Origin of the sequence: Xanthomonas sp. NCPPB 1067, from assembly GCF_020783795.1 — a bacterium.
In the GTDB taxonomy this organism is placed as follows: domain Bacteria; phylum Pseudomonadota; class Gammaproteobacteria; order Xanthomonadales; family Xanthomonadaceae; genus Xanthomonas; species Xanthomonas melonis.
Window position 1 is genome coordinate 1 of sequence record NZ_JAJGQG010000002.1, and the last position, 225,752, is coordinate 225,752.

Sequence of the window (225,752 nt, forward strand, 5' to 3'; positions counted from 1 at the left end):
GTTCCTCAACGTCCTCAAGCACCGTGTGGCCCGCAAACATGGTAGTTGGTGCTTGAGAGGGGTTTTTCAGGGGCGACTCAAAAAACCCCGCAAATGCGGGGTCTTCCTTGTCTGCTGCGGGTGGCGACTCAGTCGCCCAGCGTCAGCAACGAGGCATTGCCGCCAGCGGCCGTGGTGTTGACCGTGACGACCTTTTCGGTGGCAAAGCGCAGCAGGTAGTGGGGGCCGCCGGCCTTGGGGCCGGTGCCGGACAGGCCCTGGCCCCCGAACGGTTGAACGCCGACGACGGCACCGATCTGATTGCGATTGACGTAGACGTTGCCCACTGCCACGCGGGACGTAATGCGTTCGATGGTCTCGTCGATGCGCGAGTGTACGCCCAGGGTCAGGCCGTAGCCGGTGGCGTTGATCTGCTCGATCACCGCATCGAGCTGGTCGGCCTTCCAGCGGATGACATGCAGCACTGGACCGAACACTTCGCGCTGCAGTTGCGCGAGGGAGCTCAGTTCGTAGGCGCGCGGGGCGAAAAAGCTTCCGTGGGCAGTACCCTCACCCAGCTGGGTGGTAGCGATCAGACGCGCCTCGCGGTCCATGCGTGCTGCGTGATCGTCGAGGATCTTGAGCGCATCTGCGTCGATGACCGGGCCAACGTCGGTAGACAACAGGCCGGGATCGCCGATCTTCAACTCGCCCATGGCACCGGCGAGCATGGTCATGACCTTGTCGGCGATGTCGTCCTGGACGAACAGCACGCGCGCCGCAGAGCAGCGCTGCCCGGCGGAGATGAAGGCGCTGGAGATCGCGTCCTTGACCACTGCTTCGGGCAGCGAGGAGGAATCGGCGATGAAGGCGTTCTGCCCGCCAGTCTCGGCGATCAGGACACCGATGGCGGCATCGCGCGCAGCCAGGGTGCGGTTGATGCTGCGCGCGGTCTCCGTGGAGCCGGTAAAGGCGACACCGGCCACGCGCGGATCGTTGGTCAGCGCGGCGCCAACGCTGGCGCCGTCGCCCGGCAGGAACTGCACGGCCGCTTCCGGAACGCCGGCTTCATGCAGCAGCTTGACTGCCGCAAAGCCGATCAGATTGGTCTGCTCGGCTGGCTTGGCAATGACGGTGTTGCCGGCTGCCAGCGCTGCGGCCACCTGGCCCAGGAAGATGGCCAGCGGAAAGTTCCAGGGACTGATGCAGACGAACACGCCGCGCCCGTGCAGCTGCAGCTCGTTGGATTCGCCGGTCGGCCCTGGCAAACGTTCGGGCGCGCCGAACTGCGCGCGTGCCTGGCCGGCGTAATAGCGCAGGAAGTCGACCGCTTCCCGGACCTCGGCCACGGCGTCGGGCAGCGTCTTGCCGGCTTCCTTGACGCAGATGGCCATGAACTCGGGCATGCGCGCTTCCAGCAGGTCGGCCGCATGCTCCAGGATGGTGGCGCGACTTGCCGCCGGCGTGCGATTCCAGCCAGGTTGCGCGGCGGTGGCGGACGCCAGCGCTTTCTGCACCGTGGCCGGATCGGCGGGTTGCCAATGGCCGACCGTTTCGTTGCGGTTTGCGGGATTGAGCACCGCCTCGCGCGGCGTGCCGATCACTGCGCCAGGCACCAGGGGCGCCGCGGACCATGGCTTGACCGCGGCATTGAGTTGCTCGGCCAGCTGCCGCAGATCGTTGTCGTTGGCGAGATTGGCGCCCATGGAGTTCTTCCTGTTCTGGTTCTGGCTGCGCAGCAGGTCGGTCGGCAGCGGGATCTTGGGATGCGGGATGGAGGAGAACGCGCACACCGCTTCGACCGGATCGCGGATCAGGTCCTCGATGGCGACGTCTTCATCGGTGATGCGGTTGACGAAACTGGAGTTGGCGCCGTTCTCGAGCAGGCGGCGTACCAGATACGGCAGCAGGTCCTCATGCGAGCCGACCGGCGCATAGACGCGGCAGGGAACACCCAGGCGGTCTGCCGGAATCACCTCTGCATACAGGTCATCGCCCATGCCGTGCAGTTTCTGGTGCTCGTAGACTTTGCCGCCGGAGATCGCACGCACGGCGGCGATGGTCTGCGCGTTATGGGTGGCGAACATCGGATACAGCGCATCGCTGTGCGCGAACATGCGCCGTGCGCAGGCCAGGTAGGACACGTCGGTGTTCTGCTTGCGGGTGAACACCGGATAGCCGGGATGGCCTTCGATCTGGGCGCGCTTGATCTCCGCATCCCAGTACGCGCCCTTGACCAAGCGCACCGGAATACGGCGGCAGACGCGACGTGCCAGATCGGCCAGGAAGTCGATGGTGTAGGGGGTGCGCTTCTGGTACGCCTGGACCGCCAGGCCATAGCCCTCCCAGCCGTCCAGCGAGGGATCGGAGAAGGTGGCCTCGATGATATCCAGCGACAGCTCCAGCCGATCGGCTTCTTCGGCATCGACCGTGTAGCCGATGCCGTACGACTTGGCCAACTGCGCCAGCTCCAGCACGCCCGGCGCCAGCTCGGCCATCACCCGCGCACGCTTGGCGTGTTCGTAGCGGGGATACAGCGCCGACAGCTTGATCGAGATGCTGGGAGCGGCGAACACATCGGTGCCGACGAAGCTGCCGCTGCGGCCGATGGCGTGGATGGCGTCGCGATACGCCTGCAGATAGCGCTGGGCGTCCTTCATGGTCAACGCGCCTTCGCCGAGCATGTCGAACGAATAGCGGTAGTCGGCGTTGTCGCCCTTGCGCGAACGCGACAGCGCTTCGCCGATGGTGCGGCCCATCACGAATTGATGGCCCATGATCTTCATGGCCTGGCGCACGGCCAGGCGGATGACCGGTTCGCCCACGCGACCGATCAGGCGTTTGAACGCGCCGGGCACATCGGCGCGGGTGAGGTCGTTGAGCTGCACCAGCCTGCCGGTCAGCATCAGGCCCCAGGTCGATGCATTGACCAGCACCGAGTCGCTGCCGCCCATGTGTTTCTTCCAGTCTGCGTCGCCAAGCTTGTCGCGGATCAGCTTGTCTGCAGTGTCCTGGTCGGGAATGCGCAGCAGTGCTTCGGCCACGCACATCAGCAGCACACCTTCTTCGCTGCCCAGGTCGTATTGGCGCATGAAGGCTTCGATCGCGCCCTGATCCTGCGCCCGTGCGCGTACGCGGGTGACCAGATCGGCGGCAAGCGCCTGCACCTTGGCCTGCTCGGCGGCAGGCAGGCGCGCCTGATCGAGCAGTTCGCGCACGTGGTCAGCTTCGTCCTTGAGCCAGGCGGCGGTGATGGCGGCGCGCAATGCGCCCGGAGCGGCAGAGAGTTCGGGCGCCAGCAGCGCTCGCGCGCTAGCGGAAGAGGCGGGTCGATCGAGCTGAGCGTTCATGCGGAAAGTGCCTGGGAATCGGCGCTCATTCTAGAGAGCCAGCACGTCTGTGCACTTGTGTGGAAGCGGCAGCTTTCCTGCCGTTTTGTGTGGGTCGCCCATCGCCGTATCGGCACTCGTGCGCGCAGCTGGCTGCGGGTATCCATCCTCGGGAAGTGATTGATTCGGACGCACTTTTAGCTGCACTGCAGCAAATTGGCGATCGCCGGAAACGCTTGCCGCCTGCGTCGGCGCGGGTCTACCATCGGGCTGTTCCCGCAGTCCGCTGCGTGTCGCCATGATCGAAGTGCTGCCGTTGATGTCCGAAGGGGTCGGGACGCAATTGCGCTTGCGGCCGCCACGGGCACTGTCGTCCCGGCAGTTCGTACTGTTGTTCGCGGTCCTGGCTGGAACGATGTGGTTGTTTGCGGGCCTGGGGTGGTGGACCGGCAATGCATTCGCGCCGGTGTTCGCCCTGTTGCACAGTGGTGTGGTGGCGCTGGCGCTGCGGCAGTTGTGGCGAAGCGGCGAGCGCGAAGAAGCGATCCGGGTAGGCGACACCGCTGTGGAGGTGTTTCCGTCCGGACAGGCGCCACCGGCGTTTCGGGCACATCCGCACTGGGTGCGGTTGCGCATGGAACGTGATGACAGGGTACTGTTGGTGAGCAGCGGCAGGCAGATCGAGATCGGAAGCTTTCTCGGGCCGGCCGAACGTGTGGAACTGGCAGATACGCTGAAACGCTTGCTCGCGGCCGCCAATGGCCGTCACCGATGACGTAAGGGTCTAGGCAATGACGCAACGCAGCAGCTGGAAGTCGATGGTTACCGGATTGAGCCTGGCGGCGATGGCCTTGACGGCCGCACCGGCAGCGTGGGCGCAGTCGGCCGACCCCAAGGCGTGGCAGCTCAACATGGGCCGCGGGGTGACCCAGACTGCACGCATGGCCTACGAGGCGCACATGGTGGCGCTCTGGGTCTGCGTCGTGATCGGCGCGCTGGTGTTCGCGGCGATGGGCTATGCGATGTTCAAGTTCCGCAAGTCCAAGGGTGCGGTGGCCGCGCAGTTCAGCCACAACACGCAGGCCGAGGTCTTGTGGACGGTGATTCCGGTGCTGGTGCTAATCGCCATGGCCTGGCCGGCGACGGCCAAGCTGATCGCGATGTACGACACGCGCGAATCCGAGATGACGGTGAAGGTGACCGGCTATCAGTGGATGTGGAAGTACGAATACCTGGGCAAGGGCGTGGAATTCACCAGCCGGCTCGCGCGCGAGTCCGACCGCATCCGGCAGAGCGGTGAGCGCCCGACCATGGCGTCGCAGCCGCACTATCTGCTCGACGTCGACAACCGCTTGGTACTGCCGGTCGATACCAAGATCCGTTTCGTGATCACCGCCGACGACGTGATCCACGCGTGGTGGGTGCCGGCGCTGGGCTGGAAGCAGGACGCCATCCCGGGCATCGTCAACGAAGCCTGGACCAATATCGAACAGCCGGGCGTGTATCGCGGGCAGTGCGCCGAGCTGTGCGGCAAGGACCATGGCTTCATGCCGATCGTGGTCGAAGCCTTGCCCAAGGCCGAGTTCCAGCGCTGGCTTGCCGCGCGTCGCAATGCTGCCGAAGCGGCGCCGGCAGCGACGCCGCCCGCAGGGGCCGCTCCGCCACCGGCTGCTCCGGCGCCTGCAGCGGCTCCGGCCCCCGTTACGCCGGCCGCGGCACCGACCGCCGCTCTCTAACCGCACGCAACCGCATCGCAGAGGCCGTTCCGTCATGGCGCATACCGCAGTCGATCACCACGGACACCACCAGCCCGGTTTCGTCGAGCGCTGGTTCTTTTCGACCAACCACAAGGACATCGGCACGCTGTACCTGCTGTTCTCCTTCGTGATGTTCATCATCGGCGCGGCGATGAGCGTGGTGATCCGCGCCGAGTTGATGGAGCCCGGTTTGCAGTTCGTCAAACCGGAATTCTTCAACCAGATGACCACCGTGCATGCGCTGGTGATGATCTTCGGCGGCGTGATGCCGGCCTTCGTAGGTCTGGCGAACTGGATGATTCCGCTGCAGATCGGTGCGCCGGACATGGCGTTGCCGCGCATGAACAACTGGTCGTTCTGGTTGCTGCCGGTGGCCTTCACTCTGTTGCTGCTGACGCTGTTCCTGCCCGGTGGCGCGCCCGCCGGTGGCTGGACGCTGTATCCGCCGCTGTCGCTGCAAGGCGGCTACAACGTGGCCTTCAGCGTGTTCGCCATCCACGTGGCCGGCGTCAGCTCGATCATGGGTGCGATCAACATCATCGCCACCGTGCTCAACATGCGCGCGCCCGGCATCGACCTGCTGAAGATGCCGATCTTCTGCTGGGCGTGGCTGATCACCGCCTTCCTGCTGATCGCGGTGATGCCGGTGCTGGCTGGCGCGGTGACCATGCTGCTGACCGACAAGTTCTTCGGCACCAGTTTCTTCAATGCGGCCGGCGGCGGCGACCCGGTGATGTACCAGCACATCTTCTGGTTCTTCGGGCACCCGGAGGTGTACATCATGATCCTGCCGGCATTCGGCGTGGTCAGCGAAATCATTCCGACCTTCAGCCGCAAGCCGCTGTTCGGCTATCAGGCGATGGTGTACGCGATCGCAGCGATCGCGTTCCTGAGCTTCATCGTGTGGGCCCACCACATGTTCACCGTGGGCATGCCGCTGGGTGGCGAGATCTATTTCATGTTCGCCACCATGTTGATTTCCATCCCCACCGGGGTGAAGGTGTTCAACTGGGTCAGCACGATGTGGAAAGGCTCGTTGACCTTCGAATCGCCGATGCTGTGGGCGGTGGCGTTCGTGATCCTCTTCAGCATCGGTGGGTTCTCCGGCCTGATGCTGGCGATCGTCCCGGCCGACTTCCAGTATCACGATACCTATTTCGTGGTGGCGCACTTCCACTACGTGCTGGTGACCGGCGCCGTCTTTGCGCTGATCGCGGCGGTGTACTACTGGTGGCCAAAGTGGACCGGGCATATGTACAACGAGGCCTGGGCCAAGTTCCATTTCTGGTGGACGATGGTGTTCGTCAACCTGCTGTTCTTTCCGCAGCACTTCCTTGGCCTGGCAGGCATGCCGCGCCGCATTCCCGATTACAACGTCGTGTTCGCCGACTGGAACCTGATCAGCTCGATCGGCGCATTCGGCATGTTCGCCACGCCGTTCCTGATGGCCGGCATTCTGTTCGCATCCCTGCGTCGCGGCGCCAAGGCCGATGCGCGTGCGTGGGAAGGTGCCAAGGGTCTGGAGTGGACGGTCCCGTCACCGGCACCGGCGCACACCTTCACCGTGCCGCCGGTCATCAAGCCTGGAGATCTTGCGCATGAAGACATCGGCCACTGAGTCCACTTCCGAGCCGACGGTAATGCGCTTGCTGTCTGCCGCCGAGCGCCAGGCGCAGCAACGCCGTGCCGTACGGCGTACGGCGATCACCGTGGGCGTCGTCGCACTGCTGATCTACATCGGCTTCATTGCGTCGGGGGTCATCGGCCGATGAACGCACGCGCGCCCGCACCCGCGCCGACGGCTGGCTTGTTCAAGCTGCTTGCCGTGGTGCTGGGTGTGTTCGTGCTGACGTTTTCGTTGGTGCCGCTGTATCGCATCGCCTGCGAAAAGGTTTTCGGCATCCGCATGGAGCGGGCGCCGGGAAGCGCGCGCGCAGGCGCCGGCGCGCCGGCCGTATCCGGCAAACGCACGGTGCGGGTGGAATTCGATGCGGGAGTCAATTCCAAGTTGCCCTGGACCTTCCATCCGGAGCAGATGACGATGGATGTGGTGCCCGGAGAACTCAACGAAGCCCTGTATTTCGCGCGCAACGACAGCGCGCGTGCAGTGGTCGGTAGCGCCGTTCCATCGGTCGCACCGGCGCGTGCCTCCGGTTACTTCAACAAAACCGAATGCTTCTGCTTCACTGCGCAGACCTTGCAAGCCGGCGAGACACGCGACATGCCGCTGCGTTTCATCGTCGATCCGGCCCTGCCCCCGGAAGTGACCACGATCACCCTGTCCTACACGTTTTATCGCAACGACGCGCTCACTTCGCAATTGCCTGGCGCAGGCGCCTCTGGTGCGCCACGCGCCGCTCCATAACTCCATCCACACCCAACACGACACGGAAGCAACGCCATGGCCGATCACAGTCCCAACGCCGATGCGTATTTCGTCCCGAGCCAGAGCAAATGGCCGTTCGTCGGCTCGATTGCGATGTTCGTGATGATGATCGGTGTGGCCAGCTGGCTCAACGATGCGGCCTGGGGCCGATGGACGTTCTTCGCCGGCATGGCGATGCTGCTGGCCACCTTGTTCATGTGGTTCGGCGATGTCATTCGCGAGTCCAATGCCGGCAACTACAACCGTCAGGTGGACGGTTCGTTCCGCATGGGGATGGTGTGGTTCATCTTCTCCGAGGTGATGTTCTTCGGCGCCTTCTTCGGTGCGCTGTTCTACACCCGCGTGCTGACGTTGCCCTGGCTGGGCGGCGAAGGCGATGGCGTGATGACCAACGAACTGCTGTGGAATGGCTACTCGGCCGCCTGGCCGACCAACGGCCCGGGCACGATCGGCGGGCAATTCCAGACCATCCCGGCCTGGGGGCTGCCGCTGATCAATACCTTGATCCTGCTCAGCTCGGGCGTGACCCTGACCATCGCGCACCACGCATTGAAAGGTGGGCGTCGTGGTGCGCTGCTGCTGTGGCTGGGGCTGACGGTGCTATTGGGCTGCGTGTTCCTGTTCCTGCAGGCGGAGGAATACATCCACGCCTATACCGAACTCAATCTCACCCTGGGTTCGGGGATCTATGGCTCTACCTTCTTCATGCTGACCGGCTTCCACGGCATGCACGTGCTGCTGGGCACGATCATGCTGGCGGTGATGTGGCTGCGCGCCGCCAAGGGGCACTTCACCCGCGACAACCACTTCGCCTTCGAAGCGGCCGCATGGTATTGGCACTTCGTCGACGTGGTGTGGCTGGCGCTGTTCCTGTTCGTGTATGTGCTTTGAGGGCGGGGATTCGGGAGTGGAGATTCGAGATTCGTAAAAGCGATCCGCTTTTGCCCTTACGAATCCCCAATGCCGAATCCCCAATCCCATCGGCCGCGTCAGCGACCGACGCCATGCGGTTTGATCCAGCCTGTGTAGATGCCGATGATCACGATGGCGATCAGGGCGACCGATAAGCCGATGCGCCAGGTGAGTGCGTTGACGGTGCGTTTGGTCTGGCCGCGGTCGGTGAGCAGGTAGTAGAGGCCGGCACCCAGGTTCCACAGAATCACGATCAGGAAGGCGACAATCAGCAGCGTCTTGAGCGAATCGTTCACAGCAGCCCCGGTGGTCGTCGGCGTGATCGTCGCATTGCACGCCTTTTCGCGTCGTTTGTCATGATGCGCAAGCACACGATGGTGTTCGGGTGGGCGCTGGCGCTGCTGGTGAGCGCGGGGTTTGCGGCGCTGGGGCAGTGGCAGCTGCAGCGCATGCACAGCAAGGAAGCGCTGCTGGAACGCGCGGCGCATGTGCGGGAGAGGCCGTTGACCCTGGTGCAGGCCCTGGCCAGCCCGCAAGCGTTGAGCTGGGTCAACGGCCGGGTGCGCTTTCTGCCACAACAGGTCCTGCTGGACAACCAGCTGCACGATGGGCGTGCCGGTGTGCGTGTCTATCAACTCGCCGCGGTCGAGGGGCTACCGCAGACGCTATTGGTCGATCTTGGCTGGCTGCCATTGCCGGCCAATCGGCAATTGCCCACCCTGGCGGCGCTGGGTGGTACGCGCGCGGTGCAGGGTTTGCTGAGCGCGCCGCCATCGGCGGGGCTGGCGATCGGTCCTGCGCTGGCGCCCACTGCCGCTGCGACTACCTGGCTGGCCACCCGGCTGGATCCCGCGGCGGTGCGCGAGACGCTGGGCAGGCGCGACATTTCGTCGCAGGTGCTGCGGCTGGATCCGGCGGTGCCGGTGGGCTATGCACGCGATCTGCAGATGCTGCCGAACACGCTGCCACCCGCGCGGCACTTAGGTTATGCGGTGCAGTGGTTCGGGCTGGCGATCGCGGTATTGACCACCGCGGGACTGCTGACCTGGCGTGCGCGGCGTCGCCGTCGACGCGGGCACTGATGCCTGCGGCATGAGAAAATCGCCGGCATGACTTCCTCTTCACCGGCCACGCCGCACGCGGTCAAACGCGGCCGCAGAATGCTGATTGCCCTGGCGGCGCTGTTCTTCGGCTCGATGCTGTTGGCCGGGGTGCTGCGCTTCTCTGGATGGCAGCCGGCGTCGATGCGCAACAACGGCGAGCTGCTGAAGCCGCCTGCCGATTTGCGTGCGCTGGTGCCGGTGCGTGCAAACGGGCAGCCGTATGCGTGGTCGCCGAGCGATCGCGTCTGGCGCATCGCGGTGGCGCCGCCGACCGACTGTACGCGACAGTGCGTGGCACTGGCCGCAGAACTGGACAAGGTGTGGCAACTGCTCGGGCATCGTGCCGACAAGGTAGAGGTGCTGTGGGTCGGTGCGCCGCCATCCGGGCTGCCGCCAATGCCGGAATTGCGCGTGCTGCGCGACGATGCCCGCCTGCGCCAGGCATTGCCGCGTGCCACCGATACGGCTGGTGTGCCCGTGTATGTGATCGATCCCAATGGCTTCGTGATCCTGCGCTATGCCCCGGGCTTCGACCCGGCCGGCTTGCGCTCGGATCTGGTCAAGCTGTTGAAGCTGATGTGAGCCCGTTTCGATGAATCTGTTTGCGCCACCGGCATTGTTCCGCCACTTCCACCGCATGGCCTGGCTGGCGGCCTTGTTCACCGCGAGCACGATCCTGTTCGGCTCGTTCGTGCGCCTGTCCGATGCCGGCATGAGCTGCCCGGACTGGCCGACCTGCTACGGCCGGGTGACCTGGCCGCAGAGCAACGACGAGGCCAACACGCATGTGGCCAGCAAGATCCGTCCGCTGGAGTCGCACAAGGCCTGGCGGGAACAGGTGCACCGCTTCCTGGCCGGGGCGCTGGGTGTCGAGGTACTGGTGTTGTCGTTGCTGGCGGTGCGTCGCCGCCGCATGGGCATTGCGCAGGTGATCTCGGCCGCAGCGCTGGTGGCGTTGTCGATTCCTCTGTACATGTCCGGCTGGCACACCGTGGCCTTCGGAGTGGCGATCGCCGGTGAGGCCATCCTGCTGCTGGCGGCATTGCGCTGGAGCAATATCGACCTGGCACGCGCGGCGGTGTTGACGCTGGCGGTCGTGATCTTCCAGGCCTTGTTGGGCATGTGGACAGTGACGCTGCTGCTCAAGCCCATCGTGGTGATGGGGCACCTGCTGGGCGGCATGTTGATGTTCTCGCTGCTGGTGTGGATGGCCTGGCGCGCGACGCATCTGCCGATCACCCTGGCCGATGCATCGCGGCTGAAATGGCTGTTGCGCCTGGGCGTGGCGGTGCTGGGCCTGCAGATCGCGCTGGGCGGCTGGGTCAGCGCCAACTATGCCGCGCTGGCCTGTGGTGGCGGCAGCTGGTCGGCCGACAACTTCCCGCGCTGTGTCAGCCAGTGGTGGCCGCCACACGACTTCCGCGAGGGCTTCACGCTGTGGCGCGGTATCGGCGTGGATTACGAAGGTGGGGTGCTCGATGGCGCGGCGCGTATCGCCATCCAGATGGCGCACCGCTTGTGGGCGATCGCGACCGCGTTGTACCTGTGGTGGCTGGCGTGGCGGCTTTCGCGCTCGCCGGGCATGCGGGTGTGGGCAGGCGCGCTGGCGGTGCTGGTGGCCGTGCAGGTGACGCTGGGCATGCTCAACGTGAAGCTGGCGCTGCCGCTGGAGGTCTCGGTCATGCACAACGGCGGCGCAGTGGCGTTGCTGTTCGTGCTGGTCTCGTTGCTGGCGCGGCTGCGCGCGCCGGAGTGAGCATGGCCGTCAGCGCACGCGATTACTGGGATCTGACCAAACCCAAGGTGGTGGCACTGATCGTGTTCACCGCGTTGGTGGGCATGTTCCTGGCCATTCCCGGCATGCCGACCTGGGTGCAGGTACGCACCGGTGCACTCGGGTTCCTGGGAATCTGGCTGGCCGCCTCGGCGGCTGCGGCGATCAATCAATTGCTCGACGCCAAGATCGACGCACAGATGGCGCGCACCTCGTGGCGACCGTTGGTGGTGGGCAAGGTGCGGCCATGGCAGGTGCTGGTGTTTGCCAGCGCGCTGATCGTGATCTCCATGACCATCCTGGTGGTCTGGGTCAATGTCATCACCGCAGTGCTCACGTTCGCCTCGTTGATCGGTTATGCGGTGATCTACACCGTCTACCTGAAGCGTGCGACCTCGCAGAACATCGTGATCGGCGGCCTGGCCGGCGCCACGCCGCCGATGCTGGGCTGGGCCGCGGTGACCGGGTTGCCGACCAGCGCCGACTGGGTCAATGCCTCGCTGCTGGTGCTGATCATCTTCATCTGGACGCCGCCGCATTTCTGGGCGCTGGCGATCTTCCGTCGCGCCGACTACGCCAAGGCGGCGATCCCGATGTTGCCGGTGACCCACGGCGTGCCGCATACGCGCAAGCAGATCCTGGCGTACACGATCGCGCTGGCGATCGTGACCCTGCTGCCGGTGGCGGTGGGCATGAGCGGGGTGTTCTACCTGGGCGGCGCGCTGGTCCTGAACGCGGTGTTTCTCTGGTATGCATGGCGCATGCTCGATCCGCCGGACGAGCTGTTCTCGATGAAGATGTTCGGTTATTCCATCGTCTATCTGATGGCGCTGTTCGCATTCCTGATGGTGGATCACCTGTTGCTGCCCTGGGTGCGCTAGCGGCGCCGACCGCCGTGTGCCGGCGCCGCATGCAACCAGATTGCGCAGGCTCAACTCAACCAGCTTGCGCAGTCGCTGGGCTGCATGTCCTTGCAGCCGGACCTTGCTTTCTGCTGCAGTCGGGTCAGCACCGCGCCGCCTTCCGGACGATGCTGCTCGCTCCATGCCTTGAGCTTCTTGCCGAACTCGGTGAAGTCCGCGCGATAGCGTTTGCGATAACTGTCTGGCTGCGCGTTCACGACATCGATGACCTGGCCGGCAGCGGCTTCGATGTCGGCTGCATCGCCGGGGCGGAGCCGGATCAACGCCTCGATGTACGGTACGGCCGCCTGCAGGCGGGCGATCTCGCCTTGCGCGCTTTCGTATTTTTTCCTGTACCAGGACAGCGTGGTCTTGGGGTCGCCACGTCGTTCGGCCAGTTCGGCCAGATCAAACATGTAGTGAGACGGCGTCTTGCTGCGAGGCAGTTCTGCCAGCAACAATTGCTCGGCACCGCTGTGGTCTTGGATCTCGCCCAGGATCGATGTCGCATTATCGATGACGACAAGGCGCTCTTCATCGCTCACAGGCTGATCGGTGGCCCATTGCACGCGTCGATGGACCAGCTCGACCACCTCCTTGGGGAGCGGCGGACTGTCCGGTTTGCCCTCGGCGGGCTGGCCCTGGGCCAGACGAGCAAGTGCGATATGTGAGTAGACGGTGTCCAGCCGGTCGAGAAGTGGCAGGGTGGGATCGGCGTAGGCCTTGTCCAGCGCTTGCAACAGGGCCTTGGAGGATCTGCTCCGTTCGGCCGTGTCGCTGCTGACGGCCATGACCAGACGGTCGGCGATCTCGTTGACCGTTCCTAGATTGCGGTGCAGTTCTGTCGGATCGGTGAGCAGCGCGTCCAGCAGTCCGCGATACACCGGTTCGCCCGGGGTGGGGTTCTTCGCAAAGTGGAGCGTCAGCAGCGCAAACCGGTGCTGCAGAGCAGGGCTCGGCGCGGCCTCGCTCAGTTGGGTAAGGACCTTGGCTTTGTCCTTGTCCTTGACCATCTGTGCGTCGACGAACCAATCGTAGTTGCTGAGCACCTCCCAGTCCTCGGCAGTGAGCTCCCGCGGCGTGTGCAGTGCCTTATCCAGCAGTTGCTTGGCCGAGCCGGTGCTCTTTGCTGCGGCGCTCAGCGCAGCGACCAGATGTGCGCTGCTGTCGATGCCGGACAGGCGGGTGATCTCGCTGCGGTCCGGGCGCAGCAGAATGATTGTGGGATAGCCCCTGATACCGAAGCGATCGCCCCAGATGTGCGCCTCTTCCAGGTCGCCATCCAGATGCACGGCGATGAACTGCTGCGTGCTTGCGATGAAGGCCGGATCCTTGAACACGGTGGCCTTGAGCACATTGCAGGGGTGGCACCAGACCGCTCCCCAATACAGCAGCAGCGGCTTGCCGCTCTGTTTGGCTTGGTCGAAGGCGGCGTCGATATCGCCTTCGCGCCAGGCGATACCGGGCGCGGCAGCAAGTGCGGTCGCCTTCGGCTGCGCCGGCACGGCGGGTGTAGCCGGTTTATCGCAGCCGCTCAGCGTCGCGAGTGTCGCCAGCAGCGCGAACACGCATGGAACAGAACGTCGGGTGGACAACGTCATGACAATCACCATGGAGGGCAGCAGGGGAGTGAGCGCTCCATCACATCGCCTTGCACCGGCGTATGGCTCGTCAGTACCGTTGTATCCCTGCTCGCGCTCGGCGGACGCAGGCAATGCGAATCGGTGTCACCCCCAGCGCAGCAGCCCGCAGGTTGTGCTGCGTGCGGTGCACGGGCATGGAGTCAATGCTGCCCGCCATCCGGCTGCGGGTCGGCTGCTGTGGTGCGTGCGTAGCGTGCCGCCACGAAGGCGCAGACGATCAGCTGCAGTTGGTGGTACAGCATGATCGGCAACACGATCGCGCCAAGGCCACCGCCTGCGAACATCACCTTGGCCATCGGAATGCCGGTGGCCAGGCTCTTCTTCGAACCGCAGAAGACGATGGCGATCTCGTCGGCACGGCTGAAGCGCAGGCGCCGTGCCAGAAACACGATCGATGTCATCGCCACTGCGAGCAATGCAGCCGCGATCCCCAGCACTGCGAGCAGCGCCGGCAGCGGGGTCTGTTGCCACAGGCCTTCGTTCACCGAGGCGCTGAAGGCGGTATAGACCACCAGCAGGATGGTGCCCTGATCGGTATAGCGCAGCACCGCGCGATGCCGCTCGACCCAGCCGCCGATCCATGGACGCAGGAAATGGCCGGCCAGGAACGGAACCAGCAATTGCAGCAGGATCTTGCCGATCGCATCGGCCGGATGCGCCATCGCGCCCTGGCTGCCGACCATTGCGCCCATCAGCAGTGGGGTGAAGAACACACCCAGCAGACTGGAAAGCGATGCGGCGCAGACCGCTGCCGGGACGTTGCCGCGCGCCATCGAGGTGAAGGCGATCGAAGACTGCACCGTGGACGGCAGCGCGCACAGGAACAGCACTCCGACATACAGCTGCGGCGTCAGTGCGAGATGGGCCAGTGGCCGGAACAGCAGCCCGAGCAACGGAAACAGCACGAACGTACAGGCCAGGATCACCAGGTGCAGCCGCCAATGCAGTGCGCCGGCCTTGACCGCTTCGCGCGAGAGCCGCGCGCCATGCAGGAAGAACAGCGCCGCGATCGCCACGTCGGTGACATCGTCCATGATCCTGGCGGCCGAGCCCCGGACCGGCAGCAGCGAGGCGAGCGTGACCGTGCACAGCAGCGCGCGGGTGAAAGGATCTATGCGCAACCGCGCCAGCAGCTTCTTCATCGAGGTATCGACGGTGTCGCGCGATCGTGCGCCTGGAGCGGATCATTCTACGACGCGTACGGGCAGGTCCTGCGGCCGGCAGATCGCCGCCGCCTGCGCCACTGCCTCAGCGTTGCGGGGCAGCGTCCAGTTGCCTGCGTACGGCCGGTTCCAACGACGGCTGCATGCCGGCATTGCGCCCAAGCTGCAGGGCCTGATCCGTGCTGGCGCCGTCGCGCGCTGCGAGCAGGGCCACTAGCGCGCCAACGCGATTGCCGCTGGCGCAATGCAGTAACACCTGGCCACGCGATTGTTGATTCAGGCTGCGCCGTAGCGCGCGTACTGCCTCGGGGGTGAGTGCGTCTGCATTGCGGATCGGCAGGCGCACGTAGCGCAGGCCGAGCGACTCGGCAACGCGTGCTTCGTCGTAACCGCGTGGTTCGTCGGGTGCACGTAGATCGATGACGGTGGTGACACCGTCCGCTGCGGCAGCGCGCAGTTGCGCGGGGGTCGGTTGGCCGGAGGTGAGCACATCGTGGCGGATCCAGGCCGGTGCCGTCTGCGCCGCGGCAACGTCGCCGAGCAGCGCGATCATCCAGAGCGCGTGGCGCATCCGGCGGCGCATCACAAGGCCGCTCGCGCCTTGAGCAGCTCGCGCAGCTCGTACTTGTCGGTGTCGTCCAGGCCTTGCGCGCGCTGCTTGGCCTGCAATTCCTCCAGGCGTTGCTGCAGCAGTTGCTTTTCCAGTTGGGCAATGGCGTCGTGCAATTCCATGGCCCAGCTCTGCTCGTCGCCAGGCATCGCCTGCGCGGCGAGCTTCTGCAAGGCGGCCTGCTCGTCGCGTTCGGCGAAGTGTTCCAGCAACGCGCCGGTGCTGATTTCCGGGCGCTGCTGCACGAGGTCCAGCAACTCGATCAACAGCTCCACGCCGGGCAGGCGCAGCCCGGCCAGATCGTGATGGCGGTCCAGGCCCATGGCCAGCGAGGGTTGCTGCAGCAGGATTGCGATCGAGGCGCGCACCAGGCTGCGCCGCTGCACCGGCGCGCCCACGCGCGCGGGCACACGCGCCTGGGGCGAGGCGCCCTGACCAGGCGAACTGGGCGAGGCGCCGACGCCGGTCATGCGTGCCAGTTCCTGCCGCATCAGATCGCCGAACGCACCGTCGGGAATCTGCGCCAGCATCGGGCGTGCGCGCTCGGCCAGGCGTGCCTTGCCATCGAGCGTGTGCAGGTTGATCTGCCGCGACATCTCGTCGAAGAAGAACTGCGACAGAGGAGTGGCCTGTTTCAGGCGCGCATCGAAGGCCTGCGCGCCTTCCTTGCGCACGATGGTGTCCGGGTCCTCACCATCGGGCAGGAACAGGAAGAAGGCCTGGCGACCATCTTTCATGCGCGGCAGCACCGACTCGAGTGCGCGCCAGCCGGCCTTGCGCCCGGCGTTGTCGCCGTCGAAACAGAAATACACGTCCGGTGCGTTACGGAACAGCAGCTCGGCATGTTCCGGCGTGGTTGCCGTGCCCAGTGTGGCCACCGCCTGGGTCACGCCGAACTGGAACAGCGAGACCACGTCCATGTAACCCTCCACCACGATCAGTCGCTCGATCTTCTGGTTGGCCTGGCGCACCTGCCACAGGCCGTAGAGTTCGCGCCCCTTGTGGAACAGCGCGGTTTCCGGCGAGTTGAGGTATTTCGGGCCCGGATCGCGGCCATCGGCCGGGGCGCCCAGGATGCGCCCGCCGAAGGCGATCACGCGGCCGCGGCGGTCGAAGATCGGGAACATCACCCGGTCGCGGAACTTGTCGTAGACATGGCCGCGGTCGTTCTTGGAGAACAGCCCGGCGCGTTCGAGCACGTTCAGGCGGCGCGCGTCGGTGCCCAGGGTGTCCTTCAATGCGCTGTAGCCATCGGGCGCATAACCGATCTGGAAGCGCGCGCGGTTGTCGGCGTCCACACCGCGCCCGTCCAGGTAGTCGGCAGCGCGCGGGTTGCCCTCGAGCTGGCGCTGGAAGAACTTGGTCGCCGCCTCCAGTGCCGAGTACAGCTCGCGACTGTCGTCCTGCTGCTGCGGGCTGCGCTGCTGGGTGTCGCGCGGGATCTCCATGCCGGCGCGCTTGGCCAGCTCGTCGACCGCGTCGAGGAACTCCAGGCGGTCGTAGTTCATCAGGAAGCTGATCGCGGTGCCATGCGCGCCGCAGCCGAAGCAGTGATAGAACTGCTTGGTCGGCGAGACCGTGAACGAGGCCGAGCGCTCGTCGTGGAACGGGCAACGCGCCGAATACTCCTTGCCCTGGCGTTTGAGCGGCACCCGACCACCCACGACCTCGACGATGTCGGTACGTGCAAGCAGTTCGTCGATGAATGCGTCGGGGATGCGGGCCATCCCACTAGGATATCCCAGCGGCCGGCGCCGGCCTGATTCAGGCGGCGCCGACGTCTGCGTTTCTCAAGTGCAGTGCACCTGGTCTGCGCGCGTCAGCTGCGCGTCGCCGGGTCGGGTCTGGGTGCTGCATCGGGTTCGGGCATGACGACGGTGGCGGGCGGGTGGTCCGGATCCACCCCGGCCTCGCGCAGCTTGCGGTGCGAACGCACGCGTTCGTCGATCACCGCGGTCAGCAGCGCGCCGGTGAAGAACACCACCGAGGCGTAGTACATCCACACCAGCAGGATCACCAGGGTGCCCATCGAGCCATAGGCGCTGCCCGGCGCGGCCGTGGCGATGTACACGCCGATGGCGTAGCGCCCCAGCGCGAACAGCAGGGCGGTAATGACCCCGCCGACGAAGGCCTGCCGCCAGTTCACGGTGCGATCGGGCAGATAGCGGTACAGGAATGCGAAGGCCAGCGAGTACAGCGCCAGCGTGGTCACATAGCCCACCGCCGGGAGGACGGAGGGCAGCCGCGCGAACACCACCTGCAAGGCGGTAGTGGCGATCATCGAGACGATCAGCAGAAAACCCAGCGCCAGGATCACGCCGAAGGAGAACACGCGCTTCTTCAGCCACGCCATGATGCCATCCAGGCGTTGCTTGTCGGTGCGGAAGATCAGGTTCAGCGCGTTCTGCAATTGCGCGAACACGGCAGTGGCGCCGATGAACAGCAGCAAGGTACTCCACAGGCCGGCCAGCGAGCCGATGCCGGGTTGGTCGGTGGCATTGCGAATCACCGTGTCGGCCACCTCGGCAGCGCTGCCGCCGGCCAATTGCGCGATCTGCTGCACCAGTGCTTCCTGCGCAGGCGGATACAGCGAGGCGGTCAGCCACAGCAGCAGCACCAGCAGCGGTGCCAGCGAAAGCAGCGCGTAGAACGACAGCGACGCGGCCTGCGTCATCACGTCGATCTCGAGAAAGCGGTTGAACAGCGCCATCGGCAGGCTACGCTGCAGGCGGGTCAGATGTTTCTGCAGGTGTTCGGTGGAAAGTGTCGTCACCGGCAAGATCCCTGGCGCATACCGTCGCGCACGCAGGTGGCATGGAGCCAGACCGGTATGCGGAGTGCCTGGCCCGCGCCTGCGCTGGCGTCTTCGTTCTAGCAGGGCTCGATCGAAGATACGGTGAAAGCCGCGCGCCTGCGGCATGCTGCTGCGCGTGCGCCGGCCGGCGGCACGCGCAGCAGAATTGGGCATCAACAGCACGTTCGGTGACGCGGTAGCCGCGCTTCGCCAGCGCCACGCGCGCCTGCCCTGGCAGATGCACAGGGCAGGTGGATCGACTGCGTCAGCCTGCCAGCTGCTGCTTCACCAGCGTGGAGACCAGACCCATGTCGGCCTGACCGGCGAGTCTGGGCTTGAGCGCGGCCATCAGCTTGCCGATGTCGGCCGGGCTGCTGGCACCGGTCTCCGCGATCGCGGCCTGGATGGCGGCCACGATCTCGGCTTCGCCCATCTTGGCCGGCAGGTAGCGCTCGATCACCACGATTTCCTCGCGCTCGATCTGCGCCAGGTCCGCGCGGGAGGCGCCTTCGTATTGGGTCACCGAGTCCTTGCGCTGCTTGACCATCTTGTCGAGCACGGCGATGACGGCGGCATCGTCCATCTCGATGCGCTCGTCCACTTCCTTCTGCTTGATCGCGGCGTTGATCAGCCGGATCACGCCCAGGCTGTGCTTGTCGCCGGACTTCATCGCGGCCTTCATGTCGTCGGTAAGCTGCTGCTTGAGGGGCATGCTGTAACTCCTGAGATTGCAGATGATGAAGGCCGATGCACCTGGACAGGCGCACCGGCAGGGATCGGGGCGATGGCCGCTCGCGGGCTGGCGCCGCGTGACAGAGTGCGCGCGGATGCCGAAGGGCCAATGCAAAAAGCCGGCGACGCTTGCGCGTGCCGGCTCCTGGGTCCGATCCCGCCGGGTCGCGCCTGCAGCGCTCACCCGACGGCAAGGAACCGCGTTCGATCAGTACAAGCGCTGGCGCTTGGTGACGTCGCGCGAGGAACGACGCAGCTGACGCTTCACGGCAGCGGCAGCCTTGCGCTTACGCTCCTGGGTCGGCTTTTCGTAGAACTCGCGCTTGCGGGTTTCGGCCAGCACGCCGGCCTTTTCGCAGGTGCGCTTGAAACGACGGAGCGCAAATTCGAAGGGCTCGTTCTCGCGGACTTTAACGCTGGGCATGTGTTCTCCAGATAGGGATTTTTCCGTCCGGGAGCCCCGGGCGGGTGCGAGCGGACTCGCGTGACGGAATTTCCGGGTTGCCCCGGCGAGCCGCGCATTATAACGACTTGCCAACGACCTGCAAGCCCCAAGCGAAAATCGCCCGGGGCCGCCATGCGGAGGCTGCGTCCACGCGCGGTTCCGGGCTGCTCCCATGGCGGCGCCGAATCTGCGCAAGGCCAATCTGCGCAGCGAAAAAGCTGCGAAAATGCCCGCACGCCTTCTTCTGCCGAGTTGCCGTGAAAGTCCTTGGGATCGAATCATCATGCGATGAGACCGGTGTGGCGGTCTACGACACCGCCCTGAACGGGGTGGCGGCATTGCGCGCCCATGCGGTGTACAGCCAGATCGCGCTGCATGCCGAGTACGGCGGGGTGGTGCCGGAGTTGGCCAGCCGCGACCATGTGCGCAAGTTGCTGCCGCTGATCCGCCAGACCCTGGCCGAGGCCGGGCTGGGGATCGACGAGCTCGATGGCGTGGCCTACACCGCCGGTCCCGGCCTGGTGGGAGCCCTGTTGGTTGGCGCCGGGGTGGCGCGCTCATTGGCATGGGCACTGGAGGTGCCTGCCATCGGCGTACACCATATGGAAGGGCACCTGCTGGCGCCGCTGATGGAAGACGACCCGCCGCAGCCACCGTTCGTGGCCCTGCTGGTGTCGGGCGGCCACACCCAGCTGGTATCGGTGAAGGCGCTGGGCAGCTATGAGGTGCTGGGCGAGACCCTGGACGATGCGGCCGGCGAGGCCTTCGACAAGACCGCCAAGATGATGGGCCTGCCGTACCCAGGCGGCCCGCAGCTGGCGGCGCTGGCCGAAACCGGCACGCCCGGACGCTACAGGTTCGCGCGGCCGATGACCGACCGGCCGGGGCTGGATTTCAGCTTCAGCGGGCTCAAGACCCAGGTGTTGCTGGCCTGGCGGTCCAGCGACCAGTCCGATACCACCCGCGCCGACATCGCCCGCGGTTTCGAGGACGCGGTGGTGGAGACACTGGCGATCAAATGCCTGCGCGCGCTGGACGCAGCCGGCTGCAATACGCTGGTGGTGGCCGGTGGCGTGGGTGCCAACAAGCGCCTGCGCGCGCAACTGCAGGAGGCCGCGCAACGCCGTGGCGGCCGGGTCTGCTTTCCGCGCCCGGCCCTGTGCACCGACAATGGCGCGATGATCGCCTTTGCCGGCGCGCTGCGGCTGCAGGCCGGCGAACACGCCGACGCGGCGGTGCATGTGACGCCGCGCTGGGATATGGCTGCGCTGCCGCCACTGGTGGTGGCGCGGGATTCGGGAGTTGGGATTCGGGATTCGTAGCAGCCCGTTCTCGCCTGATGTGTTCTGCTCTTGCCAATCCCGAATCCCGAGTCCCGAATCCCGAATCCCCATGGACAAAGTGTTTATCGAAGGTCTGGAAATCGATGCGCTGATCGGCATCTACGACTGGGAGCGGCGGATCCGCCAGACGCTGCGGTTCGATCTGGAGATGGGCTTCGACAACCGGGTGCCGGCGGCCAGCGACGCGATCGCCGATACGCTGAACTACAAGGCGGTGAGCAAGCGCCTGATCGCATTTGTCGAAGCCTCCGAGTTCGGACTGGTGGAGACCCTGGCCGAACGCTGCGCGGCGATCGTGCTGGAGGAGTTCGGGGTGCGCTGGCTGCGGCTCAAGCTCAGCAAGCCCGGCGCGGTGCGCGGCGCGCAGGCGGTGGGGGTGATCATCGAACGGGGGCAGGCGCTCTGACCGCTGCTCGCGCCGGGCGCGAGCGCGTGCGGTGGTCGCGCTGCGCAGTGTCCGGTCCGTGCCATCCGGGGAAGGGGCGGCGCAACCGAGGCACGGTTTGGCCACGATCCTGGGTCAGCGTGGCCAAACCGTGCTCGACAACACCCCAGACCCGGCTTTCGCCTCCCGCCACTTGCATCTGCGCGGCCACGGCAGGCTAGAATTGCCGGCCATGTAAACGTTTTCTCAAGGATCTCATGGCTGCTGATCGCATCGAAACCCTGATTGCCCGGATGACCGTCGAAGAGAAGGTCGGACAGTTGGGTGTGTTCGCCGACATGGTGCGGCCGTTCGCGCCGGACGTGAATCCCGAAGCCAACGTGCGCAACGCCGACGAAGTGTTGCAGCAGGTTCGCCAGGGGCGGGTCGGCTCGCTGTTCAATGGCGTGGGTGCCGCACTGGGCGCAAAGATTCAGAAAGTGGCGGTGGAAGAGAGCCGGTTGGGCATCCCGGTGATCCTGGCCGCCGACGTGATCCACGGCATGCGCACGGTGTTCCCGATCCCGCTGGGCGAGGCGGCCAGTTTCGAGCCCGCGCTGGCCGAGCGCACCGCGCGTGCCACTGCGGTCGAGGCCACGGCTGCCGGCCTGCACTGGACCTACGCGCCGGCGGTGGACATCGCCCGCGACCAGCGCTGGGGCCGCGGTGCCGAGGGCGCCGGCGAGGACGTCGTGCTGGGCATGGCTTTCGCCGCCGCGCGCGTACGCGGCTTCCAGGGCGGCGACCTGACCGCCGCCGACTCACTGCTGGCCACGCCCAAGCACTTTGCAGCCTATGGCGCGGTCGCCGCGGGCATGGAATACAACACAGTGGACATCGCACCGCAGACGCTGCGCGATGTGCATCTGCCGCCGTTCAAGGCCGCACTGGATGCCGGCGCATTGGCGGTGATGTCCTCTTTCAACGACATCAATGGCATACCGGCCAGCGCCAACCATGAGTTGCTCACCGAGATCCTGCGCGGCGAGTGGCAGTTCCCGGGCGTGGTGATTTCCGACTACACCGCCGACATGGAGCTGATCGCGCACGGCTATGCCGCCGACGAGCGCGATGCGACCAGCAAGGCGTTTCTGGCCGGGCTGGACCTGAGCATGCAGAGCGGTTTCTATGCCGCGCACCTGCCTTCGCTGGTGGAAAGTGGCGAAGTACCGATGGCCGCGCTGGATGCCAGCGTGCGGCGCATCCTGCAGCTGAAAGAGGCCATCGGCCTGTTCGACAATCCGTATCGCTCGCTGGATCCGGCGCGCGAAGCCGACACCGCCCACCTGGCCGCGCACGATGCGCTGTCGCGCGATGCGGCGCGGCGTTCGATCGTGCTGCTGAAGAACGACGATGCCGTGCTGCCGTTGAAGAAGAGCGGGCAGCGGATCGCGTTGATCGGGCCGTTCGTGCAGGACCGCGAAAACATCGAAGGCTGCTGGACGCTGTTCGGCGACAAGGCACGTTACGTGACCCTGGAGCAGGGCGTGCGTGCGGTGGTCGCCGACGAGTATCTGAGCGTGGTGGCCGGCTGCGGCCTGGAAGACGCACTGCCGGGCGGCATCTCCGCAGCCATCGACGCCGCGCAGGCCGCCGATGTGGTGGTGCTGGCACTGGGCGAGCCGCAGCGTTACAGCGGCGAAGCGCAGTCGCGCACCGAGATCACCTTGCCGCCGGCGCAGCAGGCGTTGGCCGAAGCCGTCGCCGCCACCGGGACGCCGGTGGTGGTGCTGCTGCGCAACGGCCGGGCGCTGGCGCTGACTGGCGCGGTGCGCGATGCGCAGGCGATTGCGGTGACCTGGTATCTGGGTACCCAGACCGGCACCGGCGTGGCCGATGTGCTGTTCGGCGATTACAACCCGTCCGCGCGCCTGCCGATCAGCTTCCCGCAAGCGACCGGGCAGCAACCGTATTTCTACAACCATCTGCGCACCGGCCGCCCGGAGCTGCCGACCTTGTCCGAGTACAAGGCGCGCTGGCGCGAAATGCCGAACGAGCCGCTGTACCCGTTCGGTCACGGACTGAGCTACACCACCTTCGCCTATGCACAACCGCAGTTGAGCACCGCACGCCTGGGCTGGGACGACACGCTCACCATTACCACCCGTGTGACCAACACCGGCGATGTGGCCGGCGAGGAAGTGGTGCAACTGTACGTGCACGACCGCGTGGGCAGCCGGGTACGCCCGGTGCGCGAACTCAAGGGATTCCGCAAGGTGTTGCTGCAGCCTGGCGAAAGCGCGGATGTCGTGTTCACCCTTGCACGCGATGCACTGGCCTTCACCAATCCCAAGGGGCTGTTCGCCGCCGAGCCGGGAGCATTCGATGTCTGGGTCTGCGCATCGGCCAAGAATGGCGAGGCAGTGAGCTTCGAGTTGCTCGGCGGCTGAGCGCGCCGTGGGGCAATGCGATGACGGCGCAGCGTCGACCGCTTGCGCGGTGATGCCGGGAATGCGGGCCTCAGCAAGGTCACGGCGATGCGCAGCCGGAGCGGCAAAACGAAACAGGGCGCGCAGCCGTCAGGGAAACGCGGACGGCGCGCCAAGGACCAAAGTATCGGTGTGATGAATACCCTTGCGACTGCCGGCCGCGTGCGACCGGTGGCTGCGCAGGCGCTGATCGGTTGCTTCGGGCACAGGCGCCTGTGCGAGCGTCCGATACTGCACCGCCTGCGCAATCCTTCGACGCGCAGGCGGTGCCCCCCTTTGACCGACTCAGCTGCTTACGCGTCGTTGTCGACTGCCGCCCTGCTCTTGGGCGTCAGCTTGAGCAGGCGCCCGGTGCTGCCACTGGCCTCGTCTTCGAGTAACCACAGTGCGCCATCGGGGCCCTGCTCCACTTCACGGATGCGCGCTTCCATGTCGTAGCGCGCAAGTTCGGTTGGCTGATCGCCCAGCGACACCCGCACCAGGGCCCTGGACGAGAGTCCGCCGATGAATCCGTTACCGCGCCAGGCCGGGAATTGCTTGCCGTTGTAGATGACGAAGCCGGCCGGCGAAATCACCGGCGTCCAGCTGATCTTGGGGGCCGCAAACTCGGGTCGTGTGTTGTGGTCGGGAATCGGCCTGCCATCGTAATGGTCGCCATTGGACACGATCGGGTAGCCATAGTTGGCGCCGCGCTGAATCAGGTTGAGCTCATCGCCGCCTGCCGGCCCCATTTCGTGTTCCCACAACTGGCCCTTGGCGTCGAAGGCAATGCCGAGCAGGTTGCGATGACCCAACGACCAGACCTGTGCGGCCACACCGCCCTGTGCGGCGAACGGGTTGTCGGCCGGGACGCTGCCATCGTCGTTGAGGCGGATCAGCTTGCCGAGGTTGGACTTCATGTCCTGTGCGGGATCGAACCGCTGGCGTTCGCTGGAGGTGATCCACAGTTTGCCGTCTTTGCCGAATGCGATCCGGTGACCGAAGTGACCGTTGCCACTCACGTAGGGAACCTGTCGCCAGATCACTTGCAAGCCGCTCAGCGTGCCACCGCCGTTGGCGTCCAGGGTGAGCTTGGCGCGGGCGACGGCGCCGCCGCGTGTATTGTTCTGGCCGAGCTCGGCGTAGCTCAGGTAGACCAAGCCGTTCTTGCTGAAATTCGGGTGCGGGACCACATCGCCGAAGCCACCCTGCCCGCCGTAGGCGACGGTGGGCACGCCGGTGATGGCGCGTTTGCGCTTTGTCCTGGTATCCAGGCGCATCAGCGCGCCGCGCTTCTCGCTGACCAGCAGCGTGCCATCGGGCAGAAAGCTCATCGCCCAGGGCTCGTCGAAATCGGCGACGACAGTCGCCTGGAACGGCCATTGCGCCTTGGGGATGGATGCCGCGGGGGCGGCTGCCGGTTCGGCCAGAGCAGCGCCGGTGGCGAACAGGGTGGCCGAGCAGGCCAGGGCAAGCAGACGTCGGACAGACATGGGGTCCTCCAGGGGATGGGCACGACCACGCTGCAGCCCTCCCGCAACGTGTGCCGCGTTGGGTTTTCAAGTACCTTACACGACGCTGCCGAGGCCGCCCTTGTCGCAGATCACTCTCCGCAGGGCGGACGCGTCTCACATCGCTGTTTCACCATGAAATATCACCATGAAAAGGAGTTTCCATGGCCACGCAAAAAACCTCGCCCGCTTTCGTTGCCGCATCCTGGGCCGCCTTGCTGCTGGGCAGCGCGGCATATCTGATCGGCCTGTGGAATGCGCAGATGCTGCTCAACGAAAAGGGTTACTACTTCACCTTGCTGTTGTTCGGCCTGTTCGCATCGGTATCGTTGCAGAAAAGCGTGCGTGATCGCGCCGATGGCATCCCGGTCACTGGCTTGTACTACGCCATCTGCTGGTTCTCGCTGATCATCGCGCTGGTGCTGCTGACGATCGGCTTGTTCAACGCCAGCTTGCTCCTGAGCGAAAAAGGTTTCTACGCGATGGCCTACGCATTGAGCCTGTTCGGTGCGGTTGCGGTGCAGAAAAATACCCGCGATGCGATGGATGTCTCGGCTGCCTCGCGCGTATCGCATGCGGTGCCGCCAGCGCTGGACTGAGACGCCGCGCTGGCTGCACCAACGACAACGCCACCATGACGGTGGCGTTGTCGTATCAGTTGCATCAGCGCTTGGGCGACGAGTCGCCGCTGACGAAGTCTGCAGCGTTTTCCCAGGCCCGCTTCACCGCATGACGCGCCTTGCTCCAGCTCAGCGACGATGTGCCGCGCTTGGCCTCCCAATCGCGATGCAGCTCGGCCTCCACCTGGTCGTAGGCGCGCGCGTTATCGCGGATACGTGCCTCGTGGCCCGCCAGGTAGGCGCCCTCATAATCTTCGAAGCGATCGCCTTCGGTGTAGTAGGGTTCTTCGGTGAACCGCTCGCGCCAATACGTCGAGATGTTCTGACTACGGTCTTCGTCCGGTGCGCGGCCCGGAATCTGGTACGGCACATTCATGCGCGTCTCCATCGTTTCGAAAGTGAGGCTCAACTTAGTGGGCGACATGTTAACGACGCGGCATGCCGGGTGAGGAGCTGATCAAGACGGATGTGCGCGCGCGCACGGTGTTGGAACAGCGCCCCTTGCTGCATCAGCTGGCGGCCGATGCAGCTTCGTAAGGCAGGGGCTTGGCTCCTGCAGCGAGCACAGCCGTGTCGGCCGCCTGGAGGGCAGACTCGTCCGCATCGATGACCACCAGCACCCTGCCCGCTTCGATCTCGTCCTCGAACTGGCGGCGGATCGGATCGGGCACCGTGGCACCGACCAGGGCCGCCGACCAGCTGCCCACCAGTGCGCCTGCCAATGCCATGACGCCTGCGCCGGCAAGGGTCAGGCCGATTGGCGGTACCGCCACCGCGACCAGCCCCGCAACCAGGCCCGCGGCGCCGCCGGTTGCCGCACCACGTGCTGCGGCGGGAACGAAGTCGGTCTTGGCTTCCTTGCGATCGTCAGGGACGTCGTGCAGTTCGATGTCCGAGCGTGCAATCAACGACAGCGCTTCGTTGTCGATGCCTGCGCGACGTGCAGCGTGCAGCGCACGTTGCGCGCCTTCCAGATCGGGTGTGCTGTAGACACGGCGCAGCTTCATCGCAGGCTCCCATCGGGTGATGGCCGCAGCGTTGGGTGTGCGCGGTTAGGTCTGCGTGAGCGCTGCGCGAGTGCGCTGCGAAAGCCTCATGCCGGCTTGCGCGGGAACAGATAGAACGCACAGCCCACCAGCAGCGCGACTGCGGCGGCGGCCAGATTCTGCCAGCTGGCGCTGGCCAGCAGGCCCAGCGACAACAGGATCGCGGCAACGGGAATGAGTGGGCCCCCCGGCAGGCGCAAGGTCTCGGTGCGCTGCCGGTAACGCCGCGCCAGCACGATCACGGCCGCCGCGGTGCCGATGTAGGCGAACAGCCGGGTGACCATCGACAGCAGCGCCAGCTGGGTGAACGAGCCGGACACCGCCAGTGCCAGCGACAGCACACCCTGTGTGAGTACCGCTGCCGCCGGCGTGTGGAACCGCGGATGCACGCGGGCCAGGAATGCCGGGCCGTAGCCGTCCTTGGCCAGCGCGAACAGAAAGCGCGGCCCCAGCATCACCGTGTTGCTGGTGGTGCCCAGGATGGAAATGGTGGCGCCCACGGTCAGGATCAGCGCCAGCGCCTCACCGCCAAAACCGCTGGCTGCGTCGGCCAGCGGCGTGGGCGATGCGGCCAGGTCGGGCAGCGTGCCCTGCGCGACCACCTGCACCGCGGCATAGATCAAGGTCACCGTGACGATCATGGTGATCAGCGCGAACGGCACGTCGCGGCGCGGATTGCGGTACTCGCCGGCAGCGGCGGGAATGTTCTCGAAACCGGCATAGGCGAACAACAGCAGCAAGGCCGCTTCGCCGAGATTGCCCAGATCCCGCAGATCCGGGGACTTGCCCGCGAACGCCCACGACCAATCGACGTAGAACAGGCCGATCGCCACGAACAACAGCAACGGGACCAACTTGCCGATCACCAGGGCGATGCCGGTGCGCGCGGCGGACTTCACGCCGACCACGTTGATCGCGGTGAGTACACCCAGCGAGCCGACCACCACCAACAGACGCGCCCAGGCCTCGGTGGAGGCTGTGGGCCAGAAGCGCGCCACCGCATCGGCCAGGCCGTTGCTCAGCGCTGCGGCCGAACTGATGCGGGTGAGCCAGATCATCCAGCCGATCTGGAATCCCACGAACGGGCCGAAGGCCTCGCGCGTATAGAGATAGCTGCCGCCGGGGGTGTCGAAATAGCTGGCAGCCTGCGCATAACACAGCACCAGCAGAGCCACCGCCAGGCCAGCCAGCAGCACCGCCCACAGGCTCATCGGGCCGAGCAGGGCGGCGGTGGCGGCGGGCAGCAGATAGATGCCGCTGCCGATCACATCGTTGATCGACAGTCCGACGATCTGCCAGCGGCTGACCGCGCGCACCAGGCCGGTCGCATCGAGTCCGGGTGCCGGCGCGCTCATGGTGCGGCCTCGTCCAGCGCCGGCAGTTGCCACGTTGTCTGCAGTCGCGCGTACTCGGCACGCGGCAACAGCACGAACAGCGGATGGTCGGCCGGCTTCAACCACGCGAGCAGGCGCTGCATGTCGGCAGGATCCATCGCGGTGCAGCCGGCGGTGACCTGGCCCGGACTGCGCCACAGATGCGCGAAGATGCAGCTGCCGCGCCCGGCGATTGCAGCCGGGTTGTGCGCAATGACGAAGCCTTCGCGATAACGCCCGTCGCCGGGCGTGCGCAGGTCCAGCCGCATCGGTTCGGTGGAGCCGGCCACCGCCGCCTGGCCGACCTGTGCCGCGTCGACGATGCGGTTGTACAACGGCGAGGCCGGCACATCCATGCAGTAGTGGGTGGCGGTCATCGCCTGATAGGGCAGGGCGGTGTTGAGGTGTGTCGCATAGCCGAAGGCCGGGCCGATGGCGAACACACCGGCCGGGCTGCGGCCGTCGCCTTCGCGCTTCTGCGGGCCATTCGGCTGCGCCGGGTGCAGGCCTTCGCCCCAGGCGCTGCCGTGGCGACCGAGTGCGACTGCGAAGCCGGCCCCGGCCGGCCGCCACTGCCCATCGGTACGCGTGAAGGTCTGCAGCCGCGCCTGAGTACTGTCCCAGTCGTGCGTGGTCACCACGATCAGCGCACGCGCCTGTTGCACGGCCTGGATCGGTTGGGCCGCAGCGACGGTGCCACTGCACAGTGCCAGCGCCATTGCCATCGGCATCGGCATCGGCAGGATGGATCGCAACAGGTGGGCAAGACGCATGCAGGCTCCGGAGGCAGTGGTTGGATCGAGCGGACGACCGGAGCCGCAGCAGTTTGCAGCGCGGCGTCGGCGGCGCTCTGGATATCGCACCGATGGCTACTGTACCCAGCAATGCGCACCGATGGCGCGGGTCTGTCGTCATCGGTCGCGGTATGACTGCGCCGCTACGGTGGCAACAGCTCCAGCCCGCGGATGCGGCCGATTCCCAGACCCGGCACGGCGTCGATATGGATCTGTGCCTCGTCGAAATGCACGGCGCCCTCGGCCGGATCGAATTGCGCGAGTGCGGGCGCGTCCAGATCGGCCAGGGTGATGCTGTCGGCCTTGGCGACCGCCAGATGCACCGCGGCAGCAACGCTGACACTGGATTCGATCATGCACCCGATCATGCAGGGCACTCCGTACAGGGCGGCGATGTCGGCGGTACGGATGGCATTGGACAGCCCGCCGGTCTTCATCAACTTGATGTTGACGATATCGGCGGCGCGGCGCTGGATCAGGTCGATCACCTGCGACGGCGAGAACACGCTTTCGTCGGCCATCACCGGGGTGTCGATACGCGCGGTGACGAAGGCCAGTCCTTCGATGTCGGCGGCCCTGACCGGCTGTTCGAGCAACTCCAGCACGATGCCGGCCGCTTCCAGCACGCGCATGTTGCGCACCGCTTGCTTGGGCGTCCAGCCCTGGTTGGCATCCAGCCGCAGCGTGGCCCGCCCATCGACCGCAGCGTGGATCGCCTTGATGCGGTCGACATCCGAGTCGCTGTCCTTGCCGACCTTGATCTTCAGGGCGCGATAGCCGCGTGCCAGCGCCGATTGCGCCTGCGCGACCATGGTGTCGATGGCATCGGCGCTGATGGTGATGTCGGTGGTGATGCGCGGCGTGCCACCACCCAGCAGCTGGTAGAGCGGCGCGCCGTAGGCCTGTGCCCAGAGATCGTACAGCGCGATCTCTACCGCGGCCTTGGCGCTGGTGTTGCGTTCCAATGCCTGCTGTACCAGCCCGCACAGGCGATTGAGGTCGGCGATCTCCTGGCCGATCAGGCGCGGTGCGATGCAGTGCGTGATCGCGGCGACGATGCTGCCATGGGTATCGCCGGTGATCGGTGCAGTGGCCGGTGCCGCGCCGTAGCCGATGTGGCCGTCGTCGCTCTGCAGCAGCACCACCACGTCCTCGATGGCGGTCACGGTGCGCAGCGCTGTCCTGAACGGGGTTTTCAGCGGCACGCGCAGCATGCCGAGGCGCAAACCTGTGATCTTCATGGGGAACCGATCGGTGCGATGCGTTGGATACGGACGATGTGCGCGACCAGCGGCGTGCCATCGGTGGCCAGCAGGGGCAGCAAGGGCGTTACCGAGACGCCGTTCAGAGGCGCGCGCTGCACGCTGCCGTTGGCGCTGCGATAACTGATGCCGGCCACATCGTGAATCACCCATGGGGTGCCGCGCTCATGACCGATGACCAGCATCACGTGGCCGGGGATGTAGATCAGGTCGCCGACGCGCAGCTGCGCCAGTTGGCGCGTGCGTTGCGATGGCGGTGCATGCGCGTCGAACGCGACGCGGTGCGGTACCGGGCTGCGTGCCTGATCGCCGGTGTTGCGCGGCAGGGCGATGCCGAGACTGCGGTAGACATCCAGCACGAAGCCGCTGCAGTCGCGCGCAGCGTAATCGTTGCCCCAGCCATAGCGCTCGCCCAGAAACTTGAAGGCCTGGCGCAGGAGCGCATCGTCGCTGGCCGGCAGTGCGCCAACCCGGACATCGGCGCCACGCGGCACCAGCGCCGGCACCCGCTGCAGACGCCCATCGGTTCCGCGTACCGGCAATTGCACCACATGGGCGGCAATGGGCGACTGTCCGTTGACCGCTTGCTGCGGCGGCCAGTCGGTCAGCAGTGGCAGGCTGCTGCCCATATCCAGCCGCAATGCCGACACCGCGGGCAGTTCCGGCGTGTAGACAGTCTGCACGTGGGCAGCGGTGACGATCAGGCGCGCACCGTGCTGCGCGTAGTCGAGCACGTCGGTGCGGCTGCCTTCGGCGATATGGTCGGCGGCGATCCATGCGGCGTAGTTGGCCGCGATCACGAACCGCCACGCACCATCGGCGCTGGCGTGCAGCACGGCGACGGGCGTGCCGGGGTAGAGCGCCGACTCCTGGAAACGATCGATGTCGCGGTCGTCGGGACTGGCGAACACGCGTTCGCTGGTGGGAAAGGTGCGCAGCGCAGCGCGCTGGACCACCAGCGCATATCGCGGCGCGACCTGCGGGGGAAGCGCGTCCAATGCCAGCGTGCGCTGCCACTGGGCCAGGCGCGCTGCGGCGATGCGATGCCCATGGGCGTCGTACAGCGCACGCGTCGGCGGTGCCGACAGCGCCTGGATCCGCGCACGCACCGCCGCGCCCGGCAGGGTGGCGGGGAGCCGCGACAGGTCGTGCATCGATGCATCGTCACGCAGCAGCCGCGCGTTGAAGTCGGCGATCTGCGCACCGCTCAGGCGCGGCACCTGTGCGCCGGGAGTGCGCTGGCTCCAGTAATCGGGTGTCAGCTGCGCATCGTCGACCGCGAACGGAGCAGCGTGCGGCGTCGGCACACTGGCCGAACGGGACACCGCGGCGCAGGGCAGCGCGAAGACGATCGACAGCAAGGTCAGCAGGCAGCGCGACAGTGGCATGAAACGCTCAAGGAGATGGGAGCCGTTGGCCGTGGCCCGATCGCGGGAAGCGAAAGACCTGACCCGCCGCACTGCCTCGGCAGATTCGCCAGGACAGCCAGCTTGCGAGCATGATCGCAGTGTACGCGCGCTGCCGTGCTTTGCGCAGGACCTGCGCGGTGGTGCATCTGCGGTCGCCAGTGCGCGGTGCAGGCGAGGCTTGCATCGCTGGTGCGCGAACGTCCCGTGGCCGAGTGCGCAGTCGTCAGCACCGGTACCTGCCAACGACAACGCCGGGCGGGGTAGGGTGTGCGGCGTGGCCCACCCTGCCGATGACAACCGAGCGGATAATGGAGCGCCACGGCAGCGCGTTGCGACGCTGGACGCCGTGCGGGGCCATGTGCATTCGTCCAGGAGAACACCGGTGTCGTCAACGTCCCTTCCGTCGTCATCGGCCTGGCTGCGTGGCGCCGCATGCGTACTCGTGCTGTCGCTGGCCGCCTGCGCGCACGCGCCGCAACGCAATCCCCTGGCCCGGTGGGTGCCCTCGCCCAACTACGATGCGCGGCGGCCCATCCTGATCGTGCTGCATTTCACCGACCAGCATTCGGTGCAGCAGAGTCTGAACACGCTCCGTAGCCGCAACAGCGGCGGGCGGGTCAGCGCGCATTACCTGATCGGCGAGGATGGGCAGCGCTACCAGCTGGTCGCAGACGATCAGCGCGCCTGGCACGGCGGTGCAGGGCGCTGGGGCAGCATCACCGACATCAATTCGGCCTCGATCGGCATCGAGCTGGACAACGACGGCAGCGAACCGTTCGCCCCGGCCCAGATCGACAGCCTGCTGGTGCTGCTGGAGGATCTGTGCAGCCGCCTGCGGATTCCGCGCACGCAGATCGTCGGTCACGAGGATGTCGCCCCGACGCGCAAGAACGACCCCGGCCCGTTGTTTCCCTGGAAGCGTCTGGGCGATGCCGGTTTCGGCCGCTGGCCGGCGGCCGATGCGCCGGCGGCGCCGCCGGGCTTCGATCCCTGGCAGGCACTCGCGGTGCTGGGCTACAGCCTGGACGATCCTGCCGCCACCTTGCAGGCGTTCCACCACCACTATCGCGGCAGCAGCGCCACCACCCTGGACGCAGAGGATCTGCGCATCCTGCACGCCCTGACCCTGCCGTTGTCCAGTCCGACGCGGGGTGGGCGACCGCCTCCGGCGGCCGATGCGGGTGTGGACGTTCCGTAGCCCCTGCCGGTATCGGTGAGGTCCCGCCGCGCGGTGCCGTGCAGGCCGGCATGGCGCCACTATCCGCCGGATCATGCCGGGCCCACCACCGCCCGATGCGATCATCGCCGATCGCTGGCCTATGCTGTGCGCATGACAGATATCCATGCATCCCACCGTGTGTCGCGCTGCCCTCGCCAACGACTGCGCCTTCGACGTTGGCGGTTGGCCGCTGCAGCGGCCGCCTGTGTGTGCGGCAGCGCCATCCCCGGCCCCGTCGTTTCGCCGGCCACCACCGCTGCGCAGGCGGGCCTGATCGATGTTGCGACGCTGGCGCCGGACATCGCGGTGGACATGCGCTACGCGCGCAGCGACAACTTCACCGGGCAGGTAGTGCCCGGCTATGACGCCGCGCGCTGCTACCTGCTGCGCCCGGCAGCCGACGCGCTGGCGCGGGTCGCGCTGACACTGAAAACGCAGGGATACCGGCTGCAGGTGTTCGATTGCTACCGGCCGGTGCGGGCAGTGCGCGCCTTCGTGGCGTGGGCTGCGGATCTGCAGGACCAATCGACCAAGGCGCGCTACTACCCGCGCGTGGACAAGCGCGCGCTGCTCGGCGACTACATCGCCGACACCTCCGGGCATAGCCGCGGCGCGACGCTGGATGTCGGCCTGCTCGACTGCCGGCAGACGCCATGCCGGGCCGTGGACATGGGCACCGGGTTCGATTTCTTCGATCCGCGCGCGCGCACTGATGCGCCCGACCTCGACGCCGGTCAGCGCGCGAACCGCCAACGCCTGGTGCGCGCCATGGCGGCGCAGGGCTTTGCCAACTATCCCATGGAGTGGTGGCATTTCACCCTGACGCCGGAGCCGACGCCGCACACCGCCTACGATGTGCCGGTGAAATGACCGCACTGCCAGCGCGCAGCGCAGCCGCGTTCGCCTGTCGCCTGGACACCATGCCGGCGCCTCCATCGCCCGCGTCGCGCGCAGCGCGGCCGTTTCCACCAACGCAGGAATCGCCATGACCGACCCGGAACGCTTCATCGATATCGCCTGCCCGTATTGCGGGGAATGGATCACCCTGAGCCTGGATATCAGCGGCGGCGACCAGTGCTACATCGAGGACTGCCAGGTGTGCTGCAAGCCGATCACGGTCGCCGTGCAATGGGATGAGCAGGGCGAGGTGCAGGTGACCGCGCGTGGTCAGGACGATGCCTGAGGGCGGTACCGTCTCTGCAGCGCTGCCGGGGTGGTCGCGTCGTGGCTAACAGGGCGAGCTAACCGTCGGTTGGGAGCCGATGCCGATGGCGCCAGCCGCTACACTGGCCCGCCTGCCGCCTGGATCGTCACGATGAATCTGCCCCTGCATTTCGGCTTGCTCGGTTCGCTCGAGGCCGGCCTGATCGCGCTGGTGCTGGGTATCGCGATCTTCGCCGCGGTCGAATATGGCGGCCGGCGATTGCAGTTCACGCAGGGCCACACGCTGGGAGCGGCCTGCCTGCTCGCGGTGGCGGCCGGTGCGGGATACGACATCTGGAATCTCGTCTACACCAGCATCGTGCGGCTGGAATCGCCGTTGTACGCGCGTCTGGCGCTGGCACGCATCCACGATCCCAACGAATTGGGGTCGCGCGTGGTGCTGGAAGTGGCCGGCGCGATCGCCGGTGTCGTGCTGGGTTGGAAACTGTTCAGTTCCGAGCGCTGGGACAGCGACGCGTCTGGCCCCTGAAATCGCTGGCCAAAACGCGGCACGGTTCGCACAAATCGCTGCGATGAATGGACCACTTCTATTTGACTCACCCACGCCTAACAGGCGGCTAGGCGCAAACGTTGGCGCGGTGGTTAAGAGGACGTTCTACGGCAAATTGCGGCAGGTCGGGCGTTCATCCGTGCCGGGTAGGGTGGTGCCATGTGCGGCGACACCGTGCATTTCCAAGAACAGGAGACCACCCAATGAAGAACCGCAATCGCACCTCGCTGTTGGCCGCCACTGCCGCGCTCGCCGCTGCCCTGGCATTGCCGGCGATGGCGCAAAGCAATCCGCAGGATGCCGCCGCCCAGACCGGCAATGCGGCGCAATCGGGTAGCTCGGCGACGTCCGCGCAGGGCAGCGGCGCAAGCTCCGGCGGCGGCCAGACCTGGGCCAGCGTGGACACCGACAGCGACGGTGCCATCAGCAAGCAGGAGGCGCAGGTCAATGCAGGTCTGGCGCAGATCTTCGACCAGGCCGACAGCGATACCAATGGCAAGCTGACGCCCGACGAGTACAAGGCCTTCGTCGCCAAGCAGCAGGGCGGGGCGGCGGCGAGCGGCTCGCAGGGCAATTGATCGCCGGTGCCGTGACCGAGTGACTGGCGGTGCGGAAATCGCTTTGCGCTGTCGAACGTCATAGGTCAAGTAGCCAGCGAGCGCTTGTCTGACGGTCACGCGGCCAGCAATTAAGTCACGCGGCCAGCAGTAACAGGATGGAAGATCGGGAGCGACCTGCCAGGGTCGCTCCCTTTTCGTATGCTCCCCGCATGGCGCCACTTTTTTTACATGTTGCGCGCTATGGTGGGAGCATCTTTCATCGGCCCATCCCATGTTGCCACGCGTTATCGTGCTGGCTGCGCTGTCGAGTCCCTGGCAGGTTCTCGCCGCGCCTCCGGAGCTGCCTCCCGTCGATCCACAGCAGGCGCCAGTGGTGCTGCCGACGACCAGTTCGCCGGCGATGTCGCCATTGCCAGTCGAGCCCCCTGCGCCGGCGGCTACGCCTTTGCTGCCCGTCGGCCCGGCTGGCCCGTCCCCTGCCAAGGGGGGCGCCGAACCGTCTGCAGCACCGACGGCCGGAACATTGGCGCCGCGCAGCTTTCGTAGCCTGGACGGCGATGCCGACGGTTCGCTGACCCTGGCCGAAGCCGGCGCGGACCCGATCCTGCGCGAGAGCTTTGCCGGCTTCGACAGCAACGGCGATGGGCGGCTGTCGCGCGACGAATTCGCCAGTTATCAGCCGGGGCCGGGCGATGCGGCCGGAGACTGATACGGCGGCGCCGGGGCGCGCTGCTAGACTTGTGCGATGACACCTATTGCACAGCGCGACGGCCAGGCGATCCAACTGGTCGGCTTCGACGGCGACGATACCCTGTGGAAGAGCGAGGACTACTACCGCAGTGCCGAGGCGGATTTCGAAGCCATCCTGGCGCGCTATCTCGACCTGGGCGACAGCCGCATGCAGCAGCATCTGCTGGCGGTGGAGCGGCGCAATCTGCAGATCTTCGGATATGGCGCCAAGGGCATGACCCTGTCGATGATCGAGACCGCGATCGAGCTGACCGACGCCCGCATCGAGGCGCGCGATATCCAGCGCATCGTCGAGATCGGCCGGACCACGCTGCAGCATCCGGTAGAAGTGATTGCCGGCGTACGCGAGGCGGTGAGTGCCATCGCTGCCGAGTATGCGGTGGTGCTGATCACCAAGGGCGACCTGTTCCACCAGGAGCAGAAGATCGAGCAATCCGGTCTGAGCGACCTGTTTCCGCGTGTGGAAGTGGTCTCGGAGAAGGATCCCAGGACCTATGCACGCGTGCTGAGCGAATTCGACCTGCCGGCGCAACGCTTCGTGATGATCGGCAATTCGCTGCGCTCGGACGTGGAGCCGGTGCTGGCGATCGGCGGGTGGGGCATCTACACCCCGTATGCGGTGACCTGGGCACACGAACAGGAGCATGGCGTGGCTGCCGACGAGCCGCGCATGCGCGAGGTGCCCGATGCCGCCGGCTGGCCGGCAGCGGTGCAGGCGCTGGATGCATTGGCCCGGCAGCACGCGATAAGCTAGATCCTGCGGCCCGTTGCTGATGTATTCCGGCTGGCGGACGCGACCGGTGTTGGCAACCAGCGGCGGTTCAAGCGCATCACGTGGCAGTCAGTGTCTGCGCTGGTGCGCAATCACGGCGTTGCATCGCAAGCTGGTTGCGGGCATGGCGGAATGCCGGTGTGTAGATGAACTGAGTTAACACGTGGGCGCCTGGGGGTGCCCATCAACAGGACGTTCCGGCCGAACGCGCGTGCGCGGCCGATCTTGGAGAAGTGCCATGAGCATGTTGTCCGTCATTCGTCGCGCGGGATTGCCCGTCGTACTGGGGTTGGCGATCTGCGCGGTGCCGCTGGCCGCGGCCGAACTGGAAGAGGAAGTCGTCAACCCGAGCGAGGTGATCTTTCGTAACGGGCAGCCCTATTACGACGATGCCGGCGACCAAGTTCGCCTGCGAACGCGGCAAGTGGGTGGAGAAACGGTGTATTTCCGCATGGTGCGCTTCGACCGGGAGCATGGCTATGTAGATGCTCATGGCCAGAGCATCGCGGTCCTGCCGTCGCGGCCCGCTGTAGGCGATCGCGGCAATGCAGTCGGCTTCGATCGCTCTTTCGACGATCACTACGGCGGCTATGCCGGTGGCCACACCGGCTATGGCTATGGTCCGCGACTGTCACTGGGCGCATCGCGCAACCGGCCCTATGGGCAGATCTACTACGGCAACGGCCTGTATGGCCCCGACCCGTACGGCAGCCCGCACAACCGCGATGCGCGCCAACGCTATGTCGGCCCCGGCTACGTGGGTGCCTGCGACCTGAGCGGCTGCCGCGAAGTGCATACCTTTGGTGTCTACGATCTGCGCTGAGACGCGCATCGCCTGACACCGGCGCATGCATGCGGCATCATCGGCTGCATGCCTGTTCCATACTTTTCCCGATGGCGACTGCTGCCCGTGCTGGCGGCCCTGCTGGTTCCGGCACTGGCGGCAGCCCAGAACGTGCCAGTATCCGCCGCCGCGGCCGGCACGCAGGACAGCGCACCGGTGGCGATTCCCGGCACCGGCGATGCCTGGGTGGACCAGCACCTGGCCGACATGGGCAGCTACGCGCAGCGCTACCCGGACAGCTTCATCGACGAGGTGGCGCGCTACGCCGGCACGCCGCGTGGCTACGTGCAGGCGCTGCTGCAGGTGCACGGCTGGCATGCTGGGGATATCTATTTCGCCTGCTTCTGGGCGCAGACGGTGCAGCTGTCGTGCCGCGACAGTGTGCGTGCCTACAGCCGCGATCACCGCGACGGCTGGGAAGGCGTGATCACCCGCTTGTCGGTGGCGCCGGACAACGCCCACATGCGCGCATTGCGGCATGCCATCGTCGCCAGCTACGACCGCTGGGAGCGGCCGATCGCGCTGGATGCGCTATTGCGTCGTCAACTCGGCGACCCTGCGCAACGGCTGGAGGCCGCGCGCGAGGCCGCCGAGGCGGCCGAAGCGGCGGCGCAGGCGGGGCTGTAGGCCGCGTTGCGCGTCACACAGGCAGTCGCCTGCGTCGTCCGTGCGAGCGGATGCTGCCGTGCAGCTGGCCCGGGCAGGGCAGGGTCGGCGAGAATGCGGGCAACGCCGGCCCCGGCCGGCCCCTGCCAAGACCCGATCCATGCGCGATACCGTGTTTGTCTCTCCCGATCAGATCCGCAGCCTGTTCGCGCAGGCGATGTCGGACATGTACCGCGCCGAGGTCCCACTCTACGGTGAGCTGATGACGCTGGTGGCGCGAGTCAATGCGCAGACGCTGGAAGCCGATCCGGCACTGGCGCTGCGGTTGCAGCGCAACGACGAACGCGCGCGCCTGGATCTGGAGCGGCATGGCGCCATCCGGGTCGGCACCGCGGAAGAACTGGCCACCCTGCGCCGGCTGTTCGCGGTGATGGGCATGCATCCGGTGGGCTACTACGATCTGTCGGTGGCGGGCGTGCCGGTGCACTCCACCGCGTTCCGGCCGATCGACGAGGCCGCGCTGTCGGCCAATCCGTTCCGCGTGTTCACCTCGCTGCTGCGGCTGGAGTTGATCGACGATGCCGCCCTGCGCGAGCAGGCCGCGCAGATCCTGCAGCAGCGGCAGATCTTCACTGCCGGTGCGCTGCAGTTGATCGAGCAGTGCGAACAGCAAGGCGGTCTGGATGCGACCCAGGCGCAGCAGTTCGTGGCCGAAGCGCTGGAGACCTTCCGCTGGCATGGTGACGCCACGGTGTCGCTGCCGACCTATCGCGCGCTGAGCGATGCGCACAAGCTGATCGCCGACGTGGTGAGCTTCCACGGCCCGCACATCAACCACCTGACCCCGCGCACGTTGGATATCGATGCCGCGCAGGCGCAGATGCGCGGTGCCGGTATCGATGCGAAGGCAGTGATCGAAGGGCCGCCGCGGCGGCGCGTGCCGATCCTGCTGCGCCAGACCAGCTTCAAGGCGCTGGAGGAGCCGGTGCGCTTCGTCGGCGACGGCGGGCAGGCCGAGCATGGCACCCATACCGCGCGCTTCGGCGAGATCGAACAGCGCGGGCTTGCGCTGACGCCCAAGGGCCGGGCGCTGTACGACGCGCTGCTGGCGCAGGCGCGCGATGCCGATGGCGCCGGCAGTACGGGGGCCGATTACGCCACCCGCCTGCAGACCGCCTTCGTGGCCTTTCCGGATGACGAAGCGTTGCTGCGCCAGGAAGGATTGGGCTATTTCCGCTATGCGCTCACCGAGGCCGGACGCGCCGATCCGGCACAGGTGGCGGCCATGCCGGCGGAAACCGCGATTGCGCTCGGCCTGGTCAGTGCCGACCCGATCGTCTACGAGGACTTCCTGCCGGTCAGTGCGGCCGGCATCTTCCAGTCCAACCTGGGCGGCGCCGAGCAGCGCGCCTACGCCGCGCAGTCGAGCAAGCGCAGCTTCGAGCAGGCCCTGGGTGCGCAGGTGCACGACGAGTTCGCGCTGTACGCGCAACTGGAGCGCGACTCGCTGCAGGGGTTGTTGGCGTAACGCGTCCCCGTCGCAGCGCAGTCGCCACGGCCATTGCCGTGGCTCAGTGCGCTTGCGCCGCCGGACGACGCGCCGCGGCGCGTTCGGCCCGCTGCGCACGCTTGCGCGCGCGGCGGGCCTTCCAGCGTTCGCTCAGGCACGAGAAGATCACGTACAGCGCCGGGGTGCTGAGCAGGGTCAGGCTCTGCGAGAACACCAGCCCGCCGATCATCGCAATGCCCAACGGCCGGCGCAGTTCCGAGCCTTCGCCCAGGCCCACCGCCAGCGGCACGGCCGCCAGGATCGCCACCATCGTGGTCATCATGATCGGCCGGAAGCGCACGATCGATGCCTCGCGTGCTGCCGCCCGCGCATCCATGCCATGCACGCGCTGCGCCACCAGCGCGAAGTCGATCATCATGATGGCGTTTTTCTTGACGATGCCGATCAACAACACCAGCGCGATCATCGAGATCACCGACAGCTCGGTATTGGTGAGGAACAGCGCCAGTAGCGCGCCGACGCCAGCGGCCGGCAGCGTGGACAGGATGGTCACCGGGTGGATCAGGCTCTCGTAGAGCATGCCCAGCACGATGTAGACGGTGAGCACCGCGGCCAGCAGCAGGATGCCCATCGAGTTTGGGCTCAACTGCACGTTGAATCCGCCGCCGTCGCTGATGCGAATGCCGTCGGGCAGGCGCAAACCTTCCACCGTGGTCTTGATGATCAGATCCGCCTCGCCGGTGCTCACGCCCGGTGCGAGGTTGTAGCTCAGATCCATCGTGGTGTACTGGTTGTCGTGGGTGATCTGCGGCGGCGCCAGTCCGGGCACCTGGGTGGCGACGGCGGTGATCGGCACCATCTGCCCGGCGCGATTGGGCACGAAGATCTGGTCCAGCGCCTTGGGGGTTGCCGTCTGCGAGGGCAGTGCGTTGACCACCACGCTGTACTGGTTGAGATCGGAGTAGATGGTGGAGATGGAGCGCTGGCCGAATGCGCCGTAGAGCGCGCCGTCGATCGCGCCGACCGAGATGCCCAGGCGCGCGGCCTTGGCGCGGTCGATCACGATGTTCTGGCGCAGGCCGGAGGTATCCACGTCGGTACCCACATCGCGCAGGCGCGGATTTTTCTTCAAGGCGGCCTGGACCTTGGGCAACCACTCCTGCAGCTGGGCCAGATCGTTGCCTTGCAGCGAGACCTTGTACTGCGCGCCCTGGCTGGTACCGCCGCCGCCGTCGCTGGGCAGGTCCTGGATCGGGCGCAGGCGCAGGTCCAGGTCCGGGTAGCGGTCGGCCTTGGCGCTGAGCCGCGACACCACCTGCGCGGTGGTGTCGCGGCGGCCTTCGCTGCGTTTCTTCAGCTCGATGTTGAACGAGGCGCTGGCTCCCTGGCGGCCCGAACCCAGCCGCGCACCGACGGTCTTCACCGCCGGGTCGGCCATCAGCATATCGGTGATGCGGCGCTGGCGGCCGACCATGTCGGCGAAGGACACCGTGGCGCTGGAGTTGGCGCGCCCCCAGATCAAGCCGGTGTCCTGCGCCGGGAACGAGCCCTTCTTGACCGCGCCACCGAGGAAGACGGTGGCGACGATCAACAGCAATGGCGTCAGCGCCAGCAGCAGCGCGTGGCGCAGCGAGAAATCCAGCGCTACGGTGTATACGCGCAGCATCCGCTCGTGCATGCGGTCCAGCCAGGCGCCGAAGCGGCTGGGGCGCTGCACGTGCTCGTGCGCGGACAGGAAGCGGCTGCACAATGCCGGCGTCAGCGTCAGCGACACCAGCATGGAGACCACGATCGCCGCCACCAGGGTCACGGTGAATTCGCGGAAGAACGCGCCGACCATGCCGCTGGCGAACAGCATCGGAATGAACACCGCCACCAGCGAGGCGGTGATCGAGACGATGGTGAAGCCGATCTCGCGCGCGCCGGCCAATGCGGCGTCCAGGCGCGGCATGCCTTCGTCCAGGTGCCGCATGATGTTCTCGATCACCACGATCGCATCGTCGACCACGAATCCAATCGCGATCACCAGCGCCAGCAGGCTGAGGTTGTTGAGCGTGAAGCCCAGCACGTACATCACCAGGGCCGAACCGGCCAGCGACAGCGGTACGGTGACTGCGGCGATCAGCGTGGGCGCCAGCCGGCGCAGGAACAGCGCCATGGTCAGCACCACCATCGCCAGGGAAATCATCAGCGTGGCCTGCACCTCGTGCAGCGAGGCGCGAATGGTGGGGGTACGGTCGAAGTAGGGCGTGAGGGTGGTGCCGGGTTGCAGGTAGGCGCGCAGCTCGGGAATCTGCGCCTTGACCTGATCGACGGTCTCCACGATGTTGGCGCCGGCACGGGTGAAGGCATACATCACCACCGCGGGCTTGCCGTCGAACCAGGCCGCCTGGTAGGCGTCCTGCTGGCCGTCGTAGACGGTGGCCACATCGCCCAGCCGCACGATGCGTCCATTGGGTTGCGTGGAGATCGCCAGCTGCGCGAAATCGGCGGCCTTGGCCACCGCATCGTTGGCGATGATGGCCATGGTGGTGTTGCCGTCGGACAGAAAGCCGGTTGGCGAGGTCACATTGGCCGCGCGCACCGCGTTGCGCAGATCGTCCGGTGTCAGTCCCAGTGCATTGAGCGCGCGCAGGTCCACGTCCACGCGTACCGCCGGGGTGGAGGCGCCGGCGATGTCCACCGAGCTGATGCCGGTGATCTGCCGCAACCGCTGCGCCAGAAGCGAATCGGCCACGTTGTACAGCTCATCGGCCGATTGCGTGTCCGAGGTCAGCGCGATGGCGATGACCGGGTCGTCGTTCGGATTGGCCTTCTGGTACATCGGCGTGCCCAGGCCCGAGGGCAGGTCCGATTGCGCGGCGTTGATCGCGGTCTGCACGTCCTGCGCGGCCGAATCGATGTTGCGGTTGCTCTGGAACACCATGAACACCATGCTGCTGCTCTCCGAGCTGGAAGAGCGCATGCGATCGATGCCGGGCAACTGGCCCAGGTGCCGCTCCAGTGGCGCGGTGACGGTGGAGGCCATGGTGCTGGCATCGGCGCCGGACTGGGTGGCGTGCACGAAGATCACCGGAATCTGGATGTTCGGCAGCGCCGCCACGCCCAGGCGCAGATAGCACATCAGTCCGATCACGAACAAACCGATCGCCAGCAACGAGGTACCGATCGGGCGCTTGATGAAGGGCGCGGAGATGTTCATCGGGAAAATTCCGGGACTCGGGACCCGGGACCCGGGACCCGGACAAGCAGTAGGGCCGGGACTCGGGACCCGGGACCCGGGACTCGGACAAGCAGTAGGGCCGGGACTCGGGACCCGGGACCCGGGACTCGGACAAGCAGGAGCAAATGCAAAGGCGCCTGCGCCTGCAACCGCATGTCCACGCTGCCCGCTCCATCCCAGACCCGACGTGCTCGGCTTGCGTGCTTGGCTTCACCACGGGACCCGGGTCCCGGGTCCCGGGTCCCGACAGCGGCGCACAGATTCATACCCGCCCCTCCACATGCCGATGCGCCGCCGCACGCCCCGCACGCCGCGTGCGCCATGCTTGCAGCCGCTCGCTGGCGCGTTCCATGTACAGGTAGATCACCGGGGTGGTGTAGAGCGTGACCAGCTGCGACAGCAGCAGGCCGCCGACGATGGCGATGCCCAGCGGCCGGCGCAGTTCCGAGCCGATGCCGGTGCCCAGCGCCAGTGGCAATGCGCCCAGCATCGCGGCGGCCGTGGTCATCATGATCGGGCGGAAACGCAGCAGGCAGGCGCGCCGGATCGCATCGTGCGCGTTGGCGCCTTCGCGACGTGCCTCGATCGCGAAGTCGATCATCATGATCGCGTTCTTCTTGACGATGCCGATCAGCAGCACGATGCCGACGATGCCGTCCACCGACAGGCTGAGTCCGCACATCATCAGCGCCAGCAATGCACCCACCCCGGCCGGCGGCAAGGTGGAGATGATGGTCAACGGGTGGATGTAGCTCTCGTACAGCACGCCCAGCACGATGTAGATCACCACGATCGAGGCCAGCAGCAGCCATACGATATCGGTCTGGCTGCCGGTGAACTCGGCGGCCTTGCCGACGAATTGCGCGTGGACCTGGCTCGGGATCCTGAGCTCCTCGCGCGCCTGCTCGATCGCCTCCACCGCCTGCGACAGCGAATGCCCCGGCGCCAGGTTGAACGAGATGGTGACTGCCGGCAGCTGCTGCTGGTGGCTGACCACCAATGGCGTGTTGGTGACCTTGGCCTGCGCCAGCGACGCCAGCGGAATGATGCTGCCGGCGCCGACCACGATGCCGGTGTTCTGCGCGCCCACGCCAGTGGCGGTGGACGAGTTCGACGAGGTCACCTGGCCGAAATTGGTGGCGTTGGTGCCGGTCAGCGCGCCGCTGCCGTTGCTGGCCACCGCCAGCTGGTTCATCAGCGCGGTGCTGCTGCGGAATTCCGGCGCCACTTCCAGCACCACCCGGTACTGATTGAGTTCGGTGAAGATGGTGGAGATCTGGCGCTGGCCGAAAGCGTCGTACAGTGTGTCGTCGATGGTCTGCATCGGCACGCCGAGCATGCTGGCCTTGTCGCGGTCGATGCTCAGTTCCAGCGCACGGCCCTGGTTGGCCAGGTTGTTGTCCACGTCGGCCAGTTCGGGCAGCTTGCGCATCGCCTCGGTCATGCGCCCGGCCCAGGTGGCCAGTTCGTCGCTGTCCACGTCCGACAGCGAGTACTGGTATTCGGTGGCGGCCACGCGGGTGTCCAGGGTGACGTCCTGTACCGGCTTGAGGAACAGCGCCACCCCCGGAATGCCGGCCACCGCGTTCTGCAGGCGTGGCAGCACCTCGTCCAGGCCATCGCGGTCGCCACGTGTCTTCAGCACGATCGACAACTGGCCCTGGTTGAGGGTGGGGTTCATGGTACCGGCGCCGATGAAGGCGGCCACGCCGGTCACCGCCGGATCCTTGCGCAGCGCTGCGGCCACCGCCTGGGTGCGCTGTTCCATCTGCGGAAACGCCACGTTCTGGTCGGCCTGCACCACGCCGGTGATCAAGCCGGTGTCCTGCTCGGGCAGCAGGCCCTTGGGGATGGCCACGTACAACAGCACGGTCAGCGCCACCGCGCCGATCGCCACGCCCAGGGTCAGCGGCTGGTGGGCAAGCACCCAATCCAGGCTGCGCTCGTACACGCCCACCGTGCGCGTCCACAGGTTGGTCCTACCGGCGGCGGCCGCGCGTTCGTGTGCGTCTTCGCCCTCGGGCAGTGCATCGGGCTTGAGCAGGTAGGCGCACATCATCGGCGTCAGCGTCAGCGACACCAGCATCGAGATCACCACCGCAATCGACAGCACCCAGGCGAACTCGTGGAACAGCCGCCCGGTGACGCCGGGCATCAGCAGCAGTGGCAGGAACACCGCCACCAGCGACACGGTCAGCGACAGCACGGTGAAGCCGATCTGCCGAGCACCGATCTCGGCCGCTTCCGGTCCGCTCTTGCCTTGTTCGATGTAGCGCACGATGTTCTCGATCATCACGATCGCATCGTCGACCACGAAGCCGGTGGCCACCACCAGCGCCATCAGCGACAGGTTGTCCAGCGACATGCCGGCGAAGGCCATCACCCCGAAGGTGCCGGCCAGCGACAACGGCACCGCCACCGAGGGAATGATGGTGGCCCACAGCCGGCGCAGGAACACGAAGATCACCGCCACCACCAGGCCGATGGTCAGCACCAGGGTGAACTTCACTTCGTGTACGGACGCGCGAATGGTTTCGGTGCGGTCGGAGAACACCTCCAGGCGCACGTCCGCCGGCAGCACTCCCTGAAGCTGCGGCAGGATGCTGCGGATCTGTTCCACCGTCTGCACGATGTTGGCGCCGGGCTGGCGGCGGATCTCCAGCAGCACTGCCGGCTTGCCGTCGGCCCAGGCGGCGAGCTGGTCGTTCTCCACGCCATCGACCACCTTGGCCACATCGGCCAGCCGCACCGGCCGGCCGTTGTTGAAGCTGATGATGGTCTCGCGGTACTGCGCCGCATCGGTGAGCTGGTCGTTGGTGCCGATGCTGTAGGACTGGGTTTTGCCGTTGAGCGAGCCCTTGGGCGCGCTGACGTTGGTCTGGGTCAGCGCGCTGCGCAGCGACTCCATGGTCAGGCCCATGTTCGACAGCTGCGCCGGATTGACCTGGATGCGCACTGCCGGACGCACGTTGCCGGCGATCGACACCAGGCCCACACCCGGCACCTGCGACAGGCGCTGAGCCAGTATCGCATCGGCATAGCGGTTGACCTCACGCAGCGGCAAGGTATCGGAGGTGAGCTTGAGGGTGAGGATCGCCGCATCGGCCGGATTCACCCGGTTGTAGACCGGCTGGTATGGCAGCGACGAGGGCAGGGTGGCCTGGCGGATCGCGGCCTGCACGTCCTGCGAGGCGATGTCGATATCGCGATCCATCGAGAACTGCAGAATGATGGTGGACAGGCCCGCCGACGAATCGGAGGTCATCATCTGCAGTCCGGAAATCTGTCCGAACTGGCGTTCCAGCGGCGTGGTCACCAGCGAGGCCATGGTGGTCGCGTTGGCGCCGGGGTATTGGGTGGTCACGACCAGGCTGGGCGCATCGATTTCCGGCAGCGCCGACACCGGCAGTTGCCGGTAGCCCAGGATGCCCAGCAGCAGAACGCCCGCCATCAACAGCGAGGTGGCGATGGGGCGGCGGATGAAGATGGTCGAAAAGCCCACGGAGGAGTCCTTGCTGAAGACGTCGATCGATGCCGGCGCACGGCGCGCCGACGCGCACCGCCGACGGGAGGTCCCGCCGGCGGTGGTCAGGCGTTAGCGCGGACCGCCACCACGACGGCTGCCGCCGCCACGGCTCTGCTTGTCCTGTGCGGCCTTGAGCTCGGCCTCGGTCGGCTCCGGTGGCGTTTCGCCCGGCTTGAGCGCGCTGACCTTGCTGCCCGGCTTGAGCCGGAACTGGCCTTCGGTGACCACGCGCTCGCCGGGCTTGAGGCCCTTGGTGACCTGTACATGGCTGTCGTCCACTTCCACGCCCTGCACCACGGTACGCATCTGTGCGGTGTTGTCGTTTCCGACCACGTAGACATAATCGCCATCGGGGCCGCGCTGCACGGCCTGGGTCGGCACCACGGTGCCGCCGGTGATGGTGCGCAACTGCAGCCGCACATTGACGAACTGGCCCGGCCACAAGGCGTTGTCGGTGTTGTCGAAGATCGCACGCGCACCGAAGGTGCCGCTGTCGGCGGCGATGCGGTTGTCGATCACCTCCAGCCTGCCGTCGCCGCTGATCATGCGCGCATCGCCGCGATCCAGCGCCGCCACGCCCAGCGGCGCCGCCGCCTGTCCGCTGCGCACTGCCTGCAGGTCGCGTTCGGGCAGGTTGAAGGACACATAGATCGGGCGGATCTGGGTCAGCGTCACGATGGTCGAGGTGGTGCTGACGATATTGCCCACGTCCACGCCGCGGATGCCGGCAATGCCGTCGATCGGCGCGGTCACCCGGGTGAACTGCAGTTGCACCTGTGCCGAGCGCATCTGCGCATCGTTGGCGGCTACCGCTGCCTCGTACTGCGCCACCTGGTTGCGCTGGGTGTCCAGATCGGTCCGTGAGACGTACTGCTTGTAAGCCGGATCGTTGGAGCGCTGATAGTTCACCCGGGCGGTCGCCAGCAGCGCCTGATTCTGTCGTTTGGCCGCCAACGCCTGGTCGTAGCTGGCCTGCAGCGTGCGCGCGTCGATCTGCGCGAGCAGATCGCCCTTTTTCACTTCCTGGCCTTCCTTGAAGTTCAGGCTGATCAGCTGGCCGCCCACCTGCGGATTCACCGTGACCGTATTGAGCGCGGTCACCGTGCCCAGCGCACTGGCGTACACCGGCACATCCTGGGTGGTGGCGGCCACGACCGTGACCGGCACCGGGCCGCTGTTCTCGGTGCCGTTGCCATCCGGCGCGCCTGCCGGCTTGCCACGGCTGCCCCCACCCATCATCCGCATTGCGACGAATACAAGCACGAGCACTGCGACGACCAGCAGTGCGATCTTCCAGAAACGCGACATTGCGACAACTCCTGAGGGCGGGCCGGGCGCCTGGGGCGACCGTGGGGACGGCGTTGCGAAGCATATCGTCGCGCCTGCGCAATTGAGCGTTACTGAAGTAACGCCCCGCACGGCGCGGCGCGCTTGGCGTTCACGTGCGCGTGGGGCGACAACGCGCCAGCACCGCGTCGGTTGACCGCCGTGCTGAATCGGGGTGCACCGCCGCATGCCCTGGCATACGCCCGACCGCCGCAGGGGTTGCCAGCCCCGCCACCGCGGCTTATCCGGGCAGGCAGTGGCGGCACACAGGCGCGCGAGCCCACGCACCTTGCACCTGTGCACGCGGTCCGGCCGATACCAGGCAGGAGCCGTGACCTGCCGCCCAGCGTTTGCGGCGCAGGCCGATCTTCCGCTGTGCCACGCGCCATCGCGGCGCGGGTGGACTACAGTGAAGACCGTTCATGAGAGGACTACCGATGCGCCACACCTGCCTGCTGTCCAGCGCGCTGCTGCTCGCCCTGCCCATGCTTGCCGCCGCGCAGGGGGCGCCGCGGCCCGAGGTCGCCGCCGCTGCCACCACCCTCCAGCCCAAGGTGGTGCAGTGGCGACGCGACTTCCACCAGCATCCGGAGCTGTCCAACCGCGAGGAGCGCACCGCCGCCACCGTGGCCGCGCAGCTGCGCAAGCTCGGCCTCAAGCCGCGTACCGGCATCGCCCATCACGGCGTGGTGGCCATCATCAAGGGCGGCAAGCCGGGGCCGAAGATCGCCCTGCGCGCGGACATGGACGCGCTGCCGGTGAAGGAGCAGACCGGGCTGCCGTTTGCGTCCAAGGCTACCGCCGAGTACCGCGGCGAGCAGGTCGGGGTGATGCATGCCTGTGGTCACGACGCCCACACCGCCATCCTGCTCGGCGTGGCCGAGGCGCTGGTGGGCATGCGCGAACAGCTGCCGGGCGAGGTGATGCTGATCTTCCAGCCCTCCGAGGAAGGCGCACCCGGCAACGAAGAAGGTGGCGCGTCCTTGATGCTCAAGGAAGGGCTGTTCGCCGACTTCAAACCACAGGCGGTGTTCGGCCTGCATGTGTTCTCCAGCGTGCAGGCCGGCAAGATCGCGGTGCGCGGTGGCCCCCTGATGGCGGCTTCGGACCGCTTCGCGATCAAGATGATCGGTCGCCAGACGCATGGCTCGGCGCCGTGGAACGGCATCGACCCCATCGTGGCCAGCGCCGACATGATCGGTGCCGCGCAGACGGTGATCAGCCGCCGCGCCAACCTGTCCAAGCAGCCGGCCGTGCTCAGTTTCGGCGCGATCAAGGGTGGTATCCGCTACAACATCATTCCCGACGATGTCGAGATGGTCGGCACCATCCGTACCTTCGACGAAGGCATGCGCCAGCAGATCTTCGCCGACCTCAAGAACGTGGCCGAACACACGGCCGCCGCGCACGGGGCCAAGGTGCAGGCGCAGGTGCCGGATCAACCCGGAAACCCGGCCACCGTCAACGATCCCGCACTGACCGCCAGGATGCTGCCCAGCCTACAGGCCGTGGTGGGTGCGGACAATGTCTACGAGCCGCCGTTGCAGATGGGCGCCGAAGACTTCTCGTTCTACGCCCAGCAGGTGCCATCGATGTTCTTCTTCGTCGGTTCCACCGCCAAGGGGATCGATCCGGCCACCGCGCCCAGCAATCACTCCCCGCAATTCCTGCTGGACGAATCGTCGCTGGATGTAGGGCTGCGCGCATTGCTGCAGGTGTCGCTGGATTACTTGCAGCAAGGGTGATTCGGGAATCGGGATCGGGGATTCGTCTGCGGCTGGGCGGATCCCGCCTTCGGTGATGGAGCGGCATGGCGGGTTTGCGAGTGGAACCCGCCATTCCATGGGGGCGTGGAGCTGCGCTGCCGTACACCGCACGGCCAGCCAGACGGCCTAAAATAGCGGCATGAATACCCCAGCAGATTCCACCCTCGGTCGTGAGGTCGCTTACCCGAGCGGCTACGATCCCTCGCTCCTGTTTCCGATCCCGCGTGCGGCCGGGCGCGACGCCATCGGTCTGGCCAGCGCGCTGCCGTTCATCGGGCGTGACCGTTGGCACGCCTACGAGCTGAGCTGGCTCGATGCGCAGGGCAAGCCGTGCGTGGCCACCGCCACCTTGCATGTGCCCTGCGATTCGCCCTCGCTGATCGAATCAAAGTCGCTCAAGCTATATTTGAATTCGCTCAACGCGACCCGTTTCAACAGCGCCGAAGCGGTGCGCACGCGCATCGCCACCGACCTGTCCACCCGCGCCGGTGCCGATGTGACGGTGGAATTCGGTCTGCCGCCGATCGACACTGTGGGCGAGGGCGAGTCCATCGACGCACTGGATGTCAGCATCGACGATTACGGCCCGCCCAACGCCGGGTACCTGCGTGCCCATGCGCAGGACGTCGTGGAACAGGTGCTGACCTCGGCATTGCTCAAATCCAACTGTCCGGTCACCGGCCAACCGGACTGGGCCAGCGTCACGCTGCGCTACCGCGGCGCGCCGATCGACCGCGAAGGCCTGCTGCGCTATCTGGTGAGTTTCCGCGACCATGCCGAATTCCACGAGCAATGCGTGGAGCGCATCTTCAACGATGTGATGCAGCGGTGTGCGCCCGAATGGCTGGTGGTGGAGGCGCGTTATACGCGGCGCGGTGGACTGGATATCAATCCACTCCGTAGCTCGCCCACTGTCCCGATTCCGCTTTCGATCTTCCGCGATTTGCGCCAGTAATCGCTGCCTTGCGTGATCGCGCCGGCTTCACGGCGGCGCGATCCATGCTTAACGGCGCCCCGCGCACCCTGCTGGCATCGCATGCCGAGGGACTGCCGCAATGAGTGCCGACAAGAAAGCCGATTTTTCCAATGTGACGTCCTCCGTCGAAAGTACCGGCGATGTCGCGCCTGCGGCCGATTTCTCCAACGTACGTTCCAGCGTTCAGAGCACGGCGCAGTTGGCGGGCGAAACGGTGACCGTGCAGACCGGCGACAGCCTGTCCAAGATTGCCAAGCGTCATCTCGGCGATGGTGCGTTATGGCCGCGTATCTTCGAGGCCAACCGCGACACCCTGCAGGATCCGGACAAGCTCTTTCCGGGCCAGGTGCTGCATCTGCCGCCCAAGGCGTAATCGAGCGACGGTTCGCTCCGTGCATGCAACGCGCCGCGCATCGATGCCCGGCGTCATCATTCGACTTACTCGTCCTATCGGAGATCGATTCATGCGTACTCAATCCGTTTCCAGCACCCTCGTTCTTGCCCTGGCCGGCGTCCTGGCACTGTCGGGTTGCCGCAAGGAGGCCAATGACGATTCCAACGTGGCCAAGGATCCGACCTCTGGCGCGGCCACCGATGCCATGCCGGGCCCGGCAGCCACGCCGCCGGCCAGCGACCAGGCTGCACAAAGCACCGCGACCGGCGCGGCCAGTACCGATGGCGCGGCCATGACCGGCAGCGGAGTCACCGTCTCCAGCGTCGCAGTCGGCACGGTTGCCGCAGCCGACAAGACGGTAACGCCATCGGCCAGCGTCGGCAGCAAGGACACCATCATCGTCTCGGTCAAGACCGAAGGCACTGCGAGCAATGTGCCGGTGACGGCCAAGCTCACATATCAGGATGGACAGGTGGCAGGCGAGCAGAACGCGACGCTGACCACCACGGGCGCAGAGACGACCAATATGAGCTTCAACAAACCCGATGGCTGGCCAGCCGGCACCTACACCGCGCAAGTCATGGTCGACGGCAAGCCCGCAGGCACGCCGCAGACCATTACGGTCAAGTAGCAGACCATCACGGCCAAGTCGGTGTGTGCGGCATACGCGTAGGTCGGTGCCGCACGAAGCGGTCTTGATGGAAGGTGAGCTGCAGCCGAATCGGCGCGCGGCAGGCGCGCGCCGTCGGTCGAAGAATCCGTAAAGGCGACCGCCGCTCAGGTGGCAGGAAACCGCACGTCCAATAGTTCGATGAACATTCGCTTGGGCCGATACAGTTGGCGATACCGCGCCAGTTCGGATGCGAACGCGGATTGCCCATCCTTGCCAAGTTGACGGCGGCAAAGACGCTGCAGCACCTTCAGGAGTTCCACCGCCTGCAGATATCCGTAGCGCTTGGTCTGCCCAACATTCGCCTCGATCATGACGTGGCAGATGCGGATCGCGGTCGCCGGGTCGTATTCCTCGGCGTGAGGCAGCAGCGATTCCCAGGTGCGCAGCGGAAGCTGGCGGTCCGGATCGGCTGCGAGTTCCAGCGCGCGTTGGATCTGCTCCTCGGCAAGCAGCAGATTGATGCGGGTATCGTGCGCATCGATGAAGCGCGGCACCGCCTTGGTGTCCAGCGCCTGCAATGCACGTTCGCGCCATGCCTCCCAGGCATTCAGTAGCGATGCCGCCTCTTGCAGGGCCAGGTAGGTCTCTTCATTGGGCATGAGCAGATACGCCTTCCAGCGCAACGTCAACGCATCCTCAGGAAAGCCATCACGCACGTAGGCTGTCGCCAACGCGGCCAGCAGGCGGCCGTCCTGAGGGTCGGCCTTGACGCCGCGCTCCAGCCACTCCAAGGCCTGGCGCTGGCGCCCGTGTTCGCCACAGCGGCGCGCCATCTCCAGGTGGTCCCAGCCGCTGGAACAGGTGTGGGCGAAGAACTCCAGCATGGCATCCACGCTGGCGCCGCAACGCGCGGTGTCTTCGAGCAGCGACTCGGCCGACAGTCGCCGCGCCCGGTCGCCGCGGGCATGCAGGATCTTCAGCGCCGCGTCTTGCAGCCGTGCGATGTCCGCTGCACTCAGCAGTGCGGCATAGTCCAGCAGGGGGCGCAGCAGGCTCCACTGGTCGAGCATGCGCAGCTCGAACAGGCGCTCGCCGAGCGTATCGGTGCCGGCTGCACGCGCGGCTTCCAGGTGCGCATGTCCCAACGCACGCAGGCGCTCGCCCAGATCGCCGCGCGAATCGTCGACCTCTGCGTAGATCGCCAGCAGCCGTTTGAACGCGTACTCGTGCAGATCCAGCGCCGCCAGCGGGTCGCGCCGCCGCGCCTGCTCCAGCAAGGATGGCAACGCGCCAAGCTGCTTGGCATAGGCAATGGTGGCACTCCAGTCCATGAATCGCTTGCGGCCAAGCAAGGTGGAGATCGCCTTGCGCCACTGCTGCAACGGCGCGACGGCCAGTTGTGCCTGGCTCAGCAGGCGCTTGCGCAACTGGGCATCGTTGTCAGCCAGTTCCAGGATCAAGGCCTGCAAGGCCTGTGGGGTCTGCGTCGACAACCAGTGCTGCAGGACACGATCGCTGGATTCGGCCACTGGCTCGCCGGCAGTCCTGCGCTTGGTGCGTTTTTGGAAGCTGGGGTCGGCGCTCGTCCGTGCCCAGCTGAGGGCAACGGCTACCTGGTGCTTGCAGAATTCCGCTTGCTGACCGATCGGGCAGTCGCATCGCCCCTGCAGGCGGCCATTTCGCCAGACCAGCTCCACGGCATAGTCATCGCTGCCGCTGACGATAGCGTCGACCCGCAGCGGCTCAACCGTCTGCAAGGTGACGCGGTCCTGATCTGCATAGACCAGGCCGCGCGCATAGTAGCTGGGCGTTGTGATGCCGAGCAGGAAGGAACGATCGAGATCGGCAGGCGAAAAGCGGGCTGTCATGCAGGGATGGACGATATCCGCGCCAATGGCGCAGTGGCAGGATGGTCGAGCCGGATTTTGCCAGAACGGGATGGACACGCGACAATCGCGGGCCGTACCCATCGGGGGCGTTCTCCCCGATGCCGCCCGCGATCCAGTCGGCAACGTACCCTCCCGTATGTCGCCACTGTCTCCTTTCCTCCGAGGTCCTATCCCGCGCCATGTCGAAGACACCGAAGATCCTCTACACGCTCACCGACGAAGCTCCCTTCCTGGCCACGCAGTCGCTGCTGCCGATCATCGATGCCTATACCGATACCGCCGGCATCGTGGTCGAAACGCGCGATATCTCGCTGGCAGGACGCATCCTGGCGCTGTTTCCCGAGCATCTGAGCGAGACGCAGAAGATCGCCGACGACCTGGCTGAACTGGGCGAGCTGGCCACCACGCCGGAGGCCAACATCATCAAGCTGCCCAACATCAGTGCCTCGGTACCGCAGCTCAAGGCCGCCATCAAGGAACTGCAGGGTCAGGGTTACGCGCTGCCGGCGTATCCGGACGAGCCCAAGGATGCTGCGGAAAAAGACATCAAGGCGCGCTACGACAAGGTCAAGGGCAGCGCGGTGAATCCGGTGCTGCGCGAAGGCAATTCGGATCGTCGCGCACCGCTGTCGGTCAAGAACTACGCACGCAAGCATCCGCATCGCATGGGCAAGTGGAGCAGCGATTCCAAGTCGCACGTCGCGCACATGGACGCCGGTGATTTCTTCGGCAGCGAGCAGTCCGCCACCATCGCCGATGCCGGGGCGCTGAAGATCGAGTTCGTCGGTGCCGATGGCAGCAGCACGGTGCTGAAGGACAAGGTGGCGGTCAAGGCCGGGGAGATCGTCGACGCCGCCGTGCTGAGCAAGCGTGCGCTGGCCAGCTTCATCGATGCCCAGATCGCCGACGCCAAGGCGACCGGCGTGCTGTTCTCGCTGCACCTGAAAGCCACCATGATGAAGGTCTCCGACCCGGTGCTGTTCGGCGTGGTGGTCGGCGAGTTCTATAAGGACACGCTGAGCAAGCATGCCGATGCGCTCAAGTCGGTCGGCTTCGATCCCAACAACGGCATCGGCGATCTGTACGCACGCATCGGCACGTTGCCGGAAGCGCAGCAGGCGCAGATCACCTCCGATATCCAGGCCGAGTACGCGCAGCGCCCCGGTCTGGCGATGGTCAATTCCGACAAGGGCATCACCAACCTGCACGTGCCCAGCGACGTGATCGTGGACGCCTCGATGCCGGCGATGATTCGCGACTCCGGCCAGATGTGGAATGCGCAGGGCAAGCTGCAGGACACCAAGGCGGTGATTCCGGACCGCTGCTATGCCGGCGTGTACCAGGCGGTGATCGACGACTGCAAGGCGCATGGTGCGTTCGATCCGGCCAGCATGGGCTCGGTGCCCAATGTCGGCCTGATGGCGCAGAAGGCCGAGGAATACGGCTCGCACGACAAGACCTTCCAGATGCCTGCCGCCGGCACCGTCAAGGTCAGCGACGGCAACGGCAAGACGCTGTTCGAACATGCGGTGGAGGCCGGCGATCTGTGGCGCATGTGCCAGGTCAAGGACGCGCCGATCCAGGACTGGGTCAAGCTCGCCGTGGAGCGCGCGCGCCTGAGCGATACGCCGGCGGTGTTCTGGCTGGACAAGGCGCGTGCGCACGACGCGCAGGTGATCGCCAAGGTCGAGCAGTATCTGAAGGATCACGACACCAGCGGTCTGGATATCCGCATCCTGCCGCCGGTGGAAGCGACCACCTTCTCGCTGGAGCGCATCCGCAAGGGCCAGGACACCATCTCGGTCACCGGCAACGTGCTGCGCGATTACCTCACCGACCTGTTCCCGATCATGGAGCTGGGCACCAGCGCCAAGATGCTCTCCATCGTGCCGCTGATGGCCGGCGGTGGCCTGTTCGAAACCGGTGCTGGCGGTTCGGCGCCCAAGCATGTGCAGCAGTTCGTCGAAGAGAACTGCCTGCGCTGGGATTCGCTGGGTGAATTCCTGGCGTTGGCCGCGTCGCTGGAGCATCTGGGCAACCGTTACGACAATGCCTCGGCCACCGTGTTGGCCAAGGCGCTGGACGTGGCCAACGGCCAGTTCCTGGACAACAACAAGTCGCCGGCGCGCAAGGTGGGCGAGCTCGACAACCGTGGCAGCCATTTCTATCTGGCGATGTACTGGGCGCAGGCCCTGGCCGCGCAGACCGAAGACACCGCGTTGCAGGCCAAGTTCGTGCCGCTGGCCAAGGCGTTGACCGAGAACGAAGCCACCATCGTGGCCGAGCTCAACGGTGCGCAGGGCAAGCCGGTGGAGATCGGCGGCTACTACCACCCGGACCTGGCCAAGGTCAGCGAGGCGATGCGCCCGAGCAAGACCTTCAACGACATCCTGGCCACGTTGAAGGCCTGAGTTGCCGCACCGCCGGTCGGTGCGTGAGCTGCAGCGACACCCAGGGCCCGCCTCGTTCAGAGGCGGGCCCTGTCGTTTCAGCGGAACGGCGACAGTGCCGTAATGGCGTGCAGCAGGCGGCGCGTGCGGCGCGCCATGCGTTGTTCGCGCCGGGCGCGTTGCGCCGCGTCGATGTATTCCGCGCCGGTCGCGGGGGGCGCCTCCGGGGCTTGCGGCGCTGCCGGGTCCGCGGCAGCGTCTGGCTCTGCCAGCCGCTGTGCAAGCGCAACGTCGGCAATGTGACCGTGCTGGAACAGCAAGTCGGTAAAGATGCGCATGATCCCGCCTCCACTTGAGTGGAATCCACAGTAGATGCAGGCTAGGGGCTGCAAAAGCGAGGCTTTTGCAAGGTCATTTTGAATTCCATTCAAGGGTTCAGCCATGTCGCGCCCGCCGCTCCACGCATTGCAAGGCTTCGTCAGCGCCGTACGCCTGGGCAACCTGTCGCGTGCCGCTGCCACGATGCATCTCACCGTCAGCGCGCTCAGTCACCAGATGCGCGCACTCGAACAACGGTTGGGCTATCCCGTATTGCAGCGGCATGCGCGCGGGGTCACCGCCACGCCGCAGGGCCAGCAACTGCTCGATCGTATCGCCCCGCATCTGGATGCGATCGCCGAGGCGTTTCAACCGTTCGGTCCGCGCCGCGGCGACACGCTCACGTTGAGCGTGACCCCATCGATGGCATCGACCTGGCTGGTGCCGCGCCTGGGAGGTTTTCTGGCCGACCATCCCACCATCGAGATCAATCTGCTTTCCAGCGAACGGCTGGTGGACTTCGAGCGCCAGCAGCAGGTGGACGGCGCCATGCGCATCGGCGCCGGACAGTGGCCAGGTCTCATTGCCGAGCCGCTGTTCGACGACTGGCTGGTTCCGATGGCGAGCCCGGCGCTGATCGCGCGCATGGGCGGCGCGGACGCACCGCCCTTGCAGGACTGGCCGCTGCTGGGCGACCCGGACGATGCGTGGCGCCGCTGGTTTGCCGCGTTCGGCGGCGCCGCGCCGCGCCGCTATGTCGCCGTGCTCGACGAATCGGAGGCCCATCACCGTGCCGCGTTGGAGGGCGTCGGTGTCGCCCTGGGGCGGGTGACGCGCGCACGCCTGTTGCTGGCGTCCGGCCAATTGGTGGCGCTGTCCACGCAACGGCTCAAGACCGGCTGGTCGCATTATCTCGTGTATCCACCACGCTCGGCCGCGCATGCCGGCTTTCTCGCATTCCGCGCGTGGTTGCAGCTGCAGGCGCGCGAACATGTTGCGCATGCGCAGCAGAGCGCAATCGCGCCGACCGCGCCATCTGCTGCACCGATCGCCGCACCGACTGCGGCGGCGCCTGCCACGCGCCGCCGCACGCGCGCGAGGACACTGCCGGCATGAACCTGCCACCCTTGCCGCCGCAGTCCGAGCGCCGCGCACTGGCGATCGCCCAGGCCGTCTACGATGCCTTCGAGGATTACCACGCGCGGTTCTCCGAGATCACTGCCCGCGCCAGGCAACGCTTCGAGACGCGCGACTGGAGCGGCGCCCGCGATGACGCCGTGGCGCGTATCGCGCTCTACGACCACTACATCGCCGAATGCATGCTGCGCCTGCGTGCGGTGCTGCTGGGCCAGGCGCACGACCGCGCGCTGTGGATGCGGGCGCGCAATTGCTATGCCACGCTCCTGGAAGGGCTGATCGATCAGGAGTTGTACAAGACCTTCTACAACACTCTGACCCGGCGTTACTTCGGTACCCACGGGGTCGATGCCGGCATCGAATTCATCGCGCTGGATATCGAGCCGACCGATGCCATCACTGTGCCGGTTGCGCGGCACACCTATGCGGTGTCGCCGGGCCGGCTGACCGACATGCTGGTGCGGGTGCTGGGCGACTACGCCTTCGCGGTGCCGTACGCGCATCGCACGCGGTGTGCAGCGGCCATCGCAGTTCGCCTGCTCGACGATCTCGCCCACTGGGGCGAACACCCGGTGCGCAGCGTGGAACTGCTGGAAACCGTGTTCTATCGCGAACGTCGCGCCTACCTGGTCGGGCGCGTGTTCGGCGAGCACCGGTTCTCGCCATGCGTCATCGCCCTGGTCAACGACGACGCGGGCCTGCGTGCCGAAGCGGTACTGACCCGGCGCAGCGATGTGGCGCAGCTGTTCAGTAACTCACGCAGTTATTTCCAGGCCGATCTGTCCACCGTGGGCGATGCAGTGGTGTTCCTACGCAGCCTGTTGACGCACAAGCCGGTGGACGAGCTCTACACCATGCTGGGCCGGGCCAAGCAGGGCAAGACCGAACGCTATCGCACGTTCTTCAGCCATTTCCAGGCCCATCCGTCCGAGCAGCTGGTGCATGCCGATGGCACCCCGGGCATGGTCATGGTGGTCTTCACCCTGCCCAGTTATCCGCTGGTGTTCAAACTCATCCGCGACCGCTTCGCCTATCCCAAGACCATGAGCCGCGCGCAGGTGGAGGGCAAGTACGAACTGGTGTTCCAGCTCGATCGCATCGGCCGCCTGCTCGACGCTCAGCCCTATCGTTTCCTGCGTTTTCCAAGGGCGCGGTTCGCACCGGCGCTGCTGGAGGAGCTGCAGCGCAGTTGCGCGATGAGCCTGAGCGAGGACGGCGACGATGTACTGATCGCGCTGTGCTACGTGCAGCGGCGTCTGCGCCCGCTCAACCTGTACCTGCGCGAGCAATTGCCCGAGGCCGCGCATGCGGCGGCGCTGGACTACGGTCAGGCCATCAAGGACATGGCGCGCAACAACATCTTCCCCGGCGACATGCTGCTGAAGAACTTCGGCATCACCCGTCACCAGCGCGCGGTGTTCTACGACTACGACGAGCTGTGCCTGATCACCGAATGCAATTTCCGCGACTGGCCGACGCCGACGACCTACGAGGAACAGATGGCGGCCGAGCCCTGGTTCCATGTCGGTCCACGCGATGTCTTTCCCGAACGCTTCGCGCTGTTCATGGGATTGCCACCCTCGCAGCTGGAAGCGGTCAAGCACCTGCATCCGGAACTGTTCGACCCACAGTGGTGGCGCGACCTGCAAACCCGCCTGCGCGAGGACGACTACCCCGACACGCCGCCATATGCGGAATCGCGGCGGCTGGCGTGAGCATGCTGGAAGCGGCGGCAGTGCCGCCGCCAGGCAATGCGACGACGCCCGTCGCATCTACCCTGCGTAGGTGGCGCCGGCTCGGTGTGGTACTACGCCCGAGCAGCCTGTATCGACGCGGCGATGCGGCTCGCTGTCAGGCGACGCCCGGTGTGAGCGACACCCACAAAAAACCCCCGCACCGCGGGGGTTTTCGTTTCGATGACGCAGACCGCGGTCAGCGCTTCATCGAACTGAAGAATTCGTCGTTGGACTTGGTGGTCTTCATCTTGTCCAGCAGGAATTCCATCGCCGCGATCTCGTCCATCGGGTGCAGCAGCTTGCGCAGGATCCAGATCTTCTGCAGCAGCTCCGGCTCGATCAGCAGATCTTCGCGGCGCGTGCCCGAACGATTGATGTCGATCGCCGGGTAGACACGCTTTTCGGTGATGCGACGGTTCAGATGCACTTCGCTGTTGCCGGTGCCCTTGAACTCTTCGTAGATCACCTCGTCCATCTTGCTGCCGGTTTCCACCAGCGCCGTGGCGATGATGGTCAGCGAGCCGCCTTCTTCCACGTTGCGCGCCGCGCCGAAGAAGCGCTTCGGGCGATGCAGGGCATTGGCGTCCACGCCGCCGGTGAGCACCTTGCCGGAGCTGGGCACCACGTTGTTGTAGGCACGCGCCAGGCGGGTGATGGAGTCCAGCAGGATCACCACGTCCTTCTTGTGCTCGACCAGGCGCTTGGCGCGCTCGATCACCATCTCGGCGACCTGCACGTGGCGCGCGGCCGGCTCGTCGAACGTGGAGGAGATGACCTCGCCGCGCACGGTGCGCTGCATTTCGGTCACTTCTTCCGGGCGCTCGTCGATGAGCAGCACGATCATGTGCACTTCGGGATGATTGGTGGTGATGGCCGTGGCCACCTGCTGCATCATCATCGTCTTGCCGGCTTTGGGCGGGGAGACGATCAGCGCACGCTGACCCTTGCCCTGCGGTGCCATCAGATCGAGGATGCGGCCGGTGATGTCCTCGGTGGACCCATCGCCACGCTCCAGACGGAAGCGGCGGCGCGGGAACAGCGGGGTCAGGTTCTCGAACAGCACCTTGTTCTTACTGGCTTCCAGCGGCTCACCGTTGATGGTGTCCACGATCGACAGCGCGAAGTAGCGTTCGCCGTCCTTGGGGAAGCGGATGCGACCGGACAGATGATCGCCGGTACGCAGGTTGAAGCGGCGGATCTGGCTGGGCGAGATATAGGTATCGTCCGGGCCGGCCAGATAACTGGCCTCGGCCGCGCGCAGGAAACCGAAGCCGTCGGGCAGGATTTCCAGCACGCCATCGGCGGCGACGCCTTCGCCGTGGCGGGTCAGCACCTTGAGCAGGGCGAAGATGACGTCCTGCTTGCGCGCGCGGGCCACGCCTTCCTGGATATTGAGCTGCTCGGCGATATCCAGCAGCTTCTGTGCCGGCATGCGCTTCAGATCGCTCAGCGAATAGACCGGGAAGCCTTCCGGCACGGCCGGATGCGGACGCGGCACGAACGGCTCGTTGCTGCCGTCGGAAGAGGCCATGCCGCCGTCGTTGCCGAAACGGTCGCGAGGGCCGCGGTCGCGGCGGTTGCGGAACCGGTCGCGGCGGTTGCCCTGCTGGTTCTGGCCCTGGCCTTGCGAATTGTGGCCGCCGTTCTGGCCCTGGTGCTGGCCTTGTCCCTGGTTCTGGTTCTGGTTCTGGTTCTGCTGTTGCTGCGGGTGCTGGCCGCGCTGCTGCTGCGGCTGGGTGCCCTCGCGCGACTCGCCCTGGGCGTCCCCGCCCTGGCTGGCGCCAGCAGCGCTGCCAGTGGCTGCGCCATCGCCGGACGTCTGCGCGGGGGCCATTTCGGCGGTGCGCGACGGTGCCTGCGGGGCTTGAGGTGCTTCGGGGGCTGGGGTGGCGGGCAAGGGCAGGTTGGGTTGCTGCGTGCCGGCATCGTCGTGGGCGACGGCGGTCTTGCTTACGCGCGGTTTGCGCGCGCGCTTCTCGACGGGAGCGTCGACGCTGCTCCCGGTATCGGAGGAAGGATGATCGGACAAGTGCGTGATTCCTCGCTAAGGTGCGAGCGCCCGGCTGGGCGAACTATTGGTAGATGGGAGTCTAGAAGAGGTTTCTAGAGGGGTACGGCGGCGCACGAACGTGTGCCGGACCAACTGACACTATCACCGCCGCGCGTCACCGCGCAAGCGTCTGCCCCGGCCGGAGTTAACTGCCGGCAAACCATGCAGGGCGTCCATCGCTGGACGCCCCTCCGTTCAAGCGGCCGCGCCGCCCAGGCTCTTGTCGATCATCTGCACGAGCTGGCCCTTGCCCACCGCTCCGATCTGGCTGGCCTGCACCTGGCCGTCCTTGAACAGCAGCAGCATCGGGATCGAACGCACGTGGTACTTGATCGCCAGGGCGCGGTTCTGGTCCACATTGACCTTGGCCACCTTGAGCCTGCCCTGGTAGGCCTCGGCCAGATCGTCCAGGACCGGCGCGATCATCTTGCACGGGCCGCACCATTCGGCCCAGAAATCCACCAGAACCGGTTCGCCCGATTGCAGTACCGCTGTCTCGAAGTCGGCGTCGCCGACATGTTGAACCTTGTCGCTCACGTTGGGTCTCCTGGAAACCAAACGGCCCACCCGATCGGGCAGGCCGCCACATTGCGTTAAACTGTGGCATTGCGCGACTGAATCAAGTGTCAGTCCTGAAGCCGCGCTGTCCGCCACAAGGGCCGCAGTTTGCGACGCTGTCGGCATCGATGCAAGCCGCGCCCGGGCTGCCCAGGGCGCCTCACGAAGACGGAATAATGAGCGACAAACCGCTGACCGATTTGACTTTTTCCTCGTTCGACCTGCATCCGGCGCTGATCGCCGGGCTGGAAGGCGCCGGGTTCACCCGCTGTACCCCGATCCAGGCGCTGACCCTGCCGGTCGCCCTGCCAGGCGGCGATGTCGCCGGCCAGGCCCAGACCGGCACCGGCAAGACGCTGGCGTTCCTGGTCGCGGTGATGAACCGCCTGCTGAGCCGGCCGGCCCTGGCCGACCGCAAGCCCGAAGACCCGCGCGCGCTGATCCTGGCGCCCACCCGCGAGCTGGCCATCCAGATCCACAAGGACGCGGTCAAGTTCGGCGCCGACCTGGGCCTGCGCTTCGCGTTGGTCTACGGCGGGGTTGACTACGACAAGCAGCGCGAAGTGCTGCAGCAGGGCGTGGACGTGATCATCGCCACCCCGGGCCGCCTGATCGACTACGTCAAGCAGCACAAAGTGGTCTCGCTGCACGCCTGCGAGATCTGCGTGCTGGACGAAGCCGACCGCATGTTCGACCTGGGCTTCATCAAGGACATCCGCTTCCTGCTGCGGCGCATGCCCGAGCGCGGTACGCGGCAGACCCTGCTGTTCTCGGCCACGCTCAGCCATCGCGTGCTCGAGCTCGCCTACGAGCACATGAACGAGCCGGAAAAGCTCGTCGTGGAGACCGAGTCCATCACCGCCGCGCGGGTGCGCCAGCGCATCTATTTCCCATCCGACGAAGAGAAGCAGACGCTGCTGCTGGGCCTGCTGTCGCGCAGCGAAGGCGCGCGCACCATGGTGTTCGTCAACACCAAGGCGTTCGTCGAGCGGGTGGCGCGGACGCTGGAGCGCAACGGCTACCGGGTCGGTGTGTTGTCGGGCGATGTGCCGCAGAAAAAGCGCGAGTCGCTGCTCAACCGCTTCCAGAAGGGCCAGCTCGAAATCCTGGTCGCCACCGACGTGGCTGCGCGCGGCCTGCATATCGACGGGGTCAAGTACGTCTACAACTACGACCTGCCGTTCGACGCCGAGGACTATGTGCATCGCATCGGCCGTACCGCGCGACTGGGCGAGGAGGGCGACGCGATCAGCTTCGCTTGCGAGCGCTACGCGATGAGCCTGCCGGACATCGAGGCCTACATCGAGCAGAAGATTCCGGTCGAGCCGGTGACCTCCGAGTTGCTGACGCCGCTGCCGCGCGCGCCGCGCACGCCGGTGGAAGGCGAAGAGGCCGACAGCGAAGGCGAAAGCGTGGGCACGATCTTCCGCGAGGCGCGCGAGCAGCGTGCCGCCGACGAGGCCCGCCGTGGTGGCGGCCGCAGCGGGCCGGGCGGTGGTTCGCGCAGCGCTGGCGGTCGTCGCGACGGTGGTAGCGCCGATGGCAAGCCGCGTCCGCGGCGCAAGCCGCGCGTGGAAGGTCAGGCGGCCGCATCGCCTGCCGCCACGGTGGCGCCTGCGGTTGCCGCAGCGGCGGAACAGGCACCATCGACGGTCGTCGCCGACAGCGAACGCGCGCCGCGCAAGCGCCGCCGTCGCCGCAACGGCCGGCCGGTGGAAGGCGCCGAGCCGGTCGCCTCCACGCCGGTGCCTGCACCTGCCGCACCGCGCAAGCCGACCCAGGTGGTCGCCACTCCGGTGCGCGCGGCGGCCAAGTCGGCCGGCAGCCCGTCGTTGTTGAGCCGGATCGGGCGCCGTCTGCGCTCGCTGGTCTCGGGCAACTGACGTTCGGGCCAGGCGAGCGCATCGCCGGTGTGCGGCGATGCGACGCAAGCGCTGGCGCTCCGGCATAATCGCTGAATGACCGTTCTGCGTTTCGACAACGTCAGCAAGCACTACGCCGGTGGCCACCAGGCGCTGACCGATGTCAGCTTCGAAGTGGCCGATGGCGAGATGTTGTTCGTGACCGGCCATTCCGGCGCCGGCAAGAGCACGTTGCTCAAACTGATCCATCTCAGCGAGCGCCCGAGCCAGGGCGCGGTGCTGCTGGGCGAGCGCAACCTGCTCAAGGTGCGGGGCCGGCAGATTCCGCTGCATCGGCGGCAGGTGGGGGCGGTCTACCAGGACCATCGCCTGCTCAACGACCGCAGCATCGCCGAGAACGTGGCGCTGCCGCTGATCCTGCGCGGCACGCGCCGCGCCGAGATCGGCAAGCGCGTGCGCTCGGCCTTGGAACGCATCGGCCTGGCGCATCGCGAGAGGGCCCTGCCGTCGCAGCTGTCTGCAGGCGAGCAACAGCGTGTGGGCATCGCCCGCGCCATCGTCGGCGAACCGCGCCTGCTGGTGGCTGACGAGCCCACCGGCAATCTCGATCCGGCCCTGGCTGCGGAGATCATGCAGCTGTTCGCCGAACTGCCTGCGCGCGGCACCAGCGTGCTGGTGGTCAGCCACGACCTGGCGTTGCTCAAGCAGATGCGCAAGCGCGTGCTGATCCTGGATCACGGCCGCCTGGTCGACGACATCTCGCCGCAGGACCTGGCCGAATGAGCAAGCCCGCCAATACCGACACCGTCGCACCGTCTCGGCTGGGCGTGTGGATCGACCACCACCTGCACAGCGTCGCCTTCAGTCTGGGCCGCGCAATGCGCAAGCCGTGGGCCACCTTGCTGACCATCGTGGTGATGGCGCTGGCGCTGGCGTTGCCGCTGGGGCTGTCGATCGCGCTGGACAACGTCAAGCTGCTGGCCGGCAGCGTGCAGCAGTCGCGCGAGATCAATCTGTTCCTCAAGGTCGATGTGGCCGCCGATGCGGCGCAGACGCTGGCCGGCCAGCTGCGTGCCCGCCCCGACATCGCCAAGGTCACCTTGCGCACGCCAGAGCAGGGGCTGGCCGCGTTGCGCGAGAGCGCCAGACTCGATGAAGCGGCCGATGCGCTGGGCGACAATCCGCTGCCCACCTTGCTGATCGTCACCCCGGCCGATGCCGCCGACGATGCGCAGCTGGCCGGCACACTGCAGGCGCTGCCGCAGGCCGATCAGGTGCAGCACGATGCACTGTGGCGCAAACGCCTGGATGGCTGGCTGCACTTCGGCGAGCGCCTGGTGCAGGTGCTGTCGGCCCTGCTCGGCATCGGCGCAGTGCTGGTGGTCGGCAATACCGTGCGGCTGGACATCCAGTCGCGGCGGGAGGAGATCGGTGTGCTGCAACTGCTGGGTGCCAGCGACGGCTTCATCCGGCGCCCGTTCCTGTATCTGGGCGCGTGGTATGGGCTGGGAGCCGGGGCGGTCGCGCTCGCTCTGATTGCGGTATCGGGCCTGGCCTTGCGGACGCCGTTGGCGGCATTGGCCGATAGCTACGGCAGTTCCTTTACCCTGCATGGGCTGGATCTGTTGCATTCTGCGATGGTGCTGGTCGGCACCCTGGTGCTGGGTTGGCTGGGCGCCTGGCTCGTCACCGGCCATTTCCTTCGCCAGACCCGTCCTACCGAGACCTGAGGCCTGCCATGCATCCACCAGATCTCAAACACCTGATCAGCGACGCACCGCGCGTGATGGTGGTCGATGGCTCGAAGCTGGTGCGCAAGTTGATCGCCGACGTCCTCACCCGCGACCTGCCGAACGTGCAGGTGGTCGGCTGCGCCAGCATCGCCGAGGCGCGGCAGGCGCTGGAAGCCGGCGCCATGGATCTGGTCACCACCTCGCTGTCCCTGCCCGATGGCGATGGCCTGGCGCTGGCGCGCAGCGTGCGCGAGGCGGCCGGCCAGGCCTACGTGCCGGTGATCGTGGTCTCCGGCGATGCGCAGCAGCATCTGGTCGAACGGCGTTTCACCGAATACGTCACCGACTATTTCGACAAGGCGCTGGGCCACGAAGCCCTGGCCACCTTCATCCGCGGCTACGTCCAGCCCGAACCGGTGGTCGGCGCCACCGTGCTGTACATCGAAGACAGCCGCGTGGTGGCCGAGGCGACCAAACGCATGCTCGAACGCCAGAGCCTCAAGGTGGTGCACGTGCTCACCGCCGAGGATGCGTTCGCGCTGCTCACCGCCGAATCGCTGGGCCGCACCGAGCGCCGCATCGACGTGGTGCTGACCGACGTGACCCTGAAAGGCGAGCTCAACGGGCGCGATGTGGTCGAACGCATCCGCATCGACTTCGCCTACGGCAAGCGCCGCCTGCCGGTGCTGGTGATGACCGGCGACACCAACCCGCGCAACCAGTCCGAACTGCTGCGCGCCGGTGCCAACGATCTGGTGCAGAAACCCATCGAAGAGCGCCTGCTGGTGACCAAGGTGCTGTTCCAGCTGCGGCTGGCGCGCCTGGAAGACCAGGCCGTCATGCTATGACCGAAGGGGAGGGGCGCATCCAGTTGGAACCGTCGTGGAAGGCCAGGGTGGGCGACTGGCTGCTGCGTCCGGACATGCAGGAGCTGTCGGCCTTCCTGCGCCAGCGCAAGGCGGCCGGCGCGCGGGTGTTCCCGCCCGGTCCGCAGATCTTCGCCGCCTTCGACGCCACCCCGTTCGAGCAGGTCAAGGTGGTGATCCTGGGCCAGGATCCGTATCACGGCGAAGGCCAGGCGCATGGGCTGTGCTTCTCGGTGCTGCCCGGCGTGCCGGTGCCGCCGTCGCTGCTGAACATCTATAAAGAGATCCACGACGACCTGGGCATCGCGCGGCCGGATCACGGCTACCTGATGCCATGGGCGCGCCAGGGCGTGCTGTTGCTCAATGCGGTGCTGACGGTCGAGCAGGGCCGGGCGGGCGCGCACCAGAACAAGGGCTGGGAAGGCTTCACCGACCATGTGGTGGAGACCCTCAACCGCGAGCGCGAGGGGCTGGTGTTCCTGCTCTGGGGCAGCTACGCGCAGTCCAAGGGCAAGGTCATCGACCAGGCACGGCATCGGGTGTTCAAGGCGCCGCACCCGTCGCCACTGTCGGCGCATCGCGGCTTTCTGGGGTGCAAGCATTTCTCCAGGGCCAACGAACACCTGCAGCGCCGCGGGCTAGGCCCGATCGACTGGTCGTTGCCGCCGCGCGACGCCCTGGACACAAGGTCGGCCGCTGGCTGAACGACAGGCGCGCAGGCGCGGTGCACCGCGCAGTTGTCACGGCCTGCAAAGGGTGGCGGTGGTACGGTAGGACCAGATTCAAGAGGCCCTGGATGGAACGCAGCCAGGAGCCAAAGTCCGAACATCCCATAAATGGAACGCTGGGAACTCTTTCTGTACCCGGCAGTCCAATAGTTCGACTGCTAAGATGGTGCCTATGAACCAGATTACCTCGACTGCCCTTGTGGCAAACAATCTCCCGATTCCCAGTGCGCTCGGTTCGCTGGACGCCTACATCGGTGCCGTGCACCAGATCCCGGTGCTGTCGGTCGATGAGGAACAGGATCTGGCTCGCCGCTTCCGCGACGAGCTCGATCTGGACGCCGCGCGCGAACTGGTCCATTCCCACCTGCGCTTCGTGGTACATGTGGCCCGCGGCTACAACGGCTACGGCCTGCCGCTGGGCGACCTGATCCAGGAAGGCAATATCGGCCTGATGAAGGCGGTCAAGCGCTTCGACCCGGACATGGGCGTACGCCTGGTCAGCTTCGCGGTGCACTGGATCCGTGCCGAAATGCACGAGTTCATCCTGAAGAACTGGCGCATCGTCAAGGTCGCCACGACCAAGGCGCAGCGCAAGCTGTTCTTCAATCTGCGCAAGTCCAAGACCCGCCTGGGCTGGCTCAATGCGTCGGAAGTGACTGCTGTCGCCAAGGACTTGAACGTTTCCGAGCGTGAAGTGATGGAGATGGAGTCGCGCCTGTCCGGTCGCGATATCGGCTTCGATGCGTCGTCCGACGAGGATGACGATCACGGCCCGCCGTCGCCGGTGAGCTACCTTGTCGCCAACGAGGAAGATCCCTCGCAGGCCTACGAGCGTCACGACAGCGAAGACAATCAGCTGCAGTTGCTGCGCGAAGGCATGGCAGGGCTGGATACGCGCTCGCGCGATATCGTCAAGCGCCGCTGGCTGGATTCGGAATCCAAGGTGACGCTGCAGGAATTGGCCGACGAGTATGGCGTGTCGGCCGAGCGTATCCGCCAGATCGAGGCGAACGCGCTGAAGAAGATGAAGGCACTGTTCGTTGCCTGATCCCATCGACATGCGGTGAACCTTGCACGAACGGCCCGGGCGATCCGGGCCGTTCTGCATTGGGATGCTTCGCACGTAGGTGCTGCAGGCCTTGCGGCGTTGGCCGGCGTCTCACTCGGGCAGGCGCGCCACCGGCAGATGCCAGCCATAGCGGATGGCCATGAAACGCAGGCCGAAGCAGACGCCGGCGCCGGTGGCCAGCGACCAGGCCTGTGGCAGGTCCAGCACCTGTCCGATCGCTACCAGCCCGCCACCGGCCAGCGCCGCGACGGCGTAGAGTTCGGCCTGCAACACCACTGGCGTGCGCGCCACCAGCAGATCGCGCGCGATGCCGCCGCCGATGCCGCTCAGCATGCCCAGCAAGGTCGCGCTGAGCGGACTGAGGTGGTAATCCAGCGCCTTGCTGGTGCCGTAGACCGCAAACAGCGCCAATCCCGCCGCATCGAAGATCTGCACCGGATTGCGCAGGCGCTCGACGGCCGCGTGCCAGTAGAAACCGGCAACGCCGGCCAGACAGGCGATGAGCAGGTATTGCGGCTGCACCAGGGCAGCCGGCGGCGTGGCGCCGATCAGCACATCGCGCACGATCCCGCCGGACACCGCCGCCGCGCACGACAGCACCAGTACGCCGAACAGATCCAGGCGATTGCGCACCGCCACTGTGGCGCCGCTCAGGGCGAACACGAAGGTGCCAAGCAGATCCAGCAGGAACAGGACAGTCGCCACGATCAGGCCGTCGAATCAGGCCGCACAGCATCGCGTACGGCGCGCACCGCTGTCATCCGTCCTTGCTGCTGGGCGGCGGGTCGTCGGTGGCGCCGCCGAAGATGATGCGGGCGGCGCGCTGGTAGCTCCAGTACGCCATCGCCCAGTTCACCAGCACCACGAAGCGGTTGCGGAAGCCGATCAGGAAATACACGTGCGCGGCCAGCCAGAACCACCAGGCCACGATGCCCGATAGCTTGAGCTTGCCCACGTGCACGATGGCGGCCATGCGGCCGATCGTGGCCAGATTGCCGTAGTCCCGGTAACGGAAGGCCGGCGCGGCCTGTCCGCGCTGGCGCGCCCGGATCGCCTTGGCGATGTGCCCGCCCATCTGCTTGGCGGCCGGCGCCACGCCCGGCACCGGGCGACCGTCCTGTTGCAACGACGCCAGATCGCCGCCGACGAAGATCTCCGGATGGCCGGGCACGCTCAGGTCGGGCTCCACCAGCACACGGCCGGCACGATCCAGCGGTACGCCGAGCGTGCGTGCCAGCGGAGAGGCCGCTACGCCCGCCGCCCACACCACCGTGCGGGCCGGAATGAAGCGCTCGCCGAGCTGGTAGCCCAGCGCATCGATATGCGTCACCGGGGTGCCGGTGTGTACTTCAACGCCCAGCCGTTCCAGCTGCTTGCGCGCCTTGTCGGTGAGGTCTTCCGGGAACGAGGACAGCACCCGTGGGCCCGCTTCGACCAGGCGTACGCGTGCCAGTTGCGGATCGATATGGCGGAACTCGTTCTTCAAGGTATGGCGGGCGATTTCGGCCAGGGTGCCGGCCAGTTCCACGCCCGTGGGGCCGCCGCCGACCACGGCAAAGCTCAGCCAGGCCGCGCGTGCGGCGGGGTCGGTCTCGGCCTCGGCGCGCTCGAAGGCGAGCAGCAGCTTGCGGCGCAGTACCAGGGCGTCGTACAGCGTCTTCAGGCCAGGTGCGTGTTCGGCCCACTGGTCGTTGCCGAAGTAGGCATGGGTGGCGCCGGTGGCGAGCAGCAGCAGGTCGTAGCCGAGCGTCTTGCCATCGGCCAGTACGATCTCGCGGCGCGCAGGCACGACTGCGGCGACATCGCCCAGCAGCACCTCGACATTGGGCTGGCTGCGCAGGATATGCCGCAACGGTGCGGCGATGTCCGGTGCCGACAGGCCAGCGGTGGCTACCTGATACAGCAGCGGCTGGAACAGATGGTGATTCTGGCGGTCGATCAGGGTGATGCGGATGCCGGGGTCGTGAAGCGCGCGCGTCGCCCACAGGCCGGCAAAACCGCCACCGACCACGACCAGATGCAGCGGAGCGGAGGAGGGGGAGGAGGTCATCGTGGAATCCATTGGAACGCGACGCGGGCCAGGCAGCATGCCAAATCGCCAATGAACATGACGCGTGGGCGCAGCACGTCTACGGCATCATGCTGCATCCCTCTCGACGGTCTTCGCATGTCCTCGCTCCCGCCGCCGCTGCCCCCGCCGCCGAGCGCGGCAGCCAACACTGCAGCACCGATCGCCCCAGCGACGCCCGCGGGCAAGAAGCCGCTCAGCGGCGTGGCCATCGGCCTGATCGGCATCCTGGCCTGCGCGAGCGTGTTCGGGGTGGTGGTGCTGGCCGCGGCCCTGTGGCTGGTCAATACGGGCTGGTCGATGTTCGCCGAGCAGGCACGCGCTGCGCTGCAGGAGGATGCGGTGGTGCAGGAACATATCGGCCAGATCCGCAGCATGCGGGTGGACCTGGTGCGTACCGGGCTGGCGCCGGGGGGCGAGGAGTTCGTGTTCGACGTGGAAGGCGACCGCGGCGCCGGCCGCGTCCAGGCGACCTGGGTCAGTGCCGGTGCCGACCAGGAGATCCTGAGCGATGGAGTGCTCACCCTGCGCGATGGCAGCCAGTACACATTGCCGGCCGCAGAGACGGTCGAAGAGGCGACGCACGATGCCGATGCCGATGCCGATGCCGATGCCGAGCCGGAACCGGAAATGGAGACCGAGACCGCAACCGAAGACGTCACCAACGCTGCAATGGAGCATTGAGCATGACCGACAATCCCGACAAGCGGATCGCCTTGCTGATCGACGCCGACAACGCACCTGCCGGCAAGATCGATGTGGTACTGGCGGAAGTGGCGCGCTACGGCGTGGCCAACGTGCGCCGCGCCTACGGCAACTGGAAAAGCCCGCACCTGAAAGGCTGGGAAGCGGCGCTGCACGATTATGCGATCCGGCCGATCCAGCAGTTTGCCTACAGCTCGGGCAAGAACGCCTCGGACATGGCGATGGTGATCGATGCGATGGATCTGTTGTACGCGCGCAATCTGGACGGCTTTGCCATCGTCTCCAGCGATGCGGACTTCACCCCACTGGTGATGCGCCTGCTCACCGACGGCATGAAGGTGTACGGCTTCGGCGAGAAGAAGACGCCAGCGCCGTTCGTCAATGCCTGTTCCAAATTCACCTACGTGGAAGCCCTGGGCGAGCAGTCCGCCGCAGCCAGCGACACGGCGGCCGGACGCAAGGGAGCGACTGCGCTGCGTAGCGACACGCGACTGGTGCAGATGCTGCGCAACGCCATCGTCAGCGCCTGCGAAGACGATGGCTGGGCGCTGTTGAGCGCGGTGGGCAAGCAGGTGGCCAACCAGGCCTCGTTCGACCCACGCAATTACGGCTATCGCAAACTCAGCGATCTGGTGCGTGCGATCGGTCTATTCGAGATCAAGCAGGACGAGCAGGCGCTATGGGTGCGCGATACGCCCAAGGGCAGCGGCAGCCGCGCGAAGACCACAGCAGAGGCCGCGGTGCCGCCATCGGCCAGCAAGCGCGCGGCGCGCCCGCCCGCCGAGCCTGCACCAGGAAAATGACGATGACGCATGCAGTCATGACTGCGCCGACCTGATGCTCGAGCCTGCGCTGAGGCGAGCGTGGCTCCTTGCAGGCACCACGCACGCCGCGCGGCTTGACGGTTCGCGTTGTCCGCAGGAACGCGACCAGGCTTTGGCGGCAACGCCTCGTCGCGCCCGGGGGCGCTCCTGCACGGCCGGGAACACCGCACGCAATGACAGCGGCTGAGTGCGTGATACGCCCCTGGCTAATACAGATCGATCGGATCCACATCCAGCGACCAACGCACGCGGCGCGCCTGCGGTAGCGCGTAGATGGCCGGCAGCTGCAGATCCAGCAGGCGATGCAGGGCCGGGCGCTGTTGCGCCGACAGCAGCAACTGGGTGCGCTGGAAGCCAGCGCGGCGCGGCATCGGTGCCGGCATCGGGCCATAGCATTCGACTGCCGCCACGGCCGGCGGCTGCGCGCCGGTGGCTGCCGTGGTCAACTCGCGCACCGCCTGCAGGAACTGATTGGCCGCCGCCACGTCCTTGGCCTCGGCGCGGAACAGCGCCAGGTGCGCGAACGGCGGAAAGCCGGCCGCCTCGCGCTGTTGCAGTTCGGCGTCGGCAAAGGCGTGATACCCGCCGTTGACCAGGGTCTGCAACAACGGGTGCTCGGGATGGTGCGTCTGCAGCCAGACCTCGCCCGGGCGGTCGGCGCGCCCGGCGCGTCCTGCCACCTGGATCAGTTGCTGGGAGAGCTTTTCGGCGGCGCGGAAATCCGCCGAGAACAGGCCTTCGTCGATGCCGACCACCACCACCATGGTCAGCCGCGGCAGGTCGTGGCCCTTGGCCAGGATCTGGGTGCCGACCAGGATGCCGGCCTCGCTGCCGAGCCGGGCGAGCTGGGTTTCGAGTGCGTCGCGGCGCTGGGTGGTGCTGCGGTCGATGCGCACCACCGGACAATCCGGAAAGGCTTCGGTCAAGCGTTCTTCCAGGCGCTCGGTGCCGATGCCTTGCGGCTGCAGCGCCAGGCTGGCGCAGGCCGGGCAGGCCAGCGGCGCGGACTGGCGGGCACCACAGTGATGGCACTGCAGGCGGCGGCCGCCGGCATGCACGGTCATCGGGGTCTGGTGCAACGGCGTGCTGCAGCGCTGGCAGGCGGCGGTCCAGCCGCAGTCGTGGCACAGCAGCACCGGCGCGTAACCGCGGCGGTTCTTGAACACCAGCACCTGTTCGCCGCGCGCCAGGGTGGCACCGATGCCGGCCAGCACCTCGGGCGAGAGTCCGTCCTTGAGCGGGCGCTTGCGCACGTCCAGCACGCGCACGCGCGGCGGGCGTGCTTCGCCGGCCCGGCGCGACAGGCGCAGGTGGCGGTAGCGGCCGGCGTAGGCGTTGTGCAGGCTTTCCAGCGAGGGCGTGGCGCTGCCCAGGATCACCGGTACGTCCAGCGCCTTGCCGCGCACCAGGGCGAAATCGCGGGCGTGGTAGCGGATGCCGTCCTGCTGCTTGTAACTGCCGTCGTGTTCCTCGTCGATCACGATCAGCCCGGCCTTGGGCAGTGGCGTGAAGACGGCCGAACGGGTGCCGACGATCAACCGGGCTTCGCCACGCCAGGCCGCCACCCAGACGCGGGCGCGTTCGCCGTCGGACAGGCCCGAGTGCAGCGCGTGCACGGGTACGCCCAGGCGTGCGCGGAAGCGGCCCAGGGTCTGGGGGGTCAGACCAATCTCCGGCACCAGCACCAGCGCCTGGCGGCCGGCGGCCAGGCAATCGGCGATCGCCTGCAGATAGACCTCGGTCTTGCCGCTGCCGGTGACGCCATCGAGCAGATAGGTGGCGAATCCGCTGCGCGCGCGAATCGCGGCAGCGGCGGCCTGCTGCTCGTCGTTGAGCGCCGGACCGGTGCAGGGAAGCGGCGGCAGGGCATCGGCAGCGACGGCCACGCGTTCGGCGTGGCCACGCTTGGCCAGGCTGCGCGCAGCCTGCCGCCACTGCGGCAGCAGCAGCTCCAACTGGTCTTCGCTCACGGCGCCCGCTTGCAGCAGGGTGCTCAGCAGGGCCGGCCGGCTGCCTGCCCGCAGGCTGCGCGCGCCGGTGTGCCCGGCCTCGGTCAGCTGCCAGGCCCAGGCATGGGTGTCGGCCAGCGGCTCGCCGCGTCGCAGCGGACCGGGCAGGGCGCTGGCCTGGGCCTCGCCCAGGGGCGCATGGGTGTAGCGGGCCAGCCACTGCAGGGAGTGGGCGAGCTCGTCCACCAGCAGTGGGTGCGTATCGCACCATTCCAGTGCCGGGCGCAGGCCCGCGGCCGATGGCAGCTGGCCGATCTCCACCACCACGCCGATCAGTTCGCGTGGGCCGAACGGCACCCGCACCCGGCAGCCGATCCGCGCCGGGTCGGTCGATGGGGCATCGGCAGGGGGCAGATAGTCGAACAGTTGCGGCAGCGGTACCGGCAGGGCGACACGCAAGGTGGGGACGTTCGATGGCATCCGCCCAGTCTACCGATCCTGTCCAGCACGTCCGTCCGAGCCGGATCCGGCGCGTGAGCGCGCTGTAATCAGTTGCGAGGGCTTTCTGTGACCGAAGTGATAAATACGACGTAAACCTATGTGAGGACTGAGGAAACGGCTTTATCCACACTGCCTGTGGATAAAGCTGTGAATTAGTCGCGTGCTCCACGCCGTGAAGGCGGATTCACTTGCCTTCCCAACCCCTTGGACATTTTTTCGCCATCTGGGTAAATCCTATTTTGATCAATAAGTTATGCGTGAAACACGAATGCAACAAAGAAAAATCAGCAGTTGACAGACGGCGGCGTATCGGCATGTCTGCCGCTGTGCACAACGTGCAGCGACAGCGGTCGCGAGCGGAACGATCGCCGTACGATCTGTCAAGCCGTCGCGGAGCCCATACGCGTCGGTATCATGCCGGCCGATGCTGGAGTTTCCATGACCGTTGCCCCCGATCTCTCCGTGACCCCCGCCGCGCTGTCAGCCTTCCTGCGCGGTGTCGAACGCCGGGGGCTGGTGCTGGCGCAGCTGCAATGTGGCGATGCGGAGGCGGCCGAACGGGCCCTGGCGGCGGCATTGCGCGCCTTCAGCAGCCAGGCGGCGGGGCGGCCCATGGCGGGATGGCCGATGCGCTTCTGGAGCCTGCTGGCCACTGCTCCGCCGCTGCGGCGCGAGCCCATGCCAGGGACCTGGTTGCCACCCTTCACCGCGCTGAGCCGGATGCAGAGCACCGACCGGTTGGCGCTGTTGTTGCGGATCGTGGCGGGGCTGGAGGAAGAGGTCGCCAGCGAGGTGCAGGGCGTCGCCCCGGCCACGTATCGCCAGTCGCTGGCCAGCGCCTGCCCGCGCGATGCGGCGGGAAATCCCGATCCACAGGCGTGGCGCGCGCTGGCCGAAGCGGCGCAGGCGGAATTGCGCGATCTGGGCGCCGCCCGGTTGTCGCGCTTGAGCCAGCTGCGCGACGCGGCACTGGCCGGGATGGCGTTGCAGCCGGCCGCGCCAGCGCAGCCGGCGCCCACCCCGGCGCGTCCGGCACGCGTGCGCAGTCGGCGACAATGGCACTGGCCGCAGCTTGGGCGCCGCGACGCCGGCATCGCCCTGGGCGTGCTGGCGATGGCGCTGCTGCTGACGACGCTGGGCTGGTGGTGGACCCATCGTCGCCCTGCGCTGCCCCCGGAGCCGGTGTCGCAGGCGCCTGCCGGCGTGCTGCACGTGACCGACGCCGCGCCGGTGCTGGTGGAGGAACTGCCGGCGGCCGACCTGCCTGATCCGGTCGCCGCGCCCGCAATGGACGTGCGCGATCAGGCCATGCTGGCCGACCCGGATCTGGAACTGGCGCGCGCGGCCGACTTCTACGCCTGGTATGCGGCCGGGCATCCGGTCCCGGCGGACGAATCCGGTGCGCACGCCAGCGCCGCCGAGCAGCCGTCGGCCCCGTTGGAGACGATCGATGACGAGAACTGAGTGGGTTGGGCTGTTGCTGTGTGCCGCGATCGGCAGTGCCGGCGCGCAGGCTCTGCCGGCCGCGCTGGACGAAGGCGGCACCTCGGCCGCAGCCGTCGCGGCCATACCGGCAACCCCCAGCGCGGCGCAGCAACGCGCGCGCTGGGCTGCGCTCACGCCCGCCCAGCAGGCCGATCTGCGCGCCCGTTATGCCGCGTGGAAGGATCTGACCGCGACCGACCGGGTGGTGCTGCGGCAGGCGCGCGAACGTCTGCACGGCCTGCCCGAGGATCAGCAGCGCGCATTGCGCACCCAGTTCACCGCCATGGACCGCCTGCATCGCGACGGTTGGCGGCTCGGTTCGCAGCTGGGGGCGTTCTATGCGCAGCTGCAGCCGCTGGTGGGTTATGTGCCGGCCGACGAGCGCGAGCGCCTGCTGGCGCTGCTGCGTAGCCTGGATGCCGCGCAACTGGCGCAGCTGGCGGTGCTGGCGCAGCGCACCCCGCCGCCGCAGCGCGATGGCCTGCGACAGGCCCTGCTGGCGCAGACGCCGGCCACGCGCAGCGCCTGGCTGAGGCGCCAGCTGGCGCGCTGATCGGCTGTCGGCAGGCCGCCACCAAGCGCGACGCATCGCGTCGCGGCGGTCCTGCAACGCTCATCGCGCTGTGCCGTGCGCGGTGACTGCGGTGACTGGCAGCTGCAGCCGGTCGCCTTCGCCTTTCCGTCGCCGCACGCACGCACGCGCCGCGCAATGCAGCCGCGCCGTGCCTGCCGCGATCACAGACGCGCCAGGCTGGCCACCACCAGCACCACGGCGGCCACTGCCACGATGGCGAAATACACTCCGCCCAGGCAGAGATACTTCAGCACGGTGAGCGGCCACGATTGCCCGTAGACGCGGCGTTGCATCCACAGCAGATACAGCGGCATCCACAGTGCAAGCGCGAACTGCAGCAGCCCGATGCTCCACGCCACCGGCGGGGCGATCTGCGCCAGCGCATCGGCGAGCAGCGACAACAGCAGCATCGCCAGCAGGTTCAGGCACAGGAATGCGTGACTGTAGAGCGCCACCACCAGGTGTTCCAGGTAGACGCGGCCACTACGCAGGTAGCACCCGAGCAGCAGCAGTGCGAACAGCGGCACCAGTACCAGCAGGGCCGATGGCACCGCGGCGAAGAACGCGGTGTAGAGCAGCTGCGGATCACTGCGCAGGCGCGGCAGGTTGGTGCGGATGTGATCGAGCTGCACGTTGAGCCAGCGGTTGGCGAACGAGGGCAATGCCGCCAGGAGCAGCGGATTGCTCACCGGGTCCCACGGTCTGCCTGCTACCGAGAAGAAGGTGGCATCGTCGGGCGCGTCCACCGGTGGGGCGGCGCTGTCCACGCGTGCGCCTTGATGCAGTTGCGCCAGGCGCGTGCGTGCCTGGCGCTCGGCACGCGCGATGCCGGCATCCACGCCATCGCGCGCCGGTCCTGCCGGCATCACCTTGCGGGTCTGCGTGAGCGCCGCGACCACCTGCGCGCGTACCGCTTCCACCTGCGCCGGGGTGTGCGCCTGCGCGAAGTCGGTGGGCACGGCAGTGCGCGCGGTATCTGCCGCCGCGACACCGGGGGCGTTGTCGGAGGCGTGCACCGCGATGCGCGCGATGAAGAAGGTCAACAGGCTGAGCACCAGGAACAGCCGCATCGGCGCGACGTAGCGCACGCGCTGGCCGGCCAGGAAGCGCGTGGCCACGCGGCCGGGCACCAGCAGATCGCGCAGGGTGCGGAAGATCCGGCCGTCCAGATGCCAAAGTGACTCGAACAGTTCTTCGATCGCATGCGCCAGGCTGCGTACCGGGTTATGTGCGCTCTGCCCGCAGGCATGACAGAAGGCGCCCTGCAACGCGGCAGAACAGTTTTCGCAAGCCGACGGGTGCGGTGCGTTCGGGTGCAGTGACATCGATCGGATCCGGTTGGCGGTGATGGGGAACGCACGCCGGCACGGCATCCCGAAGGATCCCGCCGGCGGACGGTACAGCGGTAGGACCCAGCGGCGGCATGGCACCGACCGCTGCTTGCGCTCGTCCCGCACACGCACGGCCCTGCGCCGTTTCCACCCGGGCGCACGGCAGGTCGCAATCGGAAAGTCCGCGTAAGATAGCGGCCCCGTGCGACCCGGTGCCAGCGCCTCCCGGCACGGCCGTAGTCCGCGCGGCGATCGGTTGCCCATGTCTATCCCCCCCGCGTCTGCCTCCGCGACGCCACGCTTCGGCTCGGAAGTGCGTACCACCGGCCTGCTAGCCTTGCCGTTGGTGCTCGGCCACGTCTCCACCGGCTTGATCGGTTTCGTCGACAACGTCATCGCCGGCCATCACGGCACCGCCACGCTGGCGGCGGTCACCATCGGCACCTCGCTGCTGTGGCTGCCGATGCTGGTGCCGATTGGCACGTTGATCTCGTTGACGGCCTCGGTTTCGCAACTGCTGGGCGCCGGGCGCGAACGCGAGATCGGGCCGTTGTTCCGCCAGGCCTTGTGGCTGTCGCTGGCGCTCAGCGCGCTGATGTTCGCGTTCCTGAGCGTGGTGCCGCCATGGCTGCCCACCTTCGGCATCGCGGCCGACATCGTGCCCGGCGCGACCGACTTCCTGCACGCCGTGCGCTGGGGCGTGCCGGCACTGACGTTCTACTTCTGCATGCGGTATCTGTGCGAAGGCATGCACTGGACGCTGCCGACCATGCTGCTGGGGTTTGGCGGGCTGCTGGTGCTGGCGCCGCTGGGATATGCGCTCACCTACGGCAGGTTCGGCTTCGCCGAGCACGGTGCCGAAGGGCTGGGCATGGCGTCGGCGATCACCATGTGGGTGCAGGCCAGCGTGTTCGCGCTGTATCTGTGGCGCGCGCGGCGGTTCGCGCATCTGGCCGTGTTCGCGCATCTGGAAGGGCCGCGCTGGCGGGCGATCGGCGATCTGCTGCGCACCGGCCTGCCGATCGGCATCACCGTGCTGATGGAAGGCGGCCTGTTCATCGTCACCGCGTTGCTGATCGGCCGCTTGGGTGCGACCCAGGCGGCGGCGCACCAGATCGCCATCAACGTGGCGCAGCTGTGCTTCATGATCCCGATGGGCGTGGCCGAGGCCACCACCGTGCGCGTCGGCCACGCGGTCGGCCGCGGCGATCCGCTGGGCGTGCGGCGCGCCACCTGGGCCGGTTACGCGATCGTGCTGGGAACGCAGGCGCTGTCGGCCGCGACGCTGTTGTTCGGGCACGACGCCATCGTGGGCGTGTACACCGACGATGTGGCGGTGGCCGGGCTGGCCTCGGCGTTGTTGCTGTTCGCGGCCACCTTCCAGTTTCCCGATGGCATCCAGGTGCTGTCGGCCGGTGCGCTGCGTGGGCTCAAGGACACCCGCGTGCCGATGTTCCTGGCCATGATTTCGTATTGGGGCGTGGGCATGCCGGTCGGTGCCGGGCTCGGCCTGGGCCTGGGCTGGGGGCCGCGCGGCATGTGGATCGGACTGATCCTGGGGCTGACCGTGGCATCGATCCTGATGGGCCTGCGGTTCCGGCACACCAGCCGACAGCTGACCGCCGGCCCGGCACCCTGACTTCCAGCGCATGCCGCGCGTGCCGCGCAGCCGGTATGCTGGGCCCCACTCACGATCCGCAACGTCTTTTCGACGGAGTTTTCCATGAATCACCCCGTGCGTCGCAATCCCATCGCCAGCTTCTTCGTCGGCCTGTGGGATGTGATGAACTTCACCCGGCGCCTGATCTTCAACCTGGTGTTCTTCGGTTTCCTGTTCCTGTTACTGCTGCTGTTCGTGGTGGCGATCGCGCGCGGCGACGGGACCCAGCCGCTGGCCGAGCGCACCACGCTGGTCATCAATCCCGAGGGCACCCTGGTCGAACAGTTCACCGCCGATCCGGTGAGTCGCTCGCTGGCCAAGGCGGTGGGCGACAAGAGCGCCGAAGAGGTGCAGCTACGCGACCTGGTGCGGGTGATCGAGGCAGCGGGCAAGGATCGCAAGATCGAGCGGGTGCTGTTGAACCTGGACAAGCTGCAGCCGGCCGGGTTCGCCTCGCAGCGCGAAGTCGCCTCTGCATTGCAGAAGCTGCGCGCCTCCGGCAAGCAGATCGTGGCCTTCAGCGAGAGCATGAGCCAGGGCCAGTACCTGCTGGCTGCGCAGGCCAACGAGGTGTACCTGGATCCGATGGGCAGCGTGCTGCTGGAAGGGCTCGGCCGCTACCGCCAGTACTTCCGCGAAGGCCTGCAGGACAAGCTCGGCGTGGACGTGCACCTGTTCCGCGTGGGCGAATACAAGTCCGCGGCAGAACCCTACATCCTCGATGCGGCCTCGGCCGATGCCAAGGAGGCGGACCTGTTCTGGATGAACGATGTGTGGCAGCGCTATCTGGCCGATGTGGGCAGCGCGCGCAAGCTCACGCCTGCGCAGCTGAGCGCCGGCATCGATACGCTGCCCGAAGGCGTGGTGGCGGCTGGCGGCGACCTGGCCCGGTTCGCGCTGCAGCAGAAGCTGGTCGACGGACTCAAGACGCGCAGCGAGGTCGATGCCTTGCTGACCAAGCGCGGCGTGGCCGATAACGATGCCGACAGCGGCTTCCGCAATATCGGCTTCGACGATTATCTGGGCCTGCTGCAGGCCCAGCGCTCGCCGATGGACAGCCGCCCGCAGGTGGCCGTGGTGGTGGCGTCCGGTGAAATCAGCGGCGGCGAACAGCCGGCTGGCCGCATCGGTGGCGAGTCCACCGCTGCACTGCTGCGTCAGGCGCACGACGACGACCAGGTCAAGGCGGTGGTGCTGCGGGTGGATTCGCCGGGCGGCGAAGTGTTCGCCTCCGAACAGATCCGCCGCGAAGTGGTCGCGCTCAAGCAGGCCGGCAAGCCGGTGGTGGTGTCGATGGGCGATCTGGCTGCCTCCGGCGGCTACTGGATCAGCATGAATGCCGATCGCATCTACGCCGATCCGTCGACCATCAGTGGGTCGATCGGCATCTTCGGCATGGTGCCGAACCTGACCCGCGCGCTGGACAAGATCGGCGTGCACACCGACGGCGTGGGCACCACCCGTTTCGCCGGCGCCTTCGACATCTCGCGTCCGCTGGACCCGGCCGCCGGTCAGGTGATCCAGGCGGTGATCAACAAGGGCTATGCCGATTTCACCGGCAAGGTGGCGCAGGCGCGGCAGCAATCGGTGGAGGCGATCGACAAGGTCGCGCGCGGTCGCGTGTGGAGCGGTGCGCAGGCCAGGCAGCATGGCCTGGTGGATGCATTCGGTGGCATGCAGGAGGCGGTGGCCGATGCGGCCGACCGCGCCAAGTTGGGCAAGGGCAAGTTCCGGGTGCGCTACGTGGAAAAGCCGGCCACCCCATTCTCGCAGTTCATGAGTGGATTCGCCGGCAGCCGCATGGGCGCGTGGATGCTGGGCGATTCGGGCATGGCGCGCGCACTGCTGGCGCGCTCGCTGCCGGAAGTGGACACCCAGTTGCGCTTCGTCGAAGACGCGGTCCACGACAGCAAGGCCGGCGGCACGCCGGTGAAGGCGCTGGCGTACTGCTTCTGCGGGTTCTGACCCGGCAGAAGCCGGAATGGGCTGCGACGACAACGCCGGCGCCATGCCGGCGTTGTCGTTCTCGGGGTCTGCAAGGGGGCGTTACACACGGCCGCCAGCTACGCAACGCCGACGCGGGCGTCCTCGGCCGGGAATCGTCACTGGCTGCACGCGTAGCCGGGTGCGCGCGCGACACGCGCTGGGTGCTTCGCGAGCTGCTGGGACCGCTACGTCGAAGACGCTTGATGCTACTGCGTGGCGGCGTCGATGGCGTTGCGCTGCGCGTCGGCTGCCTGGTCGCTGGCGGCCTGCACGGCGCGCGCCTTGTCCAGCGGCTGCTGGATGTGGTCACGCAAGGCCGTGGCCTGCGGATCGGGCTTCTGATCGGTTGGCGCGGGCTGCGGGCGCTGGCACCCAGCGAGCAGCAAGGCAGCGATCGCAGCAAGCATCCAGGGCAGTTTCATCGTCATGATCTCGCTCGGTGTGGCGGTATCCTAACGCCGCTGCTGCAGCGCTGCGTCAATGCGTGGTGCCGGCCGATTTCCGTGTCTTGAGAGGATCACCTACGTGACGATGCACCGCTGGCGGCTGGATGGACAGACCGCGCTCATCACCGGTGCCAGTGCCGGTATCGGCCTGGCCATCGCGCGCGAACTGCTCGGCTTCGGCGCGGATCTGTTGATGGTGGCACGCGACGCCGATGCATTGACCCAGGCGCGCGACGAGCTGGCCGACGAGTTTCCCGAGCGCGAGTTGCACGGTCTGGCGGCCGATGTCTCCGACGACGAGGAACGCCGCGCGATCCTGGACTGGGTGGAAGATCACGCCGACGGCCTGCATCTGCTGATCAACAATGCCGGTGGCAACATCACCCGCGCCGCCATCGACTACACCGAGGACGAGTGGCGCGGCATCTTCGAAACCAATGTGTTCTCCGCCTTCGAACTCTCACGCTATGCGCATCCGTTGCTGGCGCAACATGCGGCCTCGGCGATCGTCAATGTCGGCAGCGTCTCGGGCGTGACGCACGTGCGCAGCGGTACGCCCTACGGCATGACCAAGGCCGCGCTGCAGCAGATGACGCGCAACCTGGCGGTGGAATGGGCGCAGGACGGCATCCGGGTCAATGCGGTGGCGCCGTGGTACATCCGTACGCGGCGCACCTCTGTGCCGTTGTCGGATCCGGAGTACTACGAGCAGGTGATCGAGCGCACGCCGATGCGCCGGATCGGCGAACCCGAAGAAGTCGCCGCCGCGGTCGGTTTCCTGTGTCTGCCCGCCGCCAGCTACATCACCGGCGAATGCATCGCGGTGGATGGCGGATTCCTGCGGTACGGGTTTTAGCCTCATCGGCACACGACTGCGGCCGCTGTCAGGCGGCTGCGGCCGATGTGGCAACGGTGTGTAAACGAAAAGACGCTTCAACACAGAAGGGCGCTTGATCCGCAACGCGCGCAACCGGAGGATCCCCGGGTCGGCGCGGGATGCATCCCTTCCCCCGCATCGCGGGGGAAGGTGCCCGAAGGGCGGATGGGGGTATCGGTGACGCGCAGGCATGACGCACTTGCTATCGATCGCCTTCCTGCACGCAGCCCTGCAGAGTCAGTCAGGGCGCGGCCGAGGGATTGGCGCAGCGGCTTTCGTCCAGGACCCGCCGCATCTGGTCGTAGCGCTGTTTGCGCTCGGCCGCTTGGGCCTGGTCGGAGAAGCGCCAGGTCGACTCGGCCTGCTCGGCGCGTTTGCGCCAGGCCTCGCACAGGCTCTGGTCCGGCACCGGTGCGCAGCGGTCGGTGACCACCTCGCAGGCGGTCCCGCCGCCGGTTGCCGGCCCGCCGGCCAGGTTGGTGGTCTGCATCGGCAAGCAGCGCGTGGCCGGTTCGCGGTCTTCGGTGAAGTAGCGGCCGTTGTCGTGCGCCGTGCATTCGAACAGCGGTGGCGGTGGCAGGGTGCTGGTGGGGGGCGGCGCCGGGGCTGCCACCGGCCTGGCGGGTGCCGCAGCAGGAGCGACAGGCGGCGTGGGGGCCGCAGCTGCGGGACGCGCCGGCGCCGGGGCCGGCGATCCGCCCGGCGCAAACGGCACCGCCGCCGGAGCGGTCATCAGCTTCTTCTGCTGCTGCATGCCCTTCGGGCACGGCATGTTCTGTACCGTGAGCGCGCCGCTGGGATCGGTGCAGCGATAGATGGCCACCTCCTGCGCCGCGCTGCCCGCTACCCAGGCCACGACCAGCAGGCCGAACAGCCGTACGCGCCTCATACGCCGCCGCAATCGCGTTGCTGGCGCGCCTCGATGCCGCGCTGTTCGCGGCTGAGTTCCACCCGCTCGCTCTGCAGGGCGCTGTTGTAGCGACGGATCAGCTCCCAGCGACGATCGGCCAGGCGCGCGCACACTTCCTGCTCGGGAAGTGCATGGCACTCGTCGCGGATCTGCACATTGCCGTAGGGAACGATGACCGTGCCGCCATAACCGCCCTGGTAACTGCCTTGATAGCCACCCACAGACGCGTCCGTGCCGAAGCTGACGTTGCCGCGCAGGCCACCACCGCGGGCGGAGCCGCCCTGCAGCGAGCCCGCCGGGCGCGGACTGACCGGTAGCGGCGGTCGCTGGATGCCGGCCGGCGGACGCGCGGCGATGCCATGGCCCACATAGGCAGGGCCCCAGGTCGGAACCCAGCGCGGGTTTCCTTCCGGGCTGTCGCTGGTGTAGCGCTGGCCGTCTTCGGTGGTGCACTCGTACATCGGCTGCGGCGGTTGCACGGTGACGATGCGGACCTCGCGCGTGGGGGGCGCGGCGACCGGAGCCGGTGCCTGGAGACGTTGCGGACGTGGCGGCGGATCCTGCGGCCGCTGCAGGTCCAGCACCTGCTGGCGGCCACTGCTGCACGGCGCGTCCTGCAGGGCAACCGCACCGGTGCTGCCCACACAGCGGTAGACCCGCACGTTCGGGTCCGGCCTGGCGGCGGTGTTCGCTGCCGAAGCGGGCAAAGCACAGGCCAGCAACAGAAGAGTCAGGGAAGTGCGCATGGCCGGAGTGTGCGCGCTTGGCGGGCGCGCCGCAAAGTGTGCAGGCGCAGTTGCGGCGCAGTGGATGCGGTGTGGCCGCGTCGTCGGCAACGGTGGCCCGGCCTGGACAATGCCGACGGTTGCCTGGGAGCGACCGCACGATGTGGCCGGGCGCCACGGCGGTTCGGCCCGGGCAACGTTCCGTTCAAAAGGTCGCAGGGTGCCGCGCCGCGCGCGCTCGCAGACGCGGGCCAGGTGCCGCGGCGGGCGTGTTCGCCAGTCTCTCGCCGGCCTGGGGGCAGTGGCGACTGCGCATGGGCGAGCGCGGGGAACAGGGGCGGTGATCAGGATCGCGGCGCCAGCGCGGGCATGATGCGGCCTGGCGGGGCCCTCTCAAGACGAGCGCTGCCCGGGCCTGGCCGGGCGCTGGATGGGGCTGGAGCGGCGTCAGTCGCGCAGGATCTGGCCGCTGCGCGCGTCGCGGATCGTGGTGGGCTGGGCCAGGCCGCCGACATCGCCGGCGACCACGCCGTCGATGGTGGTCAGCAGGGCCGGGTCCAGGGCATCGCGGCTGCGTGCCGGCGGCTGCCCGGCAAGATTGGCGCTGGTGGACACCAGCGGCGCCCCCCAGGCCGCACACAGCGCGGCCACGATCGGGTGGGCGCTGATGCGCACCGCCAGCCCGTCGTGGGTACCGGTCACCCAGCGCGGTGCGCGGGCGGTGATCGGCAGGATCCAGGTGTTCGGGCCGGGCCAGCTGGCCAGCACGGCCTGTCTGCGTGCCGGCTCCAGCGCGTCCAGGTCGACCCAGTCGCGCAGCTGCGCCACGTCGGAGGCCACCACGATCACGCCCTTGTCCACCGGACGCCGCTTGATCTCCAGCAGGCGCAACACCGCCGCTTCCTGAGCCGGGTCGCAGCCCAGCCCCCAGACCGCTTCGGTGGGGTAGGCGATCACGCCGCCCTGGCGCACGACGACGGCAGCGCTGTCCGGGCTCAGCGTACGCTCCATGCGGTCGCTCAGCCTGCGCTCTTCTTGACCACGCGCTTGGCCGCCTTCTTGGCCACGGTCTTCGCCGCGGCCTTCTTGGCCGGCGCTTTTTTCGCCACCGTCCTGGTGGCAGCGGTCTTGGTCGCGGTCTTCTTGGCGGCCGTCTTCTTCGGCGCCGAATCCTTGACCACGGTCTTCTTGAGCGCGGCCTTCTTGGCGCCGAAGCCCTTGCGCACCGGCTTGCCGGTATCGGCCAGCAGCTGCTGCACTTCCGCAAGGCTCAACGACGCCGGCTCGCGATCCTTCGGGATCTTGCCATTGAGCTTGCCATCGCTGATGTACGGGCCGAAGCGGCCGTTGAGCACCTGGATGTCGCTGCCGTCGAATTCCTTGATGACGCGGTTGCGCGCGATCTCTTCCTTCTCTTCGATCAGGAACACCGCGCGTGCCAGATCGATGGTGTACGGGTCGTCTTCCTTCTTGAGCGAGGCATACACGCTGCCGCGGCGCGCGAACGGGCCGAACCGGCCGATCCCGACGCTGACGTCCTGCTCCTTGTCCTGGCCGAGCAGGCGCGGCATCTTGAACAGTTCCAGCGCATCCTCGATGGAGATCGAATAGATGCTCTGGCCCGGCCGCAACGAGGCGAAGGTGGGCTTCTCTTCGTCCTCCACGGTGCCGATCTGCACCATCGGGCCGAAGCGACCGATGCGCGCGCTCACTTCCTTGCCGCTGGCCGGATCGGTGCCGAGCACACGCACGCTGCCGGCATCGGTCTTGTCCAGCGAATCCTTCTTGTCCTCGACCAGTTCCTTGAACGGGCCCCAGAACTTTTCCATCAACGGGATCCATTCCTCCTCGCCGCGCGAGACCGCATCCAGGTCGTCTTCGAGCTTGGCGGTGAAGTCGTAATCCACGTAGCGGGTGAAATGCCCGGCCAGGAACTTGGACACGGCGCGGCCGACGTCGGTGGGGCGGAAGCTGCGGCCCTCCATCTCGACGTACTTGCGGAACTGCAGGGTCTGGATGATCGAGGCGTAGGTGGACGGACGGCCGATGCCGTATTCCTCCAGCGCCTTGACCAGCGCCGCTTCGGTATAGCGCGGCGGCGGTTGGGTGAAGTGCTGGTCGGTGACGATGCGGTCCAGCGGAACGTTGTCGCCGGCCTTCATCGGCGGCAGCTTGCGTCCTTCGTCCTCGTCCTCGCTGCTCTTGGTGTCCTTGCCTTCTTCGTAGACGGCCAGGAAGCCGGGCACCACCACGGTGGTGCCGCTGGCGCGGAAGACGTGCTCGCTGCCCGCCGACAGGTCCACGCTGACGGTGTTGAGCGTGGCCGGAATCATCTGGCAGGCCACTGCGCGGCGCCAGATCAATTCGTACAGGCGGCGTTCGTCCTCGGACAGGAAGCGCGCCACCTGTGCCGGCGTACGCAGCGCGGAGGTCGGACGCACCGCTTCGTGGGCTTCCTGCGCGTTCTTGGATTTGGTGGTGTAGACGTTGGGCTGGTCGGGCAACGAGGCCGTGCCGTAATCGCGCGCGATCACGTCGCGGATTTCGGCCAGGGCGTCCTGCGACAGGTTCACCGAGTCGGTACGCATGTAGCTGATCAGGCCGACCGAGCCTTCATCGCCCAGCGCCACGCCTTCGTACAGCTTCTGCGCCACCTGCATGGTCTTGCGGGTGGTGAAGCCGAGCTTGCGCGAGGCTTCCTGCTGCAGCGTGGAGGTGGTGAACGGCGGGGCGGGGCGACGCTTGCGCTCCTTGCTGGCCACATCGGTGACATGCAGCATGCCCTGCGCGGCCTGCTGGATGCGCAGCCGCGCCGCCTCGGCGGTGTCGCCGTCGGTGACGGTGAACTGCTCGAATTTCTGGCCGTCCAGCTTGATCAGGCGCGCATTGAAGGCCTGCGAAGGATGTCGGCAATGCGCATCGATGGACCAGTATTCGCGTGCGACGAAGGCTTCGATCTCTTCCTCGCGCTCGACGATCATGCGCAGCGCCGGCGACTGCACCCGCCCGGCCGACAATCCGCGCTGCACCTTGCGCCACAGCACCGGCGACAGGTTGAAGCCGACCAGATAATCCAGCGCGCGGCGCGCCTGTTGCGCGTCCACCAGGTCGCCGGCGATCGCGCGTGGCTTGGCCATGGCTTCCTTGATCGCGCGCGGGGTGATTTCGGTGAACACCACCCGCTGCATCGGCTTGTCCTTGAGCAGGCCGCGTTCTTTCAGGATCTCGGCGATGTGCCAGCTGATCGCCTCGCCCTCGCGGTCCGGGTCGGTCGCCAGGAAGATGTCTTCGGCGCCCTTGGCCGCACGCGCGATGGCTTCGACATGCTTCTCGTTCTTCTCGATCAGGTCGTAGCGCATCGCAAAGCCGTTCTCCGGATCGACTGCGCCCTCCTTGGGAACGAGATCGCGCACGTGCCCATACGAGGCCAGGACGGTGAAGTCCTTGCCGAGGTATTTATTGATCGTCTTGGCCTTGGCTGGCGATTCGACGATGAGCAGGTGCTTGGGCATGATGGCAAATTCTTGGGGCAAGGCCCGGGGGGCGGGTAGCGTGGCCTAATTGGCCGGTCGAGGGAAGCAGATCGGCCGTTTCCCACATGGTGACGCCCGGGGAGGACTCCCGGGCGTTCAGGTCTGTTCCTAGAAAGATCACGGCGGACGCCGCCGTGTCAAGCGGCCGGGGCCGCGATTGTCAGCTGTTGCCCATTCCGATCGCTGCCAGCATGAACGACAGCACCACGAGCGAGAACAGCAGCAACAGCCCGTAGATGATCAGCACCACGATCGAGACCGTATCCAGGCCCTTGGACTGACGCTCCGGGTGATCGGTGAAGGCCCAGCGGTCCACCACCAGGGTATCGCAGACCTTGTCGTGCGGCGCCTGCTTGCGCTGGCTCATCCCGGCCATGAAGGCCGTCACGATCAGGCCGATGCCCAGGGTGAGTACGCTGATCAGCATATAGGCCACGTAACGCAGCAGATTGCGCCAGAAGCCGGCCCGCGCGCCGCCGCTGTCGGCACGGACCACTTTGATGCCGCAGGCGAGCTTGCCCAGGCTGGCCTGGAGCCGGCTGGACTGCATCCAGGCGAAGTACACCGTCGGAATGGCCAGGCCGATGCCGTAGGACAGCACCAGCAGTGCGATGCCGAGTGCGTTGCCATCCTCCAGTGCCGAGCTGGCGTCGCTCATGCCGGCCCCGATCGCAATCACGAACACCAGCGGGATCACGATCAGGTACGCCGCGAAGGTGGTCACCAGGCTGTCCAGGATGCTGGCGGCCACCCGCCGCCACAGGCCGGCATAGACCACCGGAGCATCGTGCGCGGCAGCGGCAGCGGCAGCGGCGACGGGGGACGCGACGGTCGGGCTGTCCCAGGCGCTGGGCAATGGCCTGCCTGCCGGCGCCGGGGCCGCCTGAGAGACCGCCGCGCCCGTTGCTGTCGCCGTCGTCGGCAGGACCGCATCGGCTGCACCTACCGACGCGGTGGGCCACGCCGGGGCGTCCGCCTCGGGCGCTGCGGAGGAAGACCACGGCTGCCCGCCTGGCGTCTGCGGCGCGGTTCGCAGTCGCTCGTCCGCTGCATCCAGGGCAGCGGCGGGCGAGGTCTCTGCCGGCGCGGCAGGGGTATCGGCCTCAGGGGCCGATGGCCCGCGCGAACCGGCTCCGGCGAGCTCGGGCGATCCCGTCCAGGTCTGCGGCCCGGCTTCCCCAGCCGGGGCGCTCTCCAGCGACGCGACAGCCGGCCGTGCCGGATCGGCGGCCGCGGCCGTCTCGTGCACGGCGTGCTCGTCCACTGCGTGGGCTGGCACCGGCGCATCGGCTGGCGGTGGGGGCGCTGCCGCTCCCGGCGCGTCGAGGTGCAGTTCGGCAACGATCTCGCCCAGGCTGACCCACTGCGGCAGGCCTTCCCGCCAGACCAGGCTGGAATGGTCGACGATGCCCTGCGACAGGCGCGTGCGAAGCGTGTCCGTGTCGACCGGACCCTGGCGTTGCCGCTGTGCGTCGGCGTAGTACCACTGCGTCATGGATGTCCCCTTGGCGATGCGATGTGGGTGGTGCGGTATGCGTGCCGTGGCCGATCAGCCGCGGCAATTCGGTGGAAGCTGGCGGTCGTCGATATCGGAGCTGCAGGTCCAGACGTCGGCGTCGGCATCCAGGTCCAGCCATACCGTCTTGCCGTCGATTCTCGGCGAATCCGGCGCTCGCAGGATCGCTTCGATGCCGCACTCGGTGGTCTGGAAACGGCCGATGTGGACGCTGGCGAACGCATTGGAGGCATAGTGTTCCGGTGCCGGGAAGCCGGCGTCGCCGTTGACCGGGCAACGGCCTTCGCTGGCGAGAAAGGTGGCGATCTGCGGTTTCAGCGGCGCCAGGTCGGCCACTGCCTGGGTGACCCTGGCACGGGCCAGGTAGTCCTGGTAGGACCGCGCGGCGATGGCGGCAAGCATGCCGAGCACGGCCATGAGGAAAAAGCCGCCGATGATCGCGATCAGGGTCAATACCAGCGGCCAGCCCGCGCCTCTGGCCGACGGGTAGGGCGGCGTGGCAGCAGGATGGGGGTGCCAGGCGCCCGGTGCCCCCATCGGCAGCGGTGGTGGTGCCGGGGCGGCGTGCAGATCGGTGGAGACGGGCGGGCCGAGCATGTCGGCGCAGGCGGAGAGCGGCCGCCACTGGTCCAGCCCCTCACGCCAGATCAGCGTGTCCAGGGCGATCTGGCGTTCGCGATACAGGTCCAGCAGGACCCCACTGTCCACCGGACCACGCCGCTGGCGGTTGCCCTCGGCGTAATACCAACTGCTCATCCCCATTCCCTCGCGCGCGTCCGTGGCGCCGTCGACCCTCAGTGTACGGGTTCAGGCTCGTCCAGGAACATTTGGGTTTCCATCCAGGCGTAAGCCGCTTCCGCGCCAGGCTGGTTGAACAGCACCATCAGGACCACCCATTTGAGATCGTCCAGGTCCAGTTCGTCCTGGTCCAGGGCCATGGCGCGGTCCAGCACCAGCTCGCGCTGGTCGGCGTCGAGGATGCGGTGTTGCTCGAGGAACAGCAGAAATCCACGGCAATCCACATCGAGCTTGTCCAGCTCCGGGCCGTGATAGATGCGTACCGGTCCGTCGACATGCGGGCGCGCGACGCTTGGCCGCTGCTCGGAAAGCGCGTCCAGCCAATCGAAGGCCTTGCTGATTTCTGCGGGGCTGAAGCCGGCCTGGATCAGGCCGTTCTGTAGCGAGTCACGGTCGCGGACGAGGTCCGCATCTTCGCTGAAGTAATGTTCGAACAGGTACAGCAGTACATCGAGAATGCTCTCTTTCATTGCCCTCGGCCTGCGTCGCGCGACGCTGTGGAGGTGAAGAAACTAGGGATTGCGGGTGTAGCGACCGTGCTCGGCAACCACGTCTCCCTCCAGTTCCATGATGAGCAGCATGGAGGACAGCGCGGCAGCCGTCAATCCGGTGCGCTGGATCAGTGAATCCATAGGGGTTGGGTCGTGGCCCAGGGCGTGCCACAAGCGCTGGTAGTCGGGATCCGGGCGTGCGGTGGTGGTACCAGGAGGCGTGTCAACGGTGGTGATGGGGGCGGCCAGGCGTTGGCGCAAGGCCGCGGCCAACTCGCCCGAGAGCAGTTGCAGCCCGTCGATGACCTGGGCGGGCTCCTCGGTCAGCGTGGCGCCCTGCCGAATCAGGTGATGGCAGCCGCGCGCGAGCGGGTTGTGCAGCGAGCCGGGCAGGGCAAACACCTCGCGCCCCGCCTCGGCGGCCAGACGCGCCGTGATCAGCGCGCCCGAACGCATCGCGGCCTCGACCACCAGGGTGCCCAGTGCCAGCCCGGCGATGATCCGGTTGCGGGCCGGAAAATGCGCCGCCACTGCGCGGGTGCCGGGCAGGTATTCGCTGACCACCGCGCCACGTGCTGCGATACGGTCGCGCAGCCCCTGGTGATGGGCGGGGTAGCTCAGGTCGGGCCCGGTACCGACTACCGCTACGGTGATGCCGCCAGTCTGGGCCAGCGCGGCTTCGTGCGCGACGGCGTCCACGCCGGCCGCCATGCCGCTGATGATGCCCAGCCCGGCGCCGGCCAGGCTGGAAGCGAACGCGCGGGTGTGGTCGCGCCCGCCTGCGGTGGCCGAGCGGCTGCCGACCACGGCCACGCCGGGATGCCAGAGCGCAGTCGGATCGCCATCCACGAACAAGGCCAGGGGCGGATTGGCGATGTGACGCAGCAGGGCGGGGTAATCCGGATCCTGCCAGCCGATCAGATGATGCCCGGGCTGCGTGCACCAATGCAGGGCGTCGTCCAGGGGCTGCGCGTCGGGGGCCTGCAGCCGGGCGGTCTGCAGGTCGTCGCAGCCGGCGGCGCGCCAGGCCTGCGGCCCGGCCGCCAGCAGCGCGGTGGCCGTGGAGAAGCTTTCCAGCAAGGCGCGGCGCGGTGGGCTGCGGCCGCCGGCCAGCAGCACTACCAGCAAGTCGCGGAGGTTGGCGGCGGTCTGGGTCATGCGCTCAGCCTGCCGCGCGAACGACGACGGCGCCCTAGGGCGCCGTCGCGTTGGTGTATCGGGGGTTTCGCTTACTGCGCGTCGGGATGTTTGACGAAGTAGCCCAGGCCGGTCGGCTTGACGCTTTCCATCACCAACGCATAGCTGACCTTGTCGTAAGTGCGGAACACCATCGCGTGCGAGGCGTACTCGTCCGGCAGGCCGACGGTGGAGCCGGCCGGGCCGCTGAAGTCGTCGTCGGTGCGCGAAAAACGCGAGTGCTTGACGCGGTCGCTGACCGTGCGGCCCTTGCGCCAGATCGAGAACACCGTGCCGTTGTTGATGCCTTCGCGGGCACCGCCGGATATGGCGATCACATCGCGGGTACCGCCGACGATGAAGGCATCGGAGATCGCCAGCACGCGCAGTTCGGTCTGCAGCGCCTGTTCGGACGGCGGGTGCGGGATGAACTGCAGGTCGTACGGCTGTGCTTCCACGGCCACGATGCGGTCGCCGGCGCGCACTTCGCGGCCGCTATCCTGCAGCAGCAGCGTCGCCGCCCTGGAATTGCCGCCTGCCGCGCTGCGGGTGATGGTGCCGACGTTGACCTGAGCCAGCTCGTAGCCCAGCGATTCGCGGCGCGTGCTCGGGGCGATGTAGTTCTTCCAGATGTTGCCGGCGCCGGCCGTGGTGTTGCCGGCCGAATCCAGGTCTTCGTTGTGCTTGGGCAGGCTGAACTTCACGGTCGGCCGTACCACGGCGTAGCGCTGACCCGGCTGGGCGTCTTCCAGGCCGACCACATAGGCGACCTGCCCGGTGGTGGCACGCGTGCGGCCGCCTTCCAGGCCGACCACATACGGCAGCTCGTCGAAGTCCTCGACCACGCGCAGGTTCTTCAGGAACGGCTCGACGTCCGACAGCGGGATGGCATTGATCGGCGCTTCCTGGCGCGGGCCGGGCTGGACCGTGCCCTTGCCGACGCGGTCCAGGTAGGCCAGGCTGATCACGTCGCCCGGATAGATCAGATGCGGATTCTGGATCTGCGGGTTGGCCTGCCAGATCTCCGGCCACAGCCATGGTTTTTGCAGGAAACGCCCGGCGATGTCCCACAAGGTATCGCCCTTGCGGACCACATAGGTGTCTGGATGCTCGCCCACCGCTTGCGCGGCAGCGTAGGTCGCGACGGTCAGCATCGCCGCAGCGACGACCGTACGAAGTCGGTTCAACATGAGTGCCTTCTTGCCTGATTCCCCAACAGGTCCGCGCACTATAGTCCAGAAACCGGGGCGCCACGCAAGCAGTGCGCTAGAATGCCCCCGTCTTGCCGGCGCCGGGCCGGTGTTCCCAGACGGGTAATCGCATGGCTCTGCTCCCTATTCTCGAATTTCCCGACCCGCGGCTGCGCACCAAGGCCGTGCCGGTCGATGCCGCCGAGGTGGTCAGCCCGGCGTTCCAGACCCTGCTCGACGACATGTTTCAGACCATGTACGAGGCGCCCGGCATCGGCCTGGCCGCCAGCCAGGTGGACGTGCACAAGCGTTTCATGGTCATCGACGTGAGCGAGGAGAAGAATGCCCCGCAGGTGTTCGTCAATCCCGAGATCGTCGGCAAGCAGGGCGAGCAGGTGTATCAGGAAGGCTGTCTGTCGGTGCCGGGCATCTTTGCCGATGTCACCCGCGCCGATGCGATCACCGTGCGCTATCTCGATCGTCAGGGGCAGGCCCAGGAGCTGAGCACCGATGGTCTGCTGGCGGTGTGCATCCAGCATGAAATGGATCATCTGGACGGCAAGCTGTTCGTGGATTACCTGTCGCCGCTCAAGCGCGAAATGGTGCGCAAGAAGCTGGCCAAGATGCGCAAGCATGTGGCTTGAGGGCTGGGATTGGGGAGTCGGGATTGGGGATTGGCAAGAGCGGATGTCTGCAGGTCTGTGAGTCCGCTGGTTTCAATCATTCGGTGCGCATCGTGATGCGATCTGTCGTGTGCGTGAGCCGACGCGGTTTCATCCGGTCGGCGTGCGGATGGCCCTGAAAATCCGGATGCGGCAGTGGATGAGCCGTTGCCCGTAGCGGACAGCAAATTTCCGCTTGCGATCGCCGATTCCCGACGCTCGGTAGGTGTCCGATAGCGCCGCCACTCGCATCTGCGCGCACACTCCCGTTCTCCCCTGTCAGCTCCACGTCGTTTCCGCCCTGGCCAGCCCCGCTGTTGCCAATCCCCAATCCCGAATCCCGAATCCCCGCCTTATGAGAATTGTCTTCGCCGGTACGCCGGAGTTCGCCGTCGCCTCGTTGCGCGCCGCCGCGCAGCGGCATGAAGTGGTGGCGGTGTATACCCAGCCCGATCGTCCGGCCGGCCGTGGCCGCGGGCTGACCCCGTCGCCGGTCAAGCTGGAGGCGGTCGCGCGTGGCATTCCGGTGCACCAGCCGCAGACCCTGCGCTCGCCCGAGGCGCTGGCCACGCTGCGCGGGCTCGAGGCCGACCTGATGGTGGTGGTGGCCTACGGGCTGATCCTGCCCAAGGCGGTGCTGGCTGCGCCAACCCATGGCTGCTGGAACGTGCATGCCTCGCTGCTGCCACGCTGGCGCGGCGCCGCGCCGATCCAGCGCGCGATCGAGGCCGGCGATACCGAGACCGGGGTGTGCCTGATGCAGATGGAGGCCGGGCTGGACACCGGTCCGGTGCTGCTGTCCCAGCGCATCGAGATCGGCGAGCAGGAGACCGGCGGCCAGTTGCACGACCGCCTCGCGGCGCTGGGTGCGCAGGTGCTGTCCGACGGCCTGGGGCTGTTGCGCGCCGGCATCCGCCCGGTGGCGCAACCGCAGCCGGAACACGGCGTGACCTACGCGCACAAGTTGGACAAGGCACAGGCACGACTGGACTGGGCGCAGCCGGCACCGGACCTGGCGCGGCGCGTACGCGCGTTCAATCCCTGGCCGATAGCCGAAGCGCAATTGGCCGGCGAGCGCGTGCGCGTGCACGGTGCGGTCGCGCTGGAACTGGCCCACCAGCAGCCGCCGGGCACCCTGCTGGCGGCCAGCAAGCAGGGCATCGATATCGCCTGCGGGCAAGGCGCGCTGCGGGTGCGCGTATTGCAGCGCGAGGGCGGCAAGGCGATCACCGCCGCCGATTACCTCAACGCGCGCCGCGACCTGCCGGCGCTGCGCTGATGGCGGCCGATGCGGTGGCTGCAGGCGTCGCCTCGCGCCTGGTGGCGACGCGGGTACTGACGGCCGTGTTCGATCAGGGGCGCTCGCTGAAGGCGGAACTGGCCACGGCGCTGCCCGGCCTGGCCGACCCGCGCGACCGCGCGCTGGTGGAGGCGATCTGCTTTGCGGTCGTTCGCCGTCGCCCGGCATACGACGTCGCGCTGCGGCAATGGCTGGAGCGTCCGTTGCCCCCGCGCGATGCCGAGCTCAAGGCCTTGCTGATGGCCGGCTTCGCCCAACTCGACGTGCTGCAGTTGCCCGCGCACGCGGCCTTGTCGGCCAGCGTGGATGCCTGCCGTGCGTTGGGCCGGCCGCGCCAGGCCGGCATGGTCAATGCGCTCCTGCGACGTGCGCAGCGCGAAGGCTTTCCGGCGGTGGCCGACGACGCCGGCTGGCCGTCATGGCTGCGCAAGCAGTTGCGGGCCGACTGGGGCGCGCGCGCCGAAGCCATCTTCGTGGCGAGCGCGCAGATGGCGCCGATGTGGCTGCGCGTGCACCGCGGGCACACCGACCCTGCCGCCTATGTCGCGCAGCTGGCGGAAGCCGGCATTGCCGCGCAGGTCGATGCGCTGCTCCCGGACGCGGTGCGGCTGGAGAGCGCGGTGCCGGTGAGCCAGTTGCCTGGGTTTGCAGAGGGCGTGGTCTCGGTGCAGGACGGCTCGGCACAGCAGGTGGCCGATGCGCTGGCGCTGGACCCGTCGGCACGCGTGCTCGATGCCTGCGCCGCGCCCGGCGGCAAGGCGGCGCATCTGCTGGAACGCCACCCCGGCCTGCAGCTCACCGCGCTGGACGTGGATGCGCGCCGCCTGGAGCGCGTGCAGCACACCCTGCAGCGCACCGTGCCGGCTGCGAAGGTGCATCTGCACGCCGCCGATGCCGCGGACCTGGCCGCATGGTGGGATGGCCAACCCTTCGATGCGGTGCTGCTGGACGCGCCGTGTTCGGCCACCGGAGTCGTGCGCCGGCAACCGGACGTGCTGCTGCATCGCCGGGCCGACGATATCGATGCGCTGTGTGCGTTGCAGGCGCGCCTGCTGGATGCGAGCTGGCGCACCCTGCGTCCGGGCGGGCGGCTGCTCTATACCACCTGCTCGCTGCTGGCACGCGAAAACCAGGCGCAGATCGCCGCATTCCTGCAGCGCACGCCCGATGCGCGAGCGCAGCCGCTGGAGACGCCGTTCGGACATGCGGCCGGTCCAGGGCGGCAACGCTTCCCGGGTGAGCAGCACTGCGACGGTTTCTTCTACGCGCTTTTGCTAAAAGCCTCCTGATCGCGCCGGTTCCGGCACTCCCTTTCCCCGTCCCCGCTGCCGCCTGCCATGCTCAAGACCCGTGCCTCAAAGGATTTCTGGCTGTTGGCCGTGACAGCGGTACTGGTGATCGGTGCCGGGCTGGGCTTGCGCGACCCCTGGCCCTCGGACGAGCCACGCTTCGCCCTGGTCGCCAAGCAGATGGTGCTGAGCGGAGATTGGCTGTTCCCGCATCGCGGCAACGAGTTGTACTCGGACAAACCGCCGATGCTGATGTGGCTGCAGGCGCTGTTCTATACGTTGCTGGGCAACTGGCGGGTGGCCTTCCTGCTGCCGTCGCTGCTGGCGGCGCTGGGCACGCTGGCCTGCGTGTACGACCTGGGCCGGCGGCTGTGGACCCGACGGGTGGGCGCGTATGCAGCGTGGATGCTGTTGTTCACGCTGCACTTCACCTTCCAGGCCAAGAAGGCGCAGATCGACCCGCTGGTGGTGTTCTGGATCACCCTGGCCAATTACGGGCTGCTGCGTCACCTGCTGCTGGGGCCGGCCTGGCGATGGTGGACGCTGGGCTGGTTCGCCGCCGGGTTGGGGGTGATCACCAAGGGCGTGGGCATCATCGCGTTGCTGATGCTGATCCCGGCCGGGATCGCCGCTGTACGCGGCTGGCCGGGTGTGCGCGTGCATGTGCGCGACCGCCGCTTCTGGCTCGGGCCGCTGTTTTTCTTCGTGGCGATCGCACTGTGGTTCGTGCCGATGGTGGTCACCGCGCTGACCGCCGGCCAGCCCGAATACCGCGTGTATCTCAACGACATCCTGTTGCGCCAGACCGCCAAGCGTTATGCCAGCTCCTGGGATCACGCGCAGCCGGTCTGGTATCACCTGCAGAGCATGGCCACGATGTGGCTGCCGCCCATCCTGCTGCTGCCGTGGGCGATCCCGGCCTGGCGCCGGCGGCTGCGCCGACGCGATGCGCGCTATCTGCTGCCGCTGGCGTGGTGGCTGCTGGTGCTGGTGTTCTTCACCATCCCCAGCGGCAAGCGCGATGTGTACATCCTGCCGGCCCTGCCGATGTTCTGCCTGGCCCTGGCGCCGCTGGCCGCAGGCCTGCTGCGCCGGGCCGGTGTGCAGCGCTTGCTGTTCGGCTTCGCGCTGCTGCTGAGCGTTGCCTTCGTGGCCGGCGGGGCGGCGATGCTGATCGGGCACCCGGGTTTCGAACAGAAGATCATGGACAGCCGCGGAGTGGGCAGCGAAGCCACCGATCCGCTGGGTTGGCTGCTGCTGGCGGTAGGCGGTTGGGGAGCGGTCTGCCTGCTGGTGCTGCGCGTTCGACGCTCCGTGCTGGCGGTGGCGGCGTTGCTGGGCGCGTGGTGGGTGAGCTTCGGCCTGGTCTGTTATCCCATCTTCAACGACTCCAGCTCGGCCGGCGCGGTGATGCGCGAGGCCGGGCGTCGCATCGGCCCGGAGGCGCAGCTCGGCCTGGTGGCCTGGAAGGAGCAGAACCTGCTGATGGCCGACCGGCCGGCGCGGACCTTCGGTTTCAAGGTGCCCTGGGACCTCCAGCTGCGGGATGGCGTGGCGTGGCAGGCCGCAGACCCGAAGCGGCGCTGGCTGATGGTGCAGGAGACCGCGCTGCTGGACTGCGTCGACCGTCGTCGTAGCCAGCTGGTGGGGGTGGCGAACCGGCGCCGCTGGTGGCTGGTGCCGGCCGACGCCATCCAGGGCACGTGCGTGGCCAGCGCCACGCAGAAGGCGGTGGAAGCCAGGGAGCAGGGCAATCTGGATGCCGAGTGAGCCTGTTGCGCTGCGGGCTGCGCCGCTCGATTCCACGCCATGCCGCCGCCGCTATCTGCCGCCGTCTAGCAACGATTCATGCGGCGCAGCGTTAGCTTGGCGCGCGCGCTTGCCCGGCGCCGGTTCACCTTCTTCCTTGCCCCCGACGTACAGATGACCTATTTGAGTTCCCCGCCCGCTTCGCTCGAGAAGCCCGGTGCCACGACATCGTCGCGCTTGGGGATGGGCATTGCGGAGCTGGGTGTGTTCAGTCTGACCGCGTTGGTGGTCAGCATGCCGAGCGGTCTGCTGCCGTTCGGCCTGTGCCTGTTATTCGGCTCGCTGGTCGGGTGGCGCCAGCTGCGCGCCGGCATCGCCGCGCGCCGCTGGCCGTTGCGGACGCTGGGTTGGTTGACGTTGGCGGTGATCGCGATGTCGCTGCTGTCGGTCGCGCTGTTCGAACCCGCCCTGCGCGATGTCGACAACCGCTCGCGCTTTCTGGTGCTGCCCTGGGCGGCGCTGTGGGCGTATGCCTTGCAGCCACGCCAGGTCTGGCTCTGGCGCGGAGCGCTGGCCGGCGTGTTCGCGGCGATGCTGATCGCGGTGGTGCAGGTGAGCGATGGCGCCGACCGTGCCGAGGGGTGGACCAACGCGATCGTGTTCGCCGATATCGCCATGCTGCTGCTGGTGGTGGTGGCGTTCTGCCGCCCGCTCGGCGGCCTGCGCTGGCTGGCCGGCGCCGCCATCGCGGCGGTGGCGGTGATCGTGCTCAGCGGCAGCCGCGGGGTCTGGCTGGCGTTGTTGTTGACGCTGGGCGTGCTGATCTGGGGCGCGCCCTGGCAGAACAGGCGGCTGCGGCTGTTGAGTTTCGTGGGCAGTGCGGCGGTGGCCGTGGGCGTACTCGTCAGCGTGCCGGCGCTGACCGAGCAGATGCGCCTGGGCGAATTGCAGAGCGATCTGCAGCGCTACGAGGTGGGCGATGCCGATTCGTCGGCCGGAGCGCGCATCGAGCGCCTGCATGTGGCCTGGGATACGCTGCTTGCGCATCCGCTGACCGGTGTGGGCGTCGGCCGTTTCGACGATGCGATGCGCGAACTGCCGATCTGCGCCGGCGACACCTGGCTGCTGCGGTGTCACCTGGGCCATGCGCACAACGATCTGGCCGAGTGGGGCGCCACCCAGGGCGTGCCGGGCCTGTTGCTGCTGATGGCGGTCTACGGCATTCCGTTGCTGGTGTTCGTGCGCCTGCATCGGCGCAGCAGGCAGGCGCAGTTTCGTGGCCCGGCCGCAGCCGGGGTGATGCTGGTGATCAGCTACGTCCTGTGCGGCTTGACCCAATCGATGTTCGCGCATCAGATCTCGGCCAGTTTCTACACGGCGATGGTCGGTGTGCTGACCGGCCTTGCGATGCGTCAGGTGGAGCAGGTAGAGCAGGCCAGGCTGGCGACCGGCGCCGGCTAGGCGCTGCGCGGCGTTCTGAGGGATCGGAACTCTGCGCTGTCGTGCTGATGGCCGAGCCGTTCGCCGGCTCGATGGGTGCGTTCAGTCGAGATGCCGATCCGGTGCGCGCGGCGGATCCTGCACCGGCAGGTCGTGCTGCAGCAGCCACAGCATGATGGTCTTCTGGCGCACGTAGTTGGCGCGCACATAGGCGTAGATCAGCCCGTGCCAGCCGTCGCGAAATCCGCCGCGAAACAGGTAGCCGCGCCAGAACCGCCATGCCGGCGCCAGTACCAGTTTGCTCCAGGTGGCGCGCTTGCCGCGTGCGTGATCGTGTTCGGCCATCATCTGCGCATAGCGCTGGGTCTTGGCCAACTGCTGTGCCAGCGAGCGGTACGGGTAGTGGATCAGATCGCCCGCCAGGGTGAGGACCGCGCCATCGACGCTGGCCGCTTCGTGGATCTCGCGCTTGCCGCGCCAGCCGCCGCGGCGTCGATCGAACAGCCGCAGCACGCGGTCCGGATAGGCATTGCCGTGGCGCAGGAACCGACCGAAATAATCCGACAGCCGGGCGAACCGGTAACCGGCCGCTCCGGAGAACCCGGCGTCGCGTGCGGCGAGGATGGCAGCGCGCAGGGTCTCGCCGACGCGTTCGTCCGCATCCAGGCACAACACCCAGTCATGGCTGGCCTGTTCGACACAGTACGCCTTCTGGCTGCGGTAGCCGTCGAAGGCGCGCTGCAGCACGCGTGCGCCATGCGCGGCGGCGATGCTCGCGGTGGCGTCGGTGGAGCCGGAGTCCACCACCACGATCTCATCGCAGAACGTCAGCGAGGTCAGGCAGTCGCGTAGGCGATCGGCCTCGTTGAACGCGATAATGCAGGCGCTGATGCGCGGCCGTGGGTCGGGTGCGGTCGAAGAGGACATGTGATGGCCGATTACCTGCTGTTCGCAACGGAACGTTACGCCTTGCCTATTCTGGCGCCATTGGCGCAGGCGTTACAGGCCCGCGGCGACACGGTGGCCGCCTGGTACGAAGGCGGCGCGCGCGGTCTGCTGCTGCCGGGCGTGCGCGAAGTGGGCCTGCGCGAGGCGCTGGCCCTGCGTCCGCGCGCGGTGTTCAGCGCGGCCAACTGGGTGCCGCCCTTCCTCTCCGGGGCCAAGGTCCAGCTGTTCCATGGGTTCAACGTGCAAAAGCGCGAGGACAACCGCGGTCATTTCCGCGTGCGGGGTCTGTTCGATCTGTATTGCACGCAGGGCCCGGCCACCACCGCGCCGTTTCGTGCGCTGGCCGCGCGCGAAGGGCATTTCGCGGTGGCCGAAACCGGCTGGCCCAAGCTCGACCCGGTGTTCCGTGACGATGGCGGCCACGGCGCTGCATTGCGCGCGCCGGCCAATGGCCGCCCGGTGCTCCTGTTCGGTTCCACCTTCACCGAACGGCTGAGCGCGGCCCCGGTGCTGTTCGACGCAATCGCCGCCGACATCGCGCGCGGAACGCATTACTGGCTGCTCACCCTGCATCCCAAGTGCGCGTCGGAGCTGTTCGATCGGTATCGCGCACTGGCGGGTGCCCACGCGCGCTTCGTCGAGCCGGAAGACGTGATGGCTGCGCAGCGGGCGGCCGATGTGCTGGTGTCGGACACCTCGTCGATCGTGTCCGAGTTCGTGGTGCAGCACAAACCGGTGGTGACCTTCCGCAACCGGGTGCCGCAACCGCACATGCTGAACTTCGAGCAGCCCGAGCACTTGCCGCAGCAGCTGGCGCGCGCGCTGGCACCGGATGCGGCGCTACGCAGCGCACTGGCCGCGTATGCCGATGCGATCCATCCGTATCGCGATGGGCAATCGTCCGAACGGGTGATCGCCGCCACCGAGGACTTCCTTGCCGGCCGGCTCGGCACCTTGCGGCCCAAGCCGCTGGGTGCGCTCTGGCGCGGCCTGCAGATCCGCCGCGAGCTCGGCTACTGGGGGCCGGCGCAGCGCTGATCGCTGCCAGTTGCTCATCGAAGCGATGCCGCCGTCGATCAGCGGTCGATCCGATCGCCAATCCCCAATCCCGATTCCCGATCCCAACTCACCAGCGCAGCCTGCGCTGCGCCAATGCCGCACCGAGCTGCGCCTGCAGTGCCTGGGCCTGCGCCAACGGGACGAAGCGCAGCCGCAACGCCGGCCCGGTGGCGCCGGCGGTGTCCAGCCATAGCGTGGCGGTACCGGTGAGACGGTCCAGCGGCGAGCGCTGCAGCTGCAGTGCCTGCAGCTTGTCCAGTTCGGCCAGCCGCCACCAGCGCTTCCACCAGCCGCCGCGCACCGCGACGTAGCGCGCATCCACCGTGTAGCCCATGCGCTGCACCTGCCGGTGCGCCTTGAACGCGCTCCACGGCAGCCACAGCAGCAACCACCCCGCCTGTTCGCCGAACTGCCACCACAGCACCGCCAGCAGCGGCATCAGCAACACCAGGGTCGGCAGACTCAGACGCCACCAGCAGTGTGTGGCGATGCCCTGCCACTGCGCCGGCGGCCAGGCGATGCCGGGCAGCAAACGCTGCAGCAGGGCATCGCAGCGCTGCGGGTCGACGATCGGCGCCAGTTCCTTCAGCGCGCTGTCCTGGTTGTCGCCGGCGCCGGCCACGGCGGTGTCCACGCGCAACTGACGGCGGCCGAACAGGCGATGCAACCAGCTTTCGTGCACGGTCCATGCCTGGATGCGCCGCAGCGCCACGCTGCTGCGGATCCGGGTCAGCAGGCCGCGTTCCACGGTGAGGCGGCGTTCCGATTCGCTCAGGCGGAACCCGTGGTATTGGGTCACCGCCAGGGCCACCGACAAGGCACGCATCGCCACCAGGACAGCCAGGCAGGCGATCGTCACCAGCGTGGCGGTGACCGCGGCGCCCGGATGCACCTGGCTGACATAGCGGTAAGCCAGCTCGCCATTGGTCTCGATGAAATTGGAGGCAACGCGGCGCGGGATCATCTGGTAGATCACGCCGAACGCGGCAGCCACCACCACCATGCCGCGGTTGGAAATCAGGCCCAGGCGGATCACTTCGGCCATCGGCAGGCGCAGCAGCGTGCCGTGGTCCTCGGTGGGCGCGGCAACCGGCGCGGCGTGGTGCACGCGGCGGCGAATCAGGTCTTCCAGCGCCAGCGCCTGGTCCAGCCGCAGCACGCGCATCTGCGCTTCCGGCTTGTGCCCGCCAGCCGATTCCAGCCGTACCTCGGCCACGCCGGTCAGCCGGTGCAGCAGCGATTGATGCACCACCACATTGTGGATGCGGGCGAACGGAATATCGCGCCGGCTGCGCTCGAACAGCCCGCTGCGAATGGCCACGCTGTCCTGGCCGATGCGGTAGCGGTAGGTGAAATAGCGCAGCACCGAGATCGCCACCAGCACTGCGATCACCACCCCGGTGGCGATGTGGTCGGCCGAGTCGCGGTTGCCGTCGCGGCTGCCGAACACGATCAGCGCCACCAGCGGGATCAGGAACTGGCGGATCTGCTGCAGCAGCACGAACACCCACGACAGCGGGTGCAGGCGCTGCTCGTCGTCGCCGGCGTGGCCGATCGCACTCACAGCGCGTCGTCGTGGTGATCGAGCTGACGCGCGAGCCGGTCGCGCAGGCGTTCGGCGTCGGCCTGATCCAGCCCGGACAGCGCCACGGCGTTGAGCCGGCTCCCGGCGGTGTGCACCACCAGCGTGGTCAGGCGTGTGGCCCGTTCGATCGGGCCGCGGCGCAGGTCCACGTGCTGCACACGCGAGATCGGAACCCGGGTATCGCTCTGCCACAGATGGCCGCGCTGCAGCGCCAGGCCATGTTGGTCGAGCTTCCAGAGCGTGAGTCGGTGACGCTTGACCGCCAGCCAGGCACCCAGCGCCGCCGCTGCCAGCATGACGCCCAGGACGACGGGCCAGTATCGCCAGACATGCATCATCGTCGCGATGACTGCGGCGGCGATCAGCGCCGCGCAGCCGCCTCCCAGTGCGCCATTGACCGCTGCAACATACGCGCCACGTCGCGGCAGCTGCTGCCACCGTGCGTGGTCCAGGGCCGGCGGCTGCACCGGGTCTGCGCGAACCAGGATGTCGGGATGCGGTGGCGGGGCGTCGTGCACGAGGCGGGTCTGCGAGAGCGGTTCGCCAGCATAGCCGGGCACCCGGCCGATCTGCATCCGGCGCGGTGCTGGCTTGCGATCGCAAACGATCGGGTCGGGCAGCGATCTCGGCCGCCGTGAACGGGCGCTGCCGGGCCCGAACCGGGTGGGGGCCTCGGGCGCGGCGCTCCGGGAGCGGCAGGGATGGCCGCAGCACCCGTCCAAGGCAGCGCATCTGCGCGACAGGGCGGCCGCAAGCGCTGCGCCGGATCGGTGTTGCCGAGCGCGCTACTGTGCAGCCAGGATCAGAGCATCCACGTCCAGCGCATGGCCGGCCCGCGTGGCCTTGGTCCGCAGGTATTGTTCGTTTTCCGGAGTGATGTCGCCGGTGACCGGAATCCGGTCTTCCACCGCGATGCCGGCCGCGCGCAACCGCTCGGCCTTGGCCGGGTTGTTGGTGAGCAGCCGGATGCGGCCGATGCCCAGGCCACGCAGCATCGCCACTGCGCCGCCATACCGGCGTTCGTCCGGGCCGAAGCCCAGCTGCGCATCGGCATCGATGGTGTCCAGACCGGCATGCTGATAGCCATAGGCGCGCATCTTGGCGGCGATGCCGGTACCGCGGCCTTCCTGATCCAGATACAGCAGCACGCCGCCGCCAAGCTCCTTCAGCTTGGCCAGCCCATGCCGCAGCTGGTCGCCACAATCGCACTTGAGCGAACCGAACAGGTCCCCGGTCAGGCAGGAGGAATGCACGCGCACCGGCACCGCCTTCGACAGATCGGGCGCGCCGACCACGATGGCGACCTGATCGCGCTGGGCCACCCCGCCGCGGAACACTACGAACTCGCTCATGCCCAGGCCGCGCAGCGGCACCGGCGTGCGGGTGACCAGTTCGTAGCCGGCGGCCGCGGATTTGGCGCAGCCGCTGTCCAGATCTTCCAGCGCCAGCGACTGGCAGCCGGCGAAGGCGGCGTGGGCGTGCACGTCGCGCAGCTCCACCGCCAGCAGGGCCGGCAGCAGCAATCCCAGCCGCACGATATCCACCCCGCCGGCATCCAGCGCATCGCCGGCGGTCCACTGTGTCGGCACCGGGGTGTCGCGCAGGTAGGCCAGCGCGGCCAGCTGATCGTAGTCGAGGCTGCGCAGCGCCACGCGTGCGCCCTGCGGCGCGCTCAGCCCCAGCACCTGCGCGCGTGTGGGTGTCACGAACAGGTAGTGGCGCTCCTGTGCGGCGCGCGCGAATGCCGCATACGACGACGCGGTGCTGCTGTCCAGCGCCAGCACCGCGCGCGCCTGCCCATCGGCAGCGGTCAGCAGCACCGGCCGGCCGGCCCGCAGTTCGGAGGCGGCGCGCTCGCAGCGGATCGCTGCCGGATCGCCGAAGGCCTGTGCGCTGGGGGTGGGAACGGGGCTGCTCATGCACGACTCCAGATGGGGATTGCCACGGCCGCTTCAAGACGCCCAGTCGAGCAGCGCCCGCTGCAGCCATGTCGCGGTTGCGTGTCGGTGGCGGTGGCCGCCGAGCGCAGCGCCGGCACCAACCAGCCAGCGCGACGGCGCGGCAACCGCTCTGTCCAGCCGGCGACCGTGCGCCGCGGCCGATCACCCGGCGCCAGGCGATCGTGCGGCGCCATTGTGGCGCGGTTCGCCGCCGGCAGTGGCACGGATGGGTGGAACGCTGCATCCAGCCGTTGCCGTCTGAGTGGCACCGCCAGCGCCGATTGGTTGCGTGCCGCTCGCGTTGTTCAGCGCTCGGCAATGCTTTCTAATTCCACGACCTTCCACCGCCGCGGACCCCATGCGTATCGTCGACTGCAGCCAGGCGCGTCATGCCACGGCCATCCTGGACATCTTCAACGAAGCCATCGCGCATTCGACCGCGTTGTACGACTATCGGCCGCGCCCGCCGGAAAGCATGGTCGGCTGGTTCGCCACCAAGCAGGCCGGCGGCTTCCCGGTCATCGGGGTGGAGGACGCCGACGGCACCCTGATGGGTTTTGCCAGCTATGGCACCTTTCGGGCCTGGCCGGCGTTCAAGTACAGCGTCGAGCATTCGATCTACGTCCATCGCGACCATCGCGGCAAGGGACTGGGGCGCACGCTGTTGCAGGCCTTGATCGAGGTCGCGCAGCAACGCGGCGTGCATGTGCTGGTCGGCGGCATCGACGCCAGCAACCAGGCCAGCATCGCCTTGCACGAACAGTTCGGCTTCACCCATGCCGGTACCGTACGCGAGGCGGGCTTCAAGTTCGGCCGCTGGCTGGATCTGGCGTTCTACCAGCGCATCCTGGCCACGCCCGCCGACCCGCACGACGACTGAGGCTCGCCCGGTTGCACGGCGCGTCCGGAGCGCGCCACGGCCCGGCCGATCGGTCTAGTGCGGGTGCCGCTCGGTCGCGTACGGGTTGGCCTCGCCGCTGCCCGGCGGGCGCAGCGTGTAGCGCTTGTAGGTCCACTGATACTGGGCAGGATCGCGGCGGGCGATCTGTTCGATACCGGCATTGAGTGCGCTGGCCGCGCGCATCGGGTCCGGATCGGCGACGGCCGGGTCGGCCGGTCGTACGTGCAGCGCGAACTGCAGGTCCTCGCCTGCGCGCTCGCACCACCCATACAGCACGACGGCGCCGGTGCGTTCGGCCAACCGGTTGACCAGGGTCATGGTCAGCGCCTGCATGCCGAAGAACGGCGCAAACACGCCGTCGCCCATCTTGGGTTGCTGGTCGGGCAGGATGCCGACCGCACCGCCGTCCTTGAGGACCTTGAACAACTGCCGTACCGCCGGCCCCTCGGCGCGAACCTGGCGGACGTTGTCGCCGCCGCGGGCCAGTTGCAGGAAGCCGTCCATCGCCTCCGATTCCGGCGGGCGGTAGACGATGGCGATCGGGCCGCGTTCGGACAGCCACTGGTTGAGCAGCTCCCAGTTGCCGAAATGCGGCGCCGCCACGATCACCCCGCGCCCGGACGCCAGCGCGGCGTCGTAGAGCTCCTGGCCGTTGCGCTGCAGGCGCGCCAGATTCTCCTGCGGCGGGCGGGTCCAGGTGCGCAGCACTTCCAGCGTCTGCCGCGCGGTCGATTGCAGGATCTGCGCATGCAGCTGCGCACGTTGTGCGGCGCCAAGCTCCGGATACGCAAGTTCCAGGTTGCGCCGGGCCACGCGGCTCTCGCGGGCATCGAGCTTGCGCCAGCTCCAGGCCAGCAGGTCGGCCATGTGTTTGAGCAGTGGCCATGGCAGACGACCCACGGCAGCGGCGGTGGCGTAGAGCAGGCGGGCACGAACGTTGGGTGTCATCGGCACGATTCTAAACAGCGCAGCCGGCGAAGGCCCGCACGTGACAGTGGGCGCGCGGCTCTGCATGCTGCGCGATACCGTATCGATGACTGAAAGACGCCCATGCTCGCATTGATCCAGCGCGTCTCCCGCGCCGCCGTCACCGTCGATGGGCAGGTCATCGGCCGGATCGGCCCCGGTCTGCTGGCGCTGGTCGGCGTCGAGCCCGGGGATGGCGATGCGCAGATCCGGCGGCTGGCCGAGCGCCTGCTCGGCTACCGGGTCTTCTCGGACCAGGACGGAAAGATGAACCGTTCGCTCGCCGATACCGGTGGCGGTCTGCTGCTGGTCAGCCAGTTCACCCTGGCGGCAGACACCCGTTCGGGCAACCGGCCGGGCTTCAGCACCGCCGCCCCCCCTGAGGAGGCTGAACGGGCGTTCAATCAACTGGTCGGGATCTGCCGCGAAAAACACCGTGGCGGGGTGGAAACCGGGCAATTCGGCGCCCATATGGTTGTCGACCTGGTCAACGACGGCCCGGTGACCTTCCTTCTCAGACCCTAGAAACCCACGTCCACCAGCGGTCCTGTCTTGAATCCGGCAGACCGGGCTTCACGCTGGTATAATGCTAGGTTCTCTTTCCAATCTCAAAGCCGGTGGCGCGAGCACTCATGGCCAACGAACGTCCTGCCCAGCAATCCGACATCAAGCTACTGATCAGCAAGGGCCTGGAACAGGGCTATCTGACCTACGCCGAAGTCAATGACCATCTGCCCGACGACCTGGTCGACCCGGAGCAGATCGAAGACATCATCAGCATGATCAATGGCATGGGCATCGATGTCCATGAAATTGCGCCCGATGCCGAAACCCTGTTGCTCAACGACGGCAACACCGGCAACCGCGAAGTTGACGATACCGCCGCCGAAGAAGCGGCCGCAGCGCTGACCGCACTCGACACCGAAGGCGGCCGCACCACCGATCCGGTGCGCATGTACATGCGCGAAATGGGCACGGTGGAGCTGCTGACCCGCGAAGGCGAAATCGCCATCGCCAAGCGCATCGAAGAAGGCCTGAGCCAGGTCCAGGCGGCGCTGGGCGTGTTCCCGCTGTCCACCGAAATGCTGCTGGCCGATTACGAAGCGCACAAGGAAGGCAAGAAGCGTCTGGCCGAGATCGTGGTCGGCTTCAACGACCTGATCGAAGAGGCCGACGCCGCTGCCGCCGCGCTGGCTGCCGCCGGCCCGATCGCCGCCGCTGACGACGATGCCGTGGACGGCGACGAAGACGACGACGGCGACGAAGACGCCTCCGAGGAAGAGGCCGGCCCGACCGGTCCGGATCCGGCGGAAGTGGCCACGCGCATGGAGAACCTGGCCAACGAATACGCCAAGTTCAAGAAGGCGTATGCCAAGAACGGCGCCGAACACAAGCTGGTGGTCAAGGCGCGCGAAGATGTCGCCGCCATTTTCACCACCTTCAAGCTGCCGCTGTCGTTGACCGATGCGCTGGTCACCCAGCTGCGCGGCGTGGTCAATGGCATCAAGGACCATGAGCGCAAGGTGCTGCACCTGGCCACTACGGTGGCGCGCATGCCGCGCAAGGACTTCATCCGCTCCTGGGAAGGCAACCAGACCAATCTGGAGTGGGTGGAAGACGCGCTCAAGCGCAAGCAGAAGTGGTCGTCCGCACTGCGCGACGTCAAGGACCAGATCGTCTCCGAGCAGCAGGGCTCGATCGAGATGGAGAAGGCCAATTACCTGACCCTGGGCGAGATCAAGGAAATCAGCCGCGCGATGGCCTATGGCGAAGCCAAGGCACGCAAGGCCAAGAAGGAAATGGTGGAGGCCAACCTGCGCCTGGTCATCTCCATCGCCAAGAAGTACACCAACCGCGGCCTGCAGTTCCTGGACCTGATCCAGGAAGGCAACATCGGCCTGATGAAGGCCGTGGACAAGTTCGAATACCGTCGCGGTTACAAGTTCTCGACCTATGCAACGTGGTGGATCCGTCAGGCCATTACCCGTTCGATCGCCGATCAGGCGCGCACCATCCGTATCCCGGTGCACATGATCGAAACGATCAATAAGTTGAACCGCATTTCCCGCCAGATGCTCCAGCAGTTCGGCCGCGAGGCCACGCCGGAGGAGCTGGCCAAGGAAATGGACATGCCCGAGGACAAGATCCGCAAGGTAATGAAGATCGCCAAGGAGCCGATCTCGATGGAAACCCCGATCGGCGACGACGAGGATTCGCATCTGGGCGACTTCATCGAGGACACCAATGTGGAGTCCCCGATCGACAACACCACCAACATCAATCTCTCCGAGACCGTGCGCGACGTGTTGGCTGGCCTCACCCCGAGGGAGGCCAAGGTGTTGCGGATGCGCTTCGGTATCGACATGAATACCGATCACACGCTGGAAGAAGTGGGCAAGCAGTTCGACGTCACCCGCGAGCGGATCCGCCAGATAGAGGCCAAGGCGTTGCGCAAGCTGCGTCACCCCAGCCGTTCGGAACAGCTGCGTTCGTTCCTGGATATCGATTGATCGCCCTGTCCTAGACGTACCGTGGTCACGCAACAGCCCCGCCGACGCGGGGCTGTTGCGTTATGGGGCCGGGGCGGTGATGCTTGCCGCATGCGCTGCCGGGAACGGCGCAGCTCGGCGGCACGGCTTCACGTTCTGGCGACGAAACCGCATCGCAACGCACTATTAAGTGGATGTTTCCTTCAACCTCACGCGCTGTTTCAACCGTCGCTTCTAGGTTGGCAGACGAATGGAAACGAGACCGCCCCATGAGTAGGCAAAGCCGCTTCGAGACCACCACCTACCGCGACCACGAGATCCGCGTACGTGCCGCACAGGCTTCACCGACGGCTCGGTGGACGCAGTGGGTCGATGTCTACGCCGACAACGGCAGCACGCGCCTGCCACGCATCGACGGCCAGGGGCAGACCTGGGACACGTATCAGGACGCCATCGCACACGGCTTCCGCGCCGGCCGCCAACTGATCGACAGGCAACGACAGACTGCTGATGCGTAAGGCGTGGTCTGTGTGCCTGACATGCAGCAGACAAGCATGCAGCAGACAAGCTCGCAGACAGACAGGTAAACTTGCCCCACTCCGATGGGCCAGATGCATGCATGCGGCACCAGCGAGCGCTGTGCAGCAGGGCCTATAGCTCAACGGTTAGAGCAGAGGACTCATAATCCTTTGGTTCCAGGTTCGAATCCTGGTGGGCCCACCAAATTTTGGTTCAAGAACGTCCGATGTAGTCCGGAAAGTTCAAGAAATGCCCTGAAAACCGTTGGAACTTGGTCTTGCGAGGTCCAGCCGTATCCAGTTGCGTCCAGTCATGAAGTGAGTCAGGCTGTGAGTCACCTCACCGCATCTCACTGGCCTGACTCACAGGTTCCTGACTCACATGCTTACAGACGCCAAGCTTCGCGCGCTTAAACCTAGGGATACCGCTTTTCGGGTGGCTGACTCAAATGGCTTGTGCATTGAGGTGCGTACCACTGGTGCAAAGGTTTGGCGGTATCGCTACCGGTATGCAGGCAAGCCAAGCATGATGACCATCGACGAGTACCCGGCGCTTTCACTGATGCAGGCTCGTGCAGAGCGCGACAAGCTACGCATGCTGCTGAAGGGTGGAGCTAACCCGGCCCATGTCGCTCGGATTGAGCGAGCGCTCCAAGCCGAGCGCGTGAACACTACATTCGGAACCATTGCGCTTGAGCTGCTGGCTAAGCGAGCTAAGGAGGGGCTAGGTCCAGGTTCAGTAAAGCGAGAGCGCCGTCTTATCGAAAAGGATTTGGCTTTTATTGCTGACATGCCGATCACTGATGTCAGTGCTCCCATTCTTCTGGCTGCTCTGAGGAAGCTGGAGCAGAGGGGCGTGGTGGAGACTGCCCACCGCGCGAGGTCTCATGCAGGACGAGTTTTCCGGTACGCGATTGTGACGGGCAGGGCTCAGCGAAATCCTGCTGAAGACCTTGTGGGTGCATTGGAGCAGCCGCAAACCAAGCACTTCGCAAGCCTGACCGAGCCTGGGCGAATTGGCGAGCTGCTGCGCGCGCTGTGGGCCTACCAGGGTTCGCCTGTGACCTGCGCGGCCCTCAAGCTGGCTCCCATGCTCTTCGTGCGTCCCGGCGAGCTGCGGCATGCCAAGTGGGCCGATATCGACCTGGATGCCGCCGAGTGGCGCTACATCACCAGCAAGACCAAGACGCCACATATTGTTCCACTGTCAAGCCAGGTCGTGACCGTGCTGCAGGAACTGTGGCCGCGCACCAAGCGCAGCGACTACGTGTTCCCTGGCGTCCGCAGCTCTGACAGGCCGATGAGCGAGAACACAATCAATGCTGCCTTGCGCAACCTTGGCTTCGATGGCGAGACCATCGTCGGCCACGGCTTTCGCGCGATGGCGCGCACCGTCCTGGATGAGGTGCTGGGCTTTCGGCCAGATTACATCGAACACCAATTGGCGCATGCGGTCAGAGATCCGCTTGGGCGTGCCTACAACCGTACCGCACACCTGGCCGAGCGCAAGAAGATGATGCAGGCTTGGGCTGACTACCTAGATTCTTTGAGGCTTGAAGCCAACGTCATTCCGCTACGCCGCGCTGGCTGATACTTAATTCTTGTTTTCCCGGTAATAAAGGCCGTCTCGGCGGCCAAAATGGGTCAATGGCAATTTGCCCGGTAACTTGTAACGAAAGCACCTTGCGGCGATGATCCGAAGCTGACTGGGTCGCTTTTAGCGCACCACGCCAAGGACGGCTATGGCCGCCTCGCGCTTACTTAATTTGGGGGCCGACTGACCATGCGCCGGTCCCCTGCTTCTAGGGGACACTATGGCCGACACCACCATTCACCACATCCTCGACCAGCTGGCCGAGACCATCAACGGCCTGTACGAGGTGATCCACCGCAAGTCGTCCTGGCGCACGCGCGAAGAGGTCGAGTGGGCCACGCTCACCTGGGTCGACTGGTTCAACAATCGCCGCTTGCTTGAGCCGATCGGCAGCATCCCACCGGCCGAGGCCGAAGCCAACTATTATTCCAAACACAAGCAACCCAACGAGTCCGCCATGTCGGCGTGACTCAAACCAAGGAGTCTCCGGGAAAGCCGGGGCGGTTCACTAATGCCGCGACGCGGCATCACCCACGCTACCGGCTTCGGGCCTGTTCAGCCTCCGCCCCGGCCGCTGCGAGCGCCGGCGGGCGCTTGCGAATGCCGCCGTAGCTCAATCGCCGCCACAGCCACTCCACCGGGCCGATGCTGAAGCGCGCCAACCACCAGCGGCTGCTGATCACCTGCATAGCGAACAGCAGCACGCCCAGCGCCAGCGCCAGGTCGAGCGGCATCCGCCCGTACTGGCCCAGACCGAAGCCGTAGAAGATCCATGTGCAGACCAGCGACTGCAGCAGGTATTGGGTCAGCGCCATGCGACCGAGCGGCGCGAACACACCCAGCCACACGCGCCAGCGCGATCGCTGCAGCAGCAACAGGATGCCGGCCGCGTAGCCCAGAGTCAGCGCGAACTTGGCGAGGAAGAATGTCGCCTTGATCAAGACCCGCAGCGGCTGCAGTGCCAGCTGATTCACCCAGGCATGCAGCGCCTCCTGCGGCACCGCGTTGGCCACCAGCCCGAAGCTGAAGCAGAGCACGAAGACCTGCCACAGCCGGCGCCGATGCGCGTCCGGCGCCGAAAGCCATCCGCCCTTCCAGGCCGCAACGCCGACGATGAAGAACGGCGCCAGGATGACGAAGCGATTGGCGATACGCATCGGGCCGATCACATGCAGCGTTTCCCACCATCGGTATTGCAGGGCGTCGAGCCACCCACCTTGCCCGTAGTGCTGGAGACCAAGGGTGTAGGTTTGCGCCGGCGGCAGATCCGTTGCAAGCACCTCCATCGGACCGGCAATCACCGCCGAGACGATCAGCACCACCGGGATCGCCCACAACACCCGGCCGGCCGACAGCCGCAGGAAGGGCAGAACCATCAAGCTGATCAGTGCGTAGTCGAGCAGGATGTCGACGTTCCACAACAAGAACGTGTGCACGCTGCCCAGCAGGGCGAGCACCGCGCTGCGACGCAGCGCAAACGGCCAGCGCGACTGACCCTTGTCGGACGCACGATCGGCCTGGATGGCGAGGCCAGCACCGAACAGGATCGACAGCAGCGCCGCCGCCTTGTTCTCCAACAGCATCCTAACGAGGTCGCCGGCCAAGCCACCGAAGTCTCCCAGCGGATAGGCGACCCCGGCTTCCCGCGCCAAATCGGCACCGCAGAAGTAACCGATATTGACCAGCAGCACGCCGAACAAGGCCAGACCGCGCAGCACATCCAATTGCAACAACCGTTCGCCGCGAGCGACCGGGTCTTGCGACACAACTTCCGCAGACATAACTACTCTCTCAGTAAGACACTGACTCAGTTCGCCGGCGCGATGCCGAGCACCCGCGCCGCCATGTTCTTTGCCCGCGTGGCGGGGGTCGGGTTTCCTTCGCGAACCGCGGTTACCACGGCCCCGTCGAACAGCAGCATGAGATCGCCGGCCGCGCTTTCGTCCAGCCCGGCCGCTCGCAACAAACGGGCGAAGTAGGCCTCGAAGCGGTGCTTGTGCGCAGCCGCAGCCCGATGCAGTGCGTGGCTGGGCAGCGGCGTCTCGGCGATGGTGTTGAGGAAGGCGCAACCGCGGTAGTCGGGGCTGGCCAGGCGCATCGCCAAGGCGTCGAACACTGCCAGCGGCCGCAGATTTGCATCGGGCGCCAAGCGCTCGACCTCCTGCTCGAACCAGGCGCAGAGTCGTTCGTCGCGCCGCTCCAGCACCGCCAACGCCAGACCTTCCTTCGACCGAAAGTGCCGATAGAAGCTCATGCGGGCGACTTCCGCGGTGCTGATGATGGCGTCCACGCCGACCGCCTGAATCCCCTGCCGATAGAAGAGATTGGTGGCGACATCCAGGATGCGCTCGCGAACCTTGCTCATGATCACTCCGGCGGTGGATTTGCCGCGGATGATATAGACCGATCGGTATCATTTCAAGTCGAGCGCAGGCCCACGACATCGCCGGGAGCAGGCGTGGCATCGCGTTTGGCTTGGCTGGCCCGGCGCCTGAATTCAGGCGGGTGCCGTGCTGGCGGCAAAGGTCCAGGCCTTGGCGTGGATCGTGCTGATCCTAGCCATCACGGATTACGCGGGGCCGGGCCAAACGTTTGATCGGTGTGCTACTGCCCTTAGTGGCCGGAAGGGATGCTCAGGGTTGCGAAGCGATCAGTAGGAACCTCCTGAAGTTCCTTCTTTCGGGCGAGGTCTCGCAGCACTTTCTGAACTTCTTCTTCTGGTCGGAAGTAGTCTGAGCAGGCAAGAGGCCGATGGCACGAAGATCCCGCCCTTGTTCCGACTTGGGCGCATAGCGATAGTGCAGAGCACGCAGCCCACTGCCACCCTCTCGGACGTTCAGAGTTGTCCAAAGAAGTCCAGCAGCATCAGATGGAAAAGTGAGTCAAAGTGTGAGTCAAGATCGTAAATCTATCTTGAAAAATTAATATTTTCATGTGCTTAGCGTGCTAATTCGGTTGTTGGTGGGCACGCGCATCCATGGATGATGTTGTGCACGCTTGAGGATGAGCAACTTGCAGAAGTAACCTTACCCTGAGGTTTCGGGATAGGCAGGCGTAGGGTAGGAACGAATCACTGGACAAGCTGCTCAGTCGCCTACAAGCCGCTCAAAGTGAGGCTAATCTAGTAGCAAGGCGTGGGCGGAAGGCGGCGGCAGCATGAGCATGGACAGAGCGCAATGGGAGCAGTGCCTTGATGCGATACAGGCGCTAGGCGGAAAGGCCACATCGCAGCAGGTCTGGGAATACTTGAAGCAGTTCCGCGCGGACCTGCCCGCCGGTTCCATCAATGACAACTTGCGGATGCTGGCGGTCAATTCGCCCTCCCGCACCTCACACATCGCCGGTCGTGAGCCGCGCCGAACCGATTCTGGAAATCGCTACGACCGGCTGTATATGGAGGGAAGTGGTGCGAACGCCACCTTCATGTTCTACGACCCGGTCAAACATGGCGTATGGGAAATCCTTGCTAGTGAGGGAGCAACCAGCACGCACGGCACGCAGATACGTCCGTTGCAAAGTGAAGAATTCACCGTGCAATCCGCGTTGGACTACCTAGAGCAACGCTACCCCCAGGGCATCAAGCGCACTGACAAGATCGTCGCCTTTCAGAACGTTTTAGGCAAACAGCTGGCGTTGGATTTAGCGGTCAAGTCTGTCCGCCTCTGGTTGGAATCACCGCCGGCAAATATTCCCGACGAGCGTATTGAGCTTTATTCCCCTGGCCGATCACGCAATAGCAACCTGAAGGCTAATGCGCCGCGGTTATGGGCGGGGCGCCCCGCATGCAATATCCGATTCCTGTCCGCGAGCGAGATGGTTGCGGCTTGCGATGCTTATGACGGTGCCGACTCCGTCGAAACTTCTCGAATCTCACCTTCTATAGTTGCCGCCATGACCGAGCCCTTGAATCAGATCCTCTACGGCCCGCCGGGTACTGGTAAGACCTATGCCACCGTTGACAAAGCATTGACCATCATTGAGCCGGGATTCACGGGTAGCCGCGAGGAGAGAAAGCGGAAATTTGACGCCTATGTTGCCGCCGAGCAGATCAAGTTCGTCACCTTCCATCAAAGCTTCAGCTACGAAGACTTCGTGGAAGGAATTCGTGCCAGAACCAACGAAGCGACCCACGAAATCGAGTACGCGGTCGAGGATGGCGTATTCAAGCAGCTATGTAACGCCGCCCGCCGCCGCGTGGTGCAATCGACCAGCAAGCCAATCGATCTGGAGGGCCGTCGGATCTGGAAGATATCCCTAGGCGAGGCCGGCATCGAGGAAGTCGTCTATGAGGATTGCGTCAGGCAGGGGCTGGCCCTGATCGGCTTCGGCGCCGATGTCGATTACAGCGGTGTGCGGACTCGCGATGACATCGCACAAAGATACCGGCAGTCCATCCCAGAGCGGAATGCTTCCGATTACCCGGTCACAGCGCTCAACATATTCATCCGCCAGGTCAAGATTGGCGATCTGTTCGTTGTCACCCAGGGCAATCTGCGCTTCCGTGCTATTGGCGAGATCACCAGCGAGTATCTGCACGTCCCACGCGAAAACGACAGCTACTCGCAAGGTCGCAAGGTCAATTGGCTGCGGGTCTACGACGCTGGCTTGCCTTACGCCGAGTTGATGGAGAACCGCTTCAGCCAGATGACTATTTACGAGTTGCGTCCCGGCTCGATCAACCTGGACAAGCTGGCCAAGCTACTGGCACCCGCTGAAGAGGCGCATGACCACGCACCGCGGGTGTTGATCATTGACGAGATCAATCGCGGCAACATTTCCCGTGTCTTCGGCGAACTCATCAGCCTGATCGAGGAATCTAAGCGCGCCGGCAAGTCAGAGGCACTGGAAGCAACCTTGCCGTATTCACAGGAAAAGTTCAGCGTGCCGGACAATGTATATCTGTTGGGTACGATGAACACCGCCGACCGCTCGTTGGCTGGCCTGGACGTGGCATTGCGTCGTCGGTTCGTGTTCGAGGAGATGCCACCCAGGCCGGATTTGCTCGGCACCGTGTCCGGTATCGATCTGCGGCAACTGCTGACCGTCATAAATAGTCGCATTGAGGTGCTACTTGGCCGTGATCATCTACTTGGCCATGCCTATTTCATAGATATTCAATCGCTGGATGAGCTGAAGTCTGTGTTTCGAAGACAAGTCTTGCCTTTGTTGCAGGAGTACTTTTTCGAGGACTGGGAGAAGATCGCGCTGGTGCTGAACGACCCGCGCAAGGCCAAAGCGCGCCAGTTCCTCAGCAAGCTGGCCCATGACGAGCGCGCTTTGTTCGGCAAAGTCGGGTTTGGTAACGGCAGTCGTTGGCAGATCAATGCTGAGGCTTTCGAAGAACCCGAAAGCTACTTGGGCATCTATACGGCGACCGAAGCGATCCAATGACCCCGCTGATCACCGTCCGGGAGCATGCGCGCCTGACGACCGCCGATGTAGCCTCGTCGGAGATGCTGGCGCAGGTTTCACAGACTGCGTTCGACTGGTTGCTGGCAGAAAGCTCACGTCTGCAGGGCCCCGGCAGCGGAGCGCGGCTGGTTGAGCTGGAAAGTCGGCGCGAACTGCGCTTGGACAGCTATGTGGGCGTGCTGGAGTCACCATGTGGCACCCGTGTCGAGATCCTGCCGAAGGCCATGGAGAATGGTGAGAGCATCGAACTCGGACGTGGTCTGCTGCAAAAGATGCTGGCGCGCTGTTTGAGCCTTACGCCACGCCAGTCCAGTCCTACGCTCCTACGCACCTTCGATGCCCCACTGACCGAATGGGTGGCGCGGCAGTTCCTGCTGGGCGTTGATCATCTCGTCAAGCGTGGCTTGCGCTTCGATTACCACCCGGTGCAGGAGGAGCTGCGCTATCTGCGTGGTCGCCTGTTGGTGGCTCGGCAACTTCGCCAGCCTGCGGGTCGGGCCCACGTTTTCCAAGTAGAGCATGACGTTTTCGACGCTGATCGCGCCGAGAACCGACTGATTCGCTCGGCGCTGGAGGTGGTGCGCAAGAATACCCGTGAGCCCAGTAACTGGCGTCTAGCGCACGAGCTTGCCCACCATCTACATGAGATCCCCCAAAGCAGCAACGTGGCTGTCGACTTCCAGCGATGGCACCATGATCGCCTGATGGTGCACTACAAGCCTGTACGGAGCTGGTGCTCGCTGATTCTGCATGAGCAAATGCCCTTAGCGGTGGTCGGCACCCTAAACGGTCTGAGTTTACTGTTCCCGATGGAGAAGGTATATGAGCAGTACGTCGGACAGGGGCTGCGCCAATGGCTACCGGCCGGGGCAGAACTCACGCCGCAGGCAGCCCGTCACTATCTTGCCCAACATCGCGGTCAACACTGGTTTCAGCTACGTCCAGACTTCCTGATTGAGTACGATGGCCAGCGTGTTGTCGTAGATGCAAAGTGGAAGCTGCTTGACGGCGCTCTGGACAATGGCGAACAGAAGTACGGCTTATCACAAGCCGACTTCTACCAGTTGTATGCCTACGGCCAGAAATACCTGGCTGGCACAGGCACTCTGTACCTGTTCTATCCCAAGACCTCACGCTTCAGTGCGTTGCTGCCCCCGTTCCACTTCACTGAACAACTGAAATTGCTGGTCGTGCCGTTCGATTTGGAACGAGAGCGCCCCATCGTTGGCTTTCTGGCGAACACTTCATCTGGTTTTGAACTGCGATAGCCGCCATCGTTGGGCCGAGCGGATCCGAAGGGTCCGAATGTCCGCATCCCGCCAGTTGCCGGATAGTCAGGGGAGCATGGCGCGGGGAGCATGGATCGCTCTTGGCGGACAGATTGTGCTGCTAGATCCCGGAAAACTTATGCCTACGGGAACACTCGTGTCCAAGTGCCTTTTTGTTGCTTCGGCAAAACATCGGCAAACGTCTTCTCCTCGATGATCGCGCAGTTGGCATTTTCTTGAATAAGCCATTGCATGTGCGCTAATCATCGCGCCGCTCCGTTACGGTGCGCTTGCTTGCGCAGCCTGCTTGCGCAGCCAAGTGAGGACATCAACGGCCGGATCCTCATGCATGCAGACATGCAGCCGGCCCAGCACGACGCTCTGTGCATCGCTGCCCGGCAAGACTTCATCGAAGCCGGTGGCTTCGCAGGCGATCAGGACCGGCGAAAAGTTGGGCTGCGCGTCGGAATGCAGCATGGCAAGCACATAGCCATGCATCATTTCGAAGCTGAGGGTAACGCCTGCGCAGACGCGGAACTGTTTGCTCGTGCTCATCGCCGCACCTGCGTAGACAAGGCATCTACGGTGGCGACTGCTGCATCACCGTTGGCAAACGCAAGGGCGCGCATGGCTTTGTCTGTAGTTGCGAAGCGCGCAATCAGGCTCAGCCACGTGACTTGGCTGCATTCGAGGGTCAGGTCGACGTACTGGGCGATCTGACGCGCCTCAGGCGCGAGTAGTTCCTGGGTGTCGAAGGACATGCTGGACTCCTTTTGTATTTGGAATCCGTCACCCAGACGCCAATCGAGGTGACGGACGGTACGCGGTTGGCGTGCCGGCCAAAAGGAACCGGTGGGCCTTGCGGCCCCCGCGCACCGCCCGCCATAAAGCTGGCCGGCATGCGCCCGCGACGATGCGGGCGCTAAAAAAGCGCCGTGCATCGGTCGATGGGCGCTGGTGCGCCTTTTGGTTCGGGACGCCAATCCCGGTCGCCGAATATGCGGCGACACACGAATATTCGCTCTGGCTCCTGGCGCATGTCAACGGAAAGGCGCAGAAGTGTGCGCAACGCATTCACGACGCATGGCTGGGGCAGGGCTTGTCGATGACGCGTCGCCGGTGATCACACGTACCGCCAGCTCAAAGGACGACGCGTCACTCCAGTACACCGCCCCACACGGTGCATCCCGGCGCAGGAGAAAGATTGGCCCCTCCGCGCCAGATCAGCCGATGGCAACATCCTTCAACCACTGCTCGACGCTGCGCGGTGTGCTGCCAAGCAATTGCTGGGCGCTGGTGGCAGGGTTGATGGTATTGGCATGGGTTTGCCAGAGGGCCTGGTAGAACCCGGCGACGGCCATGGCGGCGGGGCCGAGCAAGGGTTGCAGTTGCTCGCCGAAGGCTTCGGGTTGCATAGGCTGAAACTGGACATCGCGTCCGAAGTGTTTGGCCATCGCTGCGGCGAGGTCTGCGCCCAGCAGGCCCGGCAACTGGCCGACGCCGACCACGCCGGTGATGGCGGGGCGATCGAACAGCTGCGCAGCGACGTCGGCGACGTCGAGGTGCGAGCTCCAGGACACCGGGAAATCTTCCCTGACCGGGTAACCGAGGACGCCATCGGCGTGCACGCCGCCGATGACCATCGGCAGCAGCAGGTTTTCCAGATACAGACGCGGGGCGATGACGGCGCTGGAGACGCCACTGCGCTGCACGCCGTCGATCAGCAGGGCGATGGCCGAGTCGGGGGCTGCCTGCAGCGGGTTGCCCGGGTCGTCGACGATGCTGCCGCTGCTGGAAATCAGCACGCGCGCGGGTTTTGCGGCGGCAATGGCCTGGACGATGTTGGTGGCGTAGGCCACGCGCCCGTCTTCGGGCGCCTGAGGCAGGTGCACAAAGACGCCCTGCGCACCGCGATAGGCGTCGGTCAACGACTGGACGGAACCGTTGTCGATCTGCACAGAGGGGCCGGCGGCCGTGTCGGCGTTGCGTACTGCGGCAACGGCGTGTTTGCCGGCCCGCAACAGCAGGTTGAGCAGAGGGGCGCCTTGCGCGCCGGTGGCGCCGTGGATGATGTACGTCATTGGCATACTCCTGCGGAAGTGAGAGGGAAGCTGTGGCGCAGGAGCATGGGTGGCATGCTTCGGTTACTTCAACTGCACTAATGGCATGTGGCTGAATAGGTCGGCATGGAGAACAAGAGGATGTCCAGGCAAGGGATGGAGGTTGGCGTGGTGCTGTATGCCGATGCGCAGCAGGCGGCCGTGCTTGGCCTGACCGATTTGTTCGCGGTGGCCAACCGGCTCGCGGACGCCAGCGGCGCAGCGAAGCGCTCGAGGATCCGGGTCACGCATTGGCAGCAGGCAACGCCCACCGCTGTGCCGTCGCGTGTGTTCGAGAGCGATACGCACGCCGGTGCGCGCCTGTGTGCGTTGATCCTACCGCCAAGCCTGGGCGATGCGCCGGACCAGGAGCGCAACGCCAGCCTGATCGACTGGCTGCGGGTACGGCATGCCCAGGGCGCGATGCTGTGCTCGGTCTGCGCGGGGGCGTTTCTGCTGGCCGGCACCGGCGTCATGGACGGACGTCGCATGACCACCCACTGGCTGCATGCCGCGGCGCTGCAGCAGCGCTTTCCGGCGGTCCAGGTGGATTCGGACGAAATGCTGATCGACGCCGGCGATGTCATGTCCGCCGGTGGCGTGATGTCGTGGACCGATCTGGGCCTGCGGTTGGTGGACCGCCTGCTGGGGCCGGCGATCATGCTGGAAACCGCTCGGGTGCTGCTGGTCGACCCGCCGGGTCGGCAGCAGCGCTACTACAGCGTGTTTTCCCCGCGTTTGACGCATGGCGATGCGGCCATCCTGCGGGTACAGCACTGGCTGCAGGAGACCGGTGCGCAGGAGGTGGCGCTGCGCAGTCTGGCGGCACAGGCGGGGTTGGAAGCGCGCACCTTTTTGCGTCGCTTCCAGAAGGCCACCGGCATGACCAGCACCGAGTATGGCCAGCGGCTTCGTGTGGGCAGGGCGCGTGCGTTGCTGGAAGCCACTGCCATGACCATCGACACGATTGCCTGGGAAGTCGGCTACCAGGATGCGGCGGCATTCCGTAAGGTATTCAAGCGCATCCTTGGGCTGTCGCCCAGCGACTATCGGCAGCGCTTTGCAGGTGCAAGCGCTACCGGCGTGAGCTGAACTTACCGGTCATCTGCGTCTCCGGAACGCCTGCGACACGCCCAGTGGCGTGTGGAATGTCGCTACAGCACCGGTGATGTCGGCGCCGCCACTCGTCGTGACGACAGCGCCGGCGCATGCTGACGCACGGCATTCAACGCGAGAAGCAGCATGGCCAAGGCCGTCATCGTCATCGATCTGCAGAACGATTATTTCCCCGGCGGGAAACTGCCGTTGACCGGCATCGAGCCGGCCGCAGCCAATGCGTCGGCGGTGATCGCCAATGCGCGCGACACCGGCGTTGCGGTGTTGCATGTGCGTCACGAGGCGGCTGCGGATGCCCCGTTCTTTGTTGCCGGCTCGCAAGGCGCGCAAATCCATGCTGCGGTTGCGCCGCAGCAGGGCGAAGTGGTCATCGTCAAGCAGCACGTCAACGCCTTTCGCGAGACGCCGCTTGCGCAGCAGCTGCAGCAGCGCGGTGTCACGGACGTGACGATTGTCGGCGCGATGAGCCACATGTGCGTGGATGCCTGCGTGCGCGCTGCCGCCGACCTGGGCTATACGGTGACGGTGCTGCACGATGCCTGCGCCACGATGGACCTGGATTTCGAAGGCAGCAAGGTGCCGGCGACGCACGTGCACGCGACGATGATGGCGGCGTTTCAGTTCGGCTATGCGACGGTGCGATCGACACAGGCGTATCTGCAGGGCCAGTGAGACAGCGGCGCGTATGCGGCGCCCAGTGACAATGGCGCAGGCCGATTGCCGCGCAGTGAGCGGTTGGGCCGGATGCGGTGCGCGGTGCATGCAGCGCGCTGCAGCGCCCGAACCCGGGTGTCGGGCTGCGACGAAGGGTCGCAGGTGGCGTGGCGTTTTTTCATTACACTTTGCCGTGTGCGCTTAACTTCCTCGCCCTTGTTCAGCATGATGCAGCGCCTGGCTTGCCTGGCGGTGCTGCTGTTGCTGGCCGCGCCACTGGTCAGTCGCACCATCGGGAACGCCACCGGCGTTCTGGACGGGCCGCTTTGTCATAGCCAGCCCTGGCAAGCTGGCCAGGCGCTGGATGCGGTGGGTGGCAAGGCACGCGACGCGCATCGCCCGGCAGACGCGCTGACCGCTACAGCCGAGCGATGGTTGGGCGACAGGCAGGATCAGCGGCAGGCCGACGGTGGTCATGCGTTCGTCTGCGATTACTGCCTGCTCGCCGCGCGGCTGCTGCCCTGGCTGCTGATGGCCTGCCTGCTATGGACGCAGAGTCGGGGCCGGCTTGCGGTCGCGCGTCTTACCGCTGCGTCTCCCCTCGCGGCACGCTGGTGGGCACACGCGCCCCGCGGTCCACCGCGATCGGCCTGAAACATCGTGTATGGAGCCGCACCCGTCAGCGGGTGTGACCTTAGATGTTCTGGAGCGTGTTAGATGACGTACTTTGCCTTGCCGCCCCACGCGGCGGTGACGCCTTGCCTTGCCCTTTTGACGCTGGTGCCGACACTGGCGCTGATGACCCCCACGCAGATGCGCACGCTTGCTGCGGGCGAACCGCAATACCGGTGTCGAGCCGCTGCGAGCGACGACGCATCGAACCTGGACAGCTGCGATCAGGCCGTTGGCGTACAACTTCAGGATCAGCGGTGAACGGCATACGCAAGGCCGCTCCGCGCGGAAGGATGGGAATCAGCATGCAAACGCTGCGATCTGCATGGAAGCGACGACTGTTGCAGGCGATGCTGGGATGCCTGGTCTGCATCCTGGCCGGGTGTGGGCAGCGGGGCAGCGGGTTCGCTCCCGATGGCGCAGACCTCAGCCCGATGGCGCGCGGAATGGATTTTTATCTCTACGACACCGAAGGCGCGCCGCGGCCGTTACGCAGTTTCCGTGGCAAGGCCCTGGTGCTGTTCTTCGGTTTCACCCATTGCCCGGATGTGTGCCCGACGACACTGGCGCGTGCGGCGCAGGTCAAGCGCAAGCTGGGTGCGGATGCAGCCAAGGTGCAGTTCGCGTTCGCGACGCTGGACCCGCAACGCGATACACCCAACGTGCTCCGGACCTACGTAAAGGCATTCGACCCGGACTTTATCGGCTTGACCGGTAGCGAAGGAGATATCCGGGTGGCGGCGGGCAATTTAAAAGTGAGCTATGCGAAGGTGCCGATGGGGCCGACCTACACCATCGATCACTCCACGCGCAGTTTTCTCTTCGATCGCGATGGACAGCTGCGCGTGGGCCTGGCACACGAGCAGACGGTGGACTCGGTTGTGCACGATATCCGGCAAGTGCTCTAACTGACGCAAGAGCGCGCTGCCGGCTTCCCGATGATCAACGTCGATGACCGCTATGCACGGCGCCGTGGCGCCCGCACGGCTCGACCCAAGGAGAACGAAATGAAATTGCATCTGCTGCTGGTGAGTGCGTTGTCTGCCTTGTCGATGGTGGCTTGCGAGCGCGCGCCTGCGCCCGAGGCCAACCCGGCGCCGGCTGCCCCGGCATCTGCTGCGACCGCGGCGTCGGCTGCTGCCCCTGTGGTGGTGGCGAGCGGGGCGTGGTCGCGCGCAACCCCGCCGGGCGCGCCGGTGGCGGGCGGCTACCTCACCTTGCGGAATCAGGCGGCAACGCCGGATCGTCTGGTGGCGGTGGAATCGCCGGCCAGTGCACAGGTCGAAATCCATGAGATGACGATGGATGCTGGCGTCATGAAGATGCGCCATCTCGAGCAGGGGCTGGTCTTGCCGCCGGGAAAGGACGTGGTGCTGGGGACCGGCGGGACGCATTTGATGTTTATCGCACCGGCTGCGCCATTCGAACAAGGCAAGCCGGTGGTGGCCACGCTGGTGTTCGAGCATGCGCCGCGCGTCGAGGTGCATTTCGACGTTCGTCCGATGGGCGCATCGGCGCCCGATGCCGAATCGCATGACCAGCATATGCACTAAGAGTGACTAACCAAACGTAGCGAGCCGTCGTCAGGTGGACGTGGGCGGCGCGAAGGAACCGCAGTGTACGAGTGGGACCTGCCGCACCGAACACCGGCCGCGCCCGCCTGGCGGGGAGCGCTGTATTTTTTTAGCTGCTCTAAATCGCGCCAGTGGGACACCAATGCGCCAGCACCACCGCGTGCGATGCCGCCATCGGCGGCTCACGACCAGGATCAGGTAACCAATGGAAACGTCAAAAACTCCGTGTTGTGGTGTGGCGCGGTTTTTCCAGCTGCTGGAGGGGCCATGGGCGTCGCTGATCGTGCGCGAGCTGCTTGCGGGGCCGCGCCGGTTCACCGAACTCCGGCAGGCATTGCAGGGCATCAGCGCCCATACACTGACCAGCCGTCTGCGGCAGTTCGAGGCCTCCGGTCTGGTGGTGCGCACCGCGTATGCGCAGACGCCGCCCCGCGTGGTCTACGAACTTACGCCATTGGGTGAGGGGCTGCGCGGCGTCTTCGATGCCTTGCGCGAGTGGGGCGAGTCGGTGCCGGTGGAGGCCGTCGCGGTAACGCAGCCCAAGGATGGCGTGGCAATGAGCATGCGGGAGATTGCCGCTGGCTGCCCGTTTACCAAGTCCTGATGGGGCATTCTGCATAGCCCCACGGCGTCACGCGCTGGCACTTCGTCGGTCGCGCCGGTCCACGCTGTTATCGGCATCATGGTCTGGTAGTAATCAGTGAACTTGCGTGCGCTATAGCGCCGCTCGGTACGCAGCGGTATATGTGGCGCAGCGCCAGGTCGAGTCGAGCAGGATCACGGCGCGCCCTCCGCGTACACTGCAGATGGAGTTGCACATGCTGGTGTCCGGGGCACCAGCCTTCACTGTGCGCCCGGCTGTTGTTCGGGCGAAGTCGAACGCGAGCGATGCGACAATGGCGATACTACGTGTACGCAACTGCGTTCCGGTCGCACGCGACGGTCGCGCTCGTGACACACGTGCGCGTCACGGCTGCGGGAGGAAGGTGAGCCGGGCGGCCTTCTGCCGCGGGAGCTGAACCATGCGCACCAATGAGAACGGCAAGCCTCGCATCGATGAGCCGGCATCGCCCAATGGGGTGAAGGCGCCCGGCAAGCGCGAAGATCCACTGCAGGACGGACCTGCGCAGGACACCGAGATCGATGACGACGACAGCATCGAAGACGACGGGGACGATGAGACATAGACACGTCGGCTCCAACGCCGTTGCGACGCGCGACAACGGGTGCTGCATGACCGATCTCTTGCCGCTGATGCACGGTGCCCGGGGATTGGCGATCCTGTAGTGGTGATTGACAAGGCAGCACCGCAGACAGAGACGATCCGGTGCACGAGGCGGCAGGTGGACGAACCGCCGCAGCCCCGATCCTTGCATGAAAAACCCCGGTGACGTGGCGCCGTGTCCGATCGCTTCCGGGGCTGCTGTCCGCCTACACTGGCACGCCCTCGACCGCAGTGACTGCCATGGACACCTTGCCGCCATTACCCACGATCGCACCGGGCAGGTATCGCCACTTCAAAGGCGGCCTGTACGAGGTTCTGGATGTCGCGCGCAGCAGCGAAACGCTGGAGGCGCTGGTGTTGTACCGGCCTCTCGACAGCGACGTCGGCCTGTGGGTGCGGCCGTATGCGATGTTCTTCGAGCACGTGGACGTCGACGGAGTGCTGCAGCCGCGCTTTGCACCGGTCGTGTAGGAAGGCCAGCGGCGACATGTTCACCGTCTTCGTGGCGCAGCAGCGGTGAGCGGGGCCACGGCAGCCATCACCACGCCGGATGGGCGCTACCTCATCGTGCGCGGGCGGCTGTGGCGCACCAGCGATCCGCATCTGAGCGACGATGCGCGCGCCGCTCTGGTCGCTGCGCTGATGGACGCGCGGCGTGCGGTGAAGGCAGCCAAGCGCAGCGGCGATGGGGCACAACTCGCCGCGGCGCGCGGGGCAGTCGATGCTGCGAAGGTCGCCCTAGGAGAGCGCGGCCCGGTGTGGTGGAACGATGGCGCGAAGGACTTCAACCGCCATCTGGTCAAGAACACGCCTTACGCTGCATGGTTTGCGGCCATCGACGAGGTTCCCTAGGGCAGCAAGCGCTGCAAAGCCTCGTGCGGGTGGACCCATCAGCAGACCCACCCGCACGGATATCGCCTAGCTCAGCCTCGCTCAGCCCAGGTCGCAGTTGCTCGGCTGCGGCCAGGTGGTGGTGGGCAGCATCGCCTTGACCGCCGCCGGCGCGGTGATGCCGATGGTGCTGGCGCCGTACAGGTCTTCAAGTTCGTCGATGCTGACGATGTAGCTGTCGAGCGAGCCCAGGTTGGCGCTGTTGGGAATCAGCCAGCTGATGGCGCGGGTGCCGCCGCCCGGATTGGCGGTGATGATGGTCTTCCAGAAGAAGTCCGGCGTGCGGATGCCGTGGCTGGCCAGAAAATAGTCGTTGCTGGTATCGCTGTAGATCACGCCGCCGTAGACCTGCACGCTGGCGATGTCGCGATAGCACTCGGCCACGTTCTCGGCGCGTACCCAGATGCCCTGATTGAAGCTGGACACCTGCGGCACGATGTTGGACATCAGGTTGGCGCGGCGGATATAGGTCGCGTTGTAATCCATGTGGTTGGAGGTCACCAGATGGCCACGGTCGTAGCCGGAACGCACGCTGGCATAGGACGCGCTGGAGGTCTGCCCGGCGCAGCCGCTGGGCAGGTCGGTGTCCAGGTTGAAGCTGGAGGGGCGTGCGGCCGAGCCGGTGTCGGCCTGCAGCACGTATTCGTAGCGCAGTGCGGTGCGGTTGGTACAGTCGTAACGCAACGTGTAACCGCCCTTGTTGAGGGTGACAACCTGGGCGCTGGCAGTGGCACTGACAGCGGCAAGCAGCAGAACGACGAAGAAGGTCCGTAAGCGCATGGGAGTGAATCTCCTGGAAATCAATCGGACGCACGAAGCCACCGCCGGCTGCTGGTGAGCAGATCGAGGTTCAGCGGACGCGCGCTGGAAAGGGACGGTTGGCTCGTTGTCTAGCGAGCGCTACAGCTATCGCATGCCAATGTTGCTTATTGGTGACGTATGCGTGAAGAATGTGCGGTCGCACCATTTTTGTCGATGAAAATGTGATGGATGACGCATATTTAGCGGGTGCAGCGGCCAGGCAATAAGCGCCTGGTTATGGCAGCTGCGCGCGAAGGCAGCTGCGAGTCAGGCGTTTTGCAGCGGTGCACCGCGACATCGGCAAAACGCCCTTGCCGTCATCGGGCCTCCAGGCCCAAGCCGTCCAGGCCGCCCGCATCCGGCGGGAGAAGGCCACGCCAGGGGCAAGGACAGGAAACGCCACGCAGTGGCGTCGATACCCGGCGCGCCAGACATCGCTGCCGGATCGTCGGCGACTGCTATCAGCGGATAGAGAAAAGCCCTCCCTCCGCAGTCCTAGCGGAAGGAGGGCAGCCAAAGGTGTGGCGATGATCGGTGGATCCGCTATGCGGCGTCCCTTTCCAGGTGCTGCGCGCTTGCAGGCTCCAGCTGGAACAGCGAAACCAGCTGCGTCAAGGTGCTGGACTGCTTTTCCATCGCACGTGCGGCGGCCATGGCCTCTTCCACCAGCGCAGCATTCTGCTGGGTGGTCTCGTCCATCTGGATGACGGTCTGGTTGACCTGCTCGATGCCGGCCGATTGCTCGCTGGAGGCGGCGGTGATCTGCCCCATGATGTCGGTGACGCGATTCACGCTGGCCACGATCTCGGTCATGGTGGCGCCGGCTTTGTTCACCAGCGCCGAGCCCTCGGCCACCTTGCCCACCGAGGCGTCGATCAATTCCTTGATCTCTTTGGCGGCGCCGGAAGAGCGTTGCGCCAGCGTGCGGACTTCGCTTGCGACCACCGCAAAGCCACGCCCCTGTTCGCCGGCGCGCGCAGCCTCCACAGCCGCGTTCAAGGCCAGGATGTTGGTCTGGAAGGCGATGCCATCGATGACGCTGATGATCTCGGCGATCTTTCTGGACGAGGCCTCGATGCCGGTCATGGTGCCGACCACCTGGCTCACCACTTCACCGCCCCTGGATGCCACATCGGCGGCGCTGCGCGCCAGTGCGTTGGCCTGGTGGGCGTGTTCGGCGTTCTGCTTGACGGTGGCAGTGAGTTCTTCCATCGAAGCGGCGGTTTCTTCCAGATTGGCCGCCTGTTGCTCGGTGCGCCGCGACAGATCCTGATTGCCCGCGGCGATCTCGCCGGCGGCGGTGTCGATCTCCGCCGACGAATGCTGGATGCGCCCGACAATATCGGTCAGACGGTCCACCGTGGTGTTGGCGTCGTCGCGCATGCGCGCGAACACGCCTGCGAAGTCGCCCTGCATGCGTGTGGTCAGATCGCCACCGGCGATGGCCTGCAGCAGCTGCGACAGTTCGCCCAGACTCTTGTCCGAGGCACTCATCAGGTGATTGAGGTCGACCACGATCTGGCGGAAATCGTACTCGAAGGCGGTCTCGTCGCCACGCGCGCTGAAGTCGCCTGCCGCTGCGGCGGCGGCCAGCCGCTTGATCTCGCCGTTGACCGACAGCAGGCTGCCGCGCACATCGTTGATCGACTGGCTGATCACCGCCTTTTCGCCCGGCAATGCCTCCAGCTGCTGCGACAGATCGCCTGCCGCATAGCGTTCGATCAGGGCGACGATCTGCATGGTGACCGCGATATGGCTGGATACCAGCGTGTTGCTGGCGCGCACCATGGTGCCGAATTCGCCGGGGAAGTCCTGCTCTGCGATGCGGTGGCTGACCACGCCGGCCTCGTGCTTGTGGCCCATGTCCGTCTGCGCCTGGATCACCCGGCGCAGCTGGCGCTGCATGCTGTCCATGGCCTGCAGCAGTTGTCCGACCTCGTCGTTGCGGTCGATCGAAATGAGGTTGTCCAGCTTGCCCGACGATACGGCGTGCGCAATGCCCACGGCGCGGTTGAGCGGCTGGGTGATGGCACGTGCGACCACCCAGCCGAAGGCGATGCAGACACCCGCACCGACCAGGCCCAGGACCAGGCCGCCGATGCTGGCCGCCACCGAGCTGTCCACCGCTTCCTGCACCGTGCCACGGAAGCGCGCGTCGGCGCGCTTCTGCATCGAGGTCAGGGTGGTGCGGTAGGCCTCCAGCGCCGGCGCCATGGCACTCATCTGTTGCGCATCGGGTTCGCGTTGCTCCACGAAGGCGGCAGCCACGCCATGCGCCAGGCTGTAGTAATCGTCGAACTGCTTGCCCAGGTGGGCAAGCTCCTTGGCATGGGCCGGGTCGGCTTTCTGCAATTTGAGGTAGGACGCGTGGATGTCGTCGGCCACCGGCTTGGTGGCCGCCAACATGTCCGCATCGCCCGCGGCCGCAGCGCCGTTGAGCCCATTGATGAGCTTGTCCAGCGCGGCCACGTTGCGGGTCATCGCGTCGAGCAACGGGAAATGCACGTCGCGTACGGCTTCCAGGCGATCGTTGTTGCGATGAAACACCAGCGTACTGAAAGCGACATAGCTCGATAGGCAAACGATCGCCACCGCAGCCGGCATCAGAATTTTCCAGAACAACGGGAGTGACAGAAGGCGGCGCATGAGTGGCTCTCGAGCAGGGGGCGGATGAAGAGCAGCTGACAAAACTCCCGTGCAGTCGCCAGACGGGCGCGACCGCTGCTCGGAATCGGCGTGTACCAACCGTACACAGCGGTTCCTCCGCGCCATCCACACCCAACTGACGACTGCTCGCGACGTTTGTCAGCCGCCCTACGGCTTCAGGACGACCTTGACGCTGGCATCCACGGCACTGGCGCTGATGTAACCGATCGCGCCCGGCGTGGCGCCGACTGCCTTCTTCACCGCATCGTCGCCACTGACCCGCTTGGGCCGTTGTGCCTTGCCGGTGAACATCAGCTGCGACCAGTACGACTTCAGCTGCGCCGAATCGCGCGAGGCGACCTTCTTGTAGAACTCATCGCGTACTGCGGCGCCTTCTTCCTGGTCGATCGGCACGGCGGCGCCACCACCCGGCAGGCTGTTGGACTTGGCCAGGAAGATCTGCGACACCTGCGCCGCGCTCAGGCTGTCCGGGCCGCCCTTGGCGGACATCACCACCACTACATCGGCATTGGCCGATGCCGCAACCATCGACAGCACGGCAAGCAGGCATCCTGCGGAACACTTGGAAAGTTTCATGGGGGCTCTCTTAGAACACGAAGTCGACGGACGCAGACAGCAGGTTGTAGCTGCCGCCCGGACGGAAGCCCGGCTGGATGTTGTTCAACGAACCGAACGAGCCGGCGTTGTTGTCGATGTGGCTGGCCTGCAGCTTGAACGCGACGCTCTCGCGCACGTCCCAGCGCAGCGAGGCGGTGAAGCTATGGCGACCGCTCTCCGCCTGTGCGACGGCACGGGTCATCACACCGAGCCGGTCCTCGCCCGGCGCGATGCGCGGGCCTTTGCGGTCGACGTGGGCATAGGTGAGCGACGGCGTCAGCGTACCGAAGCGACCACCGACGCTGAAATAGCCGGAGGTGGTCTTGCCGTTGAGCGAAGGCGAGTAGTCGGCGCGGATCACTTCGCTGCGCAGGAACCAGCTGCCCGGATCGTAGGCATAGCCCACGCTGGCGAAGCTGCCATCCACACCGTAGGTGGAAATGCGGTCGGCCAGCGCCGGATTGACCCGCTGGTAGACGGAGAACAGGCGTTCCAGCTGCGGGGTGGCGAAATCGGTCGTGCCCACGATGTAGGCAGCGCGGAAGGTCGAAGCGCCCGATTCGAGGCCCAGCGCGAGTCCGCGCATGGCGTACACGTCGGCCTTCCTGGAATCGATGCGGCCGTAGAACCCTTGCACGCTGACCACGCTCTCGCCGGCGTTGACGGTGTATACGCCTTCCACGCCATCCATCGGCAGCAGATAGTTGTAGACCTCGTAGGGCGGGCGCACCCACGGGGTGGCATAGCCGACGCGCTGGTACTCGGAGAGCATGTACAGCGGTGCAGTGATGCGGCCCAGGCGGGCGGCGAACTGCGGGCCGAACTGGTATTTCACATGCGCCAGGGTCACCTTCGGCGCGTAGTCGGCGCGCTCGGCGTATTCGCTGGTCACCTGCAGCACGCCGGTGAAGTTGTCGGTGAAGTTGGCATTGACCTGGCCGGCCAGGCGCGAATCCGGGCGGGCCGAGGTGGCGTGGCTGGCGCCGGCACCTTCGACGGTCTGGATGTCGGGCGTGAAATCGGCCTGATCCTCCGTCGAGTGCACCACGCCCAGCGTGCCGAAGCCGCTGAAGGAAAACATCGAATCCTGTTGCGCGTGGGCGCCGGTGGATGCGGCCAGGGCGATGGCGCCACTGAGAAGTTTGACGGTCAATTTCATTGCAATCTCGCCTGGAAGATGATGGACGCAGCGCCGTTGGCGCATACGGGCAGAACGGTGAATCACTGCATGCTCTGAGTCCCGGTAGCGGCCGTCTGCGCGGATTGCTTTAGCGCTTTTTTTACGTCTCGCCCAAACGATTAAGCGCCGTGAGAATTACATTAATAAATGATAGGCAGGTGCTATCGCTGCGATAGCGAGTGCATTCGTAGATGGCGGATGACAACGCGTGTGTCATCCACTGCAAAGGCGCTAAGCCCTGATGGTGTGCATGGTCGGGATTGGCCCGCGCGTTTCGGAAGACCGAACGCGACGCGCCACGCGCAGGCGGACCCGGGCGTGGCGCGTAGGTGATGCAGGGCGACGATCGCGCCCGCCTGGCGGCTGCGCAGTCGTTCTGTTCGCCGCTCTTATTGCGCAGCTGTCGGGAGCTTGACCACGACCTTGATCTCGAAGCGGAAACCGGCCAGCCAGGTCACGCCCACTGCGGTCACGGTGGGATAGGGTGCCGGGCCCCAGTAATTGGCCCATTGCTCCCAAGCCGCTTCGAACACCGTCTCGGGATCGACCATGAACAAGGTGACGTCCACGACGTCCTGCGAGGTGCATCCGGCGGCGCTGAGGACGCTGTCCAGATTGACGAAGGCCCTGGCGATCTCGTCCTGCAGATCCGGCTCCGGCGAGCCGTCTTCGCGGCTGCCGACCTGGCCGGCCACGAACATCAGACCATCGGCGCGGATCGCGGGCGAATAGCGATGGCGCTCATACAGGGCGTGGCGCCCCGGCGGAAAAACGACGTCACGTGTTGCCATGGGAAATCTCCATCGAGAGGTGGGAAACAACGAGTAGGTACCGTAAAGGCGGTGTAGCCGGCGATAAAGCAGCCGTGGCCGTCAGCACTATTTGTAGAATCCAAACAATTCGGCAGCGAGGTGACGATGGATCGATTCGATGCAATGCAGGTGTTTGCGCGTGTTGTCGAGGCCGGCAGTTTCACCAAGGCCGCCGAAACGCTACGGATGAGCCGTGCCAGCGCCACCCAGCTGGTGCAGCAACTCGAGACGCGGCTGCGGGTGAGGCTGCTCCATCGCACCACGCGCAAGGTCACGGTCACCGCCGACGGAGCGGCGTACTACGAGCGCGTGGTGCGCCTGCTGGCGGACATGGACGACGCCGAAACCAGCCTGTCCGACGCCTCCACCCTGCCGCGCGGGCGGCTGCGCGTGGACGTGCCCAGCCCGCTCGCGCGGTTGATCCTGATGCCGGCCCTGCCGGCCTTGCACGCACGCTACCCGGATCTGCAACTGGACATGGGCGTCAGCGATCGCACGGTGGATGTGATCGGCGACAACGTCGACTGCGTGGTGCGTGGCGGCCCGATCGCCGATCAGTCGCTGGTGGCGCGCCAGGTGGGCGAATTGCAGGCCGGCATCTATGCGGCGCCGGGCTATCTGCAACGGCACGGCGTGCCCGCGCATCCGCAGGGGTTGGACGACAGCCACCATCGCAGCGTGGGCTTCATGCGCGCCGCGGTGGGCAAGACGCTGGTCCCGGTGTTGCACCGCGGTCAGGAGAGGGTGCAGTTGCAGATGCGCCACGTGGTGACCACCGACGATGGCAACGCCTACCTGGCTGCCGGCCTGGCAGGCATGGGACTGTTGTGGCTGCCCACGTACATGGCGACGGCGCACCTGACCAGCGGCGAACTGGTGGAGGTGTTCGACGCGTGGCGTACCGAACCCATGCCGCTGTACGTCGCCTTCCCGCCCAACCGGCATGTCAGCGTCAAGGTGCGGGTGTTCATCGACTGGGTGGCGGAGCTGATGCAGCACCATGCACCGGTGCCCGGCTACAACGTTCGAGACCGGCCTGCCTAACTGCGCCGCCTGGCCGCACCGCCGCGGCCGCGTTTGTTGCCCACCGCCGGCACCGGCGCGTCGGTTTCGCCGGAGAGGACGCCGCCGTGGTGCATCTGCTCCAGCCACGACAACGCGTCCACGTAGCCGAGGAAGTGCTGCAGATACCCGGGCGAGTGCGCGCGCATCAAGGTGATGCAGCGGTGCACCAACACGCTGGAGTTGAGCGGGCCGGCGTCCTTGGGCGCTTCCTGCAGCGACTGCCGCACCTGGCTGGCGGTGCGCACGGTGGTCCAGGTACGACGAAAATCGTCCAGTGCCGGCAGTTCGGGAAACGCCAGCGCATCGGTGGCGGCGGTCTTGCGGCTGTCCACTTCCATCAGCGCGGCATGCCCGGCCAGCTGGTCGCTCAATGCCCCCAGCGCACTGCGTTGCGCCCGCGGCAAGGCGGGCGCACTCCGGGCGTTGCGCGCTGCATTCTTGAGCGCGGCGGCGTACGCATCGGCCAGCACGGCGAGTTTTTCTTCCAGCACGTCACGCACCGCCTCGGCCTGGCTGTCGGCACGTGCGGCCAGGGTCTGCATCAGATGGAAACGGACCGGGTCCAGCTGGTCCTTGCCCTGCTCGCGCCAGCGCTGCAGGCGTGCGCGGACGGAGGTCGCCTGTGCGCTCATCGCGTCGGTGTGGCCTGTGCGGCGGCCTCGCTACGCCGGGTGGACGGGCGCGCGATGGGGGCGATCTCTACCCGGCGATTCTTTGCGCGACGGGCTTCATCGGCGTTGGAATCCACCGGTTGCTGCGAGCCGAAGGCGGCGGCGAACACCGCGGAGGCCGGCACGCCCTCGGCAATAAGCGCGCGGGTGACGGTGAGCGCGCGCTGCGCGGACAGCTCCCAGTTGTCGGCGTAGCGGCGGTTGCCGCCCAGCACCGGGCGGTCGTCGGTGAATCCACTGACCATCAGGATCTCTTCGCGCGCGGCGAGGTACTGCGCCAACGGCGCCGCCAGCGATTTCATCAGTTCGCGGCCTTCCGGTTGCAGTTCGTCGGAGTTGAAGGCGAACAGCACGTTGCCGCGGATGCCGATGCGCCCATCGACCAGGGTGACGCGGCCTGCGGCCAGTGGTACGGCCAGCGCCTGTTCCAGCGTCTTGCGGCGCTGTGCCTCGGCCTGCTGTTGTTTGACCGCATCGTCCAGACGGCTGGACAACTGCAGCTGCACGCCGATCACCCCGACCAGGATCAGCACGAAGGCACCCAGCAACACCGACATCAGGTCGCCGAATGCGGCCCAGATCGGCGTGCCGGATTCGCCGTCGCTTTCGATCTCGTCGCTCATGCCGGCTCCGTTGCGCCGGCATCGCTGCGGCCGCGGTCGAGCTGGCGCAGTTCTTCGATGATCTGCTTCTGCGACAGCATGCTCAGGTCGACCACCTCGCGCGCCTGCGCCACGTAGTAGGCCAGTTGGTCGTCGCTGCGCGTGAGCGATGCCTCCAGTGCGGTGGCCACGTGTTGCAGGCGCTCGTTGAGTTCGCCGGTGGCGTTGCCGAATACCTGCACCGCCACGCCGAAGGCTTCGCCCAGACTGGCCACTTCCACTGCGCTGCCGCTGACATGCGCGGCCACTGCGCCGAGCTTGCCGGTCTCGCTGCCGATCTGTTCGGTGAGCTGGTTGCCCACGCGTTGCAGCAGATCGGCCGAGGTGGCGACCAGGGCATCCACCGCCTCGCGTTGTTCGGTGGAGGCGTGGTTGACTGCGTTGAGCAGGGTATCCAGCGTGGCCAGCAGGCGAGTGCGCTCTTCCAGCATGGCGGTGTCGCGCACCATGCTCTCGGACAGGCTCTGGCGCAATTCGGCCACCACGTCGGCGGCGGCCTTGGGGGCTTCGGCGGCGATCTGCATCAGGCGAGAGACTTCGTCGATGGTGGCGCTGGCCTGCGCCTGCGCCTGCGTGGACAGCGTGCCGGCGGTGCTGGCGAGGGTGTCGCAGATGGTCTGCTGCTGCTGCGCCACGCGCTGCCCGGTCTGCTCCCACTGGCTGCTCAGGCGTGCGCTCATGGCGGTCAGCTGCTCGCTCCACAACGTCAGGCGCTGGGTGTCGCGCGCTTCCATCGCGGTCTGCAACGCGAGCTGCGATTGCTGCAGGCTGTCGGCCAGCGCCGCGGCATGCGCGTCGAAACTGGCGCTGGCCGCGGCCAACGCGCTGCGGTGTTCGTTCGCCAGCGCTGCACCGGCCTGCTGCTGTTGCGCCAATGCCTGGTTCCAGGCCTGGGCCGCGTCGTTGCCGGACCGATCCATGCGCTGGGACACCGCCTCGATCAGCGCGCCGGAACGTGTATCGAAGGTGGTGGCGAACTCGGCCAGGTGGCGCTGCAGTTCCTGGGTGAGGGTGCGGTTGCTGCGTTGCTGCTCGGCCGCGGCAGCTTCCCAGCTTGCCGCGGCGGCCGCGGTGCTGGTTTCCAGGCCGTTGGTCACGCTGTCCAACTGCTGCTGCACGGCCTGCCGCACACCGTCCTGCAGCACGGTGGTCTGTTGCGCCAGCTGTTCCAGCGTGGCCTGCGCGTGTGCCTCGAGCGCCTGGGTGGCGCGCCGTTGTTCGTCGAGCATCGAGGTCCACTGATCGGCCGTGGCGGCGTTACTACGCGAAACGCTTTCGTCGATGGCGCGCAGTTGCTGCTGCAGGGCCACGCCGACGCTGTCATGCAGCGTGATGCTGCGCTGCTCGATCTGTGCCAGCACCGCCTGCAGTTGCTCGCCGAGCGCCTGCTGCGCACGTTCCTGTGCCGACAGCGCGGCCTGCCAGTGTTCGGCGGCCGTGCGTGCGCTTGCGGCGGCGACCTGTTCCAGCCCATGCAACTGCTGCTGTACCGCTGCACCAACGCTGTCCTGCAAGGCGGCAGCCTGCGCGCCCAACTGTTCCAGGGTGGTCCGCAGCTGCGCATCGAGTGCGCCTTGCGCCTGCTCTTGCATGGCGAGCGCGCGGCTCCAGTGCGCGCCGGCATCGGCAGCGCTGCGTTCGAAGCCGCTGCCGATCGCTTCCAGCTGCTGCTGGACGGCCTGGCCGAGCTGCGCCTGCATGGCAGTGGTATCGCGCGCGATGCTGGCCATGGTGGCTTCCATCGCCGGCTGCAACGCAGCGCCGACCGCGCGCGCACTGTCGGCAACGCCGGCCTGCAAGGACTGCTCCATCGAAGCCGCCAGCCGCGCATAGGCCGCTTCGGTTCTGGCATGGAAGTCGGCCTGGCTGGCAGCCAGACGCTCATCGGCGGTACGGCTCTGCTGCTCGATGCTGTGCATCAGCGCCTGCATCCGATCGATCAATGCCGGCATCAGGGCGCTCTGCTGCTGCTGCAGCTTGAATGCTTCCTCGCGCTGATAGGCGTCCGAATGCGGATGCAGTTCGGCGGCGATCTTCAGGTCCAGCCGTTGCACCGCCTGCAGGCGTTCGCGTCGGCACAAGGCCGACAGCAGGCCCAGCATGGCCGAGCTGGCGACGCCGGCGATGGACGTACCGAAGGCGAAGGCCAGGCCTTCCACCGGCGCGGCCAGCGAGCCACGAATGGCCTGCAGGTCGGCGGCGCTCTGCAGCGCAAACCCGGTGCCCCTGAGCGTGGCCATCATGCCGAGCAGGGTGCCGAGCATGCCCAGCAGCACCAGCAGGCCGACCAGGTACGGCGTCAATACCGGCGCCGGCAACGCCACGCGCGTCCCCTGCACGCGCAGGCGCACTGCGTTGCGCAGGCTCGGGTGCAGTTGCTCCAGCCATGCATGCAACGCCGATGGCGCGGCGGCAGGCCCGGCGACCGCGCTGTCCAGCGTGCCGCTGGCCTGGCGATACCGGTACAGCTCCAGTGCACCGGCGACATAACAGGCGCCGATCACCGCCGCGATGCAGGCGCCCAACGGGTTGGACCCCAGATAACCGATGCCGACCCAGCAAACCGCCAGCAGGCCGATGAGAAACACACACACGTGTACGAGAGTTCTTAACATGGGGTCCCAGTTAGCGGGTACGAAGCGCTGCAAGCAGGCCTTCGATGGGGTGAAAGCGAACGTCCAGTTCGGCGAGCAGGACGCTTTGCATGTCCTTGCGGAAGACATCCAGCCAGCCATCGGAGACGGCGCGTGGCGCGGCTTGCTCCTCGGCGGCTGGGGTAGACGCGTGCGCGGCATCGCGCAGGCGCTCGAAATGCAGGCCCAGCAGCCCGGGCACGGTGTGCAGCAGACTCTGTTCGCGTGGGCTCAGGGTCAATTCCATCACCGCATCCACTTCGGCCAGCCGGGCCATGTCGGCCGAGACCAGCGCCAGCAGGTCGCGCAGCCGCCCACGCAGGTCGCCGGTGGCCGTGCGCATGGCGCGCTGCATGGCCAGGTAGTGCTGCCGGAACGGCGCATAGTCGGCCGGTGCGGGCGCTGCCTGCGACTCGGCAGCGCTGCGCGCGTCGGCACGCAGGCGCTCCACCAGGGTATCCAGGTCGGTCACGCTGCTGCTGGCCAGGCCGGCGCGCACCCGCGTGCAGGCCTCGGCGTCGAGCGGGCGCGGCTCTGGCAGCGCATCGGTGTCGGGCAGCCTGCCGTCCAACGCCTTGGACACGGCGACCGCACGCGTCCAGTCGATCCATTGGCTCAGCCGATCGGCCAATGCATGGTTGGACTGGGCGACGCGGACATCGCTCAGGCGTGCCAGCAGGCGAATGAACGCCGGGCCCGAGAGGGGCGCCCGTGTAGCAATTTTCGCCATTGTTCCGGTCAAAGACCGCGCATTTTACACGGGAATGCGCGCCGTTCGAGGCGCTGCGCCGGCGGCGGCAACACGCCGGGCCCGGGTCCGGCCCGGGGGGCGCAGGGTTGCCGCGGCGTGCCTGTCACGCAGGCCCGCAAAGGATGGCCCGGGGGGCGGCGCGCCCGCGCTGCAACGATCGCATGTCGATGCGCCACGATGCCGCCCATTCCTTCGCGCGGGCCCGTCAGTGGGCCCGCTGTGTGGAGCGCAGGCTGCTATAAGCCATTCTTCCGGTTGCAATGGGGTTCGCGCATCGCCGGTTGCCGTCGGGGAACGCTAACCAATTCAGTTTCAGAGCCGGCGTCGTCTGGCTGTCCCTGTTCTGTAAGCTGAACCGAGATAAGCTGCGGACCGGGGAGATTCCCCCAAGAGGTGACACGATGGACCGCTCCGACATGCAGGTGTCCGATCTACTGGTCCTGGAACTGCGGGGATTCCACGATGTCTATGGCCGTGGGCCGGACTTCTGGGACGCCTACCAACGCATCATGGGCATCGCAGCGCAGGCTGGCGGCGACATGATCACCCTGGCCAACGAGATGGCCGCCCTGGCACAACGGCTTGGCGCCACCGATCGCGCGCAGCTGCTGTAGTCGCTCTTAGCGGTTGCTTGCGTCACTACAGGCTGGCCGATGATCTGCGATGAACCCCTTGCGGCCCGCCTGCTGGTCGTACCGTCCGATGCGATGACGTCGCCTTCAGGCGACGCACCCTATCAGGCGTCGTTAACAGGCTTGGTCGCAATGTCGGCAGCCTCATCGGGTACGCCACGCTTCTTTTCGCGTCTTAGCGGCGTATCGCCCAGGCGCTCGATTGCGCCGCCCGCCTGCCGAAACGCTTCCAGATCGGCAGCAAGACGCTGCTCGGACAAACGGGATTTTCCAGGCTGGTTGCTCACGGTCAGCGTTTGGCGGCGAGAGTTATTCATCGCGAATCCTCATGCGGTATGGAGTGTCAAGGGAATGCCCCGCCGGCGTTGGTCGTCGTAGATGGCACGTACATCGCGGCAATATGGTCCGGACATGACGAAGCGGCGGCAGATCGCCGGACGCGTTTCGTAGATCGAACAGCACATGCGCGCAGCATCGATGGCCACGCACCACCCCTCCTCATCGCGTGCCATCACGCGCCAGCCTTCCTGCGTCACGCTGGTCAGATGATGCGGGATGCGGTCGGACGGGTCGACCAGGACGGTGAGCCGGCAACAGACGGCGTCGCAGCGTTCGCAGAGAGTGTTGATGGAAAAGCCCGGAAAGAATGAGGGCACGCCGAAGGTGTGCGCGCTCACCATACACCTTGAGCGCGCGCGGATGTGAATCGCGCGTCGCACGGTGAGCGCGCTGCCTCGCACTGCCGTGAGCTCAACACAGCAGTCGGATGGCCTGCATCGCGTTCAGTGGCGTTGCTGGCTCAACGCTGGCAGCGCAGCGCTGCACGGATCGCGAAAGTCCGCGCTTGCAGCGGCAAGTACCTCGATACTGGATAGCCTCGTTGCCTTTGTCGTGTCGATGCGAAGACGAATTTCACCCCGGATGCCGTACGCAGATCGTAGCGTGTGGACACGTTGCAACAGAGCGGAGTTTGTCATGAGTATGTCTACCACCCGCACCAACCCATCCACCGAGAACGACAACAAGCACCAGGATGACGACAGGCAGGATGCGCTGCAGGACGAGGCCGTGGAAGAAACCTTTCCCGCCAGCGATCCAGTATCGCCTTTCGTGCCAGCCAAACCCGTGGATCGAGGCTTCGGCCCGGATGCGGTCGTGAGCAATGATGGGGACGCGATTGCATGACACCTTTCGCACGCGTGTCACCGCACGCGGTAGCGGCGTTAGTGCGGTATGGTAAAAGTTCGCGCTGCGGCGGTCCTGTCGCTCGCAGCGCTGTTGGACTGTTGCATCGAGGTGCTACTGCATCAAGGCGTCAACACTACCTTGCGGCACGCGTCCTGCTTCTTGTCGAACACCTCGTACCCGCGCGCTGCGTCCGCCAGCGGCATCCGATGCGAAATGATGGCGTTCGGCTTGAGTTCCCCGTTGCCGATGCGTTCCAGCAGGTACGGCATATGCTTCTGCACATGTGTCTGCCCCATCTTGAAGGTCAGGCCCTTGTCGAATGCGTCGCCGAACATGAAGCCGTGGATGAAGCCCGCATAGACGCCGGGTACGCTGACGACTCCGCAGCGGCGCGTGGCGGCGATGCATTGGCGAATGGCAACGCCGCTACTGCCTTCCAGCTTCAAATTGGTCAGCGCAGTTTCGAGGGCGCTGCCTTCGGCTTCGAAGCCCACCGCTTCGATGCTGGCATCCACGCCGCGGCCATCGGTCTGCGACACGATGATGTCGGCCGGGTCGTCGACTTCGTCGAAGTTGATCGGAATGACGCCATACGCCTTCGAAGCGAAGTCCAGCCGATATGCCAGGCGGTCCACCATGAAGATGCGTTCGGCACCGAGCATGCGGCAGCATGCCGCCGCCATCAGTCCCACCGGGCCCGCGCCGAAGATCGCCACCGTGGATCCCTGCTCGACACCGGCATCCACCACGGCCTGGTATCCGGTAGGCAAGATGTCGGACAGGAACAAGACCTGCTCGTCATGCAGGGCGTCGGGCACCACCAGCGGCCCGACATTGGCCTTGGGCACGCGCACGTACTCTGCCTGGCCGCCGGATAGCCCGCCATACAGATGGCTGAAGCCAAACAATGCGGCCGGGGGGCGGATGTCCTTGTGATTGAGTGCGGCGCCCTTGCCCGTGTTGGTGGTTTCGCAGGCGGAAAACTCCTGCAACACACAATGGAAGCAGCGCCCGCAGGCCACCACGAATGGAATCACGACGCGGTCGCCACGCTTGACCGCGGTGACGTCGGGGCCGACATCTTCGACGATGCCCATGAATTCGTGGCCGAGAATGTCGCCATGGCGCAGGTCGGGAATCTTGCCGCGATACAGATGCAGGTCCGATCCACAGATGGCTGTCGCGGTGACCCGCAGGATCAGGTCATCGCGTTCGACAAGTACCGGATCCGGAACGGTTTCGACGCGTACGTCGCGCGAGCCGTGATAGTTGAGCGCAAGCATGGAAGCCTCCGAGGGCGTGGTGGGGTATCAGGGCCGCGCAGTGTTCGCTGCGCAGCGTTAAGCCGATCAGCAGGACACGTGGTCAGGGCGTGTACGTGGCATCGGCGACGTGGCGTTGATGCGCAGGTCACGTCTGGATAACCCGCGCGCTCGCACGCTCACTTGCCGTGCCCGGCCGCCACCGTGGTGTCCGCTACGGGCTCTGGCATTCATTCCACAACCGTCGCCGTGAGGCGATCAATCAGGAGGCAACAATGGGACTTTTCAGGATGGTGACCGCCGGCGCGGTCGGTTACGTGGCCTACAAGGCATGGCAGCGCCATCAGGAGCAGGCAGGCCAGTCGCCGCGTGCCCCGAGCCTGCTGCAGGACCGACAAAGCGCTGCGTTCGACAGAACGCCGCCGCATGGAGATCCCCTGCAAGGCGCGATGAATACGGGTGGCGATCGCAAGCAGGCGCTGGGTGCATTGTCGGTCTTCAACGAACAGGAGCGCACGCTGGCGCAGCTGGCTGTGATGAAAGGCGTGCAGGGTCCGGTGCTGGAATTCGCGCGCAAGATGGACGAGGCGCACAGCGCGGCGCTGACCGACCTGAGCCGCTTCGCACCCGACCGCGCCGGTGCGATGGCGCAGGCCGCCGCGGCCCGGTCGGAAGGGGCCCGTAAGCAATTGGAACAGCTGGACGGCCAGAGTTTCGAGACACGCTATCTGCAGGTCAGCGTAACCAGCCACGAGCAGGCACTGGCGTTGCTCGATACGCAACTGAGCAGCGAGCCGGGCTCCAGCGAACTGGGCAAGGAACTGCAGCGCACGCGCGCCACCATTGCCGAGCATCTCGAGCATGCCAAGACCTTGCGTGCGAAGCAGACACAGGTGCACTGAGAAGCGATGCCGTGGTGCTGCCAAAGTGCAGCGCCACGGCCGGTTGAATCGTGTTCGGTTCAACGCGCCGAATGCTTGATGAGGCGTTGACAGGCCGCAAGAACTCGGCGATTGGGGCGGGAATCCCCGTGCGGACGGGTGCCCCTGCGCCTCCATCTTTGTAGAAGCATGCCCTTGCACATCCTTGCCCGTGCGCAGATGTTCTCATCGCACCTTCGGCAGGTTTTGATCGGTCAACCGGATCAGCAGATCATCAGCGGCGGTCCAGCCAGCGACTCTGGCCAGCAGACCCGCCGGTGACATTGCGCTCATCCAGACCGCGTTACCGCTGCACGAGCTGTACCCTCCCGGTGAGCATGGCGCCCGACCCATGCGCGCCCGGCTCCAAACAGGGGATGGCCGGCACATTGCCGGCCATGGACAAAGGCGCTATGCCGCGAATTGTCACGCCGCGTATGTGCGGTTCGTGCGTGAGGAAAGCGACGCCGTGGCAGTCCTCGTCATTCGCTCCAATGGTCACAGCGTCACGGCGCCTCCCGATACGGTCAGCAACGTACCGGAGGTGTAGCTCGCGGTATCTGCGGCCAGCATGACATAGGCAGATGCCAGTTCCGCCGGTTGGCCTGGGCGTCCCATTGGGGTCTGCTCGCCGAAGGTGCTGACCGATTCTTCGTCCATGCCGGCCGGTATGAAGGGCGTCCAGATCGGGCCGGGTAGCACCGCGTTGACGCGGATCTGCTTGTCGGCCAGTACGCCGGCCAGGCCAATGGTGAGATTGGCCAATGCTCCCTTGCTTGCCGCATAGGGAAGGATGTTCGGCGTGGGTTTCTTGGACTGCACCGACGCGGTGTTGATGATGGAACCGCCTTTGGTCATCAACGGGACCGCCAGTTGCACCAGATGAAAGACTGCGTGCACGTTCGTATCGAAGGTCTTGCGCCATTCTTCCAGTGTGATGTCTTCGAAGTTCTGATAGAACGCCTGGTACGCTGCGTTATTCACCAGCACGTCCACACCGCCGAACGCGTTGCGTACGCTTTCGACCAGGCTCTGTGCCTGCCGCTCTTCGCTGATGTCACAAGCGACCAGTAGCGCCTTGACACCCGCCTTCTCGATCAATGCGCCGATCTTTTCGGCATCGGCCTGCTCGGTCGGCAGATAGGCGATCGCAACATCAGCGCCTTCGCGTGCATACGCGATGGCGACCGCGGCGCCGATACCGCTGTCGCCGCCAGTGATCAGGGCGCGCTTGCCCTTCAACTGACCATGGCCGACATAACTGTCTTCACCATGATCCGGGCGTGGGTCCATTTTTTCGGTCTTTCCTGGGAAACTTTGCTGCTGCGGCTTGAAGGGCGGGCGCGGGTAGTTGGGTACGGCCATGGGGCGTCTCCTGTGGGAGCGGGGGAGACCTGCAGTGTGGGTGCGCAGACGTAAACGTTCGGGCTAGGCGATGTGGGCGGGGTGTGTGCTGCCACCCGCGTGGCGTGGGTGGCCCGCACTCTTTGCGGACGGCTGCGGTTGCATGCAGGCGAGTCGTTCTTCATGTCGTGCTTGCCGATGGGGTTCGATACTGCCCATCCTGTCTGGAGGTGAGCCATGTTTCTGCGTCGCAATGGTTTGTCGTTGTGTCTGCTCTCACTGACCCTGCTGTTCATTGGCGCACAGATCTATGCAGGGCTGCATGCATACAACCGGGAACTGGCCGAGCAAGGACAGCCGGCACTTGCGCTGGCTGCCTATCTGCACAGTGCGCACTTCATGTCTGCACTGTTCGAGAACTGGGAAAGCGAGTTCCTGCAGATGGGCATGTATGTGCTGCTGACGGTGAAGCTGCGCCAGGCGGGCTCGGCAGAATCGCGCCCACTCGACCCCGCCGACGAACAGGGGGCAATCGCTGCCGGACCGGCTCCCTGGCCGGTTCGCGCAGGTGGTCTGTGGCGAGTGGTGTACGGACATTCGCTGGCCATCGCCTTCGCAGCGTTGTTCATGATGAGTTTCGTGCTGCATTTGATCGGAAGCTGGCGACTGGAGCTGCTCGAGCGCGCACAGCGCGGGCAGCCTCCGATCCGCGTGATCGATCATCTGACAGGCGCGGATTTCTGGTTCGAATCGATGCAGAACTGGCAAAGCGAATTCCTGGCGGTGTTCTCGCTGGTGGTATTGACCATCTGGCTGCGGCAGAAGGACTCACCGCAATCCAAGCCAGTGCAGGCGCCGCATTCGCAGACCGGTGCGTAAACTGCGAGCCGCCGACACGCACCAGGTTTACCTTGCGCGCTACCAACGCTTTCACGCCACGCCACGGCGGCGTTCACCGCCCTGCAATGCAACAGCGCCTAGCGTGACCGCACGACACCGCAGGAGTAGCCACATGAGCAGCGAATCCAGGCAGCCGTGGGGACCGAAGTCCGATCAGCAAAAGCCGTTCACGCCGCAGGAGCATCGCAACGAGGATGCACAGTGGAAGGATCGCGATATGCCGGATGAGGATCCGGACGTCAACAAGGTCGACCCGGAGCGCGACTACGAGCGCCCGGATGGCTCGGAAAGGCGTTGACGACGGTCGACCTGTCCGCTTGCCTCTCGCTATTTGCCGCCGGGTAGAACCAGACATGCTGGGCCTGAGGCCCGGCATGCGCTGGTGTTTGCTCCACATGTCCATGTTTCCCTGTCCGTCCCTGCCAGACGCGGGCGTGCGGCTTGCATGTGATCCAATCGATCCCCACGTCCTAGGAGCACACGCAACGGATGCGCCGCCGGTGGCGAGGGTGCGGCGCAGCATGCCAGCGGAACCATGGGTGGTTTCGGGCCGCTCGGTCGCCATCCCACACTTTGCGCCATCCGCGGCAGAACCTTGCGCTACTTGGCGATTCGCCGATTCAGCACCGGTCAGCAGGCCCAAGCATGACGCTTGGCACTGGAAAATCCGGGCACATCCGTGCGTACTGCATGCACATCCACGATGGCGAGCTCGACTAGGGGAGGAGCGCCGCCCGAATGCCACCTCTCGCTGTTTTACGACATGCATATCCGTGTGATAGGCAGGCGTCTTCGCGCCGCTGTCACAATTCTCAACTGAACATGTACTAGTCATTGCGGACAGAAGCGCTCATGGACCGTCTTTCCTGCGCCATCATCGACGACGACGTGGAGTTCTGCGATCAGGTGGTGGAGTTGGCCACCGATAGCGGCTTCCGTGCCAAGGGAATCCACACCCTGGGCGAGGCCAGCCGCTGGCTGGACAGCAATTTCCCCGATCTGCTGGTGGTTGATGTCGGCCTGCCCGATGGCAGCGGCTTCGATCTGATCGAGCGGCTGGATCCGGACCAGACCCCCCAGATCGTGGTGGTGTCGGGTGACTATGCCTATGAAACCCAGGGACGCGCGCAGCAATTCGGTGTGAGCGAGTTCCTGACCAAGCCTTTCGCGCCGGAACGCCTGGAACGCGTACTCGGCGGCCTGCGCGAAGCGCAGCGAGGCAATCTGGGCATCATCGGCAATAGCGACAGCATCGCGATGCTGCGCAAGGACATCGTGCGCGTGGCGCCGACCGATCTGAATGTGCTGGTGACCGGCGAAACCGGCACCGGCAAGGACCTGGTGGCGCGTGCGATCCACCGGGTGTCGGGCCGTCGCGGCCGCTTCGTGCCGGTCAACTGCGGCGCCATTCCCGAAGAGTTGCTGGCCAGCCAGCTGTTCGGCCACGAGCGCGGCAGCTTCACCGGCGCCGATCGCCGGCATGCCGGGTTTCTGGAACAGGCCGCGGGTGGCACGCTGTTCCTGGACGAGATCGGCGAAATGCCCAAGCGCCTGCAGGTTTACCTGCTGCGGGCGATCGAGTCGCGCAGCTTCATGCGGGTTGGCGGCAACGAGGAAATTCCGCTGGATGCGCGCGTGATCGCAGCCACGCATCAGCATATACAGCGCGAGCAGGCGGTGCTGCGCGAGGACCTGTTCTACCGCCTCAACGAGTATCCGATCCAGGTGCCGCCGTTGCGCGAACGCCGCGGCGATGTGCGCGTGCTGGGCCTGCGCATGATCGACGAGCTCAACCTCAAGTACGGCAAGCGCAAGCTGCCGACCAAGTCGTTGCTGCGTTACCTGGCCCATCACGCCTGGCCGGGCAATGTGCGCGAGCTGCGCTCGTTCATCCACTATCTGTATCTGCGCTCGGATGGCGATCAGCTGAGCGCACCGGATGTGGAGCAGACCGTTCCCCAGGCGGCCGAAGACGGGCTGATGATTCCTGTGGGCTGGACCATGCGCCAGGCCGAAGACGCGATGATCGAATCGGCGCTGGCACGCACGCGTTTCAACAAGAAGGCGGCCGCCCGCGAACTGGGCATCAGCGTGCGGACCTTGCATAACCGGCTCAGCGGCAAGGATGCTTAGTGGCTGATCAACCGCGCGCGCAGCGGCGCGAATTGCTGCACCAGTTGCGCAACCGCCTCAATGTGATGGGTTTCGCGTTGTACGCATTGCGTCATGAATCGTCCAAGCCGGTAGAAACGCTGCGTAACGCGCATCAGGCAGCAGTAGAGCTGCTCAACCAGCTCGGCGAAGAAGAGCGCGCGCTGCAGCAGTCCGCGGACGTGTCGACGGATGCGGCGGGGCTGGCTGGCGCCGATCAGTGAGCGGTCGAATCGGCCTGTTGGCCGAGCAGGCTGGTGATGGTTTGCGCGTTGCAGGGCTTCATAGGTGCCTGTCTGGCCTAAGTTGGGCCGCGTGCTGCCATCGCACTGCGCTCGTTCGTACGGTTAGCCATGACCATGAAGCCGCTGATTGTGCTGTTCCAGTTGAGCAACACCCGATGATGCGGTGGCTTCCCGGCGTATCAGCGGCGCGGTGCGATCAGTTCGGGCCTTGGTTGCGTCGCTTACTCCTTCGCGGCGATCCGGCCGTTGCGTTTGACGTGTGGTCTTATTGTTCGTGTCGATTCCTCTGTGCGGCCAGGAGAAAGCCCAGGTCTCGCAGGCTTGGGCTTGTCATGCGCGTGCAACGCGCGGTTGGCGTCAGCGCTGAATGTCGCCTGTGGTGGACCCGGCACCCGGGCCCGCCCCCAGATCCGCGCCGGTGACACGATCCAGTTCAGGGTTGGACAGCAAGCGCAGCGACATCGCGTCCAATGCCGCGGCCTGGGTCTTATCCAGTGCCACCGTGGCCGAACCGTCTCCGCCATCCACTGCCGCCTGCTGCTCGCGGTCCGCGACGACCTCCCACTGCTCCCCGGCATTCCATGGGCCGACCATGTCGCCCTCGCCTTGCGAGGTGTTGTAGTAGGTGTCGGTAAAACGTGGGTCGCCCGGCAGTTTGCCCGGCGGAAAGTTGGGCTCGATGGAATACAACGCCTTTTCGAACGACTTCTGATGCGCAACCTCGCGTGTCATCAAAAAGCGTAGCGCATCCACGATCCCGGGATCGTCGGTGACCGTGATCAGGCGCTCATAGACGAGCTTGGCACGGGCTTCGGCAGCAATATTGGAACGCATGTCGGCTGTCGGGCAGCCGATGCTGTCCACGTAGGCTGCCGTCCACGGTACACCGCTGGAATTGACCAGTGCCGGCCCGCCGCCATACAGGATCTGCTGTGTGTGACTGGTGCTGTTTTGCGTCATCGAACGCATTGCCATCGCCTCTTCCATGCCTTCGGATAACACCGCCTTCGGCCCCTTGTTCAGCATGGCAATGATGGAGCCGATGATTTCCAGGTGGCTCAGTTCTTCGGTGGCGATATCGAACAGCAGATCCTTGCGGCCCGGATCGTCCTCACCCAGCGCCTGAGTGAAGTAGCGCATCGCAGCGGCGAGTTCGCCCTGCGGTCCGCCGAATTGCTCGAGCATCAGCGTGGCCAGATCCGGATTCGGCTGGGCGACGCGGACGGTGTACATCAACTGCTTGTTGTGCATGAACATGGGGGTGCTCCATGGCTGGCGCCCGGCAACTACGACCACTCAGGGAGCGCGCAGCAACGTGGGGCCTTGGCTGTTTGAATGCGTCCGCAGGGGCGGACAACGCGGGACGCTGGGCGTCCCGCGCAGATGGGTCAGGCCGCCTTGCTGGCCTTGGATGCCTTCTGGTTACCGCCCTGCTCGGCAAGCAGGGTCAGTTTTTCATCGGTTGCCTTTTCTTCTTCCAGCGTGGCCAGCAACAGCGGCAACGCATCGGCGTAACCCAGCTGCTTGGCGATCGCGGCGATGGTGCCGTAGGAGGCGATCTCGTAGTGTTCCACCTTCTGCGCGCCGCCAATCAACGCCGCATCGCGCACCGGGCCGGCCTCGATTTCCTCGATGACCTCACGGCTTTCTTCGACCAGGCCTTCCATCGCCGCGCACTTGATACGTTTGAGCTTGATGCCGAGCAGATCGACCACCTGATCGATGCGTTCGATCTGGCCTTGGGTCTCTTCCAGATGAGTCTCGAACGCCTGCTTCAGCTTTGGCTCGGTCGCAGCGCGGGCCAGTCGCGGCAACGACTTGGTGAGCTGCTTCTCGGCACTGTAGATGTCCGACAATTCGTGGATGAACAGTTCTTCGACGGTGTTGATCGCCATGGATGACTCCTTTGATGGTGATGGAGGGATGACACGCTGTGGCGCATGCCGTCGACGCCTGGATGACACAAACCGATCGCGTGACTGCAACCACATCGCAATCTGTCGCAGTGGAGCCAGGTGTCGTCGGGGCGATACCACGTGACCGCTACGCTAGCGGCGCGAGTGTTAGCGGGATTGGTGGATACGGTGATCCAGATGCGATGACGGCCTGTGCCATAAGGTGACGCGAGCGGCAGGATGTCGTCCGAGCAAACCCACCACGATGGTCATCGCTGCTCGCATGTCGCCGTCATCGCGCCACTTACCGACCTAGATGCGTTACAAGCAGTTGCCAAACCAACCTGCGAGGCTCGACATGACGCCGCTGGACAAACCGCTACGCCGCGAGTTGCGCATCGGCGCGCAGACCTACACTTTGCGCATCGATCCGCAAGGCTTGAAGTTGGTCGAGAAGGGGCGACGCAAGGGCGTGTATCTGCGTTGGGACGAGCTGGTCAACGGCGATGCAGCGATGGCCCGCGCGTTGCAGGCGTCGTTGCAGGACGGCTGAACTCAAGTGCCAGGCGCGGTTGGCAAACCACTGCACTCACCGCCAGGCGGGTGCGCGCGGTGCCCGGTGCAGCATGTGCAACGCGTCATCCTTCGGGGTCGGGAATACCGTCCGCACCCGCCGCAGGACTGCTCGCCACGGTCTGCTGGTCCTCGGAGGCTCAGGCTCAGGCTTGGGGAAACAGCCGTGCCAGCTCGCGCACGGCCGCTTCGGTGGCGGCGCGGTCGGGCCTGCCATCGGGGTTGTCGAAGTCGTTGGCGCCTTGCGCCTGCACCAGCAGTCCGTCGCGCCGCGGCACCACATTGAGGTTGTGCCCACGCCAGACCAGCCCGTAGGTGACCTCCGGTTGCGGGATCAGGCGTGCAGTCTGTCCGCGTACCGGGATCACGCTTTCGTCGCCCAGCAGGGCGCGCGCACCGTAGCCGGTTGCGTTGACCAGGACCTTCTCGCGTACATCGCCGAACTGGCGCGGATGTTCGAAATGGCGGGTCTGCAACTCGCCGCCGGCCTGCAGGAAATCCTGCAACAACAGTCGCGCATAGGCACTGATGTTGAAGGTCAGCTGGCTATAGCGGCGCACGAACGGTACCGGGAAGGGATGGCCGCCCGCGGCGACAGGGCGCGAGCGCGGCCCCAGATCGCGCAGCAGCGTGCTTTCCAATGCAGGGTAGTCCGGCTCGTGCGCTTCGGCCGAGGTGACCGGCTGATCGAACGGCACGTCGGACAATACATAGCCATCGCGCCATTCGATCGGCTCGCCGGGCAGGCCGAGCAGGGTCTGGTAGCGACGAAACGAGATCCGCGCCATCGCCTCCCAACGCGTCTTGAAGTCGGCGCTGGCGTATGCGCTGGTGCACACGCGCGAGTCCGGCGACCACACCCCGGTGGCATAGAAGGAACGCACGTCCGGAAGCCGCTCGCGTGCATAGATACGCACGCGCAGGCCGGCACGCTGCGCGGCCAGGGCGGTGGTCAGCCCGATCGCGCCGCAGCCGATCACCGCCAGCTCCCGGATGTCGCCATCGGCCGCACGCACCAGCTGCAGTGCGAGTTCTGCGGCGCCCCACGACAACGACCAGCCGCTGCCGCCGTGTCCATAGTTGTGCACCACGGTCTTGCGCCCGATGCGTTCGGCCTCGATGCGCGGGCCTTGCGCGCGAAACGGCCGCGTGCAGCCATCGATGGCGATGATGCGATCGACCGAGGCGCGCATCGGCATCAGCGGCGGTGCGGCTGCGAACCGCGTGGGCAACGCATCCGGCCCAGGAGCAGCGGGTAAGGGTGCGGAAGGCGCGGCGCCCGTCTTGCTGGTAGCCGCCCAACTGCCAGTGGAAGCGGTCGCGAGCGCAAGCCCAGCGCTGTGCAGGAAACGACGTCGGTGCATGCGACTTCCGGATGATGGTGGGTGGCAGGGCAGTCGTCGGGCGGTGGCACGATGACGCTACCGCGCGATGGTAACGCCTCGAGGTGCTACACGGCCGCGCTGGCCAAGCCTGCGCCACGCGGTGGCAGGCGATCACGCCCGCGGGTCTGTCGGTCAGCCCGGCTTCGTCCGCTGAATCCGGCATTTGAACGCGCTCTGGCAGCCATTCGTCGCCTTGGGGGTTTCGCTGCCACGCGTGCCGGCTATGCTCGCTGCGGTCCCACTCAACGAGTCATCTGTCCGTGTCCGCCAGCGTCTTTCTGATCGTGCGTGTCGTGTTCGCCTGGGCTGCCGCGTTGGTGGTGGCGGGAATCATGTGGGCACAGCTGTTCGGTTCGACCGGCACGTTCTTCGGACTGGCGTGCATGGTGCTGCTGACGCTTGCCTTGATGAGCGCGATCACCCATGTGCGGCGCGTACGCCTGATCGCCGGGCGGTTGGACCACGACACCTTGTCCACCCGCCAACGCCGTCAGATCGAAGTGCCGTTGGAGGCGCGGGCCAGTTTTGCGGTGGTGGAAGAGGCCCTGCGCGCGCTGCCGCGCGTGCAGGACATCGAGTGCGCGCCGGGCAGTCTGCTGATCCGCGCCCGCGTGCGCCGCATCGACCCATACGAAGGTCGCAAGCCCTCGCGCTGGAATCTGTTCGCGCGCTTCGCCATCACCCACAACCAGGTGCTGGTGACGATCACGCCGGGGCAGGGCACCAGCAGCGTCACGGTCTTGTGCGAGCCCGATGCTGGCGCATGGGTGGACCTGTTCGCGGTGGACGAGGGCAGCAACTACGAAAACGCCGAGGCGATCAACCGCGCGGTGGTGCGACGGGTCGGCGAGCTGCGCCGCGACGAGCAGGCGGCGGTCGAACAGTCGGTGATGGAGAAGGAACTGGCGGTGGCGCGGCTGAATCTGCTGCATGCCCAGGTCGAGCCGCATTTCCTCTACAACACGCTGGCCAGCGCACAGGTATTGGCACGTACCGATCCGCCACGCGCCGACCTCATGCTCGGGCACCTGATCGACTACCTGCGCCGCTCGCTGCCCAGCGCCGACGATGCCACCTCCACTCTCGGCGAGGAGCTCGAACGTACGCAGGCCTACCTGGAAATCCTGCGCATCCGCATGGGCACACGGCTGGCATTGCAGATGGAAGTGCCTTACGAACTGCGCAGCCTGCAGCTGCCGTCGATGATGCTGCAGACCCTGGTGGAGAACGCCATCAAGCACGGGCTGGAACCCAAGCCCGGCGGCGGAACGGTGTGGATCCTGGCGCGCCGTGTCGATGGCCACGCCACGCTGACCGTGGCCGACGATGGCCAGGGCTTCAACGCGCACAGCCACGGCACCGGCATCGGTCTGAAGAACCTGCGCGAGCGTCTGCAACTGATCTACGCCGGCCAGGCGAATTTTGCCATCGTCTCCAATTTTCCCAGCGGCGTGGCCGCCACGATCACGTTGCCGTTGCCGGCATCGCTGCTCGATCCGGCGCGACAACCGCCCCCGTTGCCCGAGGTCGCCGCGGCACCCGTGCAGGTGCAGGCATGAGCGCCTTGCGTGCGGTGATCGCCGAAGACGAGGCGTTGCTGCGGCAGTCGCTACTGGCACTGCTGGCCGAGGTCTGCCCGCAGCTGCAGGTGGTGGGCGAATGCGAAGACGGCGCCAGCGCACTGGAGGCCATCGCCATCCAGCAGCCGGATGTGGTGTTCCTGGATATCCGCATGCCCGGCCTGACCGGGATCGAGGTGGCGCGTGCGCTGCGCGAGGTGAGCCCGCGCACCCAGGTGGTGTTCGTCACCGCCTACGACCAGTACGCCATCGACGCATTCGAACATGGCGCGGTGGACTATCTGCTCAAGCCGATCGAACGCAAGCGCCTGCAGGCCACCTGGCAGCGTGTACAGCAGCGCGCCGCCGCCGGCCAGCCCGATGGCGGCCTGCTGGAAGCCTTGCTGCAACGCCTGTCCGCTCGGCCGACGGCCAGCGACGCACCGCCGCCGCTGGCATGGCTCACCGCCAGCAGTGGGCGCGAGACCCGCCTGATCGCGCTGGAGGAGGTGGCCTACTTCCAGGCCGATCAGAAATACACCACGGTGATGACCGCTGCCGGCGAAGCCGTCCTGCGCACGCCGCTGCGCGAGCTGCTAGACGCGCTCGATCCGCAGGTGTTCAAGCAGATCCACCGCTCGACCATCGTCAACATGAAGGCGGTGGCCTCGGTCGTCCGCGACGACACCGGCAAGGGCCGGCTGCACCTGCGCGGCCGCAGCGAGACGCTCACCGTCAGCCAGCCCTTCATGAGCCTGTTCCGCGGCATGTAACTCCCCAATCGCATCGACTTGAAAGGACTGTCTCCATGCGCCTGCTCGCCTCCCTGGTGTACTGCCTGCTTGCCCTGGCCGGCTGCCACGAACGCACCGGCACCACCTCGATCACCCGTGCCATCAGCGATGGCCGCGATGTGATCTTCAGCAAGACCCTGGTCACCGCCACCGAAACCAACGTGCATTGCCTGGCCAGCAGCAGCGGCCAGTGCCACTACCTGGTGTACGAGGACCAGTGTTCTGCCGCTGCCGCCGGCAGCGCGTCAGCACCGGGCTGCGCGCGCAGAACGCTGGAGCGCTTTGCCCTGTCGCCTGGCCAGATCCGCGCCTTGCGCGGTGTGCCGGCGAAGGCGCATACCTGCGTGGATGCCACCGCGCCCGCCGCCGATTGCCACGGTTGATGCCCGGCACGCGCGTTTGGCGGTGCGATGCACTGCCGCACCACTGTCCACCGCACTCCCGGGAAGGATAGCGGGGCGACCAGTCGTCGCCATCCGCGTCGCGCCATCGGGCAACATGCGCTTGGCATGGCGCGCGTGGTTGCCGGCGCCGGCCGCGGTAGACGACCACACACCTGAATACGCACTGACGACAAGCGGCCGCTTCTGCGATGATTGTCGGCTTGTGCCGGTTCACGGCGCCATCACCTTCAGGCTCTTCATGTCCGAACACTCGTTGCGCCGCGACGTCGGCCCCTTTGCGCTCATGCTGACCGGCCTGGGCTCGATCATCGGTTCCGGCTGGCTGTTCGGCGCCTGGCGCGCCGCCGGCCTGGCCGGCCCCGGCGCCATCTGGGCGTGGGTGCTGGGTGCGGCGATCATCACCACCATCGCGCTGTCCTACGCCGAGCTCGGCGCCATGTTTCCCGAGTCCGGTGGCATGGTGCGTTACAGCCACTATTCGCACGGCTCGCTGGTGGGCTTCATTGCCGGCTGGGCCAACTGGATCGCCATCGTCTCGGTGATCCCGGTCGAGGCAGAGGCCTCGGTGCAGTACATGGCCTCCTGGCCCTGGGCCTGGGCGCAGGGCCTGTACGTACAGGCGCCTGGCGGGGCAGGCGAGCTGTCGGTGCCCGGCCTGCTGATCTCGGCGGTGCTGGTGCTGGTGTATTTCTTCCTGAACTTCTGGAGCGTGAAGCTGTTCGCACGCTCCAACACCTTGATCACCGTGTTCAAGCTGGTGGTGCCGGCCGCCACCGGGGTGGCACTGATCGCCAGCGGTTTCCACAGCGACAACTTCAGCGTCGGCATCCATGGCGATGCGCACGTGCTCGACCTGGCCGCGGTGCTGACTGCCGTGGCCACCGCCGGCATCGTGTTCAGCTTCAACGGCTTCCAGAGTCCGGTGAACCTGGCCGGCGAAGCGCGTAACCCCGGGCGCAGCATTCCGTTCGCGGTGCTGGGCTCGATTGCGTTGGCCACCCTGGTCTATGTGATCCTGCAGGTGGCCTACATCGGCGCGGTGCCGCCGGATCTGCTGGCCAAGGCCGGCTGGCATGGCATCGATTTCCGCTCGCCGTTCGCCGAGCTGGCCATCATCGTCAACCTGCACTGGCTGGCGATGCTGCTGTACATCGATGCGTTCGTCAGCCCCAGCGGCACCGGCATCACCTATACCGCCACCACCGCGCGCATGGTCTACGGCATGGAAAAGAACGGCACCATGCCAGCAGTGCTGGGCAAGCTGCACCCGGTGTGGGGCGTGCCGCGCATGGCGATGTACTTCAACCTGGCGGTGTCGTTCGTGTTCCTGTTCTTCTTCCGCGGCTGGGGCACGCTGGCGGCGGTGATCTCGGTGGCCACCATCATTTCCTACCTCACCGGCCCGATCAGCGCGATGGCGCTGCGCCGGCATGCGCCGGAACTGCACCGCCCGCTGCGCATCGTCGCGCTGCCGGTACTGGCCGGCGTGGCCTTCGTGATGGCCACCGAGCTGCTGTACTGGGCGCGCTGGCCGCTGACCGGCGAGATCATCCTGCTGATGGTGGTGGCCTTGCCGGTGTACTGCTACTACCAGGCCAAGCAGGGCTGGCCGGACCTGCGCCGCAACCTCAAGGGTGCGGCCTGGATGATCTGCTACCTGCCCACCATCGCGCTGGTGTCCTGGGCCGGCAGTACCGACTTCGGTGGCCACGGCTATCTGAGCTATGGCACCGATCTGGTCGTGGTCGCCGTGGTGGGTGCGGTGTTCTACATCTGGGGCGTGCGCAGCGGCTGGCGTACTCCGTCGGTGGAGCAGGCGGTGGCGCGGGGCTGAGCGCTCTCCCCGGACCAGTGGGCGTCGTGATCGCGCGCGCTGGTCGCCTCCCGCATCGACGACGCAACCCGGTGGACGGAACCGCGCTGCAGCGCTGCCAAAGACGCACGCGCCCGCGGTACCGGAACCGGCCCGGAGCCAACCCGCCAAACGCACACGGCCGATGCACTGCATCGGCCGTGTGTCCATGTGCGGCAGCGGAGTCTCGGACGCCTCGCCGCCAACCCGCGGTGGGATCCGTGATGCGGCGGCTAGCCCGCGTTGGCCACCAGTCGCGGCGCACCGTCGAAACGATCGAGGTCGCGCAACAGCTCGGTGTAGCGACGCAGCCGGCCCATTTCGCGCATGTTGACGATGTCCTCGTGGCGCAGTTCGCGCTTGGAGGTCACTTCCTGCTTGTAGCGCAGCACCTCGGGATAGCGCCGCGTCATGTCCAGCGCATCGGCCACGCACTCGACCGAGTCGGCATCCGGCGTCACCCGCGCACGGCTGTTGAAGGCGCGCAGCCAGCGTTCGAAACCGGCGCTGTGATCGAACAGGTCGGCGATATACCACATGATGAACAGGATCGAGACCCACGAGGTGAAGATGATCACCACGCGGCTGAAGGTCAGGTGGTAGTCGTCCTGCCATAGCTGGTGGGTGATCACCCCCAGCAACACCAGTGAAATTGCCTGCCAGCCGATGATCGAGGCGATCACCCACTGCTTCTTTGCCACCTTGAGCAGGTTGACCTCCTCGTCGAGCTGTTCGTCGGTCCTGTCGCGCCAGTAGGCCACCTGCTCGTCGAAGGGGCGCCGATGGAGTGCATTGTCCTGCAATAGCAGGCCCAAACCCTGAAACAAAGCGATCATGACAAGCTCCTGACGGATGGCTGGTACGAACGACTTGCTGCACCGGCCGCGGCCGGTGCCCTGGAGCGACCGGCGCACGCCCTGGTCAAAGGGCACCCACGTCGGACGGTCTTAGTTCTAGCACTTTCGGTGTGCATGACAATGCCTGCGCCGGCAGCGCGAGGCTGCGATCGCGTGCACTGCCGCACAAATCGCTGAATTCAGGCGGTTTGTCGTTTGTGCTGACGCAAGACAGGCGCGAGGCCGGCGTGAACTTGCTGCACTGCACACCAGTCGTCGCGATGAAGCCCGCCCAGGCAGCTGACTGCCGGATGAGGCCGCGGCGTTGCATCGGCCGCGTGGGGCGGTCGCTGCGTATCATCGCGGCATGTCCGCCGTCTTCCGTACGCTGACCGCCCCCGCCGCCGAACGGATCCGCCGCTGGGTGCTGGATGCGTTCCCGCGTGGCCAGAGTGCCATCGACTACGACCAGCCACCGGGCGACCCCGGGCTGTTCGGACCGGACAGCGTCACCTGGCGCGTGCACTCCGAGTTTCCCGGCATGTTGTCCGGTGGATTGTGCGCATTGATGCTGCAGTTGCTGCATCCGCGCGCGCTGGCCGGCGTCTACGACCACTCCAATTTCCGCTCCGATCTGATCGGCCGGCTGCGGCGCACCACCGACTTCGTCGCCGGGACCAGCTACGCGCCGGTGGCCGAAGCCGAACGGCTGATCGCGCGCGTGCGGCGCATCCACGCCCAGGTCCGCGGCCACACCGCCGACGGCGTGGCGTACCAGGCCGACGATCCGGGCCTGCTGACCTGGGTGCACGTCACCGAGGCCTATGGCTTCCTGCAGGGATACCGGCGTTACTGTCGCGACGTGCCGACCGCCATTGCAGACCGCTACTACGACGAAGCGCGGCGCGTTGCCGAAGCCCTGGGCGCCGGCGACGTGCCTGCCAGCCAGGCCCAGGTGGATGCCTACTTCGCCGAGGTGCGGGCGACGCTGCGCATGGACGCCCGCTCGCGCGAGGTGCTGGACGTGCTCACCGGCATCCAGTTGCCGGTGCCTGCGGCCAGGTTGTCGCGCGGGGTGTTTCTGGGTGCCGGCATGGCCCTGCTGCCGCCCTGGGCCAGCCAGATGCTGGGTCGCAGCGCCGTGCAGCGCACGCAGGCGCAGGCATCGGCACGGGTGCTGCGCGGTCTGTCGCCGCTGTTTCGCATCGCGCTACGTGATGGCGTGTCGGCGCGTGCGTGCCGACGGATGCAGCTGCCGCCGGCCACGTTGCTGCGTTGGCCCGACGGATCGTGACGGGTGCGGGCGGCAGCGGCGGTGCGCACCGGGCGCGTGCCGCGGCGGGCGCGCATCCGGTGCGCGGACGCACCGCTACCAGATCCTGACCCGTTGCTCGGGCGCCAGGTATAGCTGCTGACCGGGTTCGACCCCGAACGCCGGATACCACGCATCCAGATTGCGCACGGTCTGCGCGCGGAAACGCCCCGGCGCATGGACGTCGGTGAGCAAGGCATTGCGCAGCGCTGCGTCGCGGTACTTGCCGCGCCAGGCCTGCGCGAAGCCGAGGAAGAAGCGCTGGTCCGGACTGAATCCATCGAGCGTCTGCGGCTGTTTGCCCTGCAGCGACAACCGGTAGGCGTCGTAGGCTGTGGCCAGGCCGGCCACGTCGGCGATGTTCTCGCCAAGGGTGAGCTTGCCGTTGACCGCCAGGTCGTCGAATGGCTTGTAGGCGCTGAACTGCGCCGCCAGCGCATCGCCGGCGGCCTCGAATCGCTTCAGGTCCTGCGGCGTCCACCAGTTATGCAGCTGACCGTGTTCGTCGAACTGCGCGCCCATGTTGTCGAAGCTATGGCTGATCTCATGGCCGATCACCGCGCCGATGGCGCCGTAGTTGACCGCATCGTCGGCGGCCGGGTCGAAGAACGGCGGCTGCAGGATGGCCGCGGGAAAGATCAGGCGATTTTCCAGCGGAACGTTCAGCGCGTTGACCTCCTGCGGCAGCATGTACCACTCGCGGTGGTCCACCGCCTTGCCGAGCTTGGCCAAGTTGCGACGGTACTCGAACAGCTCGGCACGTTCGGCGTTGCCCAGCGCGTCGTCGCGGCGCACCTCCAGCGCGCTGTAGTCGCGCCAGGTGTCCGGGTAGCCAACGGCCACCGTCAGTCCGGCGATCTTGGCCTTGGCATGCTGCTTGGTCTGCGGACTCATCCATTCCAGCGCGTCGATGCGTTGGCCGAATGCGGTGACGAGGTTCTTGACCATCTCCTCGGCCCGGGCCTTGGTGTGCGCGCTGACGTAGCGCTGCACGTAGCGCTTGCCCACCGCTTCACCCAATGCGGCATTGGTCGCATCGATGCCACGCTTCCAGCGCTGACGTTGCTCAGGCGTGCCCTGCAAGGCGGTGCCGTAGAACGCGAAGCGCGCGTCGGCGAATGCCTTGGACAGATAAGGCGAGGCACGATCCAGTGCCCGAAAGCGCAGATAGTCCTTCCAGGTCTGCAAGGGCTCCGATTGCACCAGCGCCGACAGCCCGATCAACGCCTGCGGCTGCCAGACGATGAAGTCCTGCTGCCCCTTCAGTCCGGCCGCATCGAAGAATGCGGTCCAGTCCAGACCGGGAGCGCGCTGGGCGAAATCGGCCTGTTTCCACGCATTCGCACCGGCCTGCACGTCGTTGGTCCGCTCGGTGGTGGCATGTACGCGCGCCATCGCGGTCTCCAGCGCGAGAATGCGGGCGGCCTGCGCCGGAGCATCATCGAACCCTGCCAGTTCCAGCACGGCGACGATGTGCGCCCGATACGCGTCGCGCAGCTGCGCCATGCGTCCGCCATCCAGGTAGAAACTACGGTCGGGCATCCCCAGGCCACCTTGCACCAGGTAGGGCGCATAGCGTCCGGGATGGTGCAGGTCCTGAGAGATCCACAGGCCGAACAGGCGGTCGGTGTAGAAATTGGTGGCGTTGAGCAGATCCACATCGGTGCGCAGTTGTGCGCCCAGCGTGCGTGCCAGCGCGTGGTGGTCCTGCAGCTGCGCGATGGCGTCCAGCTCCGGTTGTACCGGGCGCACCCCCTTGGCTTCGATGCTGGCCTCGTCCATGTAGGCGGCGTAGTAGTCGCCGATCTGCTTGTCTTCGCCGGTGACCCGATCGTTGGCGGCGGCGCCTTCGATGATGTCGCGGCTGTGTTGTTCGGTATCGATGGCGATGCCGACGAAGCTGTTGAAGCTGGCGCGGTCTTCGGGGATCTGCGTGTTGCGGATCCAGTGACCGCTGGCGTAGCGCACGAAGTCCTCGCCCGGCGCGACGCTGCGGTCCATCCCTGCCGCGTCGAAGCCGAAATCGCCGAGCCTGGGGGTGCTGGCCGCGGGTTTGGCGCGGTCATTGGCGGCGGGCGTTGCGCCATCGCGACGGCACGCCGCGGTGGCGCACAGCGCACAGAGCAATGCGGCGATCAGGACAGGTCGGTGTAGAGGGGGCATGCGGTGCGACTCGGAAACCGGAACGAGTGCGCCAGTGTAAGTGGCCTACGATTCCACGTCCCGACCTGAGGCCAGGTCGCGCGGCGAGACGGGCAACGCGGACACGCCGGGTTCAGCGCCGTCGCTGATACCAGAAGCCCAGCGCATCGCGCGTCTGCAGCATGCGTCGCCCGCGCCACAGAAAACGCAGCAGCAGGCCCAGATGCTCGCGCTTGGAAAAACTGCGCAGCTTGCGGTCGGAGGTGTGCACGGGCTGACGCAGGATCACGAACCGGCCGCAGCGCGCCAGCGCGCGGCTCAGCGCCACGTCTTCACCGGCGTAGTAACGCGTGTCGAATCCTCCGGCACTGGCGAATGCCGCGCGAGTGCAGAACAGGAAGCAGCCTGGCGCAATCCCCGACAGCCGGAACAACCAGCCGAATGCGGCCTGCGCCACGCGCTCGTGCCAGACGCGATCGCCCTGCAGACGGACCTGCGCGCCGCCGCCGACGGCGCCGGCATCCAGTGCTGCCATCGCCGCGGCCACGGCCTGCGGATTGATCAGGGTGTCGGCATCCACGAACAGCAGCCGCTCGCCCTGCGCGGCCTGGGCACCGGCGTTGCGGGTGGCAGCGATGTGCCGCAACTGCACCTCCAGCACCCGTGCGCCATTGGCGCGGGCGATGGCGGCGGTGTCGTCGTCGCAGGCATCGGCCACCACGATCACCTCGCAGTCCCGTTGCAGCGTCCTGGCGCAGGCATGCAGGCACTGCAGCGTCTGCTCGATCAGTGCGGCCTCGTTGTGGGCGGGGATCACGAAGGACAGCATAGTGCGCGAAAAAGGAAGAATCACCGATCAGTGTGCAGCCAGTCGTGCCGCACGGGTGTGAGCAAGCTCGGCGACAGTTGCCTGGTATGGCCGGTGCCGCCGCCGGTACCTGCGCGATTGCCGATACGCGCATCGCCCGCCGGGCTGCATGCGCGTAGGCCGCCTGACGCGTTTCAGCGGTGCACCGAGCCCATCGTCGCTTCCGGATAGCGCAGGCCGGCCGCGACCTGCGGCGGAAAGATCGCATCGATACGCGCAAGCTCGTCGGGCATCAGCGCGACCTCGAGTGCGGCGATGTTCTCGTCGAGATAGCTGGCGCGCTTGGTACCGGGAATCGGGATCAGGTCCTGGCCCTGCGCCAGCACCCACGCCAGTGCCAGCTGCCCGGCCGTGATGCCCTTGTCGGCTGCGATCGCCTTCACCTGCTCGACCAGTTGCAGGTTGCGGGCGAAATTCTCGCCCTGGAAGCGCGGCGAGTGCCGGCGGTAGTCGTCGGCCTCGAAGTCCTGCGGTGAAGCGATCGCCCCGGTGAGGAACCCGCGCCCGAGCGGCGAGTAAGGCACGAAGCCGATGCCGAGCTCGCGCACGGTGGCAAATACGCCGTTGTCTTCCGGTTCGCGCGACCACAGCGAGTACTCGGTCTGCACCGCCGTGATCGGATGCACCGCGTGTGCGCGCCGGATGGTCTCGGGGGCGGCTTCGGACAGACCGAGAAAGCGCACCTTGCCCTGTTCGACCAGGCGCGCCATCGCGCCCACGGTGTCTTCGATCGGCACTGCCGGATCCACGCGATGCTGGTAGTACAGGTCGATGTGGTCCACGCCCAAACGGCGCAGGCTGGCTTCGCAGGCGCTGCGCACGTATGCAGGGCTGCCATCGATTCCGCGCACCGACCGGTCGGCTGGGTCGAGCTTGATGCCGAACTTGGTCGCCAGGAACGCGTCATGCCGACGCGCGGCAATGGCCTTTCCCACCAGGATTTCGTTGGTGTGCGGGCCATACATGTCGGCGGTATCGAGCAGGCTGATGCCCTGGTCGAGCGCGCGGTGGATGACCGCGATCGAAGCGGCCTCGTCGCTGCGGTCGCCATAGAACGCACTCATGCCCATGCAGCCAAGGCCCAGAGCGGAGACGGTAGGGCCGGATCGGCCGAGCGTGCGGGTTTGCATGCGGAACTCCGTGCGGCAGAAGATCGGGAAGGGTGATGCGGCCTGCGTTACCGTGGTGTGGCGCGACCGCTAACGCCGGGACCGCTGCGCGCTGCACCGCCAGCAGCGTCCGCGTCGGCGTTGGGTGCGGATGGGCGCATCCGGCGTCTGCCAGTCATGCGCATGCGCAAGGCGCCCGGCGCCTCGCGTGCGCAAGCATCGCCCGGCGGCCGTGCGCAGGTAGCGATCGTATCGATGAGCGCTGCCGTGCCGCCGCGCGCAGGCCTGCCAATCGCCTTGCCACTCATCGCCATGCCGCGCTGCGTGCAGCAACCGGCGCAGTGCGGTGGCTGCACGCCCCTGCGTGCCGGCCGGATCAGCGCTTGAACTTGCCGGCGAATTCGGCCACGCGCTTGCCGAGCAGCCTGGCGGTTTCCAGATCGCCGCTGCGCGGCGCTTCTTCCGGCGAGGCATCCGAGGGCGAGATCGCCAGCGCGCCTGCAGAACCGGCGGTCCAGTTGATGTCCTGCGGACCGTGCGCCTTGGTGTTGGACGGCAGCAGGCCGGTACCCACCCAGACCTGGCCGTGCTGCTGCGACAGCGTCCAGAAGTACTGGATGGTGGCGTACTTGTCGCCATTGACCGACGCCGAATTGGTGAAGCCGGCGGCGATCTTGTCCTTCCACGCCTGCGCGAACCACGGCTTGGAGCTGGCGTCGGCAAACTTCTTGAACTGCCACGCCGGCCCGCCCATATAGGTGGGGCTGCCGTAGATGATGGCGTCGGCTGCGCCGATCGCCTCCCAGGCGTCGTCGGGCAGGTTGCCGTCCTGATCGATGCGGTACAGCGTGGCCTCGCCGACGCTGGCAGCGCCGGCATGCACGGCTTCGGCCAGTTTGACGGTGTGGCCGTAGCCGCTGAAGTAGATGATGGCGATCTTGCTCATGCGCAGTCCTGTTGATCCGGGTGGGGTCCCGATTGTGACCACACATGCCGTGTCAGGTTAATGACCATCGACGGGACGTACTGTTGCCGGGCTCATCAGCGCGCGGGATCGCCCATGCTGTCGACCAGGTAGTCGATGAAGCTGCGCACCTTCGGAGCCAGGTGGCTGCGGCTGGTATAGACGGCAAAGATGCCGATCTCCCCCAGTGCGTACTGCGGAAGGATGCGCACCAGCCGGCCGGCGGCCAGATGCTCGTCGGCCAGGAAGTCCGGCTGCATCGCGATGCCCAGGCCGGCCACCGCCGCTGCGCTCAGCACATGCCCGTTGTTGGCGCGCAGGCTGCCGTGGATGCGTACGTCGCTATCGCCATCGGGCCCATGGAAGCGCACCTCGTCGCCGTTGGGCGAGTAGTGGTACAGCAGGCAGTCGTGGCCGGCCAGGTCGGATGGATGCGTCGGGGTGCCGGCGCGTGCCAGGTAGGCCGGCGCCGCGCAGGGCACCAGGCGGACCGTGCCCAGGCGCCGGGCGATCAGCGTCGGCGCCGGCTGCCGGGTGATGCGGATGGCGACATCGAAACCTTCTTCGACCATGTCCACCAGCCGGTCCGACAGCGACAGGTCCAGTTCCACCTGCGGGTAGCGCGCGCAAAAGCCCGGCAGCAGCGCGGCCAGGCGCTCGATGCCATAGCTCACCGGCGCATTGACCCGCAGCACCCCGGCCGGCTCCAGCGCCTGCGCGCCGACCGTGGCCTCCAGATCGTCCAGGTCGGCCAGCAGTTGCAGGCAGCGCTGGTAATACGCGGTGCCGGCGCTGGTCAGGCTGACCCGCCGGGTGGTGCGGTTGAGCAGGCGGGTGCCCAGCCGTTGTTCGAGCGCGGCGACCTGCCGGGTCACGCTGGCGGTAGAGCGGTCCAGCGCATCGGCGGCCGCACTGAAGCCGCTGCGTTCGGCCACTGCCGCGAACACGCGCATCGCATCGAGGGTATCCATGGGTGTCCGATTGTTGCTTTGATCGCAATAAATTATCCAAACTAAAACTATTTATCAGAAATTTGTAAGCAATAGGCTGTGCAGGTCCTCACTGGAGTCCGTCCCATGTCCACCTCGCTTGCTTCCCCGCGTACCGCAGCCTATGGCACCGCCTTGTTGCGCATCAGCCTGGGCGCGCTGTTCCTGGTCCATGGCCTGACCAAGTTGCTGGTGTTCACCCCGGCCGGCACCGTGGCCTATTTCCACTCGCTGGGCCTGCCGGGCGCGCTGGCCTACCTCACCATCGCGCTGGAACTGGGTCTGGGCCTGTCCCTGCTGCTGGGCGTCTATGCGCGCTGGCTCGGGTTGCTGGGCGTGCCGCTGCTGCTGGGCACCATCGTCAGCGTGCACGGCGGCAACGGTTTCGGTTTCTCCAATCCGGGCGGCGGCTGGGAATACCCGGCGCTGTGGGCGGTGTTGCTGATCGTGCAAGCCCTGCTCGGCGAAGGCGCGTGGGCGCTGAAGCCGGCGCGTTGAGGCTGCCTGTCGTTCTTCCGAGGAGTACGCCATGACCCGTTTGCCTTCCCTGTACATCTCGCACGGATCGCCGATGACTGCGCTGCAGCCGGGGCAGGTCGGCGAGCGCCTGGCCGAGCTCGCACAGACCTTGCCGCGGCCGCGCGCGATCGTCGTTGCGTCCGCGCACTGGCTGGGCCGTCGCCCGCTGGTCAGCGGTGCGGCGCGGCCGCCCACCATCCATGACTTCGGCGGCTTCCCGGCGCCGCTGTACGAGCTGGAATATCCCGCGCCCGGCGAGCCGGCGCTGGCGCAGCAGATCCTGCGCCGGCTGGAACAGGCCGGCCTGCATCCGCATCTGGATCCGCAGCGCGGCTTCGATCATGGCGTGTGGGTGCCGCTGCGCCTGCTGTATCCGGCCGCCGACATCCCGGTGGTGTCGGTGTCGATCCAGCCCGAGCTGGGCCCGGCGCACCAGTTTGCGGTCGGCCGCGCACTGGCGCCGCTGCGCGAGGACGGGGTGCTGGTAATCGGCTCGGGCAGCATCACCCATAACCTGCACGACTTCCGCCATGGCTACAGCACCGAGCGCGAGGCGCCGTATGTGCGGCCCTTCATCGAGTGGACCGAGCGCAAACTGGTGGAGAACGACATCGCCGCGTTGCTGGACTATCGCCGGCAGGCACCGCATGCGGCACGGGCGCATCCCACCGACGAGCACCTGTTGCCGCTGTACGTGGCGATGGGCGCCGCCGGCGCCGACCGGCTCGGGGCGCAGCGCATCGATGCCGGCATCGATGCGGGATTTCTGGCGATGGATATCTACCGGTTCGACGGCGATCCCGGTGATGATCGCGCGCTTGCGGGCCTGGCCGCCGCCTGAGCCCTGGCGGGCGCAGCACGCCTGCACCGTCGCTGCCATCGACGGTGCAGGCGGCATGCCGGCCCCGCAATCCCGAGGCACTGCCCAGCCGCCTGCAAGCCATGGCATGTGGCCAGTTGCTGCCGCTGCAAACCGCTGTGGTGCGTTGGCTATAGCCCGCAAGATCCATGGTGATACGGCTTGGTACCTACGGCGCACCGGCCCGCGGCGAGCGGGCATGCTGCCCGCAAGAGCCGGCGGCGCAGCGACAAGGCATGCTGCCGACAAGCGCCGGCAGCGCAGCCAAAAGGCATGCTGCCGACAAGTGCCGACAAGTGCCGGCAGTGCAGCGCTCTGAAGCATTCACGATGAAGTGTGGTGCAGTCTCATAGGCTGAGACGCCTTCACGACATGCTGCTTGCGTGAAAATCCTCGACAAACTCGCAGTGCTGGCCGATGCGGCCAAATACGACGCGTCCTGCGCCTCCAGTGGCGCGAACAAGCGCAACTCGCTGGGCACCGGCGGGATCGGCAGCACCGAGGGCATGGGCATTTGCCACTCCTATACGCCGGACGGCCGGTGCGTCTCGCTGCTGAAGATCCTGTTGACCAACTTCTGCATCTTCGATTGCGCGTACTGCGTCAATCGGGTGTCCAGCAACGTGCGCCGTGCGCGCTTCACGCCGGAAGAAGTGGTCACGCTGACGCTGGACTTCTACAAGCGCAATTACATCGAAGGCCTGTTCCTGTCCAGCGGCATCATCCGCAACTCCGATTACACGATGGAGCAGCTGGTGGAAGTGGCGCGACAGTTGCGCGAAGAGCATCGTTTTGCCGGCTACATCCACCTCAAGACCATCCCCGATGCAACGCCGGAATTGCTGGCCGCCGCCGGCCGCTACGCCGACCGCCTGAGCATCAACGTGGAGCTGCCGACCGAGCAGGGATTGACGCTGCTGGCGCCGGAAAAAAGCGTCGGCGGCATCCGCTCGGCAATGGGCGAGCTGCGCTGGCGTATCGAAGAGAATCAGCTCGAACGCAAGGCCGAAACGGTGCGCCGCGCCAAGCCGCCACGGTTCGCGCCGGCCGGGCAGAGCACGCAGATGATCGTCGGCGCCGACGATGCCAACGACCGCAGCATCCTGGACACCAGCCACAACCTGTACGGCAATTACCGCATGCGCCGGGTGTATTACTCGGCCTTCAGCCCGATCCCGGACGCCTCGTCCAAGCTGCCGCTGCAGGCGCCGCCGCTGCAGCGCGAGCATCGGCTGTACCAGGCCGACTGGTTGTTGCGGTTCTACGAATTCAGCGTGGAAGAGATTGCACCGGCGCAGTCCAGCGGCATGCTCGATCTGGATGTGGATCCGAAGCTGGCCTGGGCGCTGCGCAATCCCGAGCGCTTTCCGGTGGATCTGAACCAGGCGCCGCGCGAGATGCTGCTGCGCGTGCCGGGCCTGGGAACCCGCAACGTGGAGCGGCTGCTGTTGTCGCGCAGGCACGCGCGGTTGCGGGTGGGGGATCTGGCGCGGCTGCGGGTGCCGATGAAGAAGTTGCTGCCGTTCGTGAGCGTGCTGGATCATCATCCGCGGCGGCGCCTGGACGATCCGGTGCGATTGCGGGCCCAGCTGGCACCCGCGCCTCGGCAGGCGGGATTGTTCGATTGATGGGCCGGGTTGGGTGATGCGGGTCTTGGGGCGGGGGTGCGATGGCGTTCTTGACGCGGGCTGGGCTGGTGGGCCGATGTGGGCTTGCGGGTGGGGCTGAGTCCGGGGGCGCCTGGCACGGCAAGTGCCAGAGCACGGCAAGTGCCAGAGCACGGCAAGTGCCAGAGCACGGCAAGTGCAGAGCTTTCGCGCCTGCGGCGCGAGTGACTTTTGTCTTGGCAAAAGTCACCAAAACCGCTGTCGCCCGACGCGATCCGGCGCAGTACAGCCGCGCCGGTCCCCTGCGCTCCTCGCCACGCGCGGCACGGCGCCCAAACTCGCTTCGCTCAAACAAGGGCGCCTCTTCGGCCACGCGTGACTGCGGTGCTCGGCTCGCTTTAAGGCGACGGGGTGAAGCAAGATCAACGGCAACGGCAACGGCAACGGCAACGGCAACGGCAACGGCAACGGCAACAACCGCAACCGCAACCGCAACAGCAACAGCAACAGCAACAACAACAGCAACAACAACAGCAACAGCCACAGCAACGACGACGGCGACGACGACGACGACAGTAGTGATGGTTGCAGCAGTGGCGGGATCTTGGTGGTGGGCTTGGTTTTCTTGGGAGTGCGGTGCGAGCGATGTTCAACGCTGAGGTAGAACCGCCGTGGAGTTTCGAGGCGTGGCGCGGGTTGGCGCGGGCGGGGTGGTGTGCGCAGGTCGAGCCGGATCATGTGGCGTGGAACGGGGGCGCGCAGGGCGGGTTGCTGATGGGGCAGGGGCTGTCGGAGCTGTCGGCCGTGGTCGCGCCGCCGCGGGTGTCGGCCGACTTCATGCAGCTGGCCGCCTCGGTGCTGTGCCACCGCGATCCGCAGCGGCATGCGGTGTTGTATCGGCTGTTGTGGCGGATCGCCTCGGGCGAGAAGGCGCTGCTGGAGCGTGCCACCGACGTGGACGTGCACCGCCTGCGGCAATGGCAGAAGGCGGTGCAACGCGATACGCACAAGATGAAGGCGTTCGTGCGCTTTCGCCGGCTGCCGGGTGAGGACGAGGACTTCATGGCCTGGTTCGAGCCGGAGCATCACATCGTGGACCGCGTGGCGCCGTTCTTCGCACGCCGTTTCGCGGGCATGCACTGGGCGATCCTGACGCCGTATCGCAGCGTGCGCTGGGATGGTCAGGCCCTGGCGTTCGGCGAGGGAGCGGTGCGCTCGCAGGTGCCGGCCGACGACGCACAGGAAGCACTGTGGCGCACCTACTATGCGCACATCTTCAATCCGGCGCGGCTCAATCCGACCATGATGCGGCAGGAAATGCCGCAGAAGTACTGGAAGAACCTGCCCGAGGCGGCCCTGCTGCCGGAGCTGATCCGCGACGCCGGCGTGCGTGTGCGCGAGATGGCCGAACGCGCGCCCGAGCCGGTCCGGCGGCGCATCCCGGCGGCAGCGGTGGCCGATGTCGTCGAGGCGACACAGAGCATCGCGCAGTTGCGCGCGGCCGCGCGCGATTGTCGGCGTTGCGAGTTGTGGCGGCCGGCCACGCAGACGGTGTTCGGCGAAGGGCCGGACGATGCGTCGGTGATGGTGATTGGCGAACAGCCGGGCGATGAGGAGGATCTGAGCGGTCGTCCCTTCGTCGGGCCGGCCGGTCGCTTGTTCAATCAGGCGCTGGGCGAGCTCGGGATCGATCGCCAGCGCTTCTACGTGACCAATGCGGTGAAACACTTCCGCTTCGAACAACGGGGCAAGCGCCGCCTGCATCGCAATCCCGAGCGCGTGCACGTGCAGGCCTGCAGTGGCTGGTTGCAGGCCGAGCGCGCCCAATTGCGTCCCGCGCAGATCGTGTGCCTGGGCGCCACCGCGGCACAGGCAGTGCTGGGCAGCAGGTTTCGGCTGATGCAGGAGCGCGGGCAGTGGCAACGCCTGGACGATGGCACACCGGTCCTGGCAACCGTGCATCCCTCCTGGGTGTTGCGGCAGGCATCGCAGTCGGCACGGGAAGACGGTTATCGCGGCTTTGTGGACGACCTGCGTCAGCTGCTTTCCAGGCCCGGCGCGGCGCCGTCACCTGGCACCAGCAACGCGTAAACAACGCAAGGAATGCCGGCAAAAAAAATGCGCGTGCATGGGCACGCGCACGGTGTCGTTACTCGACCGACACCAAGGGGGCGACCGGAACGCGGGTCGCCCCGTCACCGCCGCGTTGCGGTGATGGTGCAGCATGCGGCAGCTTCCTTCGCAGGGCAGGGAACTGCTGGCCGCAGCGGCCGCAGGGGTGCAGGAGCGTTCTCGTCCGCGCTAGGACATCCCAATGACGCATCGCGCATTCGGGAACGCTCCTGCATGAAGCAGGATCTGCAGGTGATGGTGCCGCCGGGAAGCGGCCGGGCCCAGGGGCATCGGCCGCCGGTCGATCACGGCATCAGCACCTTGTCGATGACATGGATCACGCCATTGCTCTGCATGACATCGGCGATAGTGACATTGGCGGTATTGCCCTTGGCGTCGGTCAGCGTGACCTTCTTGCCGTTGAGCTTTGCGGTGAGCGCTTCGCCCTGCACGGTGGTCAGCATGGCGCTGCCGCCGCCGGCCTTGATCTTGGCAATCAGCGATGCCGCATCCACCTTGCCCGCCACCACGTGGTAAGTCAGTACCTTGGTCAGCGTGGGCTTGGATTCGGGCTTCAGCAACGTATCGACGGTGCCGGCAGGCAACGCGGCAAAGGCGGCATTGGTGGGCGCAAACACGGTGAACGGGCCCGGGCCCTTCAAGGTCTCGACCAGGCCTGCCGCCTTGACCGCGGCGACCAGGGTGGTGTGATCCTTCGAGTTGGCCGCGTTATCGACGATGTCCTTGGTGGCCAGCATCGGCGCACCTCCCACCGTCGGATTCGAGGCGGCGTACACCGGCATCGTTGCCGAGGTGAGGGCAATGGCGGCGGCGATGGCAAGCGACTTCAATGAGGTCTTCATGAGGCAGCGATCCTTTGGATGAGCGGGCGCCCGGGGTGGCGACCGTAGACCCTGATACGCCGGCAGATGTCGTCCGGATGCATCACGCGATCTTTACATATAGGACGGAGCGCTTGAGCTCGCTGGTGACACCGTCTGTCTTCTGGCTGGCGATCGATGGCGTCCGACCCATGGCAAAGCGCTGAGCAGCGCTGCCGTGCTGCGAGCCTGCAACCACAGCAGCACCCCCGCGACTGTCCTCGCAGTGCCCGCTGCATGTTCGGTGCGCTGTGTGGCGCCGCACGCGCGAAGGGGCCGGACCTGCGGATGACCTGGTTTGCCGTCTTCTTCGCGGGTGCACCCAATGGCACTTCGGAGCGCATGCCGATGGCTGCCGCACACGGTGGCACCGGCCAACACGGATGCGCTGCCCTGCAGCGAGCGCGTATCGCGTTTCCGACAGACCGCGCCGAGGGGAACGTGATGACAAGAGGACGCGCAGACGAGGTGGCACGCGACAGGACCTTGCGCACGGCGCTGCCGTGCCGCAGCGTCCATGCAAGCTGCAGATCCAGGCCACGGAGAGCGCCTGGGCTGCAGGTCCTGTCTCGCGTTCCGCGATGCGCCACAGCGCCAGAACCTGGCGTGCGGTAGCGGTGGTTTCATCACCAGTTGCAAACCGGTATGGTCCCGTAGGTGTGTCGTCCGGCATCGCTACGACGATGCGGCGTGCGCAGCCGTCTCTTCCACCGGGTTTTTCATGCATTCGATCGATGTCGTCCTCGCCATGTTGCTGGCGGTCGCGGCCAGCGGTTACCTGATCCGCATCCTGCCGTTCTCGCTGCCGCTGCCGTTGGTCCAGATCGCGCTCGGCGCGGTGGTCTCCGGTGTGTTCGATGCCGGGCACGAACTGGAGCCGGAGCTGTTCTTCCTGTTGTTCCTGCCGCCGCTGCTGTTTCTCGATGGCTGGCGCATTCCCAAGCAAGGCCTGTTTCGCGACAAGGGCGCGATCCTGGAGCTGGCGCTGGGATTGGTCATCTTCACCGTCATCGGTGCCGGCTTTCTGATCCATTGGCTGATCCCGGCGATGCCGTTGGCGGTGGCGTTCGCGCTGGCGGCGATCATCTCGCCTACCGATCCGGTGGCTGTCTCCTCGATCGCCTCCAAGGTGCCGATTCCCAAGCGCCTGATGCACATCCTGGAAGGAGAATCGTTGCTCAACGATGCCTCCGGCCTGGTGTGTTTCCAGTTCGCGGTGGCCGCGGTACTCACCGGCACCTTCTCGGTGGCGACCGCTTCGCTGACCTTCCTGTGGGTGGCACTGGCCGGTCTGGGTCTGGGCGTGGCCACCACGTTCGGTCTGAGCCGCATCCAGGCCTGGATCTGGCGCCATTTCGGCGAGGAACCGGGCTCGGCGATCCTGGTCAATCTGCTGACGCCGTTCGCGGCCTATCTGCTGGCCGAAGCGTTCCATGCCTCTGGCATCCTGGCCGCGGTGGCTGCCGGCATCACCATGAGCTATGTGGAAATGGCCGGCAATGCGCCAGGGAACATGCGCCTGCAGCGTTCGGCGGTCTGGGACACGGTGCAGTTCACCTTCAACGGCATCATCTTCGTGTTGTTGGGCGAGCAACTGCCGGGCATCCTGGATGGCGCGGTGCGTAGCGTGCAGGAGGCCGGCCACCTCAACCCGTGGTGGCTGGCGGTCTATGTGGCGACCATCAGCACCAGTCTGATGGCGTTGCGCTTCGTCTGGGTGTGGCTGTCGCTGCGCTGGAACATCTTCAAGGCGCAACGCCGCGGCGAGCAGCACGTCAGCCCGCCCTGGCGGATCGTGGTGGCGGTGTCGCTGGCCGGTGTGCGTGGTGCCATCACCCTGGCCGGCGTGTTGACCTTGCCGCTGGTGCTGCAGGATGGTTCGCCGTTTCCGGCACGCCAGTTGGCGATCTTCCTGGCGGCGTCGGTGATCCTGGTGTCGCTGCTGGTGGCCAGCGTGGCCTTGCCGCGGCTGCTGCGCGGGCTGGAATTGCCGGAAGAAGAGGACGAGCAACAGAAGGAAGACCTGGCCATCAAGGCCGCCTCGCAGGCGGCGCTGGATGCGGTGGAAAAACTGCGCCAGCGCCTGGTGGAAGACAGCGCGCACGCCGAGCGTTACAACGCGGCCGCCAATCAGGTCAGCCAGCGCTACCAGCGCAAGCTCGGCGCGGTGGACATGGCCGACACCGACCCGGAAGAGGCCGGTGCCTACGAGCAGGCATTGCGCCAGTTCCGTCATACCGCGCTGGTGGCCGAGCGCAACGAATTGTTCAAGCTGGCCCGTCGGCGCGAGATTTCCGATGAGCTGTCGCGGCGGCTGGTGCGCAACCTGGATCTGATCGAGTCGCGCAAGCGCGCTTGAGCGCGCTTGCGCGCGCGGGATTCGGGAGTCGGGATTCGTAAAAGCCAGGCAATGACCATGGCTGCCGTAGCAGGGCATCTGGATATTGCCGCCCTCGAGCGGACGCGACGTGCAGCCTGCAGGTCTTGTTGGTGACGCAGGCACTCGCCGGGAAAATCGTGGGTTGGGCCACACCGTACCGTCTATCCCCCTCCCATCGTCACGGCACGCGGCCTACCCTGTGGCGATCATCGTTCCCGTGCACAGCCCATGACGCCCATCGTTTCCATCCAGGGAGTGAGCAAGACCTACGCCGGTGGTTTCCAGGCCCTCAAACAGGTGGATCTGCAGATCCGGCGCGGCGAGATCTTCGCGTTGCTCGGCCCCAACGGTGCCGGCAAGACCACCTTGATCAGCATCGTCTGTGGCCTGATCAACCCCAGCAGCGGCACGGTGCTGGCCGATGGCCACGACATCGTGCGCGACTACCGCGCCGCGCGCGCCAGCATTGGCCTGGTACCGCAGGAACTGGCCACCGATGCGTTCGAGACGGTGTGGGCCACGGTGCGTTTCAGCCGCGGCCTGTTCGGCAAGCCGGCCAACCCGCAGTACCTGGAAGCGGTCTTGCGCGAGCTGTCGCTGTGGGACAAGCGCAACAGCAAGATCTCCACGCTGTCCGGCGGCATGAAGCGGCGGGTGCTGATCGCCAAGGCGCTAGCGCACGAGCCGCGCATCCTGTTCCTGGACGAGCCCACCGCCGGCGTGGACGTGGAACTGCGCCACGACATGTGGCAGATGGTGCGCCGCCTGCGCGAGCAGGTCACCACCATCATCCTCACCACCCATTACATCGAGGAGGCCGAGGACATGGCCGACCGCGTCGGCGTCATCAATCGTGGTGAGCTGGTGCTGGTGGAAGACAAGCACACCCTGATGCGCAAGCTGGGCAAGAAGCAGCTGACCCTGAGCCTGCAATCGCCGCTGCAGGCCTTACCCGCCGCACTGGCGGACCTGCCGCTGGAAGTGTCGGCCGATGGCAACAGCCTGGTCTACACCTTCGATACCCAGGCCGAGCAGACCGGCATCGGCGTCGTGCTGCGCCGGCTCAACGAGCACGGGGTCGACTTCAAGGACCTGCATTCCAGCGAGAGCTCGCTGGAAGAGATCTTCGTCAACCTCGTGCACGGCGCACGCCAGCCGGAGGGACGCGCATGAACCTGCACGCGATCGCGGCGATCTATCGGTTCGAAATGGCGCGCGCCTTCCGCACGCTGACCCAGTCGATCGCCTCGCCGGTGTTGTCGACCTCGCTGTACTTCGTGGTGTTCGGTGCGGCGATCGGCTCGCGCATGGGCGATATCGACGGCGTCAGCTACGGTGCCTTCATCATTCCCGGTCTGGTGATGCTGTCGCTGCTCAACGAGAGCATCTCCAACGCCTCGTTCGGCATCTACATGCCACGCTGGGCCGGAACGATCTACGAAGTGCTGTCTGCGCCGGTGGCGTGGTGGGAAATCGTGATCGGCTACGTGGGCGCGGCGGCGACCAAGTCGGTGATGCTGGGGCTGTTGATCCTGCTGACCGCGCGGCTGTTCGTGCCGTACGAGATCGCACACCCGGTGTGGATGCTGGGGTTTCTGGTATTGACCGCGCTGACCTTCAGCCTGTTCGGTTTCATCATCGGCATCTGGGCCGATGGCTTCGAGAAGCTGCAGGTGATTCCGTTGATGGTGGTGACGCCGTTGACCTTCCTGGGCGGTAGCTTCTACTCGATCAATATGCTGCCGCCGCTGTGGCAGAAGGTCACCCTGTTCAATCCGGTGGTGTACCTGATCAGCGGGTTCCGCTGGAGTTTCTACGGCAAGGCCGATGTGCACATCGCGGTCAGTACCGGCATGACGGTGCTGTTCCTGGCGGTCTGCCTGGTCGTGGTGGCGGCGATCTTCCGCAGCGGCTATCGGCTCAAGGCGTGAGTGCGGTGGTTTTGTCGGCTGGATCCTGCCGTCAAAGGTCCAAGTCAAATGCTGAGTGGGTCGCGTGCGCGGTGCCCTCACCGCTCGCGGGACACGCCGTAAACCCGTCCATGGGGGCTCGATGGCGGCATCCATGCCGCCAACGGTCCCGCAATCGGTAAGGACACCGCACCAGACACTTTCCTGGCGGCTTTATTGAAAGCTCTGCACACCAACCAACTTGACTGGTCCTTGCCGGCCCACCGTCGCGGGACCTTACGCGGCATGGATGCCGCGTAAGAGCTTACAAGGACGTACTTGCAGCGTGTCCCGCGATGGTGGGCGGGCAAGGGGCCCTGCAGCCAGTGCCCCGCAGCCAAGGCCCTACTGCCAGGGCACAGATCCGGCGGCCTGCAGCAGCCTGGCGTGACGTAGTTCAGTCAGCCGCTTTTACTCGGCAGCCGGCTTGGCGTCGCCCTTGGTGTCCAGAAAATACGCTACGACCTCGCCCTTGACCTTCATCGTCATCGGGTTGCCGCGGCGATCGCGCGACTTGCCGACCTGCACCTTGATCCAGCCTTCGCTGACCGAGTATTCCTCCACGTTGTCGCGTTCGACACCGTTGAAGCGCACGCCGATGCCGCGGTTGAGGGCGTCGGCATCGTGGAACGGGCTGCGTGGGTCGATGGCCAGGTGATCGGGAGGGGTATCGCTCATGGGAAAGGCGTCATGACCGGCCGGGATGGTGGTCTTCGGCCGCACAGGATACGGGCCTGTGCCGGGAAGACCAGCCCTGCGCGCGCGAGGCAGGGCGGCGGCCGGTTTGCTTGCGCCGCGTCAGGCCTCACACTGCGCATCTGCAATTCTCGAGCGAGACCGTGATGCCCGACAACAGTGCCGACTACGAAGACGACGAAGGCCTGCCGCCGGAGGGCGACGAAGACGATGTCGACGACCATCCGGCGCGGGTCTGGAACCTGCTGGTATTGATCAACCCGGGCGACGAAGACACCGCGCTGGCGCAGTTCGACGCCTGGCGCGAAACGCGGGCCGAAACCGATGGCGACGAAGGCGACGAAGGCGACGATGCCTGGTTGTGGACGCTCACGGACGTGATCGACTGGCGCTCGGGCTTCTACGTCGACTGGAAGGACACCGATTCGTTCATCGCCGCCATCGACGAACTGGGCGCGCGCTGGAATCTACGCATCGACTGGGGCGGAGACCTGGACGACGAGGACTTCGCCAGTGGCCTGGATGTGCCCGACCTGATGGCGGTGGCGTTCGATCGCCTGCGCGAACACGGGTACTCGCTGTGGAACTGGAACACCGGCGGCGATGCCTATGCCGGCTGGATCGCGCTCAGCCGCGACGACGATGCGATGCTGGCACTGACCTCGTTGCTCGGGGTCGAGGTGCGGATGGGGAATGAGGCGTTCTGAGCCACGGGAGTGGGGAGTCGGGAATCGGGAATCGGGAATCGGGAATCGCAAGAGCGAAAGGGGCTGCTACACCAAGACGTTCTTGCGTAAAAGCGCTCCGTATCGGGCTCTCTCGAGAACACTGCAGCGCATGCAAGCGCCCTTGACGAGGGCGCAGCCCACGACGACCCCGCTCTTACGATTCCCCACTCCCGATTCCCGATTCCCGATTCAAGGCACCTCACCCCGCGCCTGCGCCCGAGCGTTGGCGATCAATGCCTTGAGCCGTGCGCGGTCGGTGTGGCGGGAAATGGCGATGGCGCCCAGGGCGATCGCCTCGGCGCGCAGCGGGGCGGGCACGTCGTAGTGCGCGCCGCTGAGCTTGTTCTGGAAGGCGCGGCGGGGGATGCCCAACCGCGCCGCCATGGCATGCAGCTCGTCCAGCGTATCGCCGAGCAGGTGCGCCCAGCGCTGCTCGCGCCACAGGTGCACCGCATCGTCGACGTAGACGGCCATCGGCCGGGTCAGGCCTGCTTGGGCTTCTTCGGCTGCTTGCCGGCGTCTTCGTCGGCGTCGTCCGCTACCGCGTCGGCGCTGTCTTCGCCGGCGTCTGCGTCTGCCGCAGGCGCATCGCCGCTGGCAGCGTCCTCGCCAGCCGTGCCTTCGGCGGCGTCCGCTGCGGCGTGTTCGGAATCCAGCTCGCCGTCTTCATCCGCATCGGCGTTCTGGAATTCGGCCACCCGCGCGGCCAGGTACTCCTCGGCGGTCTGGCCTTCGTCGGCGGCCAGGTCGTCGATCAGCTGCTGCAGCTGGGTCGAATAGTCCAGCGAGATGGTCTTGCCTTCGGCTTCCTGCAGGTTGGCCAGGTGCTTGAGCATGGCCAGCATCGGTACCGGGTTGTCGGCGCTGCCCATGGTCTGGCCGCCGATCGACAGCAGCCACTCGCCGTTGCCCTGCAGGCCGATGGCGGCCACGACGCGGCCGTCGGCATCCTGCAGGACCGCGTGGTTGGCGATCTGGGGCGCCTGGCCCAGACGGACGAAGGGGCGCTTGGGCTGCTGCTTCTTGCGCTTGTCGCGCTTGGCCTTGGAATTGCGGGACACGGTCTTCTCGACGCTGGGAATGGCCCGCCATTCTAGAGCGTGCGCCGCACGATGCGTTGCGCGCGGCGTGGAGGCCTTGGCGCAGCCCATACGCACCGGGGTTGCTGCGACGTGGTGCACCACCGTGACGGCGGCTTCGTTCGGATCGAATCCGTTCCGCGCATCCGGACGACACCACTGGCTGGCGCGCGCGAGGTCACAGACCACGAGCCTGCGTCAGGCTGCGCTGGGGCGGCTCACTGTGCGGACGGAGCGGCTTCCACCGCCACCCGCGGCGCGGCGACCGCCGCTTCGGCGGCCCTGGCCAGTGCGGCCGCCGACGCCACCTGCGCACGGGACGACACGCGCGGTGCGGCCGGGGGCGGCGCTGCCGCAGCGGCGGTGGGGGAGGACGGGACCGCTGCCGCTGGCGTGGGCGTGCTGCCTTCGACCGGCGTGCCCACGGTTGCGGTGCCGGTGGCCGGCGCGCCGCTCAGGTCGGGCACGTGGGTGTCCGCATCGCGGATCGGCTTGCCCAGCGCCACGCCCTGGCCAGCGCCCGCCAGCGCCGCGTTCTCGGCGTCCTGGGTCATCACCACGATGCTGATGCGGCGGTTGATCGGGTTCTGCGGATCGGCCTTGTCGAACAGCACCGACGAGGACAGCCCGACCACGCGGGTCACCTTGGCATCGGACATGCCGCCGCCCACCAGCGCGCGGCGCGCCGCATTCGCGCGGTCGGCGCTGAGTTCCCAGTTGGTATAGCCGGCGTCGCTGCTGTAGGCGGTGGTATCGGTGTGGCCGGTGATGCTGATGTGGTTGGGCACCTGATTGATGAAGCTGGACAGCTCATGCAGGATCGCCACCGTATACGGCTTGAGCTGATCGCGGCCGATATCGAACATCGGCCGGTTCTGCTTGTCCACGATCTGGATGCGCAGGCCATCAGGCGTGAGGTCCAGCAACAACTGGTCCTTGAACGGCTCCAGCGCCTGGCTCTTGTCGATGGCTTCCTTCAGTTCCTGCATCAGCGCTTCCAGGCGCTTCTTGTCCTTGGCGCGGCTGTCCACGTCGGTGTCGGCCGCATTGTCGCGCTTGCGGCCCATCTCGTCCTTCTCACCCTTGGCCATGTCGGCGGTGCCGCCGAGCTTGATCATCGAGGTGCTGGCGCCGCCGGGGCCGTTCATGCCGGGCGAGGGCGCCGGCGACTTGCCGGACAACGGGCTGGGATTGCGGAAGTATTCGGAGATCGCCGCGCGCTGCTCCTTGGTGGTGGCCGCCATCAGCCACAGCACCAGGAAGAAGGCCATCATCGCGGTCACGAAGTCGGCGAAGGCCACCTTCCAGGCGCCGCCGTGATGGCCGCCGCCCTGCACCTTCTTGACCCGCCGGATGATGACGGTGGATTTGGCCTCGGCCATGACCGCGGTCCTACTTGATCGTCTTCAGGTGCGTTTCGAAATCGCCGAAGCTCGGACGCACGTTGGAAGGCAGGGTCTTGCGCGCGAATTCCAGCGCGATCTTCGGGTTGTAGCCACGCAGGCAGGCCAGCAGCGCGGTCTTGACCGCTTCGTAGATGCGCCCGTCCTGTTCGGCGCGCGCTTCCATCGCCGCCGACAGCGGCGACACGAAGCCGTACGCCAGCAGGATGCCCAGGAAGGTACCGACCAGGGCGGCACCGACGTGGTGGCCGATCTCTTCGATCGGCCCGCCGATCGAGCCCATGGTGATCACGATGCCGAGCACCGCGGCCACGATGCCGAAGCCGGGCAGGCCGTCGGAGACCTTGCTCAGCGCATGCGATGGCGCCAGGGCCTCGTGGTGATGTTTTTCCAGTTCCAGTTCGAGCAGTGGTTCCAGCTCGTGCGGCTCGATGTTGCTGCCGATCATCAGGCGCAGACAGTCGGTGATGAAGTCCAGCAGATGATGGTCGGCCACCACCTTGGGGTAGTTGCCGAAGATGGTGCTGTCCTGCGGCTTTTCGACATGGTCTTCCAGCGCCATGAAGCCGTCGCGGCGGGCCTTGTTGAGCAGCTCGTAGATCAGGCTCAGGGTGTCCTTGTAGTCGTCGGACTTGTATTGCGGACCCTTGAACACGCCCATGATGCCGCTGAGCGTTTCCTTGACGATCTTGCCCGGCGTGCTGACCAGGAACGCGCCCAGCGCCGCGCCACCGATGATCATCAGCTCGTAGGGTTGCCACAACGCGCCCAGCTTTCCGTGCGACAGCACGTAGCCGCCGAGGACGCTGACGATGACGACAATGAAGCCAACGATGATGAGCATGGCGCAGCCGGACGCAAACTGGGGTTGCTAGTGGTTTCGGCTTGCGTGGCGGATTCTTGAAGTGCCGGGTGCGAAGGTGTGCGCTCCAGCTGAACGCTCAGCCGATTGTCGCGGCGGCCTCATGCACACATTTGATCGCTTCGCCGCCAGCCAGCGACAGCGTCGCTTCGCCGCCATGTTCCCAGAACTGATTGCCCTGGACATCGGCAAAGCGCGCCCCGGAGCCGGCCTGGGCGCCGAGCAGGGTCAGCGTTCGCTGTTCCAGCGTCAGGCGAAGGGCATCGCTGGCCGGATCGAAACGTGTGGTGACGCGGCGCGGGCCGCAGCGCCAGGCCACTGCGTCGGCGGGTAGCGATGGCGCATCGGATGGGGCGCTCGCCGTGCCCGGGCGGGGTGGCGGGCCATTCACGCTGGCGTCGGTGCCGGCGGGAGGCTGGTGGGCGGGGGCGGCAGGCGAGGCCGCAACGGGCGAGCTGGCCGGCTGCGCCGTTGTTGGCCTGTCGCCTGCGCTGCAAGCGGCAAGCGCGCTCGCCAGCAGGCTGGCGGAGATCAGGGTCGAGAGGATCTGCATCTGCTTGACTCCTGGCTGGATCCGGATTGCCGCGGCAGCGGCGATGAAGCGCGCTTGGCTGCGTGTGCCGCGATGCAGGCGGTGCGATCGCCGCAGCCGTCGATCGCGTCCGCTTCCCGGCGCCGTGGAGCCTCAGGCTGGCTGCGCCTCTGCGCCACCACGCTGCAAGGGATTCGGGAACGGCTGCCCGGTTTCGGTGAAGCCCAGCGACACCGAATTGAGGCAGTGGCGCTCGCCGGTCGGCGGCGGGCCGTCCGGAAACACGTGGCCCAGATGGCTGTCGCAGCGCGCGCAGACGATCTCGGTGCGGATCATGCCGTAACTGGTATCACGGATCTCGCGGACATGGGCGCTGTCGTACGGGGCGAAGAAGCTCGGCCAGCCCGTGCCGGAGTCGAACTTGGTGCTGGAGCGGAACAGCGGCAGCCCGCACAGGCGGCAGCCGTAGACCCCGTCCAGCTTGTTGTCCAGGAACACCCCGCAGAACGGCGCCTCGGTGCCATGTTGCAGCAAAACGCGCCGTTCCTCGTCGCTGAGTCCGGCGATCAGGGCGTCGCGCTGGGCGGGGGAGGGAGGGGTCAGATCGAACTGGCTCATGAGGCTCTCGCAGAACTGCGCCAGCAGGGCGCCGGCATCTGCTCCAGTGATGTGGGCAGTGCGCGACGGGTTCAACCGCCCGATGTCGCGCCCGGGCCGGCGGCCCCCCGTGCGCGCGGGGCTCGGACCGTTGCGCCGCGCCTGTTCCCGGCGCGCCCGGCAGCGCAGCCGCGGCGTGAGTGATCAGGGCACGCCTCTTCGCGCCGCCGTGACCTGGCCGACGCGTTCATCGGCAGAGCTCGGACCTGCATTGCCGTACCGGCCTGGCGTCCCCATTGCAGTGGAACGACCACATTACCGGGGGTGACGTCATGGCAATCCAGCGTTCGACACGTGGCGTGCTGCTCTGCGCCTTGCTCACCTGCGCCGGCACGGCAGTGGCGCAATCGGCCACCAGTACGCGCTCGTCCACGAGCCTGCAGCCCATCACCACGCCGACGCCGGTTCAGCCGACCGTGACGCCCCCGCGTGCCATGCAGCCGCCCCCGGCCGCCGCACCCGTGCCCTCGCAGCTGGGGCAGCGCCCGGCCGCGCCGACCATCCCGACCCATGGCCCGGCGCTGACGCCGACGGCACCGGCAGGCAGCCAGGTCGCGCCCGCCGGCGCGCCCATGGTCTACGACCGCAATGGCCGTCTGCTGCAAGGCATGCAGCCGGCCGGTCCCAACCGGGTGCTGGATATCAAGACCGGGCGCTACTACGACGCGGTTCCGGCCGGCGACGGCATGCGCGTGGTGCGTTGACCCCAGCCGTCACGAATCCCCACTCCCGAATCCTGGATCTCAGCCCTCGATCGGCAACGCCAGGGTCTCCTTGACCTCTTCCATCACGATGTAGCTCTTGGATTCGCGCACGTGCGGCAGGGTCAGCAAGGTGCTGCCGAGCAGTTTGCGATAGGAGGCCATCTCGCTGATGCGTGCCTTGAGCAGATAGTCGAAATCGCCGGAGACCAGGTGGCATTCCAGCACGTTGGGCAGCTTCAGCGCGGCGCGGCGGAATTCCTCGAAGATGTCGCCGGATTTGTAGGCCAGGCTGATCTCCACAAAAACCAGCAGGCTGGCCTTAAGGTAATGCGGATCCAGCCGGGCGTAGTAGCCGGTAATGGCGCCGTCGCGCTCCAGCCGGCGCACCCGCTCGGTGCACGGCGTGGTCGACAGGCCCACCCGTTCGCCCAGTTCCGTGAACGAAATGCGCCCCTCCTGCTGCAGGATGCGCAGGATCTTGCGATCGATCTTGTCCAGTTCGCGCGTACGGGCGGGCATGGGATTTGGCTCCACTGGGTTTGACAGGAATTTTCACTGCAAAGGCGGCTCCATTCCGGAAATGGCACTGCCTGGCTCGCAATATACTGTGCCTAACTGGTTCCCCAAGCGCGTGGTCGTGGGGGAATACCCTTTCAGGAGAGCGACATGCGGGTGCTCATTCTCGGTAGCGGCGTCATCGGCACCACCAGCGCGTGGTATCTGGCCCAGGCCGGCTGCGAGGTCACCGTGGTCGACCGCCAGCCGGCGGCGGCGCTGGAGACCAGCTATGCCAATGCCGGCCAGCTGTCGTTCGGCTATACCTCGCCATGGGCCGCGCCCGGCGTACCCGGCAAGGCGATGAAGTGGTTGTTCGAACAGCATGCGCCGCTGTCGATCCGCCCCACCCGCGATCTGCGCCAGCTGGCATGGCTGAGCCAGATGCTGCGCAACTGCACCGCCGAGCGTTACGCGGTGAACAAGGCGCGCATGGTGCGCATGTCCGACTACAGCCGCGACTGCCTCAATGCGTTGCGTGCCGACACCGGCATCGAATTCGAAGGCCGCCAGCTTGGCACCACCCAGCTGTTCCGCACCCAGCAGCAGCTGGATGCCGCCGCGCAGGACATCGAGGTGCTGGCCCAGTACGGCGTGCCGTACGAGCTGCTGAGCCCGGCGCAGATCGCCCAGTACGAGCCCGGCCTGGCTGGGGGCGGTGCGCAGATGGCCGGCGCCCTGCGCCTGCCTGAAGACCAGACCGGCGACTGCCGGCTGTTCACCCAGCGCCTGGCCGCGCTGGCCGCGCAGGCCGGCGTCACCTTCCGCTACGGGCAGCAGGTCGAGCGCCTGCTGCATGCCGGTGGTGAGATCGCCGGTGTGCAGATCGACGGCCGCACCGAGACCGCCGACCGCTACGTGCTGGCGCTGGGCAGCTATTCGGCCGACCTGCTGCTGTCGCTGGGCCTGCACCTACCGGTTTATCCGCTCAAGGGCTATTCGCTGACCATTCCGATCGTCGATGCGCAGCGCGCGCCGACCTCCACGGTGCTGGACGAGAGCTACAAGATCGCCTTGACCCGCTTCGACGACCGCATCCGCGTCGGCGGCATGGCCGAGGTGGCCGGGTTCGACCTGTCGCTGAATCCACGCCGCCGCGCCACCCTGGAAATGGTGGTCAACGACCTGTATCCCGGCGGCGGCGACCTGGCGCACGCCGAGTTCTGGACCGGTCTTCGCCCGGCCACCCCGGATGGCACGCCGGTGGTCGGTGCCACGCCGTATTCCAACCTGTTCCTCAATACCGGCCACGGCACCCTGGGCTGGACCATGGCCTGCGGCTCCGGGCGCTACCTGGCCGACCTGATGCAGGGGCGCACGCCCGAAATCGATACCGAAGGGCTGGACGTGTTCCGCTACCTGTCACCGCGCACGGCGCGTCCGCAGCGGGAGGCCGCGTAGTGCGTCCTGCGCAGGCGTCGATCGATCTGGACGCATTGCGTCACAACTACCGCCTGGCCAGACGGCTGGGCGGCAGCAAGGCGCTGGCGGTGGTCAAGGCCGATGCCTATGGGCACGGCGCGGTGCGCTGCGCGCAGGCGCTGGAGCCGGAGGCCGACGGCTTCGCAGTGGCCTGCATCGAAGAGGCGCTGGAACTGCGCCAGGCAGGTATCGCTGCGCCGATCCTGCTGCTGGAAGGCTTTTTCGAGCAGGACGAGCTGCGCCTGATCGCCGAGCACGATCTATGGACGGTGGTGGCCACCCCGCAGCAGGTGCGCGCACTGGCCGAGTTCCAGAGCCCGCGGCCGCTGCGCATCTGGTTGAAGCTGGATAGCGGCATGCACCGGCTGGGGCTGTCGCCGGAGGACTTCCGCGCGGCCTGGCTGCGCCTGCGTGGCCTGCCCCAGATCGCCTCGATCGTGCTGATGACCCACCTGGCGCGTGCCGACGAGCTGGACTGCAGCCGCACCGACGAACAGGCGGTGGCCTTTGCGCTGACCGCTGGCGGCATGCGTGCGGAAACCAGCATCCGCAATTCGCCCGGTCTGCTCGGCTGGCCGGCCCTGCGCAACGACTGGTCGCGCCCGGGCCTGATGCTGTACGGCGCGAACCCTTTTCCGCAGGACACCGAACTGACCGCACAGCTGCGCCCGGTGATGACGCTGCGCTCGCGCATCATCTCGGTGCGCGAGCTGCCGGTCGGCGAACCGGTGGGTTACGGCGCCCGCTTCGTGGCGCAGCGGCCGACGCGGGTGGGCGTGGTGGCGATGGGATACGCCGACGGCTACCCGCAATTCGCGCCCAACGGTACCCCGGTGCTGGTCGATGGGCAGGTCTGCCCGCTGATCGGGCGCGTGTCCATGGACATGCTGACCGTGGACCTGACCGATCACCCGCAGGCAGGCATCGGCACGCCGGTGCAGCTGTGGGGCCAGGCCCCACGTCCCGGCGCGCTGGCAGCGCACTGCAATGTCAGCGCCTATCAATTGTTGTGCGGCCTAAAGCGCGTGCCGCGGGTGTACGTGGGCGAGGCCGAAGTTTCCTTCTCCCTTCGGGAGAAGGTGGCGCGAAGCGCCGGATGAGGGTGCGAGCGAAGCGACGTGCAGTCTGGAAGAGCAGAAGTGCCTAGCTCCGAACCCTCAGTCCCAATCCCCTATCCGCGCTTGCGGCGCTGGTACTTCGCGCCGGTGCCGCACCATGCCTTACCTCCGAGGAGAGGTGGACTTCGAGCGGCAGCTCACAATCCAGCCGTGCTCCGATCGCCACGGAACTGCTTGCGCACCCAGTTGTCGATCATGGCCTTCTCGAACCGCAACGGGTCGCTGTCGGTCAGGCGCGGCCCGTTCATCAGGAAGGCCGGATCCACCAGCTGACGCTCGCCCTGATCGATCACCCGGCCATCGGCGCCGGTCAGGGTGTAGCTGAAGCTCAGGCGCGGCGGGTAGATGTCCTTGACCACGCGCACATCCTGCATGCGCGGCCCATGCCAGGGCTCGTACTGCCCGGCACGCCGGATGTCGGTGATGGTCACGCTCAGGTGCTGGTCCTGCGGCAGCTGGCGGGCAGCACTCTGCCGGAAATGCGTCGCCAGCTGGCTCACCCAATCGCCACGCTGCGCTTCCCAGCGGTTGCCGCTGAAGCGCACTTCGGAAAACTGGGCGGGATCGGACCAGCGCACGTCCACCCGGCCGTCGCTGCTCAGCGCGCGCGGCGCCTGCGGGTTGGTGACCGTGCGTATGCGCGCCTGCGCCCCGGTCGCCGCGAGCAGGCCGGCCAGCAGCAGGGCGGCACCGGAAACATGGGAACGTTTCATGAAAGCCTCCAGACCGAAGGTACGTCGCGTACCGGGCGTATCGATAGTGTGGGGATGCCTTGGGCCGCTCGCAACGCATGTGGCGGCTGAGGGCGATACGGCATTGCCTGGCGGTTAATCCCCGGCGGTTGCGCCCGTGACGGCAGGTTCACCGCGCCTGCGCCCGCGCTTCACGGCGCGGCCGGGAAGATCGCCGCCATGGATACCCACTCTTACCGCACAAAGTCCGTGTCTTCGACGCCAGCGCACATGCCGGCGGATGTGCGCCTGCAATTCATCGATTGGGCCAAGCAGCACGGGCACAACCCCGTCACCGGCGCGGCGGCCTTCGTGGCGCTGCAGAGCGAGGTGGATCTGGATCTGGCGACGCGGCCCCTGCAGCTGGCGCCCGGTGCGGATCCACGCGATGCGTTGCGCGATCACCTGGCCGCGCTGGCACGTCAGGTCGATGTGGCGGTGCAGTTCCCGCCGGTCTATGCCTACACCTCCGCGACGGGCGTGGAGTACCGCTACTCGCTGATGCTGGTCATTGCCGAGGACTGCGTGGAATGGACCGGGCGGGTATGGCAGGACCTGGATTACCAGGGGATGCTCACCGGGCGCGGTCAGGGCCCGCGCGCCAATTACACCCAGCTGGCGCGGATGGCGATGGAAAACGAGCTTGATCAGGAGCGCCCTCACTATGTCCAGGCATGAGTTCGAGCTGGATCTGCCGCTGGACGCGCAGGTCTCCACGCCCGAGGACGGGTTCGGCCAACGCTGTCGCAGCGAGTGCGCCGAGCTGGGGCTGAGCCGGGTGCGACTGCTGCTCTTGGATGCCGACTACGCGCGTTCCACGGCCTGGCGTGAGGAGGCGCAGCGCTGGATGGACGAACAACTGCGCCGCGAGGGCGAATGGGTGTTTCGTGGGGTGGTGGGCGCGATCGTGCTGTTGGCTGGCTGTATCGCCTTGGCCGCTGCGACCTTGTGGTGAGCGTCGTCAGGCCGCCCGGGCTGCGGCCGCTACCGGCAACGCGTGACCGCGATCGTCGGTGCGTGCACCCGCTGACGACATCGGGCATGGTTTCATCTGTTCGTCATCCGCTCCGGCAGCATCCGTGGTCTCCGATCTGAGTACTTCCAGTCCCCACCCCGATCTGGCGGCGGCCCTGCCGTCCGGCATCGCCGAGCCGTTCCTCGATCCGGGGATGTATCACGAGATCTTCCACAACATCGATGCCGGCTTCTGCGTCATCGATCTGGTCTTCGAGGGCGAACAGGCCGTCGATTACCTGATTCGTACCACCAATGGCGCGTTCGAGCGCTATACCGGCCTGTCGAACGCGATCGATGTGTCCATCCGCGACATGCTTCCCGATCACGAGCAGGAATGGTTCGATCGTTACGGCCATGTCGCCCGGACCGGCAATCGCATCCACTTCGAAATGCAGGCCAAGGCGCTGCGCCGCTGGTATTCGGTGGATGCATTCCGGGTGGGCCAGCCAGAGCAGGCGCGGGTGGCGGTGTTGTTCATGGACATCACTGAACGCAAGCGCGTCGAACGCGAACTGGCCGAAAGCGAGGCGCGCTTCAGTGCGTTGGCCGACGGCCTGCCGATGCCGGTGTGGGTGCTGGATGCGCAAGGCGTGGTGCGCTTCGTCAACAGCGCCTACGGCGAATTCTTCGGCCTGGATATCTCCAGCGGCACGGTCTCGGCCTGGAGCGACCTGCTGCATCCGGAGGACCTGCCGACCTTCCAGTTCGAACTGTCGGCCGCGCTGGAGGCGCAGCGCGGCCTGCGCGCGCTGGTACGCGCGCGCCGTTATGACGGCCAATGGCGCTGGATCGAGATGACCGCCACGCCACGCTACTCGGCCGACGGGCGCTTCATCGGCCTGGCCGGCAGCAGCCCGGACGTGACCGAACAACGCGAGATCGAGCTGGCCCGCGAGCAGTTGCTGGAATCCGAACGCAGCGCACGCAACGAAGCCGAGAGCATGGCGCGGCTGAAGGACGAGTTCCTGGCGACCCTGTCGCACGAGCTGCGCACGCCGTTGACCACCATCCTGGGCTGGAGCGAGTTGCTGTTGCAGCGGGTCGAGGAAGGGCATCCCACTTACAAGGGACTATCGGTGATCGCCAGCAGCGCGCGCGCACAGAAGCGGCTGATCTCGGACATGCTCGATCTCAGCAGCATGCTGCTGGGCAAGGTGCAGCTGGAGGTCGAATCGCTGGATCTGGCCGAGCAGGTGCGCGAAGCCCTGAATACGCAGGAGCTGGCCGCCGAGGGCAAGGACCAGGTGCTGCAACTGCATGCGCCATCCACGCCATGTCTGGTGCTGGGCGACGCCACGCGGCTGCAGCAGGTGCTGTGGAACCTGCTCTCCAACGCGATCAAGTTCACCCCCGCGCATGGCCGGATCGATGTCACCATCGAACGCGACGATGGCCATCTGCTGGTGGCGGTGCGCGATTCCGGCGACGGCATTGCGGCCGAATTCCTGCCGCACCTGTTCGGCCGCTTCCGTCAGGCCGACGGCACGACCACGCGCCAGCACGGGGGCCTGGGCCTGGGCCTGGCGATCGTGCAGCAACTGGTGGAGATGCATGGCGGCCAGGTCGGCGCCAGCAGCGGCGGCCGCGGCAAGGGCGCCACCTTCACCGTGCGCCTGCCCGAGTACCTGCCCGACCAGGCCAGGCGCCCGCGGCGCGAGTTGCGTCGGCGCCTGATGTCCGAACAGATCGTCGAAGCACGCGCCCTCAACGGCCTGCGCCTGCTGGCGGTGGAGGACCAGCCGGACATGCTCGACTACCTGCGCCGTCTGCTCGAAGAGCAGGGTGCCGAGGTGGTCACTGCCGGCAGCGCGACCGATGCACTGGCGCTGATCGATCACCGTGGCCATGCGCGCTTCGACGTGATGCTCACCGATATCGGCATGCCCGGCATGGATGGTTACGGGCTGATTCGCACCGTGCGCGACAACCTGGGACTGGATGCGCGCGCGCTGCCGGCGGTGGCAGTGACCGCACTGGCCCGCGACGACGACCGTCAGCGCGCTCTGGACTCGGGGTTCCAGGAACACCTGGCCAAGCCGTACAGCGTGGCGCAGCTGGTGACCGCCGTGCGCGCCGCGCGCGAATTGCTGGAGTGATGCCGGCGCGGTGGCGCGTGGGGCAAGTGCGCCGCCGCAGATCCGGGTAGGCGCCTTTGCTGCGGTGTTCACGGCCGCTGGCCTAGCGTGAAGCGCCCGAGCAGTTGGAGAACGCATCATGTCCAAGTACGCCCCGCACGTGTATACCGAGCAGGTACAGATCGCCACGCTGGAAAACTGGGTCTGCCTGCTCGACGATCAGCAACGTGTACATGTCGAACTCGACGACGGGCAGAGTGTCAGCGGCACGGTCGCGGTGCGTCCGACGCTGCAGACCTATCGCGACGAGCGCGAAAACGAGGGCATCAACGGCGAGCTGCGACTGGATCAACTCGATGCCTCGCAGGAGCCGCACTGGATCTGGCTGGATCGGATCGTGGCGGTGCGTCCCTTTCTGCAAGGAAGCGATACGCAGGGGTGAGCGAGAGATCCATTGACGATGCGTTTACTTCTCATCGTCGGGTTGTCGGCATGATGTCTCGCTGCCGCAACTGTTCAGGATCCGCTGCAATGACTGCTTCCCTGTCTTCGTTCGCCCGCTGGCCGCTGTCGTTGATGGCGCTGGCCGTTCTCGCCGGCTGCGGCGATACCGCCACATTGGCCATCGAACAGGGGACCGGCCCCAATCCGCAGCTGCCCGAGCCGGTGAAGCGGCTGATTCCCACCGTCAAGATCGCGCCGGTCAAACGCTGGGCCGCCAACGCCAAACCAACCGCGGCCGACGATCTGCAGGTCAATGCCTTCGCGCGCGATCTCGACCACCCACGCTGGCTCTATGTGCTGCCCAACGGCGATGTGCTGGTGGCCGAAACCGCCGAGCCGCCCAAGCCCGACGATGCCGACAGCGGCGGTGGGCTGCGCAAGAAGGTGCAGGGCGCGGTGATGAAGAAGGCCGGCGCAGCGGTGCCCAGCGCCAATCGCATCACCTTGCTGCGCGACGCCGATGGCGACGGCGTGGCCGAGGTGCGCACCCAGTTCATCAGCGGCCTGTATTCGCCGTTCGGCATGGCGCTGGTGGGCGACCGCTTCTACGTGGCCAACGCCGATGCGCTGGTCAGCTTTCCATACACGCCTGGCGACACCCACATCACCGCCAAGCCGACCTTCGTGGCCAATCTTCCTGGCGGGCTGAACCATCACTGGACCAAGTCATTGCTGGCCAGCCCCGACGGCAGCAAGTTGTATGTCGGCGTGGGGTCCAACAGCAATGTGGCCGAACGCGGCATGGAGGCCGAGCTCAACCGCGCCGCCATCCTGGAGATCGACCCCACCACCGGCAGCAGCCGCGTCTTCGCCGGTGGCCTGCGCAACCCGGTCGGCACCGCCTGGGAGCCGGGTAGCAAGACCTTGTGGACGGTGGTCAACGAGCGCGACGAGATCGGCAGCGACCTGGTGCCGGACTACCTCACCTCGGTACGCGATGGCGGCTTCTACGGCTGGCCCTACAGCTACTACGGCCAGCACGTGGACGAGCGCGTGCAGCCGCAGAACGCCGCCCTGGTGGCCACGGCCATCAAGCCGGACTATGCGCTGGGCCCGCATACGGCATCGCTGGGCCTGGCTTTTGCCGCTGGCACGCTGCTGCCCGAGCGCTTCCGGCAAGGCGCCTTCGTCGGCCAGCATGGCTCCTGGAATCGCGATCCGCCCAGTGGCTACAAAGTGATTTTCGTGCCCTTCGTGGGCGGCAAGCCCAGCGGTACGCCGATCACCGTGCTGGACGGCTTCCTGGATGCCGAAGGCAATGCGCAGGGACGCCCGGTAGGCGTCGCACTCGACAATGCGGGTGCACTGTTGGTGGCCGACGACGTGGGCAACGTGATCTGGCGGGCGACCCCGAAGGCGCGTTGACGCAACCGCACCTCACGGGCGGGTGTCGCGTCTGGCCCGGACAACGACGAACTGGCGCGTGCGGGTCACCCCCCGTTGATGCCAGACTGGCCCGGTCAATGCCGGGCCAGGCCGGGGCTCAGCGTGGCGACTCCGGCGATGCACTGAAGCGCCGTGCATAACCACGTTCTTCGGTGATACGGGAGATGTCGTCGTCGGCCATTTCCGGCGCACCATACACGGCGTAGGCGAGACTGCCGTCCGCGCGCTCGCCGACCTGATGCAGACGGTAGCGCGGGCGGCCGGCACCGGTGTTCTCGGGGTAGTGCATCGGGGGAGGCGTGTCGTCCAGATCCATTTCGCTGTTGTCGACGACTCCACCTACGAACAATGCGCGCATCGCGTCTCTCCACTGTGAGCGTGCCTGCAGCGTAGGTGGGCAGATGTTGCCGGGGCATCAATAGTCCGTATACACATTGGAAGCCCGATCGGGCGGGCGTCGCAGGTCCCTTACAATGGCGGCCTGTTTCCGACCCGACGATCCGATGGCTGGCCCGCACGATGCTCCGCTTCAAGCCCTGTTCCTTCCGTTTGCCCAGGGCGTGCTGCCGTGGCCACCGGGGCCGGTGCTGTTCCTGCGCGCCCGTGACGGCGCCGTGCTGCGCGCGCAGGCCTCCGCCGGAACGTTGATCTGCGAGCAGAGCTTCCGTCCCTTCGCACAGGCGCTGGAACACAGCGGCTGGCAGGTGCGCGAAGAGCGCCAGATCGAGGCCGACGGCACCCGCTATGCGTTGGTGCTGGTGTTGCCGCCGCGCCAGCGCGACGAAGCGCGTGCGCTGCTCGCGCGGGCCGTGGCGCTGGCCGCGCCCGGCGGGCGGGTGGTCGCCTGCCAGGCCAATAACGAGGGCGCGCGTTCCGGCGAGGCGGATCTGCACCAGCTCAGCGGCCTGGCCGGCAGCCTGACCAAGTACCACTGCCGCACTTACTGGACCGCGCCGCTGCCGGCGGCCACCGATACCGCGCTGCAGGCACGCTGGGCAGCGCTGGATGCGCCGCGCAGGATCGTCGATGGGCGCTTCCTCAGCCGTCCGGGCGTGTTCGCCTGGGACCGCATCGATCCGGCATCGGCACTGCTGGTCGAGCATCTGCCTGCCACCCTGGCCGGACATGGCGCCGATCTCGGCGCGGGCTTCGGCTACCTGTCGGCCGAAGTGCTGGCGCGTTGCCCCAGGGTCACTGCGCTGGATCTGTACGAGGCCGAGGCGCGCGCGCTGGATCTGGCGCGGCGCAACCTGCAGGACATCCCGCATCCGGCCCGATTGCAGTACCACTGGCACGACGTCACCGCCGGGCTGGCGGGCCAGTACGACTTCATCCTCAGCAACCCGCCGTTCCACACGCCGTCGCGTGCCGACCGCCCGGATATCGGCCAGCGCTTCATTGCGGTGGCCGCGCAGGCACTGCGCCCGGGCGGGCAACTCTTGCTGGTGGCCAACCGGCATCTGCCCTACGAACAGATCCTCAACGACAGCTTCGGAGAGGTGCGCGTGGCGGCCGAGCGCGACGGGTTCAAGCTGATCGCCGCCACCCGCGGACGTGGAGCGCGCGCATGAAGCTGGTCAAGCACATCGCCAATCTGGGCTATGGCAGCCGCAAACAGGTGACCCAGCTGTTTCGCCAGGGCGCCATCACCGACGCGCAGGGCGAGGTGCTTTACGCCGACGATCAGGTCGAACACGAGGCGATCCGCATCGATGGCGAACCGCTCGATCCGCCGCCTGGCTTCAGCCTGTTGCTGCACAAGCCCGGCGGCTACACCTGTTCGACCAAGGACACCGGCCGGCTGATCTACGAGCTGCTGCCGCCACGCTTCCGCCTGCGCGCGCCGGTGCTGGCGCCGGTCGGCCGGCTGGACCGCGACACCAGCGGCATGCTGCTGATGACCGACGACGGCGCGCTGCTGCACCGGATCATTTCGCCCAGATCGGCGCTGGACAAGGTCTACGAGGTCACCCTGGCCGAGGACCTGCGCGGCGACGAAGCCACGCTGTTTGCCAGCGGCACGCTGCTGCTGGACGGCGAGACCAAGCCGTTGCTGCCTGCCGAAATGGAGGTGCTTGGCCCACGCCAGGCGCGGCTGACCCTGCACGAAGGCCGCTATCACCAGGTGCGCCGCATGTTCGCTGCCGCCGGCAATCACGTGGTGGCGCTGCATCGCAGCCGTATCGGCGGGTTGTCGCTGGATGCATTGCCGTCCGGACAATGGCGCGCGCTGGCAGCCGCCGATCTGGACCTGTTGTTCGGCGGCGGGGGCGCCGCATGAGCGCCGACCTCGCGCTGCCGTTCCGTCCGCAGGCGGTGATCTTCGACATGGATGGCCTGATGCTCGACAGCGAACGCGCCATCACCGGCTGTCTGGCGCAGGCGGCGAGCGAGCAGGGCCTGCAGGTCGAGCCGGCATTCTGGCTGCGCATGGTAGGCACCGGCGATGTGGCCTGCCGCCTGCTGCTGGGCGAACGGATCGGCGATGCGGCTGCCGGGACCATGCTGGCGCACGCGCAACGGCTCTACGCTGCCGCAGTCGAACGTGGTATCCCGCATCGGCCGGGCATCATCGCGCTGCTGGAGTATCTGGCCGCCCAGCGCATGCCGCGTGCGGTGGCCACCTCCACCCAGCGCCCGTTGGCGCTGCGCAAGCTGCAGGCGGCCGATCTGCTGTGGCGCTTCGATGCCGTGTGCACGGCCAGCGATGTGGCCCACCCCAAGCCCGCACCGGACATCTATCTGCTGGCCGCGCGCACGCTGGCGGTGGACCCTGCGCGTTGCCTGGTGCTGGAAGACTCGCCCACCGGCGTGCGCGCCGCATTGGCGGCCGGCATGACGCCGATCCAGATTCCGGACCTGCTCGAACCCGATGCCGAGGTGCGCGCGCTCGGCCATCGCATCCTGCCCTCGCTGGGCGATGCGCAGTGCCTGCTGGAAGCCTGCCTGTCGCCCTGAAGCGTTCGGCTGGGTGCGTACTGGCGTGTCGACCCGTCGCGTTCACCGCTCCATCGCCCGCCCGCGTCGTGCACTCACACGTACTGCATCTTGCGCGACATGCCGCCATCGACGATGAAGTCCTGCCCGGTGACGAAACCGGACAGCTGTGGCGCAAGCAGATACACCGCCAGCTGCGCGATGTCTTCGGGCGTGCCCACCCGTCCGGCCGGATGTTGCGCATGGTCGCGCCGCGACAGCCTGGGCGCGCGGCGGCGCTGCGGCGCGCGCCAGGCGTCGGTGCTGATCCAGCCAGGACTGATGCTGTTGACGCGCACCTGCGGGCCTTCGCTCAATGCCAGTGCGTGCGTGAACGCCACCAATCCGCCTTTGGCGGCCGCGTAGGCTTCGCTATGCGGCTCCGATTGCCCGGCACGGGTGGAGGCGATGTTGACGATGGCGCCACCTCCCGGCGCCTGCGTCAGCGCAGGCAAGGCGTGCTTGCTGCACAGGAAGGCGCCGTGCAGGCTGGACAGGCGGCGATTCCACTGCTCCCAATCCAGTTGCGGCAGCGCGGCGATGTGCGGATCGGGCACGCCGGCATTGTTGACCAGGCCGTCGATCCGGCCGAAACGTTTGAGCGCCGTGGCGACCAGGCGTGTGGCCTGTGCCTCGCGCGCGGCATCGCAGCGCACGAAGGCGCTGCGCCGCGGCAGCGCCCATTCCTGCAGACAGGCCTTGCCGGCGTCTGTATCCAGATCGCCGATCACCACGCTGCCGCCGGCACCCAGCACCGCCTGCGCGATACCACGGCCTATCCCTTGCGCGCCGCCGGTGATGACCACCACGCGATCCTGTAGCGGGGACGGGTTCCAGGCGGACACGGCGGGAATCAATGGCATCTGGGCATGACCGGCAATGACGTCCGGGCCACTGTAACGCGCCGCCTGTCGTTGATGCGGCATGCTCGGCGCGTATGCGGCCGCAACCGGCAGGTCTGGAAAGCGTTGGCGTTGGAGTCGGCGCATGCTTTCGCCATTCGGCCTGGCGCAGCCGTGCGGGTCAGCTGCTTGACTGTTCGGAGCCGCTCAACACGCGCTCCCAGCCGGCATGACCCAGCCGTTCCAGCGTGGCGATGTTGCGTTCGACGATCACGTCCGGATCCGGGAAGGCTGCCACTGCGCGCTCCACGCTGTCTTCGCGCAGCAGGTGCAGGGTAGGGAAGGGCGAGCGGTTGGTGAAGTTGGCCACATCGTCCGGCGCGGCACCGGCGAACTGGTAATCGGGATGGAAGCTGGCCACCTGCAGCACGCCCTGCAGGTCCAGCGCTTCCACCGCCGCATCGGCGTTGTCGAGAAAGTCGTTGTAATCCAGGAAGTCGGTCAGCACGTCCGGGTGCACGATCAGCGTGGTGTCGATCCGCTCGGCCGGCGTATCGCGCAGCAGGACGAGTTCTTCGGCCAGTTGCTCCAGCAGCGCCTCCGGCGTGCTGGCATCGCTGAGCACCAGCCGGACCTGCTGCTTGACGTACACCGCCTTGGCGAACGGGCACAGGTTCAGGCCGATCACCGCGCGCTCGATCCAGCTGCGGGTGGCGGCCAACGGGTCGGGCGGGTCGGGCAAGGCGGTCATCGTGGCGGCGGCGTGATGGCGCGCCAGTGTATGCGATCGCTGCCGGCCCGGCGGCGCATGCTGCGTTTGCGCTGCTGCGCCGGCAGACTCGGTCATGCAGCAGGCGTGCTAGCGCGGCCTGTCGTCGGCAGCGGTATTGCTCCGCCGCGCGCCGCCGACCTGCATGCGCAGGAAATCCACCGTCGCCTGCGCCACCGCTTCAGCCATCGGGGTCTTGTGCGGCGAACCGATGGCATGCGCGCCGCTGGCGAAGGCCACCGCCTGCTTCTGCGAGGGCGCGGTGCCCAGCGCCTCGAACATGGCCAACATCGCCGGCACCGAGGAGATCTGATCCTCCTCGCCATCGGCGCCGCGGTAATAGCCCAGCATCACCGGGCAATGCACCTGCGGCCACGGCGGGTCGGCCGCGAACAGTGCGAACAGATCGCGCAAGGCGCGAAAGCCATCCGGGTGCACGGTCTGCGACCAGTACGCCAGGGCGGCCTCGGTACGCGGATAGGGATCGGTCACCGGCGCTTGCGCCTGGCAGAGCCGATCGAGCAGGCCCGGATGAGCAGGCCGGATGCCGGGCGACCAGGCCACCACCGCAGCGATCCGTTCGGGGCGGTGCGCCGCAAGCCATAAGCCCAGCGTTGCGCCCATCGACGAGCCAACGATCGCCACGCGCTCGCCCATGCGTTGCGCCTGGGCCAGTGCCTCCAGCGCCGAGTCCTGCAGTGCCGTCGGGGTCAGCCCCTGCATCGCATCGGCTGCGCTGCACCCATGCCCGGGCCAGCGGTGCACGTAGCAGTTGGCCTCCAGCGCATCGGCGATCCGTTCGGGCAGCGCACCGGCCTCGCCCGGGCTTGCGGAAAACCCGTGCAGATAGAGCAATGCCATGGCACTGCGTGCCGGCGCTGCGGTGTGCCAGTGCTGGCGCGCCGCATTGCCGGGTTTCAGGTCAATGCGCTCGTTGCTGGGCATGCCGGGCGAGCAGCGCGAGCAGTTCATGCGCATTGATCGGCTTGGACAGGTAACCGGCCACGCCGGCAGCGGCGGCTTCGCGCATCGAATCGGTGCGCGTATCGGCGGTCAGCACGATGATCGGCGGCAGCGTGGCCATCGCATCGCGCGCCTGTACCAGCGCATCCCAGCCGGAGGTGCCGGGCATGTGCAGATCCAGGAAGACGATGTCCGGCGCGGCCTCGAAGATACGCTGCACGGCATCGTTGCCATCGGCATGGAAACTCACCCGATGCCCGGCGCGGTTGAGCAGGTTGCCGATCACCAGGCGGTTGGTGTCCATGTCTTCGAACACCAGGCAATGCAATGACGTTACCGTCCGTGCGTGCTCGGCCAGTGCATCGCGCAGGTCGCCGGCGCGGCTGCTGTCGGCCGCGGCGGCCGGCAGTTCGAAGATCCAGCGGAAGATGCTGCCGCCTGCAGGGTTGTCGCTCACCGTCAGGCTGCCGCCCATCGCCTCGGAGACCGACAGGGCGATGTATAGACCCAGGCCGACGCCGCCTTCGGTGCGGCCGAAGCCGGTGCTGAGCTGGGTGAACGGCGTGAAGATGTAGGCCTTGCTGTCATCGGGTACGCCGATGCCGGTGTCGGTGACGATGACTTCGATCGTCCAGCGCTGCTGCGTCAGGCTTGCCTCGATCAGCAGATCGACCGCACCGCCGGCCGGTGTGAATTTGATCGCATTGACCACCAGGTTGGTGATCACCTGTTCGATGCGGCCTTCGTCGCCCAGCAGGTATGGCGTCTGCGCCGCTTCCAGGCGCACGCTCAGCGTCACGCCCTTGGTGGAGGCGGCGGTTGCGCAGACCGCTCTGACGGTGGTCAACACGTCCAGCATGTTCAACGGCTTGCTGTGCAATTGCAGGCGCCCGCCATCGATGCTGGCCACGTCCAGCACTTCGTTGACGCGATGGCGCAGGGCGGTCGCGTTGACGGTCACCGCCTGCATCAGGTCGCGTTGTTCGGCCGGCATTGCCGTGGTGTCGATCAGTTGCGCGCAGTTGATCACCGCGTTCAACGGCGTGCGCAGTTCGTGATTCATCGTGCTGATGAAGCGGCTCTGCGCATCGCGCGAGGCCAGCGCCTGCAGCGCCACTTCCTGCATGGCGATCACGATGCGCGACACCAGCAAGGGCAGCACCATGCTCAGCGCCACCGCGTAGACGAAGTACGCAGGCCGCGACAGCCAGTAGCCGTCCGGTGCGGTCACCAGCATCAGCACGAAGGTACTGAGCAGCACAGGGAAGGTGGCGCGCTGCCCGTAGCGCGCTACCGCGGCAATGGTGATGAACGGCAGGAACGCATTCAAGGACATCAGCAGGATGAAGGCCAGCGAGGTCTGGATGCCGATGAACAGCAGGCTCATCGCAAAGCCTGCCGCGTCCAGCCATTCCCATTGCGGGATGCGCTTGCGCCGTACCAGCACCATCCATGTGACCGAAATGATCCACAAGGCCACCGCGGTCGGAAACACCGCATGCGCATCCTTGACCAGTACCGGCTGCGGGCCGTACAGCCAGCCAAGGCACCACAGCATCACGATGGTCTGCACGATCGCGCGGCCGACGCAGGCGCGGTACTCCAGGAACGACTCGAGCAGCCGTACCAGTCTGTCGTTACGCAACTGCCTGGCCGCCGGGATCAGGCCGGGCGCGGCGCGGTGGGAGGTGCTAGGCATCGAGGTCCGTGTCGTCGGAAGGGAGGGTGCGCCGGTACTGTTCGACCAGCAGCGCCGCGGCGGTCGCCACCGCGGTGAAACGGTGCGCGAGCGTGTCATCGCAGGCGCCGCGCTCCACATCGTCGCGCAGCTGGTCGCAGGCCCTCAGCAGGGGCTGCGAGCCGGTCAGCGAAAGGGTGTTCTTCAACGCATGGATCTGTTGCAGCGCCTGCTCCTGGCGGGTGCTGGCCGCACCCAGCGTGCACTGCGCGATGGCGCGGTCGATCTCCGCCGCAAAGGCATCGGCAAAGGCGGCCGCCTGGACCGGGTCCAGCTCGGCCATGGTATGCAGCGTCGATCCGGCTTCGATCCGTGGTTGCGCATGCAAGGCCTCTGTGGCGCCTGTGGCACACGCACCGGCGCGGCGGCTGGCGCGCAGGCGATGCAGCAGGCTGGCAAGCAGGGCATGCATCGCGGGTCGCTACACCTGCGGCCGCTCGCGCAGATTCGGCACGATGGCGACGCACCGTCCGCAATATCCGCGCCAGGGCGCATCGCCCCTGCGTGTGGTTGGCCGTGGTACCGCCCGGTCGATCGCCGCCAACACCGTCACCGTTCGAGTGTGCTCAATCGCGGAAGTTGTCGAACTGCAGCGGCAACTCGATGTCGGCCTTCTTCAGCAGCGCGATCGCATCCTGCAGGTCGTCGCGCTTCTTGCCGGTCACGCGCAGCTTGTCGCCGTTGATCTGCGCTTCGACCTTGAGCTTGGCCTCCTTGAGTTTGGCGACCAATTGCTTGGCCTGCTTCTGTTCGATGCCCTGCTTGACGGTGACCTTCTGCCGCGCCCCGGCCAGGTTGGTTTCCACGTCGCCGAACTCCAGGCAGCGCACGTCGATGCCGCGCGCCAGCAGCCGCGCGCGCAGGATATCGGTCATCTGCTTGAGCTGGAAGTCGCTGGGTGCGGACTGGTTGATCGCCTTGCCGTCTTCCAGTTCGAACCTGGCCTGGACCCCCTTGAAGTCGAAACGCGTGTCCAGTTCACGGTTGGCCTGGTCCACCGCATTGGTCAATTCGTGCTTGTCGACTTCGGACACCACGTCGAAGGAAGGCATGCAAGGCTCCTGCTGTGCTGAGTACAGCGGCCATTCTAGGCCATCGGACCGCGATGCCCGCGTCCATGCATTGGCGGCGCTCGCGTGGTGGCGGCGATAATGCGCCCATGCCCGACACCCGTTCTCCGCTTCCCGCCATCGCCTGGATGATGGCCGCCGTGGCCTGCTTCTCGCTGATGGATGCGGGAATGAAGTTGCTGTCGGCGCACTATCCACCGCTACAGGTGACCCTGCTGCGTGGCGCCGCCTCGTTGCCGTTCGTGCTGGTGTGGGTACTGGCCACCGCCGGGCCGCGTTCCATCGTGCCGGTGCGCTGGGGCTTGCACCTGCTGCGCGGGGCCTTGGGCATGGCGATGATCGGTTGCTTCGTCTACGGCCTGAAGCGGATGCCGCTATCGACCGCCTACACGCTGTACTTCGTGGCGCCGTTGCTGGTGGCGGCGCTGTCGGTGCCGCTGTTGGGCGAGCAGGTGGGGCCGCGGCGCTGGACGGCGATCGGTATCGGCCTGGTCGGGGTGATGGTGGTGTTGCGCCCCGGCGTGGACGGCCTGATCTCGTTGCCGGGGCTGATGGTGCTGCTGGCGGCCACGGCCTATGCGATCGCCGCGGTCACGGTGAGCCTGCTGACCCGCACCGATACGCCGCAGGCGATGGTGGTGTGGTTCCTGCTGTTGATGGCCATCGGCGCCGGGGTGCTGGCCATTCCCGGCTGGGTGCCGCTGCAGGGCGGGCACGCCTGGCTGATCGCCGGGATGGGCCTGGCCGGCGCGCTGGGCCAGATCGCGCTGACCCAGGCCTTCCTGCGCGGCGAGGCCTCGATGATCGCGCCGCTCGAATACACCGGGCTGGTCTGGGTGATCGGCTGGGACTGGCTGCTATGGCAGAGCCTGCCCGACCGCTGGACCTGGGCCGGCGCCGGCATCATCGTCGCCAGCGGTCTGTATTTGTTACGCCGGGAGCGCATACGCAAGGCCGACAGGCCGCTGCCGCTTGAACGGCCGTGAGGACGGGATTCGGGATTCGGGATTGGCACCAGCGGAGCCGCTGTGGCCCTTGCGGATCCCCAATCCCCAATTCCCAATCCCGGTGGTAGGCTTCACGACCCCCCAACCGGCTAAGCGCGGTGATCCAGTTTCAGCGCCTGCACAAGTCCTATTCCGTTGACGGTCGTCAGATCGTGGCGCTGCATCCGCTCGATCTGCGGATCGGTCCCGGCGAGGTGTTCGGCATCATCGGCCACTCCGGCGCCGGCAAATCCACGCTGATCCGGCTGATCAACCGGCTCGAAGAGCCCAGCGGCGGGCGCCTGCTGATCGGCGAGGAAGACGTCACTGCGCTGGACAGCCAGGGCCTGCGCGCCTTGCGCAGGCGGATCGGCATGATCTTCCAGCATTTCAACCTGCTGTCCTCGCGCACCGTGGCCGGCAACGTGGCCTTCCCGCTGGAACTGGCCGGTACGCCGCGTGCCGAGATCGATGCGCGGGTGGCCGAGCTGCTGGCCCGGGTCGGGCTGCAGGAACATGCCGGTAAGTATCCGGCGCAACTATCGGGCGGGCAGAAGCAGCGGGTGGGCATCGCGCGCGCGCTGGCCACCCGGCCGCAGATCCTGCTGTGCGACGAGGCCACCAGCGCGCTGGATCCGCAGACCACCGCCTCGGTGCTGCAGCTGCTGGCGCAGATCAACCGCGAGCTGGGCCTGACCATCGTGCTGATCACCCACGAAATGGATGTGATCCGCCGCGTCTGCGACCGCGTGGCGGTGCTGGACGCCGGCAAGCTGGTGGAAACCGGCCCGGTCACCGAGGTCTTCCTGCATCCCAAGCATGCCACCACCCGGCGCTTCGTCTCCGAAGCCGAACACGTGGACGAGGCCGAGCTGCACCGCGACTTCGCCGCCGTCGGCGGGCGCATCGTGCGGCTGACCTTCCTGGGCAACGGCACCTACGAGCCGGTGCTGGGCCGTATCGCCCGCGAAACCGGGGTGGACTACAACATCCTGTCCGGGCGCGTGGACCGCATCAAGGACACCCCGTATGGCCAGTTGATCGTCGCCCTGACCGGGGGCGATCAGAATGCCGCGCGCGCCGGCTTCGTCGCCGCCGGCGTGCAGGTGGAGGATCTGCGCGTATGACGTCCCTGACGATCGCCGCCGCGGGCGGCTTCTTCCGCAATCTCGATGCCGCCAAGTGGGGCGATATCGGCCAGGCCACCCTGGATACCCTGCTGATGCTGGCCGGCGCGCTGCCGCTGACGCTGCTGATCGGCCTGCCGCTGGGCGTTGCGCTGTTCCTGTGCGGCGCACCGCAGCTGCGTCGCCGCCCGCTGCTGTATGGCGCGCTGGCCCTGATCATCAACCTGCTGCGCTCGGTGCCCTTCATCATCCTGATGATCGCGATGATTCCGCTCACGCTGATGCTGATGGGCACCTCGCTCGGCGTGCGCGGCGCGATCCTGCCGCTGGTGGTGGGCGCGGCGCCGTTCTATGCGCGGCTGGTGGAAACCGCATTGCGCGAAGTCGATCGCGGCATCATCGAAGCCAGCCAGGCGATGGGCGCGACCACCCGGCAACTGGTGCTGCGGGTGCTGCTGCCCGAAGCACGCCCGGGCCTGATCGCCGGCGCGACGGTGACCACCATCGCGCTGATCGGCTTCACCGCCATGGGCGGGGCGATCGGTTCCGGCGGGCTGGGCGATGTGGCCTACCGCGAGGGTTACATGCGCTCGCACGCCGATGTCGCGCTGATCACCGTCATCGCCCTGCTGGTGCTGGTGCAGCTGCTGCAGATGGTGGGCGACAGGCTGGTCGCACACTACAGCCGGCGCTGAGCTGGCGCCGGTCGTATTCCTTCGCTGCTTGCCGCGGGGCGGCCTGCGCGCTGCCGCGTCGATGGAGATGGATACCGGCGGCGCGCGCCATGGCGTGCCGGAGTGCCGATCGCGGCCGCCGCTGCGGTCTGCTAGGTTTAACGTCTGAAGTTTTTCGCATTCCTTCTCCCACGGACCCCCTACATGAGCACTTTCGCGTTTCGTTCTCTTCTGGTTACAGCCACGCTGGCGCTGGCGTCCTGCGGCGGCAGTACTGGCGGCAGCGGCGGAGATACCCTGACCGTGGCCGCCACCGCGGTGCCGCACGCCGAGATCCTGGAAGTGGTCGAACCGCTGCTGGCCAAGCAGGGCCTGAAGCTGGACGTGCGGGTGTTCAACGACTATGTGCAGCCCAACGATCAGGTCGTGCAGAAGCAGATCGACGTGAATTATTTCCAGACCGAGCCCTACCTGGACGCGTACAACCGCGACCGCAAGAGCCAGCTGGTCACCGTGGTCGGCGTGCATATCGAGCCGTTCGGCGCGTACTCGCGCCGCTTCAAGGCGCTGGCCGATCTGCCCACGGGCGCCGACGTGGTGATCCCCAACGACCCGAGCAACAATAGCCGCGCGCTGATCCTGCTCGACAAGGCCGGTGTGATCAAACTCAAGGATCCGAGCAATGCGCTGTCGACCCAGCGCGACATCGTCGACAACCCCAAGCAGCTGAAATTCCGCGAACTCGATTCGGCCATGCTGCCGCGCGTGCTCGATCAGGTCGACCTGGCCCTGATCAACACCAACTACGCGCTCGATGCCGGGCTCAATCCCACCCGCGATGCGCTGGCGATCGAGAGCAAGGACTCGCCGTACGTGAACTTCCTGGTGGCACGCGCGGACAACAAGGACGATGCGCGCGTGCAGAAGCTGGCCAAGGCGCTGACCAGCCCGGAAGTGAAGGCCTTCATCGAGCAGAAGTACAAGGGCGCGGTGCTGCCGGCGTTCTGAGCGCTTGCGCACGTCATGCGCGCCGGCATTGCGGGCGCGCGTAGCGTGTTGTTGCTTCCGGCGAAGCAGGCGAGGCCTGCCGTGCAGGTGTTAGGCGTGGATGACCCTTGCCTGCGATCGCGATGCATGAGGCATCGATGGGGGGGCGCCAGGCGGCATGCCGCGTGCCCCGTGCTGACGATGCCCATGGCGACAGCACGCACATCTTCTTCGACGCAGGCGTAGTAGCGTGTGCGCCCGTCCCGACCCGTACGCCTTTCGATGCCGCTGCTGCTCGCCATTCCGCTGGCCGTGATCATTGCCCTGGCGGTGTTCGCGGTGCTATTCCCGCTGTCGTTGCTGCAGCGCTTTCGTGTGGGCACTGCGCGCCGGCAGGCGCGGGGCTGGTTGCTGCTGATCAACCTGGGATCGGCTGCATTGTCCAGCGGATTGTTTGTCGTCTTCACCCTGATCGCTGCCGCGTTCTGGCCGGGTGCGATTGGCCATGCCGCGTTCGGTTGGGCCTGCGGGCTGGTGTTGGGTGTTCTTGCCCTGCGCCTGACCCGTTTCGAGCGTACACCGCAAGGCCTGTTCTATCGCCCCAATCTGTGGCTGGCACTGGCGTTGGCGGCATTGGTGGTGGCGCGGGTGATTGCCGGCATGGTGCAGGGCTGGCGCAGCACCTGGCAGGGTGTGGCATGGCCCGTCGACGGTTGGCTGAGTCATGCCAGTCTGCTAGGCGCGGCCGGGCTGTTGCTCGGTTATGCGCTCGCCTACGCCACATTGCTGTGGTGGCGCTGGCGCAACGCGCAGCTGCGCGGCAGCGTCTACTGGCGGTGATCCTTAAATTGAAACCTTACCAACGCACAATCCCGAGATAATTGGCTTTTTCGCAAACCTTGAATCTCAAGAAGTGCTAAGACTGTGTCTTACTAGGGACCATTTAACCGGTCAGGATGAGTGGTATTAAGTTGTAACCCCTGTTGCTGCCAGCCCTCTCGGTGCTGGCAGCAACAATTTCAAATATGCTTAGTTAATTAAATGCTTCCGCAGCTTTGAGCATCTGCGCGTCTGCTGGTGCTATGCGAATGGTACTTAGGCAATCTGGAGAGGCTTCCGGGAACGAGAACTCCATCTTCTCCTGATTTTTAACAACGGCCAAAGTCAATGTTTCTGAACTACTCTGTCCTCTCGGAATATTTGAAATCAGATAATTCGGGTATCGGCTCTTGAAGTCCTGGCGAGAGATGCAGGAACCTTCCAGGCTCAGTAAGACTGATTCGATATTTTTTTTATCGGCTGATATTGATATGGAAGAGTTCTTGGCAGTCAGATGATCGCCTACTTTTAATCTTCCTCCGCTAACGTTATACGTTCCTTCGTTTTTCAGGTTTGGTGTCGAAATTCGGGGTCCAGGCCATGAATCAATAAGTTCAGAGGGTGATTTTTTGAGATTTCTCGAAATTTCTTCGGCTAGTTCAAACGTACGGGCAGCATCCGCTGCTGTCGCTGCTGAAATTTTGGTTGCATATACTGAAGGTGCAATCAGAGCGGCAAGCAGCGCTATTGCAAGGTGGGAATATGGTAATCTGTTAAGGAAGCCTGTCATACTGCTCTCCGTAATATACGTTATAGTTCTGTCCTGTGGTTGAGGTTACGTTATTCGCGCAGAAAGATTTTCCGACGTTTGAGGCAACATTGGGTCCTCCAGCATAGTAAATCCCGAAAAGTTGATCGGGATTTGATGCTGCAAGGTTAATGTCTATGCTATTTTGAGTGGAGCTCCATATTTCATTTCTTGCAACGATGTTATTTGTTGCGGCAAGTCCTTCCATCTTGCATGCTTCATCTATATATGCTTGTCGAGTCGTCTTGGCAAACGAATAGTTGAATTTCACATGGCCAAACTCATGGGCCAGTGCTGAGACTGTAAAATACATGCCCGGCATATCTTGACTCTCGCAGCTATAATTTCGGATATGCACAACTTTATTTGGTATGTCCGTATAGCTGGCCGAGCCGTAAGCGATCGTAAAATCAGGACTGCTGTTTATCTGTCCAGTAAGTGTCGTTGACTGGGAGGTTATGAAGTCAATGCAGGTTCCAAGTCCTGTGGTAGGGACAGTTGTCTGAGCCTGAGTTCCAAAGGAAACGAGCGAGAGAAGAGATATCGCGGCGGCTACATAGCATCTTATACTCATGGTATCTGCATATTTAATTGAAGATGTCGCGCTGATTTCTACGCGATCTATCCCCTCTGCAGCGAAATCCTAAACGTAAAATTCCCTTCAAGCTGAGGTTTTGATCAAAAAAACAGGCCCTTGCGGGCCTGTTTGGTGAGGTGCTTAGTCAATTGGTGTGCTTAGAAGCGCGCGCCGATGCCGAAGCCAACGGTCCACGGATCCAGTTCCAGCTCGCTGCCGGTGCCCTGGCCGCCCACGCGCAGTTCGGGGCGCGAACGCATGTAGCGAGCGTCGGCGCGTGCGAACCAGGTGGAGTTGATGTTCATGTCCACACCGACGGTGCCGATCACACCCTTGGCGGTATCGATGCCGACGTGCTGGCCGTTGGGCGATGCGGCGTCGATCTTCTCGTTGCTGAAGTTCGACTCGTAGTAGCCGACGCCCACGAACGGACGGAACACGTTGTCGGCCTGGCCGAAGTGGTACTGGCCGCTGATGGCGATCGGTTGCTGTTCGACGGTTCCGATCTTGCCGGCGCCATCGGCGTTGACGCGGTGATTGAACTTGTCGGCAGCGCCCCACAGCTCGACCGCCCAGTTATCGTTGATGAAGTAGCTGGCGCTCAGCGTGGGCGCCGGGCCGCCGTCTACGTCCAGGCCCGGAGCCGGATCGTTCTTCGGCTGGAGCAGGGCAACACCACCGACCACGGCCCAATGCTTGCCCGACGCGCTGTCGGCAGCGGTGGAAGTCGAGGAGGTGTCGCCGGAATAGGTGGTGTCCTGCGCGAACGCGGACGGTGCAATCGCAAGTGCGGATACAGCTGCCAGGCTCAGGATGGAAATGGAACGCATTGAGGGTCTCCTCGTCTTGTTGTTGGGCCCGTGGAGTGGGCCGCGCCAAAGCTATTCCTGAAAATCTGAATCCACCCCGACCTGGAACTCGCTAAAATTCCGTTTGTTCAGGAACTTTCCTGCGGAGGCCGTCGTTGCGACATGCAGGTTGAAAAAACATTCACGCAGATGCGATTGCCGTGATGAAAGACGACACCCGAAAAGGTCTACCAGCGCACGTTCGCCGCGATTGCCGCGTGCTGGTGCTCGGGTCGATGCCGGGCGTGGCCTCGCTGGATGCTGCGCGGTACTACGCGCATCCGCGGAACCGTTTCTGGCCGCTGATGCATGCGCTATTGGGCATCGATGCGGCTAGCGGCTATGCCTTGCGCGTAGAGGCACTGAACGCATCTGGCGTTGGTGTGTGGGACGTGATCGCTCAGTGCGAGCGACGCGGTAGCCTGGATGCGGCCATCGTGGGCGACAGCATCGTGATCAACCCGTTGCCCGCCCTGCTCGCCACGCTGCCGCAACTGCGTCTGGTCGCCTGCAACGGCGGCGCTGCGGCCCAGGCCTGGCGTCGGCATGTGCAGCCACTGCTTGCGGCCGATGCGCGCAGCATTGCGGTGGTCGCGCTACCGTCCACCAGTCCTGCCAACGCCGGCTGGTCGTTGCCGCGGTTATGCAGCGCATGGCAACCGCTGCGCGATGCGCTGCAGGCCTGATGGCGCCGCTCGCATCAGCGTTGCACCGCCGCCATCGCATCGCGTGGTCGGCGATGGCCGCCAGAGCTCGCCTGGAGTAGCGCATCGCGCGCACGATGCAGCCGCATGCGGACACATTGCGGCCGCCTGCGCAGCGACCGTGCATGCAGGTCGACACGCGCGACGCGCCGGACAATGCGCTGGCGTATCGTTTGCCGTCGAGCGCGCGATTGCAGCCGTTTCAGCGGCATCCACGCGCCTGGAAGCGATCGCGCCGGTGCGATCGCGGACACAGCATCCCGCCCGGCGCGCGATCTTTTCACCGGCAATGGTTGGCGCTGCGGCCCGTGGCCGGCCACAATAGGGGTTTCCCCATCTGTTGCCGGAGTTCCCCGTATGGCCGAAATCAAGGAAGCACTTGTCCCCGATATCGGTGACTACAGCGACGTCCCGGTAATCGAGGTGCTGGTGTCCGTCGGCGATACGGTCAGCAAGGACCAGAGCCTGGTCACGCTGGAATCGGACAAGGCCACCATGGAAGTGCCGTCGTCGGTGTCCGGCGTGGTCAAGGAGATCAAGGTCAAGGTCGGCGACGCGCTCTCGCAGGGCGCACTGGTGGCATTGATCGAAGTGGCCGATGCCGGCGCCGAGGCGTCCGCCAAGCCGGCTGCCGCCGCTGCGCCTGCCAAGGCCGCGCCCGCTGCCGCTCCGGCACCGGCTGCCAAGGCCGAACCGGCTGCTGCCAAGCCTGCTGAAGCGGAGGGTGGGCTGGTCGAGGCGCGTGTGCCGGATATCGGCGATTACACCGACATCCCGGTGATCGAGGTGCTGGTGGCCGTGGGCGATACCGTCGCCAAGGACCAGAGCCTGGTCACGCTGGAATCGGACAAGGCCACCATGGAAGTGCCGTCGTCGGCCGCCGGCGTGGTCAAGGAACTCAAGGTCAAGGTCGGCGACACGCTCTCGCAGGGCAATGTGGTGGCGATCATCGCTGCCAGCGATGCCGGCGCCGGTGCTGCGCAGTCCCCGGCCAAGCCCGCTACCGACACCGCCGAAACCGCCGGCAAGGTGGAGCCGGTCGCCGTGCCCGCCGAGCCGGACAAGCTGGCCCAGCGCGAAATCGCGCAGGTGCAGGGCGCTCGTTCCGGTGCAGGTGCACAGGCAGCGCAGAGTGGACAGCCCTCGGCCGGCAACCCGAGCAGCCCGCCGGTGACCTTCGATGCCGACAGCGTGCTGCCCTCTAAGGTGCCTTACGCCAGCCCGGTGGTGCGCGTGTTCGCACGCGAACTGGGCGTGGACCTGAACCAGCTCAAGGGCAGCGAAAAGGGCGGCCGCATCACCCGCGAGGACGTGCAGCGCTACGTCAAGGCGGCGCTCAGCGGCGGCGCGCCTGCCGGCGGTGGCAATGGCCTGAATCTGCTGGCCTGGCCGAAGGTGGACTTCAGCAAGTTCGGCGAGACCGAGACCCAGCCGCTGTCGCGCATCAAGAAGATCTCCGGCGCCAACCTGGCACGCAACTGGGCGATGATTCCGCACGTCACCCAGTTCGACCAGGCCGACATCACCGACCTGGAAGCGCTGCGTGTGGCGCTGAACAAGGAGAACGAGAAGGCCGGCATCAAGCTCACCATGCTCGCGTTCCTGATCAAGGCCAGTGCCGCGGCGCTGAAGAAATTCCCCGAGTTCAACGCCTCCCTGGATGCGGCTGGCGAGAACCTCACCCTGAAGAAATACGTTCATATCGGCTTTGCGGCCGATACGCCCAATGGCCTGGTCGTGCCGGTGATCCGCGACGTCGACAAGAAGGGCGTGATCCAGATCGCCCAGGAAAGCGGCGAACTGGCCAAGAAGGCCCGCGATGGCAAGCTGGGTCCGGCCGACATGAGCGGCGGCTGCTTCTCGATCAGTTCGCTGGGCGGCATCGGCGGCACTGCGTTCACCCCGATCGTCAACGCGCCGGAGGTGGCGATCCTGGGCGTGTCCAAGTCGGCGATCCAGCCGGTGTGGAACGGCAAGGAATTCGCTCCCAAGCTGCTGTTGCCGTTGTCGCTGAGCTATGACCATCGCGTGGTCGATGGCGCACTCGCCGCGCGCTTCACCACCTACCTGGGGCAGGTGCTGGCCGACATGCGACGCATCCTGCTGTGAAGCCTGCGCTGCTGACGATCGCCGTGCTCGGCGTGCTGCCGTGGACCGGTGTGGCCGCACGCGAGTGCGATAGCGCGCTCGGGCGTGGCTGGCCGCCGGCAGTGGGCAATTACGGCGCCGCCGTCACCACACTGCTCGACGGTGGCAGTAAACCGGCGCTGTCGCTGCTGACGCTGCCGGTGCGCGGCGTGGAAAGCGGCGTGTCGCTGGTGCCGGGCAAGGAGGGCGCCGACTGGACCCTGCGGCATAGCCGCGCCGACGAGCGCGTCTACAGCTGGGTCAGCCAGGCCGACCGTGGCAGCGTGCAGTTCCGCACCGAGCAGACGCCGGAAACGGTCGAGATCCCGATTCCGGCCGCTCTGGCCAAGCGCCTGGTCAGCAACTGGACCGACGCCCTGAGCCAACTGGCGCCGGCCGGGCGCACCGCGCCGGTGATCGAGGGCGAGGTGCTGTCGTTCCAGGTCGCAGGCGTGCGCTACAGCGGCGCGCGTCCGAGCTGCGGCGCGGGCGAACTGCTGCTGCAGCAGGCCGCGCTGCTGATCGAAGCCAGCGACGGCAAGGAAAAGAAGCGCGACAAGCGCTGGACCCAAATCGAATCGTCGCTGGATGAACTCCAGCAGACGCTTGCCGGCACGGCCGGTTGAGCCACAGGAGAAGCAAATGGCGGTCATTGAAATCAAGGTTCCCGACATCGGCGATTACAGCGATGTCCCCGTCATCGAAGTGCTGGTCGCTGTCGGCGACAGTGTGGCCAAGGACCAGGGCCTGGTGACGCTGGAGTCGGACAAGGCCACGCTGGAGGTGCCGTCTTCGGCTGCCGGCGTGGTCAAGGAGCTCAAGGTCAAGGTCGGCGACAGCCTGTCCGAAGGGGCGGTGGTGCTGCTGCTGGAAACCGAAGGCGAGGCCGCCGCGCCGGCCAAGGCCGACACCAAGCCGGCCACGGCACCAGCGGCTGCAGCGCCCGGCAGCAAGCCGCCGGTGACGCCGTCGCATCGCGCTCCGGCCGAACCGGCCGCGCCCAAGCCGGCACTGGCCAGCGGCAAGGCGGCCGATATCGAGTGCAAGATGGTGGTGCTCGGCGCCGGTCCCGGTGGCTACACCGCCGCGTTCCGCGCGGCCGACCTGGGCCTGGACACGGTGTTGATCGAGCGCTACGCCAGCCTCGGTGGAGTCTGCCTCAATGTCGGCTGCATCCCGTCCAAGGCCTTGCTGCACGCTGCCGCCGTGATCGATGAAGTGGCCCATGCCGGCGACTTCGGCGTGGACTTCGGCCAGCCCAAGATCGCCCTGGACAAGCTGCGCGATTACAAAAAAAAAGTGGTCGGTAAGCTCACCGGCGGCCTGGCCAGCATGGCCAAGCAGCGCAAGGTGCGCACCGTCACCGGCGTGGCCAGCTTCGTTTCGCCCAACGAACTGGAGATCGTCGGCGACGACGGCAAGACCCAGCTGTTGCGCTTCGAGCATTGCATCATCGCGGCCGGTTCGCAGGCGGTGAAGCTGCCCAACTTCCCGTGGGACGACAAGCGCGTGATGGACTCCACCGACGCGCTGGAACTGCACGACATTCCCAAGACCCTGCTGGTGGTCGGCGGCGGCATCATCGGCCTGGAAATGGCCACGGTGTACAGCGCGCTCGGCAGCAAGGTCACCGTGGTCGAGTTCATGGACCAACTGATGCCGGGCGCCGACAAGGACCTGGTCAAACCGCTGGCCGATCGTCTGAAGAAGCAGGGCGTGGACGTCCATCTCAAGACCAAGGCCACCGACGTCAAGGCCGACAAGAAGGGCATCACCGTGTCCTTCGAAGCCGCGGCCGAAGGCGACGAGCCTGGCCTGGAGGCCACCACCTACGACCGTGTGCTGGTCGCAGTGGGGCGCGCGCCCAATGGCAAGAAGATCGGCGCCGACAAGGCTGGCGTGACCATCACCGAGCGCGGTTTCATTCCGGTGGACCGGCAGATGCGCACCAACGTGCCGCACATCTTCGCCATCGGCGACATCGTCGGTAACCCGATGCTGGCACACAAGGCGACCCACGAAGGCAAGCTGGCCGCCGAAGTGGCTGCCGGCGAAAAGAAGGAGTGGGTGGCGCGGGTGATCCCGTCGGTGGCGTACACCAATCCGGAAATCGCCTGGGTCGGCGTCACCGAGACCGAGGCCAAGGCCAAGGGCCTGAAGGTCGGTGTGGCCAAGTTCCCGTGGGCGGCCAGCGGCCGCGCCATCGGCATCGGCCGTACCGAGGGCTTCACCAAGCTGATCTTCGACGAAGACACGCATCGCGTGATCGGCGGCGCCATCGTCGGCGTGCATGCGGGTGACCTGCTGGCCGAGATCGGCCTGGCCATCGAGATGGGTGCCGAGGCAGAGGACATCGGCCACACCATCCACGCGCATCCGACCCTGAGCGAGTCGGTTGGCATGGCCGCCGAGGTCTACGACGGCACCATCACCGATCTGTACATCCCGAAGAAGAAGTAGGCGCTCACAGGCTTGTCCTTCCACGACGCCCCGCCTTGCGCGGGGCGTCGGCGTTGAGCGCTTGGCTGCGTGTTGCTGCTGTGGTCGTTGCCATGCCGTGCACCCGGGCACGCAGGTGCAGGCGCGCGTGCGGCTCCCGAATGTTCCGGCGCGGTAGGCAATCGCATGGGCGACGCGGCCTGGCGGCTGCGCTCCGATCGTATCGGTCGGCACGGCTGACCAACGCAGGCGGATGCTGCAGAGGATCTGGCATCGGGTCTGGTGCATAGCGATATCGCACCGATCGCGCTCGACAGGGCCGCTGCTGCGCAAGGCGGTCGCGTCGTGCGATATCCGTGATCAGGCGCTTGCACAGCCTGCAGCACGCTTGCACCATCGGTACGCGGACACGCCGTTCGCAGCTCAGGGACGACCCGTATGTCGAAGATGCGTTTGCCGGCCTTGCTCACCGCTGCAGGCTGCCTGTGTGCGTCATTGGCTGCGCATGCACAGACCACCGTCATCACCGCTGCGCGCCTGCTCGACGTGCAGGCCGGCCGCTATCTGGAGCAGCCGCAGATCGAGGTGGTCGCCGGCCGCATCACCCGCGTCGGCCGGCAAGGCGATCCGGTGCCGGCACAGGCGCAGCGCATCGATCTTGGCGGGCGCACGCTGCTGCCCGGCCTGATCGACATGCATGTGCATCTCACCGTGGATCCCACCCTGGGCGGCTACAAGAGCCTGGAATTCACCGATAATTTCTGGACCGTGGTCGGCGTGGCCAATGCGGCCAGGACGCTGCGCGCGGGATTCACCACCGTGCGTAATGTCGGCTCGCTCCACTACGACGATGTCGCGCTCAAGCAGGCGATCGAGCGCGGCACCGTGCCGGGCCCGCGTATCGTGCCGGCGACCTACGGCATCGGCGCCACCGGTGGGCACTGCGATGCCACCGAGTTTCCGCCGTCGGTCAAGGTCACCGGCCCCGGCGTCGCCGATGGTCCGGATGCGATCCGGACTGCGGTACGCACGCTGCGCAAATACGGTGCGGAGGTGATCAAGTTCTGCGGCACCGGCGGAGTGCTGTCCAAGACCGACAGCGTGGGTGCGCAGCAGTACAGCCTGGAGGAAATGCGCGCGCTGGTGGATGAGGCGCACCGGCTGGGGCTCAAGGTGGCTGTGCATGCGCATGGTACCGGCGGCATCAACGACGCGATCCGTGCCGGTGCCGACACCATCGAACACGCCAGTCTGGCCGATGCCGAATCGTTCAAGCTGGCCAAGGCGCATGGCACGCGGTTTTCGATGGACATCTACAACGACGACTACATCCTGGCCGAGGGCGAACGAAACGGCTTGTTCGCCGAATCGCTGGAGAAGGAACGGCAGATCGGGCGCAAGCAGCGCGAGACCTTCCGGGCCGCACATGCCGCGGGCGTCAGGCTGGTATTCGGCAGCGACGCAGGCGTCTATCCGCATGGCGACAACGCGCGCCAGTTCGCCAAGATGGTGGAGTGGGGCATGACACCACTGGAGGCCATTCGCGCGGCGACGGTGGAGGCCGCTGACGCACTGGGACGTGCCGGTGACGTCGGTGCGATCGTTCCAGGCCGCTACGCCGACCTGATCGCGGTCGAGGGCGATCCGCTGCAGGATGTCGGCGTGTTGATGCGCGTGGACAGCGTGATCAAGGGGGGCGAACGCGTAGCCGATTGAGCCGGCCTGCACCGTGGTGTTGATGCCCGCCTCAGCGTCAAGGTCGGTCGCGCGCATGCGGGGCGACGAGGGCGACGAGGGCGACCAGGGCGCCCGATGGGCGTGGATGCGCGCACAGGGGAAAGCGGGCAGCGCGTGCGCTGCCTGCGACGGCCATGTGTCGCGGTATCGCAGGCGCACGAGCGGCAGCAGCAGGGTGCGGTCATGGCAGCCGCCTGCCGGTCCGGACGGCGATCGCGTGCACATGACGACAACGACAACGCCCCGCGCGAGGCGGGGCGTCGTACGCGTGCAGCGATGCGTGGATCAGAACGCGAGGGTCACGCCTGCCACCGGACCCTTGAACTCCTGCTTCAGGCCGATCAGGCCGTCGCTGCCGCGCTGGTCGACATCGAGCTTGAACCAGTCGTAGCCGGCGAAGATGCCGAAGTTCTTGGTGAAGCGGTACTCGGCGATCGCATTGGCGCGGCTCAGGTCGCCGTCGTAATCGCCGAAGTCGCCCCAGCTGGTGTTGAGGTACTGGCCCTGCACGTTGAACAGCCAGTTCTCGCTGGGACGCGCGGTGAAGCGGATGCCGACCACCGGCGCGGCGCCGTCTTCGCTTTCGTCCACCACGTCGCCACTGAACACGCTGCCCAGATCGGCATAGGCATTGGCCTCCACCTTGGCGTACTCGGCACCGATCTGCAGGCCAAGGCTGAATTCCGGGGAATCGATCACCGAATAGTCGTACACCAGGGTGGCGACCTGGTACTTCAGCTCGCCCTTGATGAAGCTGCCGGTCGGCACGGTGACGCCACCGGCGCTCAGATCCTGGGTCAGCGTCTCGCGGCGATCCTTGTCGTACTTGAAGTAGTCGAAGATCAGGCGCTGGCGGGTGCTGATGCGGAACACGCCGTCCACGCGCGGCTCCCATTCCTTGCCGCCCAGCTTGAAGTCCTCGTTGACCGAGACGTTGTTGCCGGCCAGCAGCGTGTTGCCGCGGATGGTGTTGTCGTTGTCGACATTCATCGCGCCAAGGCGGAGCTGGAAGCGGTCATCGGTATCTTCGGCGTGTACGGGCGCGACATAGGCGACGGCCAGGACGCACGGGATCGCCAGTGCGAGGAGATGTTTCATGGGGAGCTCCGAATTCTTGGAATGGTCAGGCCGTTGAGCCAGTGGCGCGCACTATCGATAAGCCGGCGTCTTCCAAAAGTGAAAGCCTCGTCGCATACCTGTGAAGGCGAACATAGCAATCGGACAAAACGGTCCGCATCGTCAATGGCCGTGGGACCTTGCACCAGCACGGCACTTCTTCGTCGCCCATGTCCGCTGTCGTAAACTGTGCGTTGGCGCATACCGATCAGTACGGTTTCTGTCGCCGATTGCGCAAGAGAGGGAGGGCTTGATGCGCATGCGCGCACCACGCTCGACACCGGCACCCAGCGCAGACGATCGTGCACTGCAGCGGATTGGCCCGTCGGTGGGAAGGTCGCGGCGCGCGACATGGCGTCAAAAGCAGGAGCCCCGGTCTCCCAGGGCTCCTTGACGCGGCCTGCGGTGACACCTTTCGACGAGGATGTGCAGGCCTCGTGGGTTACGACCGCCGGTTTGTGGCAAAGTTCCCGGCCGTTGCAGCGACGGCCACTTGGTGCATCGCAGCAACTCATGACCTCCGCCGGTTGTCTCGCAATTTGTCCCATTGCTATACTCTCGCGGCTCGACGAGGCGCAACTGCGCTTCCCACCCATTCACACCTAAGGTAACCGTAGTGCTGAACTCCGTTGACGCGGGTCGGCGGTTGATGCTGCGCGCTGCGGTATATCCGCTTGCAGCTGTAGCTATAACCAGTCTGGGGTTGCTGCTGGTCGGTCCCCGCTACTCTGCCGGGGTGGCGTTGACCGGGTTTGCGACGGTGCTGGGCGGTTGGGTCGCGGCACGTACTGCGCTCGGGGGCGGTGTCCTGGCGGCCGGGACTGCCATGGTCCGGCTGATCCTGGCGATGGTGTTGAAGTGGGTGTTGGTTTTCGTGGCGCTGGCGCTGGGCTTCGGCCTGTGGCGGCTGCCTCCTCTGGCCCTGCTGGCAGGTATCGCCATCGGGCTGATTTTTCAGGTTCTGGCTCTGGCCAGGCGTTGATCCGAACTAAAAAGGCTACGTACACATGGCGGGCGAGGCAGCGACACCTACCTCCTATATCCAGCACCACCTGCAGAATCTGGTCTACCCGGTTCGCGAGGGCGGCGGTACGTTTTGGACCATCCACCTCGACACGCTGATCATGGCGTTGTTGATGGGGCTGATCATGGTGGTGGCGTTCTGGATGGCGACCCGCAAGGCCACCGCCGGCGTGCCGGGCAAGTGGCAGGCGTTCGTGGAAATCTGCCTGGAGTTCGTCGATCGCCAGGCCAAGGACACCTACCACGGCACCAGCAAGCTGGTGACCCCGATCGCGATCACGATCTTCTTCTGGATCCTGTTGATGAACCTCATCAAGATGATCCCGGCCGACTTCATCGCCATCCCGCTGGGCTGGGCCGGCATCCACGCCTGGAAGCCGGTGCCCACCGCCGACGTCAATGCCACCTTGGGCATGTCGATCAGCGTGTTCTTCCTGATGATCTTCTTCTCGCTGCGCTCCAAGGGCGTGGGCGGCATGACCAAGGAATTCCTCACGGCGCCGTTCGGCAAGTGGATGATGCCGTTCAACCTGCTCTTGAACATCGTCGAGTGGCTGAGCAAGCCGATTTCGCTGGCGATGCGACTGTTCGGCAACATGTTCGGCGGCGAGATCGTCTTCCTGCTGATCTGGGTGCTGGGCGGTGCGGGCATCGCCGGCATGGTTGCTGGCGGCGTATTCGGCCTCGGCTGGATGCTGTTCCACCTGCTGGTGATTCCGCTGCAGGCCTTCATTTTCATGATGCTGTCGATCGTGTATCTGAGCCTGTCGGAAGACAGTCACTGAGTCTCGCTTCACCCTTCATACGCTTCATCCCGATTCATCCATCACCCTTAGAAACTTTCGTTCGGAGATCACCATGTACCTCGCCGTCCTGACCAACCTCGCTCAAGTCCAGAGCTCCACCGTCCTCGCCGTCGGCATCATGATCGGCCTGGCCGCCCTGGGTGCCGGCCTCGGTCTGGCCATCATGGCTGGCAAGTTCCTGGAATCGGCGGCACGCCAGCCGGAACTGATCCCGGTGCTGCAGGTGCGCATGTTCATCACCGCCGGCCTGATCGACGCCGCGTTCATCATCAGCGTCGCCGTCGGCCTGCTGTTCGCCTTCGCCAACCCCCTGGCCCAGGTGTTCATCGAGCGTCTGTCGCAGGCTGCCGGCTGATCCAGCGGTAGCGGGATGTGGATGCAGCCGAGCGCGGTTGCATCTGCGGATGAAGGTCGGAAAGCGTCGCCCGTGCGGCGGCGCTTTCACCCCTAAACAGCGATTGAGCGACCCATGGATATCACCCTTACCATCTTTGCCCAGGCGCTGGCCTTCGCCGGTCTGATCTGGATCGTCGCGACCAAGATCTGGCCGCCGCTGCTGCAGGCGATCGAAGAGCGTCAGCAAAAGATCGCCGAAGGTCTGGCTGCCGCCGATCGCAGCCAGAAGGACCTGGCGCAGGCGCAGGAAAAGGTCAACGAAGCCCTCAAGGACGCCCGCACCAAGGCCAACGAGATCATCGATCAGGCCCACGCGCGCGCCAACCAGATCATCGAAGCGGCCAAGCTGGAGGCGATTGCCGAAGCCAACCGTCAGAAGGACCTGGCCCAGGCGGAGATCGACGCCTCGGCCACCCGTGCCCGCGAAGAGCTGCGCAAGCAGGTCTCGGTACTGGCGGTCAGCGGTGCCGAAAAGCTGCTCAAGCGCGAAATCGACGCCAACGCCCACAAGGCGCTGCTCGACGAGCTGGCGGCGGAGATTTGATCGATGAGTCAGGCCCTCACACTTGCCCGTCCCTACGGCCGTGCCGCGTTTGCGATCGCGCGTGAGGGCGGCAATTTCGCGCCCTGGTCCGATGCGCTGGCGTTTTCGGCACAGGTGGCCGGCGACCCGCGCGTGGCTGCGCTGCTGCTCAACCCGGCCCTGAGCCAGGACCAGGCGGTGACGCTGCTGGCGCCGCCGCAGGCCGGCGAAGAGTATCTGCGCTTTCTCGGCCTGCTGGCCGATGCGCAGCGGCTGCCGCTGCTGCCGGAAGTGGCCGGGCTGTACGAACAGCTGCGTGCCGAGGCCGAACACGTCGTCAAGGCGACGGTGACCTCGGCTGCCGCGATGACGCCGTCGGAGCTGGACACGATCGCCGTTGCGCTGAAGAAGCGCTTCGGCCGCGAAGTGGATATCACCACCGCGGTGGATGCGTCGCTGATCGGCGGCGCGGTGATCGACACCGGCGAGGTGGTCATCGACGGCTCGCTGAAGGGCAAGCTTGCGCGTCTGCAAAGCTCGCTCGCCCACTGAATTCACATAAACGCATGGCCCTCGCGGCCGGCACCTAGGACTGAACGATGGCAACCACGCTCAACCCCTCCGAAATCAGCGACCTGATCAAGACCCGCATCGAGACGGTCAAGCTGTCCGCGGAGTCGCGCAACGAAGGCTCCGTGACCAGTGTGTCCGACGGCATCGTGCGCATCTTCGGCCTGGCCGACGTGATGCAGGGCGAAATGATCGAACTGCCGAACAACACCTTCGCCCTGGCGCTGAACCTGGAACGCGATTCGGTCGGCGCCGTGGTGCTGGGCGACTACGAGAACCTGCGCGAAGGCGACGTGGCCAAGACCACCGGCCGTATCCTGGAAGTGCCGGTCGGTCCGGAACTGCTGGGCCGCGTGGTCAACGCGCTGGGCGAGCCGATCGACGGCAAGGGCCCGCTGGGCGCCACCCAGACCGCACCGGTGGAGCGCGTTGCGCCCGGCGTGATCTGGCGCAAGTCGGTCGATCAGCCGGTGCAGACCGGCTACAAGTCGGTCGATGCGATGATTCCGATCGGCCGCGGCCAGCGCGAGCTGGTCATCGGTGACCGTCAGACCGGCAAGACCGCGCTGGCGATCGACGCGGTGATCAACCAGAAGGGCACCGGCATCAAGTGCGTGTACGTGGCGATCGGTCAGAAGGCCTCGACCGTCGCCAACATCGTGCGCAAGCTGGAAGAGAACGGCGCGCTGGCGCACACCGTGGTGGTTGCGGCGACCGCGTCCGAATCGGCTGCGATGCAGTACATCAGCCCGTACGCCGGCTGCACCATGGGCGAGTACTTCATGGATCGCGGCGAAGACGCGCTGATCGTGTACGACGATCTGTCCAAGCAGGCCGTGGCCTACCGCCAGATCTCGCTGCTGCTCAAGCGCCCGCCGGGTCGCGAAGCCTACCCGGGTGACGTGTTCTATCTGCATTCGCGCCTGCTCGAGCGCGCCGCGCGCGTGTCCGAGGAGTACGTGGAGAAGTTCACCAACGGTGCGGTGACCGGCAAGACCGGGTCGCTGACCGCACTGCCGATCATCGAGACGCAGGCCGGCGACGTGTCTGCATTCGTGCCGACCAACGTGATCTCGATCACCGACGGCCAGATCTTCCTGGAAACCGACCTGTTCAACGCCGGTATCCGTCCGGCCGTCAACGCCGGTATCTCGGTGTCGCGCGTCGGTGGTGCCGCCCAGACCAAGATCATCAAGAAGCTGTCCGGCGGCATCCGTATCTCGCTGGCGCAGTACCGTGAGCTGGCGGCGTTCGCGCAGTTCGCCTCGGACCTGGACGAAGCCACCCGCAAGCAGCTCGAGCGCGGTCAGCGCGTCACCGAGCTGATGAAGCAGAAGCAGTACGCGCCGATGTCCATCGCCAACCAGGCGCTGTCGATCTATGCCGTCAACGAGGGCTACCTCGACGAGGTGCCGGTCAACAAGCTGCTGGCGTTCGAGGAAGGCCTGCACGCGCACTTCGCCAACACCCAGGGCGAGCTGGTCTCCAAGATCAACAGCACTGGCGGTTGGGACAACGACATCGAAGCCGCGTTCAAGAAGGGCATCGAAGAGTTCAAGACCACGGGTAGCTGGTAAGAGCCGGGACCCGGGACCCGGGACCGGGGACCCGCGCAAGCGGAGTCCTCAGGTCCACTGCCCCAGGTGCCACGAAACAACAACGACGCGTGATTGCGGGCTCTTTCCGGGTCCCGGGTCCCGGGTCCCGAGTCCCGAGTAAACAGATATGGCAGGCGGACGCGAAATCAAAACCAAGATCAAGAGCGTGCAGAACACCCGCAAGGTGACGCGCGCGCTCGAAATGGTCTCGGCCTCCAAGATCCGCAAGGCGCAGGACCGCATGAAGACCTCGCGTCCGTATGCGCAGGCGATGAAGCAGGTGATCGGCCATCTGGCGCAGGCCAGCACCGATTTCCAGCATCCGTTTCTGGTCGAGCGCGAGCAGGTCAAGCGGGTCGGTTACATCGTGATCTCGTCCGACCGCGGCCTGGCCGGCGGTCTGAACAACAACCTGTTCCGCAAGATGTTGGGCGAAGTGCGCCCGTGGCAGGACAAGGGCGCCGAGATCGATGTGGTGACCATCGGCCAGAAGGCGTCGGCCTTCTTCCGTCGCGTCAAGGTCAACATGGTCGGCAGCGTGACCCACCTGGGCGACAGCCCGCAGGTCGAGCAGCTGATCGGTGTGATCAAGGTGATGATCGATGCCTACATCGAAGGCAAGGTGGACCGCGTCTATCTGGTCTACAACCGCTTCGTGAACACCATGACGCAGAAGGCCAGCTTCGACCAGCTGCTGCCGCTGCCGGCCGCCGAGCACAAGGTGGCGCACCACGACTGGGACTACCTGTACGAACCCGATGCCGCGACCGTGCTGGAGCACGTGATGACGCGCTACATCGAGTCGCTGGTGTATCAGGCGGTGTTGGAAAACGTGGCCTCCGAACATGCGGCGCGCATGGTGGCGATGAAGGCCGCCAGCGACAACGCCAGCAAGATGATCGGCACGCTGCAATTGGTCTACAACAAGGCGCGTCAGGCGGCGATCACCCAGGAAATCTCGGAAATCGTCAGCGGCGCAGCCGCTGTGTAAGCACGGCCGGGATTGGGTATTCGGGATTGGTTGGAGCGCTGGGGATTGCGCCCTCGCGAATCCCCGATCACGAATCCCAGATCACAAAATTCAACGAGATGGCATCGGCCCCTCGGACAGAACAAAGCTAACCGGAGCAGCAAAATGAGTCAGGGCAAGATCGTTCAGATCATCGGCGCGGTCGTCGACGTCGAGTTCCAGCGCAATGAAGTGCCGAAGGTGTACGACGCGCTGAAGGTCGACGGCACCGCCATCACGCTGGAAGTCCAGCAGCAGCTGGGCGATGGCGTCGTGCGTACCATCGCACTCGGCTCCACCGACGGCCTGAAGCGCAACCTGGTCGCCACCAACACCGGCCGCGCGATTGCCGTGCCGGTGGGCGCCGGTACCCTGGGCCGCATCATGGACGTGCTCGGCAACCCGATCGACGAAGCCGGCGACGTGCAGGCTTCGGATCATTGGGAAATCCACCGTGGCGCGCCGTCCTACGAGGACCAGGCCTCGACCACCGAGCTGCTGGAAACCGGCATCAAGGTGATCGACCTGATGTGCCCGTTCGCCAAGGGCGGCAAGGTCGGCCTGTTCGGCGGCGCCGGCGTGGGCAAGACCGTCAACATGATGGAGCTGATCAACAACATCGCCAAGGCGCACTCGGGTCTGTCCGTGTTCGCCGGCGTGGGCGAGCGTACCCGCGAGGGCAACGACTTCTACCACGAGATGAAGGACTCCAACGTTCTGGACAAGGTCGCGATGGTGTACGGCCAGATGAACGAGCCGCCGGGCAACCGTCTGCGCGTGGCGCTGACCGGCCTGACCATGGCCGAGTACTTCCGCGACGAGAAGGACGCCAGCGGCAAGGGCAAGGACGTGCTGCTGTTCGTGGACAACATCTACCGCTACACGCTGGCCGGTACCGAAGTGTCCGCACTGCTCGGCCGTATGCCGTCGGCGGTGGGCTACCAGCCGACCCTGGCCGAAGAAATGGGCGTGCTGCAGGAACGCATCACCTCGACCAAGAGCGGTTCGATCACCTCGATCCAGGCGGTGTACGTGCCTGCGGACGACCTGACCGACCCGTCGCCGGCGACCACCTTCGCCCACCTGGACTCGACCGTCACGCTGAGCCGTAACATCGCTTCGCTGGGCATCTACCCGGCGGTGGATCCGCTGGACTCCACCAGCCGCCAGATGGATCCGCTGGTGATCGGCCACGAGCACTACGAAACCGCCCAGCGCGTCCAGCAGACCCTGCAGAAGTACAAGGAACTGAAGGACATCATCGCGATCCTGGGTATGGACGAGCTGAGCGAAGAAGACAAGCAGTCGGTGTCGCGCGCGCGCAAGATCGAGCGCTTCTTCAGCCAGCCCTTCCACGTGGCCGAAGTGTTCACCGGCTCGCCGGGCAAGTACGTTTCGCTGAAGGACACCATCCGCGGCTTCAAGGCGATCTGCGACGGCGAGTACGACCACCTGCCGGAGCAGGCGTTCTACATGGTCGGCGGTATCGAAGAGGCCGTCGAGAAGGCCAACAAGATGAGCGCCAAGGCGTAAGAGCCGGGATTCGGGATTCGGGATTAGGTACGGCGGTGATTGGCACGGTGGATGAGGATGGCAACGACGGTGAACGCCGCGGTTACCAATCCCCAATCCCCAATCCCCAATCCCCGCCTCACAACGTGAGGCACCATGAGCACTATCCGTTGCGACATCGTCAGCGCCGAGAAGGAAATCTTCCACGGTGAGGCGACGCTGGTCGTGGCCACCGGCGAATTGGGCGAGCTGGGCATCGCACCCAAGCATGCGCCGCTGATCACGCGCCTGAAGCCGGGCAAGGTGGTGGTCACCACCGCCAGTGGCGAACAGCTGGACTTCGCCATCTCCGGCGGCATCCTGGAAGTGCAGCCGCAGGTGGTGACCGTGCTGGTCGACACTGCGGTGCGCGCGCAGGACATCGACGAAGCCGCCGTGCGCAAGGTCAAGGAAGAGGCCGAGCGCCTGCTGGCCAACCGTGGCGACACGCTGGACGTGGCTCAGGCGCAGCGCCAACTGGCCGAGGCGACGGTGCAACTGCAGGCGCTGGAGCGTCTGCGCCGTAACCTCAAGCACTGAGCGGTTGCCCACGCTTCCGACCGGGCAGCGCAGCTGCGCAGGGAGCACGAAACGCCGACCCTTGGGTCGGTGTTTTCGTTTGGGGCGCTGCGCTTGCGCGATAGGAAACCGCCTTCTGCAGGGAGTGGGCACACTGGCCCGCCCGGCCTTGCGCTGCATCGAAGCCGCAGCGCGACGCACCGCGTCTGGCCCCCCTGAGGAGTACACCATGAGACTTTCGACCGCTGGCGTCCGCAATGATCTGTTGAATGGTTTGCTTGCCGTGGCCTTGCTTGGGTGCGCCTGGCCCGCGCTCGGCCAACCGCCACTGGATCCGTTGCTGGACCGGATCGTGCAGCGCAATGCGATCGGCGATGCGGTGGCCCTGAGCAAGTGGGACAGCGGCAAGCCGGTGCTGGATCAGACCCGCGAAGCGGCGGTGTTGCTCAGCGTGCGCGACCAGGCCGCGGCCCATGGCTTGCAGGCCGACGATGCAGTGCGTTTCTTCGCTGCACAGATCGAAGCCAATAAATCGGTGCAGTACGCGCTGTTGGACCGTTGGCACGAACGTGGCCGCGCGCCGCAGACGGCGCGGCCGGATCTGGCCACGTTGCGCGCGCGTCTGGATCAACTGCAAGGCGAGTTGCTCGACGCATTGGCCGCCGCAGGTCCGGCACGGGCGGCCCCCGGGTGTCCGGCCAGTACCGCGCGCGCGGCCGCGCACTATGCCGCGCAATGGCAACTGGACGCGCTGCACCGCGCCGCATTGGTGCGCAGCCTGGGCGACTTCTGCCAGCAGGTGGACAACAAGACCTAGCAGTCGGCAATCGGCCGGAGCAACGCCTCGTAGCGGCGAACACAACGCAGTAAGCAGTCGTCAGCGGGGGTGAGGAAGGCGCGGAGGAATGGAGTGTCCGATTGGTACATACCGGTTTCGAGCACCGGCCGCGCCCGCCTGGTGGTGCGCACGGCAGGTTTGTCAGCTGCTCATGGTTCGCGAGTCCATGCAACACACTCCATGCGGCCGTTCGCAGGCGCTGTCGATCTTGCCTCAGCGATACACCACGTGCCGGCCCAGCAGGAACGACACGATTGCCAGCCCGCCTTCGACCAGCGGTTTGGCGAGCCAGGCCTGGCGCAAGCCCACCAGATCGACGGTGGCCGACAGCAGCCAGGTGCTGACGATGGTCAGCGTCACCCACATCACCGCAAAGCGGCCAAAGCGTTGCCAACCCAGACGCGCACCATCCCGATGCGCGAAGGTGTAGCGTCCATTGAGCCAGAATCCAAGCACTGCGCCGCTAATACGTCCGAGCAGGTTGGCCGGTGCCGTGGGCATGCCGGCGGCGGTGGCGGCGATGAAGATGCCGCAGTCCACCGCCAGCTGCAGTGCGCCGATCAGGGTGAACTGGCTGCCTTGGCGGAACAGACTCATGCATGCCGGACAAGAGGAAAGGGCGCCCATCCTAGCGGGCGCAGCGCTTAAAAACGTGTCATCGCATGCCGAGGGCATGCCTTGAGCACGCGGCATTGCGGCACTGCGATTAGAATTCGATCATCTCTTGCAACCGGAACACCGTAATGACCCTGCCTCTGCATGTCGTGATCCTGGCCGCGGGCGAGGGCAAGCGCATGCGCTCGGCCTTGCCCAAGGTACTGCAACCAGTGGCGGGCCAGCCGATGCTGGCGCATGTGATCGCCACCGCGCGGCAGCTGCAGCCGGCGGCGATCCACGTGGTCTACGGCCACGGCGGCGACCAGGTGCGGGCGGCATTTGCCGGGCAGGGCGATCTGCAGTGGGCCGAGCAGCGCCGGCAGCTGGGCACCGGGCATGCGGTACAACAGGCCTTCGATGCGATTCCCGACGCGGCCACCGTGCTCGTGCTGTATGGCGATGTGCCGTTGATCCGCAGCCAGAGCCTGCTGGAGCTGCTGCATGCGCCCGGCCGCATGGCGGTGCTGGTGGCCGAGCTGGCCGACCCGACCGGCTACGGACGCATCGTGCGCGACGTTGCAGGCAAGGTCGCCGCGATCGTCGAGCAGAAGGATGCCAGCGAAGAGCAGCGCCGCATCCGCACCGTCAATACCGGGATCCTCACCGCCGAATCCACCGCACTACGCCGCTGGCTGTCCGGTCTGTCGAACGAGAATGCGCAGGGCGAGTTCTATCTGACCGACGTCTTCGCCAGCGCCGCCGCCGACTTCACCCCGGCCGACATGGTGCAGGTAGCCGATCCGCAGGAAGTGGAGGGCGCCAACGACCCTTGGCAGCTCGCGCAGCTCGAACGCGCCTGGCAGGCGCGCGCCGCACGTGCGCTGTGCCTGGAGGGCGTGCGCATGGCCGACCCGGCACGTGTGGAGCAGCGCGGCACGGTACGGGTCGGCCGCGATGTGCAGCTGGACGTCGATGTGATCCTGGAGGGCGAGGTCACGCTCGGCGATGGCGTGGTGATCGGCCCGTTCGTCCGGCTGCGCGATGTCGATCTCGGCGCCGGCACGCAGGTGCGCGCGCATTGCGACCTGGAAGGCGTGATCACCGAAGGCGCGGTGCAGATCGGCCCGTTCGCGCGCTTGCGGCCGGGCACCGTGCTCGCCGACGGCGTGCATATCGGCAACTTCGTCGAGACCAAGAAAGTCAGCATGGGCGTGGGCAGCAAGGCCAATCACCTGACCTACCTGGGTGATGCGACGATCGGCAGCAAGGTCAATATCGGCGCCGGCACCATCACCTGCAACTACGATGGCGTCAACAAGTCGCAGACCACCATTGGCGATGGCGCGTTCGTCGGGTCCAACAGTGCGCTGGTAGCGCCGATCGACATCGGCGCCCATTCCACCATCGGCGCCGGATCGGTCATCACCCGCGATGCCCCGGCCGGCGAGCTGAGCGTGACACGCGCGCGCCAGACCGTGGTGGAAGGCTGGCAGCGGCCCACGAAGAAGTAAGCCGCCTGGTGGCGGACAATGCAGTGCGACCCTGACTGCGTAGGAACGCAGCTGGGCGCGACTGAAAGACGCCCGTCGTGCCCGGGGGTACTCCTACCGGGTGCGTAGCGGGCTTTTGCCACGCATGAGCCGGCGCAATGAATGGTTCGTGTTGATGCCTGCATGATCCAGGCGCGAGCGGGGCGCGGCTTTCACGTGGCCAACGGCAACAGCAGGGTCACACACAGGCCGCCATGCTCGCGGTTGTGCAGCGAGATACGCCCGCCATGGGCCTCGGCGATCTCGCGCGTCAGCGCCAGCCCCAGCCCGGTTCCGTTGCGCTTGGTGGAATAGAACGGCATCAATGCATTGTGCAGCACCGCCTCGTTCATGCCGTTGCCGCGGTCGAGCACTTCGATGCGCAGCCACTGCGGCACGCGCGTCACGCGCACGACGACATCGCCATTGGGCGGCTGCGCCTCGCTGCAGGCTTCGTGCGCATTCTTCAGCAAATTGAGCAGGGCTTGTTCGACCTGCGCGGCGTCGATGCGGCTGGTGACATCGCTCAGATCGCCCTGCAGGTGGAACGGGATCTGCTGCCGCAAACGTTCCAGGAACGGTGCCCATTCGATGGTCTGCAGCTGCGGCTGTGGCAACTTGGCGAACCGCGCATAGCCGCGGATGAAGCCTTCCAGATGACGCGCGCGTTCTTCGATGGTCTCGAACACCGTGCCCAGCCTGTCGGTACGCTCACGTCGCAACAGTTCGGCGCCCGAATGCGCCAGCGAGGCGATCGGGGCAAGCGAATTGTTCAGCTCGTGGCTGATCACCCGGATCACCTTCTTCCAGGTCTGCACTTCCTGGCGGCGCAGTTCGGTGGTCAGGGTACGGATCAGCAATAGTTCGTGGCCACGGCCATTGAGGTGGAAGCTGCGCCGCGACAGGTGGTAGATCTGCTCATCGTCCTCGTCGTCGCCGTCTTCGCGCACCGCAAACAGGCAATCGCCGCCGCGGCCCAGCGCATCGCGCAGTTCGCCGGGCATGCGCGCGAGCACATCGTCCAGGTGCTGGCCTTCGAGTTTGCGCCCGCCATGCAACAGCTTGCGCGCGGCGTTGTTGGAAAACCCGATCCGACGCAGGCCGTCGCCGCCGGCGACCACCAGCAGCATCGCCACGGGCGTGTTCTGCAGCATGGTGTCGAGCATCAATTCGCGTTGCACCAGGTCGCGCCGCTGCGCGCGCAGCACGTCGCCGAGCTCGGCGTGCGCGTAAACCAGTTGCGCCAGCTCGTCGTGACCGCGCCAGTACACGCCAAAGTTGTACTCGCCGTCGCGGTAACTGCTGGTGGTGCCGGCCAGGGCGCGAAACAGCGAGCGCATCGGCGCGGTGGCGCGGCGCAGGCTCCACCACATCGCCCCTACCAGCACTACCACCGAGATCGCGGCAACCTGCCATCCGTGGTCCAGCCAATAGGCGGTGAACCAGGGCAGGGCGGCCGCCAGCGCCAGCACCGGCAACAGGCGCAGGAACAGCGAGAACGTAAAGGAGCGTGTCCACATACCGAAGTTCATTCCGACGTGATGCCGTAACGGTCCATACGCCGGTACAGCGCCTGGCGGCTCAATCCCAGCTCGGCGGCGGCCTGGGCGATGACGCCATGGGCGCGTGCCAGGGCCTGTTCGATGCGCGCACGATCCGGTTCGCCCGCCGGGGTGGCCGGTGGACGCGGGGCTGGTGCGCGCGGCAGATTCAGATCGGCGACCTCGATCCGCGCGCCCTGCGCCAGCAGGCTGGCGCGTTGCAGTACGTTGCGCAGCTCGCGCACGTTGCCCGGCCAGGCGTGTCGCTGCAGCGCATCGCGCGCCTGCGCCGACAACGGCTTGTCTGTGGCCAGGAAGTGCGCTGCCAGCGGCCCGATGTCGCCGGGACGCTCGGATAGCGGCGGCAATGCGATCTCCACCGTGTTGAGCCGGTAGTACAGATCCTCGCGAAAGCTGCCATCGCGAATCATCGCAGGCAGATCGGCGTTGGTGGCGCTGATCACCCGCACCTTGGCATGGCGCTCGCGATTGGATCCCAGGCGCTCGTAGCGGCCGGTTTCCAGCACGCGCAGCAGTTTCATCTGGCCCGCCAACGGCAGGTTGCCGATCTCGTCCAGAAACAGCGTACCGCCATCGGCCGCTTCGAACTTGCCTTCGCGCGCCTTGTTGGCACCGGTGTAGGCGCCGGCTTCGGCACCGAACAGTTCGGCCTCGATCAGTTCGCCCGGCAATGCGCCGCAGTTGAGCGCAATGAACGGGCCGTGCCTGGTGGCCGAATTGGCCTGGATGATCTCGGCGATCTTTTCCTTGCCGCTGCCATTGGGGCCGGTGATCAACACCGGCAGGTCCGAGCGGGCGACCTGGCAGGCCAGCGCGATGGCACGTTCGCTGGCGGGGTCGGCGAACACCGCACCGCGTAGATCGTAGCGCTGTGTCAGTTGCTCGCGGCCACGGTGCTCGCGTTCGCGACGGCGCGCGAGCTCACGGCGGGCCTCGGACAGTTCCAGCAGGTTGTTGACCGTGGTCAGCAGCTTGGTGTCGTCCCAGGGCTTGGCGATGTAGTCGGCCGCACCGGCCTTGACCAGCCCCACCGCG

General features: G+C 66.4%; 215 protein-coding genes, 1 tRNA gene, 2 other RNA genes and 1 pseudogene (1 of these 219 running past the window's edge). 124 read left to right on the forward strand and 95 right to left on the reverse strand.

Features of this window, described 5'->3' with window-relative positions; all coding sequences use genetic code 11:
* Positions 1-128: 128 nt before the first annotated feature.
* Complete coding sequence (gene putA, locus LL962_RS01710) at positions 129-3,329, reverse strand: bifunctional proline dehydrogenase/L-glutamate gamma-semialdehyde dehydrogenase PutA (protein ID WP_228315667.1); 3,201 nt, start codon at positions 3,327-3,329, stop codon at positions 129-131.
* Positions 3,330-3,606: 277 nt separating this feature from the next.
* Here putA and LL962_RS01715 point away from each other — a divergent pair, with 277 nt between their 5' ends.
* From LL962_RS01715 to LL962_RS01735, 6 genes are read left to right on the forward strand one after another with little or no spacing between them, the layout of a single operon-like run.
* Complete coding sequence (locus tag LL962_RS01715) at positions 3,607-4,083, forward strand: DUF2244 domain-containing protein (protein ID WP_228315668.1); 477 nt, start codon at positions 3,607-3,609, stop codon at positions 4,081-4,083.
* Between the two features lie 16 nt (positions 4,084-4,099).
* Positions 4,100-5,044 carry a cytochrome c oxidase subunit II gene (gene coxB, locus LL962_RS01720; RefSeq protein WP_228315669.1) on the forward strand — a complete coding sequence of 315 codons (945 nt, stop codon included), beginning with the start codon at positions 4,100-4,102 and terminating at the stop codon, positions 5,042-5,044.
* A 34-nt stretch (positions 5,045-5,078) separates the two neighbouring features.
* Positions 5,079-6,683 carry a cytochrome c oxidase subunit I gene (ctaD, locus tag LL962_RS01725; protein WP_104585491.1) on the forward strand — a complete coding sequence of 535 codons (1,605 nt, stop codon included), beginning with the start codon at positions 5,079-5,081 and terminating at the stop codon, positions 6,681-6,683.
* A 22-nt stretch (positions 6,684-6,705) separates the two neighbouring features.
* Entirely contained in the window at positions 6,706-6,837 is a 132-nt protein-coding gene (locus LL962_RS20875; RefSeq protein ID WP_255626166.1) for a hypothetical protein, read from the forward strand.
* Positions 6,834-7,430, forward strand: coding sequence for a cytochrome c oxidase assembly protein (locus tag LL962_RS01730; protein ID WP_228315674.1), 597 nt, complete (start codon positions 6,834-6,836; stop codon positions 7,428-7,430). Before LL962_RS20875 ends, LL962_RS01730 begins: the two co-directional genes overlap by 4 nt.
* 36 nt (positions 7,431-7,466) lie before the next feature.
* Positions 7,467-8,342 carry a cytochrome c oxidase subunit 3 gene (locus tag LL962_RS01735; protein WP_029221429.1) on the forward strand — a complete coding sequence of 292 codons (876 nt, stop codon included), beginning with the start codon at positions 7,467-7,469 and terminating at the stop codon, positions 8,340-8,342.
* Positions 8,343-8,440: 98 nt separating this feature from the next.
* Here LL962_RS01735 and LL962_RS01740 read toward each other — a convergent pair whose 3' ends face one another.
* Complete coding sequence (locus tag LL962_RS01740; RefSeq protein WP_104543860.1) at positions 8,441-8,659, reverse strand: twin transmembrane helix small protein; 219 nt, start codon at positions 8,657-8,659, stop codon at positions 8,441-8,443.
* 60 nt (positions 8,660-8,719) lie between these two features.
* On the opposite strand from LL962_RS01740, the gene LL962_RS01745 reads away from it, so the two are divergent.
* Genes LL962_RS01745 through cyoE form a run of 4 tightly spaced genes read left to right on the forward strand, consistent with a single transcriptional unit; the run spans position 8,720 to position 12,121 of the window.
* Positions 8,720-9,445, forward strand: coding sequence for an SURF1 family protein (locus tag LL962_RS01745; protein ID WP_104585487.1), 726 nt, complete (start codon positions 8,720-8,722; stop codon positions 9,443-9,445).
* Positions 9,446-9,472: 27 nt separating this feature from the next.
* Positions 9,473-10,048, forward strand: coding sequence for a hypothetical protein (locus LL962_RS01750; RefSeq protein WP_104585486.1), 576 nt, complete (start codon positions 9,473-9,475; stop codon positions 10,046-10,048).
* 10 nt (positions 10,049-10,058) lie between these two features.
* A complete protein-coding gene (locus LL962_RS01755; RefSeq protein WP_228315676.1) occupies positions 10,059-11,222 on the forward strand; it encodes a COX15/CtaA family protein in 1,164 nt (387 codons plus the stop codon).
* 2 nt (positions 11,223-11,224) lie between these two features.
* A complete protein-coding gene (gene cyoE, locus LL962_RS01760; protein WP_104585483.1) occupies positions 11,225-12,121 on the forward strand; it encodes a heme o synthase in 897 nt (298 codons plus the stop codon).
* Between the two features lie 50 nt (positions 12,122-12,171).
* On the opposite strand, the gene LL962_RS01765 is transcribed toward cyoE, so the two are convergent.
* The 7 genes from LL962_RS01765 to rpsU form a co-directional block, all read right to left on the reverse strand.
* Positions 12,172-13,743, reverse strand: coding sequence for a thioredoxin family protein (locus LL962_RS01765; RefSeq protein ID WP_228315677.1), 1,572 nt, complete (start codon positions 13,741-13,743; stop codon positions 12,172-12,174).
* Positions 13,744-13,925: 182 nt separating this feature from the next.
* On the reverse strand, positions 13,926-14,927 hold the full coding sequence (locus tag LL962_RS01770) for a bile acid:sodium symporter family protein (protein WP_343237479.1): 1,002 nt from the start codon (positions 14,925-14,927) through the stop codon (positions 13,926-13,928).
* Between the two features lie 106 nt (positions 14,928-15,033).
* Entirely contained in the window at positions 15,034-15,501 is a 468-nt protein-coding gene (locus LL962_RS01775) for a protein tyrosine phosphatase family protein (protein WP_255626137.1), read from the reverse strand.
* A 29-nt stretch (positions 15,502-15,530) separates the two neighbouring features.
* Positions 15,531-17,285 carry a DNA primase gene (dnaG, locus tag LL962_RS01780; RefSeq protein WP_228315679.1) on the reverse strand — a complete coding sequence of 585 codons (1,755 nt, stop codon included), beginning with the start codon at positions 17,283-17,285 and terminating at the stop codon, positions 15,531-15,533.
* A 92-nt stretch (positions 17,286-17,377) separates the two neighbouring features.
* Complete coding sequence (locus LL962_RS01785; protein ID WP_228315680.1) at positions 17,378-18,331, reverse strand: YihY/virulence factor BrkB family protein; 954 nt, start codon at positions 18,329-18,331, stop codon at positions 17,378-17,380.
* Between the two features lie 286 nt (positions 18,332-18,617).
* Complete coding sequence (locus LL962_RS01790) at positions 18,618-19,064, reverse strand: GatB/YqeY domain-containing protein (RefSeq protein WP_104585477.1); 447 nt, start codon at positions 19,062-19,064, stop codon at positions 18,618-18,620.
* Between the two features lie 228 nt (positions 19,065-19,292).
* Positions 19,293-19,508, reverse strand: a complete 216-nt coding sequence (rpsU, locus tag LL962_RS01795) for a 30S ribosomal protein S21 (protein WP_002808376.1) — start codon at positions 19,506-19,508, stop codon at positions 19,293-19,295.
* 278 nt (positions 19,509-19,786) lie between these two features.
* On the opposite strand from rpsU, the gene tsaD reads away from it, so the two are divergent.
* The 3 genes from tsaD (at position 19,787) to LL962_RS01810 (ending at position 23,686) form a co-directional block, all read left to right on the forward strand.
* Complete coding sequence (gene tsaD, locus LL962_RS01800) at positions 19,787-20,851, forward strand: tRNA (adenosine(37)-N6)-threonylcarbamoyltransferase complex transferase subunit TsaD (RefSeq protein WP_228315683.1); 1,065 nt, start codon at positions 19,787-19,789, stop codon at positions 20,849-20,851.
* 70 nt (positions 20,852-20,921) lie between these two features.
* Positions 20,922-21,278, forward strand: a complete 357-nt coding sequence (gene folB / locus LL962_RS01805) for a dihydroneopterin aldolase (RefSeq protein ID WP_104585473.1) — start codon at positions 20,922-20,924, stop codon at positions 21,276-21,278.
* A 236-nt stretch (positions 21,279-21,514) separates the two neighbouring features.
* Positions 21,515-23,686, forward strand: coding sequence for a glycoside hydrolase family 3 N-terminal domain-containing protein (locus LL962_RS01810; RefSeq protein ID WP_228315685.1), 2,172 nt, complete (start codon positions 21,515-21,517; stop codon positions 23,684-23,686).
* 332 nt (positions 23,687-24,018) lie between these two features.
* Here the strand turns inward: LL962_RS01810 and LL962_RS01815 are convergent, their stop codons facing one another.
* Positions 24,019-25,197, reverse strand: a complete 1,179-nt coding sequence (locus LL962_RS01815; protein ID WP_104585469.1) for a PQQ-dependent sugar dehydrogenase — start codon at positions 25,195-25,197, stop codon at positions 24,019-24,021.
* Positions 25,198-25,379: 182 nt separating this feature from the next.
* Here LL962_RS01815 and yiaA point away from each other — a divergent pair, with 182 nt between their 5' ends.
* Entirely contained in the window at positions 25,380-25,814 is a 435-nt protein-coding gene (gene yiaA / locus LL962_RS01820) for an inner membrane protein YiaA (RefSeq protein ID WP_228315686.1), read from the forward strand.
* Positions 25,815-25,878: 64 nt separating this feature from the next.
* On the opposite strand, the gene LL962_RS01825 is transcribed toward yiaA, so the two are convergent.
* From LL962_RS01825 to LL962_RS01850, 6 genes are all read right to left on the reverse strand, one after another.
* On the reverse strand, positions 25,879-26,211 hold the full coding sequence (locus tag LL962_RS01825; RefSeq protein ID WP_104585635.1) for a hypothetical protein: 333 nt from the start codon (positions 26,209-26,211) through the stop codon (positions 25,879-25,881).
* A 133-nt stretch (positions 26,212-26,344) separates the two neighbouring features.
* Complete coding sequence (locus LL962_RS01830; RefSeq protein WP_104585465.1) at positions 26,345-26,842, reverse strand: hypothetical protein; 498 nt, start codon at positions 26,840-26,842, stop codon at positions 26,345-26,347.
* Between the two features lie 86 nt (positions 26,843-26,928).
* Positions 26,929-28,236: an APC family permease gene (locus LL962_RS01835; protein ID WP_104585463.1), complete on the reverse strand. Its 1,308-nt coding sequence runs from the start codon at positions 28,234-28,236 to the stop codon at positions 26,929-26,931.
* Positions 28,233-29,027 carry a L,D-transpeptidase family protein gene (locus tag LL962_RS01840; protein WP_228315687.1) on the reverse strand — a complete coding sequence of 265 codons (795 nt, stop codon included), beginning with the start codon at positions 29,025-29,027 and terminating at the stop codon, positions 28,233-28,235. The genes LL962_RS01835 and LL962_RS01840 overlap by 4 nt, the downstream gene beginning before the upstream one ends.
* 164 nt (positions 29,028-29,191) lie before the next feature.
* Positions 29,192-30,289: a dipeptide epimerase gene (locus LL962_RS01845; RefSeq protein ID WP_228315689.1), complete on the reverse strand. Its 1,098-nt coding sequence runs from the start codon at positions 30,287-30,289 to the stop codon at positions 29,192-29,194.
* Positions 30,286-31,698, reverse strand: coding sequence for an SH3 domain-containing protein (locus LL962_RS01850; protein WP_228315690.1), 1,413 nt, complete (start codon positions 31,696-31,698; stop codon positions 30,286-30,288). The genes LL962_RS01845 and LL962_RS01850 overlap by 4 nt, the downstream gene beginning before the upstream one ends.
* A gap of 403 nt (positions 31,699-32,101) precedes the next feature.
* On the opposite strand from LL962_RS01850, the gene LL962_RS01855 reads away from it, so the two are divergent.
* From LL962_RS01855 to hglS, 10 genes are all read left to right on the forward strand, one after another.
* Positions 32,102-32,917, forward strand: a complete 816-nt coding sequence (locus LL962_RS01855; RefSeq protein WP_228315691.1) for an N-acetylmuramoyl-L-alanine amidase — start codon at positions 32,102-32,104, stop codon at positions 32,915-32,917.
* A gap of 183 nt (positions 32,918-33,100) precedes the next feature.
* Complete coding sequence (locus LL962_RS01860) at positions 33,101-33,808, forward strand: M15 family metallopeptidase (protein ID WP_425599921.1); 708 nt, start codon at positions 33,101-33,103, stop codon at positions 33,806-33,808.
* 115 nt (positions 33,809-33,923) lie between these two features.
* Positions 33,924-34,121, forward strand: a complete 198-nt coding sequence (locus tag LL962_RS01865; protein WP_104585451.1) for a CPXCG motif-containing cysteine-rich protein — start codon at positions 33,924-33,926, stop codon at positions 34,119-34,121.
* Positions 34,122-34,253: 132 nt separating this feature from the next.
* Positions 34,254-34,631: a hypothetical protein gene (locus tag LL962_RS01870; RefSeq protein WP_228315693.1), complete on the forward strand. Its 378-nt coding sequence runs from the start codon at positions 34,254-34,256 to the stop codon at positions 34,629-34,631.
* Between the two features lie 224 nt (positions 34,632-34,855).
* Positions 34,856-35,230, forward strand: coding sequence for a hypothetical protein (locus LL962_RS01875; RefSeq protein ID WP_104585449.1), 375 nt, complete (start codon positions 34,856-34,858; stop codon positions 35,228-35,230).
* Between the two features lie 253 nt (positions 35,231-35,483).
* Positions 35,484-35,921 carry an EF-hand domain-containing protein gene (locus LL962_RS01880; RefSeq protein ID WP_104585447.1) on the forward strand — a complete coding sequence of 146 codons (438 nt, stop codon included), beginning with the start codon at positions 35,484-35,486 and terminating at the stop codon, positions 35,919-35,921.
* Positions 35,922-35,957: 36 nt separating this feature from the next.
* The gene (locus tag LL962_RS01885) at positions 35,958-36,716 is read left to right on the forward strand and encodes an HAD family hydrolase (RefSeq protein WP_228315694.1); all 759 of its coding nucleotides are present in this window, start codon (positions 35,958-35,960) and stop codon (positions 36,714-36,716) included.
* Positions 36,717-36,972: 256 nt separating this feature from the next.
* Positions 36,973-37,557, forward strand: a complete 585-nt coding sequence (locus LL962_RS01890) for a hypothetical protein (protein ID WP_228315695.1) — start codon at positions 36,973-36,975, stop codon at positions 37,555-37,557.
* Between the two features lie 48 nt (positions 37,558-37,605).
* Positions 37,606-38,205: a hypothetical protein gene (locus LL962_RS01895; protein WP_228315696.1), complete on the forward strand. Its 600-nt coding sequence runs from the start codon at positions 37,606-37,608 to the stop codon at positions 38,203-38,205.
* A gap of 139 nt (positions 38,206-38,344) precedes the next feature.
* A complete protein-coding gene (gene hglS, locus LL962_RS01900) occupies positions 38,345-39,712 on the forward strand; it encodes a 2-oxoadipate dioxygenase/decarboxylase HglS (protein ID WP_228315697.1) in 1,368 nt (455 codons plus the stop codon).
* 43 nt (positions 39,713-39,755) lie between these two features.
* On the opposite strand, the gene LL962_RS01905 is transcribed toward hglS, so the two are convergent.
* From LL962_RS01905 to LL962_RS01915, 3 genes are all read right to left on the reverse strand, one after another.
* Positions 39,756-42,896 carry an efflux RND transporter permease subunit gene (locus tag LL962_RS01905; RefSeq protein ID WP_228315698.1) on the reverse strand — a complete coding sequence of 1,047 codons (3,141 nt, stop codon included), beginning with the start codon at positions 42,894-42,896 and terminating at the stop codon, positions 39,756-39,758.
* 283 nt (positions 42,897-43,179) lie between these two features.
* Positions 43,180-46,419 carry an efflux RND transporter permease subunit gene (locus tag LL962_RS01910; RefSeq protein ID WP_228315699.1) on the reverse strand — a complete coding sequence of 1,080 codons (3,240 nt, stop codon included), beginning with the start codon at positions 46,417-46,419 and terminating at the stop codon, positions 43,180-43,182.
* Positions 46,420-46,512: 93 nt separating this feature from the next.
* A complete protein-coding gene (locus LL962_RS01915) occupies positions 46,513-47,751 on the reverse strand; it encodes an efflux RND transporter periplasmic adaptor subunit (protein ID WP_228315700.1) in 1,239 nt (412 codons plus the stop codon).
* A 455-nt stretch (positions 47,752-48,206) separates the two neighbouring features.
* On the opposite strand from LL962_RS01915, the gene LL962_RS01920 reads away from it, so the two are divergent.
* From LL962_RS01920 to LL962_RS01935, 4 genes are all read left to right on the forward strand, one after another.
* On the forward strand, positions 48,207-49,514 hold the full coding sequence (locus LL962_RS01920; protein ID WP_228315701.1) for a M20 family metallopeptidase: 1,308 nt from the start codon (positions 48,207-48,209) through the stop codon (positions 49,512-49,514).
* Between the two features lie 160 nt (positions 49,515-49,674).
* Complete coding sequence (queF, locus tag LL962_RS01925) at positions 49,675-50,490, forward strand: NADPH-dependent 7-cyano-7-deazaguanine reductase QueF (RefSeq protein ID WP_228315702.1); 816 nt, start codon at positions 49,675-49,677, stop codon at positions 50,488-50,490.
* 100 nt (positions 50,491-50,590) lie between these two features.
* Positions 50,591-50,884 (forward strand): LysM peptidoglycan-binding domain-containing protein, encoded by a 294-nt coding sequence (locus LL962_RS01930; RefSeq protein ID WP_228315703.1) that lies wholly within the window; start codon positions 50,591-50,593, stop codon positions 50,882-50,884.
* Between the two features lie 91 nt (positions 50,885-50,975).
* On the forward strand, positions 50,976-51,536 hold the full coding sequence (locus tag LL962_RS01935; protein ID WP_228315704.1) for a hypothetical protein: 561 nt from the start codon (positions 50,976-50,978) through the stop codon (positions 51,534-51,536).
* Between the two features lie 146 nt (positions 51,537-51,682).
* Here the strand turns inward: LL962_RS01935 and LL962_RS01940 are convergent, their stop codons facing one another.
* Positions 51,683-53,386 (reverse strand): SWIM zinc finger family protein, encoded by a 1,704-nt coding sequence (locus LL962_RS01940; protein ID WP_228315705.1) that lies wholly within the window; start codon positions 53,384-53,386, stop codon positions 51,683-51,685.
* Between the two features lie 200 nt (positions 53,387-53,586).
* Between LL962_RS01940 and LL962_RS01945 the strand changes: the two genes are divergently transcribed.
* The gene (locus tag LL962_RS01945) at positions 53,587-55,818 is read left to right on the forward strand and encodes an NADP-dependent isocitrate dehydrogenase (RefSeq protein ID WP_228315706.1); all 2,232 of its coding nucleotides are present in this window, start codon (positions 53,587-53,589) and stop codon (positions 55,816-55,818) included.
* Between the two features lie 77 nt (positions 55,819-55,895).
* Here LL962_RS01945 and LL962_RS01950 read toward each other — a convergent pair whose 3' ends face one another.
* Positions 55,896-56,135 carry a hypothetical protein gene (locus LL962_RS01950; protein WP_228315707.1) on the reverse strand — a complete coding sequence of 80 codons (240 nt, stop codon included), beginning with the start codon at positions 56,133-56,135 and terminating at the stop codon, positions 55,896-55,898.
* Between the two features lie 103 nt (positions 56,136-56,238).
* On the opposite strand from LL962_RS01950, the gene LL962_RS01955 reads away from it, so the two are divergent.
* Together LL962_RS01955 and aceK are read left to right on the forward strand one after the other, a co-directional pair.
* The gene (locus tag LL962_RS01955; protein WP_228315708.1) at positions 56,239-57,231 is read left to right on the forward strand and encodes a LysR substrate-binding domain-containing protein; all 993 of its coding nucleotides are present in this window, start codon (positions 56,239-56,241) and stop codon (positions 57,229-57,231) included.
* Positions 57,228-58,967: a bifunctional isocitrate dehydrogenase kinase/phosphatase gene (aceK, locus tag LL962_RS01960; RefSeq protein WP_228315709.1), complete on the forward strand. Its 1,740-nt coding sequence runs from the start codon at positions 57,228-57,230 to the stop codon at positions 58,965-58,967. The genes LL962_RS01955 and aceK overlap by 4 nt, the downstream gene beginning before the upstream one ends.
* 217 nt (positions 58,968-59,184) lie before the next feature.
* Here aceK and rho read toward each other — a convergent pair whose 3' ends face one another.
* Both rho and trxA read right to left on the reverse strand, forming a co-directional pair.
* Positions 59,185-61,017, reverse strand: a complete 1,833-nt coding sequence (gene rho, locus LL962_RS01965; protein WP_146092312.1) for a transcription termination factor Rho — start codon at positions 61,015-61,017, stop codon at positions 59,185-59,187.
* A gap of 216 nt (positions 61,018-61,233) precedes the next feature.
* Positions 61,234-61,575, reverse strand: coding sequence for a thioredoxin TrxA (gene trxA / locus LL962_RS01970; RefSeq protein ID WP_104585415.1), 342 nt, complete (start codon positions 61,573-61,575; stop codon positions 61,234-61,236).
* A 197-nt stretch (positions 61,576-61,772) separates the two neighbouring features.
* Between trxA and rhlB the strand changes: the two genes are divergently transcribed.
* From rhlB to rpoH, 6 genes are all read left to right on the forward strand, one after another.
* Positions 61,773-63,479: an ATP-dependent RNA helicase RhlB gene (gene rhlB / locus LL962_RS01975; RefSeq protein ID WP_228315710.1), complete on the forward strand. Its 1,707-nt coding sequence runs from the start codon at positions 61,773-61,775 to the stop codon at positions 63,477-63,479.
* Between the two features lie 75 nt (positions 63,480-63,554).
* Positions 63,555-64,241: a cell division ATP-binding protein FtsE gene (gene ftsE, locus LL962_RS01980; RefSeq protein WP_016903688.1), complete on the forward strand. Its 687-nt coding sequence runs from the start codon at positions 63,555-63,557 to the stop codon at positions 64,239-64,241.
* Entirely contained in the window at positions 64,238-65,188 is a 951-nt protein-coding gene (gene ftsX, locus LL962_RS01985; RefSeq protein WP_228315711.1) for a permease-like cell division protein FtsX, read from the forward strand. The genes ftsE and ftsX overlap by 4 nt, the downstream gene beginning before the upstream one ends.
* A gap of 8 nt (positions 65,189-65,196) precedes the next feature.
* A complete protein-coding gene (locus LL962_RS01990; protein WP_167395189.1) occupies positions 65,197-66,039 on the forward strand; it encodes a response regulator in 843 nt (280 codons plus the stop codon).
* Complete coding sequence (gene ung, locus LL962_RS01995; protein ID WP_228315712.1) at positions 66,036-66,761, forward strand: uracil-DNA glycosylase; 726 nt, start codon at positions 66,036-66,038, stop codon at positions 66,759-66,761. The genes LL962_RS01990 and ung overlap by 4 nt, the downstream gene beginning before the upstream one ends.
* A gap of 196 nt (positions 66,762-66,957) precedes the next feature.
* Positions 66,958-67,833: an RNA polymerase sigma factor RpoH gene (rpoH, locus tag LL962_RS02000; RefSeq protein WP_228315713.1), complete on the forward strand. Its 876-nt coding sequence runs from the start codon at positions 66,958-66,960 to the stop codon at positions 67,831-67,833.
* Between the two features lie 111 nt (positions 67,834-67,944).
* Here rpoH and LL962_RS02005 read toward each other — a convergent pair whose 3' ends face one another.
* Together LL962_RS02005 and LL962_RS02010 are read right to left on the reverse strand one after the other, a co-directional pair.
* Positions 67,945-68,559, reverse strand: coding sequence for a trimeric intracellular cation channel family protein (locus LL962_RS02005; RefSeq protein ID WP_228315714.1), 615 nt, complete (start codon positions 68,557-68,559; stop codon positions 67,945-67,947).
* A gap of 52 nt (positions 68,560-68,611) precedes the next feature.
* Positions 68,612-69,904, reverse strand: a complete 1,293-nt coding sequence (locus LL962_RS02010; protein WP_228315715.1) for an NAD(P)/FAD-dependent oxidoreductase — start codon at positions 69,902-69,904, stop codon at positions 68,612-68,614.
* A gap of 117 nt (positions 69,905-70,021) precedes the next feature.
* On the opposite strand from LL962_RS02010, the gene LL962_RS02015 reads away from it, so the two are divergent.
* Both LL962_RS02015 and LL962_RS02020 read left to right on the forward strand, forming a co-directional pair.
* Positions 70,022-70,606 carry a hypothetical protein gene (locus LL962_RS02015; protein ID WP_228315716.1) on the forward strand — a complete coding sequence of 195 codons (585 nt, stop codon included), beginning with the start codon at positions 70,022-70,024 and terminating at the stop codon, positions 70,604-70,606.
* Positions 70,603-71,430: an NYN domain-containing protein gene (locus tag LL962_RS02020; protein WP_228315717.1), complete on the forward strand. Its 828-nt coding sequence runs from the start codon at positions 70,603-70,605 to the stop codon at positions 71,428-71,430. Before LL962_RS02015 ends, LL962_RS02020 begins: the two co-directional genes overlap by 4 nt.
* Before the next feature lie 227 nt (positions 71,431-71,657).
* Here the strand turns inward: LL962_RS02020 and LL962_RS02025 are convergent, their stop codons facing one another.
* Positions 71,658-73,880 carry a primosomal protein N' gene (locus LL962_RS02025; RefSeq protein WP_228315718.1) on the reverse strand — a complete coding sequence of 741 codons (2,223 nt, stop codon included), beginning with the start codon at positions 73,878-73,880 and terminating at the stop codon, positions 71,658-71,660.
* Positions 73,881-74,339: 459 nt separating this feature from the next.
* Here LL962_RS02025 and LL962_RS02030 point away from each other — a divergent pair, with 459 nt between their 5' ends.
* Together LL962_RS02030 and LL962_RS02035 are read left to right on the forward strand one after the other, a co-directional pair.
* Positions 74,340-75,365 carry a hypothetical protein gene (locus LL962_RS02030; RefSeq protein WP_104585397.1) on the forward strand — a complete coding sequence of 342 codons (1,026 nt, stop codon included), beginning with the start codon at positions 74,340-74,342 and terminating at the stop codon, positions 75,363-75,365.
* Complete coding sequence (locus LL962_RS02035; RefSeq protein ID WP_228315719.1) at positions 75,352-75,939, forward strand: DUF3106 domain-containing protein; 588 nt, start codon at positions 75,352-75,354, stop codon at positions 75,937-75,939. Before LL962_RS02030 ends, LL962_RS02035 begins: the two co-directional genes overlap by 14 nt.
* Before the next feature lie 182 nt (positions 75,940-76,121).
* On the opposite strand, the gene LL962_RS02040 is transcribed toward LL962_RS02035, so the two are convergent.
* Complete coding sequence (locus tag LL962_RS02040) at positions 76,122-77,333, reverse strand: DUF3667 domain-containing protein (protein ID WP_441004847.1); 1,212 nt, start codon at positions 77,331-77,333, stop codon at positions 76,122-76,124.
* A gap of 220 nt (positions 77,334-77,553) precedes the next feature.
* Between LL962_RS02040 and LL962_RS02045 the strand changes: the two genes are divergently transcribed.
* Positions 77,554-78,930, forward strand: a complete 1,377-nt coding sequence (locus tag LL962_RS02045; protein ID WP_104585391.1) for an MATE family efflux transporter — start codon at positions 77,554-77,556, stop codon at positions 78,928-78,930.
* 84 nt (positions 78,931-79,014) lie between these two features.
* Positions 79,015-80,916 (forward strand): signal peptide peptidase SppA, encoded by a 1,902-nt coding sequence (gene sppA, locus LL962_RS02050; protein WP_228315721.1) that lies wholly within the window; start codon positions 79,015-79,017, stop codon positions 80,914-80,916.
* A gap of 227 nt (positions 80,917-81,143) precedes the next feature.
* On the opposite strand, the gene LL962_RS02055 is transcribed toward sppA, so the two are convergent.
* Positions 81,144-81,359: a hypothetical protein gene (locus LL962_RS02055; protein ID WP_104585387.1), complete on the reverse strand. Its 216-nt coding sequence runs from the start codon at positions 81,357-81,359 to the stop codon at positions 81,144-81,146.
* A gap of 103 nt (positions 81,360-81,462) precedes the next feature.
* Here LL962_RS02055 and LL962_RS02060 point away from each other — a divergent pair, with 103 nt between their 5' ends.
* A complete protein-coding gene (locus LL962_RS02060) occupies positions 81,463-82,239 on the forward strand; it encodes an SDR family oxidoreductase (RefSeq protein ID WP_228315722.1) in 777 nt (258 codons plus the stop codon).
* Positions 82,240-82,501: 262 nt separating this feature from the next.
* On the opposite strand, the gene LL962_RS02065 is transcribed toward LL962_RS02060, so the two are convergent.
* The 9 genes from LL962_RS02065 to LL962_RS02105 all read right to left on the reverse strand — a co-directional run bounded on the left by LL962_RS02065 (position 82,502) and on the right by LL962_RS02105 (position 92,599).
* Positions 82,502-83,149, reverse strand: coding sequence for a DUF4124 domain-containing protein (locus LL962_RS02065; RefSeq protein ID WP_228315723.1), 648 nt, complete (start codon positions 83,147-83,149; stop codon positions 82,502-82,504).
* A complete protein-coding gene (locus tag LL962_RS02070) occupies positions 83,146-83,916 on the reverse strand; it encodes a DUF4124 domain-containing protein (protein WP_228315724.1) in 771 nt (256 codons plus the stop codon). The genes LL962_RS02065 and LL962_RS02070 overlap by 4 nt, the downstream gene beginning before the upstream one ends.
* A gap of 426 nt (positions 83,917-84,342) precedes the next feature.
* A complete protein-coding gene (locus tag LL962_RS02075; RefSeq protein ID WP_228315725.1) occupies positions 84,343-84,906 on the reverse strand; it encodes a Sua5/YciO/YrdC/YwlC family protein in 564 nt (187 codons plus the stop codon).
* Positions 84,907-84,914: 8 nt separating this feature from the next.
* The gene (locus LL962_RS02080) at positions 84,915-87,407 is read right to left on the reverse strand and encodes a DNA topoisomerase I (RefSeq protein WP_228315726.1); all 2,493 of its coding nucleotides are present in this window, start codon (positions 87,405-87,407) and stop codon (positions 84,915-84,917) included.
* A gap of 181 nt (positions 87,408-87,588) precedes the next feature.
* Positions 87,589-88,923 (reverse strand): RDD family protein, encoded by a 1,335-nt coding sequence (locus LL962_RS02085; protein WP_228315727.1) that lies wholly within the window; start codon positions 88,921-88,923, stop codon positions 87,589-87,591.
* Positions 88,924-88,977: 54 nt separating this feature from the next.
* Complete coding sequence (locus LL962_RS02090) at positions 88,978-89,700, reverse strand: pilin (RefSeq protein WP_228315728.1); 723 nt, start codon at positions 89,698-89,700, stop codon at positions 88,978-88,980.
* 38 nt (positions 89,701-89,738) lie between these two features.
* Positions 89,739-90,212: a DUF494 family protein gene (locus tag LL962_RS02095; RefSeq protein ID WP_003484452.1), complete on the reverse strand. Its 474-nt coding sequence runs from the start codon at positions 90,210-90,212 to the stop codon at positions 89,739-89,741.
* Between the two features lie 42 nt (positions 90,213-90,254).
* The gene (gene dprA, locus LL962_RS02100) at positions 90,255-91,391 is read right to left on the reverse strand and encodes a DNA-processing protein DprA (protein ID WP_228315729.1); all 1,137 of its coding nucleotides are present in this window, start codon (positions 91,389-91,391) and stop codon (positions 90,255-90,257) included.
* A 71-nt stretch (positions 91,392-91,462) separates the two neighbouring features.
* Positions 91,463-92,599, reverse strand: coding sequence for a LysM peptidoglycan-binding domain-containing protein (locus tag LL962_RS02105; RefSeq protein WP_228315730.1), 1,137 nt, complete (start codon positions 92,597-92,599; stop codon positions 91,463-91,465).
* 131 nt (positions 92,600-92,730) lie between these two features.
* Between LL962_RS02105 and def the strand changes: the two genes are divergently transcribed.
* From def to LL962_RS02130, 5 genes are all read left to right on the forward strand, one after another.
* On the forward strand, positions 92,731-93,243 hold the full coding sequence (gene def, locus LL962_RS02110) for a peptide deformylase (protein WP_104585367.1): 513 nt from the start codon (positions 92,731-92,733) through the stop codon (positions 93,241-93,243).
* Positions 93,244-93,616: 373 nt separating this feature from the next.
* The gene (gene fmt / locus LL962_RS02115) at positions 93,617-94,540 is read left to right on the forward strand and encodes a methionyl-tRNA formyltransferase (RefSeq protein WP_228315731.1); all 924 of its coding nucleotides are present in this window, start codon (positions 93,617-93,619) and stop codon (positions 94,538-94,540) included.
* Positions 94,540-95,850: a 16S rRNA (cytosine(967)-C(5))-methyltransferase RsmB gene (rsmB, locus tag LL962_RS02120; RefSeq protein WP_228315732.1), complete on the forward strand. Its 1,311-nt coding sequence runs from the start codon at positions 94,540-94,542 to the stop codon at positions 95,848-95,850. The genes fmt and rsmB overlap by 1 nt, the downstream gene beginning before the upstream one ends.
* A 48-nt stretch (positions 95,851-95,898) precedes the next feature.
* Positions 95,899-97,620, forward strand: coding sequence for an ArnT family glycosyltransferase (locus LL962_RS02125; RefSeq protein WP_228315733.1), 1,722 nt, complete (start codon positions 95,899-95,901; stop codon positions 97,618-97,620).
* Between the two features lie 153 nt (positions 97,621-97,773).
* Positions 97,774-99,060 (forward strand): O-antigen ligase family protein, encoded by a 1,287-nt coding sequence (locus LL962_RS02130; protein ID WP_228315734.1) that lies wholly within the window; start codon positions 97,774-97,776, stop codon positions 99,058-99,060.
* A gap of 81 nt (positions 99,061-99,141) precedes the next feature.
* Here LL962_RS02130 and LL962_RS02135 read toward each other — a convergent pair whose 3' ends face one another.
* Positions 99,142-99,966: a glycosyltransferase family 2 protein gene (locus LL962_RS02135; RefSeq protein WP_228315735.1), complete on the reverse strand. Its 825-nt coding sequence runs from the start codon at positions 99,964-99,966 to the stop codon at positions 99,142-99,144.
* Here LL962_RS02135 and LL962_RS02140 point away from each other — a divergent pair, their 5' ends adjacent.
* Positions 99,967-101,025 carry a CDP-glycerol glycerophosphotransferase family protein gene (locus LL962_RS02140; protein WP_228315736.1) on the forward strand — a complete coding sequence of 353 codons (1,059 nt, stop codon included), beginning with the start codon at positions 99,967-99,969 and terminating at the stop codon, positions 101,023-101,025.
* 88 nt (positions 101,026-101,113) lie between these two features.
* Here LL962_RS02140 and LL962_RS02145 read toward each other — a convergent pair whose 3' ends face one another.
* The 3 genes from LL962_RS02145 to ribA all read right to left on the reverse strand — a co-directional run bounded on the left by LL962_RS02145 (position 101,114) and on the right by ribA (position 104,550).
* Positions 101,114-102,610 carry a PH domain-containing protein gene (locus tag LL962_RS02145; protein WP_228315737.1) on the reverse strand — a complete coding sequence of 499 codons (1,497 nt, stop codon included), beginning with the start codon at positions 102,608-102,610 and terminating at the stop codon, positions 101,114-101,116.
* The gene (locus tag LL962_RS02150; protein ID WP_228315738.1) at positions 102,607-103,206 is read right to left on the reverse strand and encodes a PH domain-containing protein; all 600 of its coding nucleotides are present in this window, start codon (positions 103,204-103,206) and stop codon (positions 102,607-102,609) included. The genes LL962_RS02145 and LL962_RS02150 overlap by 4 nt, the downstream gene beginning before the upstream one ends.
* Positions 103,207-103,416: 210 nt before the next feature.
* Positions 103,417-104,550 (reverse strand): GTP cyclohydrolase II RibA, encoded by a 1,134-nt coding sequence (ribA, locus tag LL962_RS02155; RefSeq protein WP_104585351.1) that lies wholly within the window; start codon positions 104,548-104,550, stop codon positions 103,417-103,419.
* Between the two features lie 379 nt (positions 104,551-104,929).
* On the opposite strand from ribA, the gene LL962_RS02160 reads away from it, so the two are divergent.
* Entirely contained in the window at positions 104,930-105,451 is a 522-nt protein-coding gene (locus LL962_RS02160) for a GNAT family N-acetyltransferase (RefSeq protein ID WP_104585350.1), read from the forward strand.
* A 54-nt stretch (positions 105,452-105,505) separates the two neighbouring features.
* Here the strand turns inward: LL962_RS02160 and LL962_RS02165 are convergent, their stop codons facing one another.
* Entirely contained in the window at positions 105,506-106,420 is a 915-nt protein-coding gene (locus LL962_RS02165; protein ID WP_228315739.1) for a lauroyl acyltransferase, read from the reverse strand.
* Positions 106,421-106,522: 102 nt separating this feature from the next.
* Between LL962_RS02165 and dtd the strand changes: the two genes are divergently transcribed.
* The 6 genes and pseudogenes from dtd to LL962_RS02195 all read left to right on the forward strand — a co-directional run.
* Entirely contained in the window at positions 106,523-106,963 is a 441-nt protein-coding gene (gene dtd, locus LL962_RS02170) for a D-aminoacyl-tRNA deacylase (RefSeq protein WP_104585348.1), read from the forward strand.
* A gap of 107 nt (positions 106,964-107,070) precedes the next feature.
* Entirely contained in the window at positions 107,071-108,948 is a 1,878-nt protein-coding gene (gene rpoD, locus LL962_RS02175; RefSeq protein ID WP_228315740.1) for an RNA polymerase sigma factor RpoD, read from the forward strand.
* Positions 108,949-109,121: 173 nt separating this feature from the next.
* Positions 109,122-109,445: a DUF6566 family protein gene (locus tag LL962_RS02180; protein WP_228315880.1), complete on the forward strand. Its 324-nt coding sequence runs from the start codon at positions 109,122-109,124 to the stop codon at positions 109,443-109,445.
* Positions 109,446-109,574: 129 nt separating this feature from the next.
* Positions 109,575-109,650: transfer RNA gene (locus LL962_RS02185), tRNA-Ile, on the forward strand.
* Between the two features lie 177 nt (positions 109,651-109,827).
* Positions 109,828-111,036, forward strand: coding sequence for a tyrosine-type recombinase/integrase (locus LL962_RS02190; protein ID WP_228315741.1), 1,209 nt, complete (start codon positions 109,828-109,830; stop codon positions 111,034-111,036).
* 259 nt (positions 111,037-111,295) lie between these two features.
* A pseudogene (locus tag LL962_RS02195) lies at positions 111,296-111,508 on the forward strand (IS3 family transposase); the annotation flags it as partial.
* Between the two features lie 67 nt (positions 111,509-111,575).
* Here the strand turns inward: LL962_RS02195 and LL962_RS02200 are convergent.
* On the reverse strand, positions 111,576-112,820 hold the full coding sequence (locus LL962_RS02200; protein ID WP_228315742.1) for a DUF418 domain-containing protein: 1,245 nt from the start codon (positions 112,818-112,820) through the stop codon (positions 111,576-111,578).
* A gap of 26 nt (positions 112,821-112,846) precedes the next feature.
* Positions 112,847-113,404 (reverse strand): TetR/AcrR family transcriptional regulator, encoded by a 558-nt coding sequence (locus tag LL962_RS02205; protein WP_228315743.1) that lies wholly within the window; start codon positions 113,402-113,404, stop codon positions 112,847-112,849.
* Between the two features lie 791 nt (positions 113,405-114,195).
* On the opposite strand from LL962_RS02205, the gene LL962_RS02210 reads away from it, so the two are divergent.
* Positions 114,196-116,430, forward strand: coding sequence for an AAA family ATPase (locus tag LL962_RS02210; RefSeq protein WP_228315744.1), 2,235 nt, complete (start codon positions 114,196-114,198; stop codon positions 116,428-116,430).
* Complete coding sequence (locus tag LL962_RS02215; protein WP_228315745.1) at positions 116,427-117,719, forward strand: McrC family protein; 1,293 nt, start codon at positions 116,427-116,429, stop codon at positions 117,717-117,719. The genes LL962_RS02210 and LL962_RS02215 overlap by 4 nt, the downstream gene beginning before the upstream one ends.
* Before the next feature lie 279 nt (positions 117,720-117,998).
* Here the strand turns inward: LL962_RS02215 and LL962_RS02220 are convergent, their stop codons facing one another.
* The 3 genes from LL962_RS02220 to LL962_RS02230 all read right to left on the reverse strand — a co-directional run bounded on the left by LL962_RS02220 (position 117,999) and on the right by LL962_RS02230 (position 119,800).
* Positions 117,999-118,274, reverse strand: a complete 276-nt coding sequence (locus LL962_RS02220; protein WP_228315746.1) for a hypothetical protein — start codon at positions 118,272-118,274, stop codon at positions 117,999-118,001.
* A complete protein-coding gene (locus LL962_RS02225) occupies positions 118,271-118,480 on the reverse strand; it encodes a hypothetical protein (RefSeq protein WP_228315747.1) in 210 nt (69 codons plus the stop codon). Before LL962_RS02225 ends, LL962_RS02220 begins: the two co-directional genes overlap by 4 nt.
* A 462-nt stretch (positions 118,481-118,942) precedes the next feature.
* Positions 118,943-119,800, reverse strand: coding sequence for an NmrA family NAD(P)-binding protein (locus LL962_RS02230; protein WP_228315748.1), 858 nt, complete (start codon positions 119,798-119,800; stop codon positions 118,943-118,945).
* 120 nt (positions 119,801-119,920) lie between these two features.
* Here LL962_RS02230 and LL962_RS02235 point away from each other — a divergent pair, with 120 nt between their 5' ends.
* From LL962_RS02235 to LL962_RS02260, 6 genes are all read left to right on the forward strand, one after another.
* Complete coding sequence (locus LL962_RS02235; protein ID WP_228315749.1) at positions 119,921-120,910, forward strand: GlxA family transcriptional regulator; 990 nt, start codon at positions 119,921-119,923, stop codon at positions 120,908-120,910.
* Positions 120,911-121,060: 150 nt separating this feature from the next.
* On the forward strand, positions 121,061-121,606 hold the full coding sequence (locus tag LL962_RS02240; protein WP_228315750.1) for a cysteine hydrolase family protein: 546 nt from the start codon (positions 121,061-121,063) through the stop codon (positions 121,604-121,606).
* A gap of 207 nt (positions 121,607-121,813) precedes the next feature.
* Positions 121,814-122,242, forward strand: a complete 429-nt coding sequence (locus LL962_RS02245; protein WP_228315751.1) for a DUF2946 family protein — start codon at positions 121,814-121,816, stop codon at positions 122,240-122,242.
* Positions 122,243-122,305: 63 nt separating this feature from the next.
* Entirely contained in the window at positions 122,306-122,521 is a 216-nt protein-coding gene (locus LL962_RS02250; RefSeq protein ID WP_228315752.1) for a hypothetical protein, read from the forward strand.
* A gap of 44 nt (positions 122,522-122,565) precedes the next feature.
* Entirely contained in the window at positions 122,566-123,168 is a 603-nt protein-coding gene (locus tag LL962_RS02255; RefSeq protein WP_228315753.1) for an SCO family protein, read from the forward strand.
* A 99-nt stretch (positions 123,169-123,267) separates the two neighbouring features.
* A complete protein-coding gene (locus LL962_RS02260) occupies positions 123,268-123,813 on the forward strand; it encodes a copper chaperone PCu(A)C (RefSeq protein ID WP_228315754.1) in 546 nt (181 codons plus the stop codon).
* A gap of 4 nt (positions 123,814-123,817) precedes the next feature.
* On the opposite strand, the gene LL962_RS02265 is transcribed toward LL962_RS02260, so the two are convergent.
* Positions 123,818-123,893: non-coding RNA, sX9 sRNA (locus LL962_RS02265), on the reverse strand.
* A 146-nt stretch (positions 123,894-124,039) separates the two neighbouring features.
* Between LL962_RS02265 and LL962_RS02270 the strand changes: the two genes are divergently transcribed.
* The 4 genes from LL962_RS02270 (at position 124,040) to LL962_RS02285 (ending at position 125,911) form a co-directional block, all read left to right on the forward strand.
* On the forward strand, positions 124,040-124,438 hold the full coding sequence (locus LL962_RS02270) for a winged helix-turn-helix transcriptional regulator (protein ID WP_228315755.1): 399 nt from the start codon (positions 124,040-124,042) through the stop codon (positions 124,436-124,438).
* A gap of 418 nt (positions 124,439-124,856) precedes the next feature.
* Positions 124,857-125,021, forward strand: coding sequence for a hypothetical protein (locus LL962_RS02275; protein WP_228315756.1), 165 nt, complete (start codon positions 124,857-124,859; stop codon positions 125,019-125,021).
* Between the two features lie 278 nt (positions 125,022-125,299).
* Positions 125,300-125,530: a DUF1653 domain-containing protein gene (locus tag LL962_RS02280; RefSeq protein ID WP_104585326.1), complete on the forward strand. Its 231-nt coding sequence runs from the start codon at positions 125,300-125,302 to the stop codon at positions 125,528-125,530.
* A gap of 45 nt (positions 125,531-125,575) precedes the next feature.
* On the forward strand, positions 125,576-125,911 hold the full coding sequence (locus tag LL962_RS02285) for a hypothetical protein (protein ID WP_228315757.1): 336 nt from the start codon (positions 125,576-125,578) through the stop codon (positions 125,909-125,911).
* An 81-nt stretch (positions 125,912-125,992) separates the two neighbouring features.
* Here the strand turns inward: LL962_RS02285 and LL962_RS02290 are convergent, their stop codons facing one another.
* Positions 125,993-126,730 (reverse strand): DNA/RNA non-specific endonuclease, encoded by a 738-nt coding sequence (locus LL962_RS02290; RefSeq protein ID WP_228315758.1) that lies wholly within the window; start codon positions 126,728-126,730, stop codon positions 125,993-125,995.
* Positions 126,731-127,294: 564 nt separating this feature from the next.
* Positions 127,295-129,397 (reverse strand): methyl-accepting chemotaxis protein, encoded by a 2,103-nt coding sequence (locus LL962_RS02295; protein WP_228315759.1) that lies wholly within the window; start codon positions 129,395-129,397, stop codon positions 127,295-127,297.
* Positions 129,398-129,487: 90 nt separating this feature from the next.
* Between LL962_RS02295 and LL962_RS02300 the strand changes: the two genes are divergently transcribed.
* A non-coding RNA gene (locus LL962_RS02300) (sX9 sRNA) lies at positions 129,488-129,562 on the forward strand.
* 3 nt (positions 129,563-129,565) lie between these two features.
* Here the strand turns inward: LL962_RS02300 and LL962_RS02305 are convergent.
* The 3 genes from LL962_RS02305 to LL962_RS02315 all read right to left on the reverse strand — a co-directional run bounded on the left by LL962_RS02305 (position 129,566) and on the right by LL962_RS02315 (position 131,986).
* Entirely contained in the window at positions 129,566-129,994 is a 429-nt protein-coding gene (locus LL962_RS02305; RefSeq protein ID WP_104585318.1) for a phosphate ABC transporter substrate-binding protein, read from the reverse strand.
* A gap of 10 nt (positions 129,995-130,004) precedes the next feature.
* On the reverse strand, positions 130,005-131,174 hold the full coding sequence (locus tag LL962_RS02310) for a hypothetical protein (protein ID WP_228315760.1): 1,170 nt from the start codon (positions 131,172-131,174) through the stop codon (positions 130,005-130,007).
* Positions 131,175-131,584: 410 nt separating this feature from the next.
* Positions 131,585-131,986 (reverse strand): Rid family hydrolase, encoded by a 402-nt coding sequence (locus LL962_RS02315; RefSeq protein ID WP_228315761.1) that lies wholly within the window; start codon positions 131,984-131,986, stop codon positions 131,585-131,587.
* A 126-nt stretch (positions 131,987-132,112) separates the two neighbouring features.
* On the opposite strand from LL962_RS02315, the gene LL962_RS02320 reads away from it, so the two are divergent.
* A complete protein-coding gene (locus LL962_RS02320; protein WP_104585312.1) occupies positions 132,113-133,051 on the forward strand; it encodes a LysR family transcriptional regulator in 939 nt (312 codons plus the stop codon).
* On the opposite strand, the gene LL962_RS02325 is transcribed toward LL962_RS02320, so the two are convergent.
* Genes LL962_RS02325 through LL962_RS02340 form a run of 4 tightly spaced genes read right to left on the reverse strand, consistent with a single transcriptional unit; the run spans position 133,048 to position 137,768 of the window.
* Positions 133,048-133,704 carry a DUF2894 domain-containing protein gene (locus LL962_RS02325; RefSeq protein ID WP_228315762.1) on the reverse strand — a complete coding sequence of 219 codons (657 nt, stop codon included), beginning with the start codon at positions 133,702-133,704 and terminating at the stop codon, positions 133,048-133,050. The genes LL962_RS02320 and LL962_RS02325 overlap by 4 nt on opposite strands.
* The gene (locus LL962_RS02330; RefSeq protein ID WP_228315763.1) at positions 133,701-134,366 is read right to left on the reverse strand and encodes an OmpA family protein; all 666 of its coding nucleotides are present in this window, start codon (positions 134,364-134,366) and stop codon (positions 133,701-133,703) included. Before LL962_RS02330 ends, LL962_RS02325 begins: the two co-directional genes overlap by 4 nt.
* Positions 134,363-137,020 carry a DUF802 domain-containing protein gene (locus tag LL962_RS02335; RefSeq protein WP_228315764.1) on the reverse strand — a complete coding sequence of 886 codons (2,658 nt, stop codon included), beginning with the start codon at positions 137,018-137,020 and terminating at the stop codon, positions 134,363-134,365. The genes LL962_RS02330 and LL962_RS02335 overlap by 4 nt, the downstream gene beginning before the upstream one ends.
* A 10-nt stretch (positions 137,021-137,030) precedes the next feature.
* Positions 137,031-137,768, reverse strand: a complete 738-nt coding sequence (locus LL962_RS02340; protein WP_228315765.1) for a DUF3348 domain-containing protein — start codon at positions 137,766-137,768, stop codon at positions 137,031-137,033.
* Positions 137,769-138,190: 422 nt separating this feature from the next.
* Here LL962_RS02340 and LL962_RS02345 point away from each other — a divergent pair, with 422 nt between their 5' ends.
* Complete coding sequence (locus LL962_RS02345) at positions 138,191-138,403, forward strand: hypothetical protein (protein ID WP_104585299.1); 213 nt, start codon at positions 138,191-138,193, stop codon at positions 138,401-138,403.
* Between the two features lie 122 nt (positions 138,404-138,525).
* Here LL962_RS02345 and LL962_RS02350 read toward each other — a convergent pair whose 3' ends face one another.
* On the reverse strand, positions 138,526-138,738 hold the full coding sequence (locus LL962_RS02350; protein ID WP_228315766.1) for a hypothetical protein: 213 nt from the start codon (positions 138,736-138,738) through the stop codon (positions 138,526-138,528).
* Positions 138,739-138,747: 9 nt separating this feature from the next.
* Positions 138,748-139,098, reverse strand: a complete 351-nt coding sequence (locus tag LL962_RS02355) for a YkgJ family cysteine cluster protein (RefSeq protein ID WP_343237480.1) — start codon at positions 139,096-139,098, stop codon at positions 138,748-138,750.
* Positions 139,099-139,396: 298 nt separating this feature from the next.
* Between LL962_RS02355 and LL962_RS02360 the strand changes: the two genes are divergently transcribed.
* Complete coding sequence (locus LL962_RS02360) at positions 139,397-139,606, forward strand: hypothetical protein (RefSeq protein WP_228315900.1); 210 nt, start codon at positions 139,397-139,399, stop codon at positions 139,604-139,606.
* 122 nt (positions 139,607-139,728) lie between these two features.
* Here the strand turns inward: LL962_RS02360 and LL962_RS02365 are convergent, their stop codons facing one another.
* The gene (locus LL962_RS02365) at positions 139,729-140,892 is read right to left on the reverse strand and encodes a zinc-dependent alcohol dehydrogenase (protein ID WP_228315767.1); all 1,164 of its coding nucleotides are present in this window, start codon (positions 140,890-140,892) and stop codon (positions 139,729-139,731) included.
* Between the two features lie 254 nt (positions 140,893-141,146).
* Between LL962_RS02365 and LL962_RS02370 the strand changes: the two genes are divergently transcribed.
* A complete protein-coding gene (locus LL962_RS02370; RefSeq protein ID WP_228315768.1) occupies positions 141,147-141,773 on the forward strand; it encodes a DUF4142 domain-containing protein in 627 nt (208 codons plus the stop codon).
* 516 nt (positions 141,774-142,289) lie between these two features.
* On the opposite strand, the gene LL962_RS02375 is transcribed toward LL962_RS02370, so the two are convergent.
* Positions 142,290-143,156 (reverse strand): glucose 1-dehydrogenase, encoded by an 867-nt coding sequence (locus tag LL962_RS02375; protein ID WP_228315769.1) that lies wholly within the window; start codon positions 143,154-143,156, stop codon positions 142,290-142,292.
* Positions 143,157-143,372: 216 nt separating this feature from the next.
* On the opposite strand from LL962_RS02375, the gene LL962_RS02380 reads away from it, so the two are divergent.
* The 4 genes from LL962_RS02380 to LL962_RS02395 all read left to right on the forward strand — a co-directional run bounded on the left by LL962_RS02380 (position 143,373) and on the right by LL962_RS02395 (position 146,410).
* The gene (locus LL962_RS02380) at positions 143,373-144,014 is read left to right on the forward strand and encodes a DUF6766 family protein (protein ID WP_228315770.1); all 642 of its coding nucleotides are present in this window, start codon (positions 143,373-143,375) and stop codon (positions 144,012-144,014) included.
* Between the two features lie 133 nt (positions 144,015-144,147).
* Complete coding sequence (locus tag LL962_RS02385; RefSeq protein WP_104585289.1) at positions 144,148-144,333, forward strand: hypothetical protein; 186 nt, start codon at positions 144,148-144,150, stop codon at positions 144,331-144,333.
* A 554-nt stretch (positions 144,334-144,887) separates the two neighbouring features.
* The gene (locus LL962_RS02390) at positions 144,888-146,168 is read left to right on the forward strand and encodes a sigma-54-dependent transcriptional regulator (RefSeq protein ID WP_228315771.1); all 1,281 of its coding nucleotides are present in this window, start codon (positions 144,888-144,890) and stop codon (positions 146,166-146,168) included.
* Positions 146,168-146,410 (forward strand): hypothetical protein, encoded by a 243-nt coding sequence (locus tag LL962_RS02395; protein WP_228315772.1) that lies wholly within the window; start codon positions 146,168-146,170, stop codon positions 146,408-146,410. The genes LL962_RS02390 and LL962_RS02395 overlap by 1 nt, the downstream gene beginning before the upstream one ends.
* Before the next feature lie 378 nt (positions 146,411-146,788).
* Here LL962_RS02395 and LL962_RS02400 read toward each other — a convergent pair whose 3' ends face one another.
* On the reverse strand, positions 146,789-147,688 hold the full coding sequence (locus LL962_RS02400; RefSeq protein ID WP_228315773.1) for a manganese catalase family protein: 900 nt from the start codon (positions 147,686-147,688) through the stop codon (positions 146,789-146,791).
* 131 nt (positions 147,689-147,819) lie between these two features.
* Positions 147,820-148,326, reverse strand: coding sequence for a YciE/YciF ferroxidase family protein (locus LL962_RS02405; RefSeq protein ID WP_104585280.1), 507 nt, complete (start codon positions 148,324-148,326; stop codon positions 147,820-147,822).
* Between the two features lie 358 nt (positions 148,327-148,684).
* On the opposite strand from LL962_RS02405, the gene LL962_RS02410 reads away from it, so the two are divergent.
* On the forward strand, positions 148,685-148,879 hold the full coding sequence (locus LL962_RS02410) for a hypothetical protein (protein ID WP_228315774.1): 195 nt from the start codon (positions 148,685-148,687) through the stop codon (positions 148,877-148,879).
* Positions 148,880-149,045: 166 nt separating this feature from the next.
* Here LL962_RS02410 and LL962_RS02415 read toward each other — a convergent pair whose 3' ends face one another.
* Entirely contained in the window at positions 149,046-150,263 is a 1,218-nt protein-coding gene (locus tag LL962_RS02415) for an FAD-dependent oxidoreductase (RefSeq protein WP_228315775.1), read from the reverse strand.
* Positions 150,264-150,544: 281 nt separating this feature from the next.
* Here LL962_RS02415 and LL962_RS02420 point away from each other — a divergent pair, with 281 nt between their 5' ends.
* The 4 genes from LL962_RS02420 (at position 150,545) to LL962_RS02435 (ending at position 154,875) form a co-directional block, all read left to right on the forward strand.
* Complete coding sequence (locus tag LL962_RS02420) at positions 150,545-151,843, forward strand: sensor histidine kinase (RefSeq protein ID WP_228315776.1); 1,299 nt, start codon at positions 150,545-150,547, stop codon at positions 151,841-151,843.
* Positions 151,840-152,616 carry a LytR/AlgR family response regulator transcription factor gene (locus LL962_RS02425; protein ID WP_104585272.1) on the forward strand — a complete coding sequence of 259 codons (777 nt, stop codon included), beginning with the start codon at positions 151,840-151,842 and terminating at the stop codon, positions 152,614-152,616. Before LL962_RS02420 ends, LL962_RS02425 begins: the two co-directional genes overlap by 4 nt.
* 35 nt (positions 152,617-152,651) lie before the next feature.
* On the forward strand, positions 152,652-153,020 hold the full coding sequence (locus tag LL962_RS02430) for a hypothetical protein (protein ID WP_104585270.1): 369 nt from the start codon (positions 152,652-152,654) through the stop codon (positions 153,018-153,020).
* A 259-nt stretch (positions 153,021-153,279) separates the two neighbouring features.
* Entirely contained in the window at positions 153,280-154,875 is a 1,596-nt protein-coding gene (locus LL962_RS02435) for an APC family permease (protein WP_228315777.1), read from the forward strand.
* A gap of 251 nt (positions 154,876-155,126) precedes the next feature.
* Here the strand turns inward: LL962_RS02435 and LL962_RS02440 are convergent, their stop codons facing one another.
* Positions 155,127-155,729, reverse strand: coding sequence for a hypothetical protein (locus LL962_RS02440; protein WP_228315778.1), 603 nt, complete (start codon positions 155,727-155,729; stop codon positions 155,127-155,129).
* 367 nt (positions 155,730-156,096) lie between these two features.
* Between LL962_RS02440 and LL962_RS02445 the strand changes: the two genes are divergently transcribed.
* Positions 156,097-157,023, forward strand: coding sequence for an oxygenase MpaB family protein (locus tag LL962_RS02445; protein ID WP_104585266.1), 927 nt, complete (start codon positions 156,097-156,099; stop codon positions 157,021-157,023).
* A 75-nt stretch (positions 157,024-157,098) separates the two neighbouring features.
* Here LL962_RS02445 and LL962_RS02450 read toward each other — a convergent pair whose 3' ends face one another.
* The 5 genes from LL962_RS02450 to LL962_RS02470 all read right to left on the reverse strand — a co-directional run bounded on the left by LL962_RS02450 (position 157,099) and on the right by LL962_RS02470 (position 163,095).
* Positions 157,099-159,204 (reverse strand): M13 family metallopeptidase, encoded by a 2,106-nt coding sequence (locus LL962_RS02450; RefSeq protein WP_425510019.1) that lies wholly within the window; start codon positions 159,202-159,204, stop codon positions 157,099-157,101.
* A 112-nt stretch (positions 159,205-159,316) separates the two neighbouring features.
* On the reverse strand, positions 159,317-160,012 hold the full coding sequence (locus LL962_RS02455; RefSeq protein ID WP_228315883.1) for a glycosyltransferase: 696 nt from the start codon (positions 160,010-160,012) through the stop codon (positions 159,317-159,319).
* Between the two features lie 173 nt (positions 160,013-160,185).
* On the reverse strand, positions 160,186-161,181 hold the full coding sequence (locus LL962_RS02460) for an aldo/keto reductase (RefSeq protein WP_228315779.1): 996 nt from the start codon (positions 161,179-161,181) through the stop codon (positions 160,186-160,188).
* A gap of 355 nt (positions 161,182-161,536) precedes the next feature.
* Positions 161,537-162,106 carry a flavodoxin family protein gene (locus LL962_RS02465; RefSeq protein ID WP_228315780.1) on the reverse strand — a complete coding sequence of 190 codons (570 nt, stop codon included), beginning with the start codon at positions 162,104-162,106 and terminating at the stop codon, positions 161,537-161,539.
* Between the two features lie 95 nt (positions 162,107-162,201).
* Positions 162,202-163,095 (reverse strand): LysR family transcriptional regulator, encoded by an 894-nt coding sequence (locus LL962_RS02470; RefSeq protein WP_046344519.1) that lies wholly within the window; start codon positions 163,093-163,095, stop codon positions 162,202-162,204.
* A 105-nt stretch (positions 163,096-163,200) separates the two neighbouring features.
* On the opposite strand from LL962_RS02470, the gene LL962_RS02475 reads away from it, so the two are divergent.
* From LL962_RS02475 to LL962_RS02485, 3 genes are all read left to right on the forward strand, one after another.
* Positions 163,201-163,611, forward strand: coding sequence for a DoxX family protein (locus tag LL962_RS02475; protein ID WP_104585254.1), 411 nt, complete (start codon positions 163,201-163,203; stop codon positions 163,609-163,611).
* 31 nt (positions 163,612-163,642) lie between these two features.
* Positions 163,643-164,473, forward strand: coding sequence for a dioxygenase family protein (locus LL962_RS02480; RefSeq protein WP_228315781.1), 831 nt, complete (start codon positions 163,643-163,645; stop codon positions 164,471-164,473).
* 401 nt (positions 164,474-164,874) lie between these two features.
* Positions 164,875-166,119 carry a putative DNA modification/repair radical SAM protein gene (locus tag LL962_RS02485; protein WP_228315782.1) on the forward strand — a complete coding sequence of 415 codons (1,245 nt, stop codon included), beginning with the start codon at positions 164,875-164,877 and terminating at the stop codon, positions 166,117-166,119.
* 225 nt (positions 166,120-166,344) lie between these two features.
* Here LL962_RS02485 and LL962_RS02490 read toward each other — a convergent pair whose 3' ends face one another.
* Positions 166,345-166,836: a hypothetical protein gene (locus tag LL962_RS02490; protein WP_228315901.1), complete on the reverse strand. Its 492-nt coding sequence runs from the start codon at positions 166,834-166,836 to the stop codon at positions 166,345-166,347.
* Between LL962_RS02490 and LL962_RS02495 the strand changes: the two genes are divergently transcribed.
* On the forward strand, positions 166,744-168,189 hold the full coding sequence (locus LL962_RS02495) for a UdgX family uracil-DNA binding protein (RefSeq protein ID WP_228315783.1): 1,446 nt from the start codon (positions 166,744-166,746) through the stop codon (positions 168,187-168,189). The genes LL962_RS02490 and LL962_RS02495 overlap by 93 nt on opposite strands.
* Before the next feature lie 326 nt (positions 168,190-168,515).
* Here the strand turns inward: LL962_RS02495 and LL962_RS02500 are convergent, their stop codons facing one another.
* A complete protein-coding gene (locus LL962_RS02500; protein ID WP_167395181.1) occupies positions 168,516-169,073 on the reverse strand; it encodes a fasciclin domain-containing protein in 558 nt (185 codons plus the stop codon).
* A gap of 739 nt (positions 169,074-169,812) precedes the next feature.
* On the opposite strand from LL962_RS02500, the gene LL962_RS02505 reads away from it, so the two are divergent.
* From LL962_RS02505 to LL962_RS02515, 3 genes are all read left to right on the forward strand, one after another.
* Positions 169,813-171,450: a Na+/H+ antiporter gene (locus LL962_RS02505; protein WP_228315784.1), complete on the forward strand. Its 1,638-nt coding sequence runs from the start codon at positions 169,813-169,815 to the stop codon at positions 171,448-171,450.
* Between the two features lie 249 nt (positions 171,451-171,699).
* Positions 171,700-172,644: an ABC transporter ATP-binding protein gene (locus LL962_RS02510; RefSeq protein ID WP_228315785.1), complete on the forward strand. Its 945-nt coding sequence runs from the start codon at positions 171,700-171,702 to the stop codon at positions 172,642-172,644.
* A complete protein-coding gene (locus LL962_RS02515) occupies positions 172,641-173,402 on the forward strand; it encodes an ABC transporter permease (protein WP_104585240.1) in 762 nt (253 codons plus the stop codon). The genes LL962_RS02510 and LL962_RS02515 overlap by 4 nt, the downstream gene beginning before the upstream one ends.
* Positions 173,403-173,831: 429 nt before the next feature.
* Here LL962_RS02515 and LL962_RS02520 read toward each other — a convergent pair whose 3' ends face one another.
* Positions 173,832-174,098, reverse strand: coding sequence for a DUF3297 family protein (locus LL962_RS02520; protein ID WP_228315786.1), 267 nt, complete (start codon positions 174,096-174,098; stop codon positions 173,832-173,834).
* Positions 174,099-174,262: 164 nt separating this feature from the next.
* On the opposite strand from LL962_RS02520, the gene LL962_RS02525 reads away from it, so the two are divergent.
* Entirely contained in the window at positions 174,263-174,823 is a 561-nt protein-coding gene (locus LL962_RS02525; RefSeq protein WP_228315787.1) for a DUF6630 family protein, read from the forward strand.
* Positions 174,824-175,033: 210 nt separating this feature from the next.
* Here the strand turns inward: LL962_RS02525 and LL962_RS02530 are convergent, their stop codons facing one another.
* The 6 genes from LL962_RS02530 to msrB form a co-directional block, all read right to left on the reverse strand.
* Complete coding sequence (locus LL962_RS02530; protein ID WP_228315788.1) at positions 175,034-175,318, reverse strand: DUF4031 domain-containing protein; 285 nt, start codon at positions 175,316-175,318, stop codon at positions 175,034-175,036.
* Between the two features lie 8 nt (positions 175,319-175,326).
* Entirely contained in the window at positions 175,327-175,905 is a 579-nt protein-coding gene (locus LL962_RS02535) for a hypothetical protein (RefSeq protein ID WP_228315789.1), read from the reverse strand.
* Positions 175,906-176,141: 236 nt separating this feature from the next.
* A complete protein-coding gene (motB, locus tag LL962_RS02540) occupies positions 176,142-177,305 on the reverse strand; it encodes a flagellar motor protein MotB (RefSeq protein ID WP_104585224.1) in 1,164 nt (387 codons plus the stop codon).
* 10 nt (positions 177,306-177,315) lie between these two features.
* Positions 177,316-178,170, reverse strand: coding sequence for a flagellar motor stator protein MotA (gene motA, locus LL962_RS02545; protein WP_003489127.1), 855 nt, complete (start codon positions 178,168-178,170; stop codon positions 177,316-177,318).
* A gap of 97 nt (positions 178,171-178,267) precedes the next feature.
* Positions 178,268-178,741, reverse strand: coding sequence for an MliC family protein (locus LL962_RS02550; RefSeq protein ID WP_228315790.1), 474 nt, complete (start codon positions 178,739-178,741; stop codon positions 178,268-178,270).
* A 132-nt stretch (positions 178,742-178,873) separates the two neighbouring features.
* Entirely contained in the window at positions 178,874-179,338 is a 465-nt protein-coding gene (gene msrB / locus LL962_RS02555; protein ID WP_104585614.1) for a peptide-methionine (R)-S-oxide reductase MsrB, read from the reverse strand.
* Between the two features lie 311 nt (positions 179,339-179,649).
* Here msrB and LL962_RS02560 point away from each other — a divergent pair, with 311 nt between their 5' ends.
* Positions 179,650-180,081, forward strand: coding sequence for a hypothetical protein (locus tag LL962_RS02560; RefSeq protein WP_228315791.1), 432 nt, complete (start codon positions 179,650-179,652; stop codon positions 180,079-180,081).
* A gap of 39 nt (positions 180,082-180,120) precedes the next feature.
* On the opposite strand, the gene LL962_RS02565 is transcribed toward LL962_RS02560, so the two are convergent.
* A complete protein-coding gene (locus tag LL962_RS02565) occupies positions 180,121-180,600 on the reverse strand; it encodes an Lrp/AsnC ligand binding domain-containing protein (protein ID WP_104585220.1) in 480 nt (159 codons plus the stop codon).
* 147 nt (positions 180,601-180,747) lie between these two features.
* Here LL962_RS02565 and LL962_RS02570 point away from each other — a divergent pair, with 147 nt between their 5' ends.
* Positions 180,748-182,037, forward strand: coding sequence for a D-amino acid dehydrogenase (locus tag LL962_RS02570; protein WP_104585218.1), 1,290 nt, complete (start codon positions 180,748-180,750; stop codon positions 182,035-182,037).
* A complete protein-coding gene (gene alr, locus LL962_RS02575) occupies positions 182,037-183,158 on the forward strand; it encodes an alanine racemase (RefSeq protein WP_104585216.1) in 1,122 nt (373 codons plus the stop codon). The genes LL962_RS02570 and alr overlap by 1 nt, the downstream gene beginning before the upstream one ends.
* A 155-nt stretch (positions 183,159-183,313) precedes the next feature.
* Here alr and LL962_RS02580 read toward each other — a convergent pair whose 3' ends face one another.
* Entirely contained in the window at positions 183,314-183,889 is a 576-nt protein-coding gene (locus LL962_RS02580; protein ID WP_228315792.1) for a DUF3016 domain-containing protein, read from the reverse strand.
* Positions 183,890-184,138: 249 nt separating this feature from the next.
* On the opposite strand from LL962_RS02580, the gene LL962_RS02585 reads away from it, so the two are divergent.
* The 5 genes from LL962_RS02585 to LL962_RS02605 all read left to right on the forward strand — a co-directional run bounded on the left by LL962_RS02585 (position 184,139) and on the right by LL962_RS02605 (position 188,868).
* The gene (locus tag LL962_RS02585) at positions 184,139-184,585 is read left to right on the forward strand and encodes a hypothetical protein (protein WP_228315884.1); all 447 of its coding nucleotides are present in this window, start codon (positions 184,139-184,141) and stop codon (positions 184,583-184,585) included.
* Positions 184,572-184,862, forward strand: a complete 291-nt coding sequence (locus LL962_RS02590) for a hypothetical protein (RefSeq protein ID WP_104585210.1) — start codon at positions 184,572-184,574, stop codon at positions 184,860-184,862. Before LL962_RS02585 ends, LL962_RS02590 begins: the two co-directional genes overlap by 14 nt.
* Before the next feature lie 124 nt (positions 184,863-184,986).
* Positions 184,987-187,020, forward strand: a complete 2,034-nt coding sequence (locus tag LL962_RS02595; RefSeq protein WP_228315793.1) for a hybrid sensor histidine kinase/response regulator — start codon at positions 184,987-184,989, stop codon at positions 187,018-187,020.
* A gap of 118 nt (positions 187,021-187,138) precedes the next feature.
* Positions 187,139-187,441 carry a DUF3247 family protein gene (locus LL962_RS02600; protein ID WP_104585208.1) on the forward strand — a complete coding sequence of 101 codons (303 nt, stop codon included), beginning with the start codon at positions 187,139-187,141 and terminating at the stop codon, positions 187,439-187,441.
* Positions 187,442-187,530: 89 nt separating this feature from the next.
* Entirely contained in the window at positions 187,531-188,868 is a 1,338-nt protein-coding gene (locus tag LL962_RS02605) for a PQQ-dependent sugar dehydrogenase (protein ID WP_104585206.1), read from the forward strand.
* A 118-nt stretch (positions 188,869-188,986) separates the two neighbouring features.
* Here the strand turns inward: LL962_RS02605 and LL962_RS02610 are convergent, their stop codons facing one another.
* Entirely contained in the window at positions 188,987-189,247 is a 261-nt protein-coding gene (locus LL962_RS02610; protein ID WP_104585204.1) for a hypothetical protein, read from the reverse strand.
* 145 nt (positions 189,248-189,392) lie between these two features.
* Here LL962_RS02610 and LL962_RS02615 point away from each other — a divergent pair, with 145 nt between their 5' ends.
* Genes LL962_RS02615 through LL962_RS02625 form a run of 3 tightly spaced genes read left to right on the forward strand, consistent with a single transcriptional unit; the run spans position 189,393 to position 191,847 of the window.
* Positions 189,393-190,460, forward strand: coding sequence for a class I SAM-dependent methyltransferase (locus LL962_RS02615; protein ID WP_228315794.1), 1,068 nt, complete (start codon positions 189,393-189,395; stop codon positions 190,458-190,460).
* Entirely contained in the window at positions 190,457-191,170 is a 714-nt protein-coding gene (locus LL962_RS02620; RefSeq protein ID WP_104585200.1) for a pseudouridine synthase, read from the forward strand. Before LL962_RS02615 ends, LL962_RS02620 begins: the two co-directional genes overlap by 4 nt.
* On the forward strand, positions 191,167-191,847 hold the full coding sequence (locus LL962_RS02625; RefSeq protein WP_104585198.1) for an HAD family hydrolase: 681 nt from the start codon (positions 191,167-191,169) through the stop codon (positions 191,845-191,847). The genes LL962_RS02620 and LL962_RS02625 overlap by 4 nt, the downstream gene beginning before the upstream one ends.
* A gap of 74 nt (positions 191,848-191,921) precedes the next feature.
* Here LL962_RS02625 and LL962_RS02630 read toward each other — a convergent pair whose 3' ends face one another.
* The 6 genes from LL962_RS02630 to LL962_RS02655 form a co-directional block, all read right to left on the reverse strand.
* Positions 191,922-192,728 carry an SDR family oxidoreductase gene (locus LL962_RS02630; RefSeq protein WP_228315887.1) on the reverse strand — a complete coding sequence of 269 codons (807 nt, stop codon included), beginning with the start codon at positions 192,726-192,728 and terminating at the stop codon, positions 191,922-191,924.
* A 160-nt stretch (positions 192,729-192,888) separates the two neighbouring features.
* Complete coding sequence (locus LL962_RS02635; protein ID WP_104585609.1) at positions 192,889-193,458, reverse strand: DUF1415 domain-containing protein; 570 nt, start codon at positions 193,456-193,458, stop codon at positions 192,889-192,891.
* 108 nt (positions 193,459-193,566) lie between these two features.
* Positions 193,567-194,421, reverse strand: coding sequence for an alpha/beta hydrolase (locus tag LL962_RS02640; RefSeq protein ID WP_228315889.1), 855 nt, complete (start codon positions 194,419-194,421; stop codon positions 193,567-193,569).
* A complete protein-coding gene (locus LL962_RS02645; protein ID WP_104585196.1) occupies positions 194,399-196,138 on the reverse strand; it encodes an ATP-binding response regulator in 1,740 nt (579 codons plus the stop codon). The genes LL962_RS02640 and LL962_RS02645 overlap by 23 nt, the downstream gene beginning before the upstream one ends.
* On the reverse strand, positions 196,131-196,589 hold the full coding sequence (locus LL962_RS02650) for a hypothetical protein (protein WP_228315795.1): 459 nt from the start codon (positions 196,587-196,589) through the stop codon (positions 196,131-196,133). Before LL962_RS02650 ends, LL962_RS02645 begins: the two co-directional genes overlap by 8 nt.
* A gap of 154 nt (positions 196,590-196,743) precedes the next feature.
* A complete protein-coding gene (locus tag LL962_RS02655) occupies positions 196,744-197,229 on the reverse strand; it encodes a YajQ family cyclic di-GMP-binding protein (protein WP_104585192.1) in 486 nt (161 codons plus the stop codon).
* 107 nt (positions 197,230-197,336) lie between these two features.
* Between LL962_RS02655 and LL962_RS02660 the strand changes: the two genes are divergently transcribed.
* The 5 genes from LL962_RS02660 (at position 197,337) to LL962_RS02680 (ending at position 201,861) form a co-directional block, all read left to right on the forward strand.
* The gene (locus LL962_RS02660; RefSeq protein WP_228315796.1) at positions 197,337-198,233 is read left to right on the forward strand and encodes a DMT family transporter; all 897 of its coding nucleotides are present in this window, start codon (positions 197,337-197,339) and stop codon (positions 198,231-198,233) included.
* 119 nt (positions 198,234-198,352) lie between these two features.
* Positions 198,353-199,360, forward strand: coding sequence for a methionine ABC transporter ATP-binding protein (locus LL962_RS02665; protein ID WP_104585190.1), 1,008 nt, complete (start codon positions 198,353-198,355; stop codon positions 199,358-199,360).
* Positions 199,357-200,055: a methionine ABC transporter permease gene (locus tag LL962_RS02670; RefSeq protein WP_104585188.1), complete on the forward strand. Its 699-nt coding sequence runs from the start codon at positions 199,357-199,359 to the stop codon at positions 200,053-200,055. The genes LL962_RS02665 and LL962_RS02670 overlap by 4 nt, the downstream gene beginning before the upstream one ends.
* A 183-nt stretch (positions 200,056-200,238) precedes the next feature.
* Entirely contained in the window at positions 200,239-201,042 is an 804-nt protein-coding gene (locus LL962_RS02675; protein WP_228315797.1) for a MetQ/NlpA family ABC transporter substrate-binding protein, read from the forward strand.
* 261 nt (positions 201,043-201,303) lie between these two features.
* Positions 201,304-201,861 carry a DUF1453 domain-containing protein gene (locus LL962_RS02680; protein WP_228315798.1) on the forward strand — a complete coding sequence of 186 codons (558 nt, stop codon included), beginning with the start codon at positions 201,304-201,306 and terminating at the stop codon, positions 201,859-201,861.
* A 193-nt stretch (positions 201,862-202,054) separates the two neighbouring features.
* Here LL962_RS02680 and LL962_RS02685 read toward each other — a convergent pair whose 3' ends face one another.
* The 3 genes from LL962_RS02685 to LL962_RS02695 all read right to left on the reverse strand — a co-directional run bounded on the left by LL962_RS02685 (position 202,055) and on the right by LL962_RS02695 (position 204,055).
* Complete coding sequence (locus tag LL962_RS02685; protein WP_228315799.1) at positions 202,055-202,630, reverse strand: hypothetical protein; 576 nt, start codon at positions 202,628-202,630, stop codon at positions 202,055-202,057.
* A complete protein-coding gene (locus LL962_RS02690) occupies positions 202,614-203,222 on the reverse strand; it encodes a hypothetical protein (RefSeq protein ID WP_228315800.1) in 609 nt (202 codons plus the stop codon). Before LL962_RS02690 ends, LL962_RS02685 begins: the two co-directional genes overlap by 17 nt.
* Before the next feature lie 161 nt (positions 203,223-203,383).
* On the reverse strand, positions 203,384-204,055 hold the full coding sequence (locus LL962_RS02695; RefSeq protein WP_104585183.1) for an OmpW/AlkL family protein: 672 nt from the start codon (positions 204,053-204,055) through the stop codon (positions 203,384-203,386).
* 182 nt (positions 204,056-204,237) lie between these two features.
* Here LL962_RS02695 and LL962_RS02700 point away from each other — a divergent pair, with 182 nt between their 5' ends.
* From LL962_RS02700 to LL962_RS02720, 5 genes are all read left to right on the forward strand, one after another.
* A complete protein-coding gene (locus tag LL962_RS02700) occupies positions 204,238-204,759 on the forward strand; it encodes a DNA-deoxyinosine glycosylase (RefSeq protein ID WP_228315801.1) in 522 nt (173 codons plus the stop codon).
* A gap of 375 nt (positions 204,760-205,134) precedes the next feature.
* Complete coding sequence (locus tag LL962_RS02705) at positions 205,135-206,886, forward strand: dihydrolipoyllysine-residue acetyltransferase (protein ID WP_228315802.1); 1,752 nt, start codon at positions 205,135-205,137, stop codon at positions 206,884-206,886.
* Positions 206,883-207,530 (forward strand): hypothetical protein, encoded by a 648-nt coding sequence (locus LL962_RS02710; RefSeq protein WP_104585179.1) that lies wholly within the window; start codon positions 206,883-206,885, stop codon positions 207,528-207,530. Before LL962_RS02705 ends, LL962_RS02710 begins: the two co-directional genes overlap by 4 nt.
* 16 nt (positions 207,531-207,546) lie before the next feature.
* Positions 207,547-209,364, forward strand: a complete 1,818-nt coding sequence (gene lpdA, locus LL962_RS02715) for a dihydrolipoyl dehydrogenase (protein ID WP_228315803.1) — start codon at positions 207,547-207,549, stop codon at positions 209,362-209,364.
* A 417-nt stretch (positions 209,365-209,781) separates the two neighbouring features.
* Positions 209,782-211,059, forward strand: coding sequence for a Xaa-Pro dipeptidase (locus tag LL962_RS02720; protein WP_167395179.1), 1,278 nt, complete (start codon positions 209,782-209,784; stop codon positions 211,057-211,059).
* A gap of 306 nt (positions 211,060-211,365) precedes the next feature.
* Here the strand turns inward: LL962_RS02720 and LL962_RS02725 are convergent, their stop codons facing one another.
* Positions 211,366-212,178: a hypothetical protein gene (locus tag LL962_RS02725; RefSeq protein ID WP_167395178.1), complete on the reverse strand. Its 813-nt coding sequence runs from the start codon at positions 212,176-212,178 to the stop codon at positions 211,366-211,368.
* A 634-nt stretch (positions 212,179-212,812) separates the two neighbouring features.
* Between LL962_RS02725 and LL962_RS02730 the strand changes: the two genes are divergently transcribed.
* The 10 genes from LL962_RS02730 to LL962_RS02775 all read left to right on the forward strand — a co-directional run bounded on the left by LL962_RS02730 (position 212,813) and on the right by LL962_RS02775 (position 221,008).
* Complete coding sequence (locus LL962_RS02730) at positions 212,813-213,178, forward strand: hypothetical protein (protein ID WP_104585176.1); 366 nt, start codon at positions 212,813-212,815, stop codon at positions 213,176-213,178.
* 25 nt (positions 213,179-213,203) lie between these two features.
* Positions 213,204-214,004, forward strand: coding sequence for a F0F1 ATP synthase subunit A (gene atpB, locus LL962_RS02735; RefSeq protein WP_104585174.1), 801 nt, complete (start codon positions 213,204-213,206; stop codon positions 214,002-214,004).
* Between the two features lie 73 nt (positions 214,005-214,077).
* A complete protein-coding gene (atpE, locus tag LL962_RS02740; RefSeq protein ID WP_002814105.1) occupies positions 214,078-214,380 on the forward strand; it encodes a F0F1 ATP synthase subunit C in 303 nt (100 codons plus the stop codon).
* A 114-nt stretch (positions 214,381-214,494) separates the two neighbouring features.
* Positions 214,495-214,965 carry a F0F1 ATP synthase subunit B gene (locus tag LL962_RS02745; protein WP_039570952.1) on the forward strand — a complete coding sequence of 157 codons (471 nt, stop codon included), beginning with the start codon at positions 214,495-214,497 and terminating at the stop codon, positions 214,963-214,965.
* Between the two features lie 3 nt (positions 214,966-214,968).
* Positions 214,969-215,496, forward strand: coding sequence for a F0F1 ATP synthase subunit delta (locus LL962_RS02750; RefSeq protein WP_228315804.1), 528 nt, complete (start codon positions 214,969-214,971; stop codon positions 215,494-215,496).
* Positions 215,497-215,543: 47 nt separating this feature from the next.
* Positions 215,544-217,091 carry a F0F1 ATP synthase subunit alpha gene (atpA, locus tag LL962_RS02755; RefSeq protein WP_104585171.1) on the forward strand — a complete coding sequence of 516 codons (1,548 nt, stop codon included), beginning with the start codon at positions 215,544-215,546 and terminating at the stop codon, positions 217,089-217,091.
* A gap of 148 nt (positions 217,092-217,239) precedes the next feature.
* Positions 217,240-218,103, forward strand: a complete 864-nt coding sequence (atpG, locus tag LL962_RS02760) for a F0F1 ATP synthase subunit gamma (RefSeq protein ID WP_104585169.1) — start codon at positions 217,240-217,242, stop codon at positions 218,101-218,103.
* 144 nt (positions 218,104-218,247) lie between these two features.
* Positions 218,248-219,654: a F0F1 ATP synthase subunit beta gene (gene atpD, locus LL962_RS02765; RefSeq protein ID WP_104585167.1), complete on the forward strand. Its 1,407-nt coding sequence runs from the start codon at positions 218,248-218,250 to the stop codon at positions 219,652-219,654.
* A gap of 135 nt (positions 219,655-219,789) precedes the next feature.
* Entirely contained in the window at positions 219,790-220,212 is a 423-nt protein-coding gene (locus LL962_RS02770) for a F0F1 ATP synthase subunit epsilon (protein WP_228315805.1), read from the forward strand.
* A gap of 208 nt (positions 220,213-220,420) precedes the next feature.
* Positions 220,421-221,008, forward strand: coding sequence for a chorismate mutase (locus LL962_RS02775; RefSeq protein WP_228315806.1), 588 nt, complete (start codon positions 220,421-220,423; stop codon positions 221,006-221,008).
* A 234-nt stretch (positions 221,009-221,242) separates the two neighbouring features.
* Here the strand turns inward: LL962_RS02775 and LL962_RS02780 are convergent, their stop codons facing one another.
* Entirely contained in the window at positions 221,243-221,626 is a 384-nt protein-coding gene (locus LL962_RS02780) for a GtrA family protein (RefSeq protein WP_104585161.1), read from the reverse strand.
* 146 nt (positions 221,627-221,772) lie between these two features.
* On the opposite strand from LL962_RS02780, the gene glmU reads away from it, so the two are divergent.
* Positions 221,773-223,137, forward strand: a complete 1,365-nt coding sequence (glmU, locus tag LL962_RS02785) for a bifunctional UDP-N-acetylglucosamine diphosphorylase/glucosamine-1-phosphate N-acetyltransferase GlmU (protein ID WP_228315807.1) — start codon at positions 221,773-221,775, stop codon at positions 223,135-223,137.
* A gap of 191 nt (positions 223,138-223,328) precedes the next feature.
* On the opposite strand, the gene LL962_RS02790 is transcribed toward glmU, so the two are convergent.
* Both LL962_RS02790 and LL962_RS02795 read right to left on the reverse strand, forming a co-directional pair.
* A complete protein-coding gene (locus LL962_RS02790; protein ID WP_228315808.1) occupies positions 223,329-224,675 on the reverse strand; it encodes a sensor histidine kinase in 1,347 nt (448 codons plus the stop codon).
* A gap of 8 nt (positions 224,676-224,683) precedes the next feature.
* A protein-coding gene (locus tag LL962_RS02795) for a sigma-54-dependent transcriptional regulator (protein ID WP_228315809.1) crosses the window boundary here: on the reverse strand, positions 224,684-225,752 show its 3' portion. It continues 275 nt past the right edge of the window; the window shows 1,069 of its 1,344 coding nt (coding positions 276-1,344); its start codon lies off the right edge, out of view; the stop codon is at positions 224,684-224,686.

Bases quoted from the DNA above. Each gene is read 5' to 3' on its own strand.
- LL962_RS01735 (WP_029221429.1), top strand. From the start codon at position 7,467: ATGGCCGATCACAGTCCCAACGCCGATGCGTATTTCGTCCCGAGCCAG.
- LL962_RS02440 (WP_228315778.1), bottom strand. From the start codon at position 155,729: ATGATCGCTTTGTTTCAGGGTTTGGGCCTGCTATTGCAGGACAATGCA.
- LL962_RS02520 (WP_228315786.1), bottom strand. From the start codon at position 174,098: ATGAGCGATACCCCTCCCGATCACCTGGCCATCGACCCACGCAGCCCG.
- LL962_RS02095 (WP_003484452.1), bottom strand. From the start codon at position 90,212: ATGAAAGAGAGCATTCTCGATGTACTGCTGTACCTGTTCGAACATTAC.
- rpsU (WP_002808376.1), bottom strand. From the start codon at position 19,508: ATGCCCAGCGTTAAAGTCCGCGAGAACGAGCCCTTCGAATTTGCGCTC.
- LL962_RS02625 (WP_104585198.1), top strand. From the start codon at position 191,167: ATGAGCGCCGACCTCGCGCTGCCGTTCCGTCCGCAGGCGGTGATCTTC.
- LL962_RS02270 (WP_228315755.1), top strand. From the start codon at position 124,040: ATGGAAACGTCAAAAACTCCGTGTTGTGGTGTGGCGCGGTTTTTCCAG.
- atpA (WP_104585171.1), top strand. From the start codon at position 215,544: ATGGCAACCACGCTCAACCCCTCCGAAATCAGCGACCTGATCAAGACC.
- LL962_RS02070 (WP_228315724.1), bottom strand. From the start codon at position 83,916: ATGCGCACTTCCCTGACTCTTCTGTTGCTGGCCTGTGCTTTGCCCGCT.
- LL962_RS02245 (WP_228315751.1), top strand. From the start codon at position 121,814: ATGATGCAGCGCCTGGCTTGCCTGGCGGTGCTGCTGTTGCTGGCCGCG.
- LL962_RS02790 (WP_228315808.1), bottom strand. From the start codon at position 224,675: ATGTGGACACGCTCCTTTACGTTCTCGCTGTTCCTGCGCCTGTTGCCG.
- LL962_RS02410 (WP_228315774.1), top strand. From the start codon at position 148,685: ATGACGCCGCTGGACAAACCGCTACGCCGCGAGTTGCGCATCGGCGCG.
- LL962_RS02065 (WP_228315723.1), bottom strand. From the start codon at position 83,149: ATGAGGCGCGTACGGCTGTTCGGCCTGCTGGTCGTGGCCTGGGTAGCG.
- LL962_RS01765 (WP_228315677.1), bottom strand. From the start codon at position 13,743: ATGACGTTGTCCACCCGACGTTCTGTTCCATGCGTGTTCGCGCTGCTG.
- LL962_RS02290 (WP_228315758.1), bottom strand. From the start codon at position 126,730: ATGCGCTTACGGACCTTCTTCGTCGTTCTGCTGCTTGCCGCTGTCAGT.
- msrB (WP_104585614.1), bottom strand. From the start codon at position 179,338: ATGAGCCAGTTCGATCTGACCCCTCCCTCCCCCGCCCAGCGCGACGCC.
- motA (WP_003489127.1), bottom strand. From the start codon at position 178,170: ATGCTCATCATCGTTGGCTTCATTGTCGTCATCGTCAGCGTCCTCGGC.
- LL962_RS02650 (WP_228315795.1), bottom strand. From the start codon at position 196,589: ATGCATGCCCTGCTTGCCAGCCTGCTGCATCGCCTGCGCGCCAGCCGC.
- LL962_RS02490 (WP_228315901.1), bottom strand. From the start codon at position 166,836: ATGATCCGGCTCGACCTGCGCACACCACCCCGCCCGCGCCAACCCGCG.
- LL962_RS02130 (WP_228315734.1), top strand. From the start codon at position 97,774: ATGACCTATTTGAGTTCCCCGCCCGCTTCGCTCGAGAAGCCCGGTGCC.
- LL962_RS02515 (WP_104585240.1), top strand. From the start codon at position 172,641: ATGAACCTGCACGCGATCGCGGCGATCTATCGGTTCGAAATGGCGCGC.
- LL962_RS01775 (WP_255626137.1), bottom strand. From the start codon at position 15,501: ATGATCGCGCTGCTCGGCGACGTTGCCGCGGCGCAGACGGCACCGGCC.
- folB (WP_104585473.1), top strand. From the start codon at position 20,922: ATGGACAAAGTGTTTATCGAAGGTCTGGAAATCGATGCGCTGATCGGC.
- LL962_RS02645 (WP_104585196.1), bottom strand. From the start codon at position 196,138: ATGCCTAGCACCTCCCACCGCGCCGCGCCCGGCCTGATCCCGGCGGCC.
- LL962_RS02750 (WP_228315804.1), top strand. From the start codon at position 214,969: ATGAGTCAGGCCCTCACACTTGCCCGTCCCTACGGCCGTGCCGCGTTT.
- LL962_RS02080 (WP_228315726.1), bottom strand. From the start codon at position 87,407: ATGCCCAAGCACCTGCTCATCGTCGAATCGCCAGCCAAGGCCAAGACG.
- LL962_RS02385 (WP_104585289.1), top strand. From the start codon at position 144,148: ATGAGCAGCGAATCCAGGCAGCCGTGGGGACCGAAGTCCGATCAGCAA.
- LL962_RS01845 (WP_228315689.1), bottom strand. From the start codon at position 30,289: ATGAAGATCACAGGTTTGCGCCTCGGCATGCTGCGCGTGCCGCTGAAA.
- LL962_RS02360 (WP_228315900.1), top strand. From the start codon at position 139,397: ATGAGTATGTCTACCACCCGCACCAACCCATCCACCGAGAACGACAAC.
- LL962_RS02565 (WP_104585220.1), bottom strand. From the start codon at position 180,600: ATGCCCGCCCGTACGCGCGAACTGGACAAGATCGATCGCAAGATCCTG.
- rpoD (WP_228315740.1), top strand. From the start codon at position 107,071: ATGGCCAACGAACGTCCTGCCCAGCAATCCGACATCAAGCTACTGATC.
- coxB (WP_228315669.1), top strand. From the start codon at position 4,100: ATGACGCAACGCAGCAGCTGGAAGTCGATGGTTACCGGATTGAGCCTG.
- LL962_RS02470 (WP_046344519.1), bottom strand. From the start codon at position 163,095: ATGGATACCCTCGATGCGATGCGCGTGTTCGCGGCAGTGGCCGAACGC.
- LL962_RS02160 (WP_104585350.1), top strand. From the start codon at position 104,930: ATGCGTATCGTCGACTGCAGCCAGGCGCGTCATGCCACGGCCATCCTG.
- dtd (WP_104585348.1), top strand. From the start codon at position 106,523: ATGCTCGCATTGATCCAGCGCGTCTCCCGCGCCGCCGTCACCGTCGAT.
- LL962_RS02700 (WP_228315801.1), top strand. From the start codon at position 204,238: ATGAAAGACGACACCCGAAAAGGTCTACCAGCGCACGTTCGCCGCGAT.
- LL962_RS01885 (WP_228315694.1), top strand. From the start codon at position 35,958: ATGACACCTATTGCACAGCGCGACGGCCAGGCGATCCAACTGGTCGGC.
- LL962_RS01935 (WP_228315704.1), top strand. From the start codon at position 50,976: ATGCGTACTCAATCCGTTTCCAGCACCCTCGTTCTTGCCCTGGCCGGC.
- ftsE (WP_016903688.1), top strand. From the start codon at position 63,555: ATGACCGTTCTGCGTTTCGACAACGTCAGCAAGCACTACGCCGGTGGC.
- atpB (WP_104585174.1), top strand. From the start codon at position 213,204: ATGGCGGGCGAGGCAGCGACACCTACCTCCTATATCCAGCACCACCTG.
- LL962_RS02030 (WP_104585397.1), top strand. From the start codon at position 74,340: ATGACCGTTGCCCCCGATCTCTCCGTGACCCCCGCCGCGCTGTCAGCC.
- LL962_RS02225 (WP_228315747.1), bottom strand. From the start codon at position 118,480: ATGTCCTTCGACACCCAGGAACTACTCGCGCCTGAGGCGCGTCAGATC.
- LL962_RS02235 (WP_228315749.1), top strand. From the start codon at position 119,921: ATGTCCAGGCAAGGGATGGAGGTTGGCGTGGTGCTGTATGCCGATGCG.
- LL962_RS02250 (WP_228315752.1), top strand. From the start codon at position 122,306: ATGACGTACTTTGCCTTGCCGCCCCACGCGGCGGTGACGCCTTGCCTT.
- LL962_RS02620 (WP_104585200.1), top strand. From the start codon at position 190,457: ATGAAGCTGGTCAAGCACATCGCCAATCTGGGCTATGGCAGCCGCAAA.
- LL962_RS01905 (WP_228315698.1), bottom strand. From the start codon at position 42,896: ATGAACATCTCCGCGCCCTTCATCAAGCGCCCGATCGGTACCTCGTTG.
- LL962_RS02325 (WP_228315762.1), bottom strand. From the start codon at position 133,704: ATGAGCGCACAGGCGACCTCCGTCCGCGCACGCCTGCAGCGCTGGCGC.
- LL962_RS02165 (WP_228315739.1), bottom strand. From the start codon at position 106,420: ATGACACCCAACGTTCGTGCCCGCCTGCTCTACGCCACCGCCGCTGCC.
- sppA (WP_228315721.1), top strand. From the start codon at position 79,015: ATGAATCACCCCGTGCGTCGCAATCCCATCGCCAGCTTCTTCGTCGGC.
- LL962_RS02370 (WP_228315768.1), top strand. From the start codon at position 141,147: ATGGGACTTTTCAGGATGGTGACCGCCGGCGCGGTCGGTTACGTGGCC.
- LL962_RS02655 (WP_104585192.1), bottom strand. From the start codon at position 197,229: ATGCCTTCCTTCGACGTGGTGTCCGAAGTCGACAAGCACGAATTGACC.
- LL962_RS02255 (WP_228315753.1), top strand. From the start codon at position 122,566: ATGCAAACGCTGCGATCTGCATGGAAGCGACGACTGTTGCAGGCGATG.
- LL962_RS02240 (WP_228315750.1), top strand. From the start codon at position 121,061: ATGGCCAAGGCCGTCATCGTCATCGATCTGCAGAACGATTATTTCCCC.
- LL962_RS02380 (WP_228315770.1), top strand. From the start codon at position 143,373: ATGTTTCTGCGTCGCAATGGTTTGTCGTTGTGTCTGCTCTCACTGACC.
- LL962_RS02430 (WP_104585270.1), top strand. From the start codon at position 152,652: ATGCGCCTGCTCGCCTCCCTGGTGTACTGCCTGCTTGCCCTGGCCGGC.
- LL962_RS02215 (WP_228315745.1), top strand. From the start codon at position 116,427: ATGACCCCGCTGATCACCGTCCGGGAGCATGCGCGCCTGACGACCGCC.
- ribA (WP_104585351.1), bottom strand. From the start codon at position 104,550: ATGAGCAGCCCCGTTCCCACCCCCAGCGCACAGGCCTTCGGCGATCCG.
- def (WP_104585367.1), top strand. From the start codon at position 92,731: ATGGCTCTGCTCCCTATTCTCGAATTTCCCGACCCGCGGCTGCGCACC.
- LL962_RS01815 (WP_104585469.1), bottom strand. From the start codon at position 25,197: ATGTCTGTCCGACGTCTGCTTGCCCTGGCCTGCTCGGCCACCCTGTTC.
- LL962_RS02180 (WP_228315880.1), top strand. From the start codon at position 109,122: ATGTTTCCTTCAACCTCACGCGCTGTTTCAACCGTCGCTTCTAGGTTG.
- LL962_RS20875 (WP_255626166.1), top strand. From the start codon at position 6,706: ATGCGCTTGCTGTCTGCCGCCGAGCGCCAGGCGCAGCAACGCCGTGCC.
- LL962_RS02085 (WP_228315727.1), bottom strand. From the start codon at position 88,923: ATGACGCAGTGGTACTACGCCGACGCACAGCGGCAACGCCAGGGTCCG.
- LL962_RS02305 (WP_104585318.1), bottom strand. From the start codon at position 129,994: ATGAAACTTTCCAAGTGTTCCGCAGGATGCCTGCTTGCCGTGCTGTCG.
- LL962_RS01945 (WP_228315706.1), top strand. From the start codon at position 53,587: ATGTCGAAGACACCGAAGATCCTCTACACGCTCACCGACGAAGCTCCC.
- rsmB (WP_228315732.1), top strand. From the start codon at position 94,540: ATGGCGGCCGATGCGGTGGCTGCAGGCGTCGCCTCGCGCCTGGTGGCG.
- LL962_RS01830 (WP_104585465.1), bottom strand. From the start codon at position 26,842: ATGAAGCTGCGCCGTGTCTACAGCACACCCGATCTGGAAGGCGCGCAA.
- LL962_RS02040 (WP_441004847.1), bottom strand. From the start codon at position 77,333: ATGCCGTGCCGGCGTGCGTTCCCCATCACCGCCAACCGGATCCGATCG.
- LL962_RS02725 (WP_167395178.1), bottom strand. From the start codon at position 212,178: ATGAAACATCTCCTCGCACTGGCGATCCCGTGCGTCCTGGCCGTCGCC.
- putA (WP_228315667.1), bottom strand. From the start codon at position 3,329: ATGAACGCTCAGCTCGATCGACCCGCCTCTTCCGCTAGCGCGCGAGCG.
- LL962_RS02530 (WP_228315788.1), bottom strand. From the start codon at position 175,318: ATGGCCGTCTACGTCGACGATGCGGTGCACCTGTGGCGCGAGCAGCGC.
- LL962_RS01810 (WP_228315685.1), top strand. From the start codon at position 21,515: ATGGCTGCTGATCGCATCGAAACCCTGATTGCCCGGATGACCGTCGAA.
- lpdA (WP_228315803.1), top strand. From the start codon at position 207,547: ATGGCGGTCATTGAAATCAAGGTTCCCGACATCGGCGATTACAGCGAT.
- LL962_RS01755 (WP_228315676.1), top strand. From the start codon at position 10,059: ATGAATCTGTTTGCGCCACCGGCATTGTTCCGCCACTTCCACCGCATG.
- LL962_RS02495 (WP_228315783.1), top strand. From the start codon at position 166,744: ATGTTCAACGCTGAGGTAGAACCGCCGTGGAGTTTCGAGGCGTGGCGC.
- LL962_RS01920 (WP_228315701.1), top strand. From the start codon at position 48,207: ATGCGCCACACCTGCCTGCTGTCCAGCGCGCTGCTGCTCGCCCTGCCC.
- atpE (WP_002814105.1), top strand. From the start codon at position 214,078: ATGTACCTCGCCGTCCTGACCAACCTCGCTCAAGTCCAGAGCTCCACC.
- LL962_RS02660 (WP_228315796.1), top strand. From the start codon at position 197,337: ATGCCCGACACCCGTTCTCCGCTTCCCGCCATCGCCTGGATGATGGCC.
- LL962_RS02415 (WP_228315775.1), bottom strand. From the start codon at position 150,263: ATGCACCGACGTCGTTTCCTGCACAGCGCTGGGCTTGCGCTCGCGACC.
- LL962_RS02455 (WP_228315883.1), bottom strand. From the start codon at position 160,012: ATGCTGTCCTTCGTGATCCCCGCCCACAACGAGGCCGCACTGATCGAG.
- LL962_RS02695 (WP_104585183.1), bottom strand. From the start codon at position 204,055: ATGCGTTCCATTTCCATCCTGAGCCTGGCAGCTGTATCCGCACTTGCG.
- LL962_RS02450 (WP_425510019.1), bottom strand. From the start codon at position 159,204: ATGCCCCCTCTACACCGACCTGTCCTGATCGCCGCATTGCTCTGTGCG.
- LL962_RS01850 (WP_228315690.1), bottom strand. From the start codon at position 31,698: ATGCCACTGTCGCGCTGCCTGCTGACCTTGCTGTCGATCGTCTTCGCG.
- LL962_RS01930 (WP_228315703.1), top strand. From the start codon at position 50,591: ATGAGTGCCGACAAGAAAGCCGATTTTTCCAATGTGACGTCCTCCGTC.
- LL962_RS01990 (WP_167395189.1), top strand. From the start codon at position 65,197: ATGCATCCACCAGATCTCAAACACCTGATCAGCGACGCACCGCGCGTG.
- LL962_RS01770 (WP_343237479.1), bottom strand. From the start codon at position 14,927: ATGAAGAAGCTGCTGGCGCGGTTGCGCATAGATCCTTTCACCCGCGCG.
- LL962_RS02550 (WP_228315790.1), bottom strand. From the start codon at position 178,741: ATGCAGATCCTCTCGACCCTGATCTCCGCCAGCCTGCTGGCGAGCGCG.
- LL962_RS02630 (WP_228315887.1), bottom strand. From the start codon at position 192,728: ATGCCATTGATTCCCGCCGTGTCCGCCTGGAACCCGTCCCCGCTACAG.
- LL962_RS02025 (WP_228315718.1), bottom strand. From the start codon at position 73,880: ATGCCATCGAACGTCCCCACCTTGCGTGTCGCCCTGCCGGTACCGCTG.
- LL962_RS02275 (WP_228315756.1), top strand. From the start codon at position 124,857: ATGCGCACCAATGAGAACGGCAAGCCTCGCATCGATGAGCCGGCATCG.
- LL962_RS02585 (WP_228315884.1), top strand. From the start codon at position 184,139: ATGCCGGCGGATGTGCGCCTGCAATTCATCGATTGGGCCAAGCAGCAC.
- LL962_RS02125 (WP_228315733.1), top strand. From the start codon at position 95,899: ATGCTCAAGACCCGTGCCTCAAAGGATTTCTGGCTGTTGGCCGTGACA.
- LL962_RS01950 (WP_228315707.1), bottom strand. From the start codon at position 56,135: ATGCGCATCTTTACCGACTTGCTGTTCCAGCACGGTCACATTGCCGAC.
- fmt (WP_228315731.1), top strand. From the start codon at position 93,617: ATGAGAATTGTCTTCGCCGGTACGCCGGAGTTCGCCGTCGCCTCGTTG.
- LL962_RS02335 (WP_228315764.1), bottom strand. From the start codon at position 137,020: ATGTTAAGAACTCTCGTACACGTGTGTGTGTTTCTCATCGGCCTGCTG.
- LL962_RS02635 (WP_104585609.1), bottom strand. From the start codon at position 193,458: ATGACCGCCTTGCCCGACCCGCCCGACCCGTTGGCCGCCACCCGCAGC.
- LL962_RS02400 (WP_228315773.1), bottom strand. From the start codon at position 147,688: ATGTTCATGCACAACAAGCAGTTGATGTACACCGTCCGCGTCGCCCAG.
- LL962_RS02205 (WP_228315743.1), bottom strand. From the start codon at position 113,404: ATGAGCAAGGTTCGCGAGCGCATCCTGGATGTCGCCACCAATCTCTTC.
- LL962_RS02105 (WP_228315730.1), bottom strand. From the start codon at position 92,599: ATGTTGAACCGACTTCGTACGGTCGTCGCTGCGGCGATGCTGACCGTC.
- LL962_RS02075 (WP_228315725.1), bottom strand. From the start codon at position 84,906: ATGGAGCGTACGCTGAGCCCGGACAGCGCTGCCGTCGTCGTGCGCCAG.
- LL962_RS02745 (WP_039570952.1), top strand. From the start codon at position 214,495: ATGGATATCACCCTTACCATCTTTGCCCAGGCGCTGGCCTTCGCCGGT.
- LL962_RS02500 (WP_167395181.1), bottom strand. From the start codon at position 169,073: ATGAAGACCTCATTGAAGTCGCTTGCCATCGCCGCCGCCATTGCCCTC.
- LL962_RS02590 (WP_104585210.1), top strand. From the start codon at position 184,572: ATGTCCAGGCATGAGTTCGAGCTGGATCTGCCGCTGGACGCGCAGGTC.
- LL962_RS02035 (WP_228315719.1), top strand. From the start codon at position 75,352: ATGACGAGAACTGAGTGGGTTGGGCTGTTGCTGTGTGCCGCGATCGGC.
- LL962_RS02150 (WP_228315738.1), bottom strand. From the start codon at position 103,206: ATGCAGATCGGCCGGGTGCCCGGCTATGCTGGCGAACCGCTCTCGCAG.
- LL962_RS01865 (WP_104585451.1), top strand. From the start codon at position 33,924: ATGACCGACCCGGAACGCTTCATCGATATCGCCTGCCCGTATTGCGGG.
- LL962_RS02580 (WP_228315792.1), bottom strand. From the start codon at position 183,889: ATGAAACGTTCCCATGTTTCCGGTGCCGCCCTGCTGCTGGCCGGCCTG.
- LL962_RS02390 (WP_228315771.1), top strand. From the start codon at position 144,888: ATGGACCGTCTTTCCTGCGCCATCATCGACGACGACGTGGAGTTCTGC.
- LL962_RS02210 (WP_228315744.1), top strand. From the start codon at position 114,196: ATGAGCATGGACAGAGCGCAATGGGAGCAGTGCCTTGATGCGATACAG.
- cyoE (WP_104585483.1), top strand. From the start codon at position 11,225: ATGGCCGTCAGCGCACGCGATTACTGGGATCTGACCAAACCCAAGGTG.
- dprA (WP_228315729.1), bottom strand. From the start codon at position 91,391: ATGACCCAGACCGCCGCCAACCTCCGCGACTTGCTGGTAGTGCTGCTG.
- LL962_RS02480 (WP_228315781.1), top strand. From the start codon at position 163,643: ATGACCCGTTTGCCTTCCCTGTACATCTCGCACGGATCGCCGATGACT.
- LL962_RS02780 (WP_104585161.1), bottom strand. From the start codon at position 221,626: ATGAGTCTGTTCCGCCAAGGCAGCCAGTTCACCCTGATCGGCGCACTG.
- LL962_RS01890 (WP_228315695.1), top strand. From the start codon at position 36,973: ATGAGCATGTTGTCCGTCATTCGTCGCGCGGGATTGCCCGTCGTACTG.
- glmU (WP_228315807.1), top strand. From the start codon at position 221,773: ATGACCCTGCCTCTGCATGTCGTGATCCTGGCCGCGGGCGAGGGCAAG.
- LL962_RS02670 (WP_104585188.1), top strand. From the start codon at position 199,357: ATGACGTCCCTGACGATCGCCGCCGCGGGCGGCTTCTTCCGCAATCTC.
- LL962_RS02600 (WP_104585208.1), top strand. From the start codon at position 187,139: ATGTCCAAGTACGCCCCGCACGTGTATACCGAGCAGGTACAGATCGCC.
- yiaA (WP_228315686.1), top strand. From the start codon at position 25,380: ATGGCCACGCAAAAAACCTCGCCCGCTTTCGTTGCCGCATCCTGGGCC.
- LL962_RS02505 (WP_228315784.1), top strand. From the start codon at position 169,813: ATGCATTCGATCGATGTCGTCCTCGCCATGTTGCTGGCGGTCGCGGCC.
- LL962_RS02405 (WP_104585280.1), bottom strand. From the start codon at position 148,326: ATGGCGATCAACACCGTCGAAGAACTGTTCATCCACGAATTGTCGGAC.
- LL962_RS02375 (WP_228315769.1), bottom strand. From the start codon at position 143,156: ATGGCCGTACCCAACTACCCGCGCCCGCCCTTCAAGCCGCAGCAGCAA.
- LL962_RS02675 (WP_228315797.1), top strand. From the start codon at position 200,239: ATGAGCACTTTCGCGTTTCGTTCTCTTCTGGTTACAGCCACGCTGGCG.
- LL962_RS02315 (WP_228315761.1), bottom strand. From the start codon at position 131,986: ATGGCAACACGTGACGTCGTTTTTCCGCCGGGGCGCCACGCCCTGTAT.
- LL962_RS02015 (WP_228315716.1), top strand. From the start codon at position 70,022: ATGTCCTCGCTCCCGCCGCCGCTGCCCCCGCCGCCGAGCGCGGCAGCC.
- atpD (WP_104585167.1), top strand. From the start codon at position 218,248: ATGAGTCAGGGCAAGATCGTTCAGATCATCGGCGCGGTCGTCGACGTC.
- LL962_RS02690 (WP_228315800.1), bottom strand. From the start codon at position 203,222: ATGAGTATAAGATGCTATGTAGCCGCCGCGATATCTCTTCTCTCGCTC.
- LL962_RS01895 (WP_228315696.1), top strand. From the start codon at position 37,606: ATGCCTGTTCCATACTTTTCCCGATGGCGACTGCTGCCCGTGCTGGCG.
- LL962_RS01840 (WP_228315687.1), bottom strand. From the start codon at position 29,027: ATGCGTCTTGCCCACCTGTTGCGATCCATCCTGCCGATGCCGATGCCG.
- queF (WP_228315702.1), top strand. From the start codon at position 49,675: ATGAATACCCCAGCAGATTCCACCCTCGGTCGTGAGGTCGCTTACCCG.
- LL962_RS02365 (WP_228315767.1), bottom strand. From the start codon at position 140,892: ATGCTTGCGCTCAACTATCACGGCTCGCGCGACGTACGCGTCGAAACC.
- LL962_RS02200 (WP_228315742.1), bottom strand. From the start codon at position 112,820: ATGTCTGCGGAAGTTGTGTCGCAAGACCCGGTCGCTCGCGGCGAACGG.
- LL962_RS01875 (WP_104585449.1), top strand. From the start codon at position 34,856: ATGAAGAACCGCAATCGCACCTCGCTGTTGGCCGCCACTGCCGCGCTC.
- LL962_RS02230 (WP_228315748.1), bottom strand. From the start codon at position 119,800: ATGACGTACATCATCCACGGCGCCACCGGCGCGCAAGGCGCCCCTCTG.
- LL962_RS02570 (WP_104585218.1), top strand. From the start codon at position 180,748: ATGCGGGTGCTCATTCTCGGTAGCGGCGTCATCGGCACCACCAGCGCG.
- rpoH (WP_228315713.1), top strand. From the start codon at position 66,958: ATGAACCAGATTACCTCGACTGCCCTTGTGGCAAACAATCTCCCGATT.
- LL962_RS01835 (WP_104585463.1), bottom strand. From the start codon at position 28,236: ATGAGCGCGCCGGCACCCGGACTCGATGCGACCGGCCTGGTGCGCGCG.
- LL962_RS02435 (WP_228315777.1), top strand. From the start codon at position 153,280: ATGTCCGAACACTCGTTGCGCCGCGACGTCGGCCCCTTTGCGCTCATG.
- atpG (WP_104585169.1), top strand. From the start codon at position 217,240: ATGGCAGGCGGACGCGAAATCAAAACCAAGATCAAGAGCGTGCAGAAC.
- LL962_RS02605 (WP_104585206.1), top strand. From the start codon at position 187,531: ATGACTGCTTCCCTGTCTTCGTTCGCCCGCTGGCCGCTGTCGTTGATG.
- LL962_RS02330 (WP_228315763.1), bottom strand. From the start codon at position 134,366: ATGAGCGACGAGATCGAAAGCGACGGCGAATCCGGCACGCCGATCTGG.
- LL962_RS02460 (WP_228315779.1), bottom strand. From the start codon at position 161,181: ATGCAAACCCGCACGCTCGGCCGATCCGGCCCTACCGTCTCCGCTCTG.
- LL962_RS02345 (WP_104585299.1), top strand. From the start codon at position 138,191: ATGGACCGCTCCGACATGCAGGTGTCCGATCTACTGGTCCTGGAACTG.
- LL962_RS02615 (WP_228315794.1), top strand. From the start codon at position 189,393: ATGGCTGGCCCGCACGATGCTCCGCTTCAAGCCCTGTTCCTTCCGTTT.
- LL962_RS02685 (WP_228315799.1), bottom strand. From the start codon at position 202,630: ATGACAGGCTTCCTTAACAGATTACCATATTCCCACCTTGCAATAGCG.
- LL962_RS01790 (WP_104585477.1), bottom strand. From the start codon at position 19,064: ATGCCCCTCAAGCAGCAGCTTACCGACGACATGAAGGCCGCGATGAAG.
- dnaG (WP_228315679.1), bottom strand. From the start codon at position 17,285: ATGGCCCGCATCCCCGACGCATTCATCGACGAACTGCTTGCACGTACC.
- LL962_RS02525 (WP_228315787.1), top strand. From the start codon at position 174,263: ATGCCCGACAACAGTGCCGACTACGAAGACGACGAAGGCCTGCCGCCG.
- LL962_RS02340 (WP_228315765.1), bottom strand. From the start codon at position 137,768: ATGGCGAAAATTGCTACACGGGCGCCCCTCTCGGGCCCGGCGTTCATT.
- LL962_RS01825 (WP_104585635.1), bottom strand. From the start codon at position 26,211: ATGAATGTGCCGTACCAGATTCCGGGCCGCGCACCGGACGAAGACCGT.
- LL962_RS01955 (WP_228315708.1), top strand. From the start codon at position 56,239: ATGTCGCGCCCGCCGCTCCACGCATTGCAAGGCTTCGTCAGCGCCGTA.
- LL962_RS02220 (WP_228315746.1), bottom strand. From the start codon at position 118,274: ATGAGCACGAGCAAACAGTTCCGCGTCTGCGCAGGCGTTACCCTCAGC.
- LL962_RS02350 (WP_228315766.1), bottom strand. From the start codon at position 138,738: ATGAATAACTCTCGCCGCCAAACGCTGACCGTGAGCAACCAGCCTGGA.
- LL962_RS02090 (WP_228315728.1), bottom strand. From the start codon at position 89,700: ATGAGCAGTTGGTATTACGCCGAGGGCAACCGCCAGCGGCGTGGTCCG.
- LL962_RS02320 (WP_104585312.1), top strand. From the start codon at position 132,113: ATGGATCGATTCGATGCAATGCAGGTGTTTGCGCGTGTTGTCGAGGCC.
- LL962_RS02055 (WP_104585387.1), bottom strand. From the start codon at position 81,359: ATGAAACTGCCCTGGATGCTTGCTGCGATCGCTGCCTTGCTGCTCGCT.
- rhlB (WP_228315710.1), top strand. From the start codon at position 61,773: ATGAGCGACAAACCGCTGACCGATTTGACTTTTTCCTCGTTCGACCTG.
- LL962_RS01715 (WP_228315668.1), top strand. From the start codon at position 3,607: ATGATCGAAGTGCTGCCGTTGATGTCCGAAGGGGTCGGGACGCAATTG.
- LL962_RS02045 (WP_104585391.1), top strand. From the start codon at position 77,554: ATGTCTATCCCCCCCGCGTCTGCCTCCGCGACGCCACGCTTCGGCTCG.
- LL962_RS01750 (WP_104585486.1), top strand. From the start codon at position 9,473: ATGACTTCCTCTTCACCGGCCACGCCGCACGCGGTCAAACGCGGCCGC.
- LL962_RS02680 (WP_228315798.1), top strand. From the start codon at position 201,304: ATGCCGCTGCTGCTCGCCATTCCGCTGGCCGTGATCATTGCCCTGGCG.
- LL962_RS02135 (WP_228315735.1), bottom strand. From the start codon at position 99,966: ATGTCCTCTTCGACCGCACCCGACCCACGGCCGCGCATCAGCGCCTGC.
- motB (WP_104585224.1), bottom strand. From the start codon at position 177,305: ATGGCCGAGGCCAAATCCACCGTCATCATCCGGCGGGTCAAGAAGGTG.
- LL962_RS02510 (WP_228315785.1), top strand. From the start codon at position 171,700: ATGACGCCCATCGTTTCCATCCAGGGAGTGAGCAAGACCTACGCCGGT.
- hglS (WP_228315697.1), top strand. From the start codon at position 38,345: ATGCGCGATACCGTGTTTGTCTCTCCCGATCAGATCCGCAGCCTGTTC.
- LL962_RS02280 (WP_104585326.1), top strand. From the start codon at position 125,300: ATGGACACCTTGCCGCCATTACCCACGATCGCACCGGGCAGGTATCGC.
- ftsX (WP_228315711.1), top strand. From the start codon at position 64,238: ATGAGCAAGCCCGCCAATACCGACACCGTCGCACCGTCTCGGCTGGGC.
- LL962_RS01870 (WP_228315693.1), top strand. From the start codon at position 34,254: ATGAATCTGCCCCTGCATTTCGGCTTGCTCGGTTCGCTCGAGGCCGGC.
- LL962_RS02010 (WP_228315715.1), bottom strand. From the start codon at position 69,904: ATGACCTCCTCCCCCTCCTCCGCTCCGCTGCATCTGGTCGTGGTCGGT.
- LL962_RS01880 (WP_104585447.1), top strand. From the start codon at position 35,484: ATGTTGCCACGCGTTATCGTGCTGGCTGCGCTGTCGAGTCCCTGGCAG.
- LL962_RS02705 (WP_228315802.1), top strand. From the start codon at position 205,135: ATGGCCGAAATCAAGGAAGCACTTGTCCCCGATATCGGTGACTACAGC.
- ctaD (WP_104585491.1), top strand. From the start codon at position 5,079: ATGGCGCATACCGCAGTCGATCACCACGGACACCACCAGCCCGGTTTC.
- LL962_RS01745 (WP_104585487.1), top strand. From the start codon at position 8,720: ATGATGCGCAAGCACACGATGGTGTTCGGGTGGGCGCTGGCGCTGCTG.
- LL962_RS02190 (WP_228315741.1), top strand. From the start codon at position 109,828: ATGCTTACAGACGCCAAGCTTCGCGCGCTTAAACCTAGGGATACCGCT.
- LL962_RS02260 (WP_228315754.1), top strand. From the start codon at position 123,268: ATGAAATTGCATCTGCTGCTGGTGAGTGCGTTGTCTGCCTTGTCGATG.
- LL962_RS02295 (WP_228315759.1), bottom strand. From the start codon at position 129,397: ATGCGCCGCCTTCTGTCACTCCCGTTGTTCTGGAAAATTCTGATGCCG.
- LL962_RS02770 (WP_228315805.1), top strand. From the start codon at position 219,790: ATGAGCACTATCCGTTGCGACATCGTCAGCGCCGAGAAGGAAATCTTC.
- aceK (WP_228315709.1), top strand. From the start codon at position 57,228: ATGAACCTGCCACCCTTGCCGCCGCAGTCCGAGCGCCGCGCACTGGCG.
- LL962_RS02475 (WP_104585254.1), top strand. From the start codon at position 163,201: ATGTCCACCTCGCTTGCTTCCCCGCGTACCGCAGCCTATGGCACCGCC.
- LL962_RS01940 (WP_228315705.1), bottom strand. From the start codon at position 53,386: ATGACAGCCCGCTTTTCGCCTGCCGATCTCGATCGTTCCTTCCTGCTC.
- LL962_RS02425 (WP_104585272.1), top strand. From the start codon at position 151,840: ATGAGCGCCTTGCGTGCGGTGATCGCCGAAGACGAGGCGTTGCTGCGG.
- LL962_RS02310 (WP_228315760.1), bottom strand. From the start codon at position 131,174: ATGAAATTGACCGTCAAACTTCTCAGTGGCGCCATCGCCCTGGCCGCA.
- ung (WP_228315712.1), top strand. From the start codon at position 66,036: ATGACCGAAGGGGAGGGGCGCATCCAGTTGGAACCGTCGTGGAAGGCC.
- LL962_RS02560 (WP_228315791.1), top strand. From the start codon at position 179,650: ATGGCAATCCAGCGTTCGACACGTGGCGTGCTGCTCTGCGCCTTGCTC.
- LL962_RS02775 (WP_228315806.1), top strand. From the start codon at position 220,421: ATGAGACTTTCGACCGCTGGCGTCCGCAATGATCTGTTGAATGGTTTG.
- LL962_RS02640 (WP_228315889.1), bottom strand. From the start codon at position 194,421: ATGCCCAGCAACGAGCGCATTGACCTGAAACCCGGCAATGCGGCGCGC.
- LL962_RS02610 (WP_104585204.1), bottom strand. From the start codon at position 189,247: ATGCGCGCATTGTTCGTAGGTGGAGTCGTCGACAACAGCGAAATGGAT.
- LL962_RS01730 (WP_228315674.1), top strand. From the start codon at position 6,834: ATGAACGCACGCGCGCCCGCACCCGCGCCGACGGCTGGCTTGTTCAAG.
- LL962_RS02720 (WP_167395179.1), top strand. From the start codon at position 209,782: ATGTCGAAGATGCGTTTGCCGGCCTTGCTCACCGCTGCAGGCTGCCTG.
- LL962_RS02445 (WP_104585266.1), top strand. From the start codon at position 156,097: ATGTCCGCCGTCTTCCGTACGCTGACCGCCCCCGCCGCCGAACGGATC.
- LL962_RS01915 (WP_228315700.1), bottom strand. From the start codon at position 47,751: ATGTCGCGTTTCTGGAAGATCGCACTGCTGGTCGTCGCAGTGCTCGTG.
- LL962_RS02465 (WP_228315780.1), bottom strand. From the start codon at position 162,106: ATGAGCAAGATCGCCATCATCTACTTCAGCGGCTACGGCCACACCGTC.